Source organism: Clostridium cellulovorans 743B (assembly GCF_000145275.1).
In the GTDB taxonomy this organism is placed as follows: Bacteria; Bacillota; Clostridia; order Clostridiales; family Clostridiaceae; genus Clostridium_K; species Clostridium_K cellulovorans.
Window position 1 is genome coordinate 1,903,160 of record NC_014393.1, and the last position, 230,686, is coordinate 2,133,845.

213 protein-coding genes and 3 pseudogenes (2 of these 216 cut by a window edge) are annotated in these 230,686 nt (G+C 31.3%); 188 read left to right on the forward strand and 28 right to left on the reverse strand.

From position 1 onward, the window contains the following. The 15 genes from CLOCEL_RS07775 to pyrE all read left to right on the forward strand — a co-directional run. On the forward strand, window positions 1-409 hold the 3' portion of the coding sequence (locus CLOCEL_RS07775; protein WP_010077501.1) for a S8 family peptidase. Its footprint begins 1,472 nt before the window's first position; only the last 409 of its 1,881 coding nucleotides appear in the window; its start codon lies off the left edge, out of view; the stop codon is at window positions 407-409. Between the two features lie 119 nt (window positions 410-528). Then, window positions 529-2,439: a S8 family peptidase gene (locus CLOCEL_RS07780; protein ID WP_010077500.1), complete on the forward strand. Its 1,911-nt coding sequence runs from the start codon at window positions 529-531 to the stop codon at window positions 2,437-2,439. Beyond that, window positions 2,387-4,108, forward strand: a complete 1,722-nt coding sequence (locus tag CLOCEL_RS07785; protein ID WP_010077499.1) for a S8 family peptidase — start codon at window positions 2,387-2,389, stop codon at window positions 4,106-4,108. Before CLOCEL_RS07780 ends, CLOCEL_RS07785 begins: the two co-directional genes overlap by 53 nt. A 44-nt stretch (window positions 4,109-4,152) precedes the next feature. Beyond that, window positions 4,153-5,874 (forward strand): S8 family peptidase, encoded by a 1,722-nt coding sequence (locus CLOCEL_RS07790; RefSeq protein WP_010077498.1) that lies wholly within the window; start codon window positions 4,153-4,155, stop codon window positions 5,872-5,874. 43 nt (window positions 5,875-5,917) lie between these two features. After that, a complete protein-coding gene (locus CLOCEL_RS07795) occupies window positions 5,918-7,639 on the forward strand; it encodes a S8 family peptidase (RefSeq protein WP_013291679.1) in 1,722 nt (573 codons plus the stop codon). A gap of 86 nt (window positions 7,640-7,725) precedes the next feature. Continuing rightward, window positions 7,726-9,600, forward strand: coding sequence for a S8 family peptidase (locus CLOCEL_RS07800; RefSeq protein ID WP_010077496.1), 1,875 nt, complete (start codon window positions 7,726-7,728; stop codon window positions 9,598-9,600). Further along, on the forward strand, window positions 9,581-11,305 hold the full coding sequence (locus tag CLOCEL_RS07805; protein WP_010077495.1) for a S8 family peptidase: 1,725 nt from the start codon (window positions 9,581-9,583) through the stop codon (window positions 11,303-11,305). The genes CLOCEL_RS07800 and CLOCEL_RS07805 overlap by 20 nt, the downstream gene beginning before the upstream one ends. 113 nt (window positions 11,306-11,418) lie before the next feature. Next, complete coding sequence (locus CLOCEL_RS23075) at window positions 11,419-11,583, forward strand: hypothetical protein (protein WP_010077494.1); 165 nt, start codon at window positions 11,419-11,421, stop codon at window positions 11,581-11,583. Window positions 11,584-11,753: 170 nt separating this feature from the next. Further along, the gene (locus tag CLOCEL_RS07810) at window positions 11,754-12,926 is read left to right on the forward strand and encodes a S1C family serine protease (protein WP_010077493.1); all 1,173 of its coding nucleotides are present in this window, start codon (window positions 11,754-11,756) and stop codon (window positions 12,924-12,926) included. Window positions 12,927-13,192: 266 nt separating this feature from the next. Beyond that, complete coding sequence (gene pyrB / locus CLOCEL_RS07815; protein WP_010077492.1) at window positions 13,193-14,158, forward strand: aspartate carbamoyltransferase; 966 nt, start codon at window positions 13,193-13,195, stop codon at window positions 14,156-14,158. A gap of 2 nt (window positions 14,159-14,160) precedes the next feature. Further along, window positions 14,161-15,348, forward strand: a complete 1,188-nt coding sequence (locus CLOCEL_RS07820) for a dihydroorotase (RefSeq protein WP_010077491.1) — start codon at window positions 14,161-14,163, stop codon at window positions 15,346-15,348. 50 nt (window positions 15,349-15,398) lie between these two features. Continuing rightward, window positions 15,399-16,274, forward strand: coding sequence for an orotidine-5'-phosphate decarboxylase (pyrF, locus tag CLOCEL_RS07825; protein ID WP_010077490.1), 876 nt, complete (start codon window positions 15,399-15,401; stop codon window positions 16,272-16,274). Window positions 16,275-16,297: 23 nt separating this feature from the next. Continuing rightward, entirely contained in the window at window positions 16,298-17,032 is a 735-nt protein-coding gene (locus CLOCEL_RS07830) for a dihydroorotate dehydrogenase electron transfer subunit (protein ID WP_010077489.1), read from the forward strand. Beyond that, complete coding sequence (locus tag CLOCEL_RS07835) at window positions 17,025-17,921, forward strand: dihydroorotate dehydrogenase (RefSeq protein WP_010077488.1); 897 nt, start codon at window positions 17,025-17,027, stop codon at window positions 17,919-17,921. The genes CLOCEL_RS07830 and CLOCEL_RS07835 overlap by 8 nt, the downstream gene beginning before the upstream one ends. A 138-nt stretch (window positions 17,922-18,059) precedes the next feature. Further along, the gene (gene pyrE, locus CLOCEL_RS07840; protein WP_010077487.1) at window positions 18,060-18,638 is read left to right on the forward strand and encodes an orotate phosphoribosyltransferase; all 579 of its coding nucleotides are present in this window, start codon (window positions 18,060-18,062) and stop codon (window positions 18,636-18,638) included. A gap of 68 nt (window positions 18,639-18,706) precedes the next feature. Here pyrE and CLOCEL_RS21985 read toward each other — a convergent pair whose 3' ends face one another. Then, entirely contained in the window at window positions 18,707-19,579 is an 873-nt protein-coding gene (locus tag CLOCEL_RS21985) for a collagen-like protein (protein ID WP_013291680.1), read from the reverse strand. 311 nt (window positions 19,580-19,890) lie between these two features. On the opposite strand from CLOCEL_RS21985, the gene CLOCEL_RS07850 reads away from it, so the two are divergent. The 15 genes from CLOCEL_RS07850 to CLOCEL_RS07920 all read left to right on the forward strand — a co-directional run bounded on the left by CLOCEL_RS07850 (window position 19,891) and on the right by CLOCEL_RS07920 (window position 39,220). Further along, complete coding sequence (locus CLOCEL_RS07850) at window positions 19,891-20,352, forward strand: GNAT family N-acetyltransferase (protein WP_010077484.1); 462 nt, start codon at window positions 19,891-19,893, stop codon at window positions 20,350-20,352. 81 nt (window positions 20,353-20,433) lie between these two features. Beyond that, complete coding sequence (recQ, locus tag CLOCEL_RS07855; protein WP_010077483.1) at window positions 20,434-22,659, forward strand: DNA helicase RecQ; 2,226 nt, start codon at window positions 20,434-20,436, stop codon at window positions 22,657-22,659. Between the two features lie 230 nt (window positions 22,660-22,889). After that, window positions 22,890-23,975 carry a glutamine-hydrolyzing carbamoyl-phosphate synthase small subunit gene (gene carA / locus CLOCEL_RS07860; RefSeq protein WP_010077482.1) on the forward strand — a complete coding sequence of 362 codons (1,086 nt, stop codon included), beginning with the start codon at window positions 22,890-22,892 and terminating at the stop codon, window positions 23,973-23,975. Window positions 23,976-24,152: 177 nt separating this feature from the next. Next, window positions 24,153-27,347, forward strand: a complete 3,195-nt coding sequence (gene carB / locus CLOCEL_RS07865; RefSeq protein ID WP_010077481.1) for a carbamoyl-phosphate synthase (glutamine-hydrolyzing) large subunit — start codon at window positions 24,153-24,155, stop codon at window positions 27,345-27,347. Between the two features lie 419 nt (window positions 27,348-27,766). Then, window positions 27,767-28,633, forward strand: a complete 867-nt coding sequence (locus CLOCEL_RS07870) for a hypothetical protein (protein WP_010077480.1) — start codon at window positions 27,767-27,769, stop codon at window positions 28,631-28,633. A gap of 106 nt (window positions 28,634-28,739) precedes the next feature. Then, window positions 28,740-30,032, forward strand: coding sequence for a trigger factor (tig, locus tag CLOCEL_RS07875; protein WP_010077479.1), 1,293 nt, complete (start codon window positions 28,740-28,742; stop codon window positions 30,030-30,032). A 354-nt stretch (window positions 30,033-30,386) separates the two neighbouring features. Continuing rightward, window positions 30,387-30,971, forward strand: a complete 585-nt coding sequence (clpP, locus tag CLOCEL_RS07880; RefSeq protein ID WP_010077478.1) for an ATP-dependent Clp endopeptidase proteolytic subunit ClpP — start codon at window positions 30,387-30,389, stop codon at window positions 30,969-30,971. 17 nt (window positions 30,972-30,988) lie between these two features. Beyond that, window positions 30,989-32,269 (forward strand): ATP-dependent Clp protease ATP-binding subunit ClpX, encoded by a 1,281-nt coding sequence (gene clpX, locus CLOCEL_RS07885; protein WP_010077477.1) that lies wholly within the window; start codon window positions 30,989-30,991, stop codon window positions 32,267-32,269. Window positions 32,270-32,379: 110 nt separating this feature from the next. Beyond that, window positions 32,380-34,083, forward strand: coding sequence for an ATP-dependent protease LonB (gene lonB / locus CLOCEL_RS07890; protein WP_010077476.1), 1,704 nt, complete (start codon window positions 32,380-32,382; stop codon window positions 34,081-34,083). A gap of 108 nt (window positions 34,084-34,191) precedes the next feature. Next, complete coding sequence (gene lon, locus CLOCEL_RS07895; RefSeq protein WP_013291681.1) at window positions 34,192-36,549, forward strand: endopeptidase La; 2,358 nt, start codon at window positions 34,192-34,194, stop codon at window positions 36,547-36,549. Continuing rightward, entirely contained in the window at window positions 36,539-37,144 is a 606-nt protein-coding gene (gene yihA / locus CLOCEL_RS07900) for a ribosome biogenesis GTP-binding protein YihA/YsxC (protein WP_010077474.1), read from the forward strand. The genes lon and yihA overlap by 11 nt, the downstream gene beginning before the upstream one ends. A 162-nt stretch (window positions 37,145-37,306) precedes the next feature. Continuing rightward, window positions 37,307-37,609 (forward strand): hypothetical protein, encoded by a 303-nt coding sequence (locus CLOCEL_RS07905; RefSeq protein ID WP_010077473.1) that lies wholly within the window; start codon window positions 37,307-37,309, stop codon window positions 37,607-37,609. 207 nt (window positions 37,610-37,816) lie between these two features. Beyond that, entirely contained in the window at window positions 37,817-38,050 is a 234-nt protein-coding gene (locus CLOCEL_RS07910) for a hypothetical protein (protein ID WP_010077472.1), read from the forward strand. A gap of 77 nt (window positions 38,051-38,127) precedes the next feature. After that, window positions 38,128-38,373 (forward strand): hypothetical protein, encoded by a 246-nt coding sequence (locus CLOCEL_RS07915; protein ID WP_010077471.1) that lies wholly within the window; start codon window positions 38,128-38,130, stop codon window positions 38,371-38,373. Window positions 38,374-38,428: 55 nt separating this feature from the next. Next, window positions 38,429-39,220, forward strand: coding sequence for a hypothetical protein (locus tag CLOCEL_RS07920; RefSeq protein ID WP_010077470.1), 792 nt, complete (start codon window positions 38,429-38,431; stop codon window positions 39,218-39,220). Window positions 39,221-39,349: 129 nt separating this feature from the next. Here CLOCEL_RS07920 and CLOCEL_RS07925 read toward each other — a convergent pair whose 3' ends face one another. Then, window positions 39,350-40,297, reverse strand: coding sequence for an FG-GAP repeat domain-containing protein (locus tag CLOCEL_RS07925; protein ID WP_010077469.1), 948 nt, complete (start codon window positions 40,295-40,297; stop codon window positions 39,350-39,352). 102 nt (window positions 40,298-40,399) lie between these two features. Then, window positions 40,400-40,825 (reverse strand): transcriptional regulator PerR, encoded by a 426-nt coding sequence (gene perR, locus CLOCEL_RS07930; protein ID WP_010077468.1) that lies wholly within the window; start codon window positions 40,823-40,825, stop codon window positions 40,400-40,402. Between the two features lie 195 nt (window positions 40,826-41,020). Between perR and CLOCEL_RS07935 the strand changes: the two genes are divergently transcribed. Further along, a complete protein-coding gene (locus tag CLOCEL_RS07935) occupies window positions 41,021-42,397 on the forward strand; it encodes a PhoH family protein (RefSeq protein ID WP_010077467.1) in 1,377 nt (458 codons plus the stop codon). Window positions 42,398-42,553: 156 nt separating this feature from the next. Continuing rightward, window positions 42,554-43,216, forward strand: a complete 663-nt coding sequence (locus CLOCEL_RS07940) for a site-2 protease family protein (protein ID WP_010077466.1) — start codon at window positions 42,554-42,556, stop codon at window positions 43,214-43,216. A gap of 1,065 nt (window positions 43,217-44,281) precedes the next feature. On the opposite strand, the gene CLOCEL_RS07945 is transcribed toward CLOCEL_RS07940, so the two are convergent. The 3 genes and pseudogenes from CLOCEL_RS07945 to CLOCEL_RS22260 all read right to left on the reverse strand — a co-directional run. Then, complete coding sequence (locus CLOCEL_RS07945; RefSeq protein WP_010077464.1) at window positions 44,282-45,178, reverse strand: C39 family peptidase; 897 nt, start codon at window positions 45,176-45,178, stop codon at window positions 44,282-44,284. Window positions 45,179-45,454: 276 nt separating this feature from the next. Further along, window positions 45,455-45,727: a hypothetical protein gene (locus tag CLOCEL_RS07950; protein ID WP_010077463.1), complete on the reverse strand. Its 273-nt coding sequence runs from the start codon at window positions 45,725-45,727 to the stop codon at window positions 45,455-45,457. Window positions 45,728-46,035: 308 nt separating this feature from the next. After that, window positions 46,036-46,296: pseudogene (locus tag CLOCEL_RS22260) on the reverse strand (DNA adenine methylase); the annotation flags it as partial. A 113-nt stretch (window positions 46,297-46,409) separates the two neighbouring features. Here CLOCEL_RS22260 and CLOCEL_RS07955 point away from each other — a divergent pair. The 4 genes from CLOCEL_RS07955 (at window position 46,410) to ymfI (ending at window position 49,817) form a co-directional block, all read left to right on the forward strand. Further along, window positions 46,410-47,351, forward strand: coding sequence for an IS982 family transposase (locus CLOCEL_RS07955; protein WP_013291568.1), 942 nt, complete (start codon window positions 46,410-46,412; stop codon window positions 47,349-47,351). A 649-nt stretch (window positions 47,352-48,000) separates the two neighbouring features. After that, on the forward strand, window positions 48,001-48,654 hold the full coding sequence (gene trmB / locus CLOCEL_RS07960) for a tRNA (guanosine(46)-N7)-methyltransferase TrmB (RefSeq protein ID WP_010077461.1): 654 nt from the start codon (window positions 48,001-48,003) through the stop codon (window positions 48,652-48,654). Window positions 48,655-48,725: 71 nt separating this feature from the next. Next, window positions 48,726-48,950, forward strand: a complete 225-nt coding sequence (locus CLOCEL_RS07965; RefSeq protein ID WP_010077460.1) for a DUF3892 domain-containing protein — start codon at window positions 48,726-48,728, stop codon at window positions 48,948-48,950. A gap of 126 nt (window positions 48,951-49,076) precedes the next feature. Further along, a complete protein-coding gene (gene ymfI, locus CLOCEL_RS07970; protein WP_010077459.1) occupies window positions 49,077-49,817 on the forward strand; it encodes an elongation factor P 5-aminopentanone reductase in 741 nt (246 codons plus the stop codon). On the opposite strand, the gene CLOCEL_RS07975 is transcribed toward ymfI, so the two are convergent. Beyond that, window positions 49,812-50,102, reverse strand: a complete 291-nt coding sequence (locus CLOCEL_RS07975) for a hypothetical protein (RefSeq protein ID WP_010077458.1) — start codon at window positions 50,100-50,102, stop codon at window positions 49,812-49,814. The two genes, ymfI and CLOCEL_RS07975, sit on opposite strands and share 6 nt — an antisense overlap. Window positions 50,103-50,299: 197 nt before the next feature. Here CLOCEL_RS07975 and CLOCEL_RS07980 point away from each other — a divergent pair, with 197 nt between their 5' ends. From CLOCEL_RS07980 to CLOCEL_RS08000, 5 genes are all read left to right on the forward strand, one after another. After that, on the forward strand, window positions 50,300-50,758 hold the full coding sequence (locus tag CLOCEL_RS07980) for a hypothetical protein (RefSeq protein ID WP_010077457.1): 459 nt from the start codon (window positions 50,300-50,302) through the stop codon (window positions 50,756-50,758). Between the two features lie 119 nt (window positions 50,759-50,877). Then, window positions 50,878-51,663 (forward strand): transporter substrate-binding domain-containing protein, encoded by a 786-nt coding sequence (locus tag CLOCEL_RS07985; protein ID WP_010077456.1) that lies wholly within the window; start codon window positions 50,878-50,880, stop codon window positions 51,661-51,663. A 90-nt stretch (window positions 51,664-51,753) separates the two neighbouring features. After that, window positions 51,754-52,404, forward strand: a complete 651-nt coding sequence (locus tag CLOCEL_RS07990) for an amino acid ABC transporter permease (protein WP_010077455.1) — start codon at window positions 51,754-51,756, stop codon at window positions 52,402-52,404. A gap of 91 nt (window positions 52,405-52,495) precedes the next feature. Beyond that, window positions 52,496-53,233 carry an amino acid ABC transporter ATP-binding protein gene (locus CLOCEL_RS07995; RefSeq protein ID WP_010077454.1) on the forward strand — a complete coding sequence of 246 codons (738 nt, stop codon included), beginning with the start codon at window positions 52,496-52,498 and terminating at the stop codon, window positions 53,231-53,233. Between the two features lie 311 nt (window positions 53,234-53,544). Further along, window positions 53,545-55,278 (forward strand): phosphoenolpyruvate carboxykinase, encoded by a 1,734-nt coding sequence (locus tag CLOCEL_RS08000; RefSeq protein ID WP_010077453.1) that lies wholly within the window; start codon window positions 53,545-53,547, stop codon window positions 55,276-55,278. A gap of 41 nt (window positions 55,279-55,319) precedes the next feature. Here the strand turns inward: CLOCEL_RS08000 and CLOCEL_RS08005 are convergent, their stop codons facing one another. Further along, window positions 55,320-55,538, reverse strand: a complete 219-nt coding sequence (locus tag CLOCEL_RS08005) for a DUF378 domain-containing protein (RefSeq protein WP_010077452.1) — start codon at window positions 55,536-55,538, stop codon at window positions 55,320-55,322. A 186-nt stretch (window positions 55,539-55,724) separates the two neighbouring features. Then, the gene (locus CLOCEL_RS08010) at window positions 55,725-56,189 is read right to left on the reverse strand and encodes an Lrp/AsnC ligand binding domain-containing protein (protein ID WP_010077451.1); all 465 of its coding nucleotides are present in this window, start codon (window positions 56,187-56,189) and stop codon (window positions 55,725-55,727) included. A gap of 233 nt (window positions 56,190-56,422) precedes the next feature. Between CLOCEL_RS08010 and CLOCEL_RS08015 the strand changes: the two genes are divergently transcribed. Together CLOCEL_RS08015 and CLOCEL_RS08020 are read left to right on the forward strand one after the other, a co-directional pair. Continuing rightward, a complete protein-coding gene (locus tag CLOCEL_RS08015) occupies window positions 56,423-57,397 on the forward strand; it encodes an asparagine synthetase A (RefSeq protein WP_010077450.1) in 975 nt (324 codons plus the stop codon). Window positions 57,398-57,590: 193 nt separating this feature from the next. After that, window positions 57,591-57,968, forward strand: a complete 378-nt coding sequence (locus CLOCEL_RS08020; RefSeq protein ID WP_010077449.1) for a hypothetical protein — start codon at window positions 57,591-57,593, stop codon at window positions 57,966-57,968. Window positions 57,969-58,026: 58 nt separating this feature from the next. Here the strand turns inward: CLOCEL_RS08020 and CLOCEL_RS08025 are convergent, their stop codons facing one another. Further along, on the reverse strand, window positions 58,027-60,981 hold the full coding sequence (locus CLOCEL_RS08025; RefSeq protein ID WP_010077448.1) for a vitamin B12-dependent ribonucleotide reductase: 2,955 nt from the start codon (window positions 60,979-60,981) through the stop codon (window positions 58,027-58,029). Between the two features lie 452 nt (window positions 60,982-61,433). Here CLOCEL_RS08025 and CLOCEL_RS08030 point away from each other — a divergent pair, with 452 nt between their 5' ends. Further along, a complete protein-coding gene (locus CLOCEL_RS08030; RefSeq protein WP_010077447.1) occupies window positions 61,434-61,856 on the forward strand; it encodes a YaaR family protein in 423 nt (140 codons plus the stop codon). A 137-nt stretch (window positions 61,857-61,993) separates the two neighbouring features. Here the strand turns inward: CLOCEL_RS08030 and CLOCEL_RS08035 are convergent, their stop codons facing one another. Continuing rightward, window positions 61,994-63,898: an NAD(+) synthase gene (locus CLOCEL_RS08035; RefSeq protein WP_010077446.1), complete on the reverse strand. Its 1,905-nt coding sequence runs from the start codon at window positions 63,896-63,898 to the stop codon at window positions 61,994-61,996. A gap of 294 nt (window positions 63,899-64,192) precedes the next feature. Here CLOCEL_RS08035 and CLOCEL_RS08040 point away from each other — a divergent pair, with 294 nt between their 5' ends. From CLOCEL_RS08040 to CLOCEL_RS08050, 3 genes are all read left to right on the forward strand, one after another. Next, entirely contained in the window at window positions 64,193-64,612 is a 420-nt protein-coding gene (locus tag CLOCEL_RS08040) for an NfeD family protein (RefSeq protein ID WP_010077445.1), read from the forward strand. 68 nt (window positions 64,613-64,680) lie between these two features. After that, a complete protein-coding gene (locus CLOCEL_RS08045) occupies window positions 64,681-65,622 on the forward strand; it encodes an SPFH domain-containing protein (RefSeq protein WP_010077444.1) in 942 nt (313 codons plus the stop codon). 217 nt (window positions 65,623-65,839) lie between these two features. After that, entirely contained in the window at window positions 65,840-67,528 is a 1,689-nt protein-coding gene (locus CLOCEL_RS08050) for a glycosyltransferase family 4 protein (RefSeq protein WP_010077443.1), read from the forward strand. A gap of 76 nt (window positions 67,529-67,604) precedes the next feature. Here the strand turns inward: CLOCEL_RS08050 and CLOCEL_RS08055 are convergent, their stop codons facing one another. Beyond that, window positions 67,605-68,837: a 6-phosphofructokinase gene (locus tag CLOCEL_RS08055; protein WP_010077442.1), complete on the reverse strand. Its 1,233-nt coding sequence runs from the start codon at window positions 68,835-68,837 to the stop codon at window positions 67,605-67,607. A gap of 185 nt (window positions 68,838-69,022) precedes the next feature. Between CLOCEL_RS08055 and CLOCEL_RS08060 the strand changes: the two genes are divergently transcribed. The 16 genes from CLOCEL_RS08060 to ndk all read left to right on the forward strand — a co-directional run bounded on the left by CLOCEL_RS08060 (window position 69,023) and on the right by ndk (window position 87,247). Continuing rightward, a complete protein-coding gene (locus CLOCEL_RS08060; protein ID WP_010077441.1) occupies window positions 69,023-69,214 on the forward strand; it encodes a hypothetical protein in 192 nt (63 codons plus the stop codon). Window positions 69,215-69,496: 282 nt separating this feature from the next. Next, complete coding sequence (locus CLOCEL_RS08065; protein ID WP_010077440.1) at window positions 69,497-71,272, forward strand: M3 family oligoendopeptidase; 1,776 nt, start codon at window positions 69,497-69,499, stop codon at window positions 71,270-71,272. A gap of 23 nt (window positions 71,273-71,295) precedes the next feature. Then, window positions 71,296-72,261, forward strand: a complete 966-nt coding sequence (gene dapF / locus CLOCEL_RS08070; protein ID WP_010077439.1) for a diaminopimelate epimerase — start codon at window positions 71,296-71,298, stop codon at window positions 72,259-72,261. 187 nt (window positions 72,262-72,448) lie between these two features. Beyond that, complete coding sequence (locus CLOCEL_RS08075) at window positions 72,449-72,802, forward strand: PadR family transcriptional regulator (RefSeq protein ID WP_010077438.1); 354 nt, start codon at window positions 72,449-72,451, stop codon at window positions 72,800-72,802. Then, on the forward strand, window positions 72,783-73,439 hold the full coding sequence (locus CLOCEL_RS08080; RefSeq protein ID WP_010077437.1) for a permease prefix domain 1-containing protein: 657 nt from the start codon (window positions 72,783-72,785) through the stop codon (window positions 73,437-73,439). Before CLOCEL_RS08075 ends, CLOCEL_RS08080 begins: the two co-directional genes overlap by 20 nt. 3 nt (window positions 73,440-73,442) lie before the next feature. Then, window positions 73,443-74,372 carry a DUF4097 family beta strand repeat-containing protein gene (locus CLOCEL_RS08085; RefSeq protein WP_010077436.1) on the forward strand — a complete coding sequence of 310 codons (930 nt, stop codon included), beginning with the start codon at window positions 73,443-73,445 and terminating at the stop codon, window positions 74,370-74,372. Between the two features lie 448 nt (window positions 74,373-74,820). Continuing rightward, window positions 74,821-78,582 carry a phosphoribosylformylglycinamidine synthase gene (locus CLOCEL_RS08090; RefSeq protein WP_010077435.1) on the forward strand — a complete coding sequence of 1,254 codons (3,762 nt, stop codon included), beginning with the start codon at window positions 74,821-74,823 and terminating at the stop codon, window positions 78,580-78,582. A gap of 21 nt (window positions 78,583-78,603) precedes the next feature. Further along, on the forward strand, window positions 78,604-79,083 hold the full coding sequence (gene purE, locus CLOCEL_RS08095) for a 5-(carboxyamino)imidazole ribonucleotide mutase (protein WP_010077434.1): 480 nt from the start codon (window positions 78,604-78,606) through the stop codon (window positions 79,081-79,083). Further along, on the forward strand, window positions 79,083-79,796 hold the full coding sequence (gene purC, locus CLOCEL_RS08100; protein WP_010077433.1) for a phosphoribosylaminoimidazolesuccinocarboxamide synthase: 714 nt from the start codon (window positions 79,083-79,085) through the stop codon (window positions 79,794-79,796). The genes purE and purC overlap by 1 nt, the downstream gene beginning before the upstream one ends. Window positions 79,797-79,798: 2 nt before the next feature. Continuing rightward, entirely contained in the window at window positions 79,799-81,193 is a 1,395-nt protein-coding gene (purF, locus tag CLOCEL_RS08105) for an amidophosphoribosyltransferase (protein ID WP_010077432.1), read from the forward strand. 25 nt (window positions 81,194-81,218) lie between these two features. Further along, window positions 81,219-82,211 (forward strand): phosphoribosylformylglycinamidine cyclo-ligase, encoded by a 993-nt coding sequence (purM, locus tag CLOCEL_RS08110; RefSeq protein WP_010077431.1) that lies wholly within the window; start codon window positions 81,219-81,221, stop codon window positions 82,209-82,211. Beyond that, the gene (gene purN, locus CLOCEL_RS08115) at window positions 82,199-82,810 is read left to right on the forward strand and encodes a phosphoribosylglycinamide formyltransferase (protein ID WP_010077430.1); all 612 of its coding nucleotides are present in this window, start codon (window positions 82,199-82,201) and stop codon (window positions 82,808-82,810) included. The genes purM and purN (CLOCEL_RS08115) overlap by 13 nt, the downstream gene beginning before the upstream one ends. Window positions 82,811-82,833: 23 nt before the next feature. Further along, window positions 82,834-84,339, forward strand: a complete 1,506-nt coding sequence (gene purH, locus CLOCEL_RS08120; protein ID WP_010077429.1) for a bifunctional phosphoribosylaminoimidazolecarboxamide formyltransferase/IMP cyclohydrolase — start codon at window positions 82,834-82,836, stop codon at window positions 84,337-84,339. Window positions 84,340-84,523: 184 nt separating this feature from the next. Next, a complete protein-coding gene (gene purD / locus CLOCEL_RS08125; protein ID WP_010077428.1) occupies window positions 84,524-85,777 on the forward strand; it encodes a phosphoribosylamine--glycine ligase in 1,254 nt (417 codons plus the stop codon). 217 nt (window positions 85,778-85,994) lie between these two features. Further along, window positions 85,995-86,360 (forward strand): RidA family protein, encoded by a 366-nt coding sequence (locus tag CLOCEL_RS08130; protein ID WP_010077427.1) that lies wholly within the window; start codon window positions 85,995-85,997, stop codon window positions 86,358-86,360. Window positions 86,361-86,842: 482 nt separating this feature from the next. Next, window positions 86,843-87,247 carry a nucleoside-diphosphate kinase gene (gene ndk, locus CLOCEL_RS08135; RefSeq protein WP_010077426.1) on the forward strand — a complete coding sequence of 135 codons (405 nt, stop codon included), beginning with the start codon at window positions 86,843-86,845 and terminating at the stop codon, window positions 87,245-87,247. A gap of 123 nt (window positions 87,248-87,370) precedes the next feature. Here ndk and CLOCEL_RS08140 read toward each other — a convergent pair whose 3' ends face one another. Both CLOCEL_RS08140 and CLOCEL_RS08145 read right to left on the reverse strand, forming a co-directional pair. Next, window positions 87,371-87,739, reverse strand: a complete 369-nt coding sequence (locus tag CLOCEL_RS08140) for a hypothetical protein (protein WP_010077425.1) — start codon at window positions 87,737-87,739, stop codon at window positions 87,371-87,373. A gap of 10 nt (window positions 87,740-87,749) precedes the next feature. Then, the gene (locus tag CLOCEL_RS08145) at window positions 87,750-89,237 is read right to left on the reverse strand and encodes a nicotinate phosphoribosyltransferase (RefSeq protein ID WP_010077424.1); all 1,488 of its coding nucleotides are present in this window, start codon (window positions 89,235-89,237) and stop codon (window positions 87,750-87,752) included. Window positions 89,238-89,729: 492 nt separating this feature from the next. Here CLOCEL_RS08145 and CLOCEL_RS08150 point away from each other — a divergent pair, with 492 nt between their 5' ends. The 3 genes from CLOCEL_RS08150 to CLOCEL_RS23080 all read left to right on the forward strand — a co-directional run bounded on the left by CLOCEL_RS08150 (window position 89,730) and on the right by CLOCEL_RS23080 (window position 94,951). Continuing rightward, on the forward strand, window positions 89,730-90,020 hold the full coding sequence (locus CLOCEL_RS08150) for a hypothetical protein (protein ID WP_029169300.1): 291 nt from the start codon (window positions 89,730-89,732) through the stop codon (window positions 90,018-90,020). 310 nt (window positions 90,021-90,330) lie between these two features. Then, window positions 90,331-90,567 (forward strand): hypothetical protein, encoded by a 237-nt coding sequence (locus CLOCEL_RS08155; protein WP_157629734.1) that lies wholly within the window; start codon window positions 90,331-90,333, stop codon window positions 90,565-90,567. A gap of 367 nt (window positions 90,568-90,934) precedes the next feature. After that, entirely contained in the window at window positions 90,935-94,951 is a 4,017-nt protein-coding gene (locus CLOCEL_RS23080) for a pectate lyase family protein (RefSeq protein WP_013291684.1), read from the forward strand. A 119-nt stretch (window positions 94,952-95,070) separates the two neighbouring features. Here the strand turns inward: CLOCEL_RS23080 and CLOCEL_RS08165 are convergent, their stop codons facing one another. Then, window positions 95,071-97,551: a glycoside hydrolase family 9 protein gene (locus tag CLOCEL_RS08165; RefSeq protein WP_010077421.1), complete on the reverse strand. Its 2,481-nt coding sequence runs from the start codon at window positions 97,549-97,551 to the stop codon at window positions 95,071-95,073. A 765-nt stretch (window positions 97,552-98,316) separates the two neighbouring features. On the opposite strand from CLOCEL_RS08165, the gene CLOCEL_RS08175 reads away from it, so the two are divergent. From CLOCEL_RS08175 to CLOCEL_RS08190, 4 genes are all read left to right on the forward strand, one after another. Then, window positions 98,317-100,317: an ATP-dependent helicase gene (locus CLOCEL_RS08175; RefSeq protein ID WP_010077419.1), complete on the forward strand. Its 2,001-nt coding sequence runs from the start codon at window positions 98,317-98,319 to the stop codon at window positions 100,315-100,317. A gap of 134 nt (window positions 100,318-100,451) precedes the next feature. Further along, window positions 100,452-102,551: a pilus assembly protein PilM gene (pilM, locus tag CLOCEL_RS08180; protein WP_013291685.1), complete on the forward strand. Its 2,100-nt coding sequence runs from the start codon at window positions 100,452-100,454 to the stop codon at window positions 102,549-102,551. A 114-nt stretch (window positions 102,552-102,665) separates the two neighbouring features. Beyond that, entirely contained in the window at window positions 102,666-103,841 is a 1,176-nt protein-coding gene (locus tag CLOCEL_RS08185) for a M20 metallopeptidase family protein (protein WP_010077417.1), read from the forward strand. A gap of 12 nt (window positions 103,842-103,853) precedes the next feature. Then, entirely contained in the window at window positions 103,854-104,819 is a 966-nt protein-coding gene (locus CLOCEL_RS08190; protein WP_010077416.1) for an RluA family pseudouridine synthase, read from the forward strand. Between the two features lie 157 nt (window positions 104,820-104,976). Here the strand turns inward: CLOCEL_RS08190 and spoVB are convergent, their stop codons facing one another. Continuing rightward, the gene (gene spoVB / locus CLOCEL_RS08195; protein WP_010077415.1) at window positions 104,977-106,485 is read right to left on the reverse strand and encodes a stage V sporulation protein B; all 1,509 of its coding nucleotides are present in this window, start codon (window positions 106,483-106,485) and stop codon (window positions 104,977-104,979) included. A 263-nt stretch (window positions 106,486-106,748) separates the two neighbouring features. Between spoVB and CLOCEL_RS08200 the strand changes: the two genes are divergently transcribed. From CLOCEL_RS08200 to CLOCEL_RS08220, 5 genes are all read left to right on the forward strand, one after another. Continuing rightward, window positions 106,749-108,050 (forward strand): PQQ-dependent sugar dehydrogenase family protein, encoded by a 1,302-nt coding sequence (locus tag CLOCEL_RS08200; RefSeq protein WP_010077414.1) that lies wholly within the window; start codon window positions 106,749-106,751, stop codon window positions 108,048-108,050. A gap of 41 nt (window positions 108,051-108,091) precedes the next feature. Continuing rightward, the gene (locus CLOCEL_RS08205; protein WP_010077413.1) at window positions 108,092-108,604 is read left to right on the forward strand and encodes a hypothetical protein; all 513 of its coding nucleotides are present in this window, start codon (window positions 108,092-108,094) and stop codon (window positions 108,602-108,604) included. A gap of 379 nt (window positions 108,605-108,983) precedes the next feature. After that, the gene (locus tag CLOCEL_RS08210; RefSeq protein ID WP_010077412.1) at window positions 108,984-109,652 is read left to right on the forward strand and encodes a hypothetical protein; all 669 of its coding nucleotides are present in this window, start codon (window positions 108,984-108,986) and stop codon (window positions 109,650-109,652) included. Window positions 109,653-110,619: 967 nt separating this feature from the next. Further along, window positions 110,620-110,928: a hypothetical protein gene (locus CLOCEL_RS08215; protein ID WP_010077411.1), complete on the forward strand. Its 309-nt coding sequence runs from the start codon at window positions 110,620-110,622 to the stop codon at window positions 110,926-110,928. 159 nt (window positions 110,929-111,087) lie between these two features. Then, window positions 111,088-111,357 carry a hypothetical protein gene (locus tag CLOCEL_RS08220; RefSeq protein WP_013291686.1) on the forward strand — a complete coding sequence of 90 codons (270 nt, stop codon included), beginning with the start codon at window positions 111,088-111,090 and terminating at the stop codon, window positions 111,355-111,357. A gap of 163 nt (window positions 111,358-111,520) precedes the next feature. Here the strand turns inward: CLOCEL_RS08220 and CLOCEL_RS08225 are convergent, their stop codons facing one another. Then, entirely contained in the window at window positions 111,521-112,456 is a 936-nt protein-coding gene (locus CLOCEL_RS08225; protein WP_010077409.1) for a tyrosine recombinase XerC, read from the reverse strand. Between the two features lie 224 nt (window positions 112,457-112,680). Here CLOCEL_RS08225 and CLOCEL_RS08230 point away from each other — a divergent pair, with 224 nt between their 5' ends. From CLOCEL_RS08230 to CLOCEL_RS08295, 15 genes and pseudogenes are all read left to right on the forward strand, one after another. After that, window positions 112,681-113,592, forward strand: a complete 912-nt coding sequence (locus CLOCEL_RS08230; RefSeq protein WP_010077408.1) for a 5'-nucleotidase — start codon at window positions 112,681-112,683, stop codon at window positions 113,590-113,592. A 173-nt stretch (window positions 113,593-113,765) separates the two neighbouring features. Then, window positions 113,766-114,617, forward strand: coding sequence for a radical SAM protein (locus CLOCEL_RS08235; RefSeq protein ID WP_010077407.1), 852 nt, complete (start codon window positions 113,766-113,768; stop codon window positions 114,615-114,617). Next, window positions 114,607-115,158, forward strand: coding sequence for a Pycsar system effector family protein (locus tag CLOCEL_RS08240; protein ID WP_010077406.1), 552 nt, complete (start codon window positions 114,607-114,609; stop codon window positions 115,156-115,158). The genes CLOCEL_RS08235 and CLOCEL_RS08240 overlap by 11 nt, the downstream gene beginning before the upstream one ends. A 125-nt stretch (window positions 115,159-115,283) precedes the next feature. After that, window positions 115,284-116,060, forward strand: coding sequence for a hypothetical protein (locus tag CLOCEL_RS08245; protein ID WP_010077405.1), 777 nt, complete (start codon window positions 115,284-115,286; stop codon window positions 116,058-116,060). 544 nt (window positions 116,061-116,604) lie between these two features. Further along, window positions 116,605-116,817, forward strand: a complete 213-nt coding sequence (locus tag CLOCEL_RS08250; RefSeq protein WP_010077404.1) for a hypothetical protein — start codon at window positions 116,605-116,607, stop codon at window positions 116,815-116,817. A 52-nt stretch (window positions 116,818-116,869) separates the two neighbouring features. Beyond that, entirely contained in the window at window positions 116,870-117,016 is a 147-nt protein-coding gene (locus CLOCEL_RS22760) for a hypothetical protein (RefSeq protein WP_010077403.1), read from the forward strand. A 179-nt stretch (window positions 117,017-117,195) separates the two neighbouring features. Continuing rightward, window positions 117,196-118,713 carry an SMI1/KNR4 family protein gene (locus CLOCEL_RS08255; protein WP_010077402.1) on the forward strand — a complete coding sequence of 506 codons (1,518 nt, stop codon included), beginning with the start codon at window positions 117,196-117,198 and terminating at the stop codon, window positions 118,711-118,713. Between the two features lie 51 nt (window positions 118,714-118,764). After that, the gene (locus CLOCEL_RS08260) at window positions 118,765-119,226 is read left to right on the forward strand and encodes a hypothetical protein (RefSeq protein ID WP_010077401.1); all 462 of its coding nucleotides are present in this window, start codon (window positions 118,765-118,767) and stop codon (window positions 119,224-119,226) included. 61 nt (window positions 119,227-119,287) lie between these two features. Further along, window positions 119,288-120,037: a nucleoside phosphorylase gene (locus CLOCEL_RS08265; protein ID WP_010077400.1), complete on the forward strand. Its 750-nt coding sequence runs from the start codon at window positions 119,288-119,290 to the stop codon at window positions 120,035-120,037. Window positions 120,038-120,067: 30 nt separating this feature from the next. Further along, window positions 120,068-120,523, forward strand: coding sequence for a tRNA (N6-threonylcarbamoyladenosine(37)-N6)-methyltransferase TrmO (gene tsaA / locus CLOCEL_RS08270; RefSeq protein ID WP_010077399.1), 456 nt, complete (start codon window positions 120,068-120,070; stop codon window positions 120,521-120,523). 14 nt (window positions 120,524-120,537) lie between these two features. After that, complete coding sequence (locus tag CLOCEL_RS08275; RefSeq protein WP_010077398.1) at window positions 120,538-121,461, forward strand: hypothetical protein; 924 nt, start codon at window positions 120,538-120,540, stop codon at window positions 121,459-121,461. Between the two features lie 73 nt (window positions 121,462-121,534). After that, a pseudogene (locus CLOCEL_RS23895) lies at window positions 121,535-121,963 on the forward strand (pyridoxamine 5'-phosphate oxidase family protein); the annotation flags it as partial. A 106-nt stretch (window positions 121,964-122,069) separates the two neighbouring features. Beyond that, window positions 122,070-122,252 (forward strand): hypothetical protein, encoded by a 183-nt coding sequence (locus CLOCEL_RS08285; RefSeq protein ID WP_010077396.1) that lies wholly within the window; start codon window positions 122,070-122,072, stop codon window positions 122,250-122,252. A 102-nt stretch (window positions 122,253-122,354) separates the two neighbouring features. Continuing rightward, complete coding sequence (locus CLOCEL_RS08290) at window positions 122,355-122,618, forward strand: TfoX/Sxy family protein (protein WP_010077395.1); 264 nt, start codon at window positions 122,355-122,357, stop codon at window positions 122,616-122,618. A gap of 75 nt (window positions 122,619-122,693) precedes the next feature. Further along, a complete protein-coding gene (locus CLOCEL_RS08295) occupies window positions 122,694-123,269 on the forward strand; it encodes a ribonuclease E inhibitor RraB (RefSeq protein WP_010077394.1) in 576 nt (191 codons plus the stop codon). 333 nt (window positions 123,270-123,602) lie between these two features. On the opposite strand, the gene CLOCEL_RS08300 is transcribed toward CLOCEL_RS08295, so the two are convergent. After that, complete coding sequence (locus CLOCEL_RS08300) at window positions 123,603-124,433, reverse strand: MerR family transcriptional regulator (RefSeq protein ID WP_010077393.1); 831 nt, start codon at window positions 124,431-124,433, stop codon at window positions 123,603-123,605. A gap of 111 nt (window positions 124,434-124,544) precedes the next feature. Between CLOCEL_RS08300 and CLOCEL_RS08305 the strand changes: the two genes are divergently transcribed. From CLOCEL_RS08305 to CLOCEL_RS08380, 16 genes are all read left to right on the forward strand, one after another. After that, window positions 124,545-126,275 carry an ABC transporter ATP-binding protein gene (locus CLOCEL_RS08305; RefSeq protein ID WP_010077392.1) on the forward strand — a complete coding sequence of 577 codons (1,731 nt, stop codon included), beginning with the start codon at window positions 124,545-124,547 and terminating at the stop codon, window positions 126,273-126,275. Next, window positions 126,272-128,035, forward strand: coding sequence for an ABC transporter ATP-binding protein (locus CLOCEL_RS08310; protein WP_010077391.1), 1,764 nt, complete (start codon window positions 126,272-126,274; stop codon window positions 128,033-128,035). Before CLOCEL_RS08305 ends, CLOCEL_RS08310 begins: the two co-directional genes overlap by 4 nt. A gap of 180 nt (window positions 128,036-128,215) precedes the next feature. Continuing rightward, complete coding sequence (locus tag CLOCEL_RS08315) at window positions 128,216-129,871, forward strand: B12-binding domain-containing radical SAM protein (RefSeq protein ID WP_010077390.1); 1,656 nt, start codon at window positions 128,216-128,218, stop codon at window positions 129,869-129,871. 157 nt (window positions 129,872-130,028) lie between these two features. Beyond that, window positions 130,029-130,355: a hypothetical protein gene (locus CLOCEL_RS08320; RefSeq protein ID WP_010077389.1), complete on the forward strand. Its 327-nt coding sequence runs from the start codon at window positions 130,029-130,031 to the stop codon at window positions 130,353-130,355. A gap of 1 nt (window position 130,356) precedes the next feature. Continuing rightward, entirely contained in the window at window positions 130,357-132,318 is a 1,962-nt protein-coding gene (locus tag CLOCEL_RS08325) for a V-type ATP synthase subunit I (protein ID WP_242655239.1), read from the forward strand. Between the two features lie 34 nt (window positions 132,319-132,352). Then, window positions 132,353-132,844, forward strand: a complete 492-nt coding sequence (locus CLOCEL_RS08330) for a V-type ATP synthase subunit K (RefSeq protein ID WP_010077387.1) — start codon at window positions 132,353-132,355, stop codon at window positions 132,842-132,844. Between the two features lie 17 nt (window positions 132,845-132,861). Continuing rightward, on the forward strand, window positions 132,862-133,458 hold the full coding sequence (locus CLOCEL_RS08335) for a V-type ATP synthase subunit E (protein ID WP_010077386.1): 597 nt from the start codon (window positions 132,862-132,864) through the stop codon (window positions 133,456-133,458). Window positions 133,459-133,469: 11 nt separating this feature from the next. Continuing rightward, window positions 133,470-134,471: a V-type ATP synthase subunit C gene (locus tag CLOCEL_RS08340; RefSeq protein WP_010077385.1), complete on the forward strand. Its 1,002-nt coding sequence runs from the start codon at window positions 133,470-133,472 to the stop codon at window positions 134,469-134,471. Continuing rightward, a complete protein-coding gene (locus tag CLOCEL_RS08345) occupies window positions 134,464-134,772 on the forward strand; it encodes a V-type ATP synthase subunit F (RefSeq protein ID WP_010077384.1) in 309 nt (102 codons plus the stop codon). The genes CLOCEL_RS08340 and CLOCEL_RS08345 overlap by 8 nt, the downstream gene beginning before the upstream one ends. Before the next feature lie 17 nt (window positions 134,773-134,789). Next, complete coding sequence (locus CLOCEL_RS08350; RefSeq protein WP_029169297.1) at window positions 134,790-136,559, forward strand: V-type ATP synthase subunit A; 1,770 nt, start codon at window positions 134,790-134,792, stop codon at window positions 136,557-136,559. Continuing rightward, window positions 136,559-137,941, forward strand: coding sequence for a V-type ATP synthase subunit B (locus CLOCEL_RS08355; protein ID WP_010077382.1), 1,383 nt, complete (start codon window positions 136,559-136,561; stop codon window positions 137,939-137,941). Before CLOCEL_RS08350 ends, CLOCEL_RS08355 begins: the two co-directional genes overlap by 1 nt. A 2-nt stretch (window positions 137,942-137,943) precedes the next feature. Further along, window positions 137,944-138,597, forward strand: coding sequence for a V-type ATP synthase subunit D (locus CLOCEL_RS08360; protein WP_010077381.1), 654 nt, complete (start codon window positions 137,944-137,946; stop codon window positions 138,595-138,597). Window positions 138,598-138,760: 163 nt separating this feature from the next. Then, window positions 138,761-139,279 carry an ECF transporter S component family protein gene (locus CLOCEL_RS08365; protein WP_010077380.1) on the forward strand — a complete coding sequence of 173 codons (519 nt, stop codon included), beginning with the start codon at window positions 138,761-138,763 and terminating at the stop codon, window positions 139,277-139,279. A gap of 901 nt (window positions 139,280-140,180) precedes the next feature. Beyond that, window positions 140,181-142,472: an RNA polymerase recycling motor HelD gene (gene helD, locus CLOCEL_RS08370; RefSeq protein ID WP_010077379.1), complete on the forward strand. Its 2,292-nt coding sequence runs from the start codon at window positions 140,181-140,183 to the stop codon at window positions 142,470-142,472. A 46-nt stretch (window positions 142,473-142,518) separates the two neighbouring features. After that, window positions 142,519-143,703 (forward strand): FprA family A-type flavoprotein, encoded by a 1,185-nt coding sequence (locus CLOCEL_RS08375; RefSeq protein ID WP_010077378.1) that lies wholly within the window; start codon window positions 142,519-142,521, stop codon window positions 143,701-143,703. A gap of 409 nt (window positions 143,704-144,112) precedes the next feature. After that, the gene (locus CLOCEL_RS08380; protein WP_010077377.1) at window positions 144,113-144,850 is read left to right on the forward strand and encodes a DUF434 domain-containing protein; all 738 of its coding nucleotides are present in this window, start codon (window positions 144,113-144,115) and stop codon (window positions 144,848-144,850) included. Between the two features lie 161 nt (window positions 144,851-145,011). Here CLOCEL_RS08380 and rocF read toward each other — a convergent pair whose 3' ends face one another. Next, window positions 145,012-145,914 (reverse strand): arginase, encoded by a 903-nt coding sequence (gene rocF / locus CLOCEL_RS08385; RefSeq protein WP_010077376.1) that lies wholly within the window; start codon window positions 145,912-145,914, stop codon window positions 145,012-145,014. Between the two features lie 167 nt (window positions 145,915-146,081). Between rocF and CLOCEL_RS08390 the strand changes: the two genes are divergently transcribed. Beyond that, complete coding sequence (locus CLOCEL_RS08390; RefSeq protein WP_010077375.1) at window positions 146,082-146,465, forward strand: hypothetical protein; 384 nt, start codon at window positions 146,082-146,084, stop codon at window positions 146,463-146,465. A 320-nt stretch (window positions 146,466-146,785) separates the two neighbouring features. Here CLOCEL_RS08390 and CLOCEL_RS08395 read toward each other — a convergent pair whose 3' ends face one another. Beyond that, window positions 146,786-146,983: an aspartyl-phosphate phosphatase Spo0E family protein gene (locus CLOCEL_RS08395; RefSeq protein ID WP_010077374.1), complete on the reverse strand. Its 198-nt coding sequence runs from the start codon at window positions 146,981-146,983 to the stop codon at window positions 146,786-146,788. 299 nt (window positions 146,984-147,282) lie between these two features. Between CLOCEL_RS08395 and hprK the strand changes: the two genes are divergently transcribed. From hprK to CLOCEL_RS08420, 5 genes are all read left to right on the forward strand, one after another. After that, window positions 147,283-148,185: an HPr(Ser) kinase/phosphatase gene (hprK, locus tag CLOCEL_RS08400; RefSeq protein WP_010077373.1), complete on the forward strand. Its 903-nt coding sequence runs from the start codon at window positions 147,283-147,285 to the stop codon at window positions 148,183-148,185. Between the two features lie 6 nt (window positions 148,186-148,191). Further along, on the forward strand, window positions 148,192-148,746 hold the full coding sequence (locus CLOCEL_RS08405) for a 5-formyltetrahydrofolate cyclo-ligase (protein ID WP_010077372.1): 555 nt from the start codon (window positions 148,192-148,194) through the stop codon (window positions 148,744-148,746). 63 nt (window positions 148,747-148,809) lie between these two features. Next, on the forward strand, window positions 148,810-149,739 hold the full coding sequence (locus CLOCEL_RS08410; RefSeq protein ID WP_010077371.1) for a magnesium transporter CorA family protein: 930 nt from the start codon (window positions 148,810-148,812) through the stop codon (window positions 149,737-149,739). Window positions 149,740-149,802: 63 nt separating this feature from the next. Next, the gene (locus tag CLOCEL_RS08415; RefSeq protein ID WP_010077370.1) at window positions 149,803-151,215 is read left to right on the forward strand and encodes an aminopeptidase; all 1,413 of its coding nucleotides are present in this window, start codon (window positions 149,803-149,805) and stop codon (window positions 151,213-151,215) included. A gap of 376 nt (window positions 151,216-151,591) precedes the next feature. Further along, the gene (locus tag CLOCEL_RS08420) at window positions 151,592-151,816 is read left to right on the forward strand and encodes a hypothetical protein (RefSeq protein ID WP_010077369.1); all 225 of its coding nucleotides are present in this window, start codon (window positions 151,592-151,594) and stop codon (window positions 151,814-151,816) included. A 218-nt stretch (window positions 151,817-152,034) separates the two neighbouring features. Here CLOCEL_RS08420 and CLOCEL_RS08425 read toward each other — a convergent pair whose 3' ends face one another. Continuing rightward, window positions 152,035-152,862, reverse strand: a complete 828-nt coding sequence (locus CLOCEL_RS08425; protein ID WP_010077368.1) for a phosphatase — start codon at window positions 152,860-152,862, stop codon at window positions 152,035-152,037. A gap of 189 nt (window positions 152,863-153,051) precedes the next feature. Between CLOCEL_RS08425 and CLOCEL_RS08430 the strand changes: the two genes are divergently transcribed. Genes CLOCEL_RS08430 through folK form a run of 3 tightly spaced genes read left to right on the forward strand, consistent with a single transcriptional unit; the run spans window position 153,052 to window position 155,180 of the window. Then, entirely contained in the window at window positions 153,052-153,531 is a 480-nt protein-coding gene (locus CLOCEL_RS08430) for an HD domain-containing protein (protein ID WP_010077367.1), read from the forward strand. Between the two features lie 18 nt (window positions 153,532-153,549). Then, window positions 153,550-154,371, forward strand: a complete 822-nt coding sequence (folP, locus tag CLOCEL_RS08435; protein ID WP_010077366.1) for a dihydropteroate synthase — start codon at window positions 153,550-153,552, stop codon at window positions 154,369-154,371. Further along, window positions 154,359-155,180 carry a 2-amino-4-hydroxy-6-hydroxymethyldihydropteridine diphosphokinase gene (gene folK, locus CLOCEL_RS08440; protein ID WP_010077365.1) on the forward strand — a complete coding sequence of 274 codons (822 nt, stop codon included), beginning with the start codon at window positions 154,359-154,361 and terminating at the stop codon, window positions 155,178-155,180. The genes folP and folK overlap by 13 nt, the downstream gene beginning before the upstream one ends. Window positions 155,181-155,255: 75 nt before the next feature. On the opposite strand, the gene CLOCEL_RS08445 is transcribed toward folK, so the two are convergent. Both CLOCEL_RS08445 and CLOCEL_RS08450 read right to left on the reverse strand, forming a co-directional pair. Then, window positions 155,256-155,726 (reverse strand): DUF4883 family protein, encoded by a 471-nt coding sequence (locus CLOCEL_RS08445; RefSeq protein WP_013291688.1) that lies wholly within the window; start codon window positions 155,724-155,726, stop codon window positions 155,256-155,258. A gap of 109 nt (window positions 155,727-155,835) precedes the next feature. Beyond that, on the reverse strand, window positions 155,836-156,135 hold the full coding sequence (locus CLOCEL_RS08450; protein ID WP_010077363.1) for a hypothetical protein: 300 nt from the start codon (window positions 156,133-156,135) through the stop codon (window positions 155,836-155,838). A gap of 233 nt (window positions 156,136-156,368) precedes the next feature. On the opposite strand from CLOCEL_RS08450, the gene trxB reads away from it, so the two are divergent. Continuing rightward, complete coding sequence (gene trxB, locus CLOCEL_RS08455; RefSeq protein ID WP_010077362.1) at window positions 156,369-157,316, forward strand: thioredoxin-disulfide reductase; 948 nt, start codon at window positions 156,369-156,371, stop codon at window positions 157,314-157,316. A 53-nt stretch (window positions 157,317-157,369) separates the two neighbouring features. Here the strand turns inward: trxB and CLOCEL_RS08460 are convergent, their stop codons facing one another. Further along, complete coding sequence (locus CLOCEL_RS08460; RefSeq protein WP_010077361.1) at window positions 157,370-158,200, reverse strand: polysaccharide deacetylase family protein; 831 nt, start codon at window positions 158,198-158,200, stop codon at window positions 157,370-157,372. 537 nt (window positions 158,201-158,737) lie between these two features. On the opposite strand from CLOCEL_RS08460, the gene nifJ reads away from it, so the two are divergent. From nifJ to CLOCEL_RS23090, 57 genes and pseudogenes are all read left to right on the forward strand, one after another. Next, window positions 158,738-162,250 (forward strand): pyruvate:ferredoxin (flavodoxin) oxidoreductase, encoded by a 3,513-nt coding sequence (gene nifJ / locus CLOCEL_RS08465; RefSeq protein ID WP_010077360.1) that lies wholly within the window; start codon window positions 158,738-158,740, stop codon window positions 162,248-162,250. A 164-nt stretch (window positions 162,251-162,414) separates the two neighbouring features. Next, window positions 162,415-162,798 (forward strand): DUF1292 domain-containing protein, encoded by a 384-nt coding sequence (locus CLOCEL_RS08470; RefSeq protein ID WP_010077359.1) that lies wholly within the window; start codon window positions 162,415-162,417, stop codon window positions 162,796-162,798. A gap of 124 nt (window positions 162,799-162,922) precedes the next feature. After that, the gene (locus tag CLOCEL_RS08475) at window positions 162,923-163,564 is read left to right on the forward strand and encodes an HAD-IB family hydrolase (protein WP_010077358.1); all 642 of its coding nucleotides are present in this window, start codon (window positions 162,923-162,925) and stop codon (window positions 163,562-163,564) included. A gap of 5 nt (window positions 163,565-163,569) precedes the next feature. Next, window positions 163,570-164,403 carry an aminotransferase class IV gene (locus tag CLOCEL_RS08480; RefSeq protein WP_010077357.1) on the forward strand — a complete coding sequence of 278 codons (834 nt, stop codon included), beginning with the start codon at window positions 163,570-163,572 and terminating at the stop codon, window positions 164,401-164,403. 210 nt (window positions 164,404-164,613) lie between these two features. Then, the gene (locus CLOCEL_RS08485) at window positions 164,614-166,608 is read left to right on the forward strand and encodes a flagellar assembly protein A (protein WP_010077356.1); all 1,995 of its coding nucleotides are present in this window, start codon (window positions 164,614-164,616) and stop codon (window positions 166,606-166,608) included. Between the two features lie 13 nt (window positions 166,609-166,621). Further along, window positions 166,622-167,068, forward strand: coding sequence for a chemotaxis protein CheW (locus tag CLOCEL_RS08490; protein ID WP_010077355.1), 447 nt, complete (start codon window positions 166,622-166,624; stop codon window positions 167,066-167,068). 13 nt (window positions 167,069-167,081) lie between these two features. After that, on the forward strand, window positions 167,082-167,579 hold the full coding sequence (locus CLOCEL_RS08495; RefSeq protein WP_010077354.1) for a chemotaxis protein CheD: 498 nt from the start codon (window positions 167,082-167,084) through the stop codon (window positions 167,577-167,579). Window positions 167,580-167,599: 20 nt separating this feature from the next. Continuing rightward, window positions 167,600-168,184 (forward strand): annotated as a pseudogene (locus tag CLOCEL_RS08500) (CheB methylesterase domain-containing protein); the annotation flags it as partial. A gap of 2 nt (window positions 168,185-168,186) precedes the next feature. Continuing rightward, window positions 168,187-168,954, forward strand: a complete 768-nt coding sequence (locus tag CLOCEL_RS08505) for a CheR family methyltransferase (protein WP_010077352.1) — start codon at window positions 168,187-168,189, stop codon at window positions 168,952-168,954. 14 nt (window positions 168,955-168,968) lie between these two features. Continuing rightward, a complete protein-coding gene (locus CLOCEL_RS08510) occupies window positions 168,969-171,017 on the forward strand; it encodes a chemotaxis protein CheA (RefSeq protein WP_010077351.1) in 2,049 nt (682 codons plus the stop codon). A gap of 8 nt (window positions 171,018-171,025) precedes the next feature. Further along, a complete protein-coding gene (locus tag CLOCEL_RS08515) occupies window positions 171,026-171,625 on the forward strand; it encodes a chemotaxis protein CheC (RefSeq protein ID WP_010077350.1) in 600 nt (199 codons plus the stop codon). 14 nt (window positions 171,626-171,639) lie between these two features. Then, window positions 171,640-171,999, forward strand: coding sequence for a response regulator (locus CLOCEL_RS08520; protein WP_010077349.1), 360 nt, complete (start codon window positions 171,640-171,642; stop codon window positions 171,997-171,999). Between the two features lie 12 nt (window positions 172,000-172,011). Next, window positions 172,012-172,413 carry a chemotaxis protein CheW gene (locus tag CLOCEL_RS08525; protein WP_010077348.1) on the forward strand — a complete coding sequence of 134 codons (402 nt, stop codon included), beginning with the start codon at window positions 172,012-172,014 and terminating at the stop codon, window positions 172,411-172,413. Between the two features lie 15 nt (window positions 172,414-172,428). Further along, window positions 172,429-173,424 (forward strand): flagellar motor switch protein FliM, encoded by a 996-nt coding sequence (gene fliM / locus CLOCEL_RS08530; protein WP_010077347.1) that lies wholly within the window; start codon window positions 172,429-172,431, stop codon window positions 173,422-173,424. Next, complete coding sequence (fliY, locus tag CLOCEL_RS08535; protein ID WP_010077346.1) at window positions 173,417-174,619, forward strand: flagellar motor switch phosphatase FliY; 1,203 nt, start codon at window positions 173,417-173,419, stop codon at window positions 174,617-174,619. The genes fliM and fliY overlap by 8 nt, the downstream gene beginning before the upstream one ends. A gap of 186 nt (window positions 174,620-174,805) precedes the next feature. Beyond that, on the forward strand, window positions 174,806-175,081 hold the full coding sequence (gene flgM, locus CLOCEL_RS08540) for a flagellar biosynthesis anti-sigma factor FlgM (protein WP_010077345.1): 276 nt from the start codon (window positions 174,806-174,808) through the stop codon (window positions 175,079-175,081). Further along, window positions 175,078-175,491, forward strand: coding sequence for a flagellar protein FlgN (locus tag CLOCEL_RS08545; RefSeq protein ID WP_010077344.1), 414 nt, complete (start codon window positions 175,078-175,080; stop codon window positions 175,489-175,491). The genes flgM and CLOCEL_RS08545 overlap by 4 nt, the downstream gene beginning before the upstream one ends. 12 nt (window positions 175,492-175,503) lie before the next feature. Then, window positions 175,504-177,243, forward strand: coding sequence for a flagellar hook-associated protein FlgK (gene flgK / locus CLOCEL_RS08550; RefSeq protein ID WP_010077343.1), 1,740 nt, complete (start codon window positions 175,504-175,506; stop codon window positions 177,241-177,243). A gap of 14 nt (window positions 177,244-177,257) precedes the next feature. Then, on the forward strand, window positions 177,258-178,223 hold the full coding sequence (gene flgL, locus CLOCEL_RS08555) for a flagellar hook-associated protein FlgL (RefSeq protein ID WP_010077342.1): 966 nt from the start codon (window positions 177,258-177,260) through the stop codon (window positions 178,221-178,223). An 18-nt stretch (window positions 178,224-178,241) separates the two neighbouring features. Further along, the gene (gene fliW / locus CLOCEL_RS08560) at window positions 178,242-178,667 is read left to right on the forward strand and encodes a flagellar assembly protein FliW (protein WP_010077341.1); all 426 of its coding nucleotides are present in this window, start codon (window positions 178,242-178,244) and stop codon (window positions 178,665-178,667) included. Between the two features lie 4 nt (window positions 178,668-178,671). After that, window positions 178,672-178,899 carry a carbon storage regulator CsrA gene (csrA, locus tag CLOCEL_RS08565; RefSeq protein ID WP_010077340.1) on the forward strand — a complete coding sequence of 76 codons (228 nt, stop codon included), beginning with the start codon at window positions 178,672-178,674 and terminating at the stop codon, window positions 178,897-178,899. 18 nt (window positions 178,900-178,917) lie between these two features. After that, window positions 178,918-179,259 (forward strand): flagellar protein FlaG, encoded by a 342-nt coding sequence (locus CLOCEL_RS08570; protein ID WP_010077339.1) that lies wholly within the window; start codon window positions 178,918-178,920, stop codon window positions 179,257-179,259. A 4-nt stretch (window positions 179,260-179,263) separates the two neighbouring features. Beyond that, window positions 179,264-179,509, forward strand: a complete 246-nt coding sequence (locus CLOCEL_RS08575) for a hypothetical protein (RefSeq protein ID WP_010077338.1) — start codon at window positions 179,264-179,266, stop codon at window positions 179,507-179,509. A gap of 9 nt (window positions 179,510-179,518) precedes the next feature. After that, on the forward strand, window positions 179,519-179,899 hold the full coding sequence (gene fliS / locus CLOCEL_RS08580) for a flagellar export chaperone FliS (protein WP_010077337.1): 381 nt from the start codon (window positions 179,519-179,521) through the stop codon (window positions 179,897-179,899). Between the two features lie 18 nt (window positions 179,900-179,917). After that, complete coding sequence (gene fliD, locus CLOCEL_RS08585) at window positions 179,918-181,534, forward strand: flagellar filament capping protein FliD (protein WP_010077336.1); 1,617 nt, start codon at window positions 179,918-179,920, stop codon at window positions 181,532-181,534. 2 nt (window positions 181,535-181,536) lie between these two features. After that, the gene (locus CLOCEL_RS08590) at window positions 181,537-181,878 is read left to right on the forward strand and encodes a hypothetical protein (protein ID WP_010077335.1); all 342 of its coding nucleotides are present in this window, start codon (window positions 181,537-181,539) and stop codon (window positions 181,876-181,878) included. Between the two features lie 15 nt (window positions 181,879-181,893). Beyond that, window positions 181,894-182,730: a flagellin N-terminal helical domain-containing protein gene (locus CLOCEL_RS08595; RefSeq protein WP_010077334.1), complete on the forward strand. Its 837-nt coding sequence runs from the start codon at window positions 181,894-181,896 to the stop codon at window positions 182,728-182,730. Window positions 182,731-183,530: 800 nt separating this feature from the next. Then, complete coding sequence (gene flgB, locus CLOCEL_RS08600) at window positions 183,531-183,920, forward strand: flagellar basal body rod protein FlgB (RefSeq protein ID WP_010077333.1); 390 nt, start codon at window positions 183,531-183,533, stop codon at window positions 183,918-183,920. Between the two features lie 19 nt (window positions 183,921-183,939). After that, window positions 183,940-184,371, forward strand: coding sequence for a flagellar basal body rod protein FlgC (gene flgC, locus CLOCEL_RS08605; RefSeq protein WP_010077332.1), 432 nt, complete (start codon window positions 183,940-183,942; stop codon window positions 184,369-184,371). Window positions 184,372-184,384: 13 nt separating this feature from the next. Then, a complete protein-coding gene (gene fliE / locus CLOCEL_RS08610) occupies window positions 184,385-184,702 on the forward strand; it encodes a flagellar hook-basal body complex protein FliE (protein WP_010077331.1) in 318 nt (105 codons plus the stop codon). Between the two features lie 14 nt (window positions 184,703-184,716). Then, on the forward strand, window positions 184,717-186,285 hold the full coding sequence (gene fliF / locus CLOCEL_RS08615) for a flagellar basal-body MS-ring/collar protein FliF (protein ID WP_010077330.1): 1,569 nt from the start codon (window positions 184,717-184,719) through the stop codon (window positions 186,283-186,285). 5 nt (window positions 186,286-186,290) lie between these two features. Beyond that, window positions 186,291-187,304 carry a flagellar motor switch protein FliG gene (gene fliG, locus CLOCEL_RS08620; RefSeq protein WP_010077329.1) on the forward strand — a complete coding sequence of 338 codons (1,014 nt, stop codon included), beginning with the start codon at window positions 186,291-186,293 and terminating at the stop codon, window positions 187,302-187,304. Continuing rightward, on the forward strand, window positions 187,288-188,040 hold the full coding sequence (locus CLOCEL_RS08625; RefSeq protein WP_010077328.1) for a FliH/SctL family protein: 753 nt from the start codon (window positions 187,288-187,290) through the stop codon (window positions 188,038-188,040). Before fliG ends, CLOCEL_RS08625 begins: the two co-directional genes overlap by 17 nt. A gap of 11 nt (window positions 188,041-188,051) precedes the next feature. After that, entirely contained in the window at window positions 188,052-189,359 is a 1,308-nt protein-coding gene (fliI, locus tag CLOCEL_RS08630; RefSeq protein ID WP_010077327.1) for a flagellar protein export ATPase FliI, read from the forward strand. 11 nt (window positions 189,360-189,370) lie between these two features. Continuing rightward, window positions 189,371-189,814, forward strand: coding sequence for a flagellar export protein FliJ (gene fliJ / locus CLOCEL_RS08635; RefSeq protein ID WP_010077326.1), 444 nt, complete (start codon window positions 189,371-189,373; stop codon window positions 189,812-189,814). Then, window positions 189,814-191,190, forward strand: a complete 1,377-nt coding sequence (locus CLOCEL_RS08640) for a flagellar hook-length control protein FliK (RefSeq protein WP_010077325.1) — start codon at window positions 189,814-189,816, stop codon at window positions 191,188-191,190. Before fliJ ends, CLOCEL_RS08640 begins: the two co-directional genes overlap by 1 nt. A gap of 11 nt (window positions 191,191-191,201) precedes the next feature. Beyond that, on the forward strand, window positions 191,202-191,855 hold the full coding sequence (locus tag CLOCEL_RS08645; RefSeq protein ID WP_010077324.1) for a flagellar hook capping FlgD N-terminal domain-containing protein: 654 nt from the start codon (window positions 191,202-191,204) through the stop codon (window positions 191,853-191,855). A 35-nt stretch (window positions 191,856-191,890) separates the two neighbouring features. Continuing rightward, entirely contained in the window at window positions 191,891-192,277 is a 387-nt protein-coding gene (locus tag CLOCEL_RS08650; RefSeq protein ID WP_010077323.1) for a TIGR02530 family flagellar biosynthesis protein, read from the forward strand. Window positions 192,278-192,356: 79 nt separating this feature from the next. Continuing rightward, window positions 192,357-193,781, forward strand: coding sequence for a flagellar hook protein FlgE (locus CLOCEL_RS08655; protein ID WP_010077322.1), 1,425 nt, complete (start codon window positions 192,357-192,359; stop codon window positions 193,779-193,781). A gap of 69 nt (window positions 193,782-193,850) precedes the next feature. Next, window positions 193,851-194,033 carry a flagellar FlbD family protein gene (locus CLOCEL_RS08660; protein WP_010077321.1) on the forward strand — a complete coding sequence of 61 codons (183 nt, stop codon included), beginning with the start codon at window positions 193,851-193,853 and terminating at the stop codon, window positions 194,031-194,033. Between the two features lie 14 nt (window positions 194,034-194,047). Then, window positions 194,048-194,854 (forward strand): motility protein A, encoded by an 807-nt coding sequence (locus tag CLOCEL_RS08665; protein WP_010077320.1) that lies wholly within the window; start codon window positions 194,048-194,050, stop codon window positions 194,852-194,854. After that, entirely contained in the window at window positions 194,847-195,557 is a 711-nt protein-coding gene (locus CLOCEL_RS08670) for an OmpA/MotB family protein (RefSeq protein WP_010077319.1), read from the forward strand. The genes CLOCEL_RS08665 and CLOCEL_RS08670 overlap by 8 nt, the downstream gene beginning before the upstream one ends. A 12-nt stretch (window positions 195,558-195,569) precedes the next feature. Then, entirely contained in the window at window positions 195,570-196,037 is a 468-nt protein-coding gene (locus CLOCEL_RS08675; protein WP_010077318.1) for a flagellar basal body-associated FliL family protein, read from the forward strand. 8 nt (window positions 196,038-196,045) lie between these two features. Continuing rightward, window positions 196,046-196,405, forward strand: coding sequence for a flagellar biosynthetic protein FliO (locus CLOCEL_RS08680; RefSeq protein WP_010077317.1), 360 nt, complete (start codon window positions 196,046-196,048; stop codon window positions 196,403-196,405). After that, the gene (fliP, locus tag CLOCEL_RS08685) at window positions 196,392-197,165 is read left to right on the forward strand and encodes a flagellar type III secretion system pore protein FliP (RefSeq protein WP_010077316.1); all 774 of its coding nucleotides are present in this window, start codon (window positions 196,392-196,394) and stop codon (window positions 197,163-197,165) included. Before CLOCEL_RS08680 ends, fliP begins: the two co-directional genes overlap by 14 nt. A 12-nt stretch (window positions 197,166-197,177) precedes the next feature. Then, window positions 197,178-197,447 carry a flagellar biosynthesis protein FliQ gene (fliQ, locus tag CLOCEL_RS08690; protein WP_010077315.1) on the forward strand — a complete coding sequence of 90 codons (270 nt, stop codon included), beginning with the start codon at window positions 197,178-197,180 and terminating at the stop codon, window positions 197,445-197,447. 10 nt (window positions 197,448-197,457) lie between these two features. Then, entirely contained in the window at window positions 197,458-199,281 is a 1,824-nt protein-coding gene (locus CLOCEL_RS08695; RefSeq protein WP_010077314.1) for a fused FliR family export protein/FlhB family type III secretion system protein, read from the forward strand. Between the two features lie 11 nt (window positions 199,282-199,292). Next, a complete protein-coding gene (gene flhA, locus CLOCEL_RS08700) occupies window positions 199,293-201,377 on the forward strand; it encodes a flagellar biosynthesis protein FlhA (protein ID WP_010077313.1) in 2,085 nt (694 codons plus the stop codon). Further along, on the forward strand, window positions 201,367-202,599 hold the full coding sequence (flhF, locus tag CLOCEL_RS08705) for a flagellar biosynthesis GTPase FlhF (protein ID WP_010077312.1): 1,233 nt from the start codon (window positions 201,367-201,369) through the stop codon (window positions 202,597-202,599). The genes flhA and flhF overlap by 11 nt, the downstream gene beginning before the upstream one ends. Beyond that, the gene (locus tag CLOCEL_RS08710) at window positions 202,593-203,462 is read left to right on the forward strand and encodes a MinD/ParA family protein (protein WP_010077311.1); all 870 of its coding nucleotides are present in this window, start codon (window positions 202,593-202,595) and stop codon (window positions 203,460-203,462) included. Before flhF ends, CLOCEL_RS08710 begins: the two co-directional genes overlap by 7 nt. A gap of 11 nt (window positions 203,463-203,473) precedes the next feature. Next, the gene (locus tag CLOCEL_RS08715; protein ID WP_010077310.1) at window positions 203,474-204,154 is read left to right on the forward strand and encodes a flagellar brake protein; all 681 of its coding nucleotides are present in this window, start codon (window positions 203,474-203,476) and stop codon (window positions 204,152-204,154) included. 14 nt (window positions 204,155-204,168) lie between these two features. Beyond that, window positions 204,169-204,894: a FliA/WhiG family RNA polymerase sigma factor gene (locus tag CLOCEL_RS08720; protein WP_010077309.1), complete on the forward strand. Its 726-nt coding sequence runs from the start codon at window positions 204,169-204,171 to the stop codon at window positions 204,892-204,894. A 9-nt stretch (window positions 204,895-204,903) separates the two neighbouring features. Further along, on the forward strand, window positions 204,904-205,482 hold the full coding sequence (locus CLOCEL_RS08725) for a helix-turn-helix domain-containing protein (protein WP_010077308.1): 579 nt from the start codon (window positions 204,904-204,906) through the stop codon (window positions 205,480-205,482). Window positions 205,483-205,517: 35 nt separating this feature from the next. After that, the gene (locus CLOCEL_RS23085) at window positions 205,518-205,682 is read left to right on the forward strand and encodes a hypothetical protein (protein ID WP_010077307.1); all 165 of its coding nucleotides are present in this window, start codon (window positions 205,518-205,520) and stop codon (window positions 205,680-205,682) included. Next, complete coding sequence (gene flgF / locus CLOCEL_RS08730) at window positions 205,679-206,443, forward strand: flagellar basal-body rod protein FlgF (protein WP_010077306.1); 765 nt, start codon at window positions 205,679-205,681, stop codon at window positions 206,441-206,443. Before CLOCEL_RS23085 ends, flgF begins: the two co-directional genes overlap by 4 nt. Window positions 206,444-206,458: 15 nt before the next feature. Beyond that, complete coding sequence (locus tag CLOCEL_RS08735; RefSeq protein WP_010077305.1) at window positions 206,459-207,226, forward strand: flagellar basal-body rod protein FlgG; 768 nt, start codon at window positions 206,459-206,461, stop codon at window positions 207,224-207,226. Window positions 207,227-207,431: 205 nt separating this feature from the next. Continuing rightward, entirely contained in the window at window positions 207,432-207,590 is a 159-nt protein-coding gene (locus CLOCEL_RS23090) for a hypothetical protein (protein WP_010077304.1), read from the forward strand. 42 nt (window positions 207,591-207,632) lie between these two features. Here the strand turns inward: CLOCEL_RS23090 and CLOCEL_RS08740 are convergent, their stop codons facing one another. Continuing rightward, on the reverse strand, window positions 207,633-209,279 hold the full coding sequence (locus CLOCEL_RS08740) for a putative manganese-dependent inorganic diphosphatase (protein WP_010077303.1): 1,647 nt from the start codon (window positions 209,277-209,279) through the stop codon (window positions 207,633-207,635). A 201-nt stretch (window positions 209,280-209,480) separates the two neighbouring features. On the opposite strand from CLOCEL_RS08740, the gene CLOCEL_RS08745 reads away from it, so the two are divergent. Then, the gene (locus CLOCEL_RS08745; RefSeq protein WP_010077302.1) at window positions 209,481-212,033 is read left to right on the forward strand and encodes a calcium-translocating P-type ATPase, PMCA-type; all 2,553 of its coding nucleotides are present in this window, start codon (window positions 209,481-209,483) and stop codon (window positions 212,031-212,033) included. 159 nt (window positions 212,034-212,192) lie between these two features. Beyond that, window positions 212,193-212,891: a thioesterase II family protein gene (locus CLOCEL_RS08750; protein ID WP_010077301.1), complete on the forward strand. Its 699-nt coding sequence runs from the start codon at window positions 212,193-212,195 to the stop codon at window positions 212,889-212,891. A 176-nt stretch (window positions 212,892-213,067) separates the two neighbouring features. On the opposite strand, the gene CLOCEL_RS08755 is transcribed toward CLOCEL_RS08750, so the two are convergent. Next, the gene (locus CLOCEL_RS08755; RefSeq protein WP_010077300.1) at window positions 213,068-213,499 is read right to left on the reverse strand and encodes a hypothetical protein; all 432 of its coding nucleotides are present in this window, start codon (window positions 213,497-213,499) and stop codon (window positions 213,068-213,070) included. Window positions 213,500-213,675: 176 nt separating this feature from the next. On the opposite strand from CLOCEL_RS08755, the gene deoC reads away from it, so the two are divergent. Together deoC and CLOCEL_RS08765 are read left to right on the forward strand one after the other, a co-directional pair. Then, window positions 213,676-214,353 carry a deoxyribose-phosphate aldolase gene (gene deoC, locus CLOCEL_RS08760; RefSeq protein WP_010077299.1) on the forward strand — a complete coding sequence of 226 codons (678 nt, stop codon included), beginning with the start codon at window positions 213,676-213,678 and terminating at the stop codon, window positions 214,351-214,353. Between the two features lie 108 nt (window positions 214,354-214,461). Then, window positions 214,462-216,747, forward strand: coding sequence for an AAA family ATPase (locus CLOCEL_RS08765; protein WP_010077298.1), 2,286 nt, complete (start codon window positions 214,462-214,464; stop codon window positions 216,745-216,747). A gap of 38 nt (window positions 216,748-216,785) precedes the next feature. Here the strand turns inward: CLOCEL_RS08765 and ychF are convergent, their stop codons facing one another. Further along, on the reverse strand, window positions 216,786-217,883 hold the full coding sequence (gene ychF, locus CLOCEL_RS08770) for a redox-regulated ATPase YchF (protein ID WP_010077297.1): 1,098 nt from the start codon (window positions 217,881-217,883) through the stop codon (window positions 216,786-216,788). A 568-nt stretch (window positions 217,884-218,451) separates the two neighbouring features. On the opposite strand from ychF, the gene rsmH reads away from it, so the two are divergent. Genes rsmH through spoVE form a run of 7 tightly spaced genes read left to right on the forward strand, consistent with a single transcriptional unit; the run spans window position 218,452 to window position 227,134 of the window. Next, window positions 218,452-219,387 carry a 16S rRNA (cytosine(1402)-N(4))-methyltransferase RsmH gene (gene rsmH / locus CLOCEL_RS08775; RefSeq protein WP_010077296.1) on the forward strand — a complete coding sequence of 312 codons (936 nt, stop codon included), beginning with the start codon at window positions 218,452-218,454 and terminating at the stop codon, window positions 219,385-219,387. Between the two features lie 47 nt (window positions 219,388-219,434). Further along, complete coding sequence (locus CLOCEL_RS08780; protein ID WP_010077295.1) at window positions 219,435-219,929, forward strand: septum formation initiator family protein; 495 nt, start codon at window positions 219,435-219,437, stop codon at window positions 219,927-219,929. Between the two features lie 22 nt (window positions 219,930-219,951). After that, the gene (locus CLOCEL_RS08785) at window positions 219,952-222,150 is read left to right on the forward strand and encodes a stage V sporulation protein D (RefSeq protein ID WP_010077294.1); all 2,199 of its coding nucleotides are present in this window, start codon (window positions 219,952-219,954) and stop codon (window positions 222,148-222,150) included. Window positions 222,151-222,202: 52 nt separating this feature from the next. After that, the gene (locus CLOCEL_RS08790) at window positions 222,203-223,648 is read left to right on the forward strand and encodes a UDP-N-acetylmuramoyl-L-alanyl-D-glutamate--2,6-diaminopimelate ligase (protein ID WP_010077293.1); all 1,446 of its coding nucleotides are present in this window, start codon (window positions 222,203-222,205) and stop codon (window positions 223,646-223,648) included. Then, window positions 223,649-225,028, forward strand: coding sequence for a UDP-N-acetylmuramoyl-tripeptide--D-alanyl-D-alanine ligase (locus CLOCEL_RS08795; RefSeq protein ID WP_013291691.1), 1,380 nt, complete (start codon window positions 223,649-223,651; stop codon window positions 225,026-225,028). A gap of 2 nt (window positions 225,029-225,030) precedes the next feature. Further along, the gene (gene mraY / locus CLOCEL_RS08800) at window positions 225,031-226,005 is read left to right on the forward strand and encodes a phospho-N-acetylmuramoyl-pentapeptide-transferase (RefSeq protein ID WP_010077290.1); all 975 of its coding nucleotides are present in this window, start codon (window positions 225,031-225,033) and stop codon (window positions 226,003-226,005) included. 25 nt (window positions 226,006-226,030) lie between these two features. Then, window positions 226,031-227,134 carry a stage V sporulation protein E gene (gene spoVE / locus CLOCEL_RS08805; RefSeq protein ID WP_010077289.1) on the forward strand — a complete coding sequence of 368 codons (1,104 nt, stop codon included), beginning with the start codon at window positions 226,031-226,033 and terminating at the stop codon, window positions 227,132-227,134. A gap of 204 nt (window positions 227,135-227,338) precedes the next feature. Here the strand turns inward: spoVE and purN (CLOCEL_RS08810) are convergent, their stop codons facing one another. After that, window positions 227,339-227,938 carry a phosphoribosylglycinamide formyltransferase gene (gene purN / locus CLOCEL_RS08810; RefSeq protein ID WP_010077288.1) on the reverse strand — a complete coding sequence of 200 codons (600 nt, stop codon included), beginning with the start codon at window positions 227,936-227,938 and terminating at the stop codon, window positions 227,339-227,341. 390 nt (window positions 227,939-228,328) lie between these two features. Between purN (CLOCEL_RS08810) and CLOCEL_RS08815 the strand changes: the two genes are divergently transcribed. The 4 genes in view from CLOCEL_RS08815 to CLOCEL_RS08830 are tightly spaced (at most 15 nt apart) and all read left to right on the forward strand, a layout consistent with a single transcriptional unit that may run on beyond the window. Continuing rightward, entirely contained in the window at window positions 228,329-229,081 is a 753-nt protein-coding gene (locus CLOCEL_RS08815) for a cell division protein FtsQ/DivIB (protein WP_010077287.1), read from the forward strand. A gap of 9 nt (window positions 229,082-229,090) precedes the next feature. Then, window positions 229,091-229,816 carry a DUF881 domain-containing protein gene (locus CLOCEL_RS08820; RefSeq protein ID WP_010077286.1) on the forward strand — a complete coding sequence of 242 codons (726 nt, stop codon included), beginning with the start codon at window positions 229,091-229,093 and terminating at the stop codon, window positions 229,814-229,816. A gap of 14 nt (window positions 229,817-229,830) precedes the next feature. Further along, a complete protein-coding gene (locus tag CLOCEL_RS08825; protein WP_010077285.1) occupies window positions 229,831-230,169 on the forward strand; it encodes a small basic family protein in 339 nt (112 codons plus the stop codon). Between the two features lie 15 nt (window positions 230,170-230,184). Continuing rightward, on the forward strand, window positions 230,185-230,686 hold the 5' portion of the coding sequence (locus CLOCEL_RS08830) for a DUF881 domain-containing protein (RefSeq protein WP_010077284.1). 215 nt of this gene lie beyond the right edge of the window; only the first 502 of its 717 coding nucleotides appear in the window; its start codon is at window positions 230,185-230,187; its stop codon lies beyond the right edge, outside the window.

The following is a 230,686-nucleotide window of genomic DNA, read 5'->3' on the forward strand; positions in this document are numbered from 1 at the left end:
TTTAGGTGGAATAACTACTATGTCTGGAGCTTCCGCAGCAGTTGGAGTTATTGCTGGAGCTTGTGCTCTTTTACTGGAATGGGGAGTTGTAAACGGCAATGATCCTACAATGTATTCAAAAAAGATTATAAGTTATTTAATGTATGGAGCTAAAAGAAATGAATTATATAAGTATCCTAGCCGAGAAGTTGGATATGGGGAGCTTGATTTACTAGGAACTTTTAATGTGATAAGTAGAGGTTATAGAACTGATAAAATAAAAGCAGAATTTCAAATAGTCAGTGATAAAAAAGAAGAATTCTTACCTCAAGAAGATAAATTTATAAAATATACAATCGGTAGCGTCTTTGTAAGGATTCCAAGGGATAAATTGAAAAATATTAATTATTTGGCGGTTAAAAGTACTTAAGATGAGATGTTTTTTTACTTAAAAATAATATTAAGGAATTAGACTAGTTGATTTTTACTATTGATTTAAGTTAGGTGATGGAAAGTTCAGGGATGTAATTAGAAGATGGGGGTTCATCTATGAAAAATACCCGAAGTTGTAATTATTTCTATGATCCAAATACGGCGAACTATTTAATTGAATATAGAGGCAATTTTGAAGAGCAGATGAGTAACGTAGATTATGCTTGTGGGGCAAGAATTACTGCAAGTATAGGAGTAATTTCAGTAGCTCCAGAAAACCTAAGCAGGCTTTTAAGAGAGGTTCCTAGTATTATATTTCAAGATTTTAGGACTATGTATGTATTGCAAGAGATTTCTCCCTCTGCTGCGGATAATATAAGTAGTATAAAAATTAATCCATATTTAAATTTAACGGGAAACGGTGTTTTGGTAGGTATAGTAGATACTGGAATAGATTATTTAAATCAAGAGTTTATTAGGGAAGATGGCATTTCAAGAATCGCTGGTATATGGGATCAATCTATAGAAGATAAGAGTCCAGAAAACAGCTCTATTGAAAAACCTTATATGGGAACTCTCTATACAAATGAACAGATTAATCAAGCCATTAATGCTTCTAAAAATAACCAAGATCCATATGCTATAGTACCTTCAAGGGATGAAAGAGGTCATGGAACAAAGGTTGCTGGAATCGTTGGAGCAAGAGGTTATACTGGGGAGTTTGAAGGTGTAGCTCATGATTGTGAATTTGTAATTGTAAAACTTTTTGAATCGACTAATTTTAAAAAGAGATTAGAAGCTAATGGAATAATGGATGTTCCTACTTATAACGCTTCAGAACTTGTAGCAGGAATAGAATATCTAAAAAGAGTAGCAATAAGTTTATTAAAACCTATTGTAATATATATAGGAATAGGCAGTACTGAAGGAGCTCATGATGGTTTTAACTTAATCGAGAGGTATGTAGCTTCTATTGCAGATAATAGAGGAATATGTATGGTGGCAGGTGGTGGTAATGAAGGGGCATCTCAAGGACATGTAACAGGAAATCTTAAAAATGTGGGAGATGTGCAAGCAATTGAATTAAGAATACCTAGAGAAATGAAGAGCTTTTCTTTTTTTATATGGATTCAAAAGCCCAATAGAGCGTCTATAAATATAATTTCTCCCACGGGGGAAGAGTCAAAGGTCATTGAATCAAAGTTAGATAAAAGGCAAAGCTTTAAGTTTGTTTTTGTAAGAACTAATATGACTGTAAGATATTATACTCCTGAATATTTTACAGGACATGAAGTTATAAACATAAGTTTTGAAGATATAAAGCCTGGAATATGGACTTTTCAACTTATAGGTGTTTATGTGATAAACGGCAGGTTTGATGCTTGGTTACCACCAAAAGACACTTTACCAGAAAACACGGTATTTTTAAAGTCAGATCCGTATACAACTATTACTCTTCCTTGCATGGCTCCTAATACTGTTACAGTGGCTTATTATGGAATAGATAAGGCTTTAATTGCAGCTTCAGGAAAGGGATTTAATGCCAATTACAGAATCAATCCTGATATAGCAACTATAGGAATGAATGTGATAACTACTCAGCCAGCGGGAGGAGTTACTACTATGTCAGGATGTTCGGCAGCAACGGCAATTGTTGCTGGAACATGTGCCCTTTTATTGCAATGGGGAATTGTAAATGGGAATGACTTAACTATGTATTCAAGAAAGATTAGGAGTTATCTGATGTATGGAGCAGGTAGAAATCAGATGTATAAATACCCTAATAGAGAATTAGGCTATGGAGAACTTGATATATTAGGAACCTTTGATGCTTTAAGTAAAACCTATAGAGGAAAGCTTCAAGAACAAGGTTTTGCAGCTGAGAAAATAATTGATAATAGTGCTGGATATGAAGAATATAGTATAAAGAAGCTGTATATAAGGATTCCAATAAAAAGCTATAGGTGGGGATTAGATGAAAAGAGATATGGAAAAGCCAGAGGATCTTTTTTACAACACAAATTATGACCATTATGTTGTTAAATATCAAGGGGATATAGTTGGTGAAGTGAGTCAGTACCCCAATTATTGGGTAACTATACTCAATGAGAGATTAGCTATAGTGTCTTTACTAAAGAATGTTGAAATCAATGTTGGAGAGCCTTATTTTAAAACTATTGTATATGTAAGACCGGCAGATATGTTTACTCTTCAAGAAATTTCTCCTATAGAAGCAACTCAAGTAGGTTTTTTGCAATTAGAATTGCCATTAAATTTAACGGGCAAAGGAGTATCTGTTGCGATTGTAGATACTGGAATAGATTATTTAAATGAGGAGTTTATGACACTTGGTGGCGAAACAAGAATTGATCTTATCTGGGATCAAACCATACAACAAACTCAAGGACAAGGTTCTAAAATTTCTGTGCCTTTTGGAACTGTATATACAAAAGAAGAGATTCAAAGAGCCATACAAACAAATAGAGAAGGTGGTTCACCTTATGAAATAGTTTTGACTAAGGATGAAATTGGACATGGAACCAATATGTCTACAATAATTGCAGCTACAGGGAAGAATCCTAATTTCAAAGGTGTAGCGCCAGAAAGTGATATTGTTGTAGTGAAGTTAATAGAGGATTTTTCTTTTGAAGCTCAATTTGATATAAAAATTCCAGTTTATAATATTACAGTTATTTTTGCAGCTCTTGAATTTCTTTATAGATACGCATTAACGACAAATAAGCCAATAATTATCTATTTCCCTTTAGGAAGTAATTTGGGAAACAGAAAAGTAAATGGTCTTTTAGAACAGTATATTGAAGAAATATCTAGAAATAGAGGGATAGCTGTTGTTACTGGCACAGGGAACCAAGCAGCACAAGGTGGACATACATCTGGTCAGATACTAACTGTTGGTGAAAGAAGAACTATGGATATATATGTATCGCCGGAACAAAAAAACCTATGGGTAGAAATTTGGGTTGATCAACCGAATATAATGTCATTAGATATAGTATCACCTTCAGGCGAAAATACTGGCATTATGAATGTTTTAATCAACACCTATGGAACTTATACTTTTTTGTTTGAAAAGACTTCCATGAAAATTAATTATTTTATACCAGAAGAAATTACAGGGGATGAATTGATAAGAATAAGATTTTACGATATAAAATCTGGCATATGGAAATTAAGACTGTTAGGGAACTATATCTTAGATGGGAAATTCAATGCTTGGATTCCGCAATCGGGTATTGTTATTGGGGGAACTTCTTTTAGTTTTTCAGATCCATATGGAACCTATACAACACCAAGCTGCATAGATTTTATAGTTACAGCAGCTGCCTATAATCAAAGTAACAACAACATTGTAAATTATTCTGGTATGGCATTTGCAGATAGTTATGTAAATAAAATAGATGTAGCAGCTGGAGGCGTTAATGCAATGGTTATATCGCCAGGAAACGAAGTGGCTGTAGTCAATGGAACTAGTGTTGCAGCAGCCGTTGTGGCTGGAGCTGCTATTTTGTTGCTTCAATGGGGAATCATTAATGGAAATTATCCAAATATGTATTCGCAGACGATAAAAACTTATCTTGCTAGAGGAACAATTAAGAGAAGTGGGGATATATATCCAAATCCACAATGGGGCTATGGAATATTAAATATACTTGCTATATTCCAAAATATAATATAAGGTTTTAAGACTTGTGTAGAATTTAATAATCTGGGGGAAAAATGATGGAAAAAAATAATTCCATACCAGAAGATGTTTTTAATAGTAAAAGATATTTTAAATATATAGTTGAATATCAAGGAGATATTAAGAGAGAAATTTCAAATAGACCAGGCTTTTATGTAATTATAATAAATGATAAATATGCAATTGTAGCAGTTGAAGGTACTGGAGAATTTGAACTTCAGGACCCAGATATTTTTCAGACCGTTGCATATGTAGCTCGTCCAGCGGTGTATACCTTGCAAGAAGTTACACCAATAGATGCTGCAAAAATAAATTTTTTGCAGCTTGACCTACCTTTAAACTTAACAGGAAAAGGAATTATTGTTGGGATTATTGATACTGGTATAGATTATTTAAATAAGGAGTTTATGACTCCAAGAGGAGAGACAAGAATAGAGTGTATTTGGGATCAGACTATTGCTGGTGTTAACACAAAAGGATCAGTTAGAGCTGCTTACGGTTCTGTATATATAAAGCAAGAAATACAAAAGGCTATAAATGCTTCAAGAGATGGAAAGTCGCCCTATGAAATAGTTCCTAGTAAAGATGAAATCGGACATGGAACCAAAATGGCGGGCATAATAGGCGCAACTGGAGATAATCCACAGATTAGAGGTGCTGTGCCAGAATGTAGTTTTGTAGTAGTGAAATTGTTACAAGACCTTGTGACTCAAGATCTTCTTAAAAACAATTTTCCGATGTTTGACGTATCTTCTATTTTTACAGCTATTGAATTTTTATATAGATATTCACTTGATGTAGATAAACCTATAGTTATATACCTACCTTTAGGAACAAACTTAGGTAATCATAAGGGGGAAGGAATTTTAGAGCAATATATAGAACAAATATCCCAAGCTAGTGGTATTGTTGTAGTTACGGGAACTGGAAATCAAGGTGGTAAAGGTAGTCACACATCAGGAACTGTATTAGCAGTGGGAGAAACAAGAGCCATCGATATTTTTATACCACCAGAACAAAAATTTTTAATACTTGAAATTTGGATAGATAGGCCGAATATTATGTCTTTAGATATAATATCTCCTTCTGGAGAAAGTACTGGTGTTATTGAAGCTCTTATAAATTCTACTGAAAATTACTCATTTCTATTCGAAAGGACTAAAATAATAGTACGACATTACCTTCCAGAAGTAAATACTGGTGATCAACTTATAAGTGTTAGATTTTTTAATATAACCTCTGGAGTGTGGAAGTTGAGAGTAATTGGAAATTCTATATTAGATGGTACATTTAATGCATGGATGCTGCAAGAGGGTATAAATTCTGAACGGACTAGATTTATTTTTGCTGATCCATATGGGACAATTACAAGTCCAGGAAATTCAAAGATAATAGTTACAGTGGCAGCTTATAATCAAAGTAATAATAATATTCTAACTTATTCTGGAGTAGCGGATTTAGCGGATTATGAGGACGTTGTTGATTTAGCAGCTGGTGGAATAAATGCTATGACTGTAGCTCCTAATAATCAAGTAGCTGTGGTAAATGGAACTAGTGTAGCAGCTGCTGTAGTTGCAGGGGTTTGCGCGATGCTTTTACAGTGGGGTATTATTGAAGGAAACTATCCTTATATGTATTCCCAAACCATAAAGGCTTATCTTATGAGAGGGGTATCAAGGAGAAGTGGGGACATATATCCAAATCCTCAGTGGGGGTATGGAATGTTGAATGTCCGCGCTTTGTTCGCAAATATTATATAAATATTTTTCTATTAGTATAGAAGGACCATATGGAGGAACTAATATGGATAAGAATCGTGCAAATGTACCGGAGGATCTCTTTACCAGTGATAAATACTTTCATTATATTGTTCAATATGTAGGAGATATTCAAGGAGAAGTTTCAAAGGTACCAGGATATTATGTAACTATAATAAATAATCAGTATGCGATGATATCTACTGAAAGAGAGACCGATTTAAATGTTGATGAACCGCGGTTTAAGACCATAGAGTTTGCTGTGCAATCAGCATTTTTTACTCTTCAACAAGTATCTCCTATTGAAGCGGCTAAAGTTAACTTTCTACAATTGGAACTACCTTTAAATTTAACAGGTAGGGGAGTTGATATAATTATTATAGATACAGGAATTGATTATTTAAGTGAAGAATTTATCGATTCTAGAGGAGAAACGAGAATTGAACTAATCTGGGACCAAACTATCCCCAATTTAGGGAAAGAGCAAAAAATACCAGTGCCATATGGAACTATATATACAAGAGAAGAAATACAAAAGGCTATAAAGGCCTATAGAGAAGGTGGGGCACCCTATGAAATAGTTCCTAGTAGAGATGAAGTGAGTCACGGAACAAATATGACAGGATTAATTGGTGGTACTGGTAAAAAGCCTGAGTTTAAAGGTGTAGTTCCAGAATGCAACTTCGTTGTAATAAAACTCTTAGAAGCTTATGGATATAAGAAACTCTATAATTTAAAGATCAATGTTTTTGACATATCTACTATTTTTACAGCTTTTGAATTCGTTGAAAGATATATTAAAATTAATCGTAAACCTAGGGTTGTATATTTTCCTCTCGGAACCAATTTGGGAAATCATAAAGGTAACGGAGTTTTGGAGTTATATATAGAAAATATTTTGAAAAATAATGCTATAGCAGTAGTGACCGGGGCAGGAAATCAAGCCGGTAAAGGGAGTCATACCTCAGGGGTGATAACAGCAGTGGGACAAAGAAGAGCAATTGATTTATATGTAGCTCCTGGAGAACAGTTTATTATAGTTGAAATTTGGGTAGATCAACCTAATATAATGTCATTAGATATAATATCTCCTTCTGGTGAAAATACTGGAACTATAAATCCAGCTATTAATGCAATACAAACTTTTTCATACCTTTTTGAAGGAACTACTATAAAAGTGAATTACTTTGTTCCAGAGGAGAATACTGGAGATCAATTGATAAGGATAATATTTTATAATCTTCAATCAGGAGTATGGACTATGGCATTAACAGGAGAAGCTATTTTAGATGGAAAATATAATGCGTGGATACCACAAGAAGGGTTAATAAAGCCTGAGACAAGATTTATTTTATCTGATCCATATGGAACCTTTACAAATCCAGGGGGTTCAAAATATATAATTACAGCTGCAGCTTATAATCAGAATAATGACAATATATTAAATTATTCAGGGGTGGCATTTATTGAGGATTTTATAAATGTAATTGATATTGCCGCTGGTGGGGTAAATGCATTAACGGTAGCTCCAAATAATCAGTTGGCAATAGTAAATGGAACTAGTGTATCCGCAGCTATAGTTGCTGGAGTATGTTCTATGTTATTTCAATGGGGAATCGTAGAAGGGAATTATCCTTATATGTATTCTCAAACAATAAAGACCTTTCTTGCTAGAGGAGTTTCCACAAGACCAGGAGACATATATCCAAATCCACAATGGGGATATGGAATGTTAGACGCTCTTAAACTATTTGAAAATATAATTTAATTATGAAACAAGCAAGTAAATTCAATAAAACTCATAGACACTTTTAAGATTGGATAAGGATTACTTAGTAATGGTTGGAGAGGGATATGGCTACAATTAAAAAAAGTGATTTATATTATGATGCTAATGTAGGAAACTTTTTAGTAGCTTATAGGGGGAATTTTAAAGAGAAGATTAAAAAAATAGCTTATGCTACAGGTGATATAATTACAAACAATATAGGTGTTGTAGCTGTAAAAGCTAGTGAGATTAATCGACTCTTAGAGGATGTGCCTGAAATTAGGTATGTAGAATTTAGAACAATGTTTGTCCTTCAAGAAATTTCACCAAATTACGCCGATAGTATAAACAAAGTAAAAATTAATCCCTATTTAAACTTAACAGGAAAAGGTGTTTTGGTAGGGATTGTAGACACTGGGATAGATTATTTGAACCCGGAATTTATTAGAGAAGATGATACATCGAGGATTATTAGAATATGGGACCAAAGTATTAAAGAGAATGTCAGTGGAATTAAATATATGGGTGAAGTTTATACTAATGAAAAAATTAATGATGCAATCGAAGCATATAGAAATAATAAAGATCCATACTCAATAGTGCCTTCAAAGGATGAAATAGGTCATGGGACCAAAATTGCTGGGATAATTGGTGCAAGAGGGGCTGATAATGAGCTTCAAGGAATAGCTCAAGATTGTGATTATGTAATAGTAAAGCTATCTGAGGCCGCAAATTTCAAAAAGAGGTTAGAGGAAAATGGTATAGGTGATATTCCTGTATATAATGCTTCTGAGGTTGTAGCAGGACTTGAGTATTTGAAAGCTGTTGCAAGAGAATTGATGAGGCCCATTGTTATACATTTAAGTGTTGGGTCTACGGAAGGAAGCCATGATGGTGAAGGATTAATTGAGAGATATGTGTCGACAGTTGCAAGGCTCAAGGGTATAAGTTTAATAGTTGGTGTAGGAAATGAAGGGGCATCTCAAGGTCATGCATCTGGGAATATCAAAAATATAGGAGATGTGCAAAGAGTTGAGTTGAATATACCAAGAGAAATTAAAAATTTTTCTTTCTATATTTGGGTTCAAAAACCAAATAGGGCATCGATAAATGTTATTTCACCAACGGGAGAGGAAACTCAAGTTATTGAGTCTAGAACGGAGAAAGAAGTAGCTTTTAAATTTGTATTTATCAATACATTTATGAATGTAAAATATTTTACTCCTGAATATTTTACAGGACATGAAGTGATTCGTTTAACCTTTAGCGATATAAAACCTGGAATTTGGGTTTTAAAACTTATTGGTTTGTATATAACTTCGGGAAGATATGATATATGGTTACCACCAAAAGATACGTTGCCTCCAAATACAGTGTTTTTAAAAGCAGATTCTTATAATACTCTGACAATCCCATCTAATGCGATTAATATAGTTACTGTAGCATATCAAGGTGTGGATGGTTCTTTAGTTGCAACTTCTGGAAAGGGATTTTCACTTAATGAAGGTATTCGACCGGATGTTATAACTTTAGGGGATAACATATTGTCTATAAAACCTTATGGAGGAATTGAAGCAATGTCTGGGAGTTCTGCTGCTACAGCCATAGTAGTAGGTGCATGTGCACTATTTATACAATGGGCTATAGTTGATGGTAATGATGTAGCTATGTATGCCAAAAAGTTATTAAGCTACTTCACTTATGGTGCTAGGCGGAATGAATTATACAAGTATCCTAATAGAGAAATGGGGTATGGAGAGTTTGATTTATTTGAAACTCTTAGTATGGTTAGTGATGCTTTTAGAGGTGGTAGTGTAACGGGTAAGATTAACCCAAACACCTATGAAACTGAGGTAATTTATGGGAAAAAGAATAATTTTACTGAATATTATGCTGGTAAGATATTTATAAGAATTCCAACGAAACAATGGAGGAATTTTGATGGAAAGACAAAAAAATAATAATTACCCAAAGGATCTTTTTACTAGTACAGCTTATTATCATTATCTTATTGAATATGTAGGAAATATACAAGAAGAAGTTTCAAAGAAACCAGGGTTTTATGTGAATATAATAAATCCTAGATATGCAGTATTATCTGTAAAAGCACCAAAGGAGCCTAATATTGAGGACGTTTATTTTAGTGCTACGTCATATGTTAAATCCGCAGAGTTATACACCCTTCAAGAGATTTTACCTATATATGCAACGGAAGTTGGTTTTTTGCAATTAGATTTGCCATTGAATTTAACAGGTAATGGTGTTAATGTAGCTATCTTAGATACTGGTGTTGACTATCTAAGTGAAGAATTCATGAAAGTTAATGGGGAGACCAGAATCCGAGCTTTGTGGGATCAAACAATAGAGAGTGATGAAGAACAACAAGGTATATATGTTCCTTTTGGAACCTTATATTCAAAGGAAGAAATACAGGGAGCTATTAAGGCAAAAAGAGAGGGGAAAGACCCTTATGAAATAGTACCAAGCAAGGATGAAGTTGGACATGGAACAAATATGGCTGGTATTATCGGCGCCACTGGCAAAAATCCAAGGTTAAAAGGTGTTGTTCCACAATGTGATTTTGTAATTGTCAAGCTAGCAGAAGATGTTTCAAGAAAATCAGAACTTGGCATACAGGTCCCTGTTTTTGATGTTTCCTCTATTTTTGCGGCAATTGATTTTTTAGTTAGATTTGTTGGCATCGATTATAAACCAATGGTGATATATTTTCCCCTTGGTACAAATTCTGGAAATCACAAAGGTGTTGGTATTATTGAAGAATTTATAGAGGAAATATCTAAAAACAGTGGAATCGTCTTAGTTACTGGAGCAGGAAATCAAGGAGCGAAAGGTGAACATACTTCAGGAATAATATCTCAGGTAGGTGAGAAGAAGGTTATTGAGCTTAACGTATCTCCAGAACAGAAAAGTTTAGTTGTTGAGATTTGGGTTGAACCTCCCAATATAATGTCTCTAGATATAGTATCTCCTTCAGGGGAAAAAATCGTTGCAATCAGTGCTGCATTTAATGTTACTGAAACCTATTCCTTTCTCTTTGAGAGAACCTTGATAAAGGTTAATTATTTTTTACCCTTTGCAACTACTGGAGATGAGTGGATAGTTGTTAGATTTGAAAATTTAACTCAGGGAGTATGGAAGTTTGTTTTAACAGGTAATAGAATTTTGAATGGTAGATTTGATGTTTGGTTGCCACAGCATGGTATAGTTTTAGGAGATACCAGATTTATTTTATCAGATCCATATGGAACCATTACAAATCCAGGTACCTCAAGATATGCCATTACTGTAGCAGCTTATAATCAAAATAATGATAGTATATTAAATTATTCTGGAGTAGCTTTTCAAGATAAATTTATCAATGTAGTGGATATAGCTGCTGGAGGAGTAAATGCGTTAACTGTGGCACCAGATAATAATATTGCTGTGGTTAATGGAACTAGTGTAGCAGCTGCAATAGTTGCAGGAGCTTGTGCTTTATTACTTCAATGGGCAATTGTAGATAGCAATTATCCTTATGTGTATTCAAATACCATTAAAACATATCTTGCAAGAGGAGCTACTAAACGTGCAGGAGATATATATCCTAATCCACAATGGGGATATGGAATGTTAAATATTCTTGCTATGTTTCAAAATATATTATGATTAAATTAGCATAGGCCTTCAAATTTTTGGATTTATTGCTATTGATAATATAGGATAAAAGAACTCAAAATTCAAAAAAATAAGATAGAAGTTCTTTTAGAGGAGGATTAGAAATGGCGAAAAAAGGTATGCGCAGGTACGAAGATGAAGAGGAAAGCCCTCGTAATGATTTACCTCCAGTTCCAGAAATTCAGGGAGTTGCTAAAGCTGGACATAAGAAAGCACATCCTATTATAGAGAATAGTGTAGATTTTAGACAAAAACAAACTGAAAGATGAAAAAATTAATTAGAAAAGATACTCTAATAGGGATATCAAGAGAAATTCTTGATATCCCTATTAGAGTATAGTTAAAAAATATTTCATCTATATATTTTTTGTCACGAAATTGTCACATTCATTAGTTATGATATAATCAAATAATGCATCAAGAATAAGGGGTGTACAAAATGTATAGAGAAGATTTTAGCAATGATAATTTAAATGAAAATAAAGATGGTATAGAAAAAGAAAATTCTATTGTAACAACAAAATACACAGAGATAAAGCCAAGCAAGACAAAAAAGAAACAGGGAATTGGCAAAGTAATGGCAGGCATTGCAGGGGTATTAGTTCTTTCTCTAATAAGTGGAGGAATTGGAGCTGCAGTAACTTATAATATGTCAGCAAGTAGTACGAAGTCTCAAACTACAGAAGCAAACAATTTATATCAAACGCTAAGTAGCACTTCTGATAAGCCATTGGTAGTTACAGAAGTGGTGAAGAACGCAGAAAATGGTGTTGTGGCAATAACTGCTAAGGTAAAAAGTGCAAGAACAGGAGTTGGGGAAGCAGCTGGGTCAGGGTTTATTTTTAGTGAAGAAGGTTATATACTTACTAATTATCACGTTATTGCAGGCTCAAATGATATAATTATTCAGTTTAAGGATGGTAATACTGCAAACGCTAAAGTTATAAATTTTGATGAAGAATTAGATCTTGCAGTAATTAAAGTGACAGATGATATTTCTATGCCAGCAGTATTAAACCTAGGAAATTCATCTTTAGTTGTGACAGGGGAATCTGTAGTGGCTATAGGTAGTCCTCTTGGAAGTGAATTTATAGGATCTGTTACAAGTGGCATTATTAGTTCAGCTCAAAGACAACTTGAAACTGAAACTGGAGTTCATAACTTTTTACAAACAAATGCAGCTATAAATCCAGGAAATAGCGGTGGACCACTTTTAAATATGAAAGGTGAAGTAATAGGAATAAATTCAGCAAAAATAACTGGTGGTGTAGAAGGCATTGGTTTTGCTATACCAATAGATACCGCTAAAGAAAAAATTGGTGATTTGCTTAAGCCAATAGTAACTCTTGGAATTGAACCTAGAGATATAACTGAGGAGATGTCAAAACAATATGACCTTAATGTTGGAGTATATATAGTTAGAGTATCTAATGGAAGTGCAGCTCAAGAAGCTGGACTTAGAAATGGAGATATAATAATAAAAGCAGATGGCAAAAAGGTAAAGACTAGTGAAGCCTTAAAAGCTGCGTTAGATAAACATAAGTCAGGGGACACAATGAAGCTTACTATAATTAGGGACGGTGAAGAAACTACTGTTTCGGTACAGTTATAAACTGTGATTCTTGACAATGCATCTGTTTTATGATAATATTATTTAAAAAGAATCACCTTTAATGTTGGTACAGAGAGACCAAAAAGGTATAGTATAATATTGTTATATAATCTACGCGTTTACTATGCCTTTCTATAAGTTTAGAAAGGCATTTTTATTTGGTAACAATATGTATTTAGTTCTTAGGTATACTGATTTTAAAAAAATAGTAAGGTGACATTACATGCCTTTAAAGATAGTCCAGAGAGGCTAAAAAGGAGGAAAATATGAAAGAATTAAGACATTTCCTTGAACCAAGGGATTTAAAGTTACAGGAATACGAAGAATTATTTGAATTAGTAGATAAAATCATGGCAAATCCAAAAGACTATTCTGAAATTGCTAGGGGCAAAATCTTAGCAGCTCTGTTTTTCGAACCAAGTACAAGAACTAGATTAAGCTTTGAAAGCGCAATGCTAAAGCTTGGTGGTAGCGTAATTGGTTTTTCAGAAGCATCCTCTTCTTCTACCGCAAAGGGTGAAAGCATTGAAGATACAACTAGGATGGCAAGCATATATGGTGATATTATTGCTATGCGTCATCCAGAAGCTTACTCACCTTGCAAAGCATCAAAGGTTTCAACAATCCCAGTGATTAATGCTGGAGATGGAGGACATCAACATCCCACACAAACATTAGCAGATTTAATAACTATAAGAGCAAAATTTAATAGATTAAATAACTTAAAAATAGGTTTCTGTGGAGATTTAAAGTTTGGAAGAACTGTACATTCTCTTGCACAAGCTTTTAGTGAGTATGAAAACAATAGCTTTGTATTCATATCACCAAAGGAACTTAAGATGCCAGATTATGTGAAGCAAGAACTTGAGCAGAAAGATATGCCTTATATTGAGACAGATAACTTAGAAGATGCAATAGCAGACTTAGATATAATATATATGACAAGAGTTCAAAAAGAAAGATTTGAAGACGCTGATGAATATGAAAGATTAAAAGATTTTTATATTCTAGACGGAGAGAAAATGTCAAAGGCTAAGGATGAGTGTATTGTGTTACACCCACTGCCAAGAGTTAATGAAATATCTTGTGAAGTTGATAGTGATCCAAGGGCTTGGTACTTTAAGCAAGCAGAATACGGGATGTATGGAAGAATGGCTCTAATAATTAAGCTTCTACAGCTAGATTGTGACAAGGTATTAAGGTTAAAGTATTATGAGCTGGAGGGAGTGTAATAATGGAGCTATTAATAAAAAGTGCCAGAGTAATAGATTGGTCACAGGATTTTATAGGTGACGTTTATATAAATGATGGAAAAATATCAGAAATAGGTGCAACTTTAGAAAAAAATTGCAAAACTGTTGATGGTACTGGTTATGTTTTAATGCCAGCTTTTACAGATCTTCATTGCCACTTTAGAGATCCAGGATTTACTCATAAGGAAGATATTGAAAGTGGTAGCAAGGCAGCAGTGAAAGGTGGATACACCACCGTTAACTTAATGGGAAATACAAAACCAATTTGTAGCTCTCTTGAGACAGTAGCTTATGTTAAAGAAAAAGCAAAATCAATTGGTTTAATAGATGTAAATCAAGTTATATCAATAACAGAAAATTTTGATGGAAAAACCACAACACATCTTGAAAAATTAACTGGGGAAATAAAATTTATATCTGATGACGGTGTTGGGGTAGAAGATTCAAAGGTTATGTATGAAGCTATGGTAAAAGCTAAGGAAATAGGACTTGGGATCATGTCTCATTGTGAGGATAAAAGCATTCTTAGTGTAAGTTCAAGATTAGCAGAAAACATGATGACTATAAGAGATATAATTTTATCAAAGTATACAGGCTGTAGATTACACTTAAGCCATGTTAGTACTAAAGAAGCTATAAATTACATAAAGCTTGCCAAAAAAGAAGGAGTGCCAGTTACTTGCGAGGTAACTCCTCATCATATCGCTCTTACGGGAGAAGGAACTTATAGGGTAAATCCACCTATAAGAGAAGAAGAGGATAGAGTGGCATTAATACAAGCAATAAAGGATGGTTATGTAGATGCTATTGGAACAGACCATGCACCACATACAAAGGAAGATAAGGCAAATGGATCTCCTGGACTTGTTGGAATTGAAACAGCCTTTTCTGTGTGTTACACAAAGCTTGTAAAAGATAAACATATTTCTATTAATAAGCTTAGCGAGATAATGTCTAAGAATCCAAGTGAAATACTAAAAGTAAATAAGGGAACCATTACCATTGGTAAAGAAGGGGACCTTGTACTTGTGGATTTAAATAAAGAAATTGAGATAGATGCAAACAGCTTTGTTTCAAAAGGAAAAAATACTCCTTTCCATGGAATGAAATTCTTTGGAGAAGTACAAATGACCATTAAGGCTGGTAAAATTGTCTACTCAAAGCTATAGAAGAGGGCATATCAATTCTAAGATATATTTAAGAAGAAAGAGGGTCCAAAATGATTATAGATAAATTGTATGATGCGGTTAAAGAAAAAGGTAATGTTTGTTTAGGATTAGATACAGACCTAGATTATATTCCTCTAGAGTTTAAAAATCAATATGCTGATGATGGTGAAGCAATTCTTCAGTTTAATAAGAAAATAATTGATGCTACTTTAGATGTAGTTGCAGTTTATAAAGTACAAATAGCTTATTATGAAGCCCTTGGAATCAATGGATTAAAGGCATATAGTGCAACCTTAAAATATTTAAAGGAAAAAGGTGCTGTAACCATTGCGGACATAAAAAGAGGAGACATAGCAAACACGGCTAAGATGTATGCAAAGGCTCACTTTGAAGGTGACTTTGAAGCGGATTTTATAACCTTAAGTCCATATATGGGTATGGATACAGTAGAACCTTTTATGAGTTATTTAAAAAGTGGAAATAAAGGTGTATTCATGCTTGTAAGAACTTCTAATGGAGGTTCTATGGATTTTGAATACCTAGAGACTGCAAAAGGAAATAAGGTTTATGAAGAAGTAGGAGAAAGGTTCCAGAACCTTGGAGAAAGTGTTCTTGGACAATGCGGATATTCAGCTATAGGAGCAGTAATGGGCTGTACTCATGTAGATGAAGTAGCTAAAATGAGAGAAAAGCTAAACAAGACCTTCTTTTTAATACCTGGTTATGGTGCTCAAGGTGGAACTGCTAAGGATGTAGCTTTATATCTAAAGAATGGCAACGGTGGAGTAGTTAATTCTTCAAGAGGAATCTTATTAGCATATAAAAACAAAGAACATGAAGGCAAGAGTTTTTATGAAGCTGCAAGACTTGAAGCTATAAAAATGAGAGACGAAATTTTAAAATATAGCACTGCAAAAGAAAATTAAAGCTTTGGGAAAGAGGTAAAGTTATGAAAGAAACGATAGAACAAGTATATGAAAACCTCAAAGTTGCAGAAGGGGTTTATAAGCTTACTGTAAAGGGAAGCTTCCATGTAAAACCGGGGCAATTTTATATGCTTAAAAAGAAAAATAGCTCTGTGCTTCTTCCAAGAGCTATAAGTGTGTGTGATGTAGATGATGAAAAAATCACTTTTTTATATCAATTAGTAGGAGAAGGCACGAAGGAACTTACAGCCTTAAGACCAGGAGATTCAATGCAATTAGTAGGGCCTCTTGGAAATGGTTTTGATGCAAACGAAATAAAGGGTAAGGTTGCTCTAGTAGCTGGTGGTATAGGCTTGGCACCAATGATATATTTATCAAAATCTTTAAGCCATTGTGAAGTTGATCTTTATGCTGGATTTAGAAATGAAAGCTACTACATAGACAAAGTAGGGAAGAACGTAAAGAATATCTATATCTCAACAGAAAGTGGAGCAGAAGGGCATAAAGGATATGTAACAGATATCCTAAAGCCTGAGGAATATGACTTAGTATTATGCTGCGGACCTGAGATAATGATGTTTAAAACAGCTAAAATGGCAATGGACAAAGGAACAGCTGTTAAAGTATCTATGGAAAATAAGATGGCTTGTGGCGTAGGGGCTTGTCTAGTGTGCACTTGTAAAACTAAAGATGGTAATAAGCGAACTTGTAAGGATGGACCAGTATTTTCTGGAGAGGAGTTAGAACTAAATGCTTAAGGTAAATATAAACGGAGTAGATTTTAAAAATCCTATAATTATGGCTTCAGGAACCTTTGGGTTTGGAGAAGAATATAAAGAGTTTATGGATTTATCAAAGCTTGGTGGAATAAGTTCAAAGGGACTTACTTTAAATAAAAAAGAAGGTAATGATGGACTGAGAATTTATGAAACTCCTAGTGGTATGATGAATAGTGTAGGGCTTCAAAATCCTGGTGTACAAGGTTTTATAGAAAAAGAATTACCAAAAATGAAGACTTATGATACTGTAGTTCTTGCAAATCTTGGTGGTGGAACTATTGAAGATTATGTAACTGGCGCTGCAATGCTAGATGCTACGGATATAGATATTTTAGAACTAAATATATCTTGTCCTAACGTAAAAGAGGGTGGAATGGCCTTCGGAATTAAAGCTGATGTTGCAGGTCAGGTAGTAAAGGAAGTAAGAAAAGTAACTTCAAAGCCGTTAATGGTAAAGCTTTCTCCTAATGCCGAGGACATAGTCGATATGGCAGTAAAATGTGTAGAAGCAGGAGCAGATTCTTTATCTCTTGTTAATACTTTTAAAGCTATGGCTGTGGACATTAGAACAAGAAAACCTATGTTTAAAAATATAACAGCAGGACTTTCGGGACCAGCTATAAAACCTATAGCGTTAAGAATGGTTTATGAGGTGTGTAGAGCTGTTGAGGTACCAGTTGTAGGTATGGGTGGAATAGTTTCAGCACAAGATGCTTTAGAGTTCATAATGTGTGGAGCAAAAGCAGTGCAAATAGGAACAGGAAACTTTATAAAACCGACTTTAGCATTAGATGTAATTGCTGGTATAGAGGAATATCTAAAAGAAAATGGCATTAAAGATATAAGTGAAATCACAGGAATAATATAGTTGAACAGATGCATAGAAGAGATGACTTTTGAAGTCAATTTATTTATTCTATGAAGAACGAAGGGTTAAGACCTAATGTTTAAGTAGCACAGTGCAAATAAACATATAAATAATAAAAGGTGCGGAGGTATATTTAAAATGGAAACTAGAGAGATGGTTATAGAAACATTAAAAGAGGTTGAAGCTTTATTAGAAGGACATTTCTTATTATCATCAGGAAAGCATAGCAATAGATATTGTCAATGTGCAAAGCTTCTTCAACATCCAGATAAAGCAGAAAAAGTTCTAAAAGTAGTAGCTGATCAGTTAAAAGATGTAGACTTTGATATAGTAGTTGGACCAGCAATGGGTGGAGTTGTTGTTGCTTACGAGCTTGCAAGACAAGTAAAGAAACCAGGAATATTTACTGAAAGAGTAGATAATGTAATGACTTTAAGACGTGGTTTTGAAGTTAAAAAAGGACAAAAAATAATAATTTCAGAAGACGTTGTTACTACTGGTAAATCAACTATGGAAGTTGTGTCACTTTTAGAAGGAATGGGAGCAGAAGTTGTAGGTCTTTGCTGTATCGTAGATAGAAGAGCAAAAGGTGTTGAGGTTCCTTTCCCTATATACAGCGCTGTTAAACTTGATATAGAAAGCTTTGATATAGAGAATTGTCCAATGTGCAAAGAAGGAACACCATATGTAAAACCAGGCAGCAGAAAAATGGAATAGAATATTACTTTTAACAATATTAGAAAGACTAAAAGTGCTGATAAAAATTTAGTACTTTTAGTCTTTTATTATTCGATGGGTTTTATTTGTGTTATATAATAGGTAGCAACAGCTTCAGTAGCACTAATAACAATGCCAGCTTTAGAAGCTAAGACCTTAAATAGAGGAATAATATTTTCTCCAACTACCAGCTTATAGGTATGTCCTATTATAAGATGATCTCTTATTTCTTTTTCGCAAACCCCTTCATAATTTAAGGTTAAATATTCAGAAGTATTAATTAATTCTCCTTTAGATATTGCACCATCAGCATATCTTAGGAATGCAATTTTAGGAATACTAACAATTTCATTACTATAATTTAGAATTGCTGTTCCAGTGTTTATTTTCCCTATAGACTTTGCGGGGATGTTTTTACCATAGATTGTTCGTATATCAACACTAAGATTTTTTGTTTTTAATAGTGTAAGAATGTTAATGATTTGTTTTATAGAGTTATCTAATGGAAGATTTATGTCTATTCCAGATAAACCGTTGATTCCAGGTTTTCCTGGAAGACCATCTTTACCAGGAGACCCAGGATCGCCCTTAGGACCTTTTTCACCGTCTTTACCAGGAGGCCCAGGATCGCCCTTAGGACCTTTTTCTCCGTCTTTACCAGGAGGCCCAGGATCGCCCTTAGGACCTTTTTCACCGTCTTTACCAGGAGGGCCAGGATCGCCCTTAGGACCTTTTTCTCCATCTTTACCAGCAGGTCCAGGATCACCTTTAGGTCCAGTTTCACCATCTTTACCAGCAAGTCCCCGTGGACCTCGTGGTCCAGCTTCACCTGGAGGTCCCGCTGGTCCAGGAGCTGGAAGAGAATCAGAATTTTTTTGATTTAATAAGAAAAGCAATAATAGAAGACTTAAGCCATTGTTATTATTACCATAATTACTCATCGCAGCTCCTAATAAAATGTTATATAATATTGTATTAGAATACTAAATAACATTATGATAAAAAATGCACATAAGCTAACTTAAAAAACCACCATAGTGATTATATGAATAAAATATAAATTTAATAACTAATTTAATTTTATTCAATATTAAATTTAAAAATGAGTTCAGAAAATACTTAAAAGAACGATACTATAAATTAGGAAATATATCTCCTTGTATACATGTAATGTTCGTTATTATAGGGTGTTATTTTAGGTTAATGAGATTTATGGCATTTAGATTATTAGGAATTAGAGGTAGATAGACAGATGTTTATAAGAGATTACGAAGAGAAGGATTTAAGTGAAATATTGGAGGTATTCTATAATTCCGTAAGGAATATTAGATCATACAACTACACAAGAGAAGAGATTGAACATTGGGCTCCAGATGAACCAGATATTGAGGATTGGAGAAGAAGTTTAGGAAATAGCATAACTAATGTAGCAGAATCTTCAGGAAAAATTATTGGTTTTGCACAACTGACTAAAGAAGGATATATTGAAAGGCTGTATATACATAATAGCTTTCAAGGTAAAGGTGTTGGTTCACAACTTATTGCTGATATAGAGATGGAAGCTCAAAATCGTGGGATAAAAGAAATTATAGTTTATGCAGCAGAAATTGCTAAAGGCTTCTATGAAAAAATGGGCTATACTTGTTTGAAGAAAATGAGAAGAGATTATAACGGACTTATATATAATAACTATGTTTTAAGAAAAAAAATATAATTATTAAGTATTAATAAAATTTATATTTACTAATAAAATTGTTAATAATTTAAATAACGAAAATATTGCAAGGAGATTTGCATGAAATTAGAAATACAGCAATTATTAAAAAAATACTATGGTTATGATTCCTTAAGAGAAGCACAAGAAAAAACCATAGAAAAAATCTTAGAGGGCAAAGATACACTAACGATAATGCCTACAGGTGGGGGGAAATCTATATGTTATCAATTGTCAGCTCTAATGCTTAAGGGAGTAACTATAGTTATTTCACCACTAATATCCCTTATGAAGGAACAAGTGGATACCTTAAATGAACTTGGGATAAATAGTACTTATATAAATAGTTCTGTTGAAAAAAATCAGGTAATATCTCGAATTATGGCACTGAAAAATGGTGAATATAAAATTCTATATGTAGCACCTGAAAGATTAGAAAATTATGATTTTATTCAAGTGATTTCAGATATAGATATTGCAATGATAGCTGTTGATGAAGCTCATTGCGTTTCTCAGTGGGGACATGATTTTAGACCAAGTTATAGAAGAATAAGCAATATGATAGGATGCTTAAAGCATAGGCCAATAATATCGGCATTTACAGCTACAGCGACGGAGGAAGTAAAGAAAGATATAATTTCTCTGTTAGGTTTAGCAACCCCAGATGTTTTTATCAATGGCTTTGATAGACAAAACCTTAATTTAAAGGTTTTAAAAGGTATTAATAAAAGAGATTTTTTAAAAGAATATCTAGCCCAAAATAAAGGGTTATGTGGAATAATATACACTTCTACAAGAAAAGATGCTGAGAAGGTTTATGAGTTTTTGTTAAAGGAAAATCATAAAGTTGGTGTTTATCATGGTGGTTTGTCTGATGAAAAAAGAAATCAATTTCAAGAAGACTTCATTTATGATAATGTTGATATTATGGTTGCAACCAATGCTTTTGGTATGGGAATAGATAAATCAAATGTTAGGTATGTAATTCATTATAATATGCCTAAAAGCATAGAAGCTTATTATCAAGAAGTGGGCCGTGGGGGTAGAGATGGTGGAGAAAGTGATTGCATATTGCTTTTTAATATGCAGGATGTTCAAACACAGAGATTTCTAATTGATTCAAGGGAAATCCCCGAAACTATAAAGAAGAATGAATATAAAAAATTACAGGAAATGCTTGATTACTGCTATACTTCAAAATGCCAAAGAAAGTACCTTTTAGAGTACTTTGGAGAAGTGGTAGACTATGATAATTGCGAAAAGTGTTTTAACTGTACAGGTTCCTCAGAATTAACAAACATAACTATAGATGCTTATAAGATATTCTCTTGTATTTTAAGAACTAATGAGAGATTTGGTAAGAACATAATAGCTGGAGTTTTGAAGGGTTCTAAAAATGAAAAGATATTAACTCAAGGTTTAGGAACACAAAGTACTTATGGAATTATGTCAGAAAAAACTATAAAAGACATAACTGACATAATAAATATTTTAGTAGCTGATGGTTACATTAACGTAACAGAAAGCGAATTTCCTACTTTAAAAGTTTCCAATAGGGGAATATTAGCTTTAAAGAATAAAGAGGAAGTTTATATAAGAGCAAAAATTAAGACAACAAAAATAGTAAAAGAAGATAGTGAATTATTTGATATATTAAAGAAATTAAGATTTGAAATAGCCAAGGAAGAAAGAGTACCTTCTTACATTATTTTTGCTGATACTTGCTTAAAAGAAATCAGCAGTTATATGCCACAATCAAAAGAAGAATTATTACAAATAAAAGGTGTGGGAGAGAGAAAGTACGAAAAATATGGAGATAGATTTATAGCAGTAATAAAAGAATATATAGAAAAAAATAATATAGATGTACAAAGTTTGAATTTAGCAGATGAAAGCGATGAAGAGAACTTCAAAAGTGAAACAGAACAAGGAAAAGCTGAAGAGAAGAAAAAAACACATCTTGTATCTATGGAATTGTATAATGAAGGAAACTCTCTAGAAAATATCTCAAAGATTAGGAGTATTTCTGTTAATACTGCGGAGCAACATATCATTCTTTGTTATGAAGAAGGGTATAATATAGATATCAATAAGCTAGTTCAGCTGGAATATAAAAATCAAATTCTTGACGCTATAAAAGATGTTGGAGATGAGAAGTTAAAGCCTATAAAAGCAATGTTGCCTGAAGAGGTTACTTATACATCTATAAAAGCTGTTCTTGCAGAAGAAAGAAGAATGGCTAATGGTAACATAAACATAAATCCTAAGGATTTGACAACATACACAAATGATGATATTATTATTTAGAAAATGCATGCTTAGTTTTAATCAAAACTGTGATTTTGATCTCTATAGTATGCTCTAATGGTTAAAATTGAATAGTTACCTTTAACTCAAGTCCAGAGAGGCTGAGAAGGTGTTTGGAAATAGTTTAACAATAGGGAATTTCTATGCCTTCAACTTTATGGTGAAGGCATTTTTTTTATCCCTTAATCCAAATGCTGAAATTCTAAAAAAATTTGAATTGAGGTGTTTTTATGAACGGAATTTTATACTTAGAAGACGGTACTGTTTTTTATGGCAAAGCTTTTGGAAAGCAAGGAACTGCTATAGGAGAGGTAGTTTTCAATACATCAATGACAGGATATCAAGAAATTCTAACAGACCCATCTTATGCAGGGCAGATAGTAAATATGACCTATCCATTAATAGGAAACTATGGAACTAGCTCATCTTTTAATCAAAGTAAGAAGATTTACGCCAAAGGATTTGTAGTAAAGGAATTATGCGGTAAAGGTTCAAACTATACGAATGAAGAAGAATTAAATGAATTTTTAAAGAAAATGGATACAATTGCATTAAGTGGTATAGATACTAGAGCTCTTACAAGAAAAATAAGAAGTTGTGGTGCTATGAAATGTATAATAACCTCAGAAGAACTTACTATTGAGGAAATGGAATCCATTATTAAGAATACTGAGTTTGGTATAGAGCAAGTTAAAGAAGTAAGTAGAACCGAAATTGAGCATATAAAAGGTAGCGGTCCTAGAGTAGCAGTCTTAGATTTTGGTATTAAGAATAATATTCTTGAGAATTTAAAGAATTTAGGCTGTGATTTAACTATATTCCCATACGACTCGACTTATGAACAAATTATGAAAATTAATCCACAAGGTGTTTTCCTAAGCAATGGTCCTGGAGATCCAACATCTATACCAGAAGTGGTTGAAATTGTTAAAAAATTAGTTAAGGTTAAACCTACATTTGGAATATGTTTAGGCCACCAAATTTTATCTCTAGCTTTTGGTGGAAAGACTTACAAACTAAAGTTTGGACACAGAGGTGGAAACCATGGTGTTTATGATATAGAAAGAGATAGAGCATATATCACTTCTCAAAATCATGGTTATGCTGTTGACCCAGCAAGCTTAGAAGGAAAAGACGTTGTTGTAACACATATAAATTTAAATGACAATACTGTTGAAGGTATGAAACACGAGACTTTACCTGTATTTTCAGTTCAGTTTCATCCAGAAGGTGCACCGGGACCTGAAGATTCTGCTTATCTCTTTGATAAGTTTATGGATTTAATGGATAACGCTGTTGACGCCAAAGCAATATAAACAGAGTTCTTTGTTTCAGGGGGAGTTTACTCCATCTGAAACTTAGAAATCGTTATCCAGGGACGTAGTAGCCGTTAACTTCCACTTTATGGAAGATGGGAGTGTTACGGATAGTAGTCATCGGGTAAATCCAAGAAATGAAACTAGGACTTAAGATAATAGGAGGATGGATGCTTTATGCCAAGAAATGAGAAACTTAAAAAAGTATTAATATTAGGTTCAGGCCCAATAATTATAGGTCAAGCAGCGGAGTTCGATTATTCAGGTACTCAAGCTTGTAAATCTATAAAAGAAGAAGGGATAGAAACCATTCTTATAAATAGTAATCCTGCAACTATTATGACAGATTCAAATGTTGCGGATAAAGTATATATTGAACCTTTAAAAGAAGAGGTTGTAGAAGAAATAATAAAGAATGAAAGACCAGATGGAATTCTAGCTGGTTTCGGTGGTCAAACTGCCTTAAATCTTGCAATGAACTTAAGAGAACAAGGGATTTTAGATAAGTATAACGTAGAATTATTAGGCACTAACAGTGATGCGATAAAAAAAGCTGAAGACAGAGAAGAATTCAAGAATCTTATGTTAGAGATAGGAGAGCCAATACCATCGAGTATAATCGCTCATACCCTTGAAGAATGTATAGATTTCGTTGGGAAAATTGGGTTCCCAGTAATAATAAGACCAGCATATACCCTAGGGGGAAGTGGTGGCGGAATTGCATCTAACATGGATGAGTTACATGATATCTGCTCAAGAGGATTAAAACTTAGTCCAATAGGACAAATATTACTTGAACAAAGTGTTGCAGGTTGGAAAGAAATTGAGTATGAAGTTATCAGAGACGCTAAAGACAATTGTATAATAATTTGTAACATGGAAAACTTTGACCCTGTAGGTGTTCATACTGGAGACTCAATAGTTATTGCTCCTTCTCAAACTTTAACAGATAAACAATATCACATGTTGAGAAGTGCAGCTACAAAGATAATTAGAAGCCTTAAAATAGAAGGTGGATGTAATATACAATACGCTTTAGATCCAGTAAGCGAAAATTATGTTGTTATAGAAGTTAACCCTAGAGTTAGTAGATCTTCAGCTCTTGCATCAAAAGCTGCTGGATATCCAATAGCGAAAATAGCTTCTAAAATAGCAATTGGTTATTCTTTAGATGAGCTTAAGAACTATGTTACACAAACTTCATCTGCATGCTTTGAACCTACATTAGACTATGTAGTAGTTAAAATACCAAAGTGGCCTTTTGATAAGTTTATAACAGCACATAGAAGCCTTGGAACGCAAATGAAGGCTACTGGAGAGGTAATGAGTATAGACAGAACCTTTGAAGCAGCTGTTTTAAAAGCTATAACTTCTCTTGAAGGTGGATTAAGTGCTTTAAGACTTGATAAGTTTATTTACATGAGAAAAGATGAGCTTATAGAAAAGATTAAAAAGCAAGATGATGAGAGAATATTCGCTATTGCTCAAGCTATGAGACAAGGTGCATCTATAGATGAAATACATGAGGCAACAAAAATCGATAAATGGTTCCTTCAAGGAATAAGAAACATTATCGATATGGAACTTATGTTAAAAGATAAGAACATCCTTAAGAAGCCTATTAAAGAAGCTAAGGAAATGGGCTTTACAATAAAGGAAATTGCAGCACTTACAAAGATAAGTGAAAAAGAAGTTGAAGATTATATAAAAGAAAATAATATCATTCCTGTATACAAGGTTGTTGATACTTGTGGAGGAGAATTTGAAGCAGCAACTCCTTATTATTATTCAACTTATGAAGAGGAAGATGAAAATATAATAAAGGACAACAAGAAAATAGTAGTTATAGGTTCTGGTCCAATAAGGATTGGTCAAGGAATAGAATTTGACTATTGCTGCGTACACGGTGTATGGGCAATAAGAGATGCTGAATATGAATCTATAATAATAAACAATAATCCTGAAACTGTAAGTACAGATTTTGATACTTCAGATAAGCTATACTTTGAATCTCTATATATAGATAATGTAATGGATATTATAAATAGAGAAAAACCAGAAGGGGTTGTTGTTCAATTTGGTGGCCAGACAGCTATAAATCTTGCTGAACAATTAACCAAACGTGGAGTAAATATCCTTGGCACTGATTTTGAAGCTATAGATTTAGCTGAAGATAGAGAAAAATTCTCTAAATTCTTAGAGGATATAAACATAGAAGCACCAAAAGGCAGAGCTATAACTAGCATGAGTGAAGGTTATGATGCTGTAGCTCAGCTTGGATATCCTGTAATCTTAAGACCATCCTATGTAATTGGTGGAAGAGCAATGCAAGTTGTTTATGATAAAGCAGGACTTCAAAAATATCTTACAGAAGCAGTAACTTTATCAACAGAGCATCCAGTGCTTATTGATAAATATATTCAAGGAACAGAAATTGAAGTGGACGCAATCAGTGATGGAGAAAATATATTAATACCTGGAATAATGGAACACGTTGAAAGAACTGGTGTACATTCAGGTGATAGTATAACTATTTATCCAGAATTCACATTAAGCGAAGACGTGATGGCAACACTTTTAGATTGTACTGAAAGAATTGCTAAGGGGCTAAAAATAAAAGGTTTAGTAAACATACAATATGTTTTTGATGGAGAAAAGGTTAGAGTTATAGAAGTTAATCCAAGAGCATCAAGAACAGTACCAATCTTAAGCAAGGTAACTAATATACCAATGGTTAAAATTGCTGTTGATATAATGCTTGGCAAAAAGCTTAAAGATATGGAATATGGAATTGGATTAAATAGAAATAAGAATTTATATGCTGTGAAGGTTCCTGTATTCTCTAATGAAAAATTGGTAAATGTAGATACATATCTTGGACCAGAGATGAAATCTACAGGAGAAGTCCTTGGGGTAGATGATGATTTAGATATAGCGATTTATAAAGGTTTTATAGCTTCAGGTTTAAACGTAATAGATGGAGGAAATATATATATTTCCTTGAAAGACGTAGATAAAGAAGAAGGAGCTGCACTTGTAGAAGAATATATTAATAGGGGCTTTAAGATTTTCTCAAGTGGTAAAACTCATGATTATCTAAAAGAAAAGGGACTGGACACAAATATAATTACAATAGCTGAACTTATGAAGATGATACCAAAGGGTGAGATGAGTTTAGTTCTAAATACTCCAACTAAAGGTAATCATGTTGAAACAATAGGATTTAAAATAAGAAGAAAAGCAGCAGAATATAAGATTCCTGTGTTTACATGTATAGATACTGCAGCTTGTTTCTTAAAAGCTATTGATGTGAAGAAGAAGGATAAGACTGTTTCATATAAGCCAATGTCATACTATTTTGAAAAGAAATAGTAAGTGAGATTGATGTTAGGGGCAAAATATTTACTTTAAAGAGAGACTCTAGGTATTCCTAGGGTCTCTTGACTTAGATAAAAATTTTTATAGATTTTCAAAGCTAAAGCGCAACTTGTTCAGAATCTTTTAATTTTAGATAAAGCTGATATCTTAGCGCGATATTTTTGAAAAAATTATAGACACAAGCCAAAGGTTGTAATGGGAAAATCCATACTCTATTAGAATAATGTTAAATATAATACATAACTTTTATTAATAATAATTGAGAATGATATTTATATATGGTATAAATATATTGTTAGAAATAAATATAAATGAAATGTATAAAAAAACTAAAAACATTAGAATGTAATATTCGGGTATGATAATATAGTGTTGAATAATATATTTAACTTAAAGCTAAGGAGGAATATCTTATGGCTAAGCCAAGTATATTCAGTAGTAATTATGACAATCAGATGAAAAGAAGAAAAAAAAGAAAACGAAAAATTTCATTATTGGTAGTTGTTTTAATTTTTGGAGCAATAGTAGGAATTTATGCAATAGGTTTTAATGATTTTTCGTCTAAGGCAATAGATAGCATAAATACGTTAGGTAGCAAATTAATATCTAGTAAAGAAAAAACTGATAACAAAGAGAAAACTGATAGCAATGATATTAATAAAGCAGAAGATAAATCAGAAGATGTTATTAGTGAAAGTGACAGTGAAGAAAAGGAAGCCACAACAGAGGCAACAGAAGAAGCAAAGATAAAGGAAATACCTGTAAAAATAAATGAAAAAGTTGGAGCTCTTATCACTGTTGATAAGGTAACAAATAAAATAACAGAAGTTACTGCAAGTAATGAAAATACTCAGTATCAGTTAAGTGATACAAGAAATGTTGGACTTTTATATGATAAGAGTGCTCAAATGGTGTATATTTTTAACAGTAAAGGCGAAGTTAAGGATATAACATATACGCAATATGTATCCACAAAAGGTGAAATAAATAAAAGAGAAGATGTAATTGCTTATAGAAGTGACTTTGTTTGGATGGGAACGCCTAAATTTATAGATGATAATACTGTAATTTATAAAAGCTTTTTACCTTGGTTTACAACAGTAAACTATATTTGGATCTATGATAATACCAATAACACATATAAAACTGTTTGGATTAATAATAAGCTTTTAGGCGGAGGCACTATTGAGATTTTAGACAAAGTTGGCGATGGAATAAAGGTTAACGTCGACGGTACTGATTATAAAGTTACTCCAAATGCTATAGCTACACTTATGTAAATATTTAAATTTCAATAATAATTGTAAAAAAATAATAAACTATGATATAATGTTTTAGTTAGAATGATAACTAAGTTTAGAACACTTAATATTAGGAGGAATAATAATGAACGCTACTGTAGAAAAAATAGAGAAGAATACTGCTAAGATTACAGTAACTGTTGAAGCTGAAAAATTCACAGATGCTCTTAAAAAAGTATATCAAAAGAATGTTAAACAATTTAATATACCAGGATTTAGAAAAGGAAAAGCACCTTTACATTTAATAAAGAAAATGTACGGAGATCAAATATTCTACCCAGAAGCAGAAGAAATGGTAATAAACACTACACTTCCAGGTATATTAGTTGAAAATAATGTTAGAGCTGTTGACAGACCAGAAGTTTCAATTGAACAAAGCGAAGAAGGTAAAGAATTTACATATACTGCAACAGTTACAACTATGCCAGAAGTTGAACTTGGCGATTACAAAGGTGTAACAGTTGAGAAAGTTGAAAAAGTGGCAACTGAAGAAGATATCGAAGCTGAATTAAAGACTATGCAAGAAAAGAATGCAAGAGTATCTTCAAAAGCAGAAGGCACTATAGAAAATGGAAACATTGCTGTTATCGATTTTGAAGGCTTTATAGCTGGAGCTCCTTTCCAAGGTGGAAAAGGTGAAAATTATGAATTAACAATAGGTTCACACTCATTCATCGATACCTTTGAAGATCAATTAATAGGATTAAACAAAGGCGATGCAAAGGATGTAGTTGTAACTTTCCCAGAAAATTATGGTAATGAAGAATTAAATGGAAAAGAAGCTACTTTCAAAGTAACTGTTAATGATATTAAAGTAAAAGAATTACCAGCTTTAGATGATGAATTTGCTAAAGAAGTATCAGAATTTGAAACTTTAGAAGATTTAAAAGCTGACATAAAGAAAAAAATGGATGAATATAATGAGCATATGGCTAAGCATGAATTCCAAGAAAAGGCAGTTGATGCAGCTGTAGCAAATACTACAATTGAAATTCCACAAGTTATGGTTGATAATGAAATCAACAACATGATGAGAGATTTAGAAAATAGATTAAAAGCTCAAGGTTTAGATCTTGATACTTATTTCAAATTCACTAACAGTAACGAAGCAAATGTTAGAGATTATATGAAAGAAACTGCTGAAAAGAGAGTTAAAACTGAATTAGTTATGGCTCAAATAGCTAAAGTTGAAGATGTTCAAGTTAGCGATGAAGAAGTTGAAGCTAAGGCTAGAGAAATGGCAGCACAATGGGGAACACCAGACGTGGAAGAAACTGTTAAAATGATACTTGGAATGCAAAAAGAATATATCACATATGATTTAGTTAACCAAAAAGTAATTAACATAATAGTTGAAAACGCAAAAGTTGCTGAATAAATAATAAAAAATTATATAAATTTTGATTAAAGTAAGCGAACTATTTCCATAATAAATAGTATAATAGTATATATAGAAAATTGCCAGGAAACTTTCTGGCAATTTTCTAACAAATAAAATAATTGCTGGCGTTTTTGAATTTTATACAAAAGCCAATCTTAACTTAGTCTTATTAATTTGATAAATATTATGAAAGGAGAAAGTTGAGGACTTATAGCAAAAAGCTATAAGTATGTACCGTATTAAGACGGGAACTTAAGCCCTCGGAGCAACGTATCAACTGCAAAGGACAGGTTGTAATGAAAAGGGAAAACACTTGCTATTTTTAGTAAGGTTCACTCAACGGGAAGTATTATGGCATTAGTACCTATGGTAGTAGAACAAACAAACAGAGGAGAAAGATCCTATGATATTTATTCAAGGCTCTTAAAGGACAGGATAGTTTTTTTAGGTGAAGAAGTAAATGATGCATCTGCAAGTGTAGTAGTAGCACAGCTTCTATTTCTTGAAAGTGAAGATCCAGATAAAGATATCTCACTTTATATAAACAGTCCAGGTGGATCTATAACAGCTGGGATGGCTATATATGATACAATGAATTACATAAAGCCGGATGTTGCGACGATATGTATCGGTATGGCTGCTTCTATGGGAGCATTCTTACTTGCAGCAGGAGCTAAAGGAAAAAGATTTGCATTACCAAATAGTGAAATCATGATTCATCAACCATTAGGCGGTTTCAAAGGTCAGGCGACAGATATCGGTATTCATGCAGAGAGAATTTTATTGATGAAGAAAAAATTAAATTCTATATTAAGCGAGAGAACTGGGCAACCACTTGAAGTTATTGAAAAAGATACAGAAAGAGATAATTTTATGACTGCTGATAAGGCTAAAGACTATGGATTAATAGACGAAGTTATAGCAAAACATAAATAACCTAGTGAGGTGTATAGATGGCTAAAATAGACGATAAAAAGCAATTAAAGTGTTCTTTTTGCGGAAAGACACAAGAACAAGTTAGAAGACTAATTGCAGGGCCGGGTGTTTATATATGTGATGAATGTATCGAATTATGTTCAGAAATTATTACTGACGAATTTGATGAACATGTAGAACATGATTTAGGAGCACTGCCTAAACCAATGGAGATAAAAACACATTTAGATCAATATGTTGTTGGTCAAGAAAGTGCAAAAAAATCTTTAGCTGTTGCAGTTTATAATCATTACAAGAGAATTAATTCAAACATAGCTAATGATGATGTTGAACTTCAAAAAAGTAACATATTATTATTAGGACCAACAGGATGTGGAAAAACATTCTTAGCTCAAACACTAGCAAAACTTTTAAACGTTCCTTTTGCAATTGCTGATGCGACTACATTAACAGAAGCAGGATATGTAGGTGAAGACGTTGAAAATATACTTCTAAAGCTTATCCAAAATGCTGATTATGATGTTGAAAGAGCTGAAAAAGGTATAATATATATAGACGAAATTGATAAAATAGCTAGAAAATCAGAAAATCCTTCAATAACAAGAGATGTTTCTGGAGAAGGAGTGCAACAGGCTTTACTTAAAATTTTAGAAGGTACTGTGGCATCAGTTCCACCTCAAGGTGGAAGAAAGCATCCACATCAAGAATTTATTCAAATAAATACAGCAAATATATTATTTATTTGTGGTGGAGCTTTTGATGGTATTGAAAAGATTATAGAAAAGAGAACAAGTAAGGGTTCTATGGGCTTTGGTGCAGATATTACATCTAAAAAGGAAAAAAATATTGGTGAAACACTTAAAGAGTTAATGCCAGGAGATTTATTAAAATATGGCTTAATTCCTGAGTTTGTTGGAAGACTTCCAATAGTAGTAACACTTCAATCATTAGATGAAGAAGCTTTAGTTAAAATCCTTTATGAGCCAAAGAATGCTCTTGTAAAACAATATAAAAAATTGTTTGCTATGGATGGTGTAGATCTTGATTTCGATGAAAAAGCTTTAAGAGCTATTGCGAAAGAAGCAATTGAAAGAAGCACAGGAGCCAGAGGTCTAAGAGCTATAATTGAAGATATGATGAAAGATATCATGTTTGAAATACCATCAAAGGATGATGTAAAAAAGGTAACTATTTTAGAGGATACCATAAAGACAAAAACTCCAGAGGTTGAACTCGGTGAAAGAGTAGCAAAATTAAAAGGTGAATCTAAGGGCAAAAAAGGTCCAGAATCTGCATAATATAGGAGTTCTATGAAATTGTAAAGTTTCATAGAACTTTTTTTCGTATAAGAATATTACCAAAAATATTTGACCATAATATAGAAAAAAGATTTACTAAGAGGTGAGTTATGAATAATGAGATAAATGCGTTCATACAACTAGCAACGTTGATTATTATGGTTATTATTTTGATATATTCTATAAACTCTAATAAGAAACATGGTGGAAGTAAGATATATATTGATAGAGAAAATAGAAAAGAAATGGAAACCTTGAGTAAGATGAATAAAACTAAGCTCACAATTCCATTAACAGAAATTAGTAGACCTAAAAACTTTGAAGAAATAATAGGTCAAGAAGAAGGAATAAAGGCATTAAAAGCGGCACTGTGTGGAGGAAATCCACAGCATGTAATAATATATGGACCGCCTGGAATAGGAAAGACGGCAGCAGCTAGATTAGTGCTTGAATATGCAAAAACTAAAGATAAATCACCTTTTAATAAAGAGTCATCATTTATAGAAATAGATGCGACAACATTAAGATTTGATGAACGAGGAATAGCAGATCCACTGATAGGTTCTGTACATGATCCTATTTATCAAGGGGCAGGAGCTTACGGAATGGCTGGAATACCACAGCCAAAACCTGGAGCTGTCAGTAAAGCACATGGAGGAATGCTATTTATCGATGAGATTGGAGAAATGCACCCAATCGAAATGAATAAGCTATTAAAGGTTTTAGAGGATAGAAGAGTTTTCTTTGATAGTTCTTATTATAATTCTGAAGATCCAAATATTCCTACATACATAAAGGAAGTTTTTGATAAAGGTTTTCCTGCAGATTTTAGACTTATTGGAGCTACTACAAGGAGTCCAGAAGAAATAACACCAGCATTGAGGTCTAGATGCGTAGAAGTGTTTTTTAGAGCTCTTACAAGGGAAGAGATAGAGAGGGTTTCAGAAAATGCTGCATATAAAATAGGGGTTGTCTTATCTCCTGAGGCAAAAGCTTATGTTGGAAAATATAGTACTAATGGAAGGGAAGCACTTAATATTATCCAACTTTGTGCTGGCATCGCTGATGATTCAGAAAGAAATATTATTACAAAGGAAGATGTAGAGTGGGTAGTTGAGAATGGACAGTATACTCCAAGATTAGAATATCAGATAGGTGAAGAGCCTCGAATAGGTCATGTAAATGGATTAGCAGTAGTTGGACCTAATATCGGAATGATAATGGAAATAGAAGCAACTGCTACAAAGGTCAATGGAAGGAAAGGAATAATAAGAATAACTGGAATAGTTGAAGAAGAGGAAATTACTTCTCACTCAAAGAAGATTAAGAGAAAAAGTATGGCTAGATGTTCTATAGAAAATGTTCTTACAGCTCTTGATTATGTTTTTGATATAGAAACAAATAGTTATGATATTCATGTGAATTTTCCAGGTGGAATTCCTGTGGATGGCCCTTCAGCCGGAGTTACTATGGCATGTGCTATATATAGTGCAATCAGAAAACAATATATAAATAATAATATTGCAATGACAGGAGAACTTTCGCTGCATGGTAAAGTAAAGGCTATTGGAGGCGTGAAAGAAAAAATAAAAGCAGCAATTGATGGAAAAGCAAGTACGATAATAATTCCTAAGGATAATTACTCTGATAAATTTGAAAGTTTGAAAAACGTATTAATAATACCAGTTGAAAATTTGAAAGAAGTGATAGAAATATCATTGATAAAGGAAAAAGAAGAAACTATATCCACAGAAAGAAATGATACATCTTCATTAGTGTATTCAACTGAATCTATTGAAGCAAAGGGAAATTAGATAAAGTTCTCTTATAGGAATGAGTTATAATATTTTACCCATTTGATAATTAGCTGATTTATAGGTATAATAGTCTAAGCTATATAAATTAATGGAGGAAAGATCATGATGAAAATTGATATGCAAAATCTACCTCTAATTCCTATAAGAGGACTAACTATCTTCCCTTACATGGTCATGCATTTTGATATAGGACGTAAGGCATCGATTATGGCGTTAGAAGAAGCTATGATTAAAGAACAATATATAGTGCTAAGCACTCAGTTAGACGAGCGGATTGAAAGTCCATCTGAAGATGAGATATTAAAAATTGGTACTCTTTGTAGTATAAAGCAAATATTAAAGTTACCAAATAATAATATACGTGTATTAGTAGAAGGATTATATAGAGTAGAAATAATCAAATATAATAGTATAGAACCTTTTTATAGTGTAGAGATAGATATTATTGAAGAAGAAGGTAATGAAGTACAAGGTAATGAAGTAGAAGGGGAAGCAGAAGGCAATGAAGTGCTGATAAAGCTTGCCAAAAATGTTTTTAGAGAATATGCAGATTATTCAGGTGTAGTTGCAAATGAGGCGCTGTCATCAGTGGAAGAAATACAAAACATTGCAAAACTATCTGATATTATTTGTTCATATTTAAACTTAAGGCAAGAAGAAATGCAAGATATGATTCAAGTACTAAACCCAAAGGAGAGACTAGAAAAAGTTATTGTCTTAATTAAGAATGAACTAGAGATGATAAAACTTGAAGTTGAGATAGGGTTAAAAGTAAGAGATAGCATGGATAGAATGCAAAAGGAATATTTCTTAAGAGAACAATTAAAGGTTATACAAGAAGAACTTGGGGAATTTGATGAAAATGAGAAAGAAGATAAGGAGTATAAAGCTAAGATTAAAAAGGCTAAGTTACCTAAAGCTGTAAAAGAGAAAGCTTTATATGAACTTGAAAGATTAAAATCATTGGGAAGTTTTTCTTCTGAAGGTGGAGTAATACAGACTTACCTTGATTGGTTATTAGATATTCCATGGAATGCTACAACAAAGGACAATCTAGATATTAAAAATGCTAGAAAAGTTTTAGATGAAGATCATTATGGTATAGAAGATGTAAAACAGAGAATTATTGAATATTTAGCAGTAAAGAATATCAGTAAATCCTTGAAGGGTCCTATATTATGTTTAGTGGGTCCACCAGGGGTAGGTAAGACTTCTATTGCAAGAAGTATTGCTAATACTATTGGAAGAAATTTTGTGAGAATTTCCCTAGGGGGAGTTACTGACGAGGCTGATATTAGAGGCCATAGAAAAACTTATGTTGGAGCTATGCCAGGCAGAATAGCTTATGCTTTAAAGCAAGCTAAAACAAAGAATCCATTGATACTTTTAGATGAAATTGATAAGATGAGTGGGAATTATAAAGGGAATCCTGCTGATGCTTTACTTGAGGTATTAGACAGTGAGCAAAATTCTAGCTTTAGAGATCACTATCTTGAAGTTGATTTAGATTTATCACAAATTCTTTTTATAACAACAGCAAACTCTTTAGAAACTATTCCTAGACCTTTATTGGACAGAATGGAGATTATTGAGGTATCTGGTTATACTAATGAAGAAAAATTCAATATTTCTAAAAAATATTTAATACCAAAGCAGTTAAAGGAACATACTATAGAGGATAAGTCTATCATTTTCAGTGATAATGCTATTTATTATATTATAGATCATTATACTAGAGAATCAGGTGTACGTTCCTTAGAAAGAAATATCGCTGCAGTAGTAAGAAAATCAATAACATACATCGTGAAAACTGGTAAGAATAAAGTTACTATAAATGTTAATACTGTAATGAAATATCTAGGGAAAGAAAAGTATACCTTTGATAAGGTGTTAAAGGAAGATAAAATAGGTGTTGTTACGGGTATGGCGTGGACAGCCTATGGTGGAGATACTCTTCCAGTTGAAGTTGCAACCATGAAGGGTAGTGGAAAATTGCAACTTACAGGGCAATTAGGTGATGTTATGAAGGAATCGGCAAATGCTGGTTTTAGTTATGTGAGATCTAATTCATTTAAATACAACATTGATGAGAATTTCTATAAAGAAAGGGATATTCATATTCACGTTCCAGAAGGTGCAGTTCCTAAAGATGGGCCTTCTGCAGGAGTAACAATGATTACTGCTCTTGTCTCAGTATTAACAAATACTCCTGTACGTCATAATGTTGCTATGACTGGTGAGATATCGCTGACAGGAAGAGTTTTACCTATTGGTGGACTTAAAGAAAAAACTTTAGCTGCATATAGAGCTGGAGTTGATACAATAATTATTCCAAAAGATAATGAAAAAGATTTAGAAAAGGTACCAAAGACAGTATTAAGCAAGCTTAAAGTAGTAATAGCTGAGCATGTGGATACTGTATTAAATAACGCATTAACTGGAGATATAAAGTATGGAAATTAAACAAGCTGAATTTGTAACCTCTGCGGTTAAAACTTCACAGTACCCTCAAGATGATATTCCAGAAGTAGCCTTTGTTGGTAGATCCAATGTTGGGAAGTCATCACTTATAAATACATTGACTAATAGAAAAAAACTTGTCAAGGTTAGTCAGACACCTGGAAAAACTAGATTGGTTAATTTCTTTATAATTAATAATGTAATGCATTTTGTTGATTTACCTGGCTATGGATATGCGAAGGTGTCGAAAAATGAAAGAGATAGTTGGGGAAAAACTATTGAGACATATCTTCACAATAGACCTCAACTTAAGAAGGTAATACTTCTGCTAGATTCTAGAAGAGTTCCTAATGAGGATGACATTTTAATGTATGATTGGATTTTACATTATGGTTATGAAGCGGTGATTGTATTAACTAAGGTTGATAAGCTTACGAAGAATGAACTAAATAAAAATCAAAAAATAATAGCTGAAGCTATAAAGTTGCCTAAGGGAGCGAAGATGTATAAGTTCTCTTCTTTAAAGAAGACTGGAAAAGAAGAATTATTAGAGGGTATTTTTAAAGGTCTTATTGAAATAGAAGAGGAACAAATTTAAAAAATGAAACTATCTTGATATAGAGAGATCTCTTTATATCAAGATAGTTATTTTTTTGTTAAAAGTTTTTTTCATTTGTTGTCATAGTTTTAGTGTCAAATGAATAGTGTACTCATAATATATTATTAGATACAAAAGCAATTAATTAAGGAGGAAAAAGCAGTGGGATACGATCAAAACTCTTGTGGATTCTGTGGAGGATTTGACAACAATTGCGGTGGCTTTGGAAACAATATTTGGATATGGATAATTTTATTATTCTTCTTATGTGGAGATAATTTCTGTGGAGGTTTTGGCGGAAATAGTGGCTGTTGCTGCAAATCAAAGAAACATCACAATCATTGCTGTGAAGACAGTGGAAACAATTGGATATGGATAATCTTAATCATATTACTAGTATGTTGTTGTAACAATAAAGAAAACCATAGACCTTATGGCCCAGTTTATTGTGAACCAACTTGTTAGTTGTAAGTTAATATAGGAATAAAATTAAACCTTAAGAGAGTATATAATCTAAGGATATTTTGAACATGTAAAACCTAAGATAACTTACCTCTACTTTAATCCGATACTACTGCTAAAAACAGGGGAGGGGCATTTTGCCCTTCTTTAAAACATAGGAAACCTCGAGAAATCTTGGTTTCTTTGTAGCAATACAATGGAGGTATATATATGAAAAAAACATGTAAAAAAGATTCTAATTGCGGTTTCTTTGGTGGTAAAACCTTACTAGCATTGTTACTTTTTGTTTTTCAATTCGGTAACTGTGGACGTAATGGTTATGGTTGTGGAGACATCGGCTATCATGGATGTGGCAATAATTCAATCATAGATAATAGTATATTATTCATAATTGCTTTATACTTTATATGCTGTTGCACAGATAATGATAAATGTGGCAAGTAGTTCTTAAGGGGAGTTATGCTCCCTTTGGATTGAAACTAAGGATATTTAAATAGCAATGAACAATGGAGGTATATAAAATGTCAAAGGGTTTCTTTGGATCTAAGACATTATTAGCATTAATATTATTTGTACTTCAATTTGGTAGATGCGATATGGGAGACCGTTGTGGATTTATTCCTCAACCAAATCCATGTGACGATGAATGTGGTCCAGTTCCATACGAAAACTATGGTTGTCGCAGACCAATAATAGATAATAGTATTTTATTTATAATAGCTTTATACTTTATTTGCTGTTGTACAAACAATGAAGGTTGCTGTTAATCAACTCGAGGGCTTAAAAAAGCCCTCTTTAATATAGAAAAGAGGTGAGTAGAGTATGTCGTCTAGACATCATAGGTATAGAGGTGGAGGAAATGATTTATTCTCAGGTTTATCAGGATTGATGGGTAATATGAATATTGGTACATTAGGACAAGTACTTTCTCAACTTGGAGGAATGGGTAATCTAGGGGGACTTGGAAATATAGGCAACTTAGTTAATATGTTTGCTGGCATGCAGGGAAATGGCGGTAATGGTGGCAATGGATTTGGTAATTTAGATATGAATGCATTGTCAAATTTAATGTCATCTTTTAACCAAGGAGGACCAAGTCAGCCAATGAATAATATGCCTTCAAGGAGAAGTCAGGAATCACATCGTAGACATAGTAGAAACAGAAGAAGCCAAGGTACTAGGGAGAAAAATGATAGAAGAGACGGATATAACACCTATGACCAAGGCAATGGACATAATTATAATAATGGATACAATCAAAACCAAGCCTTTGGTCAAAACTATGGATATAATGGAAACGGCGGAGGTAATAACTATAATTCAAGTTCATCAATGAACGATAATGGCATTGATTTTTCAGAAATTTTTTCTCAAATCAATATGGACGATTTAAGCAATATGATTAATAATTTATCTAATAACATGAATAATGCAAATCCACAAAATAATAATGGCGTAAATGACAGTCCTGTTGTAGATGTGGATTATAACCAAAGTAATGATAATGCGGAGGATGTATTAGATTTATTAAGAGGAATAAAGCATTATTTAACTCCAGATCGTTCAAAGGTACTAGATGATATTATTCAGAATTATCTAGATAGTAGAAAATAAAACATGTATATTTTGAAGAAAAAATGCTAATAATTATAAATGTTAAAGGAGATTTACTCTCATTAACGTAAGTGACTCTTCACACTTACAAAACCCCCCATCCCCCTTGGGACCGTATTTGCGGTCCCATTACTTTTTTTCTTCTAATTTGATTGAAGAAATCTTATAGTGATAAGAGGTATCTTTAGATGATTTCAGTATTAAATTTAAAATACAGCTTTCTTCTGAATTTTGAGCATTAGGAGTAACAGTTTTAAAATTTAAAATCCAATTAAGTTCACTTATTTCTCCATCTTTATCGTATTTCCTATCTGAAAAGAACCCATCTTGAAAAACAAATCTTTTCCCACTTTTAAAAAGTTTATTTATGACATTATAATCTGATGTTGAGAGAAGGCCTGAGTCAAGTTTTTTGGGAAGTAGAAGTTCTGTATAAGGAAAAGCTTCGATAAATTTTATAAAGGATATAATAGTGTCTCTTCCAGCGAAGGAGGCTTCGTAAGTTCCTGAAACAGATTTAACGTTGTTTAAGAGCATTAAATTGGCATTAAACTTTATATCACCGTTTATAAGATTTCCTGTAAAAACTATCGGCGTTTTATTAGAATATACATTTAAAACTCCTAAAATATTATTTGTAGTTGATAGTAAAGGAATATAATCATTTTCTTCTATAGCAAAAATATGTTGAATAGGTTTTTTTTCATTATAGCCTTGAAGAAGAATCTCTGGGAGATTGTCTCTATTTACATCTAAAAGGATAATTCTCAAATGCCAATAGTTAAGTTGATTTCCTAAGGTGTTAGGAACTTTATCGGGATTTATATGTATATTTTTTGTGTTTGAGGTGATCTGAAGATTGAATTTTCCTTGGTTTGAGCTGATTATAAGGAGTTCGTTATCGCCGTCACCATCAAAATCAGCTTTTACAGCTTCTTCTGGCTTTGAAATGGTAAAGGTTGCTATAGTCTCCTTAGGCTTTGTTATAAAATAAAGGAAAATTAATATTAATGTAAGAATAAGAATTACTGTGTAGTATATATATTTTCTTCTTAGAAACAACACTTTAAACTTCATAAGAGAGCCTCCATATAAATTAGTTAGCAGATAATGCACACTAATATAGATATGAAGTGAAATAAAAAAATAACCCTTTATTTTCTTAAAGGGTTATTTTTTCTATCTAGAAATATTCTTGCTTTTACATTCACCGCATACACCATAAAAATATATTTGATTTGATAATACAGTATAATCTGAAAACTCTGAAACTACGGAATTTAGATTTTCAAAAGATACATTATGTATATCATCAACTCTACCGCATTCTATACATTGAATATGGGGATGAGCATCGACATTGGCATCGTATCTAAAATTACCTTCTCCAACATTTAACTCCTGAACTAAGTTAACACTTGTTAAAGTTTTTAAGGTTTTATAGACTGTAGCAAAACTCATTGTAGGGTAATCTTCTTGAATAGCCTTATAAATGACTTCTGCTGAGGGATGTGATGTCGTTGACAATAAATACTTATAAACCGCAATTCTTTGAGGTGTTAGCTTGAGTTTTTTTTCTCTAAAAACCTTAGCGATACTCTCCATAAATTATCATCCTTTTCTTTTAGTTATGTATATTATACGATAATTATTATCAATTGTAAAGATTATAGTTATAGTTTTAAGAAATTATAATAAATTTTAGAGGAACAAGTTTATATAATGGAAAAGTCCAACATATAAATATAAAAAAAGATAATCTAAAACTTCTTAGGCATTAACAGGAAGGGGGATTTTTCCTTGAAGAAAACATACGTACTAGACACAAATGTACTACTCTATGCTCCTTATTCGTTATTAACCTTTGGTGAAAATGATGTGGTAATTCCAGAGGTAGTTTTGGAAGAACTAGATTCATTTAAGAAGGATAAAACAGATTTAGGGGCAAATGCAAGACAAGCATCTAGGCTAATTGACCAGTTTAGAAGGGGTGGAAAACTCAGTGATGGTGTTCCACTTCCAGGAGGAGGAATGCTTCGAGTCGAAATGAACCACTATAATGTGGTAATACCACTATCTTGGGATAGAACAAAGCCTGATAATAGGATACTTCAGGTGTGCAAGGGTTTAAAGGAAGATGGTGAAGATGTATCCCTTATAACTAAGGATATTTTCGAGAGAATTAAGGCAGATATATTTAATATAAATGCTGAAGATTATTATGAGAAGGTAGTTCCAACTATTGAAGAGCAGTACACTGGTCGTAGGGAGGTATATACAAGGCAAGAAAATCTTCATAAATTTTATGCTGAAAAGTTCATAGATAAAAGTGAAATTTTAGTCTATGATCAAGAAAATGATGGCTACAAAGAAGCTGAACTCTTTATAAATGAATTTTTGATAGTTCATTCTATAGAAAATCATAAGCAAAGTGCGTTAGCTAGATTTGATGGGTCAGTAATAGTACCCCTTTATAATAAAGATATTGTTCCTTTTGGCATTAAGCAAAGAAATGCAGGTCAAAGATTTATGCTGGAGGCCTTAGCTACTGACGCTTCTAAGGCACCGCTAGTAATTATAAAAGGTCCTGCTGGAACAGCTAAGACTCTTTTTTCCTTAGCTGTAGGACTTCATGAAATCCTAGAACAAGAGGATAAAAAGTACAGAAAAATATTGGTGTGCAGACCTAATGTAACTATGGATGAAGAGTTAGGATTTTTACCTGGTACAGAACAGGATAAAATAGCACCATATATGAGGCCAGTTTTAGATAATCTAGAAATTCTTGTAGATTCTGATGAAAAAGAAAGATACAAAAATGAGAAGGAACTTAGTGATAAAGTAAGCGAGTTATTTGATAGAAAAATAATAACTACTGAAGCGGTTGCTTATTTAAGAGGTAGATCCATAGTAAAGAATTGGGTTATTATTGATGAAGCCCAAAATTTATCTCCAAAGCAAGTTAAGGCCATCATAACAAGAGTTGGAGTAGGAACTAAGTTAATTTTAATAGGGGATCCAGAACAAATAGACAACCCATTTTTAGATTCCAGGTCCAATGGTTTATGTTATGCCTCTGAGAAAATGAAAGGCAGCCCATTGTGTTATCAGGTTACACTAAAATATGACGAGTGTGAAAGGTCACCGTTAGCTTTCGAAGGCTCAAAGAGGTTGTAGCTAGATATTGGGAATATTTAAGAAATAATAACATAATAATTTACTTTCGTAATACCCAGAATTCTGTTATTATGTTATCATAGGAAAAAAGTATTCTTTAAGATACTTAAAATGATATATGTTATAGAGTGTTATAACAGTACGGAAGGTGAAGTTATGCGAGACCAAATTTTACAAACTATATTAACAATTCCAGGAATACTAATAGGGTTTACTGTTCATGAATATGCCCACGCAAAGGTGGCAGATAAGCTTGGAGATCCAACTCCTAGAGCGCAAGGCAGATTAACCTTATCGCCAATTCCCCACATTGATCCTATTGGATTTTTAGCGCTTCTATTGTTTCACTTTGGATGGGCAAAGCCTGTACAAGTTAATCCTAGAAATTTTAAAAATTATAATAAGGATGATTTAAAAGTTAATATTGCGGGAGTAATGGCAAACCTTTTTACAGCTGCAGTATTTGGCTTATTAGCAGGTATCTTTGCATTAGTTGCCTTTAAAGGGAATTTTCTTATAAGATCAAGTAATACTCTTAGCTTAACTTGGATTATATATAGAATTCTAGGTTATACAGTGCAAATAAATTGTATGCTTTCATTGTTCAATTTATTGCCGTTACCAGGTCTTGATGGATTCAATATTCTTAGGAATTTAGCACCAGCAAAATTCTATAAGATAGAAGGTGCTATGTATAGATATTCCTTTGTTATTATGATAATTTTGGTTATGCCAATCTATGGGGGAACTTCTATAATCGGTCTTTTACTATCAGGGCCAGTTGGAGCAATGACTAAGTTATTCTTAAATATAATTTAATGATGATTAAAGCTCTTCGTAGATAATTCTGCGGAGAGTTTTTATTTAGGTTTATTTAATCGAGTAAATTTCATATTTTAAAATCATTGATTTTACTGGTTTTTTATAATAACAAAAAAGAAGTTCACCCCTAAATGTTGGATATATTAAGTGCTAACAAAAAACTTCAACAACATATGTAGGTGCTATAACCCCAAACGTCTATATCATGGATTAAGGTTATGACTTTCAGAAAAGTTATGGTTATATAATCAATGAGCTAAAAAAACAAGCAATAATTGCATTAAATACAAGAGGATTATATACTCCACCAGAAAGTCTTAATGAGAAGTTTGAGCTAATTTACTCGATGGGTTATCCTTTAACCTATTGGGGTAAAAATGGTGATTATTTGAAGTTTAGATGCCCTCATACCACCGGGAAAATAAACTGTCCCTGTGGGATGAATTAGTGTAGTAACTCCAATTATGGGTATTGTTATAAAATAAGCTATAAAAAGAATAATCGCTACTTTTCATATCCTCATAGATCCACAGATACCTGGCAACAACTTTATAATAAAAGAACTTCAAGTGAAAGATGTTTTAACAATCATATCAAAAATATAATTGTGCAACTTACTCATATAATAAAAAAGGAGGGATACAAATGAAAAAAACAAAAATAGGAGGATATATTGTATTAAGACTTGATATAGTTTATGTATATACATTAATGCATCTTCGGGTTGTACCTATCTAAAAGTTAATAATGAGTTGTATGTATTAAATGCCAATGCCAAAATAAACGTAAGCCAAGCTAATGAATTAAAAAAAATGGTGAAGTAAAGAATACAGCACTTACGTTCTTAAAACCAATAAAAAATAATTCATCAAATGCTATTAAAAAAGGAACACCTATTTATCAATCCACCACTGGAAAGATGGCTGTATAAGTTAATGATAGGTTATATATATTTGCATCAACTACAGATGAAAACTGGGGTAATGGAATAAAAGCTAAAATAGAAGATTAATTTTAATAAATAATGAGCCATTTCAATAAATTGAAATAGCTCATTGCCTTTTACCACATAATACCCATTCTAATTGTTGTATTTCCAATTCTTCTATAATCAGTTTCATAAACTCCGTTGTGGTATCCAGCTGAATCCATATAAATTAACTGATATCCACCATATTTACAAAGAGGATCTGGTCCAGTATATCTGTATCCAATAACTGTAACGTAGTGGTATATAGGCTTATTTCCATTTGAATTATACCTATCTCTATATACAGGATCTATAAAATCGATTGTTGGCATTTGTTCAGTATCAACAACTACCGGATACCCCTTATCGATTGTATAGATAATAGAATTCAACACATCTAATTGCCAATCAGTATAATTCACTGACGAAGCTCTTCGTTTTATCTCATAGTTATTTCCAGGTGCAAATTTATCTAAAGTAGTTGTCCAATTAGACGTTAAATACGTTCCATTAAGTTGAAGTCCACCTCCTGGATTTAAGAAAGAATTTATCACAAATTGTGTCAAGTTAGTGTTCTGACCTACTGAGTGATATGACCTAGTATCAATGGCATTTAAGCAAGCAGCTGGACCACACCATGTATCTGTTGATTGCGCTTCTGGGCTTAATACATGATCATAATTAAGAGATGTAGATGAATAATAACCCTTTAACAATCTAGTTGAATTCTTTGATGTTTTATTCTTTTGTTCTAAGTAATTTCCAACTTCCCTGCTTTTCTTTTCATTACCATTTATATCCTCTTGTGTCAATATGACTTTACCATTACCTACATTCTCACCTGATTGAGGTACATAATTAACAGCACTTGACTCTGTAGTAGTTATTTCATTTTTAACTGACGTAATATTATCCCCAAAAACTGGTGCCGTCATTATCATTATTAACGTTATTGCAACAAAAATAGTACTAAATTTTCTTTTCAACATATGTATACCATCCTAATATTTTTAAATTTATTTTAGTTTTTTAAAATTAGTTTTTATAATCATTATTTTTAATACCATATTTTAGTTAATACTTATTAAAGTAATGATTTTTATGTATAGACTCACATTAATATAAATTAGTATATATACTATAAGCTATAATATTTGATAAAATTAATATCTTTTTATTTAATTATAATTAAGAATCCATTAATCTATAAAAAACTGCTTATATAATACTTTTTCTGTATATTAATCTCTACCTTTTATTAATTTTTATTTTCCATCAAAATATTGATTAAACATCTTACTTTTTTCCATATCTTCGTCTATATCTTTTTGTGTAAGTATTACTGTACCATTACCTATGTTTTCACCAGATTGCGGCACATCGTAAACGACGACTGGATTTGAATCAGTTTCTTTAAATTGATTTGAATTAATTACTTTCTCATTACTTTGAGAGAAGTTATCTCCTAAAACTGACGTTTTTGTTATCAGTGCTAACGCTACTGTAACAAAAATAACACTAAATTTTCTTTTTAACATTTGCATCCCACCTTAAATTTTCTTTAGTTCTTACAAATATGTTGTATAATTAATCCCTTAATACTATATCACTCATTCACAATTTTTTTTGTCGAAACTTGTATTGAATGGTATTTTTATTTATAAAATTGTATTAATATGAGTTATTGTTTGTATCACAAATTGAAATATAACTCAAAAGAGATAACTATTATGTGTTCTATTTATTTTCCTTATTATAGTTTAAAATTCATCAAACTATTTAAATGAACTAAATATGGTAATGTGAATTTTCTATAACAATAGATTTACAGATTAATTTAATAGTTCCTAACAATTAATTCCTTATACTTTTCTCTAACCTTTTCATGATCATTAATAGTTAATAGAAATTTCCCATTAAGACTTAATAGCTTATCTCTTAAAAGTAAATGTTCCTTTTCTCCAAACTCAAAATCATATCCTGCAGTTTCAAAATATGGAGGATTACAAAAGAAAAAACTGTTTTCGCTATCATACTTATCAATAATCTTCTCAAAGGATAAGTTTTCAACATAAGTATTTCTTAGTCTTTCTTTTATATAATTTAACCCGTTGTGCTAGTTAAATACGCTGGCAATACTTACAAATAGAAAAACTCCAGCATATTTGCTAACCTATCATTAAAAAACACCACTAATCTAATGATAGGAGGCTAACCTATATGCCAGAGTTTAATAAAGATTCTACCATAACAATAGATGACTTAAAAGATTTTATTGTTGTCACTTATGTTATAATTGATGACTTTTACCAAAAAGTAACTCCAACATTTATTAAAAATCGTCGTAACATCGCTAAATCAGTAATGACTGATAGCGAAATAATTACGATTTCTTTAGTAGGTGAACTCTTAACCATTGACTCTGAAAAAGCATGGTTTGGATTTTGCTCTAAAAACCTACGAGACTTATTTCCCAACTTTTGTAGTAGGCCGAGGTTTCATAGAGTTAGAAAGTCATTATTTCGAGTCATTGATGAAATTCGTAAAGAGTTAACGAAATTTCTTAACTATCAATATGACCGAATGAGAATTGCAGATAGTATGCCAATTCCTGTGTGTAAGTTTGGGAGAGCTCATTTCCATAAAGCTTTTAAGCCGGAGGCTGCCTACGGGCGATGCGCTTCGAAAAAAGAAACATATTATGGATTCAAATTACATGCTTTAGTAGCCCTCGATGGCTATATCACAGATTTTACTGTAACAGCAGCAAATATTGATGACAGAGATGTCGTCTGGGAACTCACAGCTAATTCAGAGATTGATATACTAATAGGTGATAAAGGATATATAGGTCAAAAAGTTGCTTCGCAATTAAAAGAAACAAGGTACATTCGTCTTTTAACAATAAATCGTAACAATAGTAAAACTAAACTTTTAAAACCTTTTAGGCAGTTGATATTCAAGGCTCGTCGTAGAGTAGAAACTACTTTTTCTCAGCTCTCCGAGCAATTAAATATGCAGAGGGTTCTTACAAAATCAACTTGGGGATTTGCCACAAGAATATCAAATAAAATATTAGCTCATAATCTTTGCTATTTTATAAATAAATTTTTTAATATAGGTATAGAAATATCAAAGATTAAAGAATTAGTATTCGGATAATAATTTCCAAAAACAGTATATGAGGCAATAGGATAGGAATGCCTAAAATCATGGTATAAATATCCTTTTAATGAAAACTTATCTGCTAGCACAACAGGTTAATTTAAGGACCCTTGATATAGTATTTGAGGACTTGATCTTGTTGTAGTTCCATAAGCATAGTTATTACCTTTTCCTGCAAAACTTTGAACAATTATCTGAGATCATCAGGAATTAGAAAAGCTAAAATTATTTCTTTATTAAACTGTATTGCTTTGGTTGCTGGAACTATTGCTATAAACTCAAAATCTAACGACTTAAAAAGCGTGGCGTAATAATCTTTTATAAAGTTATACACAACCCAATGGTAACCTCTGTTAAAGTGCGTCAAAAATCAATGATTTAGAAATAGCAAAAGATGTTTTAGAAATTATATCAAAAATATAATTTAATAATGATTAAAGCTCTTCGTATATAATTCTGCGGAGAGTTTTTATTTAGGGTTATTTAACTAATTGAAGCTACGATATTTTTAAAAAATCTTTTAGAATAAAGGATTTTGCTATATAATAGAATTTGTTTCTAAATTAAAAATGTACAAAGCTCAGATTTAAAGGTGAGAATAAAGATAAGAAATTTAATAATTACACGGATGAATTTGGAGGAGAATATGAGGTTAAGAAAAAAGTGGTGGGCAAGACCAGAATTTGAAGAGAGTTCTATAACTGTAGTTAATCCTACAGACTGTAAAGGTAGATGGAAAGAAGTTTTCGGCAACGATAATGATATCCACTTAGAACTTGGATGTGGCTTTGGATCTTTTATAACAGCAAAATCAGTTAACAATAGTAATATTAATTATATAGGTATAGATTTAAAAGATGAAGTTTTAGTGTACACTAAAAGAAGGCTTGAAGAGACCTTTAAAGAAGCTGGAAAAGAACCTAACAATGTTAAATTAATGAGATTAGAGATATCTACGATAATGGATATTTTTGACAAAGATGAAATATCAAAGATATATATTAATTTCTGTAATCCATGGCCTAAAGGAAAACATAATAAGAGAAGACTTACTCATAGCAGATTTTTAGGAAAATACAAAACATTCATAAAGCCTGATACAGAAATCTGGTTTAAAACTGATGATAAAGATTTATTTGAAGCATCACAGGAATATTTTACGGAAAGTGGTTTTGATATAAAATATCTTACTTATGATTTACACAATTCAGATTTCCAGGGAAATATAGTTACAGAATATGAAAAGAAATTTTCAGATAAAGGTATGAATATAATGTTCTTGGTAGGAAAAATAAAATAAATTTAATGGACTTATTGTATTAAAAAACTTGTATGTGCATAAACTATGAAAAACACTAAAGGAGAGATAGTATGTACATAAACAAGGAAAATGCATTGACTATAACAAGAACTTATAAAAATAAATATGGTGATATTATAAAGTATGAATTAGACAATGGAGAAAAGGTAGATACAGAGACATTAATTTCTTTAGCAAGGCAAGGGGCTATAAATGGAGTTAAGGAAAATGTTGATACTTCTCAATTTCCAGAGGAAATTAAATTTGCAAACCTAACAAATTTGCCAAAGTTATAATTATTGCAAGACTGCCTCAAGTAATAGTGGGGCAGTCTAATTGTTATTTTTAGAATAATTGCTTAAACTACTAAAATTCGTTTATAATTATAGATGATGGATAACAATCGTGTTTGAGGTGAATCAATGAATTTAAATAAAAAGGTTGCAATTATTACTGGTGGGACTAGAGGCATTGGTAAGGGGATAGCTAAAGAACTAGGGCAAGCTGGTGCTACGGTCATTTTAATTTACAAGTCTGATGAAAAAGCTGCAAAGGAAACTTTGGATGAATTTAATAGCATAGGGATTAATGCTAAAGTTATCAAGGGTGATGTAAGTTCTTTTAGTTTTGCAAATAATATTGTTGAAAATATTATAGAAGAATATAAGAAAGTGGATATACTAGTTAACAATGCAGCAATTTCTAAAATAGGTTTGTTAATAGATATGAATGAAGAAGATTACGAGGAGATTATAAATACTAATTTTAAATCAGTATTCAATTGTACAAGGGCAGTTTTGCCACAAATGTTAAGTAGACAATGTGGCATAATACTTAATATATCCTCCATGTGGGGGCAACTAGGAGCTTCTTGTGAAGTTTTATATTCTGCATCAAAAGGAGCTATAGATTCCTTTACAAAGGCTTTGGCAAAGGAAGTAGCACCTTCTGGCATAAGAGTAAATGCAATTTCACCAGGTGTCATTGACACAGCTATGAATCAGTGCTTTTCACAAGAAGAAAAGAATGCATTAGAGGATGAAATAGCTCTAATGAGATTTGGTACTTGTGAAGAAGTTGGAAAAGCAGCACTTTTTTTATGTAGCGATTATTCAAGCTACATAACCGGTGAAATTCTAAAGGTTGATGGTGGAAAATTATAGGTCCTTTAGAAAAGTTATTTTTTTTAAGAAATTAGTTTTCTCTTCAAGAACTCTAGTGGATGAAAAATCATTATTGTAAAGTTCTTTAAGATGTTTTAAAAGTTTTTCATCTTCTTGAAGTGTTTCTTTGGCAGTTTTAAATTCTTTTTCTTTTTCATCGAGAACATTCTCATAAGAAAGCTTTATAAGTTCTCTTTTTTGAAGAGTCAAATTTACATCGTCTTTGATTTCTTCAAAGTTATCACGGGTGGTATCTAATAAATCTATAAGTTTATTTTCTTTCATAATCATCACCATTAAATTTATTTATTTCACTTAGTATTTATTTTTCGTATGAAATATAATAAAGTTTAATTTAATAATAAATTTTTTTTCAGGTTTGTGATGTGCATGGAAAATATGTGATGCTAAAGTTTTTAAAATATGGCTAGAGACAGAAGTTAATGGAGCTACGTACTTAGTATTTGAAAGGGAAAGATAGTATGTTCAAAGAAGTTTTTAATTATTATGCTAAATCCTATTACGAGAAAATGCAAAAGCGCATCATACAATATGAGATAGATACTAATGATAAAAAAAGAAAGCAAATTGATGTATTAAGAGAACAGCAAGAGATTATTAGCAATATGGAAAAACTAGAGGAATCGAAAAAAATTATGGAGTTGGATTATGCAAATACCATTAGACATTTCAAAGATAATGGTGTTGTGTGGGAAATCAAAAGATATAACCTTCCTATAAAGGAATGGGATAATTTATTTTTGGAAAAGACTCAAGGTCAATACTATATTGTTACAGCGGAAAAACAAAAGTTATATTCTTTTGATAAGGAAGATAGTTTTGTTTTAGGAGAAATACTTAAAGAATACAATTATAATATTGTTGTAATAGCTGTTGAATCAAGAAATATTAAGGTACAATTTAGATTAAGAGATTTATAAGTAACTAATCTAGATAAGTAATTTCAAGGAAAGTTTTTGTAGTATATAAAAAGGTCTTGAATAAATATTAATGACAATGTATTATTATGAATAGAAGTTAATACGTAGGAGGAAGACAAATGAAGAAGAAGCTTTTATTGTTAGCAACTGCTGTATTTTGTGTAGCAGGAATTGCTACTGGTTGCAAGAGTAAAGAAACAACAAATGTTCTAGACAAGGTGAAGGAAGCAAAAGTTTTAAAAGTTGGTCTTGAAAGTGGTTTTGCACCGCTAGAGTATAAGGACGAAAATGATAAACTAGTTGGATTTGACGTGGATTTAGCAAATGCAATAGGAGATAAATTAGGAGTCAAAGTAGAATTTGTTGATACAGCTTTTGATACTATAACACAAAGCTTAAAAAAGAATGACTTTGATATAATAATAGCAGGATTGAATATTACAGAGGAAAGAAAAAAAGAAATAGACTTTACAGAACCATATATAATGAGCGGACAAAGTATTATAGTTCAAAGCTCTAATAAGGAGATTACTTCTGAGGAAGGTTTAAAAGGAAAGAAAGTTGGCGTTGGAAAGGGAACTACATCTTTAGAGTTTGCAGAAGGTATGAGTGGCCTCGGCGAGATTGTAGAGTATGAAGATGTTCCAAGTGAATTAATGGATCTTAAGATAGGAAGAATAGATGCAGTAATAGTTGACGAGGTAGTGGGGGACTTCTATGTAGCTAAAGATAAAACTGCTTATAAAAAAGTTGTAGCTCTTGGAAAAGAACCTATGGGAATTGCCGTGGATAAAGGTCAAACAGAACTTTTAGATGCTGTCCAAAAGGCTTACAATGATTTAAAGACAGATGGAACTTTAGGAGAAATTTCTAACAAGTGGTTCGGAATGGATATTTATAAATAGAATTAGGGGCAACCTTGATTCTATTTTTTTGTAGGTTTACTAAAAACAATTTTTGAGAACATAAAAAGACCAAGAAGGGAATAGATTATTATGGATATCGATTTATTAGGTCGCTCTCTAAAGGTAGTATTAGAGGGTGGGAAAATAACAATAGCATTAACAGCAGTAACAATTGTAATTGGAATTACACTAGGTATTATTTTTGCCCTTATGAAACTATCTAAGATTAAGGTTTTAAATTTAATAGCAAGTTTTTATACCTGGATATTTAGAGGAACTCCAATGCTCTTACAGTTCTTCTTCTTCTATTTTGCTTTGCCACTTATGTGGAAGATAGAATTATCACCCTTTGTGGCTTCAATGATAGTTTTAGGACTAAATAGTGGTGCTTACATGACTGAAATAGTTAGATCAGGAATACAATCTATAGATAAAGGGCAATTTGAGGCTGCTAAAGCTTTAGGCTTTACATATGGAGACACTATGAAAAAAATAATACTGCCTCAAACCTTTAAAGTGATTATTCCGCCACTTGGAAATGAATTTATTACAATATTGAAGGATACTTCACTAGCATCAACTATTACGTTAACAGAAGTATTAAATAATGCTAAAAAGGTAGCAAATTCAACTTTTTCACCAGCAGAGCCATATTTAACTGCAGCTGTATTTTATTTATTTTTAACTACGATTTTCACTTATGTATTCAAGAAAATCGAAAAGAAATTATCAGTTTATTAAACGGACTTGCAGTTTATCAAAGGAACTTTTAGCTTATAGAAGAAGCTTTAAGTTAACAAACTAACTTTAAGTTGATTAAGGAGAATAAGTTATGTATATGATAGAAGCAAAAGGTATAACAAAGAAGTTCAAGAATTTAACAGTGTTTGAGAATTTAGATATAGCAATAAAGCCAGGTGAAGTTGTGACAATTATTGGACCTTCAGGATCTGGTAAAAGTACTTTTCTAAGATGTTTAAACAATTTAGAAGAAATTGATGGCGGTAAAATATACGTAGAAGGAAATGAAATGCGAACTAATGATAAAAAGTCAATGAGAGATCTTATGATTAAAATGGGTATGGTTTTTCAACAGTTCAATTTGTTTCCTCACTTAACAGTGTTAGACAATGTAATGATAGCACCACTAACAGTAAAGAAAGAAGATAAAGCAGTGGTTGAAGAAAGAGCTAAAAAACTTTTAGAAAAGGTAGGTCTTGGTGATAAATTAGATTATTATCCATCAAAGCTTTCTGGTGGACAAAAACAGAGAGTTGCAATTGCAAGAGCATTAGCTATGGAACCGCATATAATGCTTTTTGATGAACCTACTTCTGCTTTAGATCCAGAACTTGTTGGAGAGGTTTTGTCTGTAATTAAAAGTCTTGCAAATGAAGGAATGACTATGGTAATTGTTACTCATGAAATGGCTTTTGCGAGAGATGTTTCAGATAGGGTAATTTTTATGGAAGGCGGCAAAATTGTGGAGGAAGCTTCCCCAGACATATTATTCACTAATCCGAAAGAGGATAGAACTAGGAGTTTCTTGCAAAAAATATTAAATTTATAAAATCAGAAGGATAGACATATTTTTGAAAAACAAATCATATGTCTATCCTTCTTTTTTAATTTAATTTAGAGTTAACAGTCTTTTTTTTAAAAAATAATAATAAAAAAAGGAAATTCTTAATATAATAGATATTGTAATCGCTTTAATGTGGAATTAATAATTTAATAGGATTATCGTAAAAAAAGTTATAGTTTTTAAAAAAATGCAATTATGATGCTTGCAATTATTCATTTTTATGATACAATTAACCTACAAGTTATTAAAAAATGAATTTAATCCGAATAGAACTTTCATTTTTGAGGAGGAAAAATATGCAAAAGGAATTCACATTAATAAAAAACAAAGTCTTTGTAAATCTGACAGCAAAATTTTGTAAAACACCAGAAGAGCTTTTTAACAGCTACGGGTTCAATAAAGTATTAACTAAATACATAGAGTATAATCAGAAAAAGAGAAGCAATGTTTATGATTATCTATCTACATCCCTAGGCGAGAAAGATATTTTGGATATTGTGAATAAGCTTACAAGATTATTTACTCTTCTTATCGTTATGCGTTCAGAAAAGATTCTTGAACTTGATTTAGGCTATGAAGAGCTTCTTCGTGATAAAGATAGATTCTATAACTTTATAGAGACATTATATGGTTACTGGAGAAAAATGGAAAGATACACTATGATGCAACACCAAAGAACTAACGATGGTTTTGAAAGTGCGAATTTCATAGAAGCAAATGAAAACTTCTCAAGATTGGTTTTAAACACATATAGAAGAATTGAAAGAAATTCATTAGGGGCAAAACCTATTATTTATAGAGAACTACCTGTTGGTGGTAATGCGGGTTTATTTACAAGTAAATTTAAATGGGATCTTCCAAAAGGATATGAGCAAATAGAGGATATACTATTCATACATTCAATAGTAATAGATCCTCCATTTATAGCGTATCCAAAGCGTAATACAAGAGATGGATTATTCGCTGAAGTTTTTGAGAATCCAATATCTCAATGTGAATTAACAAAGGATCATTTCTTATGTTATCCAGTAAAGATAGGTGAATTGTTAGCATTTGTATACTTCCACAGAGATTTTATGGCTCAAGGTATTACATTATGTAATCTTTTTGAAGCTGCAAGAGAAGAAGAATATGTTAATAAGAAACCAGACATAGTATATGTATTTGGTGGTAAGGATTCAGAAGGAGATAAAACTGTTTTCTATGATGACAAAGAAAATGATATAATGGTTGGATACGTAAGCTATGGAGAACAAATAGATTACTTTGGATATATGAAAAAGATGAATTTAACACTTCATAACTTAATAATGATTAAGAGAGGCTTCCTTCCAATTCACGGTGCTATGGTAAACTTAAGAACTCATGAAGGTAAAGAAGCTAACATAGTTATCATGGGTGATAGTGGTGCTGGAAAATCAGAGAGTTTAGAAGCTTTCAAAGGTTTAAGTGAAGAATACATCAGTGATATGATTGTTGTATTCGATGATATGGGCACTATAAAAGTTAAAGATGATAAAGTATATGGTTATGGAACAGAGACAGGTGCCTTCGTGCGTCTTGATGACTTAGATCCAGGTTACGCATTTAAAGAAATGGATAGAAGTATTTTTATGAATCCAGATAAGACAAACGCAAGACTTGTTATGCCAGTTGCTACGTACAACCAAATTATGAAGGGTTATCAAGTGGATTTATTCCTTTATGCAAATAATTATGAAGCTGAAGGTCCAGAATTTGAATTCTTTAAAGATAAAGAACAAGCTATCAGCGTATTTAAGTCTGGAGCAAGAATGGCAAAGGGTACAACCACTGAAATGGGCTTAGTTAAATCTTATTTTGCTAATCCATTTGGACCAGTTCAAAAACAAGCAGAAACAGATGTGTTAATAGATAAATACTTTGATAAAATGTATGAAACAGGTGTAAATGTAGGACAAATAAGAACTAAGCTTGGAATAAAGGGCATGGAACACAAGGGACCAAGAGAAGTAGCGTTAAAATTACTAGAGTATGTTAAAACATTATAGCAAAAAAACAACATTCCAAATGGGATGTTGTTTTTTTATTATTATCTACTCTGATCCTTACTGATAGTTCTGTCTCTTCCGAAAAATGATATTGCATATAATCCTGCAAGACCTACTAGAGCAAAAACTACTCTTGAAGCGGCAGAATACATACCACCCAGCAAAGAGGATACTAAATCAAACTCAAAGAATCCGATTAAGCCCCAATTTACCGCACCAATAACAACAAGTAAAAGTGCAATAATGTCTAAGGTCTTCATATCAAGCATCTCCTTTAAATGAATTTTTCAACCTTAGTATTTGCACTAAACTATAAAATTATTTATTTTTTATGAGCCCAAAATTAATTTAGTATTGTAATTAATGCTAAACGTGTTTAAATTGAAATCACACAAAATATATCCAAGCTATAATTAATGTAAAACATACAGCTTTAGATATGTAATCTAAAGCTGTATGTTTCTATCAATTGGTTGAGAAAGTGATATCAAAGTATCAGTTCTAGAAAGACCATCAATAGGTTGTATCTTGCTCAATAGTAGATCTTGAAGGTCAGCTATATTTTTGCATATAACCTTGATAAATAAAGAGTATTGACCAGTAGTATAATGCATTTCAACCACTTCTTTAATCTTTTTAAGCTCATTGACTGTATTTGAATAATAAGAAGCTTTTTCAAGGTATATTCCTATGAAACAAGTAACGTCATATCCAAGTTTTGAATTATCAAGCAATAATTTGGTGCCTTTTATAATTCCGATGTCTTCCATCTTCTTCATTCTTACATGTATTGTTCCACCACTAACATGGCATTGTCTAGCAATTTCTAAAAATGGCGTTCTTGAATCTTTAATAAGAATGTCTAAAATTTGCATATCTAAGTCATCTAAACCATTTATGGGTAAATTCATCAGTTATCAACTCCTGTGTTCAAAGTTTACTAACATTATACCAAAAAAAATGATATTTTATCAAAATAATAAAGAAGTTTCTGAATATAAATATAAATTTATTAGAATCCATATGCTTCTATTAACATTATAATAAATATTTTCAATAATACTTAAGAATATTGTAAAAGTTACGAAAAAGTATTATTATATTAATATATGACAAAGATATAAACTATAAGAGGTGTAAAGGCATGGCAATATATAGAGAAGATTTACAAAATGAAATTGAAGATGTTGTGTTAGATAAAACAGTAAGCAAAATCAAAAGACAAAACTTATCAACCATTTTAAAGATTCAACAAGGTATCTTAAGAGCGGTTGATGATTTTATGTATAAAAACGGAGTAGTAAGAATGATGCCACTTATGATAGCTCCAGTTACGGATACTTTAAATCACGATGTTGAAGAAACTTCGATTACTTATCAAAATCAAAACTTTGATGTTATGAAATCAATGATATTTCATAAACAATTAACTTTAATGAACGAAGGATTAGAAAAAATATATATAGTATCACCTAATATAAGATTAGAACGTGCTGAAAGAGGTGATAGTAGACATTTATTTGAATTTACTCAAATAGATTTTGAATTCAAAAATGCTAATATGGATGATATATTAACATTTATAGAAAGCTTAGTTTCTTATATTTTCTCAGAAGTTAAAGAGAAATATGCTAAGGAAATTGAAGAAATAGCAGGTTCTACAGAGCATTTAAATATCACGACTCCATTCTTACGTTATGATACTAAAGACCTAGAAAAACTTCATGGTCCTGATTTTGAAGGAATTGCATCAAGACAAGCTACTCAGCCTTTCTTCTTAACAAACCATAAGAGAGAATTCTATGATGCAGAAGATTTAAATAATAGAGGAAATTATAGAAACTATGATCTTATCTGGCCAAGAGGATATGTCGAAGGTCTTAGTGGTGGAGAGAGAGAATATCTTTATGAAAGAATAATTGAAAGAATGGATGAATTAAATTCAGACAAGCATAGATTCAGAAGTTATTTGAAATTAGCAAAAGATGGTCTTATACCAAAAACAGCTGGTGCTGGTTTAGGAGTAGAAAGAATGACAAGATTTGTTTGCCAACTTCCTGAAGTTGATGCAGTTACTGTTTTTGTTAGAAAACCTGGTGAAGGACCATACTTGTTCTAAATAAGAATTAATAAAATAATAGATTTTTAAATTAGAAGCCATTGGGAATTAAATTTCTCTTTGGCTTCTAAATTTTCAGATAGATATGTTACTATAGAGCTATTTCATAATTTACCTTTATCAAATACTGTGTTTTTGGTATAATAGGACTAGTGCATTTTAATAACATATTCATTAAAAAGGAGGACTTGCTATGTTTTGGCAAATATTAAATACAATACTATTAGTAGTGCTTGTACTAATGACGCACAACTTATTAAAAATATTCTTATTATCAAAAATAAAAGTTAGCAAATGGATAGTGCTTGGAGCTACAATTGTATTTTTAGGAATGAGCATCTTTGCTGCAGTCAGTGGAGATGTTTGGTTGTTATATTTAGGTGTATTTTTGACTTCGAATTTAGCTTTATGGTTTATGGATTTAAAAGGATGGGGTGGAGACAAAACCCTTGTGCAAAATGATAAATCTGCTAAGGAAGAAAAAATCGTTATTAAATCAAAGGCAAAACCAAATAGGGTTAAGAACTTAAGTGAGCAAGAAAAAGAAAAAATGCTTTTAAAGAAAAAATAAGTGTTATTAATATATTAATATAGGCGTATCAGAGGAAAATCTGATGCGCCTATATTTTTTATGAACAGCCAGTAGTAGTACCACAGTCAGCACAAACATAGCAAGTTCCATTTTTAATCATATGAGTGCTATAGCAATTTGTACATTCTTTATCATAAACTCGCTCACCTTTATGTTCTCCAGTTGTAGAAATTAAGGAAGTGACTTCTAGAGTTTCTGTGTCTAAGTAATTATTAGGTTTTATCTGAATTGTAGAAAAGTCTCCTAATTCAATGTCTATAATTTTACTAATTAAATCAGAAATTGAAGTAACGTTTTTGATATATGGATGGTTCTGGACAAAACCATAAGGTTCATATTTTTGACCTCTTAACATATTAGAGATATCATATGGAGGCACATGGTATTGTAGCATAACAGAGATTGATTTTGATAGAGCATCCAATAACCCAGTGACCAAAGTACCCTGTCTATCTGAGGTTATGTAAATTTCAGAAATCTCACCACTGTCATTTCTGTTTACCGTAGTATAGATTTTAACGTCACCTATTTGGGCGGGATGAGTTTTACCACTTCGTATACCAATAGGTTTTTCTCTCTTAGTAAACCTAGATTCCTTTTGCAGCTTCTTTACAAGAGACAATAATTCTGAATAGCTGAGGTTATCTAAATTAGTTGATTCAGCATCCTTTAGGCTACTGTTAAGTGGTTGGCTTGCTTTAGAACCATCTCTATATAAAGTTATTCCTTTTATACCAAGTTCCCAAGAAGTAAGGCAGACATCTTCAAAATCTTTCACTGTAGCATCCTTTGGAAGGTTTACGGTTTTTGAAACAGATCCAGATATTAAAGGTGTGATTGCAGCAACCATTTTTACATGACCAAGTGCAGAGATGTATCTTTTTCCACTTCCACATTTATTTGCTGTATCAAAGATTGGTAGATGCTCATCCTTAAGATGTGGAGCTCCTTCAATTTTACCATCTTTAACTTGTTCATATTCATAGCCATCACCTTTGACCATTTCTGTTTCCATTACATAACTAAGGATTTCGTTAGTTTCCTTTTCTGAATAACCAAGGTTAATTAAAGCATCCATTAATAATGGGTTAACGATGGTCATGTAGTTTCCACCAACAAGCTTTTTATAGACGATATGATTAAAGAACGGTTCTATACTTGTTGTTGCACAGTCCATAGCGAATGAAATGGTGCCTGTTGGAGCAATTACTGTTACTTGGGCATTTCTGTATCCGTATTTATTACCACAGTCTAAAGCTGCTTTCCATGAGTTTTTAAGGGACATTGATAAATCAGTTAGCTTTAAGCTTTCTAAAATTTCGTGATTTACCATTACTGGAGTATAATTCAAGTTTTCAAAGTTGGTTTTTATTGCTCCAGCTACTCTTGCATGATTTCTAATAACTTTTAGCATATGTTCTTTATTTATTTCATACTTTTCAAAAGGAGAGATAGCTTTTGCCATCATAGCCGAAACATAATAAGAATGTCCAGTCATTAAACCTATAATAGAAGATAAAACAGTTCTTCCTTCCTCTGAATCATAAGGAAGTCCCATTAAGAGTAGAAGTGCTGCACCGTTTGCTACACCTAGTCCTGTGGTTCTAAACATATAGGTTTTTCTTGCAACATCCTCTGTAGGGAATTGTCCAAAATGTACCGAAGCTTCTAGCAAAAGTTGACTTAATCCAATTACATGTAAATAGCTTTCAATATCAAAGATTTTAGCGAATTTATCATAAAAATTTAGAAGATTTAATGAAGCTAGATTACATGAAGTATCATCTAAAAAGCAATATTCACCACAAGGATTTGTCGCGTTAATCATATTATGTTTCTCGAAATATTTACCGTCTTCGCCACCAGGACAAGTATGCCAGCTATTAAGAGTATCAGAAAACATAGGGGCTGGGTCTGCACAATCATAAACTGCTTTATTAAAGTTTTTCCATAGTTCAGAAACTTTTATTGATTTGTCTACTGTAGAGTCAATTCTGCCTGTCAGCTGAATTTCAGAATCTGGAGCTTCATCTAAATTTTTAACTTTTTCCATAAAATCATCAGAGAATCTAACAGAATTATTACCATTTTGGCCTGAAACTGTTTCATAAGCTTCTCCATCAAAGGAAATATCATAGCCCATCTTTCCAAGATCTCTTACCTTTTGCTCTTCTTTAGCCTTCCAAGTTATGAAGTCCATAATTTCTGGATGAGAAGAATCTAAGATAACCATTTTTGCTGCTCTTCTTGTAGTACCTCCTGATTTTATAGCTCCAGCATTTCTATCTAAGCCTTTAAGAAAACTCATGACCCCAGAAGAAACTCCACCACCGGACAATTTTTCCCCTTTAGCTCTAATAGTGGAGAAGTTTGTTCCACAACCAGAGCCGCCTTTAAATAATCTAGTTTCTGTTTCAAATTGCTGAGATATAGAATGATTTCCAAGTAATTTATCTTCAATAGATAAGATAAAGCAAGCAGAGGCTTGTGTTCTTGTGTATGCGTCATCGCTTTGTACAACTTTTTTTAGATGTTCATCGTAGTAGTAGCTTCCTGTTGAGTTGCCTTTTATATCATAAGCATCAGAAAGACCTGTATTAAACCATTGTGGAGAATTTGGTGCAACCATTTGTGCTAGAATACAGTAGACCATTTCATCATAGAAAATACTTTTTTCTTCGTCAGTGGTAATAATTTTTTCATCAATGAGGGCACGAGTCCAAAAGGATACTAATCTATGAGCGACTTGTCTCATGGAGTTTTCATATCCAAATTCATTTGGAATCCCACTTCTTCTAAAATATTTCGAGGCTATAATATCACAGGCACTTTGAGAATAATTCACAGGAAATTCTAGATTTCTCATATCAACTATGGACTTGCCAGTTTTATAATCCTTTAATAGAACGTCAACTTTTTTCCATTCAAATAAATCGTAAACAGTCATAGTATCAGTTAATTGTTTTGTAAAATGTCTCTTAATTATTTCCATAATTCTACCTCCGAGATTCTTTGGACTTGTGGCTAATATGGTAATTACTATGTAAACCACTTGAAAAATATAACACAAGAAACAGGATAATTATTATTCCATAAGAGTTATTATAATTCATAAAAGGATAAAAGTCCACCGAAAATGTATATTTTAATATTAAATTATTATTTAGCTTTTGGCAATATCATATGATAATATAGAGTTTAGTTAAATAAGATTATTAAGCTTTAAATAAATGTTCTTAAATGCTTACATATAAATATAATATCTTATTGGTTTTAAGAATTTATAAAATTTTTTGCATATTATTCCTCAATGATTTGAAATTAACTATGTTAAAAAGCATATAAAGTATGTTATATTTAAAGTAGAGCATTTATATTTTTAATCCGTAAGTAGAATTAAATAATAATTACGGTCGTTAAAAAAAATAAAAGGTGGGAGAAAAAATGGAAATATCGAGAGTAAATAGAGGAAGCTCTGTTAAACAAGAAAAAGTAGTGAATAATTCAAAAAAAGACTTTTCCCAAAGTTTTTCTTTTGCTAGAGAACGTAAAAATGAGCAACAGCTTAAAGAAATGCTTGATGATATAAGAAAAAAAGGCAGCCGCCTTGCTATAACAAAATCCTTTGCTGATGTAAGAGCATATAAGAGATTGATAAAAGACTACCTTCAGCAAGTTATGGATTATATGTATGAAATTAAAAAGGACATAAGCTTTTGGCAAACTCAATATTTTATAACTGTTGATATAATAGATGCCAAGCTTCAAGAACTAACAGAATTGCTTATGAATCAAGAAGGCGAAAATATTAATGTTGCGGCAAGAGTTGATGAAATTCAAGGTTTAATATTGGATATTTATAAATAGGTTATAAAATAATATGTGAATCATTAGACTGCAAAGTATTAGCGAGATATACATGGTTGAAAGAAATGTTAAAATAGAAGTAGATTAGAAAACCTCTGGAAAGTATTTAAGGTATTTTCCAGAGGTTTAATTTTAGATTACATCCACGTGTTATAGCTTGCGTCACTAGGCATTCTTAAGTCACCTCTTGGAGAAACACTAATAGTTCCTACTTTTGGTCCATCAGGAAGAGCTGAACGCTTAAATTGTTGAGTAAAGAATCTAAATATAAATTTGTCAAGCCATTTTGTTATTTCATCATCAGTGTATTTATCTTTAAATGCAACTTTCGCAAGGAAATGAATTTTTTCTCTTTCAGCACCTTGACGCATAAAGTAGTATAAGAAGAAGTCATGAAGCTCATAAGGTCCTACAATATCCTCAGTCTTTTGTGCTATTTTACCGTCCTTATCTTTAGGAAGTAATTCAGGACTCACAGGGGTATCCAAGATATCTAAAAGGATTTTGCGTATATTATCATTACTTAAGTGATCTGCAACATAGCGTACTAGGTATCGTACTAAGGTTTTTGGAACAGAAGTATTAACAGAGTACATTGACATGTGATCACCATTATATGTACAAAAACCAAGAGCTAGTTCAGATAAGTCACCAGTTCCTATTAATAAGCCACCTTCTTTATTTGCCAAGTCCATAAGAATTTGTGTTCTTTCTCTTGCTTGAACATTTTCATAAGTAACGTCATGTATACTTGGGTCATGACCAATATCACTAAAGTGTTGAAGAGCTGCTGCAACTATATTTATTTCTCTAAAGGTAGTCCCTAGACCTTTACATAAATCAATAGCATTATTATAGGTTCTATCGGTGGTTCCAAAGCCAGGCATTGTTATAGTTATTATATTCTCCATAGGTATATTTAAGAGTTCAAAAGTTCGCACAATAACTAATAATGCTAATGTAGAATCTAAACCACCAGAAATACCAATAATTGCTTTTTTTAGATTTGTATGTTCAATTCTTTTAGCCAAACCAGCTGCTTGGATATTTAGGATTTCAGTACATCTTTCTTTCATTTCCTTTGGATTCCCAGGAACAAAAGGATGTGGATTTATGTATCTATCAAAAGTACCAAAGTCTAAAGATTTATAGCTAAAGTTTATTTCTTTAAAATCTAAGTCTAAAACCTTTGAATTATCTCTAAAACTTATATTTTTAAGACGCTCAGTGTTAAGCTTATCTAAGTCGATTATAGCAGATATGATTTCATTATCTCTTTGGAATCTTTTATTCTCTTTTAAAAGTGAAGCGTTTTCTGAGATAAGTAGATGACCGCCAAAAAGTATATCTGTGGATGATTCATGAACACCAGAAGAGGAATATATGTAAGAACAAATACATCTACCACTCTGATTTTCAACAAGGTTTCTCCTATAGTTAGCTTTTCCGATGATTTCATTAGAGGCAGATAAATTTCCTATTATATTTGCCCCACCTAAAGCAAGATAGGAACTAGGAGGTATTGTTACCCATAAGTCCTCGCATATCTCAAAACCAAAGGAAGCTGAGCCACATTTAAATATTAAGTCAGTTCCAAGTGGAATATTCTTTTGGAAAGGTAAATCTATCAATTTGCTCTTAAGATCAATCCCTTCTGAGAACCATCGTTTTTCATAGAATTCAGAATAATTCGGTATGTAGCTTTTAGGTACTATTCCGAGGATTTTTCCTTCAAATATAACAAAACAACAATTTAAAAGCCTACTTTTATATAAAAAAGGAGAGCCTACTGCTACCAAAATGTCTTTATTCTTTGACGCTTCTATTAGTTTTTCTATGTAAGTTAATGCTTGACTAATTAACGTATTGTGAGTAAAAAGATCTCCACAAGTATATGAAGTCAAAGCTAATTCTGGGAAAACTATTGCTTTTGAATTTTCTGCTGCTGCTGATTCTATACAATGAACTATTTCTTCGTAATTATATTTTATATCTCCAACTTTTGTAACGGGACAAGCTGAAGAAACTTTTATGAAGTTCATGGCAAAATCTCCTTTCTAACCAATTAACTTTTATACATAGTATATACTTCATTGGAATAAAATTATAGGGTTATTTTATCAAAATCTATAAAAAACAGAGCAAATATGAGAAAAAACAAGATGCTGAATGGAATAAAGTGTTAAGTGGTTACAAATAACCTATAATAGCAAGAAAAGAAACTTTTAATTTAAATGAAATCAGTGTAGTATATAGTAAAGATTATTTATAATAATATTCTGAGTTGAGAGTATTATCCAAGAGTTGTATTTATAGTTATGAGAGGGGGGAGTTTTATGGTGATGTTTTGGATTGGTATATTAGTTGTTTGCGTATTAGTAGATTTATTAACAAGTAACTTTCTTTTTATATGGATTGGGTTTGGAGCTATAGCAGCACTTGTTTGTGAAATATTGGGGCTTTCAATCCCAGTTCAAATAATAGCAGGTGTTATTGTAAGTTCCATATCTACAGCAGTAGGATATCCACTATCTAAAAAGTTGTTGAAAAAAACTGTAAAGAAGACTTTGACACAAGAAGAGAATTATATTGGTCAAAAGTTTAAAGCTATTGAAGATATAACTGATGAAGGTAAGATTAGTTTAAATGGAGCCTATTGGCGAGCAAAGAACATAGGAGAAAAAATATTTAAAGATGAATATTTTGAAGTGATAGATATACAAGGTAATAAAATTATAATAAAGAAATATGTTTAATAATGAAGAGAAAACTAAAAAGGTAAGAATACCTAAAAATATTGGGAAATAAATAGGAGGAATGAAAAATGGCAGGGATAGTGATTTTTTCGGTGATTGCATTAATAGCATTAATAGTATTAATAGCAAATATTAAGATTGTAAATACAGGATATGTATTCGTAGTTGAAAGGTTAGGTCAATTCCATAGGATACTTGAGCCAGGTTGGCATGTTACAATTCCATTTATTGATTTTGTAAGAAAGAAGATATCTACTAAGCAACAAATAATAGATATAGAACCCCAAAATGTTATTACAAAGGATAATGTTAAAATTTCTATTGATAATGTTATATTCTATAAAATTATGAATCCTAAGGATGCTGTATACAATATAGAAAGATTTACAGATGGTATTATTTATTCTACAATAACAAATATGAGAAATATTGTTGGAGATATGACCCTTGATGAAGTCTTATCAGGAAGGGATAGAATAAATACAAGGTTATTAGAAATCATAGATGAAGTTACTGATGCATATGGAATAAAAATTTTATCTGTTGAAATTAAAAACATAATTCCACCACTAGAAATTCAACAAGCAATGGAAAAACAAATGAAAGCTGAACGTGATAAGAGAGCTGCTATTCTTCAAGCAGAAGGTGCAAAACAAAGTGAGATTGCTAGAGCAGAGGGTGAGAAACAAGCTGTAATTCTCCAAGCAGAAGCAGAAAAGGAATCCAATATAAGAAGAGCAGAAGGCTTAAGAGAATCTCAACTTTTAGAAGCAGAAGGTAAAGCAAGGGCTATTGAAAAAGTTGCGGAGGCACAAGCTAAGGCAATTGGTATGGTGAATGAAGCTATAATAAAATCAGGAACTAATGAAACTGTAATAGCATTAAAACAAATTGAAGCATTAACAGAAATGGCTAAAAATCCAGCTAACAAGCTTGTAATTCCTAGCGAAGCTATTTCTTCACTTGGAAATATTGCAGCTATAGCTGAAACTATAAAAATGAGTAAATAAAAATAACAGAAGAAGCTATGAGGGTCGGTTTTATAGGACAGACCCTCTAAATTATTGTAGAAATAAAAATATTCAGTTTTTATTATGAAATAATTGAGAAAAAGAGGAATTTAGCAATGAATGGTAGAAATAAATATTAATGGTGTATTATAATAATAATACGTGATGTGAAATAATAGCTTTTAGAACTATTGAAAATATATTGGGAGGATCATATATGAAGATATTAATGTTATCATGGGAATTTCCACCTAAGAATATTGGAGGACTTTCCACTCATGTCAATCATCTATCACATGCTCTTGCAAAACTTGGACATGAGGTGCATGTTGTAACTTGTGAAGAAGGCACTGCTCCAGTAAAGGAATTAAATAATAATGTATATGTACATAGGGTATCACCTTATAATATATCTACAGATGATTTTGTTAAATGGGTTATGCATTTGAATTTTGCTATGGTCGAAGAAGGTTATAGGATTGTACAGCAATATGGAAAAATGGATTTAATTCATGCACATGATTGGCTTACAACATATGCAGCAAAAACTCTAAAATGGTCATTATCCATTCCAATAGTTTCTACTATTCATGCTACAGAAGCCGGCAGGAATGGCGGGATAAGAACTGAGATGCAAAGATATATATCAAATACAGAATGCTTATTAGCAGATGAATCAAGTAAACTTATTACTTGTAGTAATTATATGAAAAATCAAGTAATGGAATCTCTAAGGGCTAAAGAAGAGAGAACAGTTGTAATAGCTAATGGGGTATCGGAAATTGATTCTGCAATAGAGTTCGATAAGATATCATTTAAAAGAAACTATGCACAGGATTATGAAAAAATAGTTCTTTTTGTGGGAAGACATGTATATGAAAAAGGACTTCATTTACTTATAGAAGCAGCCCCTAGAATTGTTGATGAATATAGAGATGCTAAGTTTGTCATCACTGGACATGGACCGATAACAGAAGATTTGAAGGAGAGAGTAAATCATACGATTATTAAAGATAAGATTTTATTTACAGGATATATTGATGATGAAACGAGAGATAAGCTGTATAGAATTGCGGATGTAGCTGTATTTCCTTCATTATATGAACCTTTTGGCATTGTATCTTTAGAAGCTATGGCAGCAGGCTGTCCTGTTGTAGTATCAGATACTGGTGGATTACGTGAGATAATTGATCATGGTCATAACGGTTTGAAGATGTTAAATGGATCTTCCAATAGTTTGAAAGATAATGTAGTTGAGATTCTTAAAAATCAAGGACTTTGTGATTATATTAAGGAGAATGCATTAAAGGATGTAAAAGAAATATATTCATGGTCAAAGATTGGAGAACTTACTGTAAATTTATATAAAGATCTAATTCCAAAATATAAAGACACATTATGGGCATCAGATCAATTAGATAAACAAGAAAAAGAAGAAAATATAGTTACTGAAAAGACAGTTATAGAAAGTACTGAACTTGTGGAAAATGTTGCAGTCGAGGAAGGAACTAAAAAAGAGGAAGAAAAGGTTTCTCCAAAAAATTCTGAGGTAAAAAAAGAAAATGACAAAGTTGCGGAAATGAGTAATAAAGAAGAAAAAAATGTTGAAGAAAAGAAAGCAGAAGATCAGTTAAAGGTAAATGATATAACAATTGAAGTGGCAAGTAAACCTAAAACAACGCCTGGCAAAAAAAGGCAGACTACTAAAAAAGCTACTGCAAGCACAAGGACAAGAACTTCAAAGGCTAAAGCCACTGAGCAAAAGAAACCTAATGTAATAAGTAAAGAGAAAATTCAGGAAAACTTTAGTGATAAAGTTACTGTATCAATAAAAACTGTAGCTGTAGATAATTCTGATGATAAAAATAAAGAAGTAAAAAAATCTATTGATACGGACAGCGAATAACCCGCTTAAAAAAGAAATGATAATATAAACAGGGAAGCTAGAATTAGTAATCACAGTTCTAGCTTCCCTATATTAGTTAACTAACTAAATCTTTTTCAACCATCACATATTTAGGTAGTCCATTTTTTGTATCTAAGTTTGGAATTCCTTGGATTAATGGACGTATATAATTTATGGCTTTTTCATTAACATGATTTCCTTCAGTATTTATCCAATCAGTTGGCACATATTTAATTTTATTAGCCACTTGTTTAACATCAACTAATTCTGTGTCATATAAATAAGGAGTTTCGTTTACTCTTTTAATTCCAACCATCTTACCAGTAGCTCCACTAATGGAGAAAGAAACAGCAGATCTTCCAACTGTATGAGCTTCTTCAAGGTCAGTTAATGAAGCACAATGCATAGCGCATCTTTGCATAACTCCAAGTTCTAAGGTTTTAACTCTATTGGTTATTCCAGCGTTTATTATAAGCTCTTTCAAAACATTTCCTACTCCACCTAGCTGATTATGACCAAAATTATCATGATTATTGGCGATTTTAGTTTCCGAAATAAAGTTTCCATTCTTGTCTTTTATTCCTTCAGAAACGACAATATATACTTGGTTATTGGCTATAAAACGCTCTTTTACATCAGAAAGAAAATTATCTATGTCAAAAGCAACTTCAGGAAGATATATAAAATCAGCAATCATTCTATCGTCTATAATTGCTAAAGCTGCTGATGCAGCAAGCCAACCAGTGTCTCTTCCCATAGTTTCTAAAATGAAAATTCCATTATTAGTATACACACTTGAATCTAGGTAGGTTTCTAAGGCAGTAGTAGCAATAAACTTTGCTGCACTTCCATAACCAGGTGTATGGTCTGTTAAACATAAATCGTTATCTATAGTTTTAGGGATACCAATAAAGTTTATGTCAATACCACATTTTTGGGCGTATGTACTAAGTTTAGAAACTGTGTCCATAGAATCATTGCCACCTACGTAGAAAAAGGTTTGTATCTCTAAGCTATTTAGAATCTTAAAGAGATTATTATAGTCCTCATCATTTTCTTTATAGTCATCTATTTTATATCTACAGGAACCAAGAGCTGATGCAGGTGTATATTTTAAGGTATCAATTTTATCGTATTCTAATTCGGATAAATTAATAATATCTCCTTTAAGAATTCCCTCGATACCATTAAGTCCCGAATAAACGTTATCGTAATACTTAACCTTTAAGTTTTCATAGAATACTCCTATGACACTTGAATTAATTACTGCAGTAGGACCTCCGGATTGTGCTACAATACAATTTCTCATAATAACCTCTCCTTATGTATAAACTGCAAATATTATAGCATAAATAACAAGGGAATTCAAAATAGTATAGCACATATAATTAAATTGAATGAAATATTATTTTTATAAGGATAGTAATATATTTTTTTATATAACAGGAGATAATATATTAGGAAGTAACATTTAAGCTGAAGAGGAGTGAAGATATGATTAAAGATAGAGATACATTAAGTAATGAGAATAGGAAGAATTGGGATCAAAAAGGTTCTAAAGGTCAAAGCTATCATCCTAGAAATGAAATAATTCAGACTTTAGAAACACCAGGTTTGAATGATAGCCCTTTTGAAACTAATAAAAATGGATATAAAGAAAGTGAAAAACATATATCAAAACCATAGAAGTTTTTAGTGCTCAATGCTATATTTGAGCACTTTATTTTTGTAGAAAAATAAAAAATAAGAATTTTATTTAGGTTAGTCAAATATACTTTAATGGTGAATAAATTTTTTTATGCAAATTTAAAATAATCCATGTATAATCTAAAGAGAAGACTATTGAATAAAGCTATAAGATATATTAAGCTGTACATACAGTAGGAGTTCACAAGGATGTGAATCAATGGTATAATAAAAAAATAACAATATGTACCAATAATTAGTACTTAATTAGGGGGCAAGAGGATGACGTTAGATTGGAGTTTGGAAGAATTATATTCTTCTTTTAAATGTGAAGATTTTAGTAAGGATATGGAAAAAGTAGATGGTTTTATATTAAAATTAAACCATTTAACAGAAAATCTTCATGTCAGTGAAACAAAAGAGAATATTGAAAACTATATTAAATTAAATTCAGAGATGACAAAGATAGTAACAAGGCTTTATGATTACTGCAGTTTGGTATTTAGCGTTGACACGAAAAATACACTTGCAGCAAAGTATATGGATGTTTTAGAGAAAAAGCTTTCCGATACTACTAAAGCTAAAACGATTTTTATTGATTACATAGGGAATATCGATGATTTAGATTCATTGATAAAAGACTCTGAGTATTTAAAAGAATTTGAGTTTTATTTAAAAGAACTTAAGGAAAAGAATAAATATCTCCTTTCAAAGGAAGAAGAAGTTATTATTGCTAAGATGAAAAATACTGGGTCTAGCACTTGGGAAAAGCTACATTCAACACTGACATCTTCTCTCATGGTAGAAATTAATCAAGGAGATGAAAAGAAGGTTGTACCTTTAAGCGTTGCTAGAGATTTGGCTTACGATAAGGATTCAAGTGTAAGGAAAGCTGCATACGAAGGAGAACTTAAGGCTTACGAGAAAATCGAAGACACTGTTGCTATGGCTATTAATGCTATAAAGGGTGAGGTTTTAACTGTTGGAAAACTTAGAGGTCATAAGTCCCCACTGGAAGAAACATTAATTGAATCAAGAATGGAAAAAGAAACCTTAGATGCAATGTTAGCAGCTATCAATAGCAGTAAGAAAATGTTTGAGAAATATTTCAAGAGAAAAGCTGAAATTTTAGAACATAAAAATGGCTTACCTTTTTATGATCTTTTTTCTCCGATAGGGGAAAGTAACTTAAAATTCTCTTATGAAGATGCAAAAAAGTTTATCATAGAGAACTTTAATACTTTTAGTGATAGACTAGGAAATTATGCAAGAAAAGCTTTTGAGAAAAATTGGATTGATGTTCTTCCAAAGGAAGGAAAGGTTGGAGGAGCATTTTGTGCAAATCTTCATTGTATTGGTGAAAGCCGTATTTTAACAAACTTTGGGGAGAATTTTTCTGGAGTTATAACCTTAGCACATGAGTTAGGGCATGGTTATCATGGTGAATGTTTAAAAGATGAAGAAATTTTAAACAGTGAATACCCTATGCCTATAGCTGAAACTGCTTCGACTTTTTGTGAAACTATCGTTAAAAAAGCTGCTATTAAACAAGCGGTAAAGAAGGATGCTCTGTTTATCTTGGAACAAGAAATAAGTGATTCAGCACAAATTATAATAGATATTTTAAGTAGATATATTTTTGAAAGTAAAGTTTTTGAGGTAAGAGAAACAAGTTCATTAAGTGTAGAGCAACTGAAAGAAACAATGATAGAAGCTCAAAAGGAAGCTTATGGAGAGGGACTTGATTCTGAATATCTTCATAGTTATATGTGGGTGTGTAAGCCACATTATTATTCTGGTGAATTGAGTTTTTATAATTTTCCTTATGCATTTGGACTATTGTTTTCTAAGGGATTATATGCAGAGTATCAAAAAAGAGGTACAGAATTTGTATTAGATTATGATGTTTTGCTCAAGAATACTGGAAAAATGAAAATAGAAGATATAACAAAGAAAATTAATATAGAGATAACAAATAAAGAATTTTGGACTAATTCTCTCAAAATCATCGAAGAAGATATTGAGAAATTTATAGAATTAAGTGAAGAGTATATTTAAATACATATGTTTTGGAGGTTAACATGTTTATAGAAATGATAAAATGCCATGGAACAGGCAATGATTTTATTTTGATTGATGAGATTTCTTATGATTATAATTTTACTGAGGAAGATAGAAAGAATTTAGCTATTAAGCTTTGTGATAGAAAAAAAGCAATCGGCGGAGATGGGATACTTTTTGTACAAAAAAGTGAGAAATGCGTTGGAAAGATGCAAATAATAAACTCTGATGGATCTGAAGCAGAAATGTGTGGTAATGGTCTTAGATGCGTTGGAAAGTTTCTTCTAGAAACAACAGGAGAAAATAAAATCCTTGTTGAAACTATGAAGGCAGTGTATTTAGTAGAAAAGGTCCAAGATATATATAAGGGAGTTTTTACTGATGAAATTACTATAGATTCAATAGATTTTAATGTTGATTCTCTTCCACTTGTTTATGAAAAAGAAAATCTTTTCTTTGAAAAACTTACTGCTCTTAGTGATATAAGGGAATTTACTGCAATAAGTATAACAAATCCACATCTAGTTTCTTTTGTTGAAGAAATAGAGAAAGAGGAGCTTAAGGCTGTAGGAATAAAGGCAAATGATACAAAAGAACTGCTTCCTAAAGGTGTAAATGTAAATTATGTTAAAGAGATAGATGAAGATAGTATATATGTTAAGACTTATGAAAGAGGAGTTGGTCTTACTAAATCTTGTGGAACAGGAATGGTATCTTCAAGTATAGCGACGCTTTTAAAACATGGAATTAACGAAAAAACATATAATGTATACAATGACGGCGGAATGATACAATGTAAGGTTACTAAAAATGAGGATGGTATTTTCAGAGTTATGATGAGAGGTAACGCTACTTTTATCTATAAGAGTACTATTTCTATTGAAAGAAACTTTAATTATAGTGAAGGTGAAAGGGAATACTTCACAAAGGAAAATCAATGTTACGAAGAGTTTTTAGCTTATACAAAAAATATTATAAATAAATAAATAAAAGAACTATGGCTAATTAACGGCAAGACGTTAATAGCCATAGTTTTTTTAGCTGTAATCTAAAGCATAATATAGAAATGTCGATATGAATTATTTTGCAATGTATATATTAATCGAATATACATTGACAGGCGAGGTATATTGAGTTAGTATATAAGTAAGAAAGTGAGAAAGGAGTGAGATTATGTCTATAACATCTGATATAATAAGAGGACATACTGAAACAATAATATTGTCTCACTTGACTGAGAAAGATAGTTATGGTTATGAGATAAACAAATCAATTCAAGAAAAAACAAACAATAAATACGAATTAAAAGAGGCAACCTTATACTCAGCATTTAGAAGACTTGAACAGTCTTCGCTTATAATATCTTATTGGGGGGATGAAACCACTGGTGCTAGAAGACGTTATTATTCCATTACCCCACTAGGTAGAGAAGCACTAAAACAGAATATAAGTGATTGGAAAGAAGCAAAAGAATTAATTGATAGTTTAATAAGTGGAGGTAATGAATATGTATCACAAGCTGAATAAGAGATTAGATGAGCTTTTTGAAAATGCGCCTAATACTCGTAGAACTAAAGAACTTAGAGAAGAAGTTTTAGCTAATATCATTGATAAATATAATGATCTGATTAACTGTGGAAAAAGTGAAGATGAAGCCATAAACATTGTTATCGCTGGTATCGGCGACATCGATGAATTGATAAATGGAATTAAAGATGGATATGATGATAATTACGACGAAGTACAAAGAGATAGAAAAAAGTATGCATTAACTTTAGCGATCTCAGTAGGATTGTATATTTTTGGAGTAGTGATTTTATTGCTATGTGTAGAAGTGTTTAGAATAGATGAGGTTGTTTCTATATCACTTATGCTTACTATTGATGCAATAGCTACTGGTCTTATTATATATAGCTCTGTATCAAGACCAAAGTATGTTAAAGAAAATGATACAATGGTAGAAGAATTTAAGGAGTGGAAGTCTGCAAATAAAAACAAAAACCAGATAATCAGTTCAATTAAATCTATACTTTGGATTTCTATAGTAGCAACGTATTTACTAATAAGCTTCGCTTTTGATATTTGGAATCTCTCTTGGATTATTTTTATTATTGGTGCTGCAATAGAGAAAGCTATAACATTAGCCTTTCAGTTAAAGGAGTAAGCTATGAACAGAACATTAAAAAAAATTCTACTAGTAATATGGTTATCTATTGCAATTGTCTTAACTGGATTTTTAATTTATGCAATAAAAAATGATAAAGGAATTGGTGATATGTTTATTTTTAATAGATTAAGCTTAAGTGGAGCTAAAGTTCAAAAAGAAGAAAAAGTTCCCCTAGATAAATATGAAAACATTAGAGTAAATTTTTCATCTGGAAATGTAATAATAAACGCTACAGATGATGAAGAATTAAAAGTAATACAAAAATCTAACAAGCAATTAGATGAAGAACAAAAGTTTACTATTTCTAAAAGTGGTAATACTATTGAAATAAATAAAGGACAAAAAAGTATTGGCATTCATTTTGGAACTATCAACGAGAGGATAGAAGTATATATTCCTAAAAAATATGAGAAAAATTTAAAAATAAACTGTTCCTCAGGTGATATTGAGGTAGAAACGGAATTAAAAGTACAAAGTTTAGACGTAGAACAAAGTTCAGGAGACTTTATCAGTTCTAATAGCATACTTGTAGATAAAATTTCTATGGAAACTCATTCTGGTGATATTGAGATAAATGATTTAGTTACAGGTTCTTATGAATTTTCTAGTACATCTGGAGATATTAATATTAAGTCTCTTGCAGGAACAGGGAATATAGAAGCTTCTTCTGGAGACATACATGTAATTTATAACCAGATTGATGAGTATGCAGATATAAAAGCGACCTCTGGTGATATAAATATAAGAGTTCCAAAAGACTTAAGTTTTCAATTCGAAGGAAAATGTAATTCAGGGGATATAAGTTCAAATCTAGCACTAGATTATAAAGGAAAAAATGAAAATGAAGCGACTGCTAAAATTGGACAGGAACCGTATAAAAAAATTATTGCGAAAACTTCCTCTGGAGATATCAATATTTCACAAGACTAATTATATGATAGAAATGAAGAAAAACTAATAAAAAAATATATATTTCAGACTGTAGACAAAAGGCATATTCTTATTACTGAGAATATGCCTTTTGAAATTTTACTTGCAAATATTGATATAAAGGTGTGTTTCAAGTTATTTAAAGATTTGAGACATACCTTTTAGTATTTGAGAAAATTGTATTCTAAAATGTAATAAAGGAAAAAATAAAAAAATACAAGTTAAGTGCAATTGTTACATGAAATTTCATGGTAATAAATCATTTGTAACGAAGGTGTTTAATTGATAAAAATGCAATAAATAATAACTATATATGCGAATATGATAATATTGAGTATTAATTATCTTAGAGTCTTTAAAAAAGTGGAAAAATGTTATATAATAATAACGAACAATAATTAAAATGAAAAGAAAAATGTTCGTAAATTTGAATAAGGTAGGGTGCTTTATGAACTCAATTAGAAGTATATTTGTAGAGAAAAAGAAGCAATTCCAAGGCGAAAGCAAGGAACTATTGAAGGACTTAAGAGAAAATCTTCATCTTACCTCCTTAGAAGCCGTTAGAATCATCAATAGATACGATATTGAAGGATTAAATGACGAAACTTATCAAAAGGCTAAAAACCTTATACTTTCAGAAGTGAACGTAGATGATATATACGAAGAAAACATAATCCTTAATGAAGGAGAAGTGGCCTTCGCAGTTCAATACTTGCCAGGTCAATATGACCAAAGAGCAGATTCTGCAATTCAGTGTATTCAGATTATTGCTGGATACAGTTCTTTCAATCTTACAAGTTCGAAAATTATAATTCTAAAGGGAAACCTTGAAAAGGAAAACATTGAAAAAGTTAAAAATTACTATATAAATAATGTTGATTCAAGAGAAATTAATATAGAGAAACCAAAAACTCTAGAGTTAAAGGTAGAAGAGCCAGAAGCTGTAGAAGTTTTAGAAGGTTTCAATGATTATTCTGAAGAGGCTTTAAAAGCATTTTTAGAAGAACGTGGTTTAGCTATGACTATCGAGGATTTAAAATTCTGTAGAGATTATTTCAAAAATACAGAAAAAAGAAATCCAACAATAACTGAAATAAAGGTTATAGATACATATTGGTCAGATCATTGTAGACACACAACCTTTAGCACAGTAATTGATGAGGTAGAATTCGAAGATGGACCATATAACGAAGAAATAAAGAGAATATATGAATCTTACAAAGCATCAAGAGATTTTGTCTATGGAGATAAACCTAAAGCTCAAACTTTAATGGATCTAGCAACTATCGGAATGAAGGAATTAAAGAGAACAGGTTATCTTGATGATTTAGACGAATCAGAAGAAATAAATGCTTGTAGCATTAATATAACTGTTGAAATAGATGGTAAAGAAGAACCATGGTTATTAATGTTTAAAAATGAAACTCACAATCATCCAACTGAAATTGAACCTTTTGGTGGAGCAGCAACCTGTATTGGAGGAGCTATAAGAGATCCACTAAGCGGAAGAAGTTATGTATATCAAGCTATGAGAGTTAGTGGAAGCGGAGATCCTAGAACTCCAATTGAAGAAACTATCAAAGGTAAGCTTCCACAAAGAAAGATAACTATAGGAGCAGCTCATGGGTACTCTTCTTATGGTAACCAAATTGGTTTAGCAACAGGTCAAGTAACAGAAATCTACCATCCAGGTTATGTGGCTAAGAGAATGGAACTTGGAGCTGTGATAGCAGCTGCGCCTAAAGAAAATGTAATAAGAGAAACACCAGTTAGTGGCAACAAAGTTGTTCTAGTAGGTGGAAGAACTGGTAGAGATGGTTGTGGCGGTGCTACTGGATCATCTAAAGAACATACTGAAAAATCTATTGATACTTGCTCTTCAGAAGTACAAAAGGGTAATGCTTTAACAGAAAGAAAGATTCAAAGATTATTCAGAAATCCAGAAGTGGCAAAAATGATATTAAGATGTAATGATTTTGGTGCTGGTGGTGTATCAGTAGCAATCGGTGAAGTTTCAGAAGGAATTAAGATAAACTTAGATTTAGTTCCAAAGAAATACATGGGCTTAGACGGAACTGAAATTGCAATATCAGAATCTCAAGAAAGAATGGCTGTTGTAATCGAAGAAAAAGATGTTCCTAGATTCTTAGAACATTGTGATGAAGAAAACCTAGAAGCAACAGTTGTAGCAGAAGTTACTGGAAATAGAAGAGTTGAGATGCTTTATAAAGGTGACAACATTGTTTCTATAAGCAGAGATTTCTTAGATACAAATGGTGTTACAGCACATATAAAAGCTAAGGTTTCTAAAATCAGTGAAGAAGGCAACTTCTTTGTAACAAGTGAAGCAGTAAGTGAATCTGCAACTTTAGAGGAGCTTTTAGTTAATAGAGTATCAGAACTAAATGTTGCTTCTCAAAAGGGATTAAGTGAAAGATTTGATAGCACAATTGGTGCAGGAACAGTATTAATGCCTTTTGGTGGTAAGAAACAAGCAACTCCTACTGATGCGATGGTTGCAAAAATACCAGTGTTAAAGGGTGAAACAAATACTTGCTCTATAATGAGCTTTGGTTATAACCCATACTTGACTTCATGGAATCCATTCTTAGGTGGAATATATTCTGTTATCGAAGCATTATCTAAAGTAGTTGTAGTGGGCGGAGATTACAGAAAAGCAAGATTATCACTTCAAGAATTCTTTGAAAGATTAGGTAAGGACGAAGAAAAATGGGGAAAACCATTTAGTGCTTTACTTGGTGCTTATTATGCTCAAAAATCTTTTGGAACTGCTGCAATTGGTGGAAAAGATAGTATGTCAGGAACCTTTAAGGATTTAACTGTTCCTCCAACAATAGTTACCTTTGCAGTTGCTACTGAAAAGTCTGAAAACATAATATCACAAGAATTTAAATCAGCTAATAGCAAGGTTATATTACTTTCACACAGCATGCTTGAAAATAACATGCCAGATATCGATGGATTAAAGAGAATTTGGAAAAAGGTTTATAGCTTAGCTTGTGAAGGAAAGATTTTATCATCAATGGCAATTAAGTTTGGTGGTGTAATTGAAGCAATTGCAAAAATGAGTTTTGGTAATGCTATTGGAATAAAGATAAATGAAAATGTATCTTTAAAAGAGTTAGCAGCTTCAAACTATGGTTCAATAGTTCTAGAGTTAAAGGAAGAAGATGTTAAGTTACTAGAAGGCTTTGATTTCCTTGAACTAGGAACTACTACTGAAGAATATAAAATAACTTATAAATGTGAAGAAATTTCACTTTCAAATATAGAAAACAAATGGGAAACTGTCCTTGAAGGAATATTCCCTTCAACTAAAAAAGCAGAAGGTCCAGTAATCGACAAGTTAAGTGCAGTGGAAAAGAAAGCATCTCCAGTTATTAAGCTTGCTAAACCTAAGGTTTTAATACCAGTATTCCCAGGAAGCAACTGTGAGTATGATACTTCAAGAATTTTTGAAAGAGCTGGTGCAGAAGCTGAGATTCTAGTATTCAGAAATAGAAATAATGAAGATATAAATGCTTCAATTGATGCTATGGTTGAGCAAATAAAGGCTTCTCAGATAATAATGTTCCCAGGTGGCTTTAGTGCAGGAGATGAACCAGATGGCTCAGGAAAGTTCATCACAGCAGTACTTAGAAATCCTAAGATTAAGGATGCTATAATGAATCATTTGAATAATAAAGATGGATTAATTCTTGGTATTTGTAATGGATTCCAAGCACTTATAAAGGTTGGACTTGTACCATATGGAGAAATAAGAGATTTAGATGAGAAAGATCCAACATTAACATATAACACTATTGGTAGACACATTTCTACTATGGTTAATACAAAGGTTGTATCAAAGCTTTCACCTTGGCTTAATAGCGTAGAACTTGGAGATATCCATAGCATAGCAGTCTCACATGGTGAAGGTAGATTTGTTGGCGACGAAGCATTAATCCGTAAGCTTTTTGAAAATGGCCAAATCGCTACTCAATATGTTGATATGTCAGGTAATGCAACAATGGAAAGTCCATTTAATCCAAACGGCTCAATGTTCGCTGTAGAAGGTATAACAAGCCCAGATGGAAGAGTTTTCGGAAAGATGGGCCATAGCGAAAGAATAGGTTCTAATATAGCTAAAAATATTTCAGGAAATAAAGACCAAAAGATATTCTTATCAGGTGTTAACTATTTTAAATAAAATAATAGGAGTGTTAAGAGCATGAAGGTAGCAATTATTTTTGGAAGTAAATCAGATACAGATAAAATGAGAGGTGCAGCTAATGCATTAAAGGAATTCGGAATAGAGTATAAGGCTTATGTATTATCAGCACATAGAGTTCCAGAAAAACTAAGAGAAGTTTTAAAAGAATTAGAAGCTGATGGCTTCGAATGCATTATTGCAGGTGCTGGTCTTGCAGCTCATCTGCCAGGAGTTATTGCATCAGAAACAGTGTTGCCAGTAATTGGTGTACCAATAAATGGTGCTCTAGATGGAGCAGACGCTCTATATTCAATAGTTCAAATGCCAAAATCAATCCCAGTTGCAACAGTTGGAATTGATAACAGTTATAACGCTGGTATGTTAGCAGTAGAAATACTAGGCGTTAAATATCCGGAGATAAGAGAAAAACTTTTAGCTTTCAGAAAAACTATGAAAGAAAACTTTATAAAAGAAAATGGAGAAGGAGTGGAACTATAATGGAAAAATTAGAAATGATGTATGAAGGAAAAGCAAAACAAATATATAGATGTGCAGACGAGGATAAGGTAATAGTTCACTATAAAGATAGTGCAACTGCTTTTAATGGAGAAAAGAAGGGTGAAATCGAGGATAAGGGAGTATTAAACAACGCAATTACTTCTGCTATATTCAAATTATTAGAAGAGAACGGTGTAAAAACTCATTTCATCAAAAAATTAAATGATAGAGATCAATTATGTAAAAAAGTTGAGATCATTCCACTTGAAGTTATAGTAAGAAATGTAGCTGCTGGTAGCATGGCTAAAAGACTTGGTCTTGAAGAAGGCTACAAGCTTAAAACAACAGTTTTCGAATTATCATATAAAGATGATTCACTAGGTGATCCACTTATAAACGATCATCATGCTGTAGGTATCGGAGCTACTACTTTTGAAGAATTAGATGAAATTTATAAAATGACAGCAAAAGTAAACGAAGTTTTAAAAGATTTCTTTGCAAAACAAAACATTTCATTAATCGACTTTAAAATAGAGTTTGGTAAAACTGCTGACGGAGAAGTTTTACTAGCTGATGAAATTTCACCAGACACTTGTAGATTCTGGGATTCAATTACTGGAGAAAAGTTAGATAAGGATAGATTTAGAAGAGATCTTGGAGATGTAAAAGCTGCTTACGTTGAAATCTTAAATAGAATTAGTGAGGAAAAATAATAATGTGGATAGATGATGAAGATAAACTTAAGGAAGAGTGTGGGGTATTTGGGATATTCTCAAAAACACAAATCCAAGCATCACATTTAGCCTATTATGGACTTTACGCTCTTCAACATAGAGGTCAAGAAAGTGCTGGAATTGTTGTAAGTGACGGCGAAAAGCTATCTATTCATAAAGAGATGGGCCTTGTAAGTGACATATTTGATGAAGAACTACTAAACACATTAAGTGGTAATAGTGCTATAGGTCATGTAAGATATTCTACTAGTGGAGAAAGTACTTCAAGGAACGCACAGCCTTTAATGAGTGAGTTTAAACTAGGCCCAATAGCAATAGCTCATAATGGAACACTTATAAATGCAGACGTTATAAGAGGTTTGCTAGAGGATTCAGGTTCAATATTCCAAACCTCTATCGATACAGAAGTAATAATAAATCTTATTGCAAGACAAAACAAAAAAGGCTTAGAATATGCACTTGTTGATGCTATTCAAGCGATAAAAGGTTCTTTTGCTATTGTAATGCTTACAGAAAAGCAACTTATAGGAGTTAGAGATCCATATGGTATAAGACCATTGTGCCTTGGAAAGCTAGGAGAAAGTTACATCCTAGCTTCCGAGAGTTGTGCTATTGAAAGTATAGGTGGAGAAATAATTCGAGACGTTGAGCCAGGTGAAGTTGTAATAGTTGATGAAAATGGTATCAAATCAATAAAATACGCTGAAAACACTCCAAGAAAATCTTGTTCTTTTGAACATATTTATTTTGCTAGACCAGATAGCGTTATTGATGGAATCAATGTATATGAAGCAAGAGTAAAAGCTGGTATGGAGTTATATGAAAAATACCCAGTTGAAGCGGACGTAGTAATTGGCGTTCCAGATTCAGGTTTAGCATCTGCTGTAGGTTTTTCTAAGGCAAGCGGAATTCCAAATGAAATGGGCATTATAAAGAACAAATATATCGGTAGAACCTTTATTGCTCCAACTCAAGAAATGAGAGAAAGAGCAGTATCAGTTAAGCTTAATGTTCTTAAATCAATAGTAAACGGTAAAAGAGTTGTTTTAATAGATGATTCTATCGTAAGAGGTACAACTGGAAAAAGACTTATTGAAATATTAAGAAGAGCTGGAGCTACAGAAGTTCATTTTAGAGTTGCATCACCGATGGTTGGTTATCCATGTTATTTTGGAATAGATACTCCTTATCGTAAGGATTTAATGGGCTCAGAGGCTAGTACAGAGCAGATGAGAGAAATGATAGGAGCAGATTCCCTTGGATTTTTAACTATTGAAGATTTAGTTAAATCCCTTGGTGGAAGTAATGATTTTTGTTTAGGTTGCTTTAATGGTATTTATCCAATGGCAACACCAGTAGAACAGTTTCAAAAATAAAGACGCTAAGTGAGGTATAGAGGTTATGAGTTTATATAAAGAAAGTGGAGTTGACATTGAAGAAGGCTACAGAAGTGTTTCAATGATAAAGGAACATGCTAAAAGGACTCAAATTCCAGGAGTTTTAAATTCTATCGGATCTTTTGCAGGAATGTTTGAGCTTGGACAATATAAGAATCCAGTAATTGTTTCTGGAACTGATGGAGTTGGAACAAAGCTTGAAATAGCAATAAGAATGAAAAAGTATGATACTGTTGGTATTGATTGCGTAGCTATGTGTGTTAACGATATACTATGCCATGGTGCAAAACCAATATTCTTCCTTGATTACATTGGTTGCGGAAAATTAGAAGCAGAAGTAGCAGCAGACCTTGTAAAAGGAGTTTCAGAAGGTTGTCTTCAAAGTAACTGCGCTCTTCTTGGCGGAGAAACTGCAGAAATGCCTGGATTCTATAAACACGGAGATTATGATATAGCAGGTTTTGCTGTTGGTGTTGTAGAAAAAGATGAAATCATAGATGGAAGCGATATCGAAAACGGAGATATTTTAATTGGTATAGAATCATCAGGAGTACATTCAAATGGTTATTCACTTGTAAGAAAATTAATTCCTGATATAAATATAGATTTTAATGGAGCACCAATAGGTGAAACTTTACTTACACCTACTAGAATTTATGTTAAACCAGTATTAGATATACTGCAAAAAGTAAAAGTAAGAGGTATGGCTCACATAACTGGTGGTGGATTCATAGAAAACATTCCAAGAATGTTCAAGAAAAACCAAAGAGCTGTTATTAACAAAGCTAGTTATAAAGTTCCAGCAATATTCAAATATCTTATGGAATGCGGCGTAAAGGAAGAAGAAATGTACAATACTTATAACATGGGTATAGGTTACATTATGTGCGTAGCTAAGGAAGATGCAGCTAAGGTTATGTCATTATTAAAGGAATATGATTTAAATAGCTATGAGATCGGTTATGTTGAAGAAGGAGAAGGTGTATGTTTAAAATAGCAGTATTAGCCTCCGGGGGCGGTACGAACCTTCAAGCCATAATAGATGCAGTAAACAATAAAGAAATTAATGCTGAAATCAGTTATATAATAACAGATAATGAAAAGGCTTATGCTTTAGAAAGAGGAAGGCTTAATAATATACCTGTGATGTCATTTGATAGAAAGCAATATAAAGAGGGGTTATCAGATAAGATTTTAGAAGTCTTAAAAGGAAAAGCCGATATCATTGTATTAGCTGGTTACTTATCTATACTTCAAGGCGATATTATAAAAGAATTCAAAAATAGAATAATTAATATACACCCTTCCTTGATTCCTTCATTCTGTGGTATGGGTGCTTATGGAATCAAGGTCCATGAAATGGCTATTGAATATGGTGTAAAGGTATCAGGTTGCACTGTCCATTTTGTAGATGAAGGTACTGATACAGGTGCTATCATTCTGCAAAAGGTAGTAGAAGTAATGGAAGGCGACGACGCTAAAAAGCTTCAAGAGAGAATCCTTGTAAAAGAGCATGAAGCTATAGTGGAAGCTGTTAAGCTTTTTTCAGAAGAAAGAGTTCAAATTGATGGCCGAAAGGTGTCTATAAAAGGATAATAAAAAAGAAAGTAGTGTGAAATATGATTAAAAGAGCTTTGATAAGTGTTTTTTATAAAGATGGTCTATTAGAAATGGCTAAATTCCTTGAAAGTAAAGGAGTAGAAATAGTTTCAACTGGTGGAACCTTTAAGTTCCTAAAGGACAATGGCATCAAAGTTATAGATGTAACAGAAGTAACTGGCTTTGAAGAAATGCTAGATGGCAGAGTTAAGACTTTAAATCCATATATTCACGGTGGAATTCTTGCGATAAGAGATAATGAAGAACATATGACAAAGATAGAGGAAAAAGGAATAACTCCAATCGATATGGTTATTGTAAATCTTTATCCGTTCTTTGAAAAAGTTACTGCAGATATAACCTTTGAAGAAAAGGTTGAATTTATAGATATCGGTGGACCAACAATGTTAAGATCTGCAGCTAAGAATTTCCAAGACGTTATAGTAATTTCAGATACAAAGGATTACGCAGAAGTAATGTCTCAAATCGAAGAAAAAGGCGATGTGGATTACGAATTTAAGAAGAGATTAGCAGGTAAGGTGTTCAATTTAACTAGTGCTTATGATGCTGCTATCAGCAACTTTATGCTAGGAGATGGAAACGAAGAGTATCTATCAGTTTCTTATAAGAAGCTTATGGATTTAAGATACGGAGAAAATTCTCATCAAAGCGCTGCTTATTATGTTTCAACTACTGAAAAAGGTGCTATGAAAAACTTTACTCAGCTTAATGGTAAAGAACTTTCTTACAATAACATAAAAGATATGGATATTGCTTGGAAGGTAGTATGTGAGTTCGATGAAATAGCTGCTTGCGGAGTTAAGCATAATACTCCATGTGGAGTAGCTATAGGGGAAACTGTATATGAAAGCTACATGAAAGCTTATGAATGTGACCCAACATCAATTTTCGGTGGAATAGTAGCTATAAACAGACCTGTAGATAAAGCAACTGCAGAAGAACTTGTAAAGATATTCTTAGAAATCGTAATTGCACCAGATTTTGACGAAGATGCTTTAGAAATATTAAAGACTAAGAAGAATTTAAGAGTTATTAAATGTGATGAAAAACCTCAATTAAGCAAAGAATTAGTTAAGGTTGATGGTGGAATACTTGTTCAATCAGCTGATGATAAATTAATTGAAGAAACTAAGGTAGTTACAAAGAAAGCTCCAACAGATAAAGAAATGAAGGATTTAATCTTTGGTATGAAGGTAGTTAAGTACGTTAAATCAAATGCTATCGTTATTGCTAAAGATCAAGTTACCCTTGGAATTGGTGGAGGTCAAGTAAATAGAATCTGGCCTACACAAGAATCTCTTAAGAGATCAAACAATCCAGAAGGAGCAATTTTAGCTTCAGACGCTTTCTTCCCATTTGGTGACATCGTTGAAGAAGCTGCAAAATACGGAATATCTTCAATAATACAACCAGGTGGATCTGTTAGAGACAGCGAATCAATAGAGAATTGTGATAAAAACGACATATCAATGGTATTCACAGGATTAAGACATTTCAAACACTAATTAACACTGAAAAGGTGCTGTTTACATTATCAATGGCAGCACCTTTTCTATGATGAACAGAATATAAATTTTCAGTACATTATATAAAAATATTATGCATGAAAAAAGTTTAGGTGATTTAGTATCTATTAAGAAGCTTTTATGGAATATATTTATGGGAGAAGCTTATAAGGAGGAAAATACTATGGATTTAATGATAATTGGTAACGGTGGAAGAGAACATGCTTTAGCTTGGAAGCTTGCACAAAGCGATAAGGTAAATAAAATATACTGTGCCCCAGGAAATGGTGGTACTGCAATAGAAAATAAATGTGTCAATGTTGATTTAAATACAATAGAAGAAATGAAGGACTTTGCATTAGAAAATAAAGTTGACTTAACGATCGTTGGACCAGAAGTTTACTTAGTTCAAGGCGTAGTAGATTTATTTAAGAAAAATAACTTAAAGATTTTTGGACCAGCACAAGCTGGAGCTGAGCTTGAAGGAAGTAAATCTTTTGCTAAAGACTTTATGAAAAAATATAATGTAAAAACTGCTGATTATCAAGTTTTTAATAACTTAGAAGACAGTATAGAACATTTAAAGAAATGCGATTTCCCAATCGTTATAAAAGCAGATGGCTTAGCAGCGGGTAAAGGTGTTTACATATCTCCAACCTATGAAGAAGCAGAAAAAGCTTTAAGAGAATGTATGGAAGAGGATGTATTCAAAGGCGCAGGAAAAACTGTAGTAATTGAAGAGTTCTTAGAAGGTGTAGAAGCATCTATATTAACAATAACTGATGGAAAAACAATAGTACCATTCTTATCTTCTAAAGACCATAAGAAGATATACGAAGGTGAAACAGGTCCTAACACAGGTGGTATGGGAGTTATAGCTCCAAATCCTTATTATACAGATGAAGTTAAAAAAGAATTTGAAGAAAGAATAATGGCTCCAACCCTAGAAGGAATTCAAAAAGAAGGTTTTGACTTTAAAGGTATCATTTTCTTTGGAATAATGGTAAATAAAAAGGGCGTTTATCTTTTAGAATATAATTGCAGAATGGGTGACCCTGAAACTCAATGTATACTTCCTCTTTTAAAGACTGATTTACTTGAAATAATCGAGCTTGCTTTAGAAGAAAAATTAGAAGGTGCTGATATTCAGTGGGAAGACAAACATAGCTGCTGTGTTACTCTTGCTTCCTTGGGTTATCCAGGAACTTTTGAAAAAGGTTTTGAAATCACAGGTTATGATAAGGTAAATGGTAAGTACTTTGGAGCTGCAGTTACTTTAAAGGATGGCAAAGTATATACAAATGGCGGAAGAGTTTTAAATGTTGTTAATGTAGGAGAAAACTTAGAAGCTGCTAGAGCTGCCACTTATGAAGATGTAAATAAAGTAGATTTCAAAAATAAGTACTATAGAAAAGATATAGGAAACGTTCAAAACTAAAAAAATGCTGTGTAGGGTTTGATCTACACAGCATTTTTAGTTTGCAATGGTAGCTTAATAATTAATAATTAATAATACCTTTCATAGTAAATTGATGAAGCAGATATAGATGATATTAAAGGTGTATGAAGTTATTTATATATCCATCCATACAATATATAATTGTAATAAACTATAAAAAGATACATTCTTATATAATATAGAAGGAGGAAGTTAGATGAGAGAAATTATAAGAAGTGACGTAAGCGAAGAATGGGGACATTCTGGAATTGTTGAGGCTGGTGATTTTGTTTTTATAAGTTATTGTGTTGGTAACATTGGTCAGCCAATAGAAAATCAAATTAATGGTGCCTTTGACCATTTGAGTAGACGACTAGAATCAATCGGTTTAACTTTAGAATCAGTGGTAAAAATTGAATGCTTGTTTAGAGATGTGTGGAATATACCTGTGATGGAAAAGGTAATTAAAGAGAGATTTAAAGGTAAGTATCCAGCTCGAAAATCAATACAAACAGAGTTTGCTCATCGTGGTGGCGAAGAGGGACTTCAATTTCAACTTGATGCTATAGCATTTAAAGGTTAGCTTATAAAGATAAGTATATATATAGAAAGAAGAAAAATTTTTAACTTTCTTAAAACGTGGAATGAGGTAACTCGTTGATGAGTTACCTTGAATAAAATACGTCATATCATTATTCTTAATGAAAACTAGTTTAAAAAGATAACTGGAATATTATTCTTCAATCCTTCGTATAAATTTTAAGAGCAAAAAAATTAATTATAACAGCATAGCGTAAAATATTTTCTCCATACAAAATTAATTAAATTAATAAGTTATTTAGGGACTACATACTCGATTATTTTGTCAAAATATACTGTAAAAATTTTGTGCTTCTAAAATTCAGTTAAATAATTTATAATAGGACTAAGAACGTGTGGGAAAATTTTCATTTCAACTACGCTTTTGGTCAATAATCATTTGTTTGGTATTTTTTTTTCTTTAGATGTCTATAATGAAAGAAGTATAATATTAATTTCCAAAATAATGGGTAAAGGAGTATGTTTATGGAAAGAACATTGGTGTTAATTAAACCTGACGGAGTAGAGAGAGGATTGATAGGTAGGATAATAACAGTATTCGAAAATAAAGGATTAAGAATTGCAGATATGAAAATGTGTAAGCCTTCAAAAGCAGAAGCTGAGGAACATTACAAAGAACATAAGGGGAAATTTTTCTTTCAAGAACTAATTGATTATTTAACAGAGGATAGAATTGTTGCAATGATCTTAGAAGGTGAAAATGCCATTGAACTTATAAGAAAAGTAAATGGTGATAAGGATCCATTGAAAGCTGAGGGTGCTAGTATAAGAGGAAAATATGCCATAGATAGAACAAGAAACTTAGTTCATGCCTCAGAAAATACCGAAAATGTTGAGCGCGAAATTAGCATTTGGTTTGATTGCAAATAATGAAAAAACTAAGAAATGATTTGATTGACTGCGTAAGAGAAATAATATTCGGTTTTGTTTATAGTATAAAACAATAGAAAAGGCTGAATTTAGTTATTTCTAAATTCAGCCTAAAATCTGCAATTAACAAGATTTACAACCACCACAGCCATTTGTAGTTTTAGAGCCACAGGAACCCTTAGATGAGCAATTTGCACAATCTTTCTTTATATCATCAAATTTATCAATCTTTATTTCAAAATTATCAACATATATTAATGTTATACTTTTTATATCTTTAAAATCATTAGGTGAAAAAGTGATTTGTAAATCTTTATAGGTGATCACTATATCATCTTCTGATTTAGTATCATTAAGCATTATATCTACTTTAGGTTTACAACAGCTTGAAATTGATCTAAAGTTAACGTAAGAGTATTCAATATGCTCATTAAGTAAGGTTTGCAACTCTATATATGCTCTATCACTGATTTCAAATCTTGTATCTCTCATAATATTCTCCTTAATTTTCTTTGCTACTGAACTCTTCAGTAAAGCCTCTTAACATATTGTGTTTTAGGTCCCATAATTTTTGAGATAAATCAACATAATAGTTATGAGGATTCTCAAACCTAAGTACTTCCTTCCAAAGTTTTTCTGTCTCTTTTATCGAGAACTCTCTTATATCTATTACTTCTGGAGATTCATACACTTGATTACCTTTATCAAATATCTGAACTAAAAGTTCTTTTGCATAAAAGTTTGTAAGCTTTTTAACTTTCCAAGTATAGATTGGATCAAATATAGTAAGTGGTTTAGATTCATCAATTACTTCATCGTGAAGAGTTATCAAATCTGCAATAGCCTTATTTGATTTTTTATCAAAAATTCTATATATTTTTTTAAAACCAGGGTTGGTTATTTTTTCTTCATTTTCACTGATTTTAATTCTTGGTTTTATTTTATTATCGCTTCCTACAGCAACAAGTTTATATACACCACCGAAAACTGGTTCAGATTTAGCAGTTATCAATCTTTCACCCACTCCGAAACTATCGATTTCAGCTCCTTGTGATAATACATCCATAATTATGTATTCATCAAGAGAGTTTGAAACTATGATTTTAACATCGTTATATCCAGCAGAATCAAGCATCTCACGACATCTGTTTGAAAGATAAGTAATATCACCACTATCTATTCTTACACCGCTAGGACGCTTGCCAAGAGGTTTTAGGACTTCGTCAAAAACCTTGATAGCGTTAGGAATACCAGATTTTAATACATTATATGTATCAATTAAGAATACACAGTTGTCTGGGTAAGTTTCAGCCCAAGTTTTAAAAGCTGTATACTCATCATCAAAAAGCTGTATCCAAGAATGAGCCATGGTACCAACAGCAGGAATTCCAAACATTTGGTCCGAAATAGTACAAGCTGTTGAGGAACATCCACCAATTATAGCGGCTCTAGCTCCATAAATTGCACCATCGTAGCCTTGTGCTCTCCTTGAACCAAATTCCATAACAGGTCTACCTTTAGCAGCTCTACAGATTCTATTAGCCTTTGTTGCTATTAAGGTTTGATGATTAATAGTTAATAGCACCATAGTTTCTATTAATTGAGCTTGAATTGCAGGACCTTTTACTGTAACTAAGGGTTCATTTGGGAATACTGGATATCCTTCAGGAACGGCCCAAACATCACAAGTAAATTGAAAGTTTTTTAGATAATCTAGAAACTCTTCAGCAAAAATATTTTTAGTTCTTAGATACTCTATGTCTTCAACAGTGAATTTTAAGTTGCTAAGATATTCTATTAGTTGTTGAACTCCTGCCATTATACAATAGCCACCGCCATCAGGAACCCGTCTAAAAAACATATCAAAATATACGATCTCATTGGCATATCCATTTTTTAAATATCCATTACCCATAGTAAATTCATAAAAATCTACGAGCATAGATAGGTTTCTTTCATTTCTTAAATTAAAGTTTTTAACTAGTTCCATAATAATTCCTCTCAAAAATATAATTATGTATCTTCAAATATTATGTTAACACTTTACAATATAATATAGTTTAACCGTTTTTTTTGATGAATACAATGCAGAAAAAAAGATAATATGATTTATTTAATTATATAAGTGAATTTTAATTTGCTTAAAAATATCGAGGATATTTTTGAAATATTAATATTGAGTTATAAAAGGGTATTTTTAGTATACTAGTTTAAGTTAGGAAGAATATATAATTAAAATAGTATATATCTTAATTATTGGGTTGCAAGAACTATCTATGATAGAAAGGGGAAAGTTTAAAACTGGAATTAAGATAAAAAACAAAGAGATAATAGGTATACAAGAATGCTGACAATAGATATACTTATATGAAAAAATATATTTAATTTGTATATATTAATACTAAAAATATATAACTTAGAAGATTTTGAATAAAACGGTTTTATGTTTAACATAGAATAAAATTAGCTAGGGATATAAAAAATGAAAAAAGAGAGTAAATGTAAACAATCAAATGAAAATAAAGAATCACCAATGAAAACAGGATCAGGTGGATATAATGATGATGGTACTGTGCCAACAAATGAAAATATTATATATGTAACAGTGAGCACTGTAAATACAGTAAAGTTAGATGTTATAACGAATTCAAAAGGAAGTAAAACCACTTGCACAGGTCTTGTTAATATTTTAACAACTTATAAAAGAGGTTATGATAAAACACATCGTATTATTCGGATGGTAGGTGAAGAATATGAAAACATTAAAATCTAATGGATGTTTATAGGTAAAAAGTGATGGTTCTAGTGATGTAAAGCTATAAGATTTTATAACAATTGCATACCTTTGTAGAAAATAACTATTTTAGAATTGTAAACACCCAATGTTAAGTTCTCTGCAAGGTAATTGTATCTATAATGGTGCAGTAAGAGGCTTCTCTGATGAAGTTGGTGGTATGATTAAAGCATAGAATAATACAATAGAAGGTGCAGAAAGAATTGTATGTACCAATGAAAATGCAGCTCAATTTGATGCATATTTATCTAAAACGAGAAATGAAACAGTTTCAAGTTCATATAAAACAGTGAGTGGAGGAACTACATATAATAACTTTGATACAAGTGCAACAATGTATAGTTATAAATCAGATACTGTTGGAAATGTAAAAACCAATATAACTATTTATGCAGGAAGAATAGAAGGTGGAGACTTTACATGGAAATTTACAGCTGAAGACGATGTGAAATCTGATGTTAACATAGCATTAATGGCTAGTATTGAAAACTATAAAACTACTTTAGTGTCATTAACAATACAATAATATAGCTTTTCAAAAGTGACTATAATTTTCCGTAGTCACTTTTATTTTTTTTACGGTGTTAAATTTAGCTAAGTTTTTAAGTTTTGAACAAATTAAGACCAAGCTTAATAGAAATATGACTATTTTTCATATAAAAAAGTAATTTAAATATAACGGAAGGAGCTGTGGTTTAAGTATAAAGTTATAATATTTTAAAAAAAATGAAAAAATATGAAACATGTATACAACATGCATTGACATTATTTATACTTATATGTAATAATATAGTTGTGTTAAATATATTTTAACTAAGAGATTATATTTTAGCAAAGTAGTAGGAAACGTTCCCATATTTAACATAAATAAAGTTATTAGGGGAGATTAAGAAATGAAAAAGAGATCAAAAGGAAACAAGCGAATGAAGAAAGTTCCAGAAAGAGTTCTGGTAGCAGCACTAGCATCATCAATGGTAGTAACACCATTAATTAATGCTAATTCTCAAACTTATAGTGTATTTGCTGCAGCATTAGAAGCAGCAGAAAGTACAGCTACTCAAGTGAATATACTAGAGAGCAATGGTTGGTTAGAATCAGCTCATGTAGAATGGAGTGCTGTTGCAGGTGCAAGTGGATATAATGTTTATTACAAATCAGCAACTGCTTCAGATTCTGGATATCAAAAAATAGATAGCCAATTAATTAGAAAATATCCTACGTATTTCAGAGCAGATGTATTAGGTCTTGCACAAGGAGATTATGTAGTAAAGGTAGTACCAATTATAAATAATTCTGAGGTGGCTTCAGCACAAGCAATTACTTCAACTCTTAGTGTTAAGAGTCATGTAAGAGAAGGATTTGCATTCGCTAAAGAATCACCAGCAAAAACTAGTTCAGGTGGATATAATGATGATGGTACTATACCAAGCAACGCTCAAATTGTATACATTACAGCTGATACTGCAAGTACAGTAACAGCAGATGTAATAACAAGTAGTAATGGAACTACTACTACTTGCAAAGGTGTTGCTGATATTTTATCAAAACGCCAAAAGGCTTATGATAAGCGTCCACTTATTATCCGTGTGATAGGTCAAATTAAGGCTTCAGATATTACTGGTCTTAATAGCACTGGATATCTACAATTAAAAGGAATATATAACGTTACTTTTGAAGGTGTTGGAGATGATGCTACAGCATATCAATGGGGAATGCTTGTTAGAGATGCGCACAATGTAGAAATAAGAAACCTAGGATTCATGTTATTCCCAGATGATGGAATCTCTCTTGACACTGGAAACGATAATATTTGGGTCCATAACAACGATATTTTCTATGGATCAGCAGGTAGTGATGCAGACCAAGTAAAAGGTGATGGATCATCTGACGTAAAAGGCAAGTCTACATATGTTACGATTGCATATAATCACTACTATGATTCAGGAAAATGTTCACTTTGTGGTATGAATGATACAGAAAACTTCTACGTAACTTATCATCATAATTGGTTTGATCATTCAGATTCAAGACATCCTCGTATTAGAGTTGGTACAATTCACATATATAACAACTATTTTGATGGAAATGCAAAATACGGAGTTGGGGTTACAAAAGGTAGTTCTGCTTTCGTAGAAAATAACTATTTTAGAAATTGTAAATATCCAATGTTGACATCATTACAAGGTAGTGATATTTATAATGATCCAGAAGGAACTTTCTCAGGTGAAGCTGGCGGTATGATTAAAGCATACAACAACACTGTTGAAGGTGCTAAAAGACTTGTTTATTCATCAGAAGATGCAACTCAATTTGATGCATACCTAGCTACAACAAGAAATGAAGCGGTTCCAAGCTCATATAAAACTGTAAGTGGAGGAACTACATATAATAACTTTGATACAAGTTCAATAATGTACAGTTATAAACCAGATGCAGTTGAGGATGTAAAAAATGTTGTAACAACTTATGCAGGAAGAGTAGAGGGTGGAGATTTCATATGGAAATTCACTACTGCAGATGATACAAATGATACTATTGATGCAGCATTAATGGCTAAAATTAAGAGTTATCAATCTCCTTTAGTTGCATCAACAGGTGGAACAACAACGCCAACAACGCCAACAACGCCAACGACGCCAACAACGCCAACAACGCCAACGACGCCAACAACGCCAACAACGCCAACGACACCAACGACACCAACAACGCCAAGTACAACAGTTCAAAAGTTAAATGTGACTTCAGATATAGCAGCAGGTTCTTATACAACATCAACAACTGTTAATGGCTTTACACTTCTTGGATCAGCTACATATCCACTTACAGTTGATAGCAGTAGTAAGGAATGTGCAGGTAATTCATATACATTACGTCTTAAGACAAATGGAACAGGTGCAGAAGGAAAGAGATCTATACAATTCACAGCAGCAAATAGTGGAAAACTTATCGTTCATGCTATAAGTGGTGGTTCAGCTGATAGACCTTTAGCTTTATCAAAAGGTGGTACTATTGTAAGCTCAACAACTATTGGTTATTCAGCTTTAAATGAATATGTTATTGATATTCCAAGTGCTGGAACATATGAGATTTTCGCTAATGACGGTGGTGGTATCAATTTCTACTATTTAGAAGTTACTGCATCATCAACTAGTGGAACAACAACACCAGGTACAGGAACAACAACACCAGGTACGGGAACAACAACACCAGGTACGGGAACAACAACACCAGGTACGGGAACAACAACACCAGGTACGGGAACAACAACACCAGGTACAGGAACAACAACACCAGGTACAGGAACAACAACTCCAAGCACAGGAACAACTGGAACTCATGGAACATCAACTGGAATTGGTTCTAAAGCAGATTCGGAATTTGCTAATGCAATTTATTGTTCACCAACAGCTACTTCAGCAGGTACTGGAACAAAAGAAAGTCCAATGGCTATTGAATCAGCAATTGCTAATGTTAAAGCTGGTGGTACTATTTTATTAATGGATGGTACATATTCATTCAGTAAGCAATTAACACTTCCTGTAGGAAATGATGGAACTGCTTCTGCTTACAAGACAATAAAAGCATGCCAAGGAGCAAAGGTAACATTTGATTTCTCAGCTGAGTCTTATGATATGGCTGATCCAAGCAAAAATGATAGAGGAATTCAAATGGAAGGAAATTATTGGCATTTATATGGTGTCAGAGTAACTGGTGCTGCTGATAATGGCGTATTTGTATGTGGTAATAACAACATAGTAGAATATTGTGTTTTTGAAGCTAACAGAGATACTGGTTTACAAATCAGTAGAAGAGCATCAAGCCTTGCAACTATTGATTTATGGCCAACAAACAATTTAATACTAAATTGTACATCTTTCAATAATTCGGATACAGCAACTGGCGAAAATGCTGATGGTTTTGCTGCTAAGTTAACTTGTGGAACTGGAAACGTATTCGATGGTTGTATATCATATAACAACGTAGATGATGGTTGGGATCTTTATGCTAAGACAGAAACTGGACCTATTGGCGCAGTAACAATGAAAAACTGTATAGCATTTAGAAATGGACAAACAACAGCTGGACAATACACTGCAAATAGTGATGGTAATGGATTTAAATTAGGCGGTTCTGGTATAGCTAATGATCATGCAGTTATAAACTGTATCTCATTTGAAAATAAGAATCATGGATTTACAGATAATTCAAATCCAGGAACAATAACTGTTGAAAATTGTACATCATTCAATAATAGCCAAGCTGATGGTGGAAAATCAAACTTCGACTTTGCAAGAGTAGCTACTTCTCACAATATATTTAAAAACCTAGTTTCTTTCAGCAATACAAAAGTATCAAGTGATAAATATATTGGTGTAGCGACAAATTGTAGCTTCCAAAATGGTGGAAAGTATTATTTAATAGGCGATACACAAAACGTAAACTCAACTGCTTCTGCTACAAAAGGAACATTAAACACAGCTGGAGTAACTGCAGCAGATTTTGTAAGCATAAAATCACCTGCATTAGGTGCTGATGTTCATACTTTATGGAGAAATGCTGATGGAACAGTTAATACTCAAGGTTTCTTAATGATAGCTCCTACAAGTGCATATAATACAAAGGGCGCTGTTTTTGGTGCATCAACTACTTCAACAAACCCAACAACACCAACAAACCCAACAAATCCAACAAATCCAACAAATCCAACAACACCAACAACACCAACAACACCTTTAGTTGGTGATTTAAGTAAAGATGGAAAAGTAAATGCTATAGATTTAGCATTCCTTAAGAAATTAATTTTAAGTGGAGATACTAGTGGAGCTGATATGACTGTAGCAGATATGAATAAAGATGGAAAAATAAATGCAATAGACTTAGCTTTACTTAAAAAACAACTTCTTAGCTAATATATAAATACTTTTTAATAAACTCCTATGTAAATAGCCTCCTTTGAAAAATCAAAGGAGGCTATTATTTTAGCTATGTATGATACTAGAACTATTAAATTTAGTTATGCACTATAATTTTAGAAGCTATTAATTTGGCCTAGTATATATTTTTTTATTAATGCTAAGTCAATAGCGTTAGTCTTGCCATCTTTATTAACATCACCTGCTAATTGTGTAGCTGAATCTGTAAAACCACCTAAAATACCTTTTTTCATTAATGCCATATCAATAGCGTTGATTTTACCATCGTTATTTAAATCGCCTAGTTTATAAGAAGTAGGTGTTGATGAGTTAACAAAGGTTGAAATGAATACTAGGGATGCGTTCCAGTTTAAGCAGTTTTCATTAGTTACCCAATCTCCATCGCTATCTATATAGCATTTTCCAGGGAAGTTTGATAGTGTTTTTCCTTCTGAAGCATTAATTCCGCCTGCTAAATAACCATTTGGTACGCCAGCTTTACCATCTGCACTGTAGGTTACATGGTATATTTTTTTTGTACTATCTTCGCCATGGCCCGTTACGAAAGATTTTCTAAGAGGGTTTACTCCTAATATCCAGTTTAAACTTGCTTGGGTTTGTTTAGCAATAGTATCAGAGTAAGTACCTAAAAGTTTGGAACCTATTATGGCATCTTCCCAAGTTAATAAAATATTGGAGTTGATTCCCCAGAAAAAGCTTCCAGTTGGGTTGCTGATTTGCCATGGATTAGTGCTGGTTCTTGAGATTTTATTGTCTAACCATGTACTGAACTCAGTTTTGATCCAGCTAACCGCATTGCTATCTTTTTTATCTGCTTTTAAGTAGCACCAGAAAGCTGTTGTCCACATGTCGCCCCAGTTATGACCATAGCCGTTGGCATCTCTAAAGTAAGTAGAAAATTTAGAGTAATTGTTAAGGAAATAAGTATTATACTTATCTTCATTAGTTGCTCTAAGTAAGCTTGCTGCAGCCCATAATCTATCACTAGAATCATTGTATACATTGTATGGACCTGATGGCGAAACTATATTTGTAGGATTCTTTTCTAAATAACTCCAAGCACTTTTAGCTGCTTCAAGACACTTGTTAGCAAAGGTAGGATCAATATTTTTAAACATAATATATGAATGTGCTAATATAGCTGCGGCACATGCAGTATCATCAGTAGATTTAATATTAGTTGATCCATCTTTTATAATTCTTGGCGCACTAGAATCGCCATCTTTTCCATCTTTAGATTGTACTCTTGCATAAAAACCGCCAGAAACTGAATCTTGCATCTTTAAGATCCATTCTACCTCCCATCTTGCTTCATCAAGGATATCGACAACGCCATTACCGCTTTCTGGAATATTGAACTGATTATCTTTTAAGGTCTCTGGGAACATTTCATAAGCCCAGAACATATTTGATACAGCTAAGGCACCGTTATTTATATATTTTCCTTTATCACCTGCATCATACCAACCTTTAGTAATTTCTCGAGCAGGTTGAGTTCCTGATTCGAATTGTGCAATTGCATCATTAGGAGTTTCATCTGTACGAGGATAATCTGTAACATATGGTGCTTTAAGTTCTATGCCTTGTCTTTGATAGAAGAAGTATCTTTGAGAATCAAATAATAAATTTTTATATACATCACTGGCAATTTTAAATTTAACAGAGTTTGAATTTCCGGCATCAGGTACGGAAATATAATAAGTTCCTGGAGTTGTAACTGATGAAAAATCACCTTTTAATATTTTTTCACCTGAATCAGAATCAAAGCTACTAGCTAAAGTTAATGTACCTGAATATACAACAGCATTAGTTGTTGCATCTTTAACTTGAAATTGACTTCCAGCATTTGCGTTAAGTTCATCAGAGAATCCACTAACAAGAGCATATTTTTCTGATGATGGTAAATAACCATCTTGATTAACCTTTATTGGAGCATAGGATTTTTCGTTGTCTGTTGAAGTTATTTTTAAATCATTTATCCATGCTGTAAATATTTCAGAAGATCCTTTTACAATGTTAATGCATCTAGCTGTAGTTGGATCAAAGCCTGTTGATGGACCCATAATATCTTTTAGTGGAATTTTAACATGTTGCCAGTTTGTACTAATATTCACATAATTTTTTATACTTTTTACAGAAGTTACTGAATCACCAGCAGCTCTTTCATGAGTTTGATCTTGAAGACCTATTTGGAAGTCTTCGCCTCCAACTTTTCCTTTTACATTAAATTCAAGGTAACCATTAGCAAGATATTGAGTAAGATCTTGAGTACACCATCCTCTTAAGGTCAAAAGGCTTGACCACCATTGTGCAGAAGCTTTTGTTACGTTAAGTCTAAGAGATGGTAAACCGTTATAGGTAGCAGAGGTGTCTATTGGAAGATTACTATCACTTGCAACTTCAAGTTCTCCTCCAGCACTACCAGACCAACCTGTAATAGAAGCGCTTTTAAATACTTCTAAATCCATTAGTTTTCTTGAGACAGTAGTGTCAGCATTTACACTTAAAATAGGTGTAAATACAGAGGCTGTAAGGCTAGCAGCTAACACCAAGCCCATGATTTTTTTGTTTTTCATTAAATAACTACCTCCATTTAGTGTTGCCGCAAAAAAAATGTATATAAGGCAGCAACCTATTAATTTTTTAAATATATATATAACTTGTACCCTTTAAAGCTTTTACAATTTAAATTTGTGAAAAACAAAATGACGGATGTAAAGGGAAAAGCTATAAACACTATTTGTATGTAGATGGAAAAGTTTTCTAAAACGATTACATCTACATCTAAAGATATACTAAAAATCTGTAATTTTGTTTACACCTAAATGTAATTTAAAAATATGTAAAAATATTAGGCAATAGAGTTATATAAATATGTAATAAATTGTTGTATATTTATATATTATACAAAACATTGAAAAATCCTTTATAAAACTACAAATATGAACATTAATAAATAAATATATACATAATTGAAATATTTGGGACAAGGAAGGTATCTAGTCTACTAAATTCTCGTAATTAAGATAAGAATTTTGTTAAATAGTAAAATATTCACCGTATAATTATTTTATGGTAAAATATTCACCTAATTTCATTATACTAACAATAAATGCTAGTACAAGGGTAATAATGTGATGTAAAATGGGTAATGTTTTGCTATATAATCAAAATAAATCCTTTAATTATCCTAAAAAGTTTTCTTTTACATTCTTGAATTTTATTGAAATCCAGAGGGATAGGGAAAAAGTCTATTTCAAATCTAATTATATAATATTTTGCAATGATCAAGGTAACAGGATACAATATATAATAGCTGAATTGTTTTTTGGAGGAATGGAATGCAAAAGCAATATAAACTAGATAAGGATCAAAGAAAAGCTGTTTATTGTGAAGATGGAAATACATTGATTGTAGCAGCACCGGGAGCAGGAAAGACTACAGTAATAATAAATAGAGTTTACCACCTTATTAAAAATAGAGGGATTGATTATAGAAATATAATAGTTATAACTTTTACTAAAGCTGCTGCAGAAAATATGAAGCAGAGGTATAAGAAATTAAGTGATGATGGTAGAGTGCCGTTTTTTGGAACTTTTCATGGATTGTTTTATAAAATTCTAAGAAATTATATAGATATAAAACTGATAGAAACAAAAGAAGCATATGGCATAGTTAAAAAAGTATTAGTAACATATATGGATGAAATAAGTGAAGAAAAAATAAAGGAGACATTAAGCACTATATCCTTAGTCAAAACTTCGAGAAATATAGAGATTGAAGCTGTAGTAAAAATAGATAAAGATATTTTTTTGAGATGCTATGAAAGTTATGAGAATTATAAAAAATCTAAAGGACTTATGGACTTTGATGACCTTCAAATAAAAATTCTAGAACTTTTTCAGGAAGATGAAAGAATTCTAAATAACTATAGAAATTTGTTTAAACATATTCTGGTTGATGAATTTCAAGATTGTGATGGCATACAATTAGAAATATTGTTGCTTTTAAATAAAGCTAATAGTGTTTATGCAGTTGGTGATGAGGATCAATGTATTTACGGTTTTAGAGGTTCGAAACCACAATGTATGGTAAATTTCAATGAAACTTTTAACGGTGGAAAGAAATTATATTTAAGTACTAATTATAGAAGCAATTATAATATTGTAGATACTTCTATGAAGCTTATTGAACATAATAAGGAAAGAAATAAAAAAGTAGTTGAAGCTTTTAAGACTTCTAAAGGTGAAATAGAGGTATCAAGACCTTATGATGAAAATATACAGGGAGAAGAAATCGCAATATCCATAGCAAAAAAAGTAGTTGATAATTCTGCAAGCTATAAAGATTTTGCTGTCTTGTATAGAACAAATAATGAAAGTAGAGCAATAATCGATGCATTTTTAAGAAAGAACATTCCTTTCTATTTATTAGATAAGGAATATAATTTTTTTGATCATTTTATAATCAAAGATGTTATTGCTTACTTGAGATTAGCTATCGATCAATATGATAAAGAAAGCTTTCTTAGAATTATAAATAAGCCTTTTAGGTATTTTAGCAAAGTATCTCTTGAAAAGGTTAGAAGTTATAGTTATAAGGAGGATGTTTTTGAATTATTAAAAAAGGATCAGAATATAAAGACCTTTCAGCTTAAGGTAATCGACAACTTAAAGAGGGATATTCAAGGCTTAAATAAGAAAAGCTTACAAGGAGCTATTTATAGCATAATTAATGAATTAAATTATGGTGAGTTTCTTACGGATTATGCAGCAAAATTTAAAATCCCAGTAGAAGAAGTAATGGATATAGTTAATGAATTTCAAGAAGCTACAAAAAATATAACATCTATTTTAAAACTTCTTGACCACATAAGGGAATATAGTGAAGCTTTAGAAAATAATAAGAATAAGAGTATGGAAAATGAAGATAAGGTTATTTTATCAACGATCCATGGTGTTAAGGGGATGGAGTTTAAGGAAGTAGCTATAATTAATTGTGTAGAGGATAGTATCCCCCATAAAAATGCTGATAATGTTGAAGAAGAAAGAAGATTATTCTACGTAGCTATTACCCGGGCAATTAACAATCTTTACTTATATGTTCCCAGAAACGTAAAAGGTAAATTTAGAGAACCGTCATTTTTCATAGAACAATGTAGAATTAATTTGAATAAGAAAATTGATATTCCTTACAAGGTTGGACAAGAAGTAGTCCATAATGTTTTTGGCAAAGGAACTATTAAATATTGTGATGCTGAAAGGATAGATATAATCTTTGATAAAGGTATGGAGCGAAGCTTTAAAAGTGACATAGTGATCAATAATAATTTGCTTAAGTAATGTTAAAAACAAAAATAACTATTATCTGAGCAAAAAAATGCGGAAGTCTTTGAACAAATGTTAATAATGCTATATAATTTTAAGTAAGCTCAAAGATCAATAAGGGCGTTCATATTAAGAGTGGGAAGGTTTATATGATGGGTAATTTGATTTTTTCTTTAGATATAGGAACTCGGACTGTTATAGGAACAGTTGGATTTGTTAAGGATAAAAAATTGAATATTGTTGCGGAAGCTATGGTTGAGCATGAAGAAAGAGCCATGCTTGATGGGCAAATTCATGATATAGGACTTGTGGCTAAAGCAGTTGAGAAGGTTAAAGAATCTCTTGAAGAAAAAGTAAAAGAACCTTTAACTAAAGTGGCAATTGCAGCAGCTGGAAGATTTTTAAGAACTGTTGAAGTAAAAGTTGAGATGGAAGCAGATCCTGAAAAGGAAATTGATAAAGAAATCTTAAGAGGTCTTGAACTTACTGCTGTAAAAAAAGCAGAAGAAGAAATAAATAAAACTACTGATGGAAAGTTGTTTTGTGTTGGTTATTCAGTTAAAAACTATTACTTAAATAGCTATCTTATATCCAATTTATTATCACATAAAGGTGAAAATATAGGACTAGAGGTTATAGCAACTTTTCTTCCAAGATCTGTTGTAGATAGTTTATATGCTGTTATCAAAAAAGTTGGGTTATCTGTGTATAGTTTAACCTTAGAGCCAATAGCTGCTATTGAAGCAGCGGTTCCGCAAAAATTAAGACTATTAAATTTAGCTTTAGTAGATATTGGAGCAGGAACTTCCGATATAGCTATAACTAGCGATGATACAGTTAGTGCTTTCGGAATGGTTTCAAATGCTGGTGATGAAATAACTGAAGCTTTAGCTAAAAATTATTTAATCGACTTCAATAGCGCAGAGTTAATTAAAAGAAAATTGCAGACAGAAGAAGAGATTACTATTGTAGATATTTTAGGCTTTGAAACTGTAGTATCAAAGGAAGAAGTAATGAAGGTAATCACTCCTGTTATAAAGAAGCTTGCAGATGATATTTCACAGAAGATATTAGAACTCAATGGAAATAAAGCTCCAAATGCTGTGTTTTTAGTTGGTGGGGGAGCTCATACGCCTCTGCTTCAAGAATTAGTAGCAGAAAATCTTAATTTACCGCTTCAAAGAGTTGGGATAAGAGGAAGAGAGGCTGTTGAAGATTGTATTGGTGCAGATTTGTCTTTTGGAAGCACAGGAGTAACAGTACTTGGAATAGCCTTAGAATCCTTAAAGAAAAGTGGCAATGATTTTATTGATGTAATATTAAACGACAGTGTAATAAGTCTTTTTAATTACCGTGAAAACACTGTTATGGATGTAATACTTCAAGCAGGTTTAAATCCTAAGGTAATCATGGCGAGAAAAGGTAAGAATATAAGATTTAAGTTAAATGGTGCTACAAGAATAGGGTTTGGTGGAACTGGAAAGAATGCTGTAATAAAAATAAATGGTGAAATAGGCAATATAGATTCAAAGGTAGCTGAAGGAGATAAAATAAAAATTGACTTTGCTAAAGATGGAGAGCCTGCAAAACCAAAGATTTTAGAGTATGTTAAGGATGTTATGTCTATAAGCTTTTATTATAATGAACAATTATACTATTTAGAACCTATTGCCACTAAGAATCAGGTGAAAGCAGAATTTGAGGAGATAATTCAAGAAAATGACGTAGTAGATGTTGTCTATCCTCGTACTCTAGGTGATTTTAGAAAATATATGCTAAAAGACACCAGCGATATGTATGATTTTTATTGTGGTAATAAATTGATCAATGAATATTATGAGATAAACGAAGGCGATAAAATTTATAGTGAGATAAGAATAATAGAGAAACCAAAGGAAATAGAGAAATCAAAAGATGGTGAAGGTAATAATTTATCAACTGAAGAAGTTTATAAAGAAGTAGCCGTTGGATTAGAAGCTTCAGATAAAGTAATAAATTTATCTGATCATGTTGAGAATAAAACTGTAAATACAGTAGTGTTAGGTGAAATAGAAGTAGCAGTAAATAATGAGAAGATAATTTTAAAAGGTAAAGAAAGCTATGTATTTGTAGATATATTTAATTATGTGAATTTTGATCTCAGTTCAGCAAAAGGAATGTTACGATTATTGCTCAATGGTAAAAAAGCAAGCTTTGGTGATGTACTAAAACATGGAGATGAAATATCTATAGGTTGGGATGAACTATAATAGATTATTATATGAGTTTGAAAGCTTATATACTATGAGACAATAAGAATATCCCCCTTAATTGATAATATATAATATAATAAGTAGTTAGAGGAAATATAAGGAGGAAAACTTTTGGAATTTTTAAAAGAAGCATTAGCAATAAAAGATGAATTAATTGCAGCAAGAAGAGATTTTCATATGTATCCAGAGCTTGATTTTGATTTGCCAAGGACTTCTAAAAAGATATGTGAGTTTTTAGAAAAAGAGGGTATAGAGTATTTTACTGTGGCTAAATGCGGAGTAGTAGCAACGATTAAAGGGCAGTTAGGAGAAGGAAAAACTATTGCAGTTAGAGCTGATATGGATGCATTGCCACTTGAAGATAGAAAGCAATGTAATTATAAATCTACAGCCGATTCAAAGATGCATGCTTGTGGTCATGATGCACATACTACTATAGCATTAGGCGTGGCTAAGGTTATGAATAAAAACAAAGATAAATTTAAAGGAAATGTAAAAATTTTATTTGAGCCAGCAGAAGAAACTAGTGGTGGAGCAACTCTCATGATAGAAGAAGGTGCTCTTGAAAATCCAACAGTTGATTCAGTTATTGGTCTTCATGTTGCAGAGGATATACCATGTGGAAAAGCTGGTATCATATATGATATTTTCAATGCTGCTTCGAACCCATTTACAATAACAATTAAAGGTAAGGGTGGACATGGAGCTCACCCAGATTCAGCAGTAGACCCAATAGTTATCGCTGCAAATGTTATTAATGCTCTTCAAACTATTGTTAGCAGAGAAATAACTCCTACAGATGCAACTGTTATTACTATTGGTTTTATAAGTGGAGGAACAGCTCAAAATATAATTCCTGAAGAAGTTAAAATTGGTGGAATTATAAGAACTATTAAACCTGAGCATAGAGAACTTGTTACAAGAAGAGTTCCAGAAATAACAGAAGGAATTGTAAAAGCTATGAGAGGTACTTGTGAGATAAAAATATCAGAAGGATACCCTTGCTTAATAAATGACAATGCTACTGTTGATCTAATTAAAGATGCAGCAGAAAAAGTAGTAGGCGTGGAGAATGTAATAAAGCTTAAAGCTCCAAGTATGGGAGTTGAAAGCTTTGCATATTTTTCTAATGCAAAACCTTCAGCATTTTATGTTCTAGGTACTAGGAATGAAGAAAAGGGAATTGTACATCCAGCCCATGGAAGCCTCTTTGATGTTGATGAAGATGCTCTTCCTATTGGAGTTGCAATTCAATGTACAGCAGCCTTTGAGTTTTTGAAGGGATAATTGGAGGAATATATGAGAATTACTATAGGAACAAATGAACAAGGTCAAAGAACTGATAAGTTCGTAAGAAAATGGCTTCAAGATCTGCCTTTAAGTGCTTTATACAAAGCTTTTAGAAAGGGAGATATCAGAGTAAATGGAAAAAAAGTTAAGGAGAACTATTTTCTTCAAGAAGGTGATGTGGTAGAAACCTCAAAGTACGTTCAGGCATCACCAAAAAAGGAACTTAACTTTCAAAAGATAGAAAATGTTCATTTGAAAATAACTTTTGAAGATGAAAACATTCTTCTAGTTGAAAAATGGCCAGGAGTATTAGTTCATGCAGATAAAAAGAACGGAGATCCAACACTAACAGATTATGTGCTTTCGTATCTTCACGACAAAGGAGACTATTTACCAGAAAATGAAGTAACTTTTACACCAGCTTCTTGTAATAGGCTAGATAGAAACACTAGTGGTATTGTTATTTTTGGAAAAACTTTTGAGGGCTTAAAAGCTTTAAATGAGATGGTAAGGGATAGAAGAATACAGAAATACTATATGGCGTTAGTTCAAGGAAAGCTTAAAGATGGAAGATATGATGCTTATATTTCTAAGGATGAAAGTCAAAATCTTTCTAAGATATATAATGAAGGTGGAGCAGATAGAAAGAAGATTTCCATGGAAGTTAAAACTCTAGAAACTGTTGGTTCTTATTCTCTTTTAGATATTGAACTTATAACAGGAAGAAGCCATCAGTTAAGAGCTCATCTAAGTCATTTAGGGAACCCAATTGTTGGAGATAGTAAGTACGGTGACAAAAAGCTTAATAGTTTCTTTAATAATAAATATGGGGTTAATTATCAATTCTTATATGCGTATAAGTTGATTTTTAGAGATTGTCCAGAAAAAATAAAGTATATGGAAAATAAGACTATAGCTGAATCCCTACCACCTGTACTTAAAAAGATCAAGAATGATACATTAAAATTCTTTTAACAAGAATTTTTAGACAATAAAATAATCGTTATAGATGTTTCCATTAGAAAAATACATTAAGGTTATCAATGGTATATGTATATTATGTAGAAATATTATCGGAACTTATATAGTTTTTAGCACTCTAGATTTATAAAACTCTAGAGTGCTAATTTTTTTAACTAAGATATTGAGTAGACTTTTTTGAAAGGTAAAAATAACTAAGGAATGTTCCAGCAATGATGCATATAACTTTTATGTTATATGGTAAGGGCGGAACAATATTGTTGAAAATTCCAAATATTAAAAATGTAAGTAATCCTATTAAGCAATAGATGAATACATTGACATAACTAATTTTTAAATACACTACTTTCTTTATCTCAATTATATTTAGGATGTAAGCTAAAGCTGTAGTTACAAATACTGCTATACCATAACCATAAATATTTATAAAAGGAATTCTTGTAAATATGTAAAGACATATTATTTCTACTACAGACATTATAAGAGAATTTCTTAGAATCTCTTTTTGTCTTCCAAGACCACTGAGCAATCCAAAAGTAGTACTAGATAAATACATAAGTGGTGCAGTGAAAGCTGCAAACTTTATATATGGAGCAATATGAGGTTTAGAATAAAAAATATCCCCAAGTTCTTTAGGAATTAATGATCCCACAACAATAGTTGCTATTCCAAGGAAAAAAGATAGCTTCAAAGATTGAACAATTCTTCTTTCTAATCTAAAGTAATTTTTGTTAGCTATTTCTTTAGATAGTTCTGGAACAAGCAACGTTGCCATTGACATTATAATTATCGCAGGAAACATTGTTATTGTATAAGCCATACCTGTAAATTCACCTATTAAAGTTAATGCTTCACTATATGAGACTCCAGAAGCAACAAGACGTCTTGGAACTATCAAGGTTGAAGCTGTACCAAGGATAGAACTAAGTAAAGTATTAATAAGTAGTGGTGCCATTACTATAAGAACGTCAAAAAGTATTTGTACTGAATTTTCTATATTCTCATTTGGTTCCACAGGTAGCTTTTTTTTACTGTTATTGTAGCTAACCACAAGAAAAAGCAAACTTACAAATTCTCCAAACATAAATGCTCCATATACTGCTGATACTGTTTCTGTTAAATCTTTTAGATGCAAAATTTCAATAGAAGCTAAAATTGCAAAAATTCTAATAAGTTTTTCTAGAATATCTATGTACGCAGGAGTAACAGCCTTTGATATAGAGTAGAAGTATGATTTATAAATAGCACTTAGCGCAACAAATATTATAGCTGGACTTATAAGTTTTATAGATAAAGCTGTTCTTACATCTTTAATAATATAAGTAGCTATAAAGGATGAAGAGAAAAATATAGTAATAGCTATAAGAGTTGACCATATTAGCTCAAAGGTTATTGAAACCTTAACAACTTTAAGTAAGCTCTTATATCTTTTTTGACTATGAAACTCTGCACCTTTCCTTGAAATAGATGCTACTAGCCCTCCACAGGCAAGGCATATAAAAAGGTCATAAACAGGCATAACAAGAGCATATAAGCCTAAACCTTCTGAGCCTAATTTCCTTGTAAGAATAATAGAAAAAACAAAGCGAAATACACCCATAGCTGAATTGGAAATAGACAATATCAAAGTTTCTTTTAAAAAGCTATCTATCTTTTTCAAGGATATAAGCACCCCCCATTGATTATTAATGAAAAAACCTTTATGGTTTATTAAATTAAGAAATAAGTTCTCAAAAAAATATGATTTTATATAGTAGATGTTCTTTATAAAATATGAAGGGCATTTTTACTATATGCAAAGAATTATTTTTATCGGTCATAAATTTATATTTTTTACAGGATGAAGAGTCTATGAAACTTATCATAATATATATAAAGATCCAATATAAATAACATAAGAACTATAGAAATGGTGGAGGGAAAATGAAGAAGAGATATTTTAAAGGAATGATAAGACTAATTATTGTTTCTATAGCAGTTACTGCCTGTGTTTTAGGCGTAACTTTAATTCTAAAAGGCTATGATATAAAAATTAATGATAACAATTTATATTGGAGTATACAGTATAAAGGATTAGAAGGAGCAAGGGATTTCGTAAGTGATAATCAGGGGAATTTTTATGTAGCTTTCAAAGATAAAATATTATTAATATCTAATAAAGGCGATACTAAGTACATAGTAAAAAGTAAAAAGTATGATATTTCAACACTGAGTTGGAGTCATGATAATGTATTTTTTATTTCTCAAAAGTTTCTCTATAAGATCGATGTAAAAAATAAAAAGATTACTGAGCTTATGAAAGATTTACCAGTGAGTTATGCTCACAAACCTATTATGAGATTATATAATGATAAGTTATACATAGCCATTGGGAGCAGTACAAACTCTGGAGTTGCAGAAAAAGGAGAAAAGCAAGATATTCTTCCATATACAATAACCTCAAAAGGAAAGATTTTCGGAGAAGCAAAGACAGGAGCCTTTATGTCTTACGGTGAGAATGTTGAAGAAGGAAGCAAAATAAAGGGCAAGGGAATAGGGAATGCTAGTGTTTTAATATATGACCTTAAGAAAAATTCCTATAATACTATGGCTTGGGGAATACGAAGCGTAGAGGGAATGGAATTTAACAGTATGGGAAATCTTATAGCTGCTGTTAGCGGCATGGAGAATAAAGGCTTAAGGCCAATCAAAGGAGATAATGATTACATTTATATTATAAGAGATGGAAGCTGGTATGGATGGCCAGATTACAGCGGTGGAGATCCAGTTGAATCACCTAGGTTTTTAGGAATTGATGATACAAGGGTAGCTTTTGTTATGGACAATCATCCTACAACAAACCCCCCAGCGCCTATGTATATTCATAAATATCTTTCATCTATCAAGATGCTTACGGTAGATAAAGATGGATATCTAGGAAAAAAGGATTTTATATACTTTTTTGATAGTACAGCAAAGAAAATTTATACACTGAATAAAAAAGGTGCTGTTACAGAATTTGCGAAGTTAGGAATAGCTTCAGACATAGCAAGTATGAAATTTATAGATGAAAAGCTGTATCTTTTAGATAGAAAAAATGGAAATGTTATTTCAATAGGAACAGAGGATAATAAAGTTATTATAAAGAATAGAAAAGCATTTATACTGTTGGCAACAATATTTATATCAGTATTAATCTTACTTAAGGTATTATATGAAAATCTAAAGAATAAGCATAATAAATAATATTTGAAGATAGTCATAGTCTATATTGGGGAGATGATAGTATGAGTGGCGTTTTTATAAACATGGAGAATGAAGTATTCAGAGGCGATGTTTTAGATATTGGCTTTGAAAATTATGGTATAGTTTATAGTGTGTGTAAGAGTTTTCAAGATGAAATCGCTGTTGATTATGTAGATAACATTAAAGAACAGGAAAAAGCATTTAAAGAATCCTACGATTCTTGTGTGATGTTTTTTTCATTAAGAGAAGTATTATTTACCTACAGTAAAAAACGACTATTAAAGAATGTAAGCAGATTACTTAAGTCAAATGGCGATTTGTACATATGGGATGTTGAAAAGAATTTTAAAGAAAGTATAACCAAAAAGGTTATAGTAGCACTTCCAGATAAAAAGGTGAAGGAAATAGAGATTAAGGAAAGTAATCCTCTAAAGGATACAACAATGTCATCAACGTTAACCATAGTGTCGGAGTGTTTTGATGTTCTTGATACGAAGTGCTCAAATGGTATCTACTATATTAAGGGCAGAAAGAAAATCGCGGTGAGAAGATAAATAGGAATTGAAAAAGAATTGGAAAGGCTCAATAACTGGCAAGAAAGAAGAAGGTTGAAATTAAAGCTATAGAATATTATGTGTTATAAGAGTATGGCAGTAGGTGGGGTAAAACCTTGCTTGCTGCTTTTGTTTGTGTCGAGCTATTTGGTAAAAGGTTGTAAAAATACTTATTAATTGTTATTTAGTGAAGGGATTTGAATTAAATTGAAGAATAGTAGAATTATAGAGAAGTGCGTCTAATGTCTATAATGGGTAGTTGATAGCAAGCACCAACATGGGATTCCTTATGGGTACGATCCAGCAACATTGGAGATGCGGAAACGTTATGTACTATGCTCGACAATAATTATAAATTTTCATGAAAGGGGGATGTTAAATGAAATGCTATTATCAAGGATGTAATGATGAAGGAATAACAAAAGAGCATATTCCTCCACGTTCATTCTTTCCAGATGGAGAAAAAGAACAATTATTAACTGTTAAATCATGCGAAAAACACAACAATGCCAAGTCCCAAAATGATCTTTATGTACTAATCCATATATGTATGAATGCATCACCAAGTAATCGAGCTCGAGAAGTATTTCTTAACAAAGTAAAACCGCAATTAGATTTCAACAATAATGCACTACGTAAGAAACTATTAGAGCATGCTGTTAGTATGGAGAATGGAACTGTGAAATATAAAGTTGACATTTCGAGATTTGATGAGTTCTTCACGGCATTATCATGTGGAATAATTTATAAAAGCTGTGATTGTTCACTTCCTTTACATTATTCTATTTCTCATATTTATCCTAATTTTGAAAGTAATGATGACTTTAAGGTTAAGCAGATTGAAAAATTTATTGATCAGTTTTATTCAGGAAAACCTATGAATTTTATTAATTTTGGCAAGCCAAACACAAAAAATGAAAGTATATATACTGTAAAAGTATTTGGTATACCAGAATTTAAGTCAAGTATAACTATTGTTCATGAATTTTATGGTACTTTTAAAGTCATATCAATGCTTACAACAACTTTGGACAGAAAAGAATTATAAGATATTGATCTTGTTTTGTTATGATATGTATGGAAATATTAAATCAAAAGCACTTGTGTAAAAGTGAAATTAAAATACACTTGTTATTTGAATTAATAGAGTTAATAAAGCACAACGTGGTGAATTTGAATATAGACCTAATTTGAAAGATATTATTGAAAAAGAATAATTTTTATTCGGAAAATTAATTGCTGACAATGATTACAAAAGGCTTAGGTTTCACGCGTGAAAAATATGAAAGTGCAATTAGGAAACTAATTATTGATTATAAAGATTCGAGAAAATATTTAAAAACATTGCTAACTAATCTTACAATCCTAATTGATAAATAAGACTACACCTAAGAAGTGAGCAAAGCTAATGGGTTTATAAATGTAGAATAGAAATGAAAAGGAAGCTGGATCAAATGGAATATTTACTTATCAAAGACTACTCTAGGGTAATAATGATTGTTTGATTGATTGACATCAAATCGAGAGAGAGCGAAACTGCCATTATCTCATAAAACTGGATAAGTAATGTTTATAATGGCAGTTTGCCTTTAGGTTTCTAAGGTATGTAATCTCGCTTCAATAGACAATAACGTTTCTAATTAAAAAAGCAGCTACTAATATTAGGCACTTAGAAATATAAACACGCAAGAATATAGAGAATTTTAGGAAACGACTTGGAAATCCATATGAAAAAGAAATTGTATAGATGTAACACTGTATGATGGAACTATCACATACGGTGTGAATTGCAGGAAAATCTAGACTAACAGTTACTTTGATAGTAAAAGAGGTTGTTACCTATCGTTATTAAAATATGAATGTTTTTTATCCCCCAAAAAATTTCTGTAATAGACACCTGTGAGCTCATAGTTATGAGTACAATAACGTCATAGAGTGAAGTTATAGGAATTCTCGGAAGATATTTTTATATATCAAAATAGAGAATATGAAGTGAAAGAGAGGAATTAATTAAAGTGACAACATATAAGGATTTAGGTGAGAAGTATATTTTTATTAAGTTAGGTTCAAAGGAACGATTGGAAAATTTACAAAAGACAGGAAGATTATATATGAAAAATCTTAAATACTTTATTAATCTTGAAAAAGAAACTGGAGAGAAAGGGAGAGGTGATGAGCAAGAGGCATCTCAATTAATAATTAAAAAGCATGAATTATTTATAAATGGTGAAGAAGTAGAAATTGGTCCTCCACCAGGAATTATTAGAGATGAAAAGTATTTAAATTCACCTATTTTTTGTCTAATGCATAGAAATATTTTTTGAAACTGTACTAAAGATGCTTTTCCTAACTTTGAATTTAATATTCAATTTGATGAGAAAGTACTTAGTGATTTTAAGGATGATGAGCTTCCACATGCGCTATTTATATATAATGCTGAGGAATTTTTAAATAGAGTAGATGTAGCTATCGAAAATTTGAATGTGAGAGCAAAGCGGGCGATTGTAAAATACAGGGATAAAAGGATACCAAATATTGTTGATAATGCAATTGTTTTGGATGATGTTTTCACAAAAGATATTTCATTTAAGCATCAAGAAGAATATAGAATTTTATTAGATATGGAAGTTGAAGACCATTTTATATTAGAGATAGGAAGTATTGAAGATATTTCTAAGGTAAATAACTATAGTGTGATTAAAAATGGGCTAAAAGTTAAATATGAAGTAACGGGAACTATGCCAGAAGATTAATTCAGGATATTATAGGTTCTCAGATAGAAATATTGAAGTTATATTAGATCAAACAGTGAAAAACGTTATATATTTTATGAAGCATATAAATACTTAATAACATTGTATTATCTTATTATCCATAAAAAAAGCTGCTACCATAGATAGCAGATAAGAAATAGAGTTAAGTAAACATCATAGCTAATGGGTTAGAGTTAACTGCAGATTGAAGTTGATGTTCATAAATATGAGTATAGATTTCAGTTGTAGCAACACTTTCATGTCCAAGGATTTGCTGTAGCGAGCGTATATCTACTCTACCATATTTATACATAAGAGTAGCTGCTGTATGCCTTAGTTTATGTGTTGATATAGACTTTGAATCTAATCCAGAAGAAAGAACATATTTTTTTATGATGTTTTGGATGGCTCTTGTAGTAATGCGGTTACTGTTTCTAGATATAAATAGAGCATTAGTATCAACGTTAATAGAATTTCTAATATGTAACCAATTATTAATAGCTTTCTTAGCAGCTGGTGTTAGAAAAATTTTACGTTCTTTATTGCCCTTGCCAACTACAGATAAAGTATCATTATTAACTTGATCTATGTTTAAACTAGCGAGTTCAGATAATCTTAAAGCACAATTTAGAAAAATGGTTATTATACAGTGATCTCTTATAGATTTTTTGCATTCCATTAATAGTCGGAATGATTTTTCTAAATTAAGATATTTAGGAATTCTCTTAGGTAATTTGGGAGTTTCTAATTCTTCAGCAATATTATTATCAATAACATGTGCTTTAGTTTTAAGATACTTCCAAAATTGACGAATGGAAACTATTTTTCTTGCACGGGTTCCGGCAGAAGAATTTAAAGTTTTTTGACAATAGGAAATAAAAGAATACATATCATTTAGGTTAATAGATTTTATAAACTCTAAATCTATTTGGGCAAAATTGCTATCAGCAACAGTAATACTACGTGATTTAAGAATGTAGCTGAAAAACATTAGTAGATCAATGCGATATTCCAAAATTGTATTTTCAGAACGATTTTTTATTATAGAGAGATATCCTAAGTATTGCTCAACCAATGGACAAGTTTTATTAGATTGCATAATTAACACCTCCATAACAATTATTAACATAGTTGTTATGCTATAAACTTTGTTAAGGCAAAAAGTTATCTAATTGAAATTAGATAAGTTGTGTCTATAATGGGACGTTAATAAATGAAGAATAAATTGTATACTTAGTGAAAAAAATCATGGATCAATATTAAAGCAAACTTGTAAAATTGATGAATAAAAATTAAACTTTATAATATAAGGAGAGAAAGTATATGTCATATAATTTGAAGGACAAGCTTGTAATAGCAATATCGTCAAGAGCAATTTTTGATTTAGAGAAAGAAAATGAAATCTATGAGAAAGAAGGGCTTGAAAAATACTCTAAATTTCAAGTAGAAAATGAAGAAAAGATTTTAGAAAAAGGGACAGCTTTTCCACTTATACAGGCTCTTCTTAATCTTAATAATAAATTTGATGAGCCAATAGTAGAAGTGATTGTAATGTCGAGAAATAGTCCAGAAACAGGGCTAAGAGTTTTTAACAGTATAAAACATTATGAATTAAATATAGTTAGAGCTGCATTCACTGGCGGTGAGGATATAGCACGATATTTAGGAGCTTTTGAAGTAGATTTATTTTTATCTAAAAATGAACATGATGTTCAAGATGCTATCGATAAAGGATATGCGTCAGCATTGATTTATAATATTCCTAATGATTTTAAACCTGCAGAGAATGAGATACGTATAGCATTTGATGCTGATGCAGTTGTATTTTCAGAAGAGTCAGAGAAAATATATAAAGAGAAAGGATTAGAAGCTTTCTTAGAAAATGAAAAGAATAATGCGGAAAAATTATTGCCGGAGGGACCATTTGGAAAGCTGTTAAAAACATTATCGAAAATTAAGGATAAGGATAGTTCATTACTAAGAATAGCAATAGTAACAGCAAGAAATAGTCCAGCACATAAACGTGTTATTTTAACACTTAGACAATGGGGCTGTATAGTAGATGATGCATTCTTTTTAGGCGGAGTATCAAAGAATGAAGTACTTAAGGCATTTAATGCACATATATTCTTTGATGATCAAGATACTCATGTTGCTCCAGCATCAGAATTAATTCCATCGGGTCGTGTGCCATATAAATCAAATTCAAGTATGAATTTAGATGAGGTATCATAATTATAAATTAGGCAGTTTACTGATATTTTTTCTGTTTAATAGTAAATATAAGATAAAATTTGAGGTGAATTATAATTTAAAACTTTAATTATATTATTGTATCTATGATGGAAAGTAATATGTTATATTCATTTAATTGATATGTATTATTCAAAAGAAAGATGGTGTTTATTATGAATAAGCTAAGCGTAGTTGATATTCAAATTATAGATAAATGCAACAGAAAATGTAGATATTGCTTTGGACCTAGACCTAATAAAGATATTTTAAGTTATGATACAATAAGAAATATATTAGATGAAATGAGTTTAAATCAAATTAATAATTTAAGTATTACTGGTGGGGAGCCACTAATGCATCCAGATATAAAGGGAATCTTAAGCTATGCAAAAGAAAAAGATTTTAACATAAGTTTATCAACTAACACAGATTTCTTTAAAAATAATACTGAACTACTAAAATATATAGATATATTAGGAATACCTTTAGATTCTAGTGTTATGGAAGAACATGATAGAGTAAGAGGAAATGGAAGTTACAATAGTGTGATAGATACTATCAAATATATAGAACATAATGGAAGTTGTGATGTTAGAATTGGAACAGTTTTAAGTAATAACAATAAAAAAGATATTAAAAGTATAGCAAATATTATAAAAAAATATGAATGTATTAAAGTCTGGAGGATATATGATGAATTAAAGTATGGATATAAAAATGACAAGCTTATTATAGAAAATCAAATTAATGAGAATATTATGATGGAAGTCAGTAAAATGTTGAATAAAAAAGAAGTTACATATGTTTCAAGAAGAAATAGGAATTTAGGATATTTTATTATAGAACCAGATGGACAAGTATTTATGCCTATGATATCTGAAAAAAGAGATTATAAGAACTACATAGGAGATATTTATCGTGACTCTTTTAAAAAATTATTGAAAGTGTGGAATAAACTTTGTGATGCAAATAATCACACTAATATGAATCTAAATATTTTTAAGGAGATAAACAATGGAAAGTGAAGAGAAGATTAAATATCTAAAAGATATTTATTTGCAACAACATTATTTTATTGATAGGCATGACAGTATGAGCGAAAAGTATATTAATACATTAACATATATAGCGACAGCATTAACTGTATTATTTTCCCTTAATATTGACGGGATTAAGGACTATAAGGCAGTATTTGCAATAAGCTTTACTCTGCTTATCATCTTTCTTTCTGTAGCAATAGTAAAAGTAATGAGTGTATTTAATCCTCTTTCTAAACATTTTATTAAAAAAAATAGAAAGATAAATTATAGGACAGAGGATATTAATGAATCATTTATTTATTATAGAGGCATTATTAATCGTGTAAAAAATGGTGGTGATAGTAAGTTTATAGAGGATATTAATATAGAGAATTTACTAAAAGACTTTATGGGACAGATATATATATTAGCAAAATATTGTGAAGAAAAAAGAGAAAGATTAGAGAATGCAAAAAAATGGGTGATCGGTACTGTAGTAATGTCAATTGTGAATGCTTTTTTAGTTTTATATATTAATATTATTTAAATTCGTCTATTCTCACTAAATTTAGATGAAGTTTACTTCAATAAATGTAGAACAATTGGATTATTATAATAGAGAACTGATGTCTTACATATGATAATTTAAATCATGTAAAGGAGATATAATAAATGGATGGTTTTATTGAATGTGTTAAGGAAGAATTATCTGATAAACAAATAGAACATGGTGCTTTTAGGGAGTCTGAGAAGTATCAACAAGAAATTAAATATTTTAATGGTATAGTGAATGATTTTATAGATGTGGTAAGGGCGTGTTTTTTCACTTCAACTAGAGATATAAATTTGTTCAATAATTCGCTACTATTCAATAGTAGTGATGCATTCTTAGAATCTGCCATATCATGTGGAATGTTAGTTAATGAGGGTGCTATTAATCCAGTTTATCGTGAACTTAGGTATATGCTTGAAGTAGCATTAAAATACACAATAGTAGATCAAGTTTGTTATCAATTAAACTATGAAGAAAGAATTGACTATTTTAATAAAAAAATACCTAAATCGTCAATAGACTGTATAGATGATTTACAGCTTATTGGATTAGAAAAATCCAGTATTAAAGATTTTATTAATAGTTCGCGAGATGTATATAAAAAGTTATGTGTATATGTTCATCCATCTAAAACTCAAATAAATGATTGGATTAAGAGGGAAAAAAAATGTGCATATCTAGGATTTGAATCAGAGAATGAAATAAAGCGTATATCTAAGTCAACTTATAATGTACTTGAAATTATTATAACATGCTATCTTAATTGTCTTGGGGTAAGTTCTTTAGGGGATGTCTTTATTTATTATCTTGATGAAAAGAAGAAATGGAAATTTCATAAATCTAAGTACATAAAGCAAATGAGCCAATATTATGACTATAAGTTTGAACGGAAATAAATTGAGAAATAGAATATTTTACTTGTTATTGATGCTGAGCTGTAGTGTTTCATTGAGTTTTCTGTATAAAGATAACCTACACCTATCATTAATATGTATAATTTACTAGTTTTTCTTAGATATATTAAGTTTAGTGGTGAAAATTTCATAACTACGGTTAAGGCGAGTGGATGTTAATAAAGATGTAATTATCTATAAGCAAGTTACTCGTAAATTTTTGATTAGCATATCTTCCGAGAAAACAAAAGCTTACATATAAAATTACGCTGGTATATTTATATTGTATAGGAAGCACATGACTTTTGGTACTATCATCTGAACTATAGACCTAATTATCAACTTCTGATTAGGCTAATAATGCCCACTATTAGAAAAACTCGCATAAGCTAATAAATATACAAAATTGAAAAATTTCTTAAACTCAATACATTTAGCATAGCAAGAATAAGAATCTAATTGTGTAACCAATATATATAAGCTAATATAACTTTTGAAAACGCAAAATCATTTAAAATCTCTAAGTATTATATAAAGGAGCAGAAATATGAATAATACTTTATTTTCGAAGAATACGAAAAGTTTTTCATTACCAGATAATTTAAGAGGAAGAAGTCTTCATAGCAAAGTGATACCGACATTATGTAACTTAGAAAATATGTTAAATAAATTGGTAGAAGTTAATGGTGACTTTTCAAAGTTAAAGCAATGGGAAAAGAGAAGCTATAAGGCACATAAATATAGAAGATATTCAGTTTAAGATACTGAATTTTTCCAAAGATAATTGGAGACATATAATAAGAACACATATTTTGGAGGGAAGACCAAATGATTTTGGTGCAAGCTGTATAGATATATACCTTGTAGCATATGTATCAGAAACATATGGTAAGGGTAAGGAGAAATTCTTTGAATATATAAAGAAAAATAATATATCAGACAAGGATAACTCGGCTTAGGCAATAAGGCAAGTTAGAAAAGGTGATGGTGTTTATTTAGGAATACTAAATGATGATGGATCCATTAAAGATTGGAATTTTATAAAAGAATGGTTATAAATAATTTGATGATTATAAAAATCAGAGGCTAACAATTTTATATAAGGGAAACTATTAGTTTTTTTAGGAGACAAAAGATTATGGATATATCTGATTTTAAAAATAAAAAGGTAACAGGAAGTAGTGATATTAAGAGCGACTGTTTGTTAGTTGAGAAAGTAAAAGCTTACATTCCTGATATTGAAGAGTTATTATGTTCAGCAGCTGAGAATATAAAAATAGATGAATTAGAAAATATCAGTGGCAAAAAACTCCCAAAAGAGTTTAGAAAGCTTTACTTAGACCATGATGGTGAAAGTGATATGATTCTTGGAGTAATGTCAGGTTTAAGATGGATGGATATAAAATCAATTATAAGAGAATGGAAGTCACTACAAGAATCGGCTTATGAAATCATATCAGATAAAGCTGGGTTCATAAAGGAAGGTAAGTTTAAAAAGGGATGGATACCATTTGCAGAAGACTGTGGAGGCTCTTTTTTAGTGATGGATTTAGAACCAGATGTTAATGGTACATATGGACAAGTTATTACAATAGATAGAGAATCAGAGATTTCTTATGTTGTTTCGGATAGTTTAGAGATGTTTTTTGAATTTATTGAGAATAGTTTTAAAAATGGAGCCATGAATATTCTGAAAGATGATGATGTTAAAGTAATACAATGGAAAACAGGGCATCTTTTTGATGATGTAATAGCTTTAAAAGGCACAACAATAGAAAAAAGTTATATTCCTATTAGTGGATTCTGGAAGGACTATTTTGAAGATGAAGTTGTTGATGGTAGTATTTCTACAGAAATATTGTCAAAGAAGAGAATGATATTTATAAAGGCTGATATGGGAAAAAATTTTGGAATAATATCCTTAGATATTCTAAAAAATATGAGTAATCTTAAGGAACTTATTATTTATGCTGATGAGATAGATAGTTTTAAACCTATAAAAGATATTCCTTCTTTAGCAAAGCTTGTAGTTGGAAGTAAATCCTTTAAAGATTCGGATTTGGAGTATATAGTAAGTTCACCGCAGTTGAAGGAATTAACTTTAGTTAAACTTACATTAAATGATATACATATGTTACAAAATATAAAAACATTAAAGCGTTTGAGATTATATAAAATAGATACAATTGATATTAGTACTATAAGAAATTTAAAAAATCTAACAGAGTTAAGTTTAGAAGACATGGAGGTTGGTGATTTATCGTACCTTTCAGTTCTTAATAAATTAACAAAGTTAGAATTAAAAGAAGTAAGTATACCTAATTTCAGTTGGTTGCAGGGATTAAAAAAGTTAACTGTTTTTGAGACTGATAGAAGAGCTGAGGATGAATCAAATATAGAAATTTTCTGGGAAATGGAAAAATTGCAAGAGTTAATTTACCCCATTGGAGATATGAAAATTTTAAAAGATTGTACAAACTTAAGAACAGTTGGTATTGATGCATCAAGGTTTGAATCTTTAGATCGGATTAGTGGTTTAAATATTACTAGTATAACTATATTTAATGCAACCTCAGAAGAAAATGCAAAATATATAGTAGCTGAATTTCAAAAGCATTATAAGCTTCAATCATATGGTTGGCAGCAGACATGGTAAATTTTCATTAAATTATGGTTTATAAATTTACATAGGGTAGGTGGCTTTTTCATGGATATTAACAAAATCACTTTTGAAAGTGTTAGTGCAAAAATAGTAGAATGCTTTAACCTAGGAAATCCTTTAAAAGGTCCAGATTTAGTTCCTAATAAACTAGGAGATGCATTTGAAGAATCAAGGAAAAATCTTATATGGGAAAAGGTCTTAGATTGGGAGCTGTTTGAAAGTGGAGTAATTGATATCTCAGATGAAGATTTTATTCAGTTACTGTTTAATGGTAAATGCACTAAAAGTGGACTATTGTACATTATAACAGATTTTTGTTTTAGTGATAAAATGGCTTTTTGCATTAGTCATTCTGATCTAGAAGAGTTTATAACCACTGAATACCCTAAGTTGTGTCAAATGTCCTTTTTCCAAACGGAGGACATAATATTTTTTAAACCAAATGAAAAGTTTATAACATACTTACATCATTCAGGATTTATCGCTCACTATAGTGAAAAAAGCTAAATATAGCTAATCTTTTTAAAGATAATTGATTAGCCTGATAATTATTTGCAGAGGTGGTCTAATGGATAGAGATTATGTGATGACAGAGCCAAAACACTTGGTACAAATAGAATTAAAAAATGCTGGATTTGATGTAGATAATATAGAAATTCCTAAGAGAGTTTTTCTATTAGCTGATAGTACCTATGATGCTATGCTTGAGAAAGAATGTGGAACTTATAAATATCCTTTAGGTGGCAAGTTATATGTATTTAATGCTAATTCAAACGTTGGATTTATCAAATCAAAAATGTGTTCACCAGGGATAGCTATACAAGCAGAAGACTTAATTGCTGGTGGGGTTAAAGAATTAATACATGTTGGTTTTGCTGGAGTATTACAACCTAGTATGAATATTGGTGAAATTATAGTTACAGATGGTGCATATAACGATACTGCGGTGGCAAGGCTTTATGGCTTTGATTATGACTTTATAGAAACCTCTAAAACATTAACAGATGAATTAGCTTTTTTATTAAAGAATAGTTTTATTGAAGCAAAGCGAGGAAAACATTGGACTACCGATGCTGGGTATCGAGAAACTTGGGGACAAGTTTTGGATTATCGTACTAAAGGGGCTTTATGTGTAGAAATGGAAGGTGTTGGTCTTTTTACAATAGGTAAATATAGAAAATGTACTACTTCTGCTATTTATATAGTTACAGATATACTTGATGAAAAAGGATGGAGTTTAGGCTGGCAAGGTAATGAAATCAAAAAGTCAGTAGATAAGATAATCGACATGATTATTGATTCAGTAAAGGAAAAATAAAGTATCAATAAATTTAAAGGGGGAAATGCAATGGAAATTTCTTTAAAAGCCATTGGCTATGTCAGTAACGAAGTAGAAAATAGAAAAGATAATTCCTGGGGACAAGATGTTTCTAAAATTGTACTAGAAAAAGAGTACTTTGGTGGTTTAAATGGTCTGAGAAATTTCTCACATGCGATTATTATATATTATTTGGACAAAGCAAACTTTGATATTAATAAACATCTACAACGTAGACCACAGAATAGAGATGATATGCCATTGGTTGGAATATTCTCGCAAAGAGGGAAAGATAGACCAAATCAAATTGGAATTACGTCAGTTCAAATAATTTCGGCTACCGAGGAGGTGCTGGTGGTAAAAGGTTTAGATGCTATTGATAAGACTCCAATTTTAGATATTAAGCCTTATTATCCTATGTACGATTGTAAAGAAAATGCAATTGTTCCTGAATGGGTTAACCGTCTGATGGAACATTATTTTTAGAGGAGGAAATGTTTATGAGGAAAGTAAGCTTAAATCATATATCAGCTTGGATTCATAAAAATGCAAGAGAACTTGAGATTGCAATATGGAAATACCATTTTGAGGAGGGAAGTAAAGAAGCTGTACTTAATGCATTAACGTATTATCAAAACGAAGATGGTGGATTTGGTAATACAGTTGATCCTGATAATTGGAATGTGAATTCATTGCCATATGCAACGTTGTTTGTGATAAATATTCTAGATGATATCGAATTCTATGATATGCAGCATCCAATTTATTTGGGTATAAAAAAGTACATAGATACTGAATCAAACTTTCCAGAAGGATGGGTTTTTACTGTTGAAACAAATAAAGATTATCCCCATGCTAGTTACTATAATTATGATGAAAACTATAATAAAACAGAAAGTACCGGTATCATTTTAGGTTTTTGCTCATTTATAATTAATCACTATCCTGAATCAAAGATATATGCTGAAGTCTTAAAACTTAGCGATAAAATGTTAGAGAAACTTTACAGTGGTGATAATCTTGGCGATATGGGACCAACAGGATATATTTCTTTGGTTGATGCTACGAAACACGCAAAGCTTCAGGGATATGATTATGATAAATTAGAGCTAAGATTGAGAGAACTAGTAAATAAATCTATTCAACGAAACCCAGAGCAATGGCCTTATTATGGCTACAAACCGTCAGATTATATCAAGTCAGAAGATAATATTTTTTATGAAGATAATAAAGATATTATTCAGGTGGAATTGGATTTTTTATATGATACTTTACCACAAAATGATGTTTGGCCAATTCCTTGGTCATGGTTTGAAAACAATGAGAAATATCCAAAAGAGTCAATAATCAGTGGAAACTGGTGGAAGGCTATCAAAGCTATTGAAAAAGCAAAGTTCTTAAGGAATTTTATTAGAGTGCAATAGCAAACTCTAATTTATAAAGGGTATGTTGAAAATGACCACATAGGAAAAAAGTTTAAAGGTTTTAGAAGAGCTCTTTGCAAGAGATTATGAATTTGCTCTAGCAACATCAAGTGATAACATTCCATCTGTTAGATTTGTAGATACCTTTTATGATGAAGGTGCTTTCTATATTGTTACTTATGGAAAATCACAGAAAGTAAAAGAAATTGAAAAAAATCCTGAAATAGAAATGTGCAATAAACTTTATCGCTTTATTGGAACTGCGTATAATATTGGACATCCGCTCTTAGAAGAAAATCAGGCAATAAGAGAAAAATTGATAAAGGTATTTGAACCTTGGTATTTCGCTCACAATAACGAAAATGATGAAAATATGTGCTATGTAAAAATAGAATTGAAACAAGGTTTCTTTTATAAATACGGAACTGGATATAAGGTTGATTTTGAAAATAAGAAAGCAGAGGAATTCCCGTTTACCTTTGATATCGGAATTATTGATTAATTTATAAAATTAGATACATTCAGTTATTTCTTTTACTAAATGTTGTAAACTACGCATTGACTTAGAACTTCATACTTATCAATCAGAACCTATGGTAGTTTATGATATGAATTTATCAGAATTAATTCTTAAAAAATATAATTTATTAAAGACTAATAAAGATAGGAAAATTTTAAGTACTGATGAAATTACGAAGATATACGGTTTTATCAATTCATCTAATATTACAGATCCAGTAATCATACAGGAGCACATTAAATCGGTAAAAAGGAAAATACAAAAAAGTTAATGTTATGGTATTAACTGGACAAAGGTAGTAGGAATGATAAAGAGTTAGCAGAAAAATAAGTCGTGGCAATAGTGAAATTTTGATTTGAAAGGAAATTGTATTATGGGAGAATTATCAAAGCTACCGAATATAGGAAAAGAAGTTGAAAGGCAGTTAAATAACGTAGGCATAGATACATACGATGAATTGAAAAATATTGGTGCAGAACAGGCATGGTTAAAAATACAAGAGATTGATGTTTCAGCATGTATTAATAGATTGTTAGCGCTGGAAGGTGCCATTGAAGGGGTTAAGAAAACAGAGTTATCACAGGAACGTAAAGCAGAACTGAAAGATTTTTATAATTGCCATAAAATTAAGTGGTAAATGTTGTGTTATGCAACCTCGTGGTTAAAGCATACATAATTTAAAGAAAATTCAATATACGTAAAGGGGATTTTTATGAAGTCATATATTTTAAAGCTTATTATAATAGGAGGTTGTATTTTTTCTGTAATGACCTTACAAGGTTGCGAGAAAAATAAAGAGGCTCGCAATAATAGCAGTATTAGTAATAACACTGAAGTTAGCAATAGTGCTAATAGCAGTAATAGTGATGAAAATAATAATAAGGATGTAAAAAGGGATAATGACAGTAGTAAAAGTAATGACGTTAGTAACGGTAATGAGCTTGTTAAGCCTAAGAATCCAAGAGACGAATACGATATTCAAGTAATTGAGCAATTAAAGAAGGCAGGGTCAGGTCTTAGTAAAGAACATGAAATAGAGCACCACTTTGTGATTTATGGCGATAAGAAAAAAGCTGATGGGGTAATAAGTGAATTGGTAAAGCAAAATTATAAGGTTACGGAACTTGAGGAGGATCAAGATAATGGTGAAAGCTATTATTTCTTTGATGCTATAATATCTAGTATGGTAAAGCCTGAGATTATATCTTCACAAACTTATACCATGGAAAAAATCGCAGATAAATACGATATCGAGTATGATGGTTGGGGTTGTATGGTTGTTAAGTAGTAAGCTAGAAAAATCAAATATTCAAGAGGTAATATAATTGTATATTTGGAAGTTAATCAAAGGAAGTTAAAAATCACTACCGGAAAATTAAAGTATAGCAAAACAAGAACGCTAGGGTTTTAGTGCTCTTGTTTTTGGTTTTATATTTTCACTAATAAGTTTAGTAGTATTTCAGTTCACTAAGTTGGACATCCTAGGGATAATTATTGATATTGTAATTTGTGCCTATTTTGGTACTTGTGCCAATAGAACTATTACGGAGATATATAGATTTGGTGGACAGGAAGAGATTTAGAGTGTTTGATATAGTGAAAAATACAAAATATAGATCCTCTAGTTAAAATCTTTAAAAGAATTGTCCACCGTTTCAATCATAAGCTTCGATACATAATTATCAGGAGCCTTTTCTGCTATATCTGAAATTAGATATTCTTCATAAGAATATTTTCCTAAGGTGATTTTATTTTCATCAGCATAGGCTAACATTTTAGTGTAAAGCTGATGAAAATCTTCATATGCACCTTTAAAATATCCACATAAATATACGCCTTTTTTTCTAAGCTTTGTTTTGCCTTTTATAGGGTGATCTGATTTTACATATAAATAAGAAAAATTTAAGAAGTTATTTTTTCTAATGTTATCTACAGAGATTATAGTTCCAACGTATTCATTAATGGTGATTCCTAAACTTTTACAAAACTTAATATACTCTTGCATAAAGCTTGCAAAATCATTGATAGAGTTATTTTCAATATTATCGGAAGGAACAATAATTGTTTCTGGAATAACTTCTAGGTGAATATCATAATTACTGTTCATTCCTTGCATGGTCAATTCCTTTAAGCTTTCAATACTTTTCTGTACTTCTTGAAGCCATTTTATTTTCTCAGAAATTTCTACAGTTTTTTCTTCTAATAAGTCTAAGAACATTTCAGGATTGCGATTTTCAAGATAAATTTTTATATCCATCAAAGACATACCTAGATTTTTTAGGTTTAGGATAACACATAAAGTAAAGTATTGCTCATAGGAGTAATATCGGTATCCGTTTTCCTTTATCAGTTCAGGTTTAAATAGACCAATTTCATCATAGTGAAACAAAACATGTTTATCTATATCACACATTTTAGCAAATTTGCCAGTGGTAAAATATTTTTTATGCATTTAATTTTCTCCTCTTGACTATAAGGTAACCTTATAGTTTATCATAGTACATATTGATGCTGTGGTCAAAGATTTAGTTAAGAAAAATACTGACAGGAGAGGTGTTAAACAATGAAATTAATTTTACAGCATTTAAAAAAATATAAGGTATATGTATTTTTAAATGTTTTAGCAGTGATGGCTTTTGCATTAGTGGAAATTGGCATTCCTACAATTGTATCCAAAATGATAGATAAGGGTATTGTATTGAATGATAAATATTATATATATAAGCTGGGTATTATTATTTTGATAGTGGCTATTATTGGAGGCATAGGAAACATACTTCTAGCTTATTGTAGTTCCAAGATTAGTACTTCCATCACAAGAGATATAAGAAATGATATTTTCAAAAAAGCGCAGGAATTTTCACATACTGAATATAACAAATTTGGAGTATCAAGCATGATAACTAGGACTACTAATGATGCTTTCGTTTTAATGCAGTTTATCAATGTATTACTTAGAACAGCATTATTGACTCCAGTGATGATAATAGTCAGTGTGTTTATGGTAATAAAGACTAATTTAACTTTATCCTTGGTTATAGGAGCATTTATCCCTATTATATGCATTGGGGTATTTATTATAGCTAAAATCAGTGAGCCAATTGGTATGAAGCAACAAAAGGGTATGGACAATATAAATAGGATTATCAGAGAGAATTTAACTGGAGTTAGAGTAATTCGTGCCTTTAGAAAGGAACAATATGAAACTAAAAGATTTTCTGAGGCAAATGAAGATTATGCTTATAACTCCAAGAAGCTCTTTAAGCTTATGGCAGTGCCACAGCCAGCATTTTTCTTCCTTCTTAGTGTTGGACTTGCTATTGTATTTATGTTATCTAGCAAGATGATTGATAAAGGTGTGCTTCAGGTAGGGGATTTAGTTGCCTTTCAGGAGTATATGTTCCATGCGATGTTTTCTATTATGCTGTTTTGCTTGGTTTTCGTTATGTATCCTCGTGCAGCCATAAGTGCTAGACGTATACAGGAAATATTAGATGAAGATCCAGCTATTAAAAATCCGCAGAATCCAGTATTCAGTGGGGATGAAAGTGGAACATTGGAGTTTAACGATGTTACTTTCAAGTATCCTGATAGCGAAGTTCCAGTTTTGGAAAACATAAGCTTTAAAGCTAAGAAAGGTGAGATAGTTGCGTTCATTGGAAGTACTGGTAGTGGGAAAAGTACCTTAATTAATCTTATACCTAGAGCATATGACGTTAGTGCTGGAAGTATAAAAATAGATAGGGTAGATGTCAGAGAATATGATTTAAGAGCTTTAAGGTCAAAGATAGGTTTCATACCTCAGAAATCTGTGCTTTTTTCAGGTAGTATAAGTGAAAATATAAGATATGGTAAGCAGGAGGCTAGTGAAATTGAAGTAGAAGAAAGCGCTAAAATTGCACAAGCTTATGATTTTATTATAGACAAGCCAGAAAAGTTTCAGGACCCAGTTGAAGAAGGTGGAAGCAACTTGTCTGGTGGGCAAAAACAAAGGTTAAATATATCTAGAGCTATTATAAAAAAGCCTGATATTTATATATTTGATGATTCTTTTTCTGCATTGGATTTCAAGACTGATGCTAAATTAAGAAAAAGCTTAAAAAGTGAAATAACAGAGGCAATTACATTGATTGTAGCACAGAGAGTTTCTTCAATCATGGATGCTAATCAAATTATAGTATTGGATGAAGGTAAAATAGTTGGCATGGGAACTCATCGGCAGTTACTAAAAGACTCTAAGATTTACTATGAGATAGCTGCTAGCCAAATGTCAAAGGAGGAATTAGCACTATGAAGAAGCGAAATAATGGAGTAAAATATTTAGTTCCATATTTTAAACCATATAAATTAAAAGTAATGTTAGCAATATTATTGATTATTTTGGCTGCTTACCTTACAGCATTAAGTCCAACCTTTGAAGGAATGATTACAACTCAATTATTTTCTGATGTTACAGCAGGTAGAGCTGTTGAATTTAAAAGGATAACTGAAATTATAATAACTTTGGTTTTGATTTATATAGTAGGAAATTTAAGTAGTTATATTTATCAGCTTTTATTAACTGATTCTATTCAAGCTGCTATGGAGGATTTGAGGCAAGATGTTCAGAGAAAAATTACAAAATTGCCTATTAAATATTTTGACAAAAATTCCTTAGGAGATACCTTAAGTAGGGTATCTAATGATGTGGACACTATATCAAATGCACTTCAGCAAAGCTTTGCACAGATTTTAAATGCTATATTAGGTTTAAGCTTGGCGTTATATATGATGTTTAAGATTCACAGCGGCATGGCTATGATTTCACTATTAATCATAATTCTTTCAATTGTAATTTCAAAAGTGATTACAAAAAAGTCTCAACCTATTTTCGAAGAACAACAAGGGGCGTTAGGAAAATTAAATGCTGTTGTACAAGAAAAATTTACTGGCTTTAATGAGATAAAGTTATTTAACAAACAGGAAGATTCAATAGAGGAATTTATCGATGCCAATGAAGAACTTTGTAGACAAGGTTTTAAAGCTCAGTTTATAAGTGGATTAATGAATCCTCTTGTAAGTTTTATAACTTATGTTGGAATTGGTTCAGTAGTTATTCTAGGGTCCTTCTATGTAATTTCTGGAGTAATTGTTGTTGGACAGCTACAAGCTTTTATTCGTTATATATGGCAAGTTAATCAGCCAATGTCACAAATTACTCAACTAGCAGGAGCTATTCAATCTTCTATAGCGGCAATGCATAGAGTTTTTGAATTCTTAAATGAAGAGGAAGAAATAGAAGAAGTTAAAGTAGATGTAGAAAATGAAAAAAGCTATGGAAATGTATCCTTTGAAGATGTTCAATTTTCTTATACAAAGGACAAAACGTTACTTAATGGTGTGACCTTTAATGTAAAAGCTGGACAAATGGTTGCAATAGTAGGGCCAACTGGAGCTGGAAAGACTACTCTAATTAATTTATTGATGAGATTCTATGAGGTTAATGGTGGGTCCATAAAGATTGATGGTGTAGATATTAGAGATATGAAAAGAGAAACTTTAAGAGAAAAGTTTGGAATGGTTCTACAAGATACTTGGCTATTTAATGGTAGTATAAAAGAAAACATTGCTTATGGAAAAAATGGTGCTAGTAAAGAGGAAATAATTGAAGCAGCAAAGATTGCAAATGTTCATCATTTTATTACTACTCTACCTGAGGGTTATGACATGATATTAAATGAAGAAGCCAACAATATTTCGCAAGGTGAAAAACAACTGATTACCATAGCAAGAACGGTGCTTTGTGACCCTAAAATCTTGATATTAGATGAAGCTACTAGTTCCGTTGATACAAGGCTAGAGCAAAAGCTGCAGGCTGCTATGAGAAATATTATGAAAGATAGGACATCCTTTGTGATAGCACATAGGCTTTCAACTATTAAGAATGCAGATTTGATACTAGTTATGAGCAACGGTGGAATTGTAGAACAAGGAACTCATGAAGAACTTTTAGAACAAAAAGGACATTATGAACAGCTTTACCATGCCCAATTTGCGGATTTTGACAATGGTTAGAAATCTTATTTTTAAATAAGTAATGACATAAAAGGTTTTGTTTCTGTATGATAGAAGCAAAACTTTTATGTTATTTATGAAGAATTGATTTTAATTGATGTAAAATGTATACTATATAAAGTATTAGAAGAATGATATTGTTTTCAGAGATAATGTTATATATGGAAGGACGCGTTACAGATGAAAGTATTATTAACTGCTCTTAATTCTAAGTTTGTTCATAGCAATTTAGCTGTTAGATATTTAAAAGCATTTACTAAGGACTTGGAATATGATTGTAAAATAAGAGAGTTTTCTATAAATGATAGGGAAGAACATATACTTAAAGAAATTATAAAAGAGGAAGCTGATGTTGTAGCCATCTCTACGTATATATGGAATGTAGAGATGGCTACTCGTTTAGCAAATTTAATAAAAGCGGTAAATCCTGAGATAGAAATAGTATATGGTGGACCAGAAGTATCTTATGATAGTAGAAGTTTCTTAAAGGATCATGTTGGAGACTACATTATAGAAGGGGAAGGCGAGAAAACTTATAGGGAATTTATTGAGTATAAATTAGGTGTTAATGAAATAGAATATATAAAGGGATTACATTATAAGAGAGATGGTGTAGTCTTTTCAAATGAAACAAGACCTTTAATGACATTTGAGGATGTGCTTTTCCCTTATGAAGAAGATGAAGATTTAAACAATAAAATTGTGTATTTCGAATCCTCGAGGGGCTGCCCTTTCAGTTGCAGCTATTGCCTTTCATCTACAAGCCATGGGGTTAGATTTCACTCTATAGATAGGGTGCTTAAAGAACTTCAATATTTCATAGATAAAAAAGTAAGATTAGTGAAATTTGTTGATAGAACTTTTAATTGTAATCATAAATTCTCTATGGCAATTTGGGAGTTTTTAATAAAAGCAGACACAAAAACTCAATTCCACTTTGAAATTTCTGCAGATATATTAAAACAAGAGGAAATAGATCTACTAAGAAATGCACCAGAAGGAAGATTTCAATTTGAGGTTGGAGTACAAACAACTAATGATGATGTTTTAAGAAATATAAATAGATTTGTTAACTTTAGTGATATAAAAGAAAAAGTTATAGAGTTGATGTCTATTAAAAACATTAAACAGCATTTAGACTTAATCGCAGGACTTCCAGGAGAAGATTATGAATCCTTTAAAAAGTCTTTTAATGATGTATATTCAATAAAGCCAGAGGAAATACAGCTTGGCTTCTTAAAGTTACTAAAAGGTTCATCTATGAGAGAAGATGCAGATAAATATGGAATGAAGTATTCACCATACCCACCATATGAAATTTTAAAGACAAATAAGATTTCTTATGAGGAACTTTTAAAATTAAAAACCGTAGAAGAAATGGTTGATAAGTATTATAACTCTCAAAAGTTTAATTTTATAATACAGTATTTTGAAGGTAAGTTTGAAAAACCTTTTGATTTTTATTATAGCTTGGGCACATTTTTCGAAAATCAAGGATACTTTAATAGGAATATAGGAAACTCAGAATATTATAAAGTATTTTTAGATTTTAATAAAGTTGTACTAGGGGAAAGTAATACATATTTAAAAGAGATTATTAGATTTAATTACTTAATATACAATAAAAAACGTGGGCTACCTGAATTTTTAAGAAGTGATATGGAAAAAGAAGAAGAAAAAATTATTAAAGAAAAACTAAAAGAACAATACTCATTTAAAGAATATTATTTGGAAAAGTTCAAGATTAATATTGAAAAGTATATTCAAAATGGAGAAATATTAGAAGAAAATACTTACTATTTGTTTAATGATACAGCTAATTATATTGGCATTTAGACACATATGAAAAACAAACCTTGGAAATTTCTAAAGGTTTGTATTTTTTTATATCATATAGTTTTTTATTGAAAAGTGCTTAATGAGGTAGTATAATTTACTTGAAGAGGTATAAAAAACTATATTCATAAAATTCTATTATATAGGTGGTGAGGAGTTGGCACTTGAAGCACTAAAAGAAATAAAAGCTAATGAAGAAAAAGCGGAGATTAATATTAAGGACGCTGAAACTAAAGCTAAAGATATAATTAAAAACGCACATGTACAAGGTGAGGAAGAATACAATAATATAATTGCTATGGCAAAGGAAAAGAGCAAAGATATTATTTATAAGGCTATTACACTTGCAAATGAGGAAGTAGCTCCAATCTTAGAACAAGGAATTAAAGAGAAGGAGGAGATTTTAAAAACTTCTGAAGCTGCAAGGAAAAAAGCGATTAATTTGGTCATTGAGAGGATAGTGAATACACATGGCAATAGTTAAAATGGATAAGTTTACTTTGCTTTTTTTTGAATCTCAAAAAGAAAAGCTGTTAACAGCACTTCAAGGCTTTGAGAGTATCCAATTTATCAATCTTCAAGATCAAGAACTTTTAGAGAAGAATGAGGAATTTAAAAACCTTAAAAAAGATTCAGTAAACGTGAATTTATCAGATTATAATGAGCAGCTTTCTAAAATTAGATTTTCACTAGAATTCTTAAAGGATTATATGCCTAAACAATCAGCACTAAAATCTATTCAAAAGGAAAAAGCATCGATAACAGTTAAAAATCTTCAAAGATTTGTGGAAAATAGTAATTGGTTTAAAATTTATAAAGATCTGAAGGAAAAAGAAGAGACCATAGTTGCTTTGACCAATGAAATAGGAAAATATGAAACAGAAATACAGGTGCTAGATAAGTGGAAAAACTTTGATGCGACCTTTGAGGCTTTGAAGAATTTAAAATACACTAAGGCTTATCTCGGAACAATACAAAAGAATTACGAAATCAGCTTTATTAATGATTTATCTGATTCTGCAAAGAATACCTACGTTGAAATTTTAGGGAAGGATAGTCAAGATGTTTTTTTACATATAATCATGGAAAAAAACGATGAACCTTTATGCGAAGAACTATTTAAGAAATATGGCTTTAGTATATTTCAGCCTACATATGAGGGCATTCCCCAAAATATAATAAAAGAATTTTTTAAGGAAATCAAAACAGCAGAAAATAAAATTTCCCATATAAAAGAAAATTTAAAAAGCTATGAAGAGCAGTATGAGAAGCTTCAATATGCTTTTGATTATTACAATAATCTATTAATGAGAGAGGAAGCTGCTACTAATTTCTTAAAAACTGAAAAGGTAGTAGCCATAAGTGGTTGGATTCCTAGTGAGGAAAAGAATACTTTTAGCTCATTAATCAAGAGTACTGTAGGAGAGAAATTTTCTATTGAATATGAGGAAATTAAAGAGGAAGAATTTGAAGATGTGCCGATAAAACTTAAAAATAGGAAGTTTGCAAGTAATTTCGAAGGTATAGTGGAGATGTATAGTCTACCTAAATATAACGAGATAGACCCAACTCCTATTATGTCTATATTCTATTTTATATTTTTCGGAATGATGCTTTCAGATGCTGGATATGGACTATTGTTATTATTCGGTTCATTGTTTATGGTGAAATTTACAAAGGACAAGGAAAAGGCCAAGACGTATAAGCTATTTATGTTAGCAGGGATATCAACAGTTATTTGGGGCGCTATATATGGTTCTTGGTTTGGGGATTTATTTTCCAAGTACCTAGGAATAGATATTCCATATCTTTTAGATCCAGGAAAAAGTGTTACATCAATATTGTTGATTTCTGTTGCAATGGGTGTAGTTCATATATTTGTTGGTCTTGGAATCAAGGGATATATTTATATTAGAGATGGTAAATATTTAGATGCAATTTATGATGTGTTAACCTGGTATTCAACTCTTATAGGAGCTTTCCTTTGGATTGGTACAGGGATGGTGGGTTTACCATCAGTTGCTACAACAATTGGAATGATACTCTTTATTATAGGAGCAATTGGACTATTATTGACTCAGGGAAGAGAACATCCTACTATAGGAGCTAGACTTGGTTGGGGTATATATGGGGTATACGGAATGACAAGCTACCTAGGTGATATAGTTTCATACTCTAGACTTTTAGCGTTAGGGCTTGCTACAGGGTTTATTGCTAACGCCTTTAATCTTATAGTAGCTTTAATCCCGAGTCCATTTAGTATAGTTTTGTCGCCAGTGATTTTTTTACTTCTACATGGGTTTAACATGGCAGTAAATGCATTGGGTTCATATGTTCATGCAGCTAGGCTTCAGTATTTAGAATTTTTCAATAAATTCTATGAAGGTGGCGGCAAGAAATTTACTCCATATAAACTCTCAGATAATTATATAAAAATTACAAAATAATCAGAATTGAATTTATACAAGGAGGATATTAATCATGACTTTTATTGAATTTCTTTCACAAAACAATGGAGGATTAATTTTAGCTTTATGCGGAGCTGCTTTATCAGTAGGATTATCTGGTATTGGTTCAGCAAAAGGCATTAGTATAGTCGGTCAGGCAGCAGCAGGATTAATGACAGAAGAACCAGAAAAATTCGGTAAGACTTTTATTCTAGTAGCACTTCCAGGTACACAAGGACTTTACGGATTTGTTATTACCCTTATGATGCTTTTAAATATAGGAGTATTAGGTGGTGAAGCTCCATCCTTAGCTTTAGGATTTAATTATTTTATGGCTGCACTACCAGTAGCATTAACAGGTTTATTTTCTGCAATAGCCCAAGGAAAAGCAGCAGCTAGTGGAGTTTCTATCCTTGCAAAGAGACCAGACCATGTAATGAAAGGTGTTATCTACGCTGTTATGGTTGAAACTTATGCACTACTCGGTTTCGTTGCATCTTTATTCATGGTTCTAAACATAAAATAGATTTGGAGTGATACTCAATGTCTAACATAAAGAATATAACGGAGAAAATCCTAAAAGATTCAGAACATCAAGCTATAGCTATTATCAAAGCTTCAGAAGTTGAAGCTGAAAAGATAATAACTAAAAAAATTAGTGAAGCGAAGAGCATTGCTGAAAATATATTAGCGAAGGCAGAAGTTGAAGGCAAAAGTAAAAGAGATAGAATTATTTCAAATAACCAATTGAAAATTAGAAATGAAAAGCTAGCAGCAAAACAGCAAGTAATTGAAGAAATATATAAAGATGCTTTAGAAGAATTGCAAAAACTTAATGGTGATGACTATAGAAAATTCATTATTGATAAGGTGCTTTCTATGGAATTAGAAGGTGATGAAAAGTTAATTTTAAGCCATAAGGATACTGTTGATGAAGACAATATTATTGCAGATATAAATTCTAGATTTAAAGCAAAAGGTAAAAAACACAATATTTCCTTAGGTGAAAGACGTAATAATTTTACTGGTGGCTTTATTATCGAAAAAGATGGAATTGAAATCAATAATACTTTTGAAGCTTTGATTAATTTGATGAAGGAAGAATTAGAATTTGAAGTAGCGAAGGTATTATTCAGCTAAGGAGGGTAACCATGAATAGATTAGATTTTACCCAAGTGATACCAAGGCTAAAGGTTTTAGAAACCAAGCTGCTAGACAAAACGAAAATTGACAGGATGATAGACAGTAAGGACCCAGAGGAAGCTTTAAAGGTTTTAGGTGAAACAGAATATGCAGCTTATATGACAAATATTAAAAGAGCTGCTGACTATGAGGTGCTTTTAAGTGAAGAGCTTAAAAGAACATATAAAATGCTTTATTCTATTATTCCAAGTAAAGATTTAGTAGATGTTATGGCATTAAAATATGATTATCACAATATAAAGGTATTTATAAAAGAAAAGTTATTAGGAAAAGATTTTTCTAATATGCTAATCCCTATTGGTATCATGGAATTAGATAAGTTAAAGTATGCTATAACTTCAGAGGACTTTAGGGATTTAACTTTATCCATGAGAAATGCCATAGAAACAGCTTTAAGTGATTTTCAAAATTTCAAAGATCCTCAGAGAATAGATATCATTATTGATGGATATATGTTTGAAGAACTGAAAGTTATTGATAAAAATATAAAGGATAAAGCTTTAGAGAAATTTATCAAGAGCACTATAGATTTAACAAATTTAAAATCTTTGTTTAGAGTTAAAAAGCAGAATAAATCAAAGGAATTTTTAAACTCAGTAGTTATTTCTGGTGGCTATTTAGATAAGGATAGAATAACAGCTTTATTTTCGGATACAGTAGAAAACATAGTTTCCAAGCTTGCTTATACTGATTATAGTGATGTTCTGAAAAATGGCTTTGATAATTATATAAAGGATGGTTCATTAAATAATTTTGAAAAGCTAAGTGATAACTACATTATGAACTTTATGAAAAACGCAAAACTCATTAGCTTTGGGATTGAACCTATATTAGCTTATATATACGCAAAGGAAAATGAGCTTAAATTAATTAGAATTATAATGGTTGGTAAGCTTAATAACATTGCTGGAGAAGTAATCAAAGAAAGGCTGTGTGAGAATTATGTATAAGATAGGTGTTGTAGGAGACAAAGATTCAGTATTAGCCTTCAAAGCCCTTGGTGTTGACGTATTCCCAGTAATTGAAAGTGATGAAGCGAGAAAAACTATAGATAGACTTGCTGTTAATAATTATGCAGTAATTTTTGTAACTGAGCAGGTAGCAGAAAAAGTGGAAGAGACTATTGCAAGATATAATAGAGAAACACTTCCAGCTGTCATATTAATACCAAGTAATCAAGGTACTTTGAATATAGGCATGCAGCGAATTCAAGATAATGTTGAGAAGGCTGTCGGTGTTAATATTTTATAGGAAGGTAGGTTATGACCTTGAAAGTAGGAAGAATTGAGAAAGTTTCTGGACCTTTAGTTGTTGCTGAAGGTATGGATGAAGCTAATATATATGATGTTTGTAAGGTTGGAGATAAAGGTCTTATTGGAGAAATTATTGAAATGAGAGGGGATAGGGCTTCTATTCAGGTTTATGAAGAAACTTCTGGTATAGGTCCTGGAGATCCAGTTGTAACAACTGGTGAACCACTTAGTGTGGAACTAGGACCTGGCTTGCTTGAAGCAATATTTGATGGTATTCAAAGACCTCTAGATAAGTTTTTACAGGTTTCAGGAAGTAATTTCTTAGTTAAAGGAATTTCTGTAGAACCATTAGATAGAGATAAAAGGTGGGAGTTTGTACCTAGTGTTTCTGAAGGCGAAGCTGTATCAGCAGGAGATGTTATTGGGACTGTACAAGAAACCGCAGTAATTGTCCATAAAATTATGATACCTTTTGGAATAAGTGGTACGGTTAAAAGTATAAAAGCTGGTGACTTTACAGTTAAAGATCCTATTGCAGTTATTTCTACAGCTAGTGGGGATAAAGAAATTTTAATGATGCAAAAGTGGCCGGTAAGAAAAGGTAGACCTATACATAAGAAATTGAATCCTATTGAACCAATGATAACTGGTCAAAGAGTTATAGATACCTTTTTCCCAGTTGCAAAAGGTGGAGCTGCTGCTGTTCCAGGACCATTTGGGGCAGGAAAAACCGTTGTTCAACATCAGATTGCAAAATGGGGAGATGCTGAAATAGTTGTTTACGTTGGCTGTGGAGAACGTGGTAATGAAATGACAGATGTTCTTAATGAATTTCCAGAATTGATAGATCCTAATACCGGAAAATCAATTATGAATAGAACTGTTCTTATAGCTAATACTTCAAATATGCCTGTTGCAGCTAGAGAAGCATCGATTTATACAGGAATAACAATAGCAGAATATTATAGAGATATGGGGTATTCCGTGGCGATTATGGCTGATTCTACCTCAAGATGGGCAGAAGCTTTAAGAGAAATGTCCGGACGCCTTGAAGAAATGCCAGGTGATGAAGGCTACCCTGCATATTTAGGTTCAAGACTTGCTGAGTATTATGAAAGAGCTGGTAAGGTTGTTTGTCTTGGAAAAGATGAAAGAATTGGAACTATTACAGCTATCGGTGCTGTTTCTCCCGCTGGTGGTGACGTTTCGGAACCAGTTACTCAATCCACCCTTAGAATAGTAAAGGTTTATTGGGGGTTAGATGCTCAATTAGCTTACAGAAGGCACTTTCCATCTATAAATTGGCTTAGTTCCTATTCATTATATGCAGACAGAATAGGAAATTATTTAGATGAAGTAGTTAAGGGAAATTGGTCTAATCTTAGAACAAGAGCTATGGCTATTCTTCAGGAAGAAGCAAACTTAGAGGAAATTGTAAGATTAGTTGGTATAGATGCTTTATCTGAAAAAGATAGATTAACTCTTGAGGTTGCAAAATCTATAAGGGAAGATTATCTTCAACAAAACGCTTTCCATGAAATAGATGCGTATTCATCTTTAAATAAACAATTTATTATGATGCAGATTATATTGGCTTTTCAAGATGAAGCTCAAAGGGCGTTAAAGGCTGGCGTGTATTTAGATAAAATTCTTAAGCTTCCTGTTAGAGAAAAGATAGCAAGAAGTAAATATATTAGTGAAGATGAAATAAATAAGATATCCGATATAAAAAATCAATTAGTTTCAGAAATTGATAAACTAATAGAAGAGGGAGGGATAATGTAATGCTTAAGGAGTATAGAACTATTAGTGAAATCGTGGGACCTTTGATGGCAGTAACAGGAGTCGAAGGTGTTAAATACGATGAGCTAGTTGAGATAGAACTTCAAACTGGGGAATTAAGACGTGGAAAAGTACTTGAAGTCAATGGTGATAAAGCTATGGTTCAGCTTTTCGAAGGATCTTCAGGAATTAATCTTAAAAACTCTAAAGCAAGATTTTTAGGAAAACCTCTTACTCTTGGTGTTTCAGAGGATATGCTAGGAAGAGTCTTTGATGGTATGGGTAGACCAAAGGATAATGGGCCTAAAATTATGCCTGAAAAGAGAGTTGATATTAACGGAGAAGCTATTAATCCAGCAGCTAGAGACTATCCAGATGAATTTATTCAAACAGGTGTCTCGGCTATAGACCATTTAAATACTCTTGTACGTGGACAAAAGCTTCCAGTTTTCTCAGGATCAGGTCTTCCACATGCTGAGCTTGCAGCACAAATAGCAAGACAGGCAAAAGTTTTAAAGGCTGATTCTAAATTTGCAGTTGTTTTTGCGGCAATAGGTATTACCTTTGAAGAAGCACAATTTTTCGTAGATGATTTTACTGAAACGGGAGCAATAGATAGATCAGTTTTATTTATGAACTTAGCAAATGATCCTGCCATTGAAAGAATAGCCACCCCTAGAATGGCACTAACTGCTGCAGAATTTTTGGCTTATGAAAAAGGTATGCATGTACTTGTTATTTTAACGGATTTAACTAACTACTGTGAAGCTTTAAGAGAAGTTTCAGCTGCTAGAAAAGAAGTTCCAGGAAGAAGAGGATATCCAGGATATCTATATACGGATTTATCAACATTATACGAAAGAGCTGGTAGAATTAGAGGAAAGGAAGGCTCTGTTACACAGATTCCTATACTCACAATGCCTGAAGATGATAAAACACATCCTATTCCTGACTTAACAGGTTACATAACAGAGGGACAGATTATTTTATCAAGGGAGCTTTATAAAAAAGGCATTAATCCTCCGATAGACGTCTTGCCGTCACTTTCTAGATTAAAAGACAAGGGTACTGGCAAAGGAAAAACAAGAGAAGACCACGCAGATACAATGAATCAATTGTTTTCGTCCTATGCACAAGGAAAGCAAGCAAAGGAACTAGCTGTAATACTTGGAGAATCTGCTTTATCAGATACTGATAAGTTATATGCAAAATTTGCTGATGCCTTTGAGAAAGAATATGTAAACCAAGGCTTTAGTACAAATAGAAACATAGAAGAAACCTTAGAGCTAGGCTGGAAACTGTTAAAAATACTTCCTAAGTCAGAACTTAAAAGAATTAGGGATGAATATATCGAAAGGTATATGCCTAAGGGAGAGGAAGAATAATTATGGCTAGGCTCAATGTGAATCCAACAAGAATGGAGCTAAGCAGATTAAAGAAGAGATTACAAACAGCGACTAGAGGACATAAGTTGTTAAAAGATAAGCAAGACGAGTTAATGAGACAATTTATAAATATGATTAAAGAAAATAATAGCATCAGAAAAGCTGTTGAGGATGAACTTCAAGGTGCCCTTGGAGATTTTGTAATGGCTCGTGCTGTTATGAGTTCTGAATTTTTAGAAGAAGCGGTAGCATATCCAAAAGAAAATATCACTGTTGAAGTTGGTAAGAAAAACATTATGAGCGTTAATGTACCTGTTATGAATTTTAGAAGAACCTTAGACGGTGAGGAAGGAAGCATCTTTCCTTATGGTTTTGCCACAACATCGGCAGAATTAGATGAATCTATTTCTAAATTGTACAATGTACTTCCAAAACTTTTACACTTAGCGGAAATAGAAAAGGCTTGCCAGTTGATGGCAGATGAAATTGAAAAAACTAGAAGAAGAGTTAACGCTCTTGAGTATATGACAATACCGCAATTACAAGAAACCATTAGATTTATAAAGATGAAGCTAGATGAGAATGAAAGAGCAGCAACTATAAGGTTGATGAAGGTTAAAGATATAGTTAATAGTAATCAGATAGCAAAAAAGTAGAGGTTGTATAGTCTCTACTTTTTCCATTTCTATCTTTCTAATATAAGTCTTTATATTTAATTGGAACAAATTGAAAAACAATAATGAGAAATACTACTTTACAATAAAAAAAGAATAATATATACTCCTGTATATACAATAGTGATTTGAGGAGGAAAAACTAATGAAAAACAATGTAAAAAAGATGACGATAACTGGCTTGTTAATAGCCATTTCAATTGTAATACCACTTGTTATGCCTAAAATTGTTATAGGACCATTTTCAATGACTTTAGCATCACATGTACCAATATTTATTTCTATGTTTTTTGGTCCAGTAGTTGCTATCAGTGTGGGAATTGGATCTGCAGTAGGGTTTTTAATATCAATAGCAAATCCAGTTATTGCAGCAAGAGCGTCTATGCATATAATTGTTGGTTTGATAGGGGCAGTTTTATTAAGAAAGAAATTTAAATATCCAATAATAATATTAATTTTAGCTCCAATACACGGTTTGCTTGAAGCGTTAGTTGTTATGGCTTTGGGATTCCCATTGACCGTTGCATTTGTAACCACTGGAATTGGAACAGTAATTCATCATTTTGTAGATGGAACTATAACTTATCCAATAATTAAAGCTTTGAAAAAAGTTATGGGGAAAGATATGGATCCAACCTTAAATAAAGAAAAGATTTCTGCATAAAAACCTAAGTCTATGTTCTTAGTAGTATAAAGCTTCTAAGAACGTAGACTTTTTATTTGGTTAGCTTAATATTAGGTTAGGGTGAAAAGGTTATAGGAGACTTATTCACCTATACTGACTAACAGATTTTATTTATTAATAAGTGTTTAGATAGACTATACAAGTTCTATTATTGAAATTTTATGATCTATTGAAAAGCCAATATAACTTATGAGGATTGTTCACCTACGATGTTTAACACAATCTATTTATTAATTAGACAGAGTATATAAAAAAATATTACAACGAAAACTCCAATGGATAATCTTTTATATCAATTTCGCATAGTTCCCTATTTATTTCTTATGCATCCCTGAAACTGAGTGAAAAATAAATTGATAGGGGTTTATTTCATTTATGCGATCACATTCTTCTAAGGATAATTGTTTATATGTAATACTACTCATCAATTTGCCTCCATAATTTAATTAATGATACACTTATATAGATGCCCTCAATGACCACTCATATTATGCATAGAAATTTTTGTTATTAGAAGACCTACGTATTACAGTAATAAACTTAATTAATAAGTTAAATATTGATTGTAGGTATCTATAACAACAAGTTGATAATATTTGCTATTGCTTTAGTAGATTATAGTTTGTATAGCATTTATTATAACATGTAATAATTTAGAATATTCAAAGCTGATAAGGATAATTTGTAATGAAAAGTTAAGCAAATGCGCTTTTGTAACTGTGATATTTATATACAAATCTAGTATAGTTTATAGGAGTTAGTCCTTATTAGTTTCGATATATGCCTATTTTAAGCGATATATCTAGGAAGAAATGACTTTATATTTGCAAGTTTTTATTATATAATGTAAAATAACTAATTCCCAGTATGGAGGGGAAATATGGCTATTGAAACAAGAGAATTTGATTATGAAAAAGCTTACTTGATGGAAACAAAGGGTAAGGTAATGACGGAAATAGATATAAAAACAAAAGCCGATGATGAGTTAGAAAAGAAAATTTCAGGTCTAAAGAAAGCATCTAAAGGTAAGTATAATGAAGATTTAGAGACTGCTCAAAAGTTATATGATATAACACATAAAAACTTATTGAACTATAAAGAAACTTTAAATTTGCCTTACTTTGCACGAATTGACTTTAGAGAAAAAAGAAAAGAACAAGAGCAATTGTATATTGGAAAGTTCGGAATTATTGAAAGTGAAACTGGAGACCCGTTGATTATTGATTGGAGAGCACCGGTAGCAGATCTTTACTATAGTGGTACCCAAGGCGAGGTAACCTATGAAACTCCGAATGGATGGATTGATGGAGAATTATATTTAAAGAGAAAGTTTCTTATCAAAGAAGGCGAACTGAGCGATGCTTTTGACGAAGGTATAAATGAAATAATTTTAAAAACTACTGAGGAAAATTCCTTAGTTGACGAATTCCTAAAGATCAACTTAGAGGAAAGTATATCTAGCAAACTTAAAGATGTAGTTGCAACAATCCAAAAAGAACAGAATGACGTTATTAGAGCATCCATTAGCGGACCGCTTATTATTCAAGGGTCTGCAGGTTCAGGAAAAACTACCGTAGCATTACATAGACTTGCTTATATTCTTTATAAGTATAGAAAGACTATGGAAGGTTCAGATGTTTTAGTTATAGCACCAAATAAGTTGTTTTTAGATTATATTTCTGAAGTGTTGCCAAGTCTTGGAGTAGATCAAGTGAAGCAGAGAACCCTAGAGGAGATTACACAAGAAATAACAAAAGTAAAAGGAAAAATAATAACAAAGGATCATAAGCTTATCCAAATTTTAGATAGTGATGATGACTCCGAGAAAAAAATGCTTATCAATAGTAGCAAATTCAAGGGATCATTATTGTTTAAAAGAATAATAGATAGATATGTAAGATATATAGAAAAGAAAGATGCAGAAAACATAACTGATATACGCTTTGAGGATTTTGTTTTATTTAAAGAATCTTTTATTAAGAAGTTGTATATAGAGGATATGAGGAATTTATCTTTAGATAAGAGAAAAGAAGAAATACTGAAATTTTTGAAAAAGAGAAAAAATCAAAGCATTAAGGAAGTCTATGAAAAGCTTGAAATGTTTTATGACTTAAAAGTTCTTAAGATAAAAAGAGAAGTGGAAGATGAAGTTCAAAGAAGAGCAGAATTAACTTCCTTGTATGATGAAAGGGATTCGAAAAGGGATAGACTTATTAAAGGATACAATAAGACTTTAGATGAATATTTTAATAGTTGGAAACATGATGATATAAAGAAGCTTTATAGAGAACTTTTATTTGACGAAGAGATATTTAAAGAAGTTGCAGAGGATTCAATCCCACAAGAACTTTATAATCATATAAAAGAAGATACTCTTAAGAGCAGTGAGAAGGATTTAGTTGATGCTGATGATTTAATTGCCATGGCTTATTTGAAGCTGAAAATCTATGGAATAGATAAAAAACTAATTCATAAACATGTTGTTATTGATGAAGCTCAAGATTATAGTTACTTTGCTTATGAAGTAATTAAAGAGTTTTCATCAGGAAATTCCTATACCATAGTAGGGGATTTAGGCCAAGGTATATACTATTATAAAGGTATAGAAGATTGGCAAGATTTGATTTCAAAAGTTTTCTCTTATAATTCATCTTACATATCATTAAAACAGAGTTATCGATCAACTGTAGAAATAATAGATTTTGCTAATAGGGTTCTAAAGAAACAAAATTTATCTATAGAACCATCTATGCCAGTACTTAGACATGGTGAGTATCCAACAGTTATTAAGTATGAAGATAACAAAGATTTTGGTTCCAAGATTGATGAAATTGTGGAAAAGATGCAAAAGGAAAATAAAAAATCGATAGCGATAATATGTAAGACAGAAGCGCAATGTAAAAAGCTCAAAGATATATTAAAGAAATCAAGTAGTCATACGTGGGATTTAGTAAAGGATACAGATAATACCTTTAATATCGATAAGCTTATAATTCCAGCAAATATGACAAAGGGCCTAGAGTTTGATGTTAGTATAATTTATGATTTGGATGAACAAAACTATAAAGTAAATAAATTAGACTCGAAATTATTATATGTAGCATTAACTAGAGCACTTCATTATGAGTATGTATTCTACAAAGATGATTTATCTAAGCTAGTTGAAGAATAAAATAAAAAATCTTATAAATAATAGTTAATAATAGGAGGCAAGGATTATGAGTACTATAAATCTAAAAGAGAATATCCATTGGGTAGGTGTTAAGGACCCAGAACTTAGAGTTTTTGACATAATAATGAACACAAAAAAAGGAACCACATACAATTCATATCTAATAGATGATGAAAAGGTAGCTCTTATTGATACAGTTAAAGAAGGGTTTTATGAAGAAGGTTTAGCAAATATAAAAGCTGTTATTGGAGATAGAAATATCGATTATATTATAGTTCAACATACTGAACTTGATCATAGTGGTGTAGCTTTTAGATTATTAGAACTTTTCCCACAAGCAAAAGTTGTAGGAACTACTGCAGCTATTAATTATCTTAAAGAAATTGTTAATAGAGATTTTGAAGCAATAGATGCAAATAAAAATCCAGAATTAAATTTAGGAAAAACAACTTTAAAGTTTATGCCATCACCAAATCTTCATTGGCCAGATACAATGTTTACTTATGCAGAAAAAGAAAAAGTATTATTTACTTGTGATTTCTTAGGCTGTCATTATTGCCCAACAAACTCTGTATTAGAAACTGGTGCAGAAGATTTCTATGAAGAAATGAAATACTATTATGAAGTTATAATGAAACCTTTCACGAAGTTCGTAAAAGATGGAATAAAAAAAGTAGAATCTATAGAAAAAGAACTTATATGCCCAAGCCATGGACCAGTTCATAGTAAGACTATTGAAGAATATATAGGAAACTATAAAAAATGGTCTGATGTTAAAGAAATAACAGAAGTAAATGTTCCGATTTTCTATATAAGTGCTTATGGAAATACAGAAAAAATGGCAAAGCATTTTTGCTCTAAATTAATAGAAAACGGAATAAAATCCGAAGTTTATGAGATTACACAATATGATATGTCAGAGCTTGTTAAAAGAGCAGAGGAAGCAAGTGGTATCCTAGTTGGTTCTCCTACAATAAATCAAGATGCTGTTAAACCAGCTTGGGACTTCTTAAGCAGCGTTTGTGCAATTGAGATGAGAGGCAAGGCAGCAGGTGCATTTGGTTCTTATGGTTGGAGCGGTGAAGGAACTGCTATGATGCAAGAAAGATTAAAATCTTTAAAGTTTAAGACTACAGAAAAAGGCTATAGATTTAAATTTGTACCAGATCAAGTTAAATTTAACGAAGGTGATCAATTCATAGAAGAATTTATAAGCTTATTAAAAAAATAGAGCTGTTTTAAATAATGAAACTTATATTATAAGAAAAGTTTGATTAAATTTTAACAAAATTGATATTTTATATTTTTAAATTAAGAAGGTCTTTCGTTAAATAATTTATTATAACGGAAGACCTTCTTTTGAGGAAAAAGTAAGTTGTATATTTATTCAGAAGTAACTGGCAAAGGTGCACAAGTAAGAAATAAGGCAATTGATTCAATGATGCACAATTTTATAAGGTAACAGAACATTATAAACCAATGGGAGGGTGGTATTAGATGGCTAAAATTAATGGTATTTTAACTCAAAAAGGCATAAAAAGCGTAGAAATTAAAGAAGCATAAATGATTATTTTAATAAATAAGAGACAAGACAAAATAATTAATACAAATCCCAAAATAGAATAAGAGAGTGGTAGATTATGTGCAAAGTTGTTAAAAGGGGATATTTCCCTAGTGATGAGAAGGATTTTAGTAGTGAATCAGTTCAAATACTATATAAAGCTGGATGTGATTTATATTATTTATTAAATCAAGAATATAACATAAAAGGAGCATCAACCTTTGTAGGGAATCATTATCTACTGTCTGAGAGGCAAAGGTTAGCTTTAGCAAGAGCTATTTCTTCAGGAAAAAGTATTAAGAGTAGAAGAGATAAAGAGCTTAAAGATAATCTAGAAGATAGCGTCGTGAATATTGATGGATTTAATACTATAATCACTTTAGAGGTGGCTTTATCTGATTCATTATTATTAAAATGTATGGATGGAACTATTAGAGATTTAGCAGCACTTAGAGGAACCTATAGGCTGATAGATAAGACGGAATTAGCAATTACACTCATTGGAGAAATGTTAGAAAAAAACAAAGTAAGAGAAGCTATTTTTTATTTAGATGCTCCAGTATCTAATTCAGGAAAGTTAAAACAGCACATACTAGAGTGCTTGAATAACTTTAGCTTTGATGTGCAAGTTGAAAATATCAATAATGTTGATGCAGTTTTAGAAACCTTAGATAATGTTATAACTAGTGATGCAATTATTCTTGATAAGTGTAAAAGCTGGATTAATTTAAATAAGAAAATCATAGAAGAAAGAATCGGGAATCATTCATATATTGATTTTAGTTCGTTGATGGATGGTGGTAAAAGGAACGATTAACTTATATCATTGATGGTGGTAAAAGAAATAATTAATTTATGCGGGTTGAAAATACAAACGTACATGTAAGGTTTTTAGTAAGCGGAATTTAAGTTGCATATTTGCTGTTAATTTTATAAAAAAAGTGCCGCATAGTTAAGCTGCTAATTGGCACTTTCTTACTAATGTAAGTTTTTGAAGGTATGATCAATCAGATCCAGTACAGCTTTAGACGTTCTAGCGTCTTCATGATCTAGGTCAGAATTAAATTCTACCATATCAATAGATGATATTTTTTCAGATTGCACAAAGGTTTTTAGTATATATTTGGCTTCATCAATAGAAAGACCATCTTCTACAGGGGTTCCTGTTCCCGGAATATGTTCAGGATCAATAGAGTCAATATCAAAACTTAGGTGAACTCCATCAGCATTATTTTCAGATATCTTGTCCATAATTTCTTTAACAATAGACTCTAGTCCACGAGTTCTAATATCTTTCATAGTGTATACATTAAGTTTTCTTTCTTTAATCAATTCTACTTCGCCTTCATCAAGATCTCTAGCTGCTAAAATAAAGACGTTGTTTGGATTAACTTTTTGACCTTTATAAAAAAGATCTGTTAAAGAAGAATGTCCAATATTCATAGAAGCAGCTAAAGGCATTCCATGGATATTACCAGTAGGAGAAGTTTCTTCTGTGTTTACATCTCCATGAGCATCGATCCATATAACTGCAAGATTTCTATAAAATTTACTTGCGCCACTTATAGTACCAAGGCCTAATGAATGGTCTCCGCCTATAACAAAAGGAAGACTGTTAGCACAAAGCGAAGAATACACAGCTTGTGCTAGATTTCTGTTTGTTTCTATTACTTCATTAAGATACTTCATACTTTTGTGAGAAATATATTTTGACTCAGCATCAACTTGTGGTACATAAATATTTCCTAGATCATAAACCGTATGATTGTACTTTGATATAATCTCAGAAACTCCTTTATGCCTAATGATGTCTGGAGCAAGTTCTACACCTTTTCTATCGCATCCATAAAACAAAGGTACGCCAATAATGTTAATATCCAAGTAAACACCTCCGAATTAAAAAAATACTTAATGATTATATCACCATTGATATATTTATGATTCGACAGAAATTAATAAATAATACTAACATTATTTGATTTACATATAGTATAATTGCCTTTGTAATGCAAAATATAAGAAAATATTAATAATTGGAGGAAAAAAATATGAAATTGGAAAATATAATTAATACGCTAGAAGAGAACGGGTTAAATGAAGTTCAAGAAATACAGTATAGAGATGATGTTAAAGTTATTAGATTTTTTTATGATTTTGATATCGATGAACTTAAGGCAGCAAAATCTTATAGTGAAGATGAGAGCCAAGGCGATGAAGAAAAAGAAGAATTATATTTAACATATCTTAATGACTTAGCAGTAGATAATATTGGTGAAATTCTTGAAGAAATAATGGAGGAAGAAGACATCTCAATTCAATTTATTACATATGGTATAAATGATGAAGAAGATTATGCAGAATTTATTGCTTTAATACAAGCAAAGGAAAATGACTTTGATATTGAGAAAGTTGTAGAAGATTTAGATTTATAGTATATGGAAGTTAAAGGTTTTTAATTTTTTTTATTGATTTTTTGATTTAAAATGATATAATAAACTCATAAACATTCCTGAAATGTTCGAGGCACTATTAATGTTCAACCTACATTATATATACGGGATCTTCGAAAGAGTAATTAGTAATGCGGAGCTTTAGAATGAACAGAAAGTTGGCAGATCTAATTTGGAAAGAACCCACCTGTTTTGAGCAGGTATTGAACAAATAGTTAGACGGCATCTTGGGGTACATTTAAAAGATTAGGCATAACCCATACGGTTATGCCTTTTAACATTTAGATTTTGTCGAGTTTTTATTAAGCAGCTTCCTTTAATGTAGTTTCTTTGTATGTAGTATACATTGTCTTTTGATAGTCTACTATAAGCTTGTCTAATTTTTGACTAAGAGCAACTACATTGTCTGAAGTTAAAGGTGATTTACCCTTCACCTTATTGTTTAATAAAAACTTCAAATAGGTAATCTTAATTCTTAATGAAAATAAATAAAGGTTCATAATGATTTCTCCTTTACATCTCCTTATTTGTGTCTGTAAGTATATTTTACCAAAACAGAAAAAATGTGCAATGGGTTTTATATTACAAATTACACTTTTTTACACTAATTTATTACAAAATCCATTAAAAAACCATTACTTCCATAATATGTAAATAACCATGAAACTTCATCTTTCCTTATTTTGTTAAAAAGTCTCTGTTGAAATAAGTCTAAAACTTTTAATATTCAATAATAAATGTTTTTAATATAAGTTTTTGTTATAATATACTTAAAGGAATAGAAAGGTGAGGGATATTGATGGCGGTAAAAGTTGAAAATATGATATCGGATTTATTTTTAGAAGTTATAGTTGAGGGGAAAAAGGATGTTAGCATTTCTGTTAGTGATATAAATAGACCAGGACTTCAATTATCAGGTTTCTATAATTACTTTGCAAATGAAAGGGTTCAAATAATAGGGAATGCTGAGTGGAGCTTTTTAGATACATTAACTCCAGAATTGAGATATAAAAGAGTTAAAAAATTCTTTTCTTATGATTTACCATGTTTGATATTTGCTAGGGGATTGGATACTCATGAGGATGTATTAGAATTTGCAAAGCTTAACAATATTTGGATTCTTAGGACAGAGGATAATACGACTAGATTTGTAAATAAATTAATGAATTATCTAGATAAAAAATTAGCACCAGAGACTAGAGTTCATGGAGTTTTGGTAGATATATATGGTATGGGAATATTGATAACTGGGGAAAGTGGTATAGGAAAGAGTGAAGCTGCATTAGAGCTTATTAAAAGAGGACATAGGTTAATTACAGATGATGCAGTTGATATAAAAGAAATTGATGGTGTTTTATATGGAAGAAGCCCATACATTACTGAGGGAATGCTTGAAGTTAGAGGGATGGGAATCATCGATATACCTGCTTTATATGGATTAAGTTCTGTTCTTTCAGAGAAAAATATAGATCTTATTGTATATATAGAGCAGTGGAAAGATGGCAGAGATTATGATAGACTTGGAAATGATGAAACTACATATGAGATATTAAATACCCCTGTTAGAAAGATGGTACTGCCTATAAGACCAGGAAGAAACATAGCGGTTATTATCGAGGCTGCAGCAGCTAATTATAGATATGGTTTAACTTCTAAAGAGACTCCAGTGGATAAAATAAATAAAAGATTAGAAGGATTATAATTAGCAATGCTTAGTGAAGAAAAAAAGTCATTAAGAAAAAAAGCAAAGGGCTTAAGAAGTCAATTATCAGCAGATAAAAGAGCCTCTTATAATCAATCTATATTTGATAAGGTTTTGGGTTTTGATAGCTTTATAGAGGCTCAGTTAATTTTTACATATGTCAGTTATAAAGACGAAGTTGATACTATTGCTTTGATAAATTATGCAATAAATCATAAGAAGAGGATAGCAGTACCTAAGATTATTTCACTGGAAGAAGGTATGGTAGCTATTGAAATTAAGTCAATAGAGGAACTTAAAGAAAACTCCTTAGGAATTCTGGAACCAGTTGATTTTAAAAATCAGATTAATCCTTCAGAAATAGATTTTTCTATTGTTCCTGGACTAGCTTTTGATAGAAAAGGGGGAAGACTTGGTTATGGAGGAGGATTCTATGATAGATTCTTATCTAATCTTTCTGCAAATGCTAATATAGTTGCTTTGGCTTATGATTTTCAAATAGTAGATACGGTGCCTTGTGAGCAGCATGATATAAAAATTCGTGAAGTTATAACAAATTAAAGTTTGTATATTATAAAGTTGTATAACCAATACTATAGCTATAATATTAGGCATGGTGGTTATATGAGAATATTAGACATAGAGAATAATTTCAAGGAAGAGAGTAATGTTGACTTTCATAGAGGGTCTTATTGGATTATATTAAATGAGATAGAAGCTATGGAAAGAAAACGTGAGTTTAAAATTGACCAATGCTATTGCGAAGAGGCAATGCAAGGATTCCAGCCGTCGAAAATAACATTTTTTGATGGCTTTATTTTTATTTCAATAAATCTTTTAGATTATAAGGAAAGTCAACTTAATACTCTAGAGCTAGATTTGATTTTGACTAAAGAAAATGTGCTTATGATTCCTAAAAAAAATATGTTGCTAATCAATACTTTTATTGATGAAGTGATAAAATGCAGTTACCTTTTAAAAAAGGAAGCAAAATGTGATATATTAGTCTATTATATTTTAGATAGGATAATAGTTAATAACTATACTGTGATATCTAATATTGAGGTAGAAACGGATAGGGTAGAAATAAGTATTCTCAAGGGACCGAAACGTAAACACATAGATGAATTAATAAGGCTCAGAAGAGTTGTATTTAAGATAAGGAAATATATTAATCCGTTAAGATATATAGGGGATGCGCTTGTAAGCAATGATAATAAGGTGATAAATACGGAAAATGCTAAATATTTTGAGGGGTTAGAGAGTAAGATAGATAAGTTAATACAGGCATTAGAGAGTTTAGTATCAGACATAGGGCAAGTAAGAGAAGCTTTTGAAGCTGAAACAGCAAATAAAACTAATGAACTTATGAAAGCGTTCAGCTTAATTACAGGAATTTTCTTTCCAGTAAGTATTATCACAAGTATTTTTGGTATGGATGTGAAAAATATGCCACTGGCAGATAATGATTATGCATTTTATATTATTTTTGCAATAATGATAATTTCCTCAGGAATACTTATATATTTTTTCAAAAAGAAAAGATGGCTTTAATTTGAATATTATAAAGTTATCTAGTATTATTATATATAATTACATCATAAAAGGAGAAGACCAATGACAGAAGAGATTAGCTCAAAACTTATAAAAAAATACGAAAATGCATGGGAAAAATATTCAGAAGAAGATTTAAATAAAGTTTTTGCATTTAGCGAGGGATACAAAAGTTTTATGTCAAAATGTAAAACGGAAAGAGAATGTGTTACTGAGTTTATAAATCTTGCAGAAGCTCAAGGATATAAAAATTTACATAAAATAATTAGTGAAAAAACTCCAATAAAGCCAGGTGATAAGATATATGCTTCTAGTAAAGGAAAAACTTTAGTTTTATATACTATTGGAACTGAAAGTTTTGAAGAAGGTATAAATATGTTAGGAGCACATATAGATTCACCAAGATTAGATTTGAAGCAAAATCCATTATATGAGGATTCAGATTTAGCGATGCTTGATACTCATTATTATGGAGGAATAAAAAAATATCAATGGGTTGCTATTCCCCTAGCAATTCATGGAGTGGTAGTCAAAAAAGATGGAACTGTAGTCAATATAGTAATAGGAGAAGATGATAATGATCCAGTTTTCTGTATTTCTGATTTATTAATACATCTATCTGCAGATCAAATGACTAAAACTTTAGCAAAGGGAATTGAAGGTGAAAACTTAAATCTTTTAGTAGGAAGTATTCCTATAAAGGATAAAGATGAAAAGAGTAAAGTGAAACTAAACGTATTAAAACTTTTAAATGAGAAATATGATATTACAGAAGAAGATTTTGTATCTGCAGAAATTGAAGTGGTTCCAGCAGGGAAAGCAAGAGATTTAGGCTTTGATAGAAGTTTAGTTATGGCATATGGTCATGATGATAGGATTTGTTCCTATACGTCGTTCATGGCTATGTTAGAGGTTAAAAATCCAAAGAAGACAATTGCTACTTTATTAGTTGATAAAGAAGAAATAGGAAGTGTTGGAGCGACTGGAGCACATTCGAAATTTTTTGAGAATTCCTTAGCAGAAGTGATGGATGTTGCTGGACAATATAGTGAAATGAAATTAAGAAGAACTTTAGCTAACTCAAAAATGCTTTCATCGGATGTGACTGCTGCTTTTGATCCAAATTTCCCGGCAGTAATGGAAAAAAGAAATTGTGCTTATTTTGGAAAAGGTGTAGTTTTTGCAAAGTACACTGGTTCAAGAGGTAAATCTGGTTGCAATGATGCTAATGCAGAATTTATGGCTGAAATTAGAAGGATAATGGAAATGCATAATGTTTCTTGGCAGACTGCTGAACTTGGTAAAGTTGACCAAGGTGGTGGTGGAACTATAGCGTACATTACAGCAGAATATGGAATGGAAGTTATCGATTGTGGTGTGGCACTTCAGAATATGCATGCGCCTTTTGAAGTTGCTAGTAAAGCAGATATTTATGAAACTGCAAGATGTTACGAAGCGTTCTTAATAGAAGCTTAGAAAAGAATAGTTGTTTGTTAAAAGTTAATTGCTTATAGATGGTTAATTTCATCATCTATAGGCAATTTTTAATGCGTTTAATATATTTAAGAAAAATAATTTTAATAAATTTAGGTTTTTAAATAGATTTCTATTAAGTTCAGAGTCTATATTATAAATGGATAGATACAAATATATTTACAAAATAATTACAACATGATATAGTCACTATAGAAGTATTTTATGTATACGATTTAAAAAGAAAAAAATTTTAAATTATATTTGTTAGCTGGTGAATTTATGAAACATCAATATAGATTTTACAGAAAAAATTAGATAGTTTAAATATAATTTATATGTTTCAATTTTAATAATACAAAAGAAAGCTGGGAAGAATATGAAAAAGGCTTTGTTTCCTATTATAATACCAATGATTATTGTGATAACAATTGGTTTATATCTTCTAGGATTTGCTTATATACTTACTAAAGCGAATTGTTTAGCAGTTAGAAGTGTTTTTGTATTTTTAGCTGGAGGGATAATTGCTTTTCTTTATCTTATAATAAGAAAATTAATTGATAGTTTGCAAGTAGTAGATGAGAAAGATGATGATGAAACTTGAAAATATTGATTATATTTAATTGTAGTATCTATCAGTGATAATAATATAAAGTACATATATAAACAGGGTACTCTTTGAGTAACCCTGTTTTTTTAGATTCACATAATTTTACCTTGAAAATTTTTAATTAAAAAATATTATACAGTATTATATTTGCCAAGTGATATTAATAGTGGATTATTTTACTTTAAGAAGTATAAGCATTGGTATTTTTAGAATTATTCTAAACTATCTAAGAATATCTGTAATTCCGTATCAGATAAAGGACATGAGCCTATTGTTCCATGACGTGTATCAATAGGGTCTTCTGTGTGGAAGTCTGAACCTGCAGTAACTAAAAGATTATTCTTCTTAGCTATTTTCAGTAGCTTTTTAGTAGCTTCAGAATTGTTTTGAATATATCTAGCTTCTATACCATCGAAATTAAGTTTAATTAGTTCCTCAATAGAATTTTTTCTTATGAGTACAGGGTGTGCTAAAATTACTTTTGCACCAAAAGATTTTAAAATTTTTATACCTTCATCTGTTGAAAGTTCTATTGCTGGAATATAGGCAGGGCTATTATTAGATAACATTGTATCGAATATTTCATCATAAGTATAAGGATATCCAGCATCAATAATTGTTTTGGCTAGATGTGGTCTTGCTATAACTCCATTAGCTTTTTTTGCTGCCTTTTCATATTCTATAGATACATCAAAATGTTTTTTTAGGTTAGAAATAATTTTTTCTGCACGACTAATTCTACTATTCTCTATGGAGTCAAAAAATGCTTGTAACTTTGGGTTTTTATATTGGTCATCTTTAAAGAATCCTAATATGTGAATAGTTTCATTATTAAAAAGGGTAGAGAGTTCTACACCAGGTATAACCTTTATATTATGAGTTAATCCTGCTAAGATAGCTTCTTCAACTCCTTTTGTATTGTCATGATCAGTTAAGGCTATAACATCTACTCCATTGTTTTTTGCTAAAGTAACAATTTCTGTAGGTGATAAGGTGCCATCTGACGCTGTGCTGTGAATATGAAAATCGCCTTTAATCATTATTTCCTCCTGTAATATGTTTTATATAAAGTATAACTATCAATATGTTTTTATATAAAGTATAACTATAAGAACAAATATATTCAACATAGTTTTATAATAAATATTAGCGAATTTACAGGTTTATAAAATTATTATAATAATTTATAATAGTTTAATGGTACTGTTAAGCTGAAAGGAGGTTGTAATATGGAGGTAGTTAATGAAATATTAGAAAACTCTTTATATAAAGAAGCGCTAAAAAGAAATAACACCTATGAAGAAAATAGAATTTTTTGCAAACATAATTTAGAACATTTTCTTGATGTAGCAAGAATTGCTTATATAATAGTCTTAGAAAATAATCTAGATTACAAAAAGGAAATAATTTATGCAGTAGCATTACTTCATGATATTGGACGATATAAGCAATATGAAGCTAATATTCCACATGATATTGCAAGTGTAGAACTTGCAGATATAATCCTTAAGAACATTGGATTTTCTGAAGCTGAGAAGGAGAAAATACTTTCATGTATTAAAAATCATAGAAACAGCAGTAATGAGAGGTTTTCTTTGGAGGAAATAATATATATTGCTGATAAAAAGTCTAGAAGTTGTTATAATTGTAGTGCTATAGAACTTTGCAATTGGACAAAGGAAAAGAAAAATCTTTGCATAATATATTAATAAAAGGTGGGATACTCTTTGAAGATTGGAAAAAGGGAGTTTATACTAGGTGAAAAAACATACATAATGGGGATTTTGAATGTAACTCCAGATTCGTTTTCTGATGGAGGAAAATTTAATCAAGTGGATTTAGCAATAGAGCAAGCAAAAAGAATGATTGATGAAGGTGCTGATATAATTGATATCGGTGGTGAATCAACAAGGCCTGGCAGTGCTTTTGTTGATATAGAAGAAGAATTAAGGAGAGTTATTCCTGTTATAGAAGCTTTATCAAAGGAAACCGATGTTGTGATTTCGATAGATACATATAAATCAGAAGTAGCAGAAGCTGCGGTTAAGGCTGGGGCTACATTAATAAATGATGTGTGGGGATTTAAAAAAGATAAGAATATGGCATCTGTAGCAGCTAAATATGATGTAGCTTCTTGCTTAATGCATAATAGAGAGAACAATATCTACGAGGATTTGATAGAAGATATGAAAAAAGACCTTGTAGAGAGCATCAATATAGCTTTAAATGCGGGAGTTAAAAAGGAAAATATAATTTTAGATCCTGGTATTGGTTTTGCTAAGGATTATAAACAAAATTTAGAGGCAATTAATAGGGTGGATGAACTAAAATCTTTGGGTTATCCTATATTATTGGCCACATCTAGGAAATCGGTAATAGGTACTACTTTAGAGTTACCTACTGATGAAAGAGTAGAAGGAACTGTCGCAACTACTGTAATTGGTATAATGAAAGGATGCGATTTTGTAAGAGTTCATGATATAAAAGAAAATTTTAGAGCAGCAAAAATGACAAATGCTATTATTAAGGAGAATAAATGGATAAGATAATCATAAAAGATTTAGAAATATATGCTAACCACGGCGTGTTTAAAGAAGAAAAAACTTTGGGGCAAAAGTTTATTTTATCTATGGAATTATATTTAGATATGCGGGAAGCAGGAAATACAGATGACCTAACGAAATCTGTTCATTATGGCATTGTGTGTGATCAGGTTGATAAATTTTTTAAGGAGAATACATATGACTTGATAGAAAAAGCGGCGGAGGAGACTTGTAAGTTTATATTAACTACATTTAAAGATATCAAGAGAGTTAAGTTAATGCTAAAGAAACCTTGGGCACCTATTGGAAAGCCATTAGATTATGCAGCTGTGGAAATTGAAAGAGAGTGGCATAGAACTTTTATATCTGCAGGTTCAAACATTGGAGACAAAATGGGAAATATAAAAAAAGCTATTGAACTTTTGGATTCTAGAGATACTATTCAAGTAGAAAAAATATCTAAGTTCTATAATACTGAACCTTGGGGATATACAGATCAAGAAGAATTTTTAAATTGTGCTTTTGAGATAAAAACTTTATTATATCCAAAGGAACTTATGGGGTTACTTCTTACTATAGAAAAAGAATTAAAGAGAGAAAGAACAATAAAGTGGGGACCTAGAACCTTGGATTTAGATATAATATTTTATGATGATTTCATAAGCGATGATGAAGAGGTTATTTTGCCTCATCCAAGAATGCACCAAAGACAATTTGTACTAAAGCCATTAAGTGATATAGCACCATATTATGTACATCCAATTCTAAAAGAATATATAATTGATTTAAGTTCTAAATTACCTGAATTAAAATAAAAAAAAGGTTTGACTAAAAATAAGTTAGTCGAACCTTTTTAAAAGTAATCTTAAAAATATGTCAGCTAAGATCAGTTACAACCTTGGGAAGAGATATTTTGATAATCCGTGCAAATTATAAGATTTTGGAGCATTAGAAATATCTATAAAATCTTTTTGGTATTTTCCGTCCCAAGGATACAGGGTTAAGTAATTTTCATTATATACATCAATAACAAATGTTTTATCGTTTGAGAAAGTAATATAGTATCTGTAAACAGGATTTTCTGGAGTATACATTGGCTCGTCTAGAAAGTTTTCTTTTTTCAGGCTATCAAAGAGATTTTTAATTATGTAATAAAGTTCCGTATTTAAAACTTTGTCTTTGCTGTAATTGGTTTCATAAACAGAAATAGATTTGATTTTATTAGTATTCATGTTCTGTATAAATAAATTAGTGTAATAATTACATGAAGGTTTTTTATCATCTACAACGGTGTTTTTACACCCTGTCAGAACTAGCATAAGGCAGAGACATAAGGATAATAACCTTTTAAACTTCATCATTTCACCATCCTTCCATAATTAAAATATGAAAAGAATAGTAGACTTATTACTCACGCAAAAAAAGAAATAGCCTCACCTTAGTGAGGTTTTATATTTGGGAAATTTAATTTTAATAATTAAACTTTATTATTATTTCTTTTATAGCACCTTTTGAGTTTTTTCTGATACTAAAATCTTTTATATCCTTATTATCATGTTCAAGTTGATAATTTAATTCATTTATTGTAGCTTTTACTTTTTTGCACATATCCCCGTCTTCAACAACAACAAATCTTGATTTTTTACATGTAGTTTCATTGTTAATATCATCTAAAATAACAAAGTATTCTGGGCCTTCTTCAACTACTAAGTATTCTTTGCCTATAGATATACTTGAACACATATCGTTATTAATACATTTTATCTTCATTATAAAACCCTCCCTAACTCTTGGATGATTATATTATAATTTAAAAATCATTGAAATTCAAATATTTAAAATGGAATTTAATTGAGAAAAACTATTGATTAAACTATTTTGATTAAGTTAATAATTATAAGAAAAAATATATCATTTTTATTATAATTTGTATACGAAAACAATGGGGTATAATATACTGGTAGGGAGTATATTTATTAAAAATCAATAAGAGGGGAGATATAATGGATGAACAAAATAAACTGTTAAGAGAAATAGATGTATTTATCATAGGAAGCGGTCCTGCTGGTTTAACTGCTGGAATTTATGCTGCTAGAGCTAATTTAGATGTTGTGGTTTTTGAAGATATGGTTTCAGGGGGTCAAATAAGGCAGACATATACAGTGGAAAATTATCCAGGACATTTATCCATTGATGGCAATGATTTAGCTGATAAAATGCTTGAACAAGCGAAAGGCTTGGGTGCAAAAATAGAAGAGTATGATAGCATTATATCTATTAAGATTACAGATATAGATAAAGTTATTGAAACTTATAAATATATATATAAGCCAAAGGTTGTTATAATAGCAACTGGAGCTGAACCTAAAAAGTTACCAGTAGAAGAAGAAGAAAAATATGCAGGTCGCGGAATACATTACTGTGCTGTTTGTGATGGAGGTTTTTATAGAAATAAATCCATAGCAGTTGTAGGCGGAGGAAATACTGCATTAGAAGAAGCAATATATTTAAGTAGATTTGGTAACGTAAAGATCATTAGGAGGAAGGATTATTTTAATGGAGAAAGAGTAAATCTTAATGAAGTTAATAGAAATCCTAATATTGAAATTATATGGAATAGTGATGTGAAAAAAGTTTGTGGTGAAGATTTTGTAGAATATGTAGTCCTTGAAGATACTGTTACTAAGAAAAATAGAAAGATTTCCATTGATGGAATCTTTGTTGCTATAGGTGTTACTCCAAAGACTGAAATATTTAGGGATTTTGTTAATGTAAATGAGTCAGGATATATAATAGCAAATGAAGCTACAATGGAGACTAATATAAAAGGGGTTTATGCTGCTGGAGATGTTAGAGAAAAATTGTTTAGGCAGATTACTACAGCTGTAAGTGATGGAACCATAGCAGCGTTAATGGCTGAAAAATATATTCAAGGATTGAAGAAGGCATAAGGAGTGGCTATGACAAAATGTTTTTAAAACATTTTGTCATAGCTATTTATAATTTATTTAGTATATTGTATAGAAAATCCTCCTTTAGCTAAAGGTGAGAAAATATAACCTTGGCTACTAAAGTAATCAATAATTTCTGGCAATGAATCAACTGTACTTTGTTTTGTATTTGAATCATGCATTAGTACTATTAATTTATTTTTATTAAGAGAAGTATGTTTTACTTTCTCAATAAGTTGGTTTCTATTCAGAGCTTGTCCTTCAGCATCTCCATTTAAAGAATTCCAATCAAAATATTCTATGCCACGGGTTTTTAATTCTTTTGTAAGTGATTTCATAATATCATTTTTTCCATAGCCAGTATTTGAACCGCCAGGAAATCTCATAATATCTGGAGCAAAACCTATTATTGATTGAAGATATGAATTAAGTTTATCATAGTCTTCAAAAAAGGCAGATTCACTTTGATAAATACGAGAAAAATCATGAGAATAAGTATGATTGCCAATAGCATGTCCATCTTCATGAATCTTTTTGTATATAGCATCGCAATTAGGATGATAGTTAACAAAAAATGTTCCTTTAACGTTTTTTTCTTTTAGAATATCTAATATTGTTAGAGTATTTTGGGAAGGACCATCATCAAAAGTTAAATAAACAACCTTAAGTGACTCATTATATACAGGAGTTTTTCTGGGTGTTATGTTAATATTTACAGCTTGGTTAAAACTGCGAATTGAAGTTACTTTGCTATTTAAAGGTTCATTAGACACGTATAATACAAGATTGTTACAAAGCTTTTCTTCTAAAGTTTTATAACTAAAGCCAATTAAAATTATAAATAACAATACTAAAAGTGTAGTGGCTAATCTAAAATTTATCATAAAAAATGCAGACTCCTAAAAAATATAATTTTATAAAACTTAATGCAGTATATATAAATAAAATATTAGAATAAAAATTGTAAGTATAATATTAAAATAAAAATTATATATAAAACATAATCTTATAAGTAGTTTATAGAGAAAAATATCAAATTACAAGAGATAAGTAAAAGAAAAAGGGGGATTATTATACTTAATTATACACTAAATGGGTAGAAATTTAGCTAAACTCCATAATTATACAGAAAATAGTTTTATTATAAATAAAACTAAATTTATCAATTTAATGACTTTTGGAGAATTAGCCAGTAATTAAGCGTAAATTACCGCATAGGACAGTTAACAAAGGAAATTAATAACATAATGTAATTTTCATCAAAATATCATAATTGGCATTGAAGAAAGGTTGTAGTATAGTAGGAGTGTAACAACAATACCCCCTAGTAGTTTTAGTGATTGTGATTGTTATAAATTTAACATTCCATTGCTTTAAGGTTAACTTAAAAATATAAATTACATAAAAGGAAGGTGTAAACCATGAGAAAGATGAAAACTATGGATGGAAATACTGCAGCAGCATATATATCATATGCTTTTACAGACATGGCAGCTATTTATCCAATTACTCCATCATCACCAATGGCTGAACATGTAGATGAATGGGTAGCTCAAGGCGTTAAAAATATTTTTGGACAAACAGTAAAGGTTGTAGAAATGCAATCAGAAGCAGGGGCTGCAGGCGCAGTTCATGGCTCTTTACAAGCTGGTGCATTAACAACAACATACACTGCATCTCAAGGACTTTTATTAATGATACCTAATATGTATAAAATAGCTGGAGAACTTTTACCAGGCGTGTTCCACGTTTCAGCTAGAGCTCTTGCTACAAGTACATTAAATATTTTTGGAGATCATGGAGATGTAATGGCTGCAAGACAAACTGGTTTTGCTATGCTTGCAGAAAGTTCAGTTCAAGAAGTAATGGATTTATCAGCTGTTGCTCATTTATCAGCTATAAAAGGCAGTGTTCCATTTGTAAACTTCTTTGATGGATTTAGAACTTCTCATGAAATACAAAAAATAGAACAACTTGAATATGCTGAATTAGCAAAGCTTGTTGATATGGATGCAATAGAAGCATTTAGAAGAAAGGCTTTAAATCCAGATCATCCAGTAACAAGAGGTACTGCAGAAAATCCAGATATTTATTTCCAACAAAGAGAAACTGTAAATAAATATTATGATGCCCTTCCTGCTATTGTTGAAGGATATATGGCAGAAATAAATAAATTAAGAGGAACTAACTATCAGTTAATGAATTACTATGGTGCTGAAGATGCAGAAAATATCATCATCGCTATGGGATCAATTTGTGAATTAGCTGAAGAAGTTATAGATCATTTAAATGCTAACGGAGAAAAATACGGTTTAGTGAATATTCACTTATTTAGACCTTTTTCAATTGAACATTTACTTAAAGCAATTCCAAGCACAGTTAAGAGAATTGCAGTATTAGACAGAACTAAAGAAGTTGGTGCTGAAGGTGAACCATTATATCTAGAAGTTAAGAGTGCTTTCTATGGAAAAGAAAATGCTCCACTAATAGTTGGTGGAAGATATGGCTTAGGCTCTAAGGATACTGTACCAGCTCATATCATAGGTATTTTCGATAACTTAAAGAAAGATGAGCCAAAGAATCACTTTACAGTTGGTATCGTAGATGATGTTACATTTACATCAATTCCAGCTGGAGAAGACTTAGATACAACTCCTAAAGGAACTACTGCATGTAAGTTCTGGGGACTTGGGTCAGATGGTACAGTTGGTGCTAATAAATCTGCAATCAAAATTATCGGAGATCACACTGATATGTATGCACAAGGTTACTTTGCATATGATTCAAAGAAATCAGGTGGTATAACAATTTCTCACTTAAGATTTGGTAGCAATAAGATTAAATCTCCTTACTTAATAAATAAGGCAGACTTTGTTGCATGTCATAACCAATCTTATGTATATAAATATAATGTTTTAGACGGTTTAAAGAAAAATGGAACTTTCTTATTAAACTCAATCTGGTCTCCAGAAGAAGTTGAAAAGAATTTACCAGCAGCTTATAAACAATACATAGCTAAAAATGATATTAAATTCTACACAATCGATGCTGTTAAAATAGCACAAGAAATCGGTCTTGGTGGAAGAATTAACATGATAATGCAATCTGCGTTCTTTAAATTAGCTAACATAATCCCAGTAGAGGATGCTGTTAAATACTTAAAAGAAGCCGTTGTTAAGTCATATGGTAAAAAAGGTGAAAAAGTTGTTAATATGAACAACGCTGCAATAGATAAAGGTGTTGAATCAATTGTTAAAATAGATATACCTGAAAGCTGGAAAGATGCAGTTGATGAAAGTACTGATACTAAAGACGTTCCAGAATTCATTAAAAATATCTTAATCCCAATGAATAGACAAGAAGGGGACAAGCTAACTGTTGGAGATTTAATCAATAATGGTATGGTTGATGGAACATATCCAGCTGGAACTGCTGCTTACGAAAAGAGAGGTATTGCAATCAATGTTCCAGAGTGGCAAATAGATAATTGTATTCAATGTAATCAATGTTCTTATGTGTGTCCACACGCAGCTATAAGACCTTTCCTTTTAGATGAAGAAGAAGTATTAAAAGCACCTGAAAGCTTTGTATCAAAAGCAGCAACAGGAGCTAAGGGATTAAACTTTAAAATTCAATTAGCAGTTGAAGATTGTTCAGGTTGTGGAAACTGTGCTCAAGTATGTCCAGCTAAAGAAAAGGCACTTATAATGAAGCCATTTGAATCACAACTTAATGAAAAAATTAATTGGGAATTTGCTAATACATTAAAACCAAAGGCAAATCCAATGAATAAATCTACAGTTAAGGGAAGTCAATTCGAACAACCATTACTTGAGTTCTCAGGAGCTTGTGCAGGTTGTGGAGAAACACCATATGCTAGATTAGTAACTCAATTATTCGGAGATAGAATGATGGTAGCTAATGCTACAGGATGTTCATCAATCTGGGGTGGATCAGCTCCTGCAACACCATACACTAAAAACCATAGAGGTCATGGACCAGCTTGGGCAAACTCACTATTTGAAGATAATGCTGAGTTTGGATTAGGTATGTACCTTGGTGTTAAGGCTATTAGGGAAAAATTAGTGGCTGAAGCAGAAAAAGCTATAGAGTTAGGAGTAAGTGAAACTTTAAAAGAAGCTTTAACTAACTGGATAGATAACTTAAATAATGGTGAAGGTACAAGAGATAGAGCTGATGCGTTAATAGCAGCTTTAGAAGCAGAAAAAACAGGTAATGAATTATTAGAAGACTTATATAATAATAAAGATTTCTTTGTTAAGAGATCTCAATGGATCTTCGGTGGAGACGGTTGGGCTTACGATATCGGATATGGTGGACTAGATCACGTTCTTGCATCAGGAGAAGATATAAACGTTCTAGTATTCGATACAGAAGTTTATTCAAATACAGGTGGTCAATCTTCAAAATCAACTCCAACTGCTGCAATAGCTAAGTTTGCTGCTGCTGGAAAACAAACAAAGAAAAAAGACCTTGGAATGATGGCTATGAGCTATGGCTACGTTTATGTTGCACAAATTTCAATGGGAGCTAATCAAAATCAAACATTGAAAGCAATAAGCGAAGCAGAAGCTTATAAAGGACCTTCTCTTGTGATCGCGTATGCACCATGTATAAATCATGGTTTAAGAGTTGGTATGGGATGTTCTCAATTAGAAGCTAAAAAAGCCGTAGAAAGCGGATATTGGGCATTGTATAGATTTAATCCAGATGTTGCTGATGCTGGTAAAAATCCATTTACATTAGATTCTAAAGAACCAAATTGGGATTCATTCAATGACTTCTTACTTGGAGAAGTAAGATATTCATCATTACAAAAATCAAATCCTGAATTAGCAGAAGGATTATTCGCTAAAACTAAGCTTGATGCTCAAAAGAGATTAGATAGCTACAAGAGATTAGCAAGAGATTAATTTTAAGAAAAGCACCAATGAATATTGGTGCTTTTTAAATTTGACTAAGAATTGATAAAAGGAAAATAATATTAATAATAGTATAAAATATTCAAAAAAAATGCTTTAATTATAGTAAGCTTTAGTTTAAAATATATACATAAACCTTAAGGAGGAATAACTAAATGAATGATGAAATAAAGAAGGACAATGGCTGTAACTGCCATGAGGATACATGTGACTGTGGAGGTCATGAAGAAAATCATGAATGCAATTGTGCAGGACATGATGAAGGACATCAATGTGGTTGCGGAGAAGATCATGATCACGAAGAGGGGTTATTTGTAACTCTAGAAGACGAAAATGGTAATGAAATACAATGTGAAGTAGTAGAAGGTTTCGTTTTTGAAGACAATGAGTTTGCTTTAGTTCAAAATCCAGATGATGGTTCAATGTACTTATTTAAAGTTGTTGGCGATGATGAAGATGGAGAATTAGTTGTTCCAGAAGAAGAAGAGTTTAATAGAGCAATTGCTTACTATGAAAGTTTGCTCGGAAGTGATGAATAGAACCATAATCCGCTGAAATGTGGAAAAGCCGCTAAAGCGGCTTTTATTCTATAAAATATACGAAGTTAAATAGATGATTGAAAATAAAAGGTGTCTGGAAGAAATACCGAAAGGGGAATTTGCTATGGTTAAGATTGGCATCTTTGATATAGACTTTACTATAACAAAAAGGGAGACACTTATACAGTTCTATATATTTATGCTTAAAAGGAATCCAGGTCTAATAAAACATTTACCTAGGAGCTTGGGTGCTTTCTTTTTATATTCTTTAAAATATTATGATGAGAAAAAAGTAAAACAAGTTTTTTTAAGATTTATTGCAGGTATAGATGAAAAAGAAATGGAAATTTTAGTAAAGGAGTTTTATTCTAAGGTTTTATCAAATATATTTTATGAAGATGCTATTTCAATGATAAAGAAATTAAAGGAAGAGAATTGTCTTATTTATTTAATATCAGCATCACCAGAATTTTATCTGAAAGAAATGTATGCGATACCTGAAGTGGATAAAATAATTGGAACTGAGATTAGTGTTAAAGAGGGCAAGTTTATCCCGGAAATTCTAGGAGATAACAACAAGGGACAGATCAAAGTAAAAAAACTTATGAATGAAATTGAAAAAGAGGAATTAGAGGTTGATTGGGAGAATTCTTATATGTTTTCGGATTCTACTTCTGATGCACCTTTATTGAATCTTGTTGGAAATCCGTATCTTATCAACTATAAAAAAGGTCATGACTCTATAGAAATTCTTAGGTGGAGGTAATAAATATGGAAGCAATTAATAGTTATTATCTTGAAAACGATACTGTAAAAGAAGTTAAAGAATTTGGACTCAATTTTAAAAACAATGGGAAAAATTATTATGAAGTTATAAGAATCTTTAATAATGTTCCACTTTTTTTAAATGATCATTTGAGCAGATTAATTAATACATTTAAATTAGAAAATGCTGCTTTGTGGTTAGATTCTGATGAAATTAAAAAAAAGATATCATTATTAATAGAAGTAAATAAAATTGAAAATGGAATAATAAAGCTTGTATTTAACGTAAAGGAAAATGAAAAAAACTTTTATGGATATTTTATTGAAAGAAATCATCTAGAAGATAAAGAGTATGTTTATGGAGTGAATACAGGCTTATTCTACGGTAAGAGGATTAAACCAAATTCCAAAATTGTTGATAGCTCATTAAGAGCAGAAACAAATAGAGTTATAGCAGAACGAAATTTATTAGAAGTAATATTAGTAAACGAGGATAATACAATTACTGAAGGAAGTCGTTCAAATATGTATTTTGTAAAAGGTGAAAAAATAGTAACAGTTGCTATAGATAAGGTGTTACCAGGAATAACTCGTAGTAAAATTTTAGAGATATGTACTGGATTGCAATACCAAGTTGAAGAACGGACTATAAATGTAGATGAACTTAGAGATTTTGATGGAGCTTTTATGTCTACAACCCCTTTAGGGGTAGTACCAATAAGAAAGATAGAAGAGATAGAATATAATGTTGATGATAACAATGTTGTAAAGTCTATAGTTCAAGGATATATGCAAATGGTTAAAGAGTATGAGAAAAGTGTAAAAACTAAGTTTCAATAGAAACTATAATTTTATAGTGAAGGATATTTATTTTCATGTAAGCATAAGGTAATATTATACATAGGATTTAATTAAAATTAATTTTAAAAAAAGTATAGATGAATAGCTGAATTTAAAATTTAATTAAATAATAAAAATTAATTAAAAATTGATTAAAGTTATAAAAGCAATTGGTCGATAATAAAATGACACAGAACAGGGGGAAAAAAGATGGAAATAAGGTGTTTTGAGGGTAAAACTCTTGAGGAATGTATTGAAAAGGCTTCAGAGGAATTAAAAATTTCTAAAAAGGATTTAAAGTATAAAGTTATAAGACAAAAGAGCTTTTTTCACAGATCTGTAGAAATTGAAGTAACCCTTGAAGAAAATGTAAGTGAAGATAATAGTGTTTCAGAAAATGGAGTTATTTTAGAAAACGAAGATCAAGTTCTTTTAGAGAAAGAGATTGAAGTTGAAAAAAAAGAAACTATTAATGGAACAATTTCTGTAGTTGATGGCAAAATTATTGTGAAAAACCCATTAGAAGGTGGTAGTTTTGCAAAAATTTCTGCGGATAAAGAAATTAAATTATTGATTAACGGTAAAGAGGTTACATCTAGAGTCGATATCAAAGAAGGGGATAGTATAGAAACTATTCTACATGAAATTTCTTCAAAGAGGATTGTAAATATTGCTACTAGTCAAGATAAAATGGAAGCATATATAGATATAAAGTATGAACCTCAAAAAGTATATACCTTAATTGATTCACTTCCATCGGAGAATATTACTTTAAAATCTAGAGTGAAACAAGAAATTTTTCCGCCAAAGTTTACTGTAGAAGAAATAAAAAATTATCTTGGAGAAAAAAATATAAAGTATGGAATAATTGAAGAGAATCTTACGGAGAAAGTATTAGCAGAAGGTTGTGTAAATCTTAAAATAGCCGTTGGAACTGAAGTTGTTAATGATGAGGATGACAAGATTATCATTAATTTTAAAACTAATAAAGAAATAATGGAAGAAAAAAAAGATAAAGGTCAGAAAATTGACTATAAGAGTATAGGCTATATTGAACCAGTAAAAAAGGGCCAAGTAATAGCTGAACTTGTTAAAGGAAAAGAAGGACACGATGGTCAAAATATTTTGGGCATAGTTAAGAAAAAGAAAAAAGGAAAGCCACTAACAATTACAGCAGGTGAAAATTGCCAAGTTGTAGATGAAAAGGTGATTGCTGAGTGTGATGGTAAACCTTATATTAAAAAGAATATATTTAATGTTTTCAATTGTCACGAAGTAAGTGGCGACGTAGATATGAAATCAGGAAACATTAATTTCATAGGAGACGTAATAGTTAAAGGTGACGTAAAAGATGGAATGACTGTGACATCAGGACATGGTGTTGAAGTTCATAATAGTGTATTAGATGCAAAGATTATCAGTGATGGTGATATTATAGTTAAGAATAATGTTATACATTCTGATTTAAAAGCTGGAAAAGAAGATGTAAATAAAATTGAATATATTGATCATTTAGATTCGTTAGAACAAAGACTGGATGGAGTAATCAAGTCATATGAGCAATTAAAACAATTAAATGCATTGGATCCAAAAACCACTACTGGGCAAGTAATAATGATGCTTATAGAAAAGAAATTTAGCAAAATACCATCGATATGCAAGGATGTAATAAAGAATCCAGGGCTATGTGGTGGAAAGCTTTTTGTAAATATAAAGGATTTACTAATTGGAGTAGGACCTAGCAATATAAAATCTATAGATGAACTTAAAAATTTACTACAATTAATAAAAGAAAGAAAAGAAGTGCTTAAATCAGAAACCTATGATACTTATGATATTATATGCGAATACTGTCAAGATTCAAATCTTGAATGTTCTGGAGATGTAATACTTACAGGAAAAGGACAATATGTATCGTATATTTCAGCAGGTAAGAGTGTTATATTTAATAGCGAAAGTAGTATTGCTAGAGGCGGAGTTATTAAGGCACAAGAGACAATTAAAGTTGGTATTGTAGGAAGTGAAGCTGGAGTTTCCACAAAACTTATTGTTCCTAAGACAGGACATATTTTTGCAGAGATAGCACACGTAAATACTGTTTTGGCTATAGGACCTAAGGAAGTACGTTTAGATACGTCATGTAGAAAGCTACATGCATATCAAGGAGAAGACGGAACTATTGAAGTGGAAAAATTTGTACTATAGGAGTGATAGTGTCATGGAAAATAGGGAATTTAAAATCTTGATTTTTTCTATTAATGGTATATATTATGCTACGGATATTATGAATGTCGAGAGAATATTAGGCTATGAGACTACTACTCAAATACCTGATTCTCCAGAATTTATTGAAGGAGTCATAAATTACGAAGGAAAAATATTGCCTATAATTAACTTAGCAAAAAGATTTAATTTAAGGGGCGAGATAACTACTAGTGATTCTAAAATAATTGTTTCTAATCAAAAACATGGAAAGTATGGAATGATTGTTGATTTAGTTTCCGAAGTTAAGGATGTAAATACAGATATGATGGAAGAAGCACCAGAAGTTATTGGCGGAATATCAAGAAGATATTTAAAAGGACTAGTCAAAATAGAAGATAAAATTGTCATAACATTAGATTTAGAAAAAATTCTTACAGAACAAGAAAAAGACTTGCTTTAGAGTACGGTGAAATATGGAACTTGGTGCTGGAAAAGAAATAAAAGTTGGTATAGCTGATGCAAATATCTCAAAAGCTCCTGACAAAATTATGACAATTGGTCTTGGTTCTTGTATAGGGATTGCTCTTTATGATAATGTGTTGAAGACAGGTGGGCTAGTGCATATCATGCTTCCTGATAGTCTTCAATTCTCAAATATTACGAATCCGCTTAAATTTGCGGATCTCGCGATTCCTATATTAGTCGAAGATTTAAAAAAATATGGTGCAAATACTAAAAGATTAACTGCTAAAATAGCTGGTGGAGCTTCGATGTTCAATTTCTCTGATAAAAGTATGGTTATGGATATAGGTAATAGAAATTGCAAATCGGTTAAAGAAATTCTTGGAAAGCTATCAATTCCTATTATTTCTGAGGATACCGGAGGCTCTAAAGGAAGGACTATGATATTTGATTTGAATGATGGAAGTGTCCAACTTCGAACTGTAGGGTTAGGAACAAAATATATATAAGTAATGAGGTGGTTTATTTGATTCCACGCAAAAAAATAGATGCAGTAGTTATTGGAGCCTCTACCGGCGGTCCTAAGGCTTTAAATACTATAATACCAAATTTACCATCAGATCTTGGAATGCCGGTGTTTGTTGTGCAACATATGCCTGTAGGTATGACTAAGGATTTTGCAAATAGATTGAATTTAAACAGTAAAATAAAAGTTGTTGAAGCAAAAGATTTTGAAGTAATTGAAAAGAACACAGTGTATATTGCACCTGGAGGATATCACATGGAAGTAGAAAATGATAACAGGATTCATCTAAATTCTGATCCTGCTATTTGGGGCGTTAGACCAGCAGCAGATAAACTTTTTATCTCAGCCTCTAATGTGTATAAGGGAAAACTCCTAGGTATAGTATTGACTGGAATGGGACGAGATGGAGCAGAAGGCATTGTGAAAATTAAAGAAAATGGGGGGATAACTTTATCGCAAGATAAAGATTCTTGTACCATATATGGAATGCCCAAAGCTGCTTTTGAAACAGGTAAAGTAGATAAAGTTATCCCTTTAGCTAGTGTTGTTGATGAGATTATAAATATTTGTTCTTCGACAGGGAGGTAAATATGGATATCCAACAGTTTAAACAATGGGTTTATAAAGAATTTAAAATTGATTTATCTGCCTATAAAGAGTTACAATTAAATAGAAGAATTGTAAGCCTTATGAATAGAAATGGATATAAAGCTTTTGACGACTATATAGCAGCACTTAAAGTTGATAAGGAGTTAAGGCAAAAGTTTCTTGATTATATTACAATAAATGTTACAGAATTTTTTAGAAATCCAGATATCTTTGATGGATTCAATGCTGAGTTATCAAAAATAATTAATAGTACAACAGGACAAATTAAAATTTGGAGTGCTGCTTGCTCTATAGGGGCAGAGCCTTATTCAATAGCAATTCTAATGGATAAGTTGGGTGCTTTAAGTAGAACCAAAATACTAGCTACAGATATAGATTTGACAATTTTAAATAGAGCACAAAAGGGCGAATTTAGTGAAACAGAAATAAAAAATATTTCTTCTTCAGATTTGAATAAATATTTTTTAAAAATCAACGATAAGTATATTGTAAAAGATTCTATTAAGAAAATTGTAACTTTTAAAAGACATGATTTGATAATAGATGATTACGAAAATAACTTTGACGCAATTGTGTGCAGAAATGTTGTTATTTATTTTAATTCTGATGTGAAGGACAAAATCTATGAAAAGTTCTCTAAATCTTTAAAAAAAGACGGTGTGTTTTTCGTGGGTGCTACAGAGAGTATATATAATTATAAAGATTATAATTTTGAAAAAGCTTCTACATTTATTTATAAAAAACGTTAAAGGGGGTCAACCAAGTGGATACTGCACAATACCTATCAATGTTTCTTGAAGAATCAATGGACAATCTTCAAACTTTAAATGAATCATTACTTCTTTTAGAACAAGAACCAGAAAATATCGATAAAGTAAACGAGATTTTTAGAGTTGCTCATACAATTAAAGGAATGGCCGCTACTATGGGTTATTCAAGAATGTCTGAATTAACGCATAAAATGGAAGACGTATTATCAAAATTTAGAGAAGGTGACCTAAAAGTTAGTCAGCAAGTGGTAACTGTACTATTTAAATGTTTAGATACGTTAGAACAAATGGTAGATGGAATAACAGAAAGCGGTAGTGAAGACGTGGAAATAGAAGGCATAATCAAAGAATTAGAGGAAATATCAATTAATCATGCCTCACTTGAAACTAGTAGAATTGATGATGCTGATAATGTAATTGAAGATAATAGTAATGTTTTAGAAAATGAAGATAACTTTAGCAAAGTGCAATTAAATGAATATGACTTAAGCATATTATCGCAAGCAGTAGATAAGAATTTCAACGTAATAGAAATGAATGTATTTTTAGATGAAAAAACCTTATTAAAATCTGCAAGAGCTTTCTTGATTGTCCAAGCCATAGAAGCTCATGGTGAAATAGTAAAAGCCGTACCAACAACAGAAGATTTGGAACAAGAAAATTTTGACTTAAATTTTTCTTTAATTGTAGTTACTCACAAGAGTGAAGAATTTATGAATAGCCTTGTTAAAGCTGTTTCTGAAGTAGAGAAAGTTATGACAAAGGATTTAAGATCAACACTTCCAGTGAGAGGACAAAGTGTTATTGCTGCAAAAACTATAGAAACTGCACCAAAGAAGGCGGTGACAACTACTCCTGTTAGTACAAATGTAGTAGCTAAAGATAATGATAAAAAACCTGCAGTTCATAAAAAAGTACATCAATCTGTAAGAGTTGATTTAGAGAGATTAGATAAATTTATGAACATGGTTTCAGAATTAGTTATTAATAGAACCAGGTTAGAACAAATAGGAAGCGAACTTAAAATCAATGATTTAAATGAAACATTAGAACAAGTAGCGAGAACAACTTCAGAACTTCAAGATTTAGTTATGAAGATTAGAATGTTGCCATTAGATACTGTGTTTAATAGATTCCCTAGAATGGTAAGAGACTTATCTGTTGAATTGGGAAAAGAAATTGATTTAAAAATAGAAGGACAAGATACAGAACTTGACCGAACAGTTATAGATGAAATTGGAGAACCATTAATTCACCTTATAAGAAATGCTGTAGATCATGGTATTGAAAGAAAAGAAGATCGTATCAGCGCAGGAAAAAGTCCGATTGGTGTAATTAAATTAGTTGCATACCAAGAAGGAACTAAAGCTGTTATTAAGGTAGTTGATGATGGTGCTGGTCTTAATGTTGATAAGATAAGGGCAAAAGCTGAAAGAGTTGGAATTAGTACAGAAGGAATGAATGACAATGATATCAAGAATTTGATATTTGAACAAGGCTTTAGTACTAATGAACAGGTGACAGACATATCAGGCAGAGGCGTTGGTATGGATGTAGTAAAAACTAAGGTATCATCTTTAGGTGGAACTTTAGAAGTAATCAGTGAAATGGGAGTAGGTTCTCAATTCATAATTAGACTTCCTTTAACTCTTCAAATAATTCAAGCATTGTTAGTTAAAGTAGGAGAAGAAACATTGGCTATTTCTCTAGGATATATAAATGAAATAATAGAGTATAATTCTAGTGATATAAAGAAAACTAGTGGTAAAGAAGTAATAGTTTATAGAGGAAATGTAATACCACTTGTTAGAGTTAATAAAGTTTTAGATATAGAAGCTAATAATAGTGATAAGAAATTTGTGGTAATTACTAAGGTTGGAGACAAAGATGTGGGAATTATTGTTGACTCTTTGTGCGGACAACAAGAAATTGTTATTAAGCCTCTTGGAAAAACATTGAAAGAATTAAATCAATATATTGGAGCTACAATACTAGGTGATGGTTTTGTAACTTTAATTCTTGATGTAGCAGCATTGATTTAGGAGGAAAAATGGATTATAGTAAATTGAGTGACATTCAATTAGATGCATTAAGGGAGATCTGTAATATTGGATCTGGAAATTCTGCTACGGCTTTATCTCAACTTCTTAATCGTAAAATTGATATGTCCGTTCCATCAGTTAATATTGTCCCTTATGAAAATGTAGTCAATGCAATAGAGGCTGAACAAGTAGCTGTAGGAGTGATTGTAAGAGTTTTGGGAGAAGCGCCAGGAAATATTTTGTTGGTTTTCACAGAACAAACTGCATTTGAAATTATCAAAAATTTAACCGGACTTGATGAAAAAGGGTTGACTGAAATGGGGAGTTCTGTAATGTGCGAGATTGGTAATATAGTATCAAGCGCCTATATGAATGCAATCTCGCAAGTTACAAATTTTCTTTTAATGCCTTCAGTGCCAGCTGTAAGCTATGACTTGCTGGGGGCAATTATTTCTACAACCTTTATAGAATCAGGCCAATATGAAGAATCTGTATTAGATTTAGAAACACAATTTATTCAGGATGATAGTGAAATGAATGGACATTTCTACTATGTACCGCAACCAGGTTCGTTAGAAAAAATATTAAATACATTAGGAATTAACTAATTGGAGGGAATAAAATGGCAAAAGTATTAATTGTTGATGACGCAGCGTTTATGAGAATGATGATAAAAGACATTTTATCAAAAAATGGATTTGAGATTGTTGGTGAAGCACCAAATGGAATAAAGGCTGTTGAACTTTATAAAGAAAAGAGACCAGATATTGTGACAATGGATATAACAATGCCTGATATGGATGGTATTGAAGCTGTTAAAGCAATAAAAGCATTTGATGCAGGTGCAAAGGTAATAATGTGTTCTGCTATGGGGCAACAATCTATGGTTATGGATGCAATTAGAGCTGGAGCTAGAGATTTTATAGTAAAACCTTTCCAGGCAGATAGGGTTCTTGAAGCAATCAAAAAAACTTTAGGTTAATGAGGTGATGATGTGCAGGTAGTTGTTTTTACTTTGAAAGATGAGGAATATGCTGTTGAAACAGCTAAAGTCTTAAGTATAAATGATATGATGGAAATAACAAAAATTCCAAAAGCACCAAGTTATATTAAAGGTCTTATAAACCTAAGGGGAAATATAATTTCCCTTTTGGACTTAAACTTACTTCTTAACATTGATAATCCTGTAGAACAGAAGAATATTATTATTGTTAAGGTAGAGGAAGAAGAAGTAGGCATAACTGTTGATTTAGTTAATGAAGTTTTAGAAATTGATGAAAAGATAATAGAGAAGGTTGAAGCTGATAAAAAGAAGCAATATATTAAGGGTGTAATAAATTTTAAAACTAAAGTTGTTACTCTTATCGATATTGATAAGCTTTTGCCTAACTATTAGGAAAGAGGAGATTACATGGCAGAAGTATTGTCACAAAGTGAGATAGATGCTCTTTTATCTGCCTTAAATTCAGGAGAAATTCAACCGGATGAGCTTCAAAAGGTAGAAGATAAGCAAAAAGTAAAATTGTATGACTTTCGAAGTCCACAAAAGTTTTCAAAAGATCATATAAGAACTTTGGAGCTCATCCATGATAATTATGCTAGAATTATTTCTAGTTATCTGACAGCACAAGTTAGAAGTAATGTTAAGGTGAAAATAGAGTCTGTTGAACAAACTACATATGAAGAGTTCATACACTCGATACAAAATCCTACAATACTCACAGTTTTTAAAATGCCACCTTTAGCAGGAAATATTTTGTTTGAAACAAATCCACAATTTGTATATCAAATTATCGATATACTTTTAGGTGGGACTGGAGAGGGTAAATATAAGAATAGGGAATTCACGGATATTGACAAAAATATAATAACAAGAATTAATGAAGGATTAATTTCAAACTTAAAACTTGCATGGAGTGAAGTATTAGAAGTAAATCCTGAAATTGAAACAATTGAAACAAATCCAGCACTTAATCAAACATTGGCTCCTCATGAACCAGTAGCATTGATTATTTTCACAATTGAGATAGGCGAAAGTAGAACTTATATTAATATTTGTATACCGTTTATTTGTATAGAAAAGTATTTAGACCATTTAGAAATAAAGCATTGGTACCATGATTCATCCGATGAAGAAGATGAGGTAACAAAAGAGTATCTCAGAATGAAGTTAGACAGCGTACAATTAGTTTCAGAGGTTATCTTGGGAAATGCATCGGTAACAGTTGAAGACTTCTTAAATCTGACAGTGGGAGATGTAGTAACATTAGAAAGAAAATTTGAAGATCCACTGGAAGTAGTTATTGAAGAGAGACCACATTTCCTTGCAAAGCCTGGAATTATTGGGAAAAAGACTGGTGTACAAATCATAGATATTATCGATAAGGATGTGGATAAGAATGAATGACGGATTTCTTTCACAGGATGAAATAGATTCATTATTAAATGGCGGAGAATCTTCAAAGGGGGAAGGGAGTAGTAGTGAAATCTTTTCAGATTTAGAAAAAGATCTACTAGGTGAAATAGGAAATATTTCAATGGGATCAGCATCTACAGCTCTTTCTCAAATTATAAATCAGCCAGTTAATATAACAACTCCTGTGGTTACGGTAACTACTTTAGAAAAACTTAAGAATGAATTTACTATACCAAATATAGCTTTAGATATAAAGTATATCTCAGGAATAAAAGGTGAAAATCTTTTGGTCATGAAGACTATAGATGCTTCTGTTATCGCAAACCTAATGATGGGTGGTGACGGAAAAGTCGAAAATATTGAGTTATCAGAACTTGAGGTTAGTGCTGTTCAAGAAGCTATGAATCAAATGATAGGATCGGCAGCTACATCTATGGCTACTATGCTTTCAAGAGAGATTAATATATCACCACCAGATTCTAAAATATGGAATGATTCTAATGATTCACTAAGTGAAACTATAGATGAAAAAGAGGATATAATTAAAGTTGCATTTAAAATGACTATTGGTGATTTAGTTGATAGTACCATTATGCAAATATATCCTTTAGAAACTTCGAAAAACATTTGTAGTATTATGATGGGTGAAGCTGATGATGATATAGATCAAATAGTGCAAGCAGAGGTTCAAAGCCAATCTGCTGCTATGAATTATGCTGCTAATGAAGCAACAACAAGTAACTATAATAGTCAACCGATGAATTATAATAATCAGCAAACAAATTATGATAGTCAACCAGTGAATTATAATGCTGCTCCTCAAGCTTATCAACAACCAGTACATAATGTGTACGAAAGTAAGCCTGTTGAAGTATCAAAAGCAACGTTCCAACCATTAAGAACCGCAGATACTAAATCATTACCTAATAATATTGATTTAATTATGGATGTACCGCTTAATATATCTGTTGTCTTAGGTAAGACTAGGAAAAGCATAAAGGATATACTAAGTTTAAATAATGGATCTTTAATTGAATTAGATAAATTAGCAGAAGAGCCTGTTGAAATTTTGGTTAATGGTAAAAAAATAGCTTATGGTGAGGTTGTAGTTGTAGATGAAAACTTTGGTGTTAGGATAACTAGCATAGTTAGTTCAGAGGATAGAATTAAGTCTTTAGGCAGATAATTAAAAGATTGTAGCTTTAAGCTACAATCTTTTTTATTGTTCCTACTTAAATATGTATAAAGTAACTTTCTCGTTATGTAGTTTTAATTTTATGCAACAAAATGTGAGATATTAATTTTTAACTATAAATAATAATCATTAAATCACGATATAATATAATAAGAGAATGAATTTAGGAGAGAGTTTATGAAAATAGATAGAATAACCTCAATTGACAATAAGAACATATATGAAAAATATAGAATAGCAAGTAAGAATAATACAGAAAAAATTAAACAGGATTCATTTCAATTATCCAATGAAGCTAAAAACTTTCTAAGTATTTCAAAGGAAATTTCCGAGGGTATTGTTAGTGATAAAGTGCGAACAATAAAAAAAGCTATTAATGATGGAACATATAAGATTAATAATGAAAGTTTAGCAGAGAGCATATTTAATACAATGAAAGGAAGTAAAATATGATCTTGACAGAGTTAAAAAATGTTTTAGTTGATGAACTTAAAGCTTTGAAAGATTTACTTAGTTGTTTAGAGAAGCAACAGGAGTTTATCGTTGCTAATGATGCTTTTAAGCTCGATGGTATAGTAAGTGATATACAAGAGAAGACTTCTATAGTAGCAAAGTTTGAGACGGTAAGGAGAAGATTGCTGAATAACCAAGATATCAAAAAGGTAGTTGATGAGAGTGAAGATGATGAAATAAAAAAAATTTATGAAGAAATCACTTTAATTACCAAAAAATTAGTTTTCCAGAAAGAAACTAATGATATGTTGATAAAACAGTCTTTAATTTTTGTTAACAAGATGTTATCATATTTATCACCGAACAAGGAAGCTAAGAGTTACAATGCTTATGGAAAAATGAGAAGATGATGGAGGGGAATAATGCCAAGTATATTATCAACACTAAATACAGCTAATAAAGGAATAAATGCTCAACAAACAGCTATTAGTACTACATCACATAATATCGCTAACGCAAATACAGAAGGATATTCTAGACAACGTGTGAATCTTGTAACATCAAGACCTTTTTCATCACCAAGTTTCAATAGTGCAGCGGGACCTGGACAAATAGGAACTGGTGTTGATGTTGCTTCAATTGAAAGAATAAGAAATACATTTTTAGATTATCAAGTAAGACAAGAAAAAAGTAACCTTGGAAATCAAACTACAAGAAATCAGTACTTATCTAATATAGAATCAATAATGAATGAACCTACAGATACAGCTTTATCGAATGCTATGGACCGTTTTTATTCTGCGTGGCAAGAGTTTGCTAATAAGCCAGAAGATTCTAACAGTAGAACAGTTGTAGCACAAAATGCTCTTAGTGTATCTGATATGTTAAACCAAACGTATTTTTCTTTAGAGAAAATGCAGAATGATATTCATGATAACATAAGACAAAATGTTCTTGATGTAAATAACTTATTAAATTCTTTAGATTCCATTAATCAGCAAATCATACAAGTTTCAGTGTCGGGACAAAGTCCAAATGATTTAATGGATACTCGAGATCTACTACTAGATCAATTAAGCGAAAATATGGGCATAACTGTAGACAGAACCCCTGACTTCAATGGTAATAACATACTTCCTACAGAAACTAATGGAATCGGTGATGCTACACTAGTAAAGTCTGTTTTTAATGATCAAGTAAAACGTTATTCTTATGTAAGTAATATTGAAGATTTAGGGGGTTCTAACTATAAAATTACTTATTATAAATATGGGGATATGACAAGCAATGCTAATGCTGATAGTTTTGTTGTTAAAATGAATGATGCTGAATATAAGAAATTAGATCAAAGTAGGGTTATATGGGCAAATGCTCAAGGTGCTGCAATAAAAAATAGTACAGATACCATAAAATCTACAGATGTTTTAAATTTCAGTGAATTAAGAATATTTGAGCCAAGCAGTGGAGATTTAGCAGGACTTAGAACAATTCAAGCAGATGTTGATCAGTACAAGGACAAGCTTAATCGTTTTGCAAAGGCATTGGCTTTTTCTGTTAATGCTGTTCATACACAAAGTGTAGATGGTACACCAAGTACTAATGTAGAAAATAGCATTGATTTCTTTGTTAATAACGAAGATACTTCAATTGATTGGGAAAAGAATATAACAGCTGGAAATATAACTGTAAATAAAGATATAATTTCAGATGTTATGAAGATAAATTCAGGGTTAAAAGATGGTGGAAATAAGGATAACCGAATTGCCCTTGCCATAGCAATGCTTAAAGATGTAACTATTAAAGCTCAAGATGTGACTTCTACAACTGATAGAGTTGATTTTACAAGCACAATGGCAAGCTTGACCAATGAAAACAGTACAATTACATTTAAAAATGTTGATGGTGGAATGACTCTAAAATCATATCATAAAGATTTAGTAGCAAAACTAGGAGTACAAAATAAACAAGCTGTCGATGATGTATCAACTAGAACATCATTATTAAATCAACTACAATCAGCTCGTGACTCTGTCTCAGGTGTTTCAATTGATGAAGAAATGACAAACTTAATTCAATTCCAACATGCATATGTTGCTAATGCTAAGGTTATTTCAACAGTTGATCAACTGCTAGATGTTTTGGTTAATGGTTTAATTAAATAAGGAGGAAATCATCTATGAGAATCACAAATAAGATGATGTCAAATAAATATCTATTTAATCTTAATAATAATTTGAATAACATGACAAAGGTTCAAAATCAACTTTCTACAGGAAAGCAGTTCTCTAAGCCTTCTGATAATCCATTGAAGGTAGCTAAATCCATGCAAATAGATTCAGATATATCATCTAATGAACAATATAAAGCCAATATACAAGGTACAACTAATTATTTAGATGTTGTTGATACTACATTGGCTACTTTAAATGATGTTTTAGTATCTTTTGAAGAAAAATTAGTTTCAGCGGGAAATGCGGCTTATGGGTCGGATGAAAGAAATGCTATAAATCAAGAGTTAAATGAAAAGGTTGCGCATTTTGCCCAAGCTCTAAATACTAGTTTCCAAGGAACTTATGTTTTTGGCGGAACTAGAGGTACAGATAAACCTGTTAAAACAGTTGTAGATGCTAATGGTCAATATACTATTCAATACGCTAATTCTGATGGAACAGATAATCCAATAACTGCTACTGAAATGACACAGGTATCTAGTAAATATAAAGTTGAAGTTTCTCAAGGTGTTACTATGGAATATAATACTACAGCACCGGAGATACTAAATTTTAATGGTGGAACTACTAATAATGTAATGGACTTGTTTAAAAATATTTTAAACAATTTAAACTCTTCGGATCCAGCAGATATAAATAAACTTACAACTGAGAATCTTACAGATATTCAAGCAGCTCATAACAATATATTAAAAGCAAGATCTACTGTAGGTGCTATGCAAAATAGAATGGATAGTGCATTAAGTAAGAACAAAGATGAAACACTAAACTTGAAAGAAATTTTATCGAGCAATGAGGATGTAGATGTAGCAGAAACTACAATGCAATACGCAATGCTTCAAACAACTTATATAGCTGCTCTACAAACTGGTGCTAAGGTAATACAACCGACTTTACTTGACTATTTATAAAACTGGAGATGAATTATGATGAAGTATAATACAAAATATCATGGTGAAATTGAGTATAATGAAGAACAGGTAGTGGTTTTTCAAAAAGGGTTACCAGGCTTCGAGAGTTTAAGAAAATTTGTAATGCTTCCTGTAGAAGATAATCCAAATTTTAAAATCCTTCATAGCATAGAAGATAATGAGGTTGGATTAATATGTGTATCACCTTTTGATATTAACTCAGATTACGAAGTAGAGTTAGAACAGAGTACAATTGATAATTTGAAAATAGAAAACCCAAAGGATGTTTTTATATTAAGTTTTGTTACTCTTGCTTCAAAAGTTGAAAATATAACAGTAAATTTAGCAGCACCTGTTATTATAAATAATAATAATAGGTTAGGGGAACAAATAATATTAAATAATGAAAAATATAAAATAAAATATCCTTTACTCAAGAGGTGATAAGATGCTAGTTATTACTAGGAAAAAAGGTGAGGCTATACTCTTAGGAGATAACATTGAAGTAACAATAATTAGTTGTGAAGGTGGTAATGTAAAACTCGCAATTAACGCACCAAGAGATATTAGTATTTTAAGAAAAGAACTTTATGAAGAAGTTAAAGAAGAAAATAGGAAAGCAAAGACTGATAATTTAAATATCCTAAAAGGGATTGAAATCCATAAAATAAAATAATTAACAAGAGGTGTAAATATGGAAATAAATGGTATTGGTCATGGAGGACTAACATCTCGAAATAATGGACAAGAAACTTATGAAGTTATAGGTGTAGAAGAACTTAAGGTGGATAATAATCTTGGGTTTAATGGCAGCAATGAAGAAGAGGTAAAGGAAGCTGTTAAAGAGTTAAACAAATTGTTTGATAAAAATACCTATGCAGAATATGAAGTTCGAGAAGGTATAGGTAATATTATTATAAGAATAATAGATGGTAATACAAAAGAAGTTATTAAAGAGATACCGCCGGAAAAAATCATAGAAATGGTTGAAGCCATGTGTGAAAGAGCAGGAATAATGATTAATAAGAAGGCTTGATATTATGGAATATATATTGAATAAAATTGATGAAAATGTTAGGCGGAAAGTTAATGAAATTAACAGACCAAATAAGATCCATAGTGCAAAAAACTACAAGCTTGAAACTAAAAAAAGAGAGAGTAATAAGAAAATAGAGTTAAAACAAGGTGAAGTATATTTAGTAGATGCAGAAGATGTATTTACTGTTGAAGCAGTAGAAGTAGTTGAAGATAAAAAAATTGGACGATTCATAGACAGAAAGGAATAGATGATAATGATGCAATTAACAAATGGATACACAGCGTATAAAAATAATAGTGTGAACTTTGCATCAAAGGAGCAGTTATTATTGATGCTTTTAGATGGAGCAGTAAAATTTTCTAAAATGTCTAGACAAGCTATTGTGGATAAGGATATCAAAAAAGCTCATGAAAACTTAATGAAAGTACAGGATATTTTTATCGAACTAAGGGTTACATTAGATATAAATCAAGGTGGAGAATGGGCAAGAAATTTAGCAAAAGTCTATGATTTTATAATTGAAAATTTAAGAAAAGTTAATTTTAAAAAAGATATAGAACTTTTAGATGAGACAATGCCTATTATTGAAGATATAAGAAATATGTGGAATGAAGCTTATAAAATTTCTAAAAGATAAAAGAATGGAGTGATATTTATGAGTTCAGTTAGTTCGAGTAATTCAATGAGAATGACAGGTTTAACTACTGGTATGGATACAGAGAGTATAGTCAAAAGCTTGATGAAACCATATCAAGCTAAGATTGATAATGTATATAAAGAGCAACAACTTAATGCTTGGAAACAAGAAGCGTATAGATCGGTTATGACTAAGATGCAAAATATTAAAAGTAAGTATTTTGATGCAACAAAACCTGATAACTACATTTTAAATAGCAATTCGTTAGCAGAGAAAAAGGTAACAGCGACTGCTGCTGTAGCTGGTAGTAGTCCAAGTGTTACTGTTACTGCTGGGGGAACGGCTAATGATGGTACTTATATTGTTGATATAAAAACAGCAGCAACAAAAGCTGAGATTAAAGGAACTGCTCTTGCTGCTGGAACTAAAACCAGTACTAAACTTTCAACTCTTGGTATGACAACTAGTGATGAAATACAAATAACTTACGGTGTTGGAGCTTCGGCAAAAACTGCTACGGTTTCTATAGGTGCTAATGATACAATTAGTACGCTTATTAATAAAGTTAATACTGAAACGGCGGGAAATGTAAAACTCGAATATTATGAATATGCGGGATTTTCATTCTCAACAACAGCTTATGGAGCTAGTTCAGGGGTTCAAATTGATAATTCTGGTGTTGGTGACACTTTGTTAAAAATGAATTTAACCACTGGAAGTAGTTCTGTTGGTACTGATGGAGTTATGTCCATTACTTATCCGAATGGAAGTGTTAGTGGCAACCAAGTACTAACTTCTAATAAGGTATCAGTAGATGGTATGTCTATGGTTGTTAACGGTACAGGCATAACTAATGTTACTGTAGAAAAAAATACTGATGAAACTTTAAAGAAAATCAAAAGTTTTGTAGATGATTATAATACGATGCTTGATGATATATATGGTCAAATATATTCAAAAAGAAATTATAGTTATAAACCTCTTACTGATGAAGAAAAGGAAGCTATGAGTGATGAGGAAGTAACTAAGTGGGAAGCAAAGGCTAAACAAGGAATATTAGCTAAAGACTCTAACTTAGAAAACTTAGCATCTACATTAAGAAGTGAACTTTTCACAAGACCTTTAAATGGTACAGGCGGAAACTTGTCTCAATTTGGTATCTCTACTTCTAGTGATATTTCTAAAAGAGGAAAGATACAGATTGATGAAGCTGTATTAAAACAAAAACTTCAAGAAGATCCTGATGCTGTTCTTACTGCACTTGCCGGTCCTTCTACTACATACCCTTCATATAATCCTGATGCTACTTCAACAGATAGAGACACAAGATTAAATGAAATGGGTGCATTTGGAAGGGTGTCTCATATTTTTGAGGATTATGCAAGGACTACTAGAAATTCAAAAGGAGCAAAAGGTATTCTAGTTGAAAAAGCCGGAATTAAGGGTGATTTATCAGAAATATCAAATTCTTACTCGAAACTTATGTTAGACCAACAAACAAAGATAGATAGTTTAAATAAGAAATTCACAGATATGGAAAGTAAGTATTATGCAAAATTTGGAAATCTCGAAACTATGATGTCAAAGCTTAATGCTCAACAAAGCTGGTTACAACAACAGTTAGGAAGTATGTAATTATGAGAGAAAATACTTTGATGCAAATACAAAAATATAAATCAGCATCGGTAAATCTTATGAAATATATAAAAGAAGATGACGTTGATAAAATACAAGAAGCGATTTTAGAGCGAGAAGCAGTCATTGAGTATTTTAAAGAGAATTTAGAAGAGTTAGAATTATTTAAAGAAAACTTTGATGATTCAATGAAGCATTTAGAAAAAGATTTAAATAAGGAATTACTTAACTTAAAGGATTATTATAAGAATAAAATGCTTGAAGTTAGTGAAGGCAGAAATGCTGCTAAAGGATATAACTCTCATATTTTAAATAAAAATATAATATTAAATCGAACTATATAAATAGGGGGAGTTCTAGTGAGGATAAATGTCAATGTTGCATCACTGAATGTATATAGAAATTATACTGATAGTCTTGATAGACAAGGTGAAGCATTAAGTAGAATAAGTTCTGGATTGAAAATTCAAAATAGTAAAGATGATCCAGTAAAATTAGCTGCTAGTGAAAAAGTTAGAATGCAAATAAGAACTAGTGAGATGGTTGCTAGAAATGCACAAGATGCAATTAGTTTGTTACAAGTCGGAGAAGGGGGACTTACTAGCATTTCTGACAGTATGCAGAGATTGAAGGAATTATTAGTTTCTTGTGATGGAACGAAAACTCCTGAAGATTTGGCTTCTGTTCAATCGGAAGTTGATTCTATAATAAAGCATATAGATGTTACTGCACATACAACTGAAATGAATGGCGTAAAAATTATCGGTAGTGAATATAACTTGAGAATGAGAACAGGTGCTACCGGTGATGAATTTATCAATATAAATACTGAGAATATGGACGCTGATAATTTAGGATTATCAGATTTGAAAAGTTCATTAAGCGGAATTGTTGTAGGAGATAACGCTATTAAAGGTATTTCAAAAGTTGATGAGGCTATTAAGAAAGTTAATGAATATAGAAGCAAGTTTGGTGCTCTTCAAAATAGACTTGAAAGTTGTTACAATGATACAGTCAAAATAACCGATACACTTGAAAGTGCTGATAGTGATTTAAGAGATGCAGATGTTGCAGAAGAAATGGCTAATTATGTTACTCAAGATATTTTGGTTCAAGCTGGATTCGCGCTGATGGCACAGACAAATAAATTCCCACAAGATGTATTACAGATTCTACAAAATGTTAGAAGCAGATAAAAAGAAAAAGCTTAGAGAGATTCTCTAAGCTTTTTTAACTTGAAAAATTTATTTATATATGTAGCAATGAGAAGTATGAACAGTTGCTTTGAAGATGATATATATAAGAAGATAGGAATGTTATTTCTTTTGAAAAACAAATTCTGTAAAGTGTAGCTGGTATATTTGTGATGTGCAAAGGGGTGTTTAGAATTTGATATATTAGTTTTGCTTGGTTACTTAATTAAAAAGACAGTTGAGAAAAAATGTGATATTATTATATGGTAAAAAATGTAATAAATATAGTATAAAAATAATAATATTTCTAGGGGGCATATCTGGCTATTGGCATTACCAACTTGTGTTTCATTACAAAATATTAACCATTTATTATAAGATAATATTGAGTTTAATTTAAAAACAGTGGTGCCACTATTTACATAAATAAAAGTTTTAATTTTATATTGCATTGGCACTAAATTTCTTATAAAATCAATGTGTAATATGATTCGGTAGTTCACGTTAGATTATTTTTTTACTTAAGATAAAAACTAAATGACTATCGGATTTTTTTTATATAGAAAGCTGAGTAAAGTAAGGGTAAAAAGCAGTGTGATGTTGTTGGTTGATACAGATAAGTAAGGGATGAAAATTCTCCATAAAATATACCACTTGACTTTAATCAAAATTTAAAGTAAATTTAAATAACTGAATACGACAAAAATATATTATGAATTATTGAATTAAATTTTAGATAATATGAAAAAAAAGAAGGAATTTTGAAAGTTATATCTAATTAATATAATTGGAGGTGAATATGTATGACTAATTTATCGACTTCTTCATATGACTTAATTAAAAAAGATTTAGATGCTGTAGCCATAAGAAATAGAGTAGTAGCTAATAATATAGCGAACATTAACACTAAAGGTTTTAAAAGACAATATGTTTCTTTTGAAGAACAATTAAAAAAATCAGTAAAAGATATAGAATTAAAGACTACAGATAGAAGACACTTAAGTGATGGAACTACATACGGGTCAGCTGTAGTGAAGAAAGATACAAAGACTTCTGTAAGAGAAGATGGAAATAACGTTGATATGGATATCGAAATGATGGAATTATCTTCAAACCAATTACTTAATGAAGCGTTAGTATCAAATTTAAATAGTAGATACAATATGACTAGAAGCGTTATCAACGGAAAATAATTTTGAATGAGGTGAAAAAATGGGCGTTTTTGACTCAATGAGAATTAGTTCGAGTGGACTTAGTGCTGAAAGATTAAGAATGGATATAGTTTCTTCTAATATAGCAAATGTTAATACAACTCGAACTGAAGATGGTGGACCTTATAAAAGAAAAATCGGTATGTTTCAAGAAAATGTAGACAAGTATCTAGATTCTACAACAGGAAAATACGAATCAAGATCTTTAGGGGTAAAAGCTACAAAGATAGTTGAAGATGAATCAGCTTTAAAAAGAAGTTATGATCCTTCACACCCAGATGCAGATGAACAAGGTTATGTGACTATGCCCAATATTAATATTTTAAATGAAATGGCAGATTTAATTGCATCTAGCAGAGCTTATGAAGCCAATGTTACGGCGATTACAGCGCAAAAGGGAATTTTTACGAAGGCATTAGAAATTGGGAGATAAGGGGTAGTGCACAATGAATGTTAATGGAATTGGAAATGGATTAACGGGAATTAATGATATTTCAAAGTTGATTTCAAATACAAATACAAATAATAAAAGCAATGATGATACTGTTGATTTCTTAAGTGTTTTAGAAGACAAGCTAGGAGATGTAAATTCTAAACAAGTTGACGCCTATAATGTTCAACAAAGCTTTATAGCTGGAGATGAAACAGATATTCATAAAGTAATGATATCTATGGAAGAAGCAAAGATATCTCTTGACCTTGCAGTTCAGGTTAGAAATAAACTACTTGAGGCGTACCAAGAAATAAGTAGAATTCAGTTATAGTAGGGAGATAAACGATGAGTAAAATTGCTGACCTAATAGCTAAAATAAAAGGCATTTTTAATGGAATGAGTAAAGTTAGAAAGATTTCTATTGGCTTAATTACAGCGGTCGTTATTGTAGCTATTGTCGCACTTATTATAACAACTGGTAAGACAAAATATACGGCTTTATTTAATAATTTAGATGCGACAGATTCACAAAATATTGTAACAAAATTAAAAGAAGAAGGTATTCCTTATAAGGTTGAAAATTCAACTAATACAATTATGGTACCAGATGAGCAAGTTGGACAGTTAAGATTGCAATATGCAGCAGATATCAAAAGTGGAAGTATTGGACTTGAGATATTTGATACTAGTTCACAACTTGGTATTAGTGATGCAGAATTTAATGTTAAATACCAAAGAGCACTACAAGGCGAAATTGAAAGAACTGTAAAAAGTTTTGAGCAAGTTGAAGACGCGAAGGTAAACATTGTTTTACCTGAAGATTCTACATTTGTTAAAGATACAGCACCAGCCTCAGTTTCAATTACGTTAAAGCTTAAGCCTGGTACAGAATTGTCAGAAGAACAAGTGAAAGCTATAGTTTCACTAGTTTCAACAAGCGTAAAAAACCTTCCAAAAGAGAATATTCAAATTGTTGATAATAACATGAGACTTTTAACTGATAAGTTATTTAAAGGCTCAGAAGATGAGTCAAGTGTTACAGCTTCAACTCAATTAGAAGAAAAAATGAAGTTTGAAGATTATTTAGAAGAAAAGATTTTATCACAACTTGAACCAATGTATGGACAAGGTAAGGTAAAAGCTAATGTTAATGCTGTTCTAAATTTTGACTCAGTAAGTACTGAAACTACTACCGTAGATAAAACACCACCTATAGTAAGTCAAAATATCAGTATTAATGCTTCTGATGCTAATAATACTACGGGGAACAGTCCAGTAGATAATAACCTTAGTAATGTAATTAATGAATATATGCAAAATGGAAATATTTCTTCTGCTAATCAAACAACTAACTATAGTACTGATGGAAAAGTTATTGAAAGAAAGCAAAATGCTCTTGGAAATGTTACAGCAGTTTCAGCAGCAGTAGCTATAGATAATGCTGAATTAACTGAAAGACAGCTTGCTGATGTTAAAAAACTTGTAAATAAAACTATAGGACAGGCTAAACAAAATGAAGATGAGACTATAGTAATGGCATATGAGTTTAACCCAGAATTAAAAGCTAGTATTCAAAAGAGTTTAGAAGAAATGGAAGCAGCACAAAAGGCAGAAGCTCAAAAGAAATTATACACTATGATAGGTCTTGGTGCAGCAGTAGTTATTGGTTTAGTGGCCTTCGCACTTGTTTTAAGAAAGAGAAGAAGCAAGAAAGAAGAGCTTGAAATGATAGAAACAGAAGATGTTGTATTAGAAGAAATGCCTATCGAAAATGAAATTAATTTCAAGCCTTTAGATTTAGAGCAAAAGAGCCAGAAAGATCATATTGAAGATGAAATAAGAAAATATGCTCAAAATAAGCCGGATCAGGTTGCGGAAATTATAAAATCTTGGCTAGTTAGTGATGAGGGGTGATATAGATGCCTAAGGAAAAAGAACTTACTGGTATTCAAAAGGCTGCAATATTGTTTATAACCTTAGGACCTGAAGCCTCCTCTGGAATAATTAAGAAACTTCCAGAGAATGAAATTCAGAGAATAACCTATGAGATTGCTAATATTACAGCAGTAAAACCAGATGTTAAAAAAGATATTTTAGAAGAATTTGTTCAAATAAATAAAGCTAAGGACTATCTAATTGAAGGCGGTATCGACTACGCTAGAGATTTGTTATCAAAGGCATTAGGAAGTCAAAGAGCTAAGGAAATATTAGAAAAAGTTACAGAAGCAACAGAACAGTATAGACCATTCTCAATAGCTAGAAAAGCTGATGCTTCTCAACTGTTAAATATAATAACAAACGAACATCCACAAACAATAGCACTTATATTATGTTACCTTCAATCTGATAAAGCAGGACAAATATTATCTTCATTACCAATAGAAGTTCAAGAAGAAGTAGCATATAGAATTGCCACAATGAATAATACGTCACCAATGGTTATTAAAGAAATTGAAAAAGTATTAAACAATAAATTATCTTCAGTAATCAGAACAGATGTAGGGGTAATTGGTGGAGTTCAAACTATTGTTGAAATTTTAAATCAAGTTGATAGAACAACTGAAAAGAATATTACTGATTCCTTCGAAAGAGAAAATCCTGAACTTGCTGAAACTGTTAAGTCATCAATGTTTGTATTCGAAGATATCGTAACATTAGACGATACATCAATACAAAGAATTCTAAGAGAAGTAGATGGAAAAGATCTAGCTTTAGCGTTAAAGGGATCTTCAGAGGATGTAGCACAAGTTATATTCAAAAATCAATCAAAGAGAGCTTCAGCTGCGTTAAAGGAAGATATAGAATTCCTTGGACCTGTAAGACTTATGGATGTTGAAAAAGCACAACAAAGAGTTGTATCCATTATCAGAAGATTAGAAGATGCTGGAGAGATAATACTATCAAGAGGTGGCGAGAATGCAATTATCGTCTAAGGTAATCAAATATCATGCTGTTAATGAAACTGGGATAAAAGACATTATAACAAAAGATGTTCCTATAGTTAGAGAAGTTCCTACTTCTCTAACTACGGGGGAACAGGAAGATGAAGAAAGCATAAAGTTTCAACAGCAGTATGCAGAAATGCTTATTGAAATACAAAATAAAGAACGAGAAATAATCTCTAATGCAGTGGTGGAAGCGGAAAAGATAAAAAAAGAAGCATTTGAAAGAGGTTTAGCAGAAGGTAAGAGAGCTGGATATGAATTAGGTCATAAGATGGGGCTTGAAGACGCTAATCAGGTTAAAAATCAGATGGTTGAAGAAACAGAAATGAAGATAAGTCAAGGATTTATGAATTTTAAAGGTCAATACGAAGAGTATCTAGAAAATAAAACTGATGAAATCAAACAACTTATTTTAGCTACTGTTTCAAAAATTATCGATAAAGAGTTTGCAGATACCGAAATAATAAACAATATGATTTTTAATTCAATTAGTGATAGTAAAAATACTAAAACTTTCATTGTTAAGTGTCATCAAGAACAGTTCGAAGAAGTTAAAAATTATTGTGAAAATATTAAAAATAGACTTACATTTGATGCTGAGATTTTTGTTTATGATGATCCACTTATTACTTTGGGAAATGTAGTTATTGAAAAGAATAATGGAAAAGTTGTTTTAGGAAAAGATATATCTCTTCAAAAGGTTGAGGAAATAATATTATCTTAATAGGTGATTAAATGATAACTATAGATTATGAAAAGATAATGAAAAAAATTAGCGATACTACATTTCAATATAATGAAGGCAAGGTTAAGAAAGTTATAGGTCTTACTATTGAGGTAGAAGGAGTAAGTGCTTCAGTAGGAGAGGTATGTTTAATATATAATACTCAAGGAAAAGAAATACATTGTGAGGTTGTTGGTTTTAAAAGTGATGACATCATTTTAATGCCTCTTGGAGAATTAGTTGGAATAGCTCCGGGGTGTAGGGTTGTCGCTACAGGAATTCCTTTAAGCGTTAATTGTAGTTATGATTTATTAGGTAAAATAATCGACGGCTTAGGAAGGCCACTTGATAAATCAAGTATACCTCAAGGAGAAATGTATCCTTTAGATACTAATCCGCCAGATCCGTTAAAGAGAAGACGAATCAAAGAGATACTTCCTACGGGGGTTAGAGCAATAGATGGTTTCTTAACCTGTGGAGAAGGTCAAAGAGTTGGTATTTTCGCTGGGTCAGGTGTTGGTAAGTCTACACTTTTAGGTATGATAGCAAGAGAAGCTCAGGCAGATATAAATGTTATTGCACTAATTGGAGAAAGAGGAAGAGAAGTTTTAGATTTCATCGAAAAAGATCTTGGTGAAGAAGGAATGAAACGATCAATAGTTGTTTGTGCAACATCAGATCAACCAGCTCTAGTTAGATTAAAAGGAGCGTTTACGGCGACAGCTATAGCAGAATATTTTAGAGATCAAGGAAAAAAAGTTATCTTAATGATGGACTCAGTTACTAGATTTGCCATGGCTCAAAGAGAAGTAGGACTTGCTGTTGGTGAACCACCTGCTACAAAAGGATATACCCCTTCAGTATTTGCTATGTTACCAAAGCTTATGGAGAGATCAGGTATGTCAGAAAAGGGATCAATCACAGCGTTCTATACAGTATTAGTTGATGGTGATGATTTTAATGAGCCAATAGCCGATGCTGTTAGAGGTATCTTAGATGGACACATAGTGTTATCAAGGGCATTGGCAGCACAAAATCACTTTCCTGCTATTGATGTATTAAGTAGTATAAGTAGACTTATGAGTGAGATTGCTGAGGAAGAACATAAAAAATCAGCATCTTTGGCTAGAGATCTACTTGCAACCTATAAAAATTCTGAAGATCTAATTAATATAGGAGCTTATGTATCAGGAAGTAATAAAAAAATAGATATGGCTATTTTTCATAATGAAAAAATTAATCTATTTTTAAAGCAACAGGTAAAAGAAAAAAGTGCTTTTGAGGATTCTATAGATAACTTAAAGAAAATGTTTAAATAGGGTGGGGCATTATGGATATGTTTAGATTTAAACTCCAAAAGTTATTAGATATTAGAGAAGAGAAAGAAGAACAAAGTAAAATCGAATTTAAAAACGCTATGGATGATTGTAAAAAATCTGAAGAAAAGCTTACAAATTTGAAGGATAATTATCTAAAATATAGTTCGAGAAGAATAAATGGAAGTGCCCTTGAGCAAAAGCAACTATACAACTACCTTAATGCAGTTTCCTTTTCAATAGATGCAGCTAACGAAGAAGTTGTAAGAAAGCAAAATTTTGTGGAACACAAAAGAAAAGAACTTCTTGTAAAACAAAGAGAGAAGAAAACTGTTCAAGTACTAAAGGACAAGCAAAAAGAAGCTTTTGTTAAAGAAATAGAATATAAGGAGCAACAGACTAATGATGAGTTTGCTTTATATGGATTCATTAGAAACTTGAAAGGAGGTGAGATATAATGGCAGATATTCAATTTACAAATAATCTTGTAAACAATCTAAGAAAAGAAACCACTAACAAACTATCAAATACTACTTTTGATAAAGCTAATTCAGCTAAAGAAGATAGTTTCGAGGCTAAGTTTAAAGAAAAAGTGAATACAGTTTCAGATAAGGTTGATAAACCATCAAAAAAAGAAGTAAATGATTCACAGTCTACAGATAAAGATGTTCCAAATAGTGAAGAGAAACTTGCTGATAAGGTTAAGAAGGCAATTAGTGATTATATAGCGAATGAAGACACTACTGAAGAAGCAACAAAGATAGAAGAAGTAGTTTCAGATTTGCTAAAGGCTTTATCAAGTATTGAAGACGAAAGTACTAATGAAGAAGCTAATAGTGATAAAGAGGTTGATGATAACTTACTACAATTATTAGCATCATTACTTGTTATGGTAAAGGAACAAAAAACAGAGCCTAATGAAAAATTATCAAATGAACTTGAAACTTTTGGTCTAACAGTTAATGGAGGCCAAGTTGAAGTGAAAAATCCTTTAAAAGCATTAATTGCAGAGTTGCTTTCAAAAGAAAATCAAAGCTCTGATAGTTTATTAGAAGGTTTAACAAAAGTATTAGAGGAAGCGAACATAAACCTTTTAAATCAATCTCAAGGTAATAGCACTAAAGTTGAAAGTAAGAGAGAAAAATTACTTAATATAATTGCAGAATTAACAGCTAAGTCAGGTGATGCCCCTAAAAATGATGGATTATTGTTAAATAACAATGGAACTATGAATTTACTAAAAAGAGATTCAATGATGAAGTCTGGCGAAGGAGACGCAAGTAAATCAAAAGATGATTTACTATTAGAGCAGCTAGCTGGTGGTAAAGAAAGCAAGGGTAATGAAGGTTTAGGTTGGTTAAATTCTAATAGACATATTACAAATGTGAAGTTAGAAAATGCACAATTTTCAGCAGAGCCTGTAATAAACAAGGCTAATGTAGCAACTGATATTTTAAAAACTATTGATTATATGAATGCTAATTCTATAAAAGAGTTGACAGTTAAAATAAAACCTAAAGAATTAGGAGAAATAGTTATTAAACTTGTAATGGAAGGTTCAGCAATGAAAGCTGAAATAACTGCTCAAAATAAAGAAACGTATAATTTAATCAATTCTAGATTGTCTGAAATAAACAATAATCTACAACAGTATAAAGTGTCAGAAGTAAATATAAATGTTTTCTCTGAACCAAATGGTTTTGACAATAGACAAGGCGATGGCCAAGCGGATTCTAATACAAAGAAGAATAATTCAAAAGTTTTCGGAATTGATGAAATAGAAGGAGACGAAGAAGTAGCCTTCGATGATTCTCAAGTTAACTTATTAGTATAGGAGGGGAAAAAATGACGATTTCAGGTGTTTCTGCTTTTAAAGCAGAGTCAACAGAAACAAATAAGGCTAATAATGGAGTAGTAACTGGAACTAAGACTGCAAATGGTACTAAGATAGTTGATGGCAAAACAACAGATAAAAATATGTTTGTTAGATTATTATCAGCTCAATTAAAGAACCAAGATCCATCTAATCCAGCGGATTCTACACAATATGTAGCTCAAATGGCACAATTTTCAGCTTTGGAGCAGATGACCAACTTAAATACGACAATGACATTCTCATCAGCTAATAATTTAGTTGGAAAAACTGTAGTAACTAAGTATACAGATGAAAAGGGAAATTATATTACTGGTACAGTTGCTGGCACAACACAAAAGGATGGAAATGTGTATTTACTTTTAGATTCAGCAGATGGTAAGTTCACAATGTCAGATATCTTATCTGTAGAGCAAAAACAAGAGCTTAGCAGTGCAGGAGAGTATGTTGGTAAAAACGTAACAGTTAATAGAGTAGATGAAAATAAAAATTATCTTAAAGGTAAAATAACTTCTGTAATAAACGGTCTTGATGGTTACCTTTATGGAAAGCTTCAATATGTTAAGGATGGACAAACTTTATCAGCAACTATAGCATTAAAAGAAATTATCACAGTTGATGAATAAGAATTTAATGAAAGTGTAGTTGTAGGTAATATAAAATGTCATATAGGATTATCAATGGACAGATTCACTCTATTGACCCTATCAGTATAAAGGAACAAAGTAAAGCTAGGGGGAGTAGTAATCCTCAAAAAAGTTCTTTTAAGATAGCTTTAGAGAATCAAATAAAATTAAATGAAAAAGTTAAGATCTCAAAACATGCTCAAGCTAGATTGGATGAAAGAAATATAAAAATAGACGATGAAGATATGATCAAGATAAAATCGGCTATAGACAAAGCTAAGGAAAAAGGTGCTAGTGAAGGTGTTATATTATATAAGGATTATGCACTTATTGCTAGTTTCAAAAACAATACGATAATAACTGCTATGGATAAAAATGACGAAAATATTATAACAAATATAGATAGTGTAGTTTTACTATAAGGCTGGACCCAAAATGGGAAGCTAATCCAATGAATGGACAGAAGTTGGAGAGTAGAACTAAAAAAATGGAGGGTTAATTATGATAAAAGGAATGTATTCAGGAATAACTGGTTTAAAGGCTAATCAAACTAAATTAGACGTAATTGGTAATAATATAGCAAACGTTGGAACAACAGCTTTTAAAAGCTCTTCAATAAGATTTACTGATTCACTATATCAAAACATGACAAGTGCTTCAGCGCCAGGTTACAATCTTGGTGGTACCAATCCTTCTGTTGTTGGATTAGGAGTAAAGGTAAGTGCTGTTACAACTAACATGACACAAGGAAATCTACAAAATACAGGAAGTAACCTTGATTGTGCTATTGATGGTGATGGATTCTTCATGGTAGCAACTGGACCACTACCAACAGGTAACGAATTTGGTGTTACCCTTGATACATTATCTCACAGCATAATAAACGGTAATGGAATGGGTGTTAACTACACAAGAGATGGAAGTTTTAGCTTAGATGCTGATGGAAATCTACTATCAAATTCAGGATACAGAATCTTAGGATATCCACTACAAGAAACAGGTCTTGGAATTTCCAGTGTTGATTACGCAGCAAACGGTAACTGTAATTTCGTAGATGCCAATTCACCATATGGTATAACAGCTGCAACAGATACATTAGTACCAATGAAGATTCCAAATAAAGTTGCAATTGCAGCAACAAGAAATACTCTTGATGCAACAGGCGCTCCAGTTGGACTAGCTATGACTTATACAGGTTCATCAACTACCACAGACAAACCAGATATAACAATAAATAATGCTGACAACACATATGTTGGTGATACAGATGTTACAATAAAAATTTTCTTTAATGATAAATATCAGGATACTACAGTTACACCACCAATGACCACACCACGTTATGTTATTTCAATCAATGGAAGTGATGCAGTAGCAGTAGCAGATGCAGATACTATAAACATTAAAATGGCTGACGGAAGTACAAAAACTTTAAGTCAATTAGATATTGTGCTTAATAATGCACCTACTGATCCAGCAACTCCAGCAGACATACAAGCTGCTGCAAAGAATAGTTGGCAGTTTACAGTTAATGCTGATGGAGAAAAGGCTATTAAAAACTTCAATATTGAAAAGAATGGTGTTATCAAAGGGGTACTACAAGATGGTAGAGTTACTGTTTTAGGACAATTGGCAATGAGTACCTTCAAGAACACTGTTGGTCTTCAAAAGTTAGGTAATAACTTATATAATGTTTCAGCAAATAGTGGAGAGCCTATCATTAGATCTTCAGTTGGAACTGAAAAAGATAGAAGTAATGAAGATGCCTTTGGAAGCTGTGTAAATGGTGTTGTTGAAATGTCAAACGTTGATTTAGCTGAACAATTTACAGAAATGATTGTTGCAAGTAGAGCATTCCAAGCTAATAGTAAGATTATTACAACAAGTGATGAAATATTACAAGAATTAGTACAGCTTAAAAGGTAAATACTAGCTATATAAATTATTGTGAGTTGGTGAAAACCATCAACTCACAATTCTTATAGGGGTGAGATAATGATTAAAGTTACTACATTAAGCGATACACTTATGGTTTTGAATGGTGAATTAATTGAAAAAATCGAAAGTGTTCCTGAAACTGTTATAACACTTGTTAATGGAAAAAAATATTTAGTAAAGGAATCAGTTGATGAAGTTTTAGAGAAGGTATATGAGTACAAAAGACGTATTTTGATTTAAGGGTGTGATAAAAAATGAAAAAAACTAACCTCTATACTCCAATTACTATTGTAATAGGTATGATATTGATAATTTGGTCAATTTTCCTAGGAGGTGAGCTTAGTAACTTTTTTGATTTCCCATCCATAATCATAGTCGTTTTTGGATCTATTTGTTCCGCAGCAATCACATTTCCTTTAGCAACAATTTTAAAGATTCCATCGTATTTTATGGTGGCATTTAAAGAAGTTAAATTATCCAACATTCAGCTTTTAAATTTGTTTACTTTACTATCAAGAAAAGCTAGACGAGAAGGATTATTGTCCTTAGAAGAAAGTATTATAGATGTTGAAGATAATTTCTTAAAAAAGGGAATACAGATGGTTATTGATGGTGTTGAGCCTGCTATTATTAAAGAAATTTTAGAGTTAGAGATTGACCAAATGGAAGAAAGACATTCAGAAGGAATAAACCTAATGAAGACTCTTGGAGATTATGCTCCAGCCTTTGGCATGGTTGGTACTCTTATAGGACTAATAAATATGCTTGCATATTTAGATGATCCAACTACAATTGCATCTAGTATGGCAGTGGCTTTAATAACAACTTTTTACGGAACTATATTATCCAATATGCTTTATCTACCGACTTCAGCAAATCTTAAGCTTAAATCACAAAAAGAAGTTCTGCAAAAGGAAATGATGATAGAAGGTATTTTATCTGTTCAGTCAGGCGTTAACACGAGAGTTGTAGAAGAAACTTTAATAGCATATCTTTCATCAAAAGAAAGATTAGAAATGTTTAAAGCCACTAAAGGTGATGAGGTTTTAGGAAATGTCTAGAAAAAGAAAAAAAACAGACATTAGTGGAACTGCATGGATTAATACATATGCAGATACTGTCACGTTACTTCTAACATTCTTCGTATTGCTATATTCTATGTCAAATGTTGACACGCAAAAGTTTGAGCAAATATCAGTTGCCTTGAACAATATGTTCACTAAGAATCCTGCAGAAAGTCTTTTGAATGATAAGAATCCTGAAGGGGAAGTTCCTATAGTTGGAGAAGAAACTCCACAAAAGGATGCTGAGAAATCAGTTGATTTATATTCTCAGATCCAACAATTGATTGATAAAAATACTTTGCAAGGGCAAGTAAAACTTACAAAGGATGAAAGAGGAATCAATATTGAACTTAATGAAAAAATTCTTTTTGATTCTGGAAAAGCAGAAATAAAGACAGATTTTGCAACTACTTTAAATAAAATTTCAGAAATTATAGCGAGTATAGGGAATCTCATCGAAATTGAAGGGCATACTGATAATGTTCCCATTTCAGGAGTCTATAAAAACAATAGAGATTTATCATATGCTAGAGCTAATAGTGTTTTAGAATATTTTGCTTCAAGAGGAATTAGTCAAAATCGAATGGTAACTAAGGCTTATGGTGAGTGGTATCCTATTAAACCTAATGATAGTGATGCTAATAGGGCAGAAAATAGAAGAGTAAATATATTAATAGTTGTACCAGGTGACAACAAATAGCGGGGGGATATTATGAGCGAAAAAAATGAAAATGCTAAAAAAGGTGGTTTTTCTAAAATATTAATTGGATTATTACTAGCAATAGTTTTAGTCGGAGCAGCTTTTGCAACAGCTTATTTCTACTTTACTAAGAGTGCAGAAAAGGTAACACAAAAAACAGTTCACCCACTAGCACATCAAGTAACATATTCATTAGACGAGTTTAAATTAAACTTATCAGAACCAAAAACATACATTCAAACAAAAATCAGCTTAGGTTATGATGGCGGTGAAGAGTCTGAAGAATTTGCGAAAGAGCTTGAAACAAAGAAAACTATTATAAGAGATGCTGTTATTACATTAATAAGAACAAAGACAAACACAGACTTCACAAAAGAAGGAACTGAAACATTGAAAATACAAATAATTAATACTGTCAACCCATTACTAGAAAAGGGTGAAATTAACCATGTGTACTTCGATAGTATAATTATTCAATAGGAGATAATATGATAGCCACTATAATTCAGTTTTTAGTTGCCACGATATTCATTATTGTTTTGATGTATCTAGCTTTAAAGTTAGGTGGGAACAAATATATAACATTAAATGATGGAAAATACATTAAGATAATTGAAAGAACACAGTTATCAAAAGAAAACTTTATCCTTCTCGCTAAAATTGGCGAAGAAGGTTATGTTCTATCATCCACTCAAAAGAGCGTTGATATTTTATTAAAGCTCGAAAAAGGTGAAATAGATAACATAGAACTGCAAAAAAAGCAGCAATTTAGTAAATATGCTTTTGATTACAGTAGTGTTATTAAAAAACTTAATAAGAAGAAGGAAGATAAATATGAAAAAGAATAAACTGATAATTGTGCTAGTATTTTTATTAGCGATACTAGTTGTAAAAAGTCAATATGTTTCTGCAGCCACTACAAATACGATGCCTATACCGAATATAAATCTTACTGTAGATGGAAAATCATCTTCACCACAAGAGTACGTTGATAACATCAAATTGCTTCTTGTATTAACTGCGCTAAGTTTACTTCCTTCTATTTTATTGACAATGACTAGTTTTACCAGGATATCTATAGTTTTATCATTTTTAAAAAATGCTATAGGAACTCAGCAAACACCACCAAGCCAAGTGCTTATAGGCTTATCTTTATTTTTGACATTCTTTGTAATGTCACCTACTATATCTAAAGTGAATACAAATGCGTTGCAGCCGTATCTGAACAATCAAATATCTCAGCAGCAAGCAATAGATATTGGAACAACGGAAATGAAGACCTTTATGCTGAAACAAACAAGGAAAAAGGATCTGAAATTATTTAGGGATATAAGAGGGGTGGCTGAGGAGACTAAGCCAGAAGATTTAAAAATGGAAGTAGTAATTCCTTCTTTTATAATAAGTGAACTTAAAACAGCATTTACTATAGGGTTCTTTATATATATACCATTTTTGATAATAGATTTTGTCGTTGCATCTGTATTGATGTCTATGGGTATGTTTATGATTTCTCCAATGATGGTGTCAATACCGTTTAAAATCTTATTATTCATTATGGTTGATGGATGGAATCTAATTGTGAAGTCATTAGTTTTAAGCTTCGGATAAAGGGGGATTAACATGAGTGAAAACATGCTTGCAACAGTGATGAAAGATGCTATAACCACAGGGCTTTTAATGTCAGCACCTATATTAATAACTGCGATTTTAGTAGGCCTTATAATCAGTATTTTTCAAGCCACTACTCAAATTCAAGAGCAAACATTAACTTTTGTTCCAAAGCTTATCGGCATTGCTTTAGTTGGAATAATTTCGGGAAGATGGATGCTACATACTTTAGTTGCTTTTACTCAAAGAGTTTTTGAGATGATAGCTAATATTACGATGTAGGTGAGGAAAGTTGATAAATATTACGTTTTTTGTAGCATTAATCCTGATAACATTAAGATTGGCAGGAATGTTTATTGCAGCACCAGGTATTTTACCTACCGGGACACCCAATATATTAAAAGCTGTTTTAATATTGATATTAGCATATATGGTTCTTCCAGTGATTAATTACTCTGGAGCTTCAGCACTTACTGAACCTACGAAATTGATTATTCAATGCTTAAATGAATTTTCTACTGGTCTTGCTGTTGGTTTTATTATAAATTTGTTTTTTATAGCAGCTAGAATAGCAGGAAGTATAATAGATATGCAAGTTGGATTTTCAATGGTAACTTTATTTGACCCAACAGCAAACTCTACTGCTACATATTTAGAAAGATTTTTTAACTTAATAGCTATTATGATATTTTTTATTATAGATGGGCATCATTATGTTATAAAAGCTTTTATTGCTACATATGACAAAGTAAGTATAGGAGTTTTCTTTCTAGATCAAGGAACTTTACAAGAAATACTTAAGTTATTTGGGCATTTTTATGCTATTGGTGTAAAAATTGCATTGCCAATAATTCTTGTTATATTAGTTGCTGACGTACTTATGGGTGTTTTATCTAGAACTATGCCTCAGCTTAATATAATGATTCTTGGAATGCCAGTTAAACTTCTTATTGGATTTGGAATTCTTGCAGTATCAGCTCCGTTTTTCGTAAGACTTATAACTAATTCATTTCAAGAAGTTCCCCATGCATTAGAGAAAATTTTTAGTATTACATCTATACTTGTTGTCTTTGCTGATGAAAAAAGCGAAGAAGCAACTAGTAAGAAGCTGGCTGATGCAAAGAAAAAGGGGCAGATAGCTAGGAGTAAAGATTTGGGTCTTGGTATTACATTTTTAGCTACTGCATTTGGCCTCGCAGCGTTAGGGAATATGTTTATAGATAGAATGAGTAATATTATAATGAAGTTCTTTAGTGTAACTAATGGTAATTTAACAGAGGATGGTTTGATTGAAATCTTAAAAATCGCAATGATAGATGGAGCGATTTTGATTTTACCAATAGCATTTATTGTTATGGTAACTGGTGTTGCTGCTAGCTTGGCGCAAACAGGTTTTATGAATACAAGTGAGCCGTTAAAGCCAGATTTAAAAAAAATAAATCCTGTAGATGGGTTTAAAAGAATTTTCTCTATGAGAAGTGTTGTGGATTTGTTAAAAAATGTAACAATAATAATTATTGTAGGATACGTAGGCTATAAGTTGGTATCTGATGATATTGTTGATATTATGCTTTTAATCAATCTCAAGGAAGGTGCTATTCTTTATGAACTCAAGAAAATAGTAACAAGTATTTTATTGAAAATAGCTCTTATTTTATCTGTTATTGGTATTGCAGATTATATGTATCAAAAGAAAAAATTCTTAAAAGAAATGAGAATGACCAAGCAAGAGGTAAAAGAAGAGTATAAGCAGATGGAAGGAGATCCAGAAATAAAAGCAAAAAGAAAGCAAAAGATGAAAGAGCTCTCTAGGGCTAGAATGATGGCAGCTGTTCCTAATGCTACAGTAGTAGTTACTAACCCAACCCATTTTGCCGTTGCACTAAAATATGAAGAGGGATCAGCGGGAGCCCCTATGGTAGTTGCGAAAGGAACTGATAATATTGCATTTAAAATCAAAGAAATAGCCAAGGAGAATAAAGTCCCAATTATAGAAAATAAGCCTTTAGCAAGGTTAATATATAAAGAAGTCGATATTGATGAAGAGATACCAATTGATATGTATCAAGCAGTTGCAGAGATATTAGCAATGGTTCTTAAGATGAAGAAGAGGTAGGGGGAATTGATTTGGAGACAAAGTCAAATTCTAGAGGTTTTTCTCTAACTAAAAATAAGGACGTAATAGTTGCATTAATGATAGTTGGAGTTATATTAATGATAATAATTCCGTTTCCACCATTTATGCTTGATATACTTATTGCCTTTAATATTACTTTTTCTATTTTAATATTATTAATGACAATGTTCACAACGGATGTATTACAGGTGTCTGTATTCCCTACTCTATTATTGATAACTACATTGTTCAGAATAGGACTTAATGTTTCCTCAACAAGAGGAATACTTACAGCGGGAAATGCAGGGCATATAATAGAAACCTTTGGTGAGGTAGTAATACGTGGTAATTATGTTGTAGGTATAATTATATTTCTTATCATTGTAATTGTTCAATTCTTAGTTATTACAGCCGGTGCTAGTAGAGTTGCAGAAGTTTCTGCTAGATTTACTCTTGATGCTATGCCTGGTAAACAAATGAGTATAGATGCAGATCTTAACTCAGGTATGATAGATGAAGCCACCGCAAGAAAAAGAAGGCAAAATCTTCAAAGTGAAACAGACTTTTATGGGGCTATGGATGGTGCTATGAAGTTTGTTAAGGGTGATGCGATAGCAGGACTTATTATAACAGCAATAAATATTTTAGGCGGAATAATAATTGGTGTTACTATGATGAAATTAGAAGTTGCTGAAGCTGCTGCAACCTTTACAAAGCTAACTATAGGTGATGGTTTGGTTAGCCAAGTTCCAGCACTTCTTATTTCCACAGCATCTGGTATTTTGGTAACACGTTCAGGTGATAATGAATCATCATTTGGTAATCAGCTGATAAATCAACTATCTACATTCCCAAAGGTAGTGGCTATGGCTGGAGCAATTCTTATGGTATTAGCTTTAATACCAGGTATGCCAAAGTTTATATTTATAGCTTTAGCAGCAGTTTGTTTTGGTCTTGCGTATTTCCTTTATAAAGATGAAAAAACTCAAATTATAAAAGAAATAGAAAATGAACAGAATCAAATAATTGAAACTGAAAAAAGAGAACCAGAGAATGTTATGAATTTAGTAAATGTGGAACCAATGGAAATAGAAATCGGCTATGGATTAATCCCTTTAGCTGATGAAAGTTCTGGTGGAGATTTACTTCAAAGAATAGCATCTGTAAGAAGGCAGTGTGCAATAGAATTAGGAATAATTGTGCAGCCTATTAGAATAAGAGATAATCTTCAACTTCAAACTAATGAATATATGGTTAAGATAAGAGGAACCATTATAGCAAGGGGTGAGGTAATCCCTAATATGCTTTTATGTATGGATCCAACTTCTCCTGATATAGAGATACCAGGAATAAGTACGGTGGAACCGACTTTCGGTCTTCCTGCTGTTTGGATAAATAAAGACCAAAGAGAGGATGCAGAAATTAGAGGGTTAACAGTTGTTGATCCTACAACTGTTATGGTTACACATTTAACAGAGACTATCAAAGGTCATGCTTATGAACTTTTAGGAAGACAAGAAGTAAAAGAATTAATAGATTCTTTAAAAGAAAAATATTCAGCAGTTGTAGAAGAATTAGTTCCAGATTTAATGACATTAGGTGAGATTCAAAAAGTACTTAAGAGTTTACTTCAAGAAAAGGTTCCAATAAAAGATATGGTAACAATTCTTGAAACCTTAGCGGATAATTCAAGAAATACAAAGGATGTAGAAATTTTAACTGAGTATGTAAGAATGTCGCTCGGGAGAACAATTTGTGCTCCACTAATTGATGCTAATAACTCTATTACAGTTGTTACTTTAGAACCAGGGGTTGAAAATTTAATAGCAAATAGTATACAAAAGTCTATACAAGGATCATTCCCTGCTATTAATCCAGATATAACAGGAAGGATACTTGCATCCTTAAGAGATACTTTAGACTCAGTATATTTCTATGAAAATCAGCCAGCTGTATTAGTTTCACCTAAGATAAGACCAGCTTTTAGAAGATTAATAGAAATGGTTTTCCCAAATGTATTAGTATTATCATTAAATGAAATTCCTAATAACGTGGAAATTAAGGCTGAGGGAGTTGTATTAGTCAATGAGAATTAAAAAATATGTTGTTAAAAACATGAATGAAGCAATGACACGAATTAGATATGAACTTGGTCAAGATGCCATTATACTAAGTCAAAGAAGAGTTAGAAAGCCTGGTATAAAAGGCTTCTTCTCATCAAAGCTTCTTGAAGTTACTGCTACTGTCGATGATAGTAGGAATAAAGATTCTTCAGATAGTTTACAAGCAATAAAGTCACTTTTCTCAGGGGAAATACCTATACAACAAAATATTCAAAAAACTCAAGAAGATAATGAAAGTAGTAATAAGTTTATTGATAATAGAAATAAAACTAATTTTGGTAGCAATATTAAGGATACTAATATTACTGGCAAAGATAAACATGATATCAAAGATCCTGAGGTGGTTTCTGATGACAGTAAACTTGTCAATGAAATGAAAGAAATGAAAGATCTTATTAATTCATTGATTACAAAAGAAAACGCAGAAATGCCTAAGGAAAAAAGTGATGAAGTGACAGAACTTTTAGAAGATAATGATGTAGATAAGCGTGTAATAGAATTTTTGAGTTCACAAATTTCCGAGGATGTTCCTAGTGAAGAGAGGGTTAGTGCCTTGAGGGGGGTTCTTAAAAATAATATTGAAATATTTGAGAAAACTCCTAATAAAGTAGTAATACTAGTAGGACCAACAGGAGTAGGTAAGACTACTACTATTGCTAAACTCGCTGGAAGATATTCTTTAATGGAAAAGAAAAAGGTGGGACTTATTACATTAGACACCTATAGAATTGGTGCTGTAGAGCAATTAAAAACATATTCAGAAATAATGAATATTCCGTTTAAGGTTATATTCAATATGTCTGATATGGAAATAGCAATAAAAGAATTCGATTACTGCGATATTATATTAATAGATACAACCGGTAGAAGTAGTAAAAATGCTATGCAAATTTCAGAACTTAGAGCCTATTTGCATAAAGTTGCCACAGATAATATATATTTAGTTTTAAGTAGTACTACAAAAAACAAAGATATTGAGGCAATTATTGAAGGGTATAGACCTTTAAACTATAATGCAGTAATAATTACTAAGCTTGATGAAACAAGTACATATGGTTCAGTAATAAATATTCTACAAGATTCCCAAAAACCTCTTGGATTTATAACCACAGGACAAAGTGTACCGGAAGATATACGAGTTCCAAATAAAGACGAACTAGTTAAACTTATTCTAGGAGAAGAAAAAATATGTTAGACCAAGCACAAAGATTAAGAGAACTAGCAAATCAAGGGAGAAAAAAAGAAAGTACTAAAGAGAATAAACCTAAGATTATCACTGTTACCTCTGGAAAAGGTGGAGTAGGCAAAAGCAATTTCGTTGTTAATTTAGGAATTGAACTACAAAAGCAGGGGAAGAGAGTACTTATTTTTGATGCAGATATTGGCATGGCAAATGATGATCTTCTAATGGGGTATTCTCCTAAGTATAATATTTATGACATCATATTACTTGACAAGGAAATTGAGGAAGTAATTATTGAAGGACCATATGGAGTAAAACTATTATCTGGTGGAACTGGCATTAACAAAATAAAAGAATTGACATCTATTCAAAGGAATAGGTTCTTAGAAAAACTTGGAAATTTAGAGAATTTAGACTTCATTTTGATGGATACTGGAGCAGGGGTTAATAGGACCGTATTAGGGTTCATAGCTTGCTGTGACGAGCTTGTCGTTATTATGACTCCTGAGCCGACATCACTTATGGATGCGTATAGTTTAGTCAAAGCTGTAAATCATTTTAAAATTAAGGACTCATTAAACATTATTGTCAACAGAATTTTAGATGACAAAGAAGGTGAGATGACTTATAATAAATTTAAACAAGCTGTAGAAAAATTTTTACAAATGAAAGTTAAGTTATTAGGCTATGTAAGTGAAGATAAGCGATTAGTTGAAGCTGTAAGAAACCAAAAACCCTTCGTATTAGGTTCCCCAAATTGTAGCGCAGCGAAGGATATAGCTAAAATTTCGAGGAAGTTAATGAACTCGGACTTAAAAAATAATGACCTAGGGACAAAGAATTTATTTAAAAAGATATTTAATATTTTTTCTTAAGGAGATTATTTATGAAGGGGTTAGATCTACAGGTTAACTCACATATCAATGTAACTTATGATAAGCAGGTGTTTAAAAGTGTTATTCAGTCTATTGATGAAGAGAAGCTTACTATCGGATTGCTAATGAAGGAAGGAAATTTTTTTATTCCACCTATCGGAAGTGAAATTGAGATTAACTATATCTCTAATTTACGAGTAAATAGTTTTAAAACAATAATTCGAGAATATATCAAAGATAATATTAATCTAATTGTTGTAGATAAACCCAAAGTTATTGAGCGATATCAAAGACGACGATTTGTAAGGGTAAATTTTTTAGTGGATTCCAAATTCCATGAAGTGAGTAAAGAAGAAGTTAGCAAGATATTGGAAAAAGGTGATACTAAAATCATTAACGACATCATTAATAGGTCTGGAAATGAAGTATCTAGTGCTAAGGTTCTTGATTTAAGTGCGTGTGGTGCTAAGGTTACATTTGATAAGCCAATGAAATTATATGATTATATAATTTTAGAAGTACCATTAAATGATCAATTATTAATTGTTTTAAGTAAAATCGTTTGTATAAATAAGGATGAGAGTAATAGAGTAACCTATGGGATTAATTTTGAAAATTTAAATGAACGTGATAGGGATAAAATAATTAAAGTTAGCTTTGCGATAATGAGACAACTTAGCAAAAGATTATAAGGGGGAAATATAATATGGCACTTGCAAACAGCACTACTATGAATGAGGAAATAATAACTAAATACATTCCATTAGTAAAATATATAGCTTCTAGAGTTATCATTGGGAAATCAAAGCATATTGAGTTTGATGATCTAGTAAGCAATGGAATTCTAGGACTGATGGATGCATTAAATAAATTTGATGAAAGTAAAGGAATGAAATTTTCATCTTATGCTTCAATAAGAATTAAAGGCGCTATGATAGATGAACTAAGAAGAAATAGCCCAATACCAAAAGGCGCTATGGATAAATTAAATAGATATAACAGTGCCATAGATTCTCTTAGAAATACATTGCTTAGGGAACCTACAGTGGATGAAATCGCTTGTGAGATGGCTATTGATATTGCTGATGTCATAGAAATTGAAAACCATATAAATTATCTTTCAGTAGTATCTTTAGAAGAATTAATATATTCAGAAGATGACGATATGCCGCTTATTGGCACCATAAAGGATAACAAAAGTCCGAGTCCAGAAAAAGATTTAGAGGACAAGGAAAAGATGGAATACTTAGCTAAAGCTATCGAACTTCTAAATGAAAAAGATAAATTAGTTTTAAATTTATATTATTATGAAGGATTAACTTTAAAAGAAATAGGCAAAATATTAGAAGTATCAGAATCTAGAGTTTGCCAATTGCATACAAGGGCCATTGCTCATTTAAGAAAGAACTTGAGCAAGTTAAAATACAAATAAGAGGTTAAAATGAATACACTATTTATTTTATTAATCGGCACTTTTTTAATAATCTTTAATGTTAAAATGATAAATAAAGATAAACAAAGCTTTAAGGACACCTTTGATGAAACAAAGGAGAATCTTCCTGATTACAAGTTAGAAATAGGACAATTACGAAAAGAATTTGCGGAGACAGTCCTTGAACTGCAAAGTGAAATTGAAAAATTGAAGTTTGAAATTTCTAATAAAGGGAATGAAGCCTCAGTAAATGAAGATAAAGAGGAAAAATTAGATTTTGAAAGTAAGGATGTACTTGGAATAGAAATTGAAGAGAATCATAAAACTATCGATCATGTTATAGATGATGAAGTGGCCTTGGATAGCGATGGGTTAGAATATGAAGATGAGGAAGTAGACGAATTTACTGTCAAAGATGTAAAGAAGGATGAGTTGTTGGACGATAATAGTAATGACAGTACAAATGATCAAAAGATACAAGAAGTAAGAGATATGATTGAGGCAGGTAAATCAATAGATGAAATTGCCAAGACTCTTAATATTGGAAAGGGTGAAGTACAATTAATAAAAGGTTTTTATTTACGGTAAAAAAAGTTCTTTCTGTATTAATGGATAGAAAAATAATGCTGGGGATTGGAATTGGTCTTTTGTTAGGTGCTTTGCTTCTTGGTACTGATAGAAGTTATTATCTGGATTCTGATACACAAGTAGAGATAAAAGCAAGGGCTATGGGGATGGAGTATCCTTCAGAGATGAAGGTTGATGTGAACGAGGAGGAAAAGAAATGATAAGAGCTTTATATACTTCCCTTTCAGGGATGATATCTAAGGAAGCAAGAATGAATTCAATTTCAAATAATCTAGCTAATGCCAATACAGTTGGCTACAAGTCAGATGATCTTATTCTCAAAAGTTTTGACCAAGTACTTTTAGAAAATAGAGGCAAAAAAAATGGTGAAGCTCATGTGAGAAATGAGCTAGGAGGTTTATCTCTAGGTGTTGAACTTGATGAAACATATACAGATTATAATCAAGGAACTTTAGAGAGTACTGATTCACAAACGGATTTAGCTATACTTGGAGACGGTTTTTTCACTGTTGAAAGGAACGGAAATAAGTTCTATACAAGAGATGGTAATTTTTCTGTTGATCCTCAGGGGTATATGGTAAATAGCAAAGGAGATTATTTACTGGGCAATAACGGAAATAGAATTTATGTTGCTAACGGTAAAATCGATGTGAAGGATAATGGGGTTCTTACTGTTGATAATGGTAATACCAAAGTAGCTTATAATTTAGATGTTGTTGATTTTGCTGATAAAAACACACTGGTTAGAAACGGAGACAATCTATATTCAGGTGGAAATCCTACAGCAGCGACAAAATTCAATGTTAAACAAAGGGCTTTAGAAAAGTCAAATGTTAATGTTGTAAATGGTATGATAGAAATGATGAGTGTATATAGAGAATTTGAAACAAATCAAAAAGTTATTCAGACTTTAGATGAGACACTTGGCAAATCAGTGAATCAATTAGGATCTGTAAGATAGCATTAGGAGGATAAAATGTTAAGTCTATTTTGGAATTCAAAAAGTTCAATGAACGCACAACAAAATAAATTAGATACGATTTCAAATAATATAGCTAATGTAAATACAACAGGCTATAGGGCGCTTCAAAGTAACTTCTCTGATTTGGTTTATGATTCATATAACAGATTAGGTACTCCTAACTCAGGTAAGGATACAGAGTTACTTATAGGAACAGGTACTAGGCTTGCAAGTACTATTAGAAATGATGTACAAGGTTCTCTTTTAGAAACCAAGGTAAGTACTGAATTCGCTTTAGATGGTCCAGGATTCTTTAAAATTACTACTGCGGATGGGACAGAAGCTTACACAAGAAATGGTAGCTTTAAAATAGATTCCAACGGAGATCTTTGTGATGATAAAGGAAATTATTTGAGTATAGAATTTAATGGACAACCTGTAAAATTTAATCCGAATAATTTTGCTGTCAATCCAGACGGAACTATTACAGTAAAAGAAGGGGAAGCTGCTAGAACTGTTGGTAGAATACCAATTTTTAATGCTATAGGAAATGATTCTTTTTCGTCAATTGCAGATAGTTTATATGTTCCAAAAGATGGAGTGCAAGTTTATAGAGAAAATAATACAGATATCCTTCAAGGATATTTAGAAAATTCTAATGTTGATATGTCAAAAGAAATGACAGACATGATTGTAACACAAAGAGCTTTTGAATTAAGTTCTAAAGTGTTATCCACAGGAGACCAAATGTGGGGTATTGTTAACAACATAAGAGGTAGATAGTAGCGTAAGGTTTGAACATAAAAAGTAGGAGATTTCTCCTACTTTTTTTATGTAATTTTATAGTTATCTCTCATATACTAGAATAGACTATAGATTTTCTAACTCTAATCTTGACTTATTAAAAAATAAATTTTCACAAATTTTATAAGTATGAGTCAAAGTTTAAGTATGGAAATCTTGTAATACTTAATCAAGGAGTTTATATATGAAAAATAATAATCCTTTCACTTTTCCTGGGCATTATTCATTTAATCCCTTTAACCTATATCCAATGCATCTAAATCCAAAGGAACAATCTTTTATAAAAAAGACTTCGCCAATGATATTGATTAAGACTATTCTTTTAAAAGAACTTTTAGATTAAAATAAAAATAAAAGAAATCCTTAAAAAGGATTTCTTTTATTTTTATTTTAAAGATTCTAATGCAGAAGTTAATGGTGGAATAACTTGTTTTTTTCTAGAAACTACTCCAGGGGCATATCCTGCATTGTTTGAAAGAGTCACGCCTAATGAACCAGCAGCAACATCTTTTTCTATACCAGTAGCAAGAACTAAAGAACTTTCTTCATAAATATCTGTAAGTAATAATAATATTGCACTATAGTTCTCATTATCAGCAGTTTTATTCATTAAATCAAGCATATCTTTTTTCATTGGCTCAAAGCCTTCTATATCCATTGTATTAACTTGACCTACTCCAACCTTACGTCCATTTATAACGAAGGATTTGAAGTCTTGATAGAAGATCTCGTCTAAAGTTTTACCTTGAAGAGAAGTTCCAGCTTTAAACATTTCTTTAGCAAAATGTTCAACATCTACATCAGCAATTTCTGCTAATCTGCTTAATACTTGTTTATCTATGTCTGTAGTTGTAGGTGATTTTAAGAGTAGAGTATCAGAAATAATTGCACCTAATAATAAACCAGCTACCCATTTTGGTATTTCAATGTTATTTGCAAAATATAAATTAGCAACAATAGTGCTCGTACTACCAACTGGTTCACATCTATAATATATAGGGTTTCTTGTTTCTATATTAGCTACTCTATGATGGTCTACTATTTCAACGATTTCTGCATCTTCTATACCATCTACAGCTTGAGTTCTTTCATTATGGTCAACTAATATAACCTTTTTCTTTTTTTGTGAAATTAAATGATATCTTGATACTGTACCAATTACTTTATCAAATTCACCAACTACAGGATAGCTTCTGTATCTAGTTTCTAACATGGTATCTTTGATGTCCTCAATAAAGCTATCGTTTCTAAAAGAAACTATATTATCTTTAGCCATTATATAGTTAATAGGAATACTTTGTATTATCAATCTTGAAGCTGTGAATGTATCATAAGGCGTTACAATAATACTAGTACCAAGTTCTTTTGCTTTAGTTATAACGTCGTCTTCTACAGAATGATTTCCTGTTATAACCATAAGTGAGCATTTATTTTCTATTATAGTAAGTTGAGCATCACGTCTATCTCCACAAATTACTATATCACCTTCTGATATATGTTCTTGTGCTGATTCTGGCTGCATTGCAGCTACCATAAGCTTTCCAGGGTAAACTGCATCTTCGTTATGTAAATAGATAATTTTAGCTGAAAGAGTGTCTAATATATTGTTAATTTTTGTTTTACTCTTTGCAAGAATATTATTATCCCATTCATCCATATGATTTGAAACTAAATTAGAAGCAGATGCAAGACCTAATAACTTGCCAGAAGCATCAGTAACAGGCAAACTTTTAACATCATATTCCTTCATTTTGCTCCATGCCATTTTAACAGAGATTTCTGGTGAAATTGAAGCAACTTTATCAATTTCTAAATCACTTAATTGAGGTCTTACAGTTTTTATAAGTTTTGGAGCCTCCACATTAAAATGATCTAATATAAATTGAGTTTCTCTACTAATATCTCCTAGTCTAATTGGAACATATTCGTTACCAGTTCCTTGTCTATTTTTAAGTTCAGCGTAGGATAGTGCTGCACATATAGAGTCGGAATCAGGATTTTTATGACCGCTAACGTAAATTATTTCCTTCATCATTTTCCCTCCTAAGTGTCGGATAAACTTATTCTATGTATTTTTATGTTAACTATAAGTATCCTTTTATATTTTATAGTCAAAGACATTGTTTGTAAACACTTTGTTCAGTATTTATGAAGAATGAAACCTAATACTTACATAAAAGTAGGTTGATAAACATATAAATGTATTAATTTATTATAACAAAGGGGGAAAAAAATGATCCATGATAATAGAATAAAACAATATGGTTTAAACAGTGAAGAAGCTGAGCAAAGGATTAAAAAGTATGGAAAAAACCAGATAGAAAATAAAAAATCCATATCACCGATTTTAATATTTATTAGACAGTTCAATGATCTTATGGTGTGGGTTTTAATAGGAGCTACGATTATTTCTTCTATAATGGGAGATAGGGCCGATGCAATAACGATAATACTCATTGTAATCATGAATGCTATAATGGGCTTTATCCAAGAATTTAGAACAGAGAAATCTCTAGAAGCACTGAAGCAAATGGCAGCACCAACAGCAAAGGTTATAAGGGATGAAAAATTACAAATTATAAATGCAGAACTATTAGTACCTGGAGACTTAATAATAATTGAAAGCGGAGATAGAATTCCAGCAGATTGCACTTTAGTGGAGAATAATAATCTTATCATCGATGAGGCATTGCTTACAGGGGAATCCGTTGGTGTTATAAAGAATCTTGGTAACAATAATAAGGTTTATATGGCAACTACAGTTCTTATAGGTAAAGGTGAAGCTGTAATAACAGCTACGGGGATGAACACTGAAATGGGGAAGATTGCTCATATGCTTCAAAATATTCAAGAAGAGAAATCTCCTCTTAAAGAGCGACTTGAAGACCTAGGAAAAATATTGGTTATATTATGTCTTTTAATTTGTATTGTTGTTACTGTAATGGGAATATTAAAGGGGAAAAATATTTATGATATGTTTTTACTAGGAGTTTCTTTAGCTGTAGCAGCTATTCCTGAGGGGCTTCCTGCAATAGTAACAGTAGCTTTAGCCTTAGGGGTATCAAGAATGCTTAAGAAAAATGCGTTGATTAGAAAGTTGCCAGCAGTAGAAACCTTGGGTTGTACTTCTATTATATGTACTGATAAAACTGGAACTTTAACACAGAATCTAATGACCCTTAAAAAAGTCTATGTAGATGGAAAAATTAAAGATATAGATGATGTATCAGTACAAACCCATGAAAGGTTAAAGGAGATCTTTGCTTTATGTTGTGACTGTGATTACAATTTTGATGAAGGGAATATGCAAAGAGTTGTAATTGGTGATCCAACGGAAACTGCACTAATTAAAGGATTCTTTCAGAAAAAAGAATCTTTGAGAGGTTTCTTAAATGGTTACAAGAAGTATTTTGAAATCCCTTTTGATTCTAATAGGAAAATGATGTCTGTACTATTTAAAAATGTAGAAGGAAATATTAGCTATGTCAAGGGAGCTCCGGAGAGGGTTCTGCCAAGATGTAAGTATATTATGATAGATGGGCAAGTGAAGCCAATAACTGATGTACATATAAGAGGAATTAAAGATGCTGTAGAAGCTTTATCTGATAATGCATTAAGATGTTTGGCAGGGGCGTATAAAGTTGGCAAGCAGGTTAATAGAGAAAATATGGAGCAGGACTTAGTTTTTGTTGCTATTACAGGAATAATCGACCCTCCAAGAAAAGAAGCAAAGGAAGCAGTGAGAAAATGTATAAGAGCAGGTATAAAACCTATTATGATTACTGGAGATCACAAAAATACTGCTTATGCTATAGGAAAAGAGCTGCTTATATGCAAAGATAAAGATGAGGTCATTACTGGAGATGAATTAGATAAAATCAGTGATGAAGATTTTATGAAGATTTCTGATAAAATAAAAATTTTTGCTAGGGTAAGTCCACATCATAAATACAGAATAGTAAAGAGCTTTAAGAAAAAAGGAAATATTGTTGCTATGACTGGAGATGGTGTTAATGATGCACCTGCAATAAAAGAATCAGACATAGGTATTTCCATGGGAATATCAGGAACAGATGTCACAAAAGAAGCAGCGGCTATGATATTACTAGATGATAACTTTTCAACAATAGTATCTGCCGTTGAAGAAGGTAGGGTAATATATTCTAATATAAGAAAGTTTATAAGATATCTTTTATCTTGTAATTTAGGCGAAGTACTTACTATGTTTTTAGCATCAGTATATGGGTTAGAGACACCACTGTTACCTATCCAAATCTTATTAGTTAACTTGGCAACTGATGGACTTCCTGCTATTGCGTTAGGAATGGATCCTTCAGATAAGGAAGCTATGTTACAAAAACCAAGGCAAAAAAATGAAAGTATATTTGCCAATGGATTAAAAGAAAAAATAATGATAAGAGGAACCTTAATTGGAATATGTACAATATTAGCGTTCATTGTTGGTATGTATAAAGGATACGATTTGAAAACATGCAGAACTTTAGCACTAGGAACTCTTATAATGTCTCAGCTTATCCATGTTTTTGAATGCAAAAGTGAGAATAATTCATTATTTGAGATTAATATTTTAGATAATCTTTATTTAGTAGCCTCAGTTTTGATTTCTGTAGTACTACTTATATCAATTATTTATGTACCTATGTTAAGTAATATTTTCCATACTTCTTCTTTAAATTTATCTCAATGGGCAATTATTGGCTTTTTTTCTGGAGTAATAGCATTTATAAGTAGTGTATATATGTTTATAAGAAAACATAATAAATAAAAAAGTATATTCATTGAGTTGTTAAAAGCTTGCAAGTCAGATGTTTTAAAATGAAAATAATCTTAAATAAAGGCAAAAGAGGAAAAGATACTTTATAAGATATAAAAAAATGATATAATAAACTAAAGATTAAACTTTAATATTATGAGGAGAAAACTAATGCAGAAGAAAATAATATTGTTTTGCATTCCATATGCAGGTGGGTCAGATATAGGATTTTATAAGTGGAAAGGACTACTAGATCCGCAAATAGAACTCTGTCCTATAGAACTAAAAGGCAGAGGGAAAAGATACGATGAAGGATTTTATAAGGATGTAAGTGAAGCAATAGATGATATATATGATCAAATTAAAGATAAGATTAAGGATAATAAATATGCTGTTTATGGACATAGTATGGGAAGTATGTTAGCCTATGAATTGTATAATAGGATTAACGTAGAAGGAAATAAATTGCCGATACATATGTTTTTCTCGGGGAGACAAGCTCCTAGTGCTAAAAGAAAAGAAGGGAATATACATATGTTGCCTAATGAGCAGTTTATTAGTAGAATCATTGAACTTGGGGGAACTCCAAAAGAGGTTACAGAAAGCAAAGAATTGATGGACTTTATTTTACCAATCTTACGTAATGATTTTAAACTTGTAGAGGCTTACAAATTAGAAGTTATGAGTAAAATTAAGTGTAATATCTCAGTACTCAATGGAGATAAAGATGATATCGATGAAGAAGGAATTTTAGCATGGAAGAACCATGCAGCAGATCAATGTAAGATATATACCTTTAATGGTGGTCATTTTTTCATAAATGATAAACTAGAAGAAGTTATTGAGATAATAAACGCTACTTTAAAGTAGAGGACTTATTAAAGAATGTAATTTGAATTATTTAAGTTTCATGTTAAATTAGTTTCTGGTGTTGATAATTATAAATGGGCTGTGGTGCTAGTGGGCAAAAACTCTAGTCCTCAGTCTTTTTAATTCTTGGAATAAAAAAATGAGCCACGCACTAATCACTTAGTGCGGCAGCTCTTTTATTTATGTCTTACTTTTTGTTGCATCTTAGGCATTTCGAAAGGTGCATCGTTAGGAACAAGATCTTTTCTAGTTGTGAAATTCCTTATATTGATGATAGAAATAGTTTCTTTGAAGGTACCTTCATTTTTATTCTTTTTATTTTTGCCATCACCCTTTAGACCTTGTAATATTACAGAATGGCCATTTTGAACATTCATAAATTCAGGTTTTTTAAACCACTTTTGCTTTGTATAAACACCAGTCACTATATTTTTAGAATAATCAGGTTTTATCACGACAGTTGCTTTTATTTTATGAAAAATCCAAAGGACAGTTTTCGTTTCAACCTTAATTGATAAAACCTTCCCTTGAGCTTGGGTTAACCTATCACCATATTTTTTCAAGTAAGAATTTTGAGAGTATTCGGTTATTTTTTGCATGAAACCCATAGATATAACTCCTTTACACATTTGATACATAATATGATTACACATAATACGAAATCATTATATCACATACATTTAAAAATCAAAACTATAATTTTATTTGGATATGTGGCTAAAAAACTTGTATTACACTAGTTATTAGGATAAAATACATATAGCTAAAGACAGGAGGAAAAATGATGAAAAATCAAAAAATAGCAGAAATTATAGACCATACATTATTAAAGCCAGAGGCAACAAAGGAAGAAGTTATTACTCTTTGCAGAGAAGCAAAGGAATATAATTTTGCATCAGTTTGTGTTAATCCAACTTTTGTAGCCTTAGCAGCAGAAGAACTTAAAGGAAGTTCTGTAAAGGTTTGTACAGTAATAGGTTTCCCTCTAGGTGCGAATACAAAGGAAGTAAAAGCTTTTGAAACTAGGGATGCTATTCTAAAGGGTGCTCACGAAGTGGATATGGTAATTAATATAGGAAAATTAAAAGATAAAGATTATGAAGGCGTAAAGGCTGATATTGAAGCTGTTACAAAAGAAGCTAAAGGTAAAGCTTTATCAAAGGTAATTATTGAAACTTGTTTACTAACTGACGAAGAGAAAGAGATCATTTGTAAATTAGCAGTTGAAGCAGGTACTGATTATGTTAAGACATCAACAGGATTTTCTAAAGGTGGTGCAACCAAAGAAGATATTGCACTAATGAGAAAAACTGTTGGTCCTAATATCGGTGTAAAAGCCTCAGGTGGAGTTAGAACATATGAGGATGCTAAGAATGTTATAGAGGCAGGAGCATCAAGGATAGGAGCTTCCGCATCTATAGCTATAGTAACTGGAGATAACAATAAAGAGAGCGATTATTAAAAGAAAAAGTGGTAAGAAAGTATAAAAACTTCTTACTGCTTTTATTTTTTATACATTTGTTACTTAAATTTGAATATTTATATATTAAATAGGGAAGGGGGGACAAATATGATACGACAACTTGATAGCAAGGAAGTTATTTATGATTTTACTTTTGATACAAAGGATGTTGGTAATAATAATTGTAATCCTGAGTATATTAAATCAATAAAAGACATAAAAATGGCACTTAATATTAATAAGACTGGATATAATGTATACCTAATTGATGAGTTCACTAATAATAAAATTCAGTATCTTACAAATCGGATAAGTGAATTTTATAAGGGGAAAGAAAGTCCGAAGGATATTTGCTACGTTACTTATTTAGATGAAAGAAAGCCAAAGTATATGTTCTTAAAGAGTGGAAATGGTAACCTCTTAAAGGCTACAGTTGAAAAATTACAGAAGACGATTCATGAAGTGACTATAGATTTTTATAATAATACAACTGATGAGAAAAAAGAGAAAATCCTACAAGAACTTCAGGAAAATAAAAATTTATTATTAGCTGATTTAGTTTCTCATTCAGAAAAGGAAGGTTTTGATCTTAAAATAACCCAGTATGGTTTTTCATTTATGCCTATGCTTGAGGGAAAACAAATTACAGAAAAGGAATTTGAAGAATTACCAGTAGGAAGAAGAACAGGACTAACAAAAAAGATGGATAAATTGAAAAGTGAGGCTAAAGAAATTCTTATAAAAATTTCTCAGCTTGAAAATGGTGAGATAGAAAAAATAAAAGTCATCATGAAAGAGTATTATGATACAGAATTAAAGAAGGAAAGAGACGAATATACAGAATTATTTTCTGATGAAGAGCAAGGGTTTCAATATCTTGAGTTTATTTATGAAAATGCTATTAAAGAATTAATTGAAAATTATACTTTAAGTTATGATGATGATGAAGAGAAGATTTCTGAAGTTATTTATAGATATATGATAAATGTCTTAGTCGATAATAGTAACAATGAAGAACCACCAGTTATTTATGTTGAAGATGCATCAATTAGTAATTTAGTAGGGACTATTGAATATGAAAATCAAAATGGTAACTATGTTACAGATATATCGATGATAAAGGCAGGGGATATCCTAAAAGCTAATGAAGGATGTATTATTATCAGAACTTCAAATCTTCTTAAATATCCTAATTCATATCACAAGTTTAAAAATATACTTTTAAATGGAAAAGCAGATATATCAATTAATAGATCAAGTCTAGAACTTTTTTATTTAAATTCTCCAGAGGTTGAGCCTATCCCAGTGAATGTAAAGGTTCTTTTGATTGGAGACTATTATACTTATGATGTTCTTTTTAATTATGATGAGGATTTTAAACATTTGTTTAAAATAAAGACAGAATGTAATCCATATGTAGAGCTTGATAAAGAAGTTTTAGATTGTTTCATCAGTGTTACTAATAAATTTGAAGAAGAAAACAATATAAAATTGCAAGATAATAAAGCATTAAAAGAACTTGCTAAATATTTAGCAAGAAAGTGTGAAGATAGAAGAAAGCTCCTTTTTGATTATGATGAGGTTGATAGAATATTATCTATAGCTAATTTTAATGCACAAAAAGAAAATAGGAGTAAAATATCTCAAAAAGATATTTTAGATGCTGCATATAATGAAGATTTATTAGAAAAAGAATATTTACAAGAATATAAAAACCACCGAATTCTCATAGAGACTAATGGATGTAGGGTAGGACAAATAAATGGGTTGTCTGTTATAAATAGTGGATATTTTAGCTTTGGAAAACCAATAAAAATTACTTGTTCTTGTTTTAGAGGTGAAGGTACGATTGTAGATATTCAAAAAGAAAATAATTTAAGTGGGGGAATACACAGAAAATCTGTAAGCATTTTAAAGGGATGTTTGTATAACTTATTAGAAATATATTATACACTTCCAGTAAATTTTTATCTTTCATTTGAACAACTTTATGGAAGGCTTGAAGGAGATAGTGCTTCAGTGGCAGAATTTATATCTATGATTTCAGCTTTAAGTAAGATTCCTGTAAAACAGAATATTGCAGTCACAGGATCTCTTGACCAGTTTGGAAATATACAGCCTATTGGTGGTGTAAATGAGAAAATAGAAGGCTTCTACAAGGTTTGTAAGTTGATTGATAATGTTTATAATAAAGGTGTACTTATACCATATATAAATAAGGATTCTGTAATATTAAACAAAGAGGTTGAAGATTGTATTTTAAGAGGAGACTTTAAAATTTTTGTTATGAAGGATATAAGAGACGCTATTGAGGTAATGCTCTGTAACGATAATTTAGATTATCAAGGAGTAATAAAGAAACTTAAGGATCAACTTGATGTATTTATGCGGTAAAAAATTGTAGATAGATTATCTATCTACAATTTTTATATTTATACATTGAATCTGAAGTTTACTACATCGCCATCTTGCATCACATATTCTTTTCCTTCAAGTCTGTAGTGTCCTTTTTCTTTAGCAATTGCTTCAGAACCACATTCTACTAGTTTATCATATGAAACTATTTCAGCTCTTATAAATCCTCTTTCAATATCAGAATGGATTTTTCCAGCTGCTGCTGGAGCTTTTGTACCTTGTTGAATAGTCCAAGCTCTAACTTCTTGAACACCAGCGGTTAAATAGCTCATTAATCCTAAAAGCTTATAGCTTGTTCTAATCAGTTTATCAAGTCCAGATTCGGTAAGTCCATATTCTCCAAGCATTTCAAGTTGTTCTTCTTCACTAAGGCCAGAAAGTTGTTCTTCAAGGTTAGCGCATACAACCATAACTTCAGAATTTTCTGCTGCAGCATATTCTCGAACTCTTTTAACATAGTCATTATCATCATCACCGTTTAATAAATCATCTTCAGAAATATTTGCAGCATATAAAACTGGTTTTGAAGTGATTAAAAATAATGATTTTACAAACTCTTCTTCTTCTTCAGCTACTTCAAGAGTACGAGCTGGTTTGTTTGCTTCGAGATGGACTTTTAATCTTTCCATAAGCTCATATTCACCTTTAGCTTTTTTATCTCCAGAACGTACAAGTTTTATTGATTTTTCCATTCTTCTTTCTAGAACTTCGATATCTGCGAAAATAAGTTCTAGAGTGATTATTTCAATATCACGAACTGGGTCGACAGTACCCTCTACATGAACAACATTTTCATCTTCAAAACAACGAACCACATGGCAGATAGCTGCGGATTCTCTTATGTGAGATAAGAATTTATTTCCTAATCCTTCACCCTTGGAGGCACCTTTAACTAGACCTGCAATATCATAAAATTCTACGTTTGCATATACTTTTCTTTTAGTGTTATATATTTTTTCTAAAACATCCAATCTTTTATCTGGAACATTTACCACACCTACATTTGGTTCGATGGTACAGAAAGGATAATTTGCTGATTCAGCGCCCGCTTTAGTTATAGCATTAAAAAGTGTACTTTTTCCTACGTTTGGCAGTCCTACAATTCCTAATTTCATCTTTGACATCCCTTCACAAAATACTTTTGTTATCCAAAGTATAATTATATATTACATGTTTAATTTTTTCAAATAAAAATAGCTATTATATATACTAACCACTAATTTTTAACTTATTTATCAAAATTTCAGCGATTGATTTTAGTAAAATCAATGGGAAAATATATATTGAGATTAAGAATTTACATAGATTGCATAAATGGTATATGTATTTGACGTAGAAACATTATTAGAAATTTATATTGATTTATAAACTGTGTATAGGTTTAATGTAGAAGTATTATAGAACTCTATATGGCATATTTTCATAAATAATACATTGGAATCATTTCCATAAAAACATAAAAACTAACAAAATTATTGTTTTGCTTTAGTCGTAAGAGGACAATTTGCGAAGAATTATATCAGAAATAAAGGGAAAATAAGAAAATTGAATAAAAAGTTAGGGCAAATTTAAAAAAATATAAAAAAACTTATAAAGTTAGCATTGATAAGAAGGAGTTTTAACTATATTATAGAATAAGAAACTAAGTGCAATATTTTGCATAGGAAAGAATGGAGACTAAAGATGGAATTTAAACACGTATCTGTTTTATTAGAGGAATGTATAGAAGGTCTTTCTATAAAACCTGATGGAATTTATGTTGATTGTACCCTAGGCGGTGCAGGACATTCCTTTGAGATTGTAAAACAGCTGACTTCAGAAGGTAGACTTATAGGTATAGATCAAGATACTAATGCTATAAATGCTGCTAAAGAAAAATTAAAGGACTATAATAATGTAACTTATGTTCATGATAATTTTCATAACATTGGAGAAATATTAGAAAACCTTAACATAGATAAAGTAGATGGAATTCTTATGGATTTAGGGGTATCTTCTCATCAACTTGATGTTGCTGAAAGAGGATTTAGTTATATGAAGGATGCTCCTTTAGATATGAGAATGAACCAAGAAAGAGATTTTTCTGCTTATGACATAGTTAATACATATAGTGAGGAACAGCTATTTAAGATAATCAGAGATTATGGAGAAGAAAAGTTTGCTAAAAGAATAGCAAGCTTTATTGTAAAAAATAGAAATGAAAAAACTATAGAAACTACATTTCAATTAGTTGAAATAATTAAGAATGCGATACCTGCAAAGGCTAGAAGAGAAGGACCACATCCAGCTAAAAGAACTTTCCAAGCTATTCGAATAGAAGTTAATAAAGAACTTGAAATATTAGATAAAGCTATTAATGATGGAATAGATAAGCTGGCCTTAGATGGTAGGATATGCATAATAACTTTCCACTCTTTAGAAGATAGGATAGTAAAAAATATTTATAAAGAACAAGCAAATCCATGCACTTGCCCTAAGGAGTTTCCAATATGTATTTGCAATAGGAAGCCTAAGGTGAAGATAATATCTAGAAAACCAATTGAAGCAAGTGCAGAAGAATTAGAATATAATCCAAGAAGTAGAAGTGCAAAGTTAAGAGTAGCAGAAAAAATTATGTAATCATCTTAAATAAGAAGTGTAATATATAATGGTGGAGGTGAATAAGATTGTTAGTAACGGAGAGGGAAACATTAATTAAAGGTAATACAGCGTTAAATCCTCAGAGAACGGAAGAGGAAATAATAATCAAAAAGCCCGTTAAAGAAGAAAAGGACAATAAAGAAGAACTATTAAAAAGAAAACTGGAAAAGGAACTGAGATTAAAAGAAAGAGCAACGGTACTATTGACCATTTTATTTACATTTATTATGGGCTTTTCTGTAGTTTTCGGTTACTCAAGAGTGTATCAACTACAACAAAGCTACAATGAGAGTTATAATGCTCTTTTAGAGATGAAAAAGAATAATGAAAATCTTAGAATACAGCTTGTAAAATTTAATGATGAACAGTTAGTTAGAGATAAAGCTGTTAACACTCTTAATATGATTAAGCCTAATGAAAAAAGTTATATAAAAGTCGATTTTAGTAAAAGTTATTTTGAACCAGATTTAGATAAAGCAAACGAAGAAGGAAAGAGTTTTATTAGCAGCCTATTAGATTAATTCTATTAGGGAGGATTATAATTTGTCCAAAAAAGTATTTACGGATAAATACATATTAAAACGGAGGATGATTATAATACTTGGTATTTTTTCAGTACTTGCAATAGTGTTAATATACTATATGATTAGGGTAATGATAATAAATGGTGAATACTATAAAAACCTTGCGACAAAGCAATGGACGAGTAGAGTAAAAATAGATGCCAAAAGAGGGACAATTCTCGATCGAAATGGCAATGAACTTGCGGTTAGTGGAAATGTATATAGAGTAGATTTAGATTTAAATGCTATTCGTGCTGACCTAAGGGAGGAAAAGTATACTCTTGAGGTTCTTGCTGATGATCTTGGCAAGGTTTTATCAATTTCAAAAGAATCTGTGCTTAAAACAATGACACAGAAAGGTCCGGATGGAAAGAATATAGGTTACGCAATACTAAAAAGAAGAATAGAGCCTAGTGTTGCTGATTCGGTAAAAGAAGTGATACAGAGATATGCTGCTAGTGGAATTTTAGTATCACCAGATACTAAAAGGTATTATACTAACGGAGTATTTGCGTCACAAGTTATCGGTCATACAAATTCTGATGGCGTAGGTCTTACAGGGGTTGAGCTTTATTATAATAAGTATTTAGCTGGTGAACCAGGAATAATTTTAGAAGAAAAAGATTTGCTAAAAAAAGAGGTTCCATATAATATTTCAAAATATGTAGCACCAGTTGAAGGTAATGATGTTGTTTTAACTATTGATTCAAAGATCCAAGCTTTTGCAGAGAAATACGCAAAGGAAGCTCAAAATGATAATAGTGCAAAAGCTGTAAGTATCATTGTCATGGATCCTAATAATGGAGAAATCTTAGCTATGGCCAACACTCCATGCTATGACCCAAATTCACCATGGATAGAAGGAATGAGCTTTGAAGAACTCCAAAAATCTTGGAGAAATAGGGCTGTTAGTGATGCTTATGAGCCTGGGTCTATTTTTAAGGTTATAACTGCTATGGGAGCACTTGAGGAAAATCTTATTTCTTCAGGGGATCAATTTATTGCTAATTGTAGTGGTAGTTTTGAGGTAGGTGGCAGAATAATTCACTGTTGGAAAAGAACTGGGCATGGAAGTGAAACTTTTGTGGATATACTGAAGGATTCTTGTAATACTGGATTCTCAAAAATAGGTGCAGAACTTGGTCCAGAAAAATTATATAAATATATCAAACAAGCGAATTTCGGAAACAAGACAGGAATAGACCTTCCAGGGGAATCAGCAGGAATAGTTAGACCTGCAAACAAAATGACAACTGTTGATGTGGCAACGATATCTTTTGGTCAAGCGAATACTGCTTCAATGATTCAATATATGGCAGCCTTTAATTCTGTCGCTAACGGTGGAACTTTTATAACGCCACATGTTTTAAAAGAAATAAAGACTCCAGGTCAAGATAATCCTCAAGTCGTGAAAACTTTTGATAGTGGAGTTAATAAAAGAGTTTTTAGTAAAGAAAAAACCCAAGAACTTAGAGGATATTTAGAACAGGTTGTTTCAGAGGGTGGTGCAAAGAAATCTTATATTGCAGGTCAACATATTGGAGGAAAAACTGGTACAGCTCAGATACCACAACCAGGTGGAGGATATGCCACTGGAAAATATCTTGCTTCTTTTGCAGGGATGGCTCCAGCTGATAATCCTAAAGTTACAGTGATGATTCAAATTTTAGAACCAGACCCTTCAAATTATTATGCTGGACAAATTGCGGCACCAGTAGCTCAAAAGCTTTTTAATGATATATTTAATTATTTAGATATAAAATCTGATGCTTCAGATGAGGAAGTTGAGCAAAGCCTCAAGAATAATGTAATTGTACCGGAGATAAGGGGACTTGAAAAGGAAGAGGCTATAAAGATTTTAAAGAAAAATAATTTGACTTATGACATAGAGGATAAAGGAAATGTTGTAAGTGATATAACACCAAAGCCAGGATATACTATGAAGGAAGGGGATAAAGTTATACTTTACACCGGTGATTCAAGTACCTATAATAAAGTAGTAGTAGTTCCTGATTTTGATGGATTATCAAAGGAAAAAGCAACAGAATTACTTAATTCATTGGGGATAAAAGGTACCTTTGAAGGTAAAGGTTTAGTTGTAGAGCAAAGTATTGATCCTGGTAAAGAGATTAATATTGGAGGTACTATAAACTTTAAACTAGAGGATATAATAGACTAGTAAAAGGCACAATACGTTTTCGTATTGTGCTTATTTAAAGAGGAGTGATTTTATGAATTTAAAGGAATTAATAAAGGATTTAGATTATGAAGTTTTAAATGGCGATATAGATGTAGATATCAATGGAATTCAGTATGATTCAAGAAAAGTTAATTCTTCTGATGTTTTTGTTTGTATACCTGGTTTCACTGTTGACGGCCATAATTTTGCAGAAAAAGCAGTAAACTCTGGAGCAAATGTTATAATCTGTGAAAAAGATATTACTGCCTATAAGGATGTAACTATAATTAAAGTTAAAAACACTAGAAAAGCTTTAGCTAAGGTTAGTGCAGTTTATTATAATAACCCAGAAAGAAGATTGAAAATCATCGGTGTTACTGGAACTAACGGAAAAACTACTTCTGTTTTTATGCTTAAGGCTATTTTAGAAAAAGCAGGCTTCAAGGTTGGATTAATTGGAACTATTGCAAATTACATAGGTGATAAGAAGCTAAAAGCTGAAAGAACTACTCCAGAATCTTTGGAGTTATTTAAACTTTTTAATGATATGACAGAAGCAGGGGTAGATTATTGTGTTATGGAGGTTTCTTCTCATTCATTAGATTTAGACAGAGTTTATGGGATAGAATTTAACTCAGGAATATTCACTAATTTAACTCAAGACCATTTAGATTACCACAAAACTTTAGAAAATTATTTTAATTCTAAGGCAAAGCTTTTTACAGTTAGTAAAAGTTCTATTATCAATTTAGATGATGATTATGGTGTGGCTTTAGCAGATAAAACTCAGGAAAAGCTTACTTATGCTATCGATAAAAATGCTGATTTAAAGGCTGAAAATATAAATTTAACTTCTAGAGGTTCTACTTTTGAATTAGAGTATAATGGGGAAAAGGAAATATTTAATATTAATATACCAGGAAAATATAATATTCAGAATGCTTTAGGCTGTATAGGATCAATATTAAAAGAAGGAGTTCATCTAAAAGTAATAAAAGAGGGATTGGATTCTTTAAAGGCTGTACCAGGAAGATGTGAGATAGTGACACAAGGTAGAAATCTAGGGTTTGAGATAATTGTAGATTATGCTCATACTCCAGATAGTCTTTTAAAGATATTGAAAACTGCAAGGGAATTTACTGATGGAAGACTAATAAGTGTTTTTGGTTGCGGTGGAGATAGAGATAATTCAAAACGACACATAATGGGTGGAATAGGAAGTGAAAATAGTGATATAGCTATTATAACTTCTGATAACCCTAGATCGGAAGAACCTAGCGAGATTATTAAGCAAGTAGTATCTGGAATAAAAAAAGATAATTATTTGGTTGAAGAAGATAGAAGAAAAGCTATTAAGCTTGCAATGAAGACAGCTAAAAATGGTGATATAATTGTAGTGGCTGGAAAAGGGCACGAAGATTATCAAGTATTAAAAGATAAAACAATAGATTTCGATGAAAGAATAGTTATAGATGAATTAATAAAGGAGCTGTTTTAGATGGAGAATATTACCTTAGAGGAAGTTTTAAAAGCAACAGAAGGTAACCTAATAATCAATGGTCCTAAAACTTCATTTAATCTTGTAAGTATTGATACAAGAAAGCTTGAAAAAGGATGTATTTATATAGCTATTAAAGGAGAAAACTTTGATGGCAATGATTTTGTTGTTGAAGCTATAAATAAAGGCGCAGAGCTTTGTATAATTGATAAAATAGCATATACAGAGGCAGAGGTCTTAAATAAATCAGCTATTGTCCTAGTAGAGAATACAAAAAAAGCACTTATGCAGCTTGCTAAATATTATAGAAATAAGTTAGATATAAAAGTTATAGGGGTTACCGGTTCTACAGGTAAAACTTCAACAAAGGACTTGATTGCAGCAGCATTAAGTGAAAAATTAAAAGTCTTTAAGACAAAGGGAAATTTTAATAATGAAATAGGACTTCCACTGATGATTTTTAATTTAGATAACACTTACGATGTGGCAGTATTAGAAATGGGTATGAGTGATCTTTTTGAAATCCAAAGGCTTTCAGATGTAGCTAGACCAGATTTAGGAGTTATCACAAATATAGGTATCTCTCATATTGAAAACTTAAAGACTAGAGAGAATATTTTAAAAGCTAAAATGGAGATAACTACTTATTTTGGAAAAGAAAATCTTTTAATTGTAAACCATGATGATCAATATTTATCAACTATAGATAAAGCAGAGTATAGGTTAATAAAAGCAAGTATTTCTGATGATAAAAATATTGACCTTAAAGGGGAAAGTTTAGTCTTAAAAGAAGATTCTTGTGAATTTAAGCTTAATGAATCAAAGTTTTATATTCCAATGCCAGGAAAGCATAATATATCAAATGCACTTTTAGCCATAGCTTGTGCTAGAGAACTTGGCGTTGAGGATCAGTTAATAAATAAAGGATTTTTGAATATAGAAGCCACTTCTATGAGACTTGATATAGAAAAAAATAAAGGTATAACTATAATCAATGACACCTATAATGCTAGTCCAGATTCAATGAAAGCTGCTATTGAAGTTATGAAGAATTTAAAAGGTAAAAGAAGAATAGCAGTTGTTGGTACTATGAAGGAACTTGGAGAAAATTCTTTTGAATATCATAAAGAAATGGGAATTTTTGCTAAAGAAAATTCTGTAGATATTCTAATTGCTATTGGCGAATTTGCAAAAGCATATTCAGAGGGATTTAATAATAAAAATAGTAGTATAGAACTAGCAGAAAAGGAAGGGGCAATAGCATATCTAACTTCAGAAATTAGAGAAGAAGATATAATTCTTGTTAAGGCGTCAAGAAGTATGAAATTTGAAACTATAGTTGAAGCCTTGAAAATTTTTACGACAAATGAAGGAGAATAGAAATGAGTAATTTCAGCGATTTAAAGATAGTTATGATGTATTTATTAATTGCATTATGTATATCTATAGCATTAGGTGCTGTCCTTTTACCAGTATTGTATAGATTTAAGTTTGGTCAGCCTATAAGAGAAGAAGGTCCAAAGAGCCACAAGAAAAAAGCAGGTACACCAACTATGGGAGGAGTAATTTTTATCCTTGCAACTATACTTGCAATGGCTATAAGGGTAAGAAGTATTAATGATACAACGCTAATTGTTTTGTTTGCTTTTGTAGCTTTTGGATTTATTGGGTTGTTAGATGATATGCTCAAGATTATTAAAAAGAAAAATGAAGGATTAAAGTCAGGACAAAAGATGCTTCTTTTGATGATAGTATCTGTAATTATAGGTTTGTATGCTGCAAACAATGAAGAAATAGGAACTAACATATTAATTCCTATAGTTAACAAGTATTTTGATCTTGGTCTTGTTGGATTTGTTATATTTTCAATTGTTTACTTTGCAGCAGTAACAAATGCTGTAAATTTAACTGATGGATTAGATGGCTTAGCTTCTAGTACTTCTTCTATAGTTATTGCATTCTTTGGGGCTGTAGCTTTAGGGCTTGGACAAATAAATTTAGCAGTGTTTTGTGGGATTTTAGTAGGAGCTTTATTAGGATTCTTAAAATATAATGCACATCCTGCTGAGGTTTTTATGGGTGACACTGGTTCGCTGGCTCTTGGAGGAGCTATCGGAGCTATTGCAATGCTATTAAAATTAGAGATTGTAGTTATTGTAGTTGGTGGAATATTTGTTTTTGAAACTTTATCTGTTATAATTCAAGTAATATCTTTTAAGACTACAGGAAAAAGAGTGTTTAAAATGGCGCCAGTACATCATCATTTTGAAGCCATAGGATGGCATGAAACAAAGATAGTAGCGGTGTTTTCAATCGTGACAGTAGCTTTATGCGCAATTGGATTTTTAATTATTTAGTGATCAATTTTTAGGGGGAAACAAAATGCAGAAAATAAAAAAGAAGGTGGAGGTGGATTTTACTTTACTTTCAGTTTTACTGCTTCTGGTATTTATCGGTGTTGTTATGGTATTTAGTGCTAGTTCCTATGTTGCACTGAATGATCCAGCTTATAATGATATGTACTATTTTCTTAAAAAGCAAGGGACTTTTGCTGTTGTTGGGTTAGCAACGATGTTTTATGTTCTTAGGATTGATTATCATAAGTATAAGAAATGGACCTTAGTATTTATGTTGCTGACAATTCCTATTAATCTAGCAGTTTTTGCTTTTGATCCAGTAAAAGGAGCTCAAAGATGGATAAGGTTTGGACCGATGAATCTCCAACCTTCAGAAATAGCAAAATACGTTATGGTATTATTTTTAGCCCATAGTATCTCTAGGAAAGGCGATAAAATGCAGAGCTTTTTATATGGAGTATTGCCATACTTAGGTGTCGCAGGAGCATACGCAGCATTAGTTCTTATCCAAAAAAGCTTGAGTATAACCATGGTTATACTAGGTACAACCTTGATATTATTATTTGTAGGTGGAGTAAAGAAAAAGTATTTTGCTATAGTTTTAGGCTTAGTTTTTACTTTTGGAGTAGTATTTATATTAATAGAGCCATATAGGTTAGAGAGATTACTTAGTTTTACTGATCCATTTGCTGATCCTAGAGGAGATGGCTATCAATTAATACAATCCTGGTATGCATTAGCATCAGGTGGGCTTTTAGGACAAGGTTTAGGACAATCAAGACAGAAGTGCTTTTTCATACCGGAGCCGCATAATGACTTTATCTTTTCAATAATTGGAGAGGAATTAGGGCTTGTTGGATGCTTATTTATATTATTTCTCTTTTCTGTATTGATATATAGAGGAATTAGGATTGCTTCAAAAGCTAAAGATACATATGGAAGTCTTTTGGCTGTCGGTATAATATCAGTTATAGCTATTCAAACTGTAATAAATATTGCCGTTGTAACAGGGGCAATGCCTGTAACTGGAGTACCAATGCCATTTATAAGTTATGGTGGTTCTTCTCTTGTGATAAATTTAGCTTCCATGGGTATACTTTTGAATATATCCTCGCAGACCGAGAAATAAAAGTTATTTAAATAGAACATAATAAAAACAGCTATAAGTATACTAAAAATACTTATAGCTGTTTTTATATAAGATATTAGATAAAAATATGTGTTCAGTTCCAAGGGAGTTTTCTTATAATGAGATTTTACAGGTAATAAATATTTATTTTTGAATATTTTCAGGTTAATTTTATAGATTAAGATAGAGTTCAAGGGTATTAATTTATATAATTATTTTTCCTTCACTAATAGCTTTTAGAGTTTCAACAAAAGTTTCATGCTCCTTTTTTAAAACTCTATTGGCTAAAATATCTATAGTATCATTTTCAAAAACAGGTACTTCACATTGATTTATAATAGGACCCTTATCATATTCTTCATCAATAATGTGAACTGTAACACCAGTAATTTTTTCTTTATTTGTAATTACGGCTTCATGTACATTTTTTTCATACATTCCTTTTCCACCGTACTTTGGTAATAATGCTGGATGGATATTTAGAATTTTTCCTTTATAATCCTTGAGTACCTTTGGACCAATTTTTTTCATATAGCCTGCTAGAACAATTATATTTACAGAATGCTCTTTTAAAATCTTTAAAATTTCTTCGTCTAAGTCATCAAAATCAGGATGAGTTTTTTGACTTCTATAAAAATGAGGTATTCCTTCGTTAATAGCTCTGGTCAGTGCAATAGAATCTGGATTATTACTAATCACTACACAAGGTTCCCCGTTAAGATATCCTTCTTTACATGCATTTATTATAGCTTGCATATTTGATCCACCGTGAGAAGAAAAAAATCCTATTCTTAAGTGTTTCATTATGTAAATCCCCCTGTTCGTATATATTATAACTTTTCTAAGTATGTATATTTCAATAAAGCTTCTACAATAGGAAGTATCGATCTTTCAATAATCATATAGGATACTGAGATAACTTTAATTATAAAATATATAATAAAAAAGAGTTCATAAAGCATGTGTAAATTATAGCATAGTTAGCTATTGCATTGCATTATTTAACATATAAATACTAAAATTTATTTTATATGTTAAAAGAGTATGGGTACTTTTTTAAGGGGTCTGTTTTATGCTCTAGTTTTTTATGGAAATTATTATTATTATTTTCTTAATTACACATGATTTTTTATTCTTATATAGTTTTAATTATGTTATTATATTATATGATAACAAATAAGAGTGGTGTTTATTATGACAGAAAATAAATTAATAGTTAAAAGAAGAAAAAAGAGGGTTATAAAGAGACTTGCAATATTTTTTAGTTTTTTTATTGGACTACTTATTACTTTATGCCTTAAATTGCCAGTTTTTAATATCTCTAATATTATTGTAAAAAACAACGATATAATAACAGATGAGAAGATTGTTGAAAATTCAGGGATAACATTAGGAACTAATATGTTTTTTTTCAGCACTAAGGAAGTTGAGAATAGATTACTTCTAAATCCATATATCAAGAAAGTTCATATATCAAGAAGGATTCCAAATGTAATAATTATCAATGTTGAAGAAAGAAATACTGCGTACCTTTATACAAAAGGAGATAATCAATTTATCTTAGATGAAAATGGTGTTGTATTAGAAGCAAATAGAGATAGCAAAAAAGGCTCTTTAGTGGAGATAAGTGGGATGGATTTGAAGGTTGTGGATTTAGGAGAACAAATAGCTCCTATAGATGAAAAGGATTTAAAGTTTTTAAAAGAATTTAAGGAATTACTAATTAGGGCAAAAGAGCAATTGCCGATTAATAAAATAGATTTCTCTGAGAAGTATAATTTAAGAGTTTATTATAATCAAGTAGCTATTAGATTAGGAGACACAAAAGAACTTGAAAAGAAGATGAATTATGCAATAAACATTATAAAAAGTCAAGGGCTTGAAGGAAAGAAGGCTGAGGTGAATGTAACTAATTTAGAAACGCCAACCTTCTCAATAACAAGTTAGGAGGAAAAAATGAAGAAATACAAATCACAATTTTTTATAGCATTTGTTTGTATGATATTTGCATTTATAATTACCTATCAAATTAAAAGTATTTCGTCAAAACAAGAAGTGGTTGTTACAAATGATTCTGCTGATATTTTAGAAGAAGTTAAAACTTTAAAGGATCAAAAGAAGCAACTTGAGGGAAAACTATCAGAAATACAAGCTCAAGTTGAGGATTATGAAAAAAATGCTGGAGAAAACAGTAGTTATGCAAAAAATTTATTGGAGGAATTAGAGAAGTCAAGGCTTGTATCTGGTGAAGTTGAAGTTACAGGCTCTGGAGTTGAAATAAATATAAGTCCTAAAAGTATAACATTTTCTGGGGAAATGACTCCTCAAGCTTTAATTACTCACAAAGAACTTATAATTATTATAAATGAATTATTTTTCTCAGGCGCTGAAGCGGTGTCTATAAATGATATAAGAGTTACTAATTATACTGGAATAAGAAGTTCTTCAGGTGGAGCCTATATATTTGTTGGTTCGGAAAAAATATCTCCGAAACAAGTTATTACTATTAGAGCAATTGGTGATCCAGATAAGCTTAAGAAAGATTTGGATTTTCCAGGGACCTTTGATGGTATACCATTATCCTCTTATAATCAGCCAACATATGAGAAAAAAGATAATATAATCATTCCAAAGACAAAAGAAGTTGTGACCTTTAAATTTTCACAAAAAGTAGTTAACTAGAAGGGAAGATAAAGTTGATAGTAATAATTGGTTTATTAATTGGCATAGCAATAGGACTATTTTCAAATGTAGATATACCAGTAGCTTATTCTGCTTATATGTCTGTAGCAATTTTTGCATGTTTAGATTCTATTTTTGGTGCTATAAGAGCTTCACTTGAAAAGACCTACAGATCAGATGTATTTATTTCTGGTTTCTTTGGAAATGCTGGCTTAGCAGTGGTACTAGTGTATTTTGGAGATAAGCTAGGGTTGCCTGTTTATATAGCAGGGGTTATTGTATTTTGTAACAGAATATTTAATAATTTTGGGTTCATAAGAAGATTACTCCTTGATAAGTTCAAAGTTCATTAAGAGGTGGAATTGGAAATGAAAAATAATGAAGCTACAATATTCTTATTTTTGGCAGCTATAATTGTTGGAGTATTAATTGTTTCAAACTTTTCTTTTGGAGCCAATGCCACTACTGTAACATTAAATGCTCAAGAATATTTTGAGGCAACAAACGAAAAGAATGAATTGTTAGGTGAAATAACTTCAATATTAGAAGAAAAGGAGCAACTAGAAAAAAAGCTTAGAACCTATAAATATAGACGAGGAGAAATTGAAAACGAGTTTAAAAAGGAAATAGATAAGTATGTTATGCTCAATGGACTTGTGGCTTTAGAAGGTTCTGGTGTTGAAATTCTTATGGATGACTATGTGAATTTTAAAGATGAGCCTATATCTGGCAATAACATACACAATACTGATGTTTTAGCAGCTATAAATGATTTAAGAGTTATGGGAGCTGAGGCGATTTCTATTAATGGTATAAGAATTGTTTATAATACTGAAATCTATTGTTTTGGCGCAGATCTAACAGTAAACG

Coding starts and splice junctions, on each gene's coding strand:
- CLOCEL_RS07780 (WP_010077500.1), top strand. CDS start 529: ATGAAAAATACCCGAAGTTGTAATTATTTCTATGATCCAAATACGGCG.
- CLOCEL_RS07785 (WP_010077499.1), top strand. CDS start 2,387: ATGAAAAGAGATATGGAAAAGCCAGAGGATCTTTTTTACAACACAAAT.
- CLOCEL_RS07790 (WP_010077498.1), top strand. CDS start 4,153: ATGGAAAAAAATAATTCCATACCAGAAGATGTTTTTAATAGTAAAAGA.
- CLOCEL_RS07795 (WP_013291679.1), top strand. CDS start 5,918: ATGGATAAGAATCGTGCAAATGTACCGGAGGATCTCTTTACCAGTGAT.
- CLOCEL_RS07800 (WP_010077496.1), top strand. CDS start 7,726: ATGGCTACAATTAAAAAAAGTGATTTATATTATGATGCTAATGTAGGA.
- CLOCEL_RS07805 (WP_010077495.1), top strand. CDS start 9,581: ATGGAAAGACAAAAAAATAATAATTACCCAAAGGATCTTTTTACTAGT.
- CLOCEL_RS23075 (WP_010077494.1), top strand. CDS start 11,419: ATGGCGAAAAAAGGTATGCGCAGGTACGAAGATGAAGAGGAAAGCCCT.
- CLOCEL_RS07810 (WP_010077493.1), top strand. CDS start 11,754: ATGTATAGAGAAGATTTTAGCAATGATAATTTAAATGAAAATAAAGAT.
- pyrB (WP_010077492.1), top strand. CDS start 13,193: ATGAAAGAATTAAGACATTTCCTTGAACCAAGGGATTTAAAGTTACAG.
- CLOCEL_RS07820 (WP_010077491.1), top strand. CDS start 14,161: ATGGAGCTATTAATAAAAAGTGCCAGAGTAATAGATTGGTCACAGGAT.
- pyrF (WP_010077490.1), top strand. CDS start 15,399: ATGATTATAGATAAATTGTATGATGCGGTTAAAGAAAAAGGTAATGTT.
- CLOCEL_RS07830 (WP_010077489.1), top strand. CDS start 16,298: ATGAAAGAAACGATAGAACAAGTATATGAAAACCTCAAAGTTGCAGAA.
- CLOCEL_RS07835 (WP_010077488.1), top strand. CDS start 17,025: ATGCTTAAGGTAAATATAAACGGAGTAGATTTTAAAAATCCTATAATT.
- pyrE (WP_010077487.1), top strand. CDS start 18,060: ATGGAAACTAGAGAGATGGTTATAGAAACATTAAAAGAGGTTGAAGCT.
- CLOCEL_RS21985 (WP_013291680.1), bottom strand. CDS start 19,579: ATGAGTAATTATGGTAATAATAACAATGGCTTAAGTCTTCTATTATTG.
- CLOCEL_RS07850 (WP_010077484.1), top strand. CDS start 19,891: ATGTTTATAAGAGATTACGAAGAGAAGGATTTAAGTGAAATATTGGAG.
- recQ (WP_010077483.1), top strand. CDS start 20,434: ATGAAATTAGAAATACAGCAATTATTAAAAAAATACTATGGTTATGAT.
- carA (WP_010077482.1), top strand. CDS start 22,890: ATGAACGGAATTTTATACTTAGAAGACGGTACTGTTTTTTATGGCAAA.
- carB (WP_010077481.1), top strand. CDS start 24,153: ATGCCAAGAAATGAGAAACTTAAAAAAGTATTAATATTAGGTTCAGGC.
- CLOCEL_RS07870 (WP_010077480.1), top strand. CDS start 27,767: ATGGCTAAGCCAAGTATATTCAGTAGTAATTATGACAATCAGATGAAA.
- tig (WP_010077479.1), top strand. CDS start 28,740: ATGAACGCTACTGTAGAAAAAATAGAGAAGAATACTGCTAAGATTACA.
- clpP (WP_010077478.1), top strand. CDS start 30,387: ATGGCATTAGTACCTATGGTAGTAGAACAAACAAACAGAGGAGAAAGA.
- clpX (WP_010077477.1), top strand. CDS start 30,989: ATGGCTAAAATAGACGATAAAAAGCAATTAAAGTGTTCTTTTTGCGGA.
- lonB (WP_010077476.1), top strand. CDS start 32,380: ATGAATAATGAGATAAATGCGTTCATACAACTAGCAACGTTGATTATT.
- lon (WP_013291681.1), top strand. CDS start 34,192: ATGAAAATTGATATGCAAAATCTACCTCTAATTCCTATAAGAGGACTA.
- yihA (WP_010077474.1), top strand. CDS start 36,539: ATGGAAATTAAACAAGCTGAATTTGTAACCTCTGCGGTTAAAACTTCA.
- CLOCEL_RS07910 (WP_010077472.1), top strand. CDS start 37,817: ATGAAAAAAACATGTAAAAAAGATTCTAATTGCGGTTTCTTTGGTGGT.
- CLOCEL_RS07915 (WP_010077471.1), top strand. CDS start 38,128: ATGTCAAAGGGTTTCTTTGGATCTAAGACATTATTAGCATTAATATTA.
- CLOCEL_RS07920 (WP_010077470.1), top strand. CDS start 38,429: ATGTCGTCTAGACATCATAGGTATAGAGGTGGAGGAAATGATTTATTC.
- CLOCEL_RS07925 (WP_010077469.1), bottom strand. CDS start 40,297: ATGAAGTTTAAAGTGTTGTTTCTAAGAAGAAAATATATATACTACACA.
- perR (WP_010077468.1), bottom strand. CDS start 40,825: ATGGAGAGTATCGCTAAGGTTTTTAGAGAAAAAAAACTCAAGCTAACA.
- CLOCEL_RS07940 (WP_010077466.1), top strand. CDS start 42,554: ATGCGAGACCAAATTTTACAAACTATATTAACAATTCCAGGAATACTA.
- CLOCEL_RS07945 (WP_010077464.1), bottom strand. CDS start 45,178: ATGTTGAAAAGAAAATTTAGTACTATTTTTGTTGCAATAACGTTAATA.
- CLOCEL_RS07950 (WP_010077463.1), bottom strand. CDS start 45,727: ATGTTAAAAAGAAAATTTAGTGTTATTTTTGTTACAGTAGCGTTAGCA.
- CLOCEL_RS07955 (WP_013291568.1), top strand. CDS start 46,410: ATGCCAGAGTTTAATAAAGATTCTACCATAACAATAGATGACTTAAAA.
- trmB (WP_010077461.1), top strand. CDS start 48,001: ATGAGGTTAAGAAAAAAGTGGTGGGCAAGACCAGAATTTGAAGAGAGT.
- CLOCEL_RS07965 (WP_010077460.1), top strand. CDS start 48,726: ATGTACATAAACAAGGAAAATGCATTGACTATAACAAGAACTTATAAA.
- ymfI (WP_010077459.1), top strand. CDS start 49,077: ATGAATTTAAATAAAAAGGTTGCAATTATTACTGGTGGGACTAGAGGC.
- CLOCEL_RS07975 (WP_010077458.1), bottom strand. CDS start 50,102: ATGAAAGAAAATAAACTTATAGATTTATTAGATACCACCCGTGATAAC.
- CLOCEL_RS07980 (WP_010077457.1), top strand. CDS start 50,300: ATGTTCAAAGAAGTTTTTAATTATTATGCTAAATCCTATTACGAGAAA.
- CLOCEL_RS07985 (WP_010077456.1), top strand. CDS start 50,878: ATGAAGAAGAAGCTTTTATTGTTAGCAACTGCTGTATTTTGTGTAGCA.
- CLOCEL_RS07990 (WP_010077455.1), top strand. CDS start 51,754: ATGGATATCGATTTATTAGGTCGCTCTCTAAAGGTAGTATTAGAGGGT.
- CLOCEL_RS07995 (WP_010077454.1), top strand. CDS start 52,496: ATGTATATGATAGAAGCAAAAGGTATAACAAAGAAGTTCAAGAATTTA.
- CLOCEL_RS08000 (WP_010077453.1), top strand. CDS start 53,545: ATGCAAAAGGAATTCACATTAATAAAAAACAAAGTCTTTGTAAATCTG.
- CLOCEL_RS08005 (WP_010077452.1), bottom strand. CDS start 55,538: ATGAAGACCTTAGACATTATTGCACTTTTACTTGTTGTTATTGGTGCG.
- CLOCEL_RS08010 (WP_010077451.1), bottom strand. CDS start 56,189: ATGAATTTACCCATAAATGGTTTAGATGACTTAGATATGCAAATTTTA.
- CLOCEL_RS08015 (WP_010077450.1), top strand. CDS start 56,423: ATGGCAATATATAGAGAAGATTTACAAAATGAAATTGAAGATGTTGTG.
- CLOCEL_RS08020 (WP_010077449.1), top strand. CDS start 57,591: ATGTTTTGGCAAATATTAAATACAATACTATTAGTAGTGCTTGTACTA.
- CLOCEL_RS08025 (WP_010077448.1), bottom strand. CDS start 60,981: ATGGAAATAATTAAGAGACATTTTACAAAACAATTAACTGATACTATG.
- CLOCEL_RS08030 (WP_010077447.1), top strand. CDS start 61,434: ATGGAAATATCGAGAGTAAATAGAGGAAGCTCTGTTAAACAAGAAAAA.
- CLOCEL_RS08035 (WP_010077446.1), bottom strand. CDS start 63,898: ATGAACTTCATAAAAGTTTCTTCAGCTTGTCCCGTTACAAAAGTTGGA.
- CLOCEL_RS08040 (WP_010077445.1), top strand. CDS start 64,193: ATGGTGATGTTTTGGATTGGTATATTAGTTGTTTGCGTATTAGTAGAT.
- CLOCEL_RS08045 (WP_010077444.1), top strand. CDS start 64,681: ATGGCAGGGATAGTGATTTTTTCGGTGATTGCATTAATAGCATTAATA.
- CLOCEL_RS08050 (WP_010077443.1), top strand. CDS start 65,840: ATGAAGATATTAATGTTATCATGGGAATTTCCACCTAAGAATATTGGA.
- CLOCEL_RS08055 (WP_010077442.1), bottom strand. CDS start 68,837: ATGAGAAATTGTATTGTAGCACAATCCGGAGGTCCTACTGCAGTAATT.
- CLOCEL_RS08060 (WP_010077441.1), top strand. CDS start 69,023: ATGATTAAAGATAGAGATACATTAAGTAATGAGAATAGGAAGAATTGG.
- CLOCEL_RS08065 (WP_010077440.1), top strand. CDS start 69,497: ATGACGTTAGATTGGAGTTTGGAAGAATTATATTCTTCTTTTAAATGT.
- dapF (WP_010077439.1), top strand. CDS start 71,296: ATGTTTATAGAAATGATAAAATGCCATGGAACAGGCAATGATTTTATT.
- CLOCEL_RS08075 (WP_010077438.1), top strand. CDS start 72,449: ATGTCTATAACATCTGATATAATAAGAGGACATACTGAAACAATAATA.
- CLOCEL_RS08080 (WP_010077437.1), top strand. CDS start 72,783: ATGTATCACAAGCTGAATAAGAGATTAGATGAGCTTTTTGAAAATGCG.
- CLOCEL_RS08085 (WP_010077436.1), top strand. CDS start 73,443: ATGAACAGAACATTAAAAAAAATTCTACTAGTAATATGGTTATCTATT.
- CLOCEL_RS08090 (WP_010077435.1), top strand. CDS start 74,821: ATGAACTCAATTAGAAGTATATTTGTAGAGAAAAAGAAGCAATTCCAA.
- purE (WP_010077434.1), top strand. CDS start 78,604: ATGAAGGTAGCAATTATTTTTGGAAGTAAATCAGATACAGATAAAATG.
- purC (WP_010077433.1), top strand. CDS start 79,083: ATGGAAAAATTAGAAATGATGTATGAAGGAAAAGCAAAACAAATATAT.
- purF (WP_010077432.1), top strand. CDS start 79,799: ATGTGGATAGATGATGAAGATAAACTTAAGGAAGAGTGTGGGGTATTT.
- purM (WP_010077431.1), top strand. CDS start 81,219: ATGAGTTTATATAAAGAAAGTGGAGTTGACATTGAAGAAGGCTACAGA.
- purN (WP_010077430.1), top strand. CDS start 82,199: ATGTTTAAAATAGCAGTATTAGCCTCCGGGGGCGGTACGAACCTTCAA.
- purH (WP_010077429.1), top strand. CDS start 82,834: ATGATTAAAAGAGCTTTGATAAGTGTTTTTTATAAAGATGGTCTATTA.
- purD (WP_010077428.1), top strand. CDS start 84,524: ATGGATTTAATGATAATTGGTAACGGTGGAAGAGAACATGCTTTAGCT.
- CLOCEL_RS08130 (WP_010077427.1), top strand. CDS start 85,995: ATGAGAGAAATTATAAGAAGTGACGTAAGCGAAGAATGGGGACATTCT.
- ndk (WP_010077426.1), top strand. CDS start 86,843: ATGGAAAGAACATTGGTGTTAATTAAACCTGACGGAGTAGAGAGAGGA.
- CLOCEL_RS08140 (WP_010077425.1), bottom strand. CDS start 87,739: ATGAGAGATACAAGATTTGAAATCAGTGATAGAGCATATATAGAGTTG.
- CLOCEL_RS08145 (WP_010077424.1), bottom strand. CDS start 89,237: ATGGAACTAGTTAAAAACTTTAATTTAAGAAATGAAAGAAACCTATCT.
- CLOCEL_RS08150 (WP_029169300.1), top strand. CDS start 89,730: ATGAAAAAAGAGAGTAAATGTAAACAATCAAATGAAAATAAAGAATCA.
- CLOCEL_RS23080 (WP_013291684.1), top strand. CDS start 90,935: ATGAAAAAGAGATCAAAAGGAAACAAGCGAATGAAGAAAGTTCCAGAA.
- CLOCEL_RS08165 (WP_010077421.1), bottom strand. CDS start 97,551: ATGAAAAACAAAAAAATCATGGGCTTGGTGTTAGCTGCTAGCCTTACA.
- CLOCEL_RS08175 (WP_010077419.1), top strand. CDS start 98,317: ATGCAAAAGCAATATAAACTAGATAAGGATCAAAGAAAAGCTGTTTAT.
- pilM (WP_013291685.1), top strand. CDS start 100,452: ATGATGGGTAATTTGATTTTTTCTTTAGATATAGGAACTCGGACTGTT.
- CLOCEL_RS08190 (WP_010077416.1), top strand. CDS start 103,854: ATGAGAATTACTATAGGAACAAATGAACAAGGTCAAAGAACTGATAAG.
- CLOCEL_RS08200 (WP_010077414.1), top strand. CDS start 106,749: ATGAAGAAGAGATATTTTAAAGGAATGATAAGACTAATTATTGTTTCT.
- CLOCEL_RS08205 (WP_010077413.1), top strand. CDS start 108,092: ATGAGTGGCGTTTTTATAAACATGGAGAATGAAGTATTCAGAGGCGAT.
- CLOCEL_RS08210 (WP_010077412.1), top strand. CDS start 108,984: ATGAAATGCTATTATCAAGGATGTAATGATGAAGGAATAACAAAAGAG.
- CLOCEL_RS08225 (WP_010077409.1), bottom strand. CDS start 112,456: ATGCAATCTAATAAAACTTGTCCATTGGTTGAGCAATACTTAGGATAT.
- CLOCEL_RS08230 (WP_010077408.1), top strand. CDS start 112,681: ATGTCATATAATTTGAAGGACAAGCTTGTAATAGCAATATCGTCAAGA.
- CLOCEL_RS08235 (WP_010077407.1), top strand. CDS start 113,766: ATGAATAAGCTAAGCGTAGTTGATATTCAAATTATAGATAAATGCAAC.
- CLOCEL_RS08240 (WP_010077406.1), top strand. CDS start 114,607: ATGGAAAGTGAAGAGAAGATTAAATATCTAAAAGATATTTATTTGCAA.
- CLOCEL_RS08245 (WP_010077405.1), top strand. CDS start 115,284: ATGGATGGTTTTATTGAATGTGTTAAGGAAGAATTATCTGATAAACAA.
- CLOCEL_RS08250 (WP_010077404.1), top strand. CDS start 116,605: ATGAATAATACTTTATTTTCGAAGAATACGAAAAGTTTTTCATTACCA.
- CLOCEL_RS08255 (WP_010077402.1), top strand. CDS start 117,196: ATGGATATATCTGATTTTAAAAATAAAAAGGTAACAGGAAGTAGTGAT.
- CLOCEL_RS08260 (WP_010077401.1), top strand. CDS start 118,765: ATGGATATTAACAAAATCACTTTTGAAAGTGTTAGTGCAAAAATAGTA.
- CLOCEL_RS08265 (WP_010077400.1), top strand. CDS start 119,288: ATGGATAGAGATTATGTGATGACAGAGCCAAAACACTTGGTACAAATA.
- tsaA (WP_010077399.1), top strand. CDS start 120,068: ATGGAAATTTCTTTAAAAGCCATTGGCTATGTCAGTAACGAAGTAGAA.
- CLOCEL_RS08275 (WP_010077398.1), top strand. CDS start 120,538: ATGAGGAAAGTAAGCTTAAATCATATATCAGCTTGGATTCATAAAAAT.
- CLOCEL_RS08285 (WP_010077396.1), top strand. CDS start 122,070: ATGAATTTATCAGAATTAATTCTTAAAAAATATAATTTATTAAAGACT.
- CLOCEL_RS08290 (WP_010077395.1), top strand. CDS start 122,355: ATGGGAGAATTATCAAAGCTACCGAATATAGGAAAAGAAGTTGAAAGG.
- CLOCEL_RS08295 (WP_010077394.1), top strand. CDS start 122,694: ATGAAGTCATATATTTTAAAGCTTATTATAATAGGAGGTTGTATTTTT.
- CLOCEL_RS08300 (WP_010077393.1), bottom strand. CDS start 124,433: ATGCATAAAAAATATTTTACCACTGGCAAATTTGCTAAAATGTGTGAT.
- CLOCEL_RS08305 (WP_010077392.1), top strand. CDS start 124,545: ATGAAATTAATTTTACAGCATTTAAAAAAATATAAGGTATATGTATTT.
- CLOCEL_RS08310 (WP_010077391.1), top strand. CDS start 126,272: ATGAAGAAGCGAAATAATGGAGTAAAATATTTAGTTCCATATTTTAAA.
- CLOCEL_RS08315 (WP_010077390.1), top strand. CDS start 128,216: ATGAAAGTATTATTAACTGCTCTTAATTCTAAGTTTGTTCATAGCAAT.
- CLOCEL_RS08325 (WP_242655239.1), top strand. CDS start 130,357: ATGGATAAGTTTACTTTGCTTTTTTTTGAATCTCAAAAAGAAAAGCTG.
- CLOCEL_RS08330 (WP_010077387.1), top strand. CDS start 132,353: ATGACTTTTATTGAATTTCTTTCACAAAACAATGGAGGATTAATTTTA.
- CLOCEL_RS08335 (WP_010077386.1), top strand. CDS start 132,862: ATGTCTAACATAAAGAATATAACGGAGAAAATCCTAAAAGATTCAGAA.
- CLOCEL_RS08340 (WP_010077385.1), top strand. CDS start 133,470: ATGAATAGATTAGATTTTACCCAAGTGATACCAAGGCTAAAGGTTTTA.
- CLOCEL_RS08345 (WP_010077384.1), top strand. CDS start 134,464: ATGTATAAGATAGGTGTTGTAGGAGACAAAGATTCAGTATTAGCCTTC.
- CLOCEL_RS08355 (WP_010077382.1), top strand. CDS start 136,559: ATGCTTAAGGAGTATAGAACTATTAGTGAAATCGTGGGACCTTTGATG.
- CLOCEL_RS08360 (WP_010077381.1), top strand. CDS start 137,944: ATGGCTAGGCTCAATGTGAATCCAACAAGAATGGAGCTAAGCAGATTA.
- CLOCEL_RS08365 (WP_010077380.1), top strand. CDS start 138,761: ATGAAAAACAATGTAAAAAAGATGACGATAACTGGCTTGTTAATAGCC.
- helD (WP_010077379.1), top strand. CDS start 140,181: ATGGCTATTGAAACAAGAGAATTTGATTATGAAAAAGCTTACTTGATG.
- CLOCEL_RS08375 (WP_010077378.1), top strand. CDS start 142,519: ATGAGTACTATAAATCTAAAAGAGAATATCCATTGGGTAGGTGTTAAG.
- CLOCEL_RS08380 (WP_010077377.1), top strand. CDS start 144,113: ATGTGCAAAGTTGTTAAAAGGGGATATTTCCCTAGTGATGAGAAGGAT.
- CLOCEL_RS08390 (WP_010077375.1), top strand. CDS start 146,082: ATGAAATTGGAAAATATAATTAATACGCTAGAAGAGAACGGGTTAAAT.
- CLOCEL_RS08395 (WP_010077374.1), bottom strand. CDS start 146,983: ATGAACCTTTATTTATTTTCATTAAGAATTAAGATTACCTATTTGAAG.
- hprK (WP_010077373.1), top strand. CDS start 147,283: ATGGCGGTAAAAGTTGAAAATATGATATCGGATTTATTTTTAGAAGTT.
- CLOCEL_RS08405 (WP_010077372.1), top strand. CDS start 148,192: ATGCTTAGTGAAGAAAAAAAGTCATTAAGAAAAAAAGCAAAGGGCTTA.
- CLOCEL_RS08410 (WP_010077371.1), top strand. CDS start 148,810: ATGAGAATATTAGACATAGAGAATAATTTCAAGGAAGAGAGTAATGTT.
- CLOCEL_RS08415 (WP_010077370.1), top strand. CDS start 149,803: ATGACAGAAGAGATTAGCTCAAAACTTATAAAAAAATACGAAAATGCA.
- CLOCEL_RS08420 (WP_010077369.1), top strand. CDS start 151,592: ATGAAAAAGGCTTTGTTTCCTATTATAATACCAATGATTATTGTGATA.
- CLOCEL_RS08425 (WP_010077368.1), bottom strand. CDS start 152,862: ATGATTAAAGGCGATTTTCATATTCACAGCACAGCGTCAGATGGCACC.
- CLOCEL_RS08430 (WP_010077367.1), top strand. CDS start 153,052: ATGGAGGTAGTTAATGAAATATTAGAAAACTCTTTATATAAAGAAGCG.
- folK (WP_010077365.1), top strand. CDS start 154,359: ATGGATAAGATAATCATAAAAGATTTAGAAATATATGCTAACCACGGC.
- CLOCEL_RS08445 (WP_013291688.1), bottom strand. CDS start 155,726: ATGATGAAGTTTAAAAGGTTATTATCCTTATGTCTCTGCCTTATGCTA.
- CLOCEL_RS08450 (WP_010077363.1), bottom strand. CDS start 156,135: ATGAAGATAAAATGTATTAATAACGATATGTGTTCAAGTATATCTATA.
- trxB (WP_010077362.1), top strand. CDS start 156,369: ATGGATGAACAAAATAAACTGTTAAGAGAAATAGATGTATTTATCATA.
- CLOCEL_RS08460 (WP_010077361.1), bottom strand. CDS start 158,200: ATGATAAATTTTAGATTAGCCACTACACTTTTAGTATTGTTATTTATA.
- nifJ (WP_010077360.1), top strand. CDS start 158,738: ATGAGAAAGATGAAAACTATGGATGGAAATACTGCAGCAGCATATATA.
- CLOCEL_RS08470 (WP_010077359.1), top strand. CDS start 162,415: ATGAATGATGAAATAAAGAAGGACAATGGCTGTAACTGCCATGAGGAT.
- CLOCEL_RS08475 (WP_010077358.1), top strand. CDS start 162,923: ATGGTTAAGATTGGCATCTTTGATATAGACTTTACTATAACAAAAAGG.
- CLOCEL_RS08480 (WP_010077357.1), top strand. CDS start 163,570: ATGGAAGCAATTAATAGTTATTATCTTGAAAACGATACTGTAAAAGAA.
- CLOCEL_RS08485 (WP_010077356.1), top strand. CDS start 164,614: ATGGAAATAAGGTGTTTTGAGGGTAAAACTCTTGAGGAATGTATTGAA.
- CLOCEL_RS08490 (WP_010077355.1), top strand. CDS start 166,622: ATGGAAAATAGGGAATTTAAAATCTTGATTTTTTCTATTAATGGTATA.
- CLOCEL_RS08495 (WP_010077354.1), top strand. CDS start 167,082: ATGGAACTTGGTGCTGGAAAAGAAATAAAAGTTGGTATAGCTGATGCA.
- CLOCEL_RS08505 (WP_010077352.1), top strand. CDS start 168,187: ATGGATATCCAACAGTTTAAACAATGGGTTTATAAAGAATTTAAAATT.
- CLOCEL_RS08515 (WP_010077350.1), top strand. CDS start 171,026: ATGGATTATAGTAAATTGAGTGACATTCAATTAGATGCATTAAGGGAG.
- CLOCEL_RS08520 (WP_010077349.1), top strand. CDS start 171,640: ATGGCAAAAGTATTAATTGTTGATGACGCAGCGTTTATGAGAATGATG.
- fliM (WP_010077347.1), top strand. CDS start 172,429: ATGGCAGAAGTATTGTCACAAAGTGAGATAGATGCTCTTTTATCTGCC.
- fliY (WP_010077346.1), top strand. CDS start 173,417: ATGAATGACGGATTTCTTTCACAGGATGAAATAGATTCATTATTAAAT.
- flgM (WP_010077345.1), top strand. CDS start 174,806: ATGAAAATAGATAGAATAACCTCAATTGACAATAAGAACATATATGAA.
- CLOCEL_RS08545 (WP_010077344.1), top strand. CDS start 175,078: ATGATCTTGACAGAGTTAAAAAATGTTTTAGTTGATGAACTTAAAGCT.
- flgK (WP_010077343.1), top strand. CDS start 175,504: ATGCCAAGTATATTATCAACACTAAATACAGCTAATAAAGGAATAAAT.
- flgL (WP_010077342.1), top strand. CDS start 177,258: ATGAGAATCACAAATAAGATGATGTCAAATAAATATCTATTTAATCTT.
- fliW (WP_010077341.1), top strand. CDS start 178,242: ATGAAGTATAATACAAAATATCATGGTGAAATTGAGTATAATGAAGAA.
- csrA (WP_010077340.1), top strand. CDS start 178,672: ATGCTAGTTATTACTAGGAAAAAAGGTGAGGCTATACTCTTAGGAGAT.
- CLOCEL_RS08570 (WP_010077339.1), top strand. CDS start 178,918: ATGGAAATAAATGGTATTGGTCATGGAGGACTAACATCTCGAAATAAT.
- CLOCEL_RS08575 (WP_010077338.1), top strand. CDS start 179,264: ATGGAATATATATTGAATAAAATTGATGAAAATGTTAGGCGGAAAGTT.
- fliS (WP_010077337.1), top strand. CDS start 179,519: ATGCAATTAACAAATGGATACACAGCGTATAAAAATAATAGTGTGAAC.
- fliD (WP_010077336.1), top strand. CDS start 179,918: ATGAGTTCAGTTAGTTCGAGTAATTCAATGAGAATGACAGGTTTAACT.
- CLOCEL_RS08590 (WP_010077335.1), top strand. CDS start 181,537: ATGAGAGAAAATACTTTGATGCAAATACAAAAATATAAATCAGCATCG.
- flgB (WP_010077333.1), top strand. CDS start 183,531: ATGACTAATTTATCGACTTCTTCATATGACTTAATTAAAAAAGATTTA.
- flgC (WP_010077332.1), top strand. CDS start 183,940: ATGGGCGTTTTTGACTCAATGAGAATTAGTTCGAGTGGACTTAGTGCT.
- fliE (WP_010077331.1), top strand. CDS start 184,385: ATGAATGTTAATGGAATTGGAAATGGATTAACGGGAATTAATGATATT.
- fliF (WP_010077330.1), top strand. CDS start 184,717: ATGAGTAAAATTGCTGACCTAATAGCTAAAATAAAAGGCATTTTTAAT.
- fliG (WP_010077329.1), top strand. CDS start 186,291: ATGCCTAAGGAAAAAGAACTTACTGGTATTCAAAAGGCTGCAATATTG.
- CLOCEL_RS08625 (WP_010077328.1), top strand. CDS start 187,288: ATGCAATTATCGTCTAAGGTAATCAAATATCATGCTGTTAATGAAACT.
- fliI (WP_010077327.1), top strand. CDS start 188,052: ATGATAACTATAGATTATGAAAAGATAATGAAAAAAATTAGCGATACT.
- fliJ (WP_010077326.1), top strand. CDS start 189,371: ATGGATATGTTTAGATTTAAACTCCAAAAGTTATTAGATATTAGAGAA.
- CLOCEL_RS08640 (WP_010077325.1), top strand. CDS start 189,814: ATGGCAGATATTCAATTTACAAATAATCTTGTAAACAATCTAAGAAAA.
- CLOCEL_RS08645 (WP_010077324.1), top strand. CDS start 191,202: ATGACGATTTCAGGTGTTTCTGCTTTTAAAGCAGAGTCAACAGAAACA.
- CLOCEL_RS08650 (WP_010077323.1), top strand. CDS start 191,891: ATGTCATATAGGATTATCAATGGACAGATTCACTCTATTGACCCTATC.
- CLOCEL_RS08655 (WP_010077322.1), top strand. CDS start 192,357: ATGATAAAAGGAATGTATTCAGGAATAACTGGTTTAAAGGCTAATCAA.
- CLOCEL_RS08660 (WP_010077321.1), top strand. CDS start 193,851: ATGATTAAAGTTACTACATTAAGCGATACACTTATGGTTTTGAATGGT.
- CLOCEL_RS08665 (WP_010077320.1), top strand. CDS start 194,048: ATGAAAAAAACTAACCTCTATACTCCAATTACTATTGTAATAGGTATG.
- CLOCEL_RS08670 (WP_010077319.1), top strand. CDS start 194,847: ATGTCTAGAAAAAGAAAAAAAACAGACATTAGTGGAACTGCATGGATT.
- CLOCEL_RS08675 (WP_010077318.1), top strand. CDS start 195,570: ATGAGCGAAAAAAATGAAAATGCTAAAAAAGGTGGTTTTTCTAAAATA.
- CLOCEL_RS08680 (WP_010077317.1), top strand. CDS start 196,046: ATGATAGCCACTATAATTCAGTTTTTAGTTGCCACGATATTCATTATT.
- fliP (WP_010077316.1), top strand. CDS start 196,392: ATGAAAAAGAATAAACTGATAATTGTGCTAGTATTTTTATTAGCGATA.
- fliQ (WP_010077315.1), top strand. CDS start 197,178: ATGAGTGAAAACATGCTTGCAACAGTGATGAAAGATGCTATAACCACA.
- flhF (WP_010077312.1), top strand. CDS start 201,367: ATGAGAATTAAAAAATATGTTGTTAAAAACATGAATGAAGCAATGACA.
- CLOCEL_RS08710 (WP_010077311.1), top strand. CDS start 202,593: ATGTTAGACCAAGCACAAAGATTAAGAGAACTAGCAAATCAAGGGAGA.
- CLOCEL_RS08715 (WP_010077310.1), top strand. CDS start 203,474: ATGAAGGGGTTAGATCTACAGGTTAACTCACATATCAATGTAACTTAT.
- CLOCEL_RS08720 (WP_010077309.1), top strand. CDS start 204,169: ATGGCACTTGCAAACAGCACTACTATGAATGAGGAAATAATAACTAAA.
- CLOCEL_RS08725 (WP_010077308.1), top strand. CDS start 204,904: ATGAATACACTATTTATTTTATTAATCGGCACTTTTTTAATAATCTTT.
- CLOCEL_RS23085 (WP_010077307.1), top strand. CDS start 205,518: ATGCTGGGGATTGGAATTGGTCTTTTGTTAGGTGCTTTGCTTCTTGGT.
- flgF (WP_010077306.1), top strand. CDS start 205,679: ATGATAAGAGCTTTATATACTTCCCTTTCAGGGATGATATCTAAGGAA.
- CLOCEL_RS08735 (WP_010077305.1), top strand. CDS start 206,459: ATGTTAAGTCTATTTTGGAATTCAAAAAGTTCAATGAACGCACAACAA.
- CLOCEL_RS23090 (WP_010077304.1), top strand. CDS start 207,432: ATGAAAAATAATAATCCTTTCACTTTTCCTGGGCATTATTCATTTAAT.
- CLOCEL_RS08740 (WP_010077303.1), bottom strand. CDS start 209,279: ATGAAGGAAATAATTTACGTTAGCGGTCATAAAAATCCTGATTCCGAC.
- CLOCEL_RS08745 (WP_010077302.1), top strand. CDS start 209,481: ATGATCCATGATAATAGAATAAAACAATATGGTTTAAACAGTGAAGAA.
- CLOCEL_RS08750 (WP_010077301.1), top strand. CDS start 212,193: ATGCAGAAGAAAATAATATTGTTTTGCATTCCATATGCAGGTGGGTCA.
- CLOCEL_RS08755 (WP_010077300.1), bottom strand. CDS start 213,499: ATGGGTTTCATGCAAAAAATAACCGAATACTCTCAAAATTCTTACTTG.
- deoC (WP_010077299.1), top strand. CDS start 213,676: ATGAAAAATCAAAAAATAGCAGAAATTATAGACCATACATTATTAAAG.
- CLOCEL_RS08765 (WP_010077298.1), top strand. CDS start 214,462: ATGATACGACAACTTGATAGCAAGGAAGTTATTTATGATTTTACTTTT.
- ychF (WP_010077297.1), bottom strand. CDS start 217,883: ATGAAATTAGGAATTGTAGGACTGCCAAACGTAGGAAAAAGTACACTT.
- rsmH (WP_010077296.1), top strand. CDS start 218,452: ATGGAATTTAAACACGTATCTGTTTTATTAGAGGAATGTATAGAAGGT.
- CLOCEL_RS08790 (WP_010077293.1), top strand. CDS start 222,203: ATGAATTTAAAGGAATTAATAAAGGATTTAGATTATGAAGTTTTAAAT.
- CLOCEL_RS08795 (WP_013291691.1), top strand. CDS start 223,649: ATGGAGAATATTACCTTAGAGGAAGTTTTAAAAGCAACAGAAGGTAAC.
- mraY (WP_010077290.1), top strand. CDS start 225,031: ATGAGTAATTTCAGCGATTTAAAGATAGTTATGATGTATTTATTAATT.
- spoVE (WP_010077289.1), top strand. CDS start 226,031: ATGCAGAAAATAAAAAAGAAGGTGGAGGTGGATTTTACTTTACTTTCA.
- purN (WP_010077288.1), bottom strand. CDS start 227,938: ATGAAACACTTAAGAATAGGATTTTTTTCTTCTCACGGTGGATCAAAT.
- CLOCEL_RS08815 (WP_010077287.1), top strand. CDS start 228,329: ATGACAGAAAATAAATTAATAGTTAAAAGAAGAAAAAAGAGGGTTATA.
- CLOCEL_RS08820 (WP_010077286.1), top strand. CDS start 229,091: ATGAAGAAATACAAATCACAATTTTTTATAGCATTTGTTTGTATGATA.